The sequence below is a fragment of the Paraclostridium sp. AKS73 genome (assembly GCF_025671395.1).
Classification (GTDB): Bacteria; Bacillota; Clostridia; order Peptostreptococcales; family Peptostreptococcaceae; genus Paraclostridium; species Paraclostridium benzoelyticum.
This window is the reverse complement of sequence record NZ_JAIXHU010000001.1, coordinates 1-230,686: the sequence shown is the minus strand read 5'-3', so window position 1 is coordinate 230,686 and position 230,686 is coordinate 1. Positions and strand designations below refer to the sequence as shown.

Here is a 230,686-nt window from a genome sequence, read left to right as displayed (position 1 = left end):
TCATAATAAGCATATGATATACTTGCTATCATGGCTACAATACTAGCTATGTATATTCTTCTACTAAGAGCATATATAAGTAGACTTATAGAAAATCCTATACCTGCATATATACTAAAATGAGCCATTTTTCTAACTATATACCCCTTATCTCCATACTGCTTAAGTTTGTCAAAAACTTTTTCTTTTACACTTATTATATTATGATCTTTTAAATTTACTTCTGATCTAATTTTATCAATTACATTAACAGCTGTATCAGATTGTTGTTTTGATACATCTCCTTCTTGACTAGAAAAATAATACATACCTCCCATAGTCATTACTACTAGTAGTAAGCATACTATTTTTTTCATACCGACATCACCTGTCTTTCACAATATAGGCACAAGTTTAATATATACCTAAAAGTTTAATTTCGTGATAAATCACTTTTATATAAGTACTTATTATACTACAAATCTAAAAATAGTAAATGAATTTTATTTGAAAAATCAAAGAAGCTACCTGTTTAAGGTAGCTTCTTTTTTAGCCTACATAAAATATGTCATATGAAGCATCCATAGCTTCATTTATATCTAAGCAGTATATATCTTCATCATTTTCAAATCCATTTTCTTTTACCCATTCATCAAATTCATTCTTCGTCCAGAAGAAATTCATAATGTTTCAACAACTAGATGCCCAATTTTCATGCTTATCCAAATTTAAATGAAGCACTCTTAAATCAGGATTGTTTGAACTTGTTACTTTTCCATCTCTTATAGATATATTTATTTCATTTCCAGTTACATAACATTTAGAATTTATATCTATATCTTGATTAAAAGTACACCTCCATCCCATTGCATCAATTGCACACATTGCATTAAACTCTCTATTATCTGCAAGTTTAACTCTATGCATAGTTGGATGAGCTGATACTGGATATATAAAATTTATGTATCCATCATCATCTACAACCATTATGTTTTTATCTATAAACAATTCTAGAGTTTCTTTTATATATTCTTTTTTAAGTTTAGTTTATCTTCTAAAAAAACTACACTTTCCTCTAAGCTTACAGGTCTTTTCTTTTCTATTATCATATCCATAATCGATACTCTAATATTTTTGTATTTGGTTTAAATCCCTATATTTATTGTTTCCATTTTAATTTTATACTCCATAACATGCTGATAATTTTTTGTTAATCTATTTTTATATTCTAGATATTCTTCACTCTCTCGCTCTCTTGGTCTATCTAGATCTATTTTTAAATCTTCTAATATACACCCTTTATCTCTAGACATAACTACAACTCTGTCACTCATATATACCGCCTCATCTACATCATGAGTAACCATTATTGCAGTTATCTTTTTTTCATCCAAATATTTTCTAGTTCTTCTTGAAGATTTTGTCTCATTTGAAAATCAACCGCTCCTAAAGGCTCATCCATTAAAAGAACTTCTGGGTTACATGCCAGTGCTCTTATAACAGCGACCCTTTGCTTCATTCCCCCTGATAGCTGATGTGGATACATCTTTTCTTTTCCCTTTAAATCTGATATTGATAATAGTTCTTCTAATCTCTGTTCTCTTTCTTTTTTAGACATTTTTTGTTGCTTCATTGGAAATTCAACATTTCCTTTTACTGTTTTCCACGGAAATAATGCATAATTTTGAAATACAAATGCTCTATCTATACCTGGTTTATCTACTACTCTATTATCTAGTAAAACTTGACCGTTTTCACACGTTTGAAAACCTCCTATTATAGTTAATAATGTAGTTTTACCACAACCAGATGGACCTAGTAATGATACAAATTCCCCTTCTTTTATGTCTAGGTTTATATCCTCTAATACTTTATGTTCTACTTTATTATTTATAAAGGTTTTACTTATATTGTCTATTTTTAGTTTCATTAATTATCAAACCTCCATTTGCAAAGGCTCTTGTTTATAAATTTTAATATTCTATCTATTATAAATCCTATTAATGCTGCAAATATCATAAGTCCAATTAAAAGCTCAGTATTCATCATTGTTTGAGCTTGTACCATAGAGTAACCGAGACCGGCACTCGTTGCTATAAACTCGGCTCAGATTACAGACATCCAACCAGTACTTATTGCAAGTCTTGCTCCAGTTAAAATATCCGGAAGAGCTGCTGGTAGCATTACATTAGTAAATATTACAAATGGAGATGCCCCCATGCTTTTTGCTGCATTGTAATAATCTTTTGATATAGATCTAACTCCTTGAATTGTATTAAGGATTATAGGGAATACTCCTGCAAAAGCTATTAAGAATATCGTTGGCCCATCTCCTATACCAAACCATACTATAGTTAATGGAACCCAAGCCATTATAGGTACTTGTCTTGCTGAATCTACGACTGGAGAAAATACCTTCTCAAATGTTGATGAGAACCCCATAATAAGTCCTAGAGGAAGTCCAAATCCCATAGCATACATAAATCCCTTTAATACTCTTTGCATAGTAATTAATACGTTTTTTACAATTTCAGGGTCTGTTATACATGTTATAAATCCATGAAACACATCCATTGGCATAGGAAGTAAAAGTGAGCTCCCTATCCTTTGCGCACTTATTTGCCATATTCCTATTATCACTATAAATAATAATATTTTATAAAATGCATCTAAAAACTTTTTATTTAATCCTCTTTTTTATTTATTTCTGTATTTGCACGAAACTTTAACTTCCACTTTTTAAACTCACCCCAAACTTCTTTTGATATCTCTGTATCTGTATATTTTTCTAGTTCTTTTTTAAACAAGTTTTCATCATTTAATTCTTTTACACTTTGATTGTATAGTTTTATAAATTGATCATATAATTTATTTTGTTTAAATGATTTATTTACAACCATTACATATGTATCATAATCCTTATTTATTGCTGTAGAAAATTTTTTCCCGTTTAAACTAAGTGCTTTTATACTATCAATTACTATAGCATCTACTTTGTCGCTTTCTAATGCATAAGCTAGCCCCCCACTTATAAAAGGTACTTCCTTTGCACTTTCATAATACTCTTTTACTAAATCAATTTGATAATTCCTATTTTGTGTGACTCCTACTTTTTTATATTTTCATTTTTAACTAAAAATATATCAGAGTTTTGAACTACAGTATCTACAATTTCAAAATTTTCATCATACTCTACAAATTTTTTCGCTGCTTCTTTGCAAATTATAGCCATATCTATTTGCTCTGAACTCAGAGCCCACTGCATGGTACTTGCTCAACAATCATTTATAGAATATGTCTCTATTAAATTTTCAATTTCAATATCTGTAAAATAATCTTTGTTTATCATATAATCAATGATAAAACCAGAGGTATCATCTGATACCCCTATTCTTATATTTCCATCTATTTTTCAGTCTTAGGATTAAAAAATAATATTCCTAAGCTTCCTATTATAATAATTAAACCTAAAATTATATTTTTAGTTTTGTCCATCTATCTCCATTGCCTTTGCTTTCCAATCTTCATAGCTCATACCTTTAGGGAATACTGGATCTACTTTTTCTTTTATAAATTTATCAAAATCATCTGCTCCACAAGATTTTAAAAGCTTATCATTTACAACTTTATCATAATCAGGTATTTCATCTAATGCCTTATTATCTTTATACATATCTAAATTATTTTTATATTCATCTCCAGTTATTTTCCATGTAAGAGTTCTTCCTTCTCCTACAGTCTTTTTATATATAGTCATTAATGCTACTTCTTCATCTACACTATAGTTTTTAGCAAATATTTTTGCTGCTTTAACTGGGTTTGTATATATATACTCTATAGCTTTTGTATGTGCTAAAACCATTTTTTCAGCTAAGTCTGGATGTTCTTTTATAAAGTTTGTATTTAATGAGAATGAACAACAGTTATATTCTTTTCCTGTATTTTTCTCCTTATATTGAGTTGATGAAATTATCTTTCCAACACCTTCTTTTTCCGCTACAGATCCCCATGGATCACATGTACTGAATGCTTTTATTTGACCTGTTTTTAATGCTAAGTATGCATCTTTACTAGAGTCTATATTTACAACTTGATATTTAGATGAGTCTACTGGAAGACCTGTTTCTGGCCCATAATCTGTAGTCCATAGTAAATCACCATCTGGATCTGACGCTATTTTTTGTCCTATTAGTTCTTTAGGGTCCTTTATATCATTTGCAACTACTAAGTATTCAGATCCACCTCTATGGTTATTTGCAGCTACAACTATTGGTGATCCTTTTGGTATAGCTCCAACTAATCCTTTAGTACCAATATACCCTGCATCCATTTGTCCAGCTGCCATAGCTTCTGGTACTTTTCCGTTACCTACAGCTTGAACGTTAAGACCTAAATCCTTATAAATCCCAGCATCCACAGCAACTGGAGCAGCCGTCATGTGGTCACAATTATAATAACCTAATTTAATTGCATAATCTGAACTACCTTTTGTTGAAGTTTCTTGTTTACTTTCCTTACTACTACATCCTGTTAAAACAGTAGTACTTATTGCACCTATTAGTACTAATGACTTTACCTTGTTTGAAATTTTCATTTTTAATTCTCCCCTTTGTTGAATTTATATTAGCAACATGCATTCATGCCTTCACCGAATAAATCTATTAATTTTTTATTTTCTAACCTATATATTGCATATCCTACATTCCCATTTTTAGATCCAGATAATATAAGTTCCATTTCATCTTTATCATCTATATTTTTAAATTCTATTAAAATATCATCTATAGGTGCTCTTATAGGTTCTGTTATATAAACGTTTTCATCGCCACTTATAATTCCAACCATTTCATTGTGATTATTGCCTTTTTTGTAAACCACTAATAAATCATCTACTTTATCGTTATTTATATCGTGTTGTGCGTACGTAAGTATTTTTTCATATTTTACATTTTCTTTAAAATAACTTAAATACTCTTCATTTACATCTGGTAGGTTACTTTCTTGCTTATTTTTTTCTTTGCTGTATACTGAAATTCCAATTAAAACTACTATTATAGAAAGTATTATTAAAAGTTTTTTACGCTTCATTTTTGCAACCTTTCTTAAGCTAGGCATTATAGCTTTTATGAAAAATATAAATATTATAAATGAGCATATATATTTTGCCGAATCAGGTATATTTAACATTATAGTATTAGCTATACTTATAGATTCCTTAGTGTAACTCATATTTATATTTGTAGCCTTTCCAATTAAAAGCAAGTTTGTTATATACCCAATAACTAATGAGCACGTTGTGAGTGTTATAGAATATATAGCTACAGTTCTCTTTCCTATTACTTTATACATACTTATAAGTTCTGGTAAATTAGTAGCAGCTCCAGCTATTAAAAATGTTATAGCGATTCCTGGTGATGCACCACTTGCTACTAGTGCCGCAATAAATGGTATATGTCCAACTGCACAAACATACATAATACATGCAAGTACTGCTATACTACCCAAAGACAGTACACCTGGATTTCCTAAGTATTTTTGAATTATGCTACTTGGAAACACCGTTGTTATAAAACCTGCAACAAACATACCTATTACAACATATTTGCTAATTGTAAGTGCTAATTCAGAAAATGACCATTTTAATCCTTCTATCACTTTTTCTTTAAAGCTTAACTCTTCTTCTTCTAGCTCAATAGCTATTTCTTCATCCTCTTGTTGGTTTATACATAGTTCATTTTTACCTAAGTAGTTTCCTAAAAGTCCTACTATTATTGGCACGACAAATCCCGATATAACATAAATAATAGTTATATCTGGCCCTAATAATCCTAAACTTAATACTACTGCTATTGGATTGATAATTGGAGTTGATGTCATAAAAGCTAAAACTGGACCTAGGTAAGCGCCAGAGTAATACATGCTTATACCTATAGGTATAACCCCACAACTACATATAGGAAGTAACATTCCTGAAACTGTACTTTTGAATAGTGATGATATTTTTTTATTTCCAAGAGATTTTTGAAATTTTTCTGGACTTATTAGATTGTGTAGTAGACCTGCTATTATAAAGCTTATTATTAGCCATCCTGAGGCTCCATTTAATATACTTATAGACGCTAGTACTACATCTTTAAAAAAATCTAAAATATACATTTAATTCTCCTCTAATTGTTTATGGCTTCTATTATTGCTTTTTCTATTACATCCTTTGAAAGTCTATCATATTTTTTCTTTGATTTATAATCATAGTTCCTTTGTTATAATTCCGTATTTTTTTAAATAAGTAAAATCTTTTCCTGCTTGATATAATTTTATATCTAGCTTTTCTTTGTAAACTTCTCCTAACCTTTTTATTAGCATTCCATGCTCATCGCATGTAGGTCATGTATTTATAAACTCTACTAAAACTTTTGCCATTTCTCCTCCTTTATTTTTTCCTTTTTCCCCTTTAATTTACATTTTTTTACACTCAAGCTCTTTTTATTATACATAGAATTTTCAGACATTGTAAAATAGAATATATCTATATAACAACGTTATAGTATAGATATATCCTATTTGAATTTTTATCTATTTATTTTTCTTGCAAGCGTTGCTGTCCAAATACCAACCATTGTTACCCCTAAAAACATTTCTATTCCTGATAAAAATATGCTATATCCAAATGGAGTTATATCTCCATAACCAACCGTTGTAAATGTAACTATGCTAAAATGAAATGCTCTCACAAAATCATCTACCATAACATTTGCTGATTTCTCTGTAAAAAAAGTTCTTTATAAGATATAATTTCACTTCCTATTTTAAGCCCAAAGATTAGATATAGTATAGTAAATAAAAATATAAGTTCTAAAGACGTTATAAGTGCATAAGTTGGCCTTTCTCCATATCCACAAATTAACCAAAGTGCATCTGATTTAAACCTTTTTATTCCCTTTAAAGTTTTTCGTTCTGTAGTTTTATAAATATATAAGTATTCACCATATTTAGCTAACAAATTATTTTCTTGAAATTTATAAGCTATAGTTCTATAAAATTTATAGCAACTTTCATAACTTTCATTATTTAATTCGTCAAAGAATGTATCTTCATTAAACTTAGTCACTAAACTATCATCAAATTCTAAGTTATATATATAAGACTCAGTTAATTTAAATGATTTTAAATCACAATCCTTGATTGTCATAAAATCCATATGACAGTTAATAAAAATACTTTTTTTAAAGTTACTATGTTCAGCTATAAGATTATTTAATTGATTATATCTTAATATTGAATTTTTAAAGCTACAATTTATAAACTTAACTTTATTAAATTTGCAATTTATGAATATACTATTTTCAAAGCTACAATCTATAAATTCTATATTTTCAAATTGAATATCCTTTATCTTTCTACTTTCAAATTGTGTTTTTTTAACAATTTTCAAATCTAAAATCTCATCTATTTTTATATATTTATTGAATTCATAAGAGCTTATATCTTTTATATTTTTGTCATTAAGCCTATTATTAACTTCGTTGTTAGTAATTTTTCTTAATTTATTAAACTCAATAGTTTTCATATTTATTCTCCAAAAATAATTTTTTAATATTAACTATTTCGGTTTAATATTTAAGAATCCTTGAAATAAAGTTTTTGTCATATTATTTTTATCATAATGGCTTACTTTTTTTAATATACTTGTACAAATAACCATTTGGGGGAGGATTAATTTATGAATACAAAGATAAAAGTTTTAGAGGAAAAACTACCGAAAAAATGTTGTTCCTATTGTAATCATCTTTCTTTAGAGGGTCCTAATGATGATTTTACTTATGATATAAAATGTGTGCTTTCAAATAGTACTCCTTTAAATGGAGATTCATGCAATGATTTTAGCCCAGAATATACTAATTTAAATCATGTTGATTTAGATACTTTATATTTAAAATTTTTAGAGTCAGCTATCCAAGTTGATTATGCATCTTACTTAAACTCGCTACATTGGAAGTTATTTAAAGAAAAAGCTTTAGATTATTATGACTATGAATGTTCTAAGTGTGGATGTAGCGACAATTTAAATGTTTACCATATAAATGACAACTTCGGGCGTGAAACTTTTGATGATGTAAATGTACTTTGTGAAAACTGTTTAAGAAATTAAATTTATATACTACTAATATTTTTTTAAAATAAACAAATAATAAATTCATAGTCAAATGACTATGAATTTATTTTATTTTGGAGGTATTTATATGTCAAATCCTATAAACTGTTCAGCTACAAGTTGTGCATATAACAACAGTGGAGGCTGTTATGCATCTGGAATTCAAGTAAAAGGTTCGAGAGCAAAAACAACATCTCAAACAAACTGTGCAACTTACCAAGATAAAGCATCAAGCTCATTTACCAACTGTTCTGGAGAATGTACTTGTGCTAAAACTCATTCTATCTCTTGTGCTGCAGATCACTGTAAGCACAATGATAGCGGATGCTGTAAGGCCGAGTCTGTTCAAATAAACATGCAAGATGCATCTTGCGAAACTTTTGTAACTAAATAGTCCCCCCACTATATTATTTACAAAATAAAAAGAGCTAACTATAATATATAGCTGATGATAACTTTGTATGATTTAGCGACATTTTGAAAGCGAATTTTGCTTTCATGGAGCAAATCATACAAAGTTATCTTAAGCGTTCTATATATTAGTCAGCTCTTTTTATTTTAATTGAAACTTAAATCTTCGATTAGTTCTTCATATTCTCTATAATTCTCTTCGCCTTTTAAAATTCTTAACGCTCCATAAGAAAGAGCTTCTAACTCATTTTCTCCTGCTAGTACAGTTACTGGTGCAATAAATCTTACTTTATCACTTAGTTTTTTAGTTAAATTTTTAGAGTATGCAATTCCTCCAGTTAAAATAATTGCATCCACATCTCCATCTAAAACTGTAGATAACTCCCCAATTCCCTTTGCAACTTGGTAAATTAAAGCTTCATATATTAATTTAGCTTTTTCATCACCGTTTTCAATCATTTGTTCAACTTCTCTAATGTCTACAGTATTTAAATGCCCTACTATTCCACCTTTTCCTCTAATTTTTTTCATCATTTCTTTTTGAGTATATTTACCACTAAAGCACATATCTACAACCTTTTTAACAGGTATTCTTCCACTTCTTTCTGGAGAAAATGGACCCTCGTCATCAGAAACTACATCTACCATGTGCCCATTTTTATGTGCAGCTATAGTTATTCCTCCTCCAAGATGTGCTACTATTAAATTCATATCTTTATAATCTCTATTTTTTCCTTTGAAAATTTAATAGCCATAGCTCTTGAATTTAATGCATGACTCAAACAATTTCTCTTTATTTCTGGAAACCCTAATACTCTAGCTACATCATCTAATTCATCAACTGCTACACTATCGTATATATATGCATTTACTCCTATTTCTTTAGCTATTTCATAAGAAATAAGCGCTCCTAAGTTTGATGCATGTTCTATTATAGGTTTATTCTTCAACCTATCTACCATAGCATCATTTACTAAATAAGCTCCTGATTTTACAGGCGGAAGTATCCCACCTCTTCCAACTATAGAATCTAATCCTTCTTTTTTAAAATCGTTTTCCTCGAGGATATTTAAAATTTTTTCTTTTCTCATTTCAAACTGATCAGTTATACTATTATACTTTTCTAATTCACTTGCACTATGATTTATACTTTTTGAAAAAAGCATATTTTCATCTTCATATACTGCAATTTTAGTAGATGTTGAACCTGGATTAATCGCTAATATTTTGTATCCCATAAACTACTCCCCTTTGACTAAATTCATTCCTACTTTAAATGCTTCTATATTTATGTCAACAAACTCCTTTTTTACATTATCACTTATAATTTGATTCCAGTCAATATGTTCAAGGTTCATAGATTTCACTAAGCTTCCAAGTAAAATTATATTCATCGTTTTTGGATTTCCAAGTTCAATAGCACTCTTTGATGCATTTATTAATTTGGCTCCAACTCTTAATAATTCTTCACTTATTTCATTTCCTTTGTATTCAGCTTTTCCATTTAATATTGGCATTGAATTTATTTGATAGTCATTGACTATTATTTTCCCATTATCTTTTAAGTACTCTAACCATCTTAATGCTTCCATTTTTTCAAATGATACTAAAATATCAGCTCCGCCTTTTTCTATAACTGGAGAATAAACTTTATCACCATATCTAACTTGAGAAGATACAGATCCACCACGCTGACTCATCCCATGTATTTCACTCATCCTTACATCATATCCTGATTCCATAAGACCAATTGTTAGAAGCTTGCTCGCAAGTATAGTACCTTGACCCCCAACTCCAACTAAAAGTACGCTCTTTGTCATTTATTTATCCCCCTTATATATAGCTTGTTTTGGACATATTTGTGAACATACTTCACATCCTACACAGCTAGTTTTTTCAATACATGCTTTTTTAGTTTCTTTATCAAATGATATAGATGGACAGCCAGATTTTATACATAGCTTACAGCCTATACATAAATCTTTATCTACATTACATTTTTGCTTGAATGCGCCTTTAAACTCTTCTTTATCTTCTTTAGAAAACTTTTTAAGTACACATGGCCATCTTGTTATTATAACGCTAGGCTCATCTAGTTTAAGTGCCCAATCTAGTGCATCATTTACTTCTTTTAAGTTATTTGGATCTATTGTTCTTATATGATTTATACCGCAAGCTAAAACTAATTTTTCAATATCTAATTCTTTTACTTCTTTTCCTTGTAATGTATATCCTGTTCCAGGATTTTGTTGATGACCTGTCATACCTGTTATTCTGTTATCTAAAATTACAGATATTGCATTACTTTGGTTGTATGCTATATCTATAAGTGAGTTTATTCCAGTATGGAAGAATGTAGAGTCTCCTAAAACTCCAACTACTCTCATGTTATTATTTTCTTTCATATTAAACACTTGTTGTGCTCCATGGCCTACACTTAAACTTGCTCCCATACATACTATTGAATCTAATGCATTGTATGGACTTGCAAAACCTAGTGAATAACAGCCTATATCTCCTGAAACCATAACATTTTTTCTCTTTCCTATTTCATAGAAAAATCCTCTATGTGGACATCCTGAACATAATGTTGGAGGTCTTCCAACTACTAAATCTTCATTATATTCTATAGTTTTTTTCTCTTCACCTAACATAACCTTTCTTATTACATCTGGAGTCATTTCTCCTGTGTATGGGAATATATCTTTTCCTATTACATCGATTCCCATAGCTTTTACTTGATCTTCTATAAATCTATCATTTTCTTCTATTACATATATCTTCTTAACTTTGCTAGCAAATTTTTTTATTTTTACATCTGGCAATGGATTTGTAAACCCTAATTTTAAATATGATACATTATCTTTAAATACTTCTTTTGCATAGTTATAGCAAACACCACTAGCTATTATTCCTATATCTTCGCTATTTAGTTCTATGTAGTTTAAATCAGTTTTATTTGAGTATATTTTTAACTTATTTAATCTCTCTTCAACTTTAATTCTAAGACCTTTAGAGTACGCTGGAACAGTAACTCGTTTTTGTACATCTTTTACATAATTTTTTACTTCTACTTCTTCTCTTTCTGAACAATTTACTATACCTTTTGAGTGACATAATCTAGTTGTCACTCTATATAAAACCGGAGTATCAAATTCTTCACTTACACTATAAGCTTCTTTTAACATATCTTTAGCTTCTTGACTAGTTGATGGTTCAAACAAAGCTATTTTTGCAAACTTAGCATAATTTCTATTATCTTGTTCATTTTGAGACGAATGCATTCCTGGCTCGTCAGCTGAAACTAATACTAATCCTCCATTTACGCCGGTATATGCAAAAGTAAATAGTGGGTCTGCTGCTACATTAACCCCTACATGTTTCATACACGCTAGAGTCCTAGCTCCAGCTATAGAACCTCCTATACTTGCTTCAAGTGCTACTTTTTCATTTGGTGCCCATTCTGCTAATATGCTATCTTTGTATGTAGCTACATTTTCTAAAATCTCAGTACTTGGAGTTCCTGGGTACGCAGATGCATACTTAACTCCTGCTTCATAAACTCCACGAGCTATTGCTTCATTTCCAGTCATTAATAGTTTCATTTTTATCCCCCTATTTTTATAATCCTTAAGTTTTTCTACTTTAAATTTAATCAACTAGGTCAATTGCTTCTTTTAAGATTCTAGGTGCAATCTTACACTTTTCTTTATTTACAGCACATACAGCAAATCTTACTCCCATTTTTAATGGTATAGTATATAAATTACTTTCTATGGCTTTTTCACATACTTTTATAGGATTTTTACAAGGTATACTTACAAAGAATCCATCTCTATATGGAAGTATATCTAACCCTATATCTCTAGCTTCATCTACAAATGCTTTAGCTCTTTCTTTTAAAACTGATTTATATGAATTTTTTTCATCTTCATATCTTTTTAGCTTTTCTTCATCATTTATAATTCTTGTTAATAACTCCATAGCTCCTCTATTGCAATTTGACCAATTTGCTCTTGCAGAATGTGAACATGAGTAATAAAACTCATCAGCTATGTCTTTATTACTAGATACACATAAGCAAGCCCCACTTCTCATTCCATATGCCGTATATCCTTTCGACATACTAAATCCTATAATTATCAATATATTTTCAGGTAGGTTTTCAAACTTTTTGAAAAATCTTCTAGTGTCATTAGCTCCTTTACCTGAAAAATCTATGTATGCTACATCTACAAATAAAGTTATTTTTTTATTTGTGTCTTTTACAGTTTGCTTACATAAATTCAGTATTTTGTCCCATTCTTCATCAGAAACTGTATATCCAGTTGGATTATGAGCGGGTGTATTAAATATAGAAAAAATTCTATCTTGTTTTTTGATAAATCCATAAATTGCTTTTTAAATGATTCAAAATTAAAATTTCCTTCTTTATTAAATAACTCATAGTTTGTAATATTTCTATTTATCTCTTCGCAAATAATTTTATATGGTCCCCAATACCAATCTGGTACAAGTATAGTTTCTTGATTTTCTGTATAATTAAAAACTGCTAACTTTATAGATCCAGACCCTCCTGGAGATGCAACTACTCTTATACTGCTGTTTGGCATAAATTCTTTAAAACAAGCTTTTTTTACTGCTTCTATATAGTCGCTTTGCCCTGCAATTTGAGCGTATGCCGCTATTTGTTTGTTATCTAAGTTTTTATATTCATCATAAACTGATTTTAAAGTTATAAGGTTTCCCTCATCATCCATAAGTGCTCCTATAGTAGCATTTATAACATTTTCTTTTCCCTTTTCTTTTTCACATATTTGTGCCCTTTTAGACAAGTTAAATATCATATCTTCTTCTTGTGGCCAAATAGCATGTTTAGCCGCCATTGACGTAATCATTAAATCCCTCCTAAATACTTGTATATTAATACATATTACAATTAGTTAGATTTAATGATTATTTATGAAAAAAAATAAGACATCCTTCTGGATGTCTTATTTTTTATGATTAATTAGACTTTAACTTTTCTAATTCTTCTATTAATTTGTCGTTAAGAACTTTTATATGAGTTCCTTTCATTCCTAGCGATCTAGATTCTATAACCCCTGCACTTTCAAACTTTCTTAGTGCATTTACTATTACAGATCTTGTTATTCCGACTCTATCTGCAATTTTACTTGCAACAAGTAGTCCTTCTCTTCCGCTTAATTCTTCGAATATATGCTCTACAGCTTCTAATTCAGAATATGATAATGTTCCTATAGCCATTTGAACTACAGCTTTCTTTCTCATTTCTTCTTCTAGCTCTTCACCTATAGATCTTAATATTTCAAGCCCTATAACCGTTGCACTATATTCTGCTATTACTAAGTCGTCATCTGTAAACATTTGATCGTATCTCGCAAGTATTAATGTACCTAATCTTTGTCCACTACATAATATTGGAACTATTGTTAAATATTTTTCTTTTCTATCTTCTTCGTATGGAAGAAGTTCTATCATTTCTGTCCCAGTTAAGTTTTCTTTTGTTTCGTTTATTTTTAATATATTTTTGAATATGCTTCTGGGAACATCTTTTTATGTGTTTTTTCATCTTCTATAACTGAGCTGTCTTTTTCAACGTTAAGGTAAACACCTAATATTTTACCTTTAGTACTTACAACATAAGCATTCGAACTTAAAACTTCACCTAATGCTTCAGCTAATAAATTAAATGACACATTACTTCCACCACTAGTTTGTAATGTTTTGTTAATTTTTCGTGTTTTTTCTAGCATTTCGCTTGCCATCTATTATCATCTCCTCATGAAGTTTGGCCACTTTTATACCCTTAATACATTTATATTATTTTAACGTTCTTACTTTAGCACTGTCATATTATCATAATTTCAAATCTTTTTCAATACTATAAATTGGTTTTAGACACATTATTTTACATTATTCATTGCTTTTATCATTATTTTCTAAATTTTTCTCTTTTTTACACTCTTTATTAGAGCAAATTACCTTAGTTTCTGATTTTGTTACCTTCTCAATTAAATATGAATTACATTCACTACATAATTCTCCAGTAGGTTTATTCCATGATATAAAATCACATTCTGGATAATTCGAACATCCATAAAAGGCCTTACCTTTTTTTGATTTTCTAAGAATTATATCACCTTTTCCACATTTAGGACATTTTACGCCTACTTTATTTACTAGTGGCTTAGTTGTCTTACATTCTGGATAGTTTTTACAAGCTATAAACTTACCAAATCTTCCATATTTTATAACCATGTTAGATCCACAGTTTTCACAAATTTCATCAGTTTCTTCATCCATGTTTACTTTTTCAATATTTTCAATTGCTACTTCTATAGCCTCTTTTAATGGTGCATACACATCTGCTACAACTTCTTTCCAATATGTGTCTCCCTCTGCAACATCATCTAACATATTTTCCATCTGTGCTGTAAAATCTACATCAACAAATTTTTGGAAGTTTTCTTCTAGTATATTAGTAACTATTTTTCCTAGCTCAGTTGGACATAAGCTAGATGCATTTTTTTCAACATATTCTCTATTTAATATAGTAGCTATTGTTGGTGCATAAGTAGATGGTCTTCCTATACCTAATTCTTCTAAAGTTTTTACTAAGCTAGCTTCTGTGTATCTAGCTGGCGGTTGAGTAAAATGTTGAGAGTGTCTAACTTCTTGTGATGATAATAAGTCTTTTTCGTGAACAGTTGGAATAATCTTATCTTCTCTATCTGTAAAGTTATATACTTTAGTATATCCATCAAATTTTAATTTTGATCCTGTAGCCTTAAATACTAAATTATCTACTTTGCAAGTTAAGTTTAAAGTATCAAACACAGAGTCTTCCATTTGACTTGCAACAAATCTTCTCCATATTAAATCGTATAACTTATATTGATCTCTACTTAGAGAGGCTTTTATACTAATCGGTGTTCTATCTACAGATGTAGGTCTTATTGCCTCATGAGCATCTTGAACTTTTTTAGACTCAGCTTTAGCTTTTTTATTTTCTTCAAATTTATAGTATTTATCACTATATTCTTCTAATATAAATTCTTTAGCTTTTTCTTTAGCTTCTTCTGATATTCTCTTTGAATCAGTTCTTATATATGAAATTAAACCTAGAGTTCCTTCTCCTTCTATGTCTACACCTTCATATAATTCTTGTGCTACCATCATAGTTTTCTTAGTTGTAAAACCAAGCTTATTTGCAGCTTCTTGTTGTAACATACTTGTTGTAAATGGCTTAGGAGCTGATTTCCTTCTTGATTTTGACTCTATTTTATCTACTGTTAAATCTTTACCTTTTATTCTGTCTAGTATTTCATTTACTTGACCTTCGTTTTCAAGTTCTACCTTCTTATCGTTTTCTCCATAGAATTTTAAGGTAACATCCTTACCTTCTTTTGTTTTAGCATCTAATTCTATAGTCCAGTATTCTTTTGGATCAAAAGCTTCTATTTCTTTCTCTCTATCACATATCAATTTTGTCGTAACAGATTGAACTCTACCTGCACTAAGCCCTTTTCTAACTTTTTGCCAAAGTATAGGACTTATTTGGTATCCTAATAATCTATCTAGAACACGTCTTGCCTGCTGCGCATCTACTAAATCTAGTTTAATATTTCTAGGACTTTTTATAGCTTTTTTTATAGCATCTTTAGTTATTTCATTGAATTCAATTCTACAATTTTCAGTTTCATCCAATGATAATATATGTGATAGATGCCAAGATATAGCTTCTCCTTCTCTATCGGGGTCGGTTGCTAGAAAAACTTGTTTCGCTTTTTTAGCTTCTTTTTTTAATTCCTTTATTACATCCCCTTTACCTCTTATATTTATATACTGAGGTTCGAAATTATTCTCTATATCTACTCCTAATTTACTCTTAGGTAAATCTCTTATATGCCCTACAGATGCCTTTACTGTATAATGACTTTTTCCTAAAAATTTTTCTATGGTTTTAGCTTTTGCAGGCGACTCAACGATGACTAAGCTTTTTGCCATATATCCACACCCCCACAATTTTTATTTTACACTATATATCTTGTTTCGCATTTCTATTATCTTACCTTCTATTTCAAGCATATTTAAAATGCAATTTATATCTTGTATATTCATATTAGTATAATCACAAATTCTATCTATATGCAAGCTTCCTTTTGTTTCAATAATATCAAAAATGCTTTGCTGTACATATGTTAATCCATTGCTATTGCTATCATTAGCTATTTTATTAAATTTTTTTAAATTATATTCATTTATTATATCTTCTATATCATCAACAAGCTTTGCACCATCTTTTATTATCATATGACAACCTTTACTCATATCAGAGTTAATATTACCCGGAATTGCAAAAACGTTTTTACCTTGTTCAAGTGCAAAGTCAACGGTTATCAAAGCTCCACTTTTCTTTGTTGCCTCTACTACTATAACTCCATCACTTAGTCCACTTATTATTCTGTTTCTAGCTGGATAATTTGATGGAGCAACAGGATGTCCTACATTATATTCTGATACTAAAAGGCCTCCCTCTTCTAATATTTTATTAGATAGATTAAGATTTTTCTTAGGAAGTGGATTCTCTACGCTTGATCCTAACACAGCTATAGTCTTTGATGATCCTTTAATGCAACCTTTATGTGAGTGCTCATCTATTCCCATAGCCATACCGCTTACTATGTTTATATTATAGTTAGATAATTTTTCACTTAAACTTTGAGCGCACCAAATCCCATAAGATGTAGGTTTTCTAGATCCTACCATAGCTAAAGATAACTTGTCTAATTGATTTATATCTCCTTTGTAAAAAAGTACACTAGGAGCATTGTAAATATGTCTTAATTTAGAGGGGTATGTACTCTCATTCTTTCCTATATAGCTTACCCCATGTTTATATAAATCCTCTTTTAGCGAATCTATATAAGCACGACTTTTATATTTTACTATATTCTGTTTAATATTTAAATTTAAATTTTCAATTTTTAGTATATCTTTATCTGGTAGGTCCATAAGTTGCTCAATATTATCTACACTGTCTTCAATTTTTTCTATAGTTTTATTACCTATACCTCCTATAGATAATAACCATAAGTATATATCTTTTTTGTTCATAACTCACCTCTAAATTAAAACTTATTTATTCATCCATAAAATAATTGTAGTAAGCTTTTCTAAATGAAAATGCCTCTAGTACATGATTTTGTTCAATTAATTTTTTATTATCTAAATCAGCTATAGTCCTAGCAGTTTTTATTAACTTTGTATAACTCCTGTTTCCTAGCCTATACTTATTAAAAATTAACTTCAATACTTCATCAGCTTCATCACTTAACCTACAATATAAATTTAATTTAGAAGATTTAATTTCATTATTGAAATCTATAACATCATTTTTAAATCTATCTTTTTGAATTTTTCTTGCATTTTCTACTCTTAGTTTTATGTCTATTGAACTCTCTTCTTTTTTATTACTATTGAATTCTTCATAAGGTATAGAGTTTACTTCTATAAACATATCAAATCTATCTAATAGCGGCCCTGAAATTTTACCTAAATACCTATTTATATCACTTGTACTACATTTACATTCTGTATTTGACATATAGTATCCGCATGGGCATGGATTCATAGCTCCTATAAACATGCTATTACATGGATATTTTAAATTCATCTTTACTCTTGATATATTTATATACTTATCTTCTATAGGCTGCCTTAGTGTTTCTAATATTTTCCTATCAAATTCAGCTATCTCATCTAAGAAAAGTATACCTCTATGCGCTAGTACAACCTCTCCAGGTTTTGCATCAACACCACCTCCTATCAATGCCTGTTTAGTTGCAGTGTGATGCGGGGATCTAAATGGTCTATTTAAAAAAATTCCTTCATTTGCTTTTAAAAGCCCTGCTGCACTATATATCTTACTTACTTCCAATGTTTCTTCTTCATTAATACTTGGAAGTATTGTTATCATTCTTTTTGCAATCATAGTCTTTCCTGATCCAGGGGGGCCTATCATTAAAAAATTATGATTACCTGCTGCTGCTATTTCTGCTCCTCTTTTTACAAAATAGTTTCCTTTTATATCTGAAAAATCTTCATCATAATTTTCTTTAGTTTGAATAAATTTTAATTTTTCTTTCTTTATATCTATTTCTTTATTTATAAATCCTATGCACTCTTTCAATGTTTTAACAGGTATTATTTCTATTTCTTTTACAAATAAAGCTTCTCTTTCGTTTTCTTTGGGTAAAAATACTCTTTTTATACCCTTATTCTTAGCATTTATAACTATAGATAAAATACCTTTTACTTTTCTTAGTTTTCCATCTAATGATAGTTCTCCTATAAATAAACTTTCATTTAAGTATTCATCACTTTCATTTATAAAGTTTCTTAATATTCCTATAGATATAGGTAAATCAAAGTAAGCGCCTTCTTTTTTCATATCTGCTGGAGATAAGTTTACCACTAGTCTTGAGTTTGGAAATTTATATCCACTATTTAAGATCGCAGACTTTACCCGCTCTCTAGATTCTTTTATAGATGCTCCTGCTAGCCCAACAATATTGAAGCTTGGTATTCCATTAGTTATATCAACCTCTACATCTACTATTATTCCTTCAATGCCTACCAAGGTGCTTGAGTTTATAATACTTAACATTTTACTACCTCTTTTTTATTACTATTTAAAAAGCATTTTCAATATGGTTTATTTCATTATTTTTCAAATAAACTTCTATAACATCAAACCTTATTGGAACTTTTTCTAATTTATTTTTAACTATATAATATTTAGCAACACTTTTTATTTTCATTTGCTTTTTGTAATTTACAGCTTCTGACGGATATCCAAAGTTTATATTACTTCTTGCTTTAACTTCTACAAATACTAATTCTTCATTTAACTTTACTATTATATCAATTTCTCCAAATTTTAATTTGTAGTTGTTTTCTAATATGTAAGCTCCTTTAGATCTTAAATAATTTGTTGCTATTTTTTCGCCTAAATTACCTTTTTGTATATTATTCATAAAAATTACCTTTTATTTTGATTTTTTTAAAGTATAGTCAATACTTTTATTTAGTATACAATTTTTAAATGTAACCTTTTAAGCCTTGATAATTATTTTCATAAGATTATGATTTAATATATATTAATTTGGGGAATTTGGAGGATTTATGAAGCGAAACATCAAAAAAAAGAAAACTAAAAATAAGAAAAGTGAAATTATTATAATTTCTGCAATTTCATTATGCCTATTTTTTATAATGTCATCTTTAGCATTAAATATATTTAAAGGTAAGGTTTTTGAAATTAACTTAACAAAAACAGCAAATGATAATGATAGTGTAAAAAATGTAACTATAAGCGCAATAGGGGATATAATGGCTCATGATGATCAATTAAAAGCTCAGTTTGATAAAGATACTAATACATATTCATTCGATAATAACTTTAAATATGTAAAACCATATATATCTAAATCCGATTTAGCTATAGGAAATTTAGAGACAACTTTAGCTGGCCCTAAAGCAAAGTATAGTTCATTTCCAAAATTCAATTCACCTGATGAATTGGCTGATGCAATAAAAAATAGTGGAATCGATGTAGTATCTACAATAAATAATCATACATATGATAGGGGTTCTGATGGAGTATACAGAACATTAGATGTTTTAAATTCTAAAAATATAGAACATGTCGGTACTAAAAAAATGACACAAATGAAAACTTCTTAATAAAAGATATTGACGGAGTAAAGCTAGGTGTAACTGCTTTTTCCTATGGACAAGTATACGGAAGTACTACAGCATTAAATGGATTGCCAGTAAATTATAATGACCTTAACAATTTAAATATTTTTAACTCAAGCTATGTAGATATAGCATTTAATGAGATTAAAGATACTTTAGACGTTATGAACAATAAAGAAACTGATCTTCAAGCTGTTATACTACACTGGGGGGATGAATACACAAGACAACCTAATAAATTTCAAAAAGAGTTAGCTAAAAAACTATGTGATTATGGAGTTGATATAATAATAGGCTCTCACCCTCATATGGTTCAGCCTATTGAAATGATAAATTCTGATGAAAATGATAATGAAACTTTGGTTATATATTCATTAGGAAATTTCTTAAGCAATCAAAGAAATGAGATTTTAAATAAAAAATATACCGAGGATGGTGTTATTGTTAACATTGATATAGACAAAAACTTAAATACTGGAGAAACTACAATTTCAAATGTTGAATACATACCTACATGGGTTAATAAATATAACAATAAAAAAGGTAAACTTACATATGAAATAATACCTTTAATAAACGAAAAACAATTTTCTAAAATAGATAATTTACCACTTGATAAGGCAAAAATCATACATAACACTACATCTATAATAGGTTCTTCCGACATTATAAATGTAGCAAAATAAAAAAAGCTATTTCAAATTAAAACAATGTAGTAAAAGGTTAAAATGTAAGGTTTAGCGACTTTTAAAGCGTCTTTCCAGCTTTAGAAACAAACCTTATATTTTAACCTTTTTACTAATACGCTATTTTGAGATAGCTTTTTTTATTTATGCTTTTTTAAATATTACTTTCTCATCTATATCTTTTATAGTTTGACACCCCGTTAAAATCATAGTGGATTCAATTTCATTTATAACCTTCTTAACATACGTATCTACACCTTCACTAAGTCCTCCAAATGAAGCTGTTACGAATGGTCTTCCTATTAAAACTCCATCTGCTCCAAGTCCTAGCATTTTAACCACATCAACACCAGTTCTAACTCCTCCATCTGCAAGTATAGTAACCTGCCCTTTAACGACTGAAGCTATATCTTCTAATACATCACATACTCCTGGAGTATGATCTAATACTCTACCTCCATGATTAGATACAACTATAGCATCTACTCCAGCTTCTACGGCCATTAAGGCATCTTCCTTAGTCATTATACCTTTTAATATAATGGTAGGTTTGTAGATGCTTTTAAATCCTTTATAGCATCAATTGACTTTGGCTCTACAGTTTTCCCATGCATCGATAACGTAACTAATCCACATGCATCTATATCTACACCTACTGCAAATGCACCTGTCTCTTCAGCTAATTTAATCTTTCTTTTTATATCCGAATTCTCCCAAGGCTTTATAAATACTATTCCATTTCCATCAAATTCTTTTATTACTCTTAAATTTTCTATTAAAAATTCATCTACTGCAGTATCTCCTACCATAGGATAAATTTCATTTTTTAAACATCCATCTACAACACTAGTTATATATTCTCCTTCACTTAACTTACCACCCATATTAAGTGTTGTGCCTGTTATAGGCGCAGCAAATATAGGAGCTTTCATTTTCTTTCCAAACATCTCTATATTTGTGTCCGGATTTTTCACATTATGAATAACCCTCATATTTAATTTTACTTTATCTAAGCTTTCATAGTTTTCTATAAATGCACTTCCAGTCCCTTTTCCTCCCATTCCAGGAACTTCACTTGCACAAACTACTCCATTACAAACTTTGCAAACTCTACAACTTCCATTTAGATTTTCTCTTGCTTGTTTTAACATTTCTTTATAGTCCATAAAAATCTCTCCCTTAGCATAGTTTATAATTAAATTATATCACTATAATATATTTTTAAAAACTTCTTCTATGTATAGTTGTTATTCCATGCTCTCTAATAGCTTTGTAATGTTGGTCCGTTCCATATCCTTTATGAGAAGCAAACCCGTATTCAGGATACATTTTATCATATTCATACATTATGCTATCCCTTGTAACCTTTGCTAATATACTAGCTGCGGCTATAGATATAGATTTAGAATCTCCCTTAATAATTGATTTTTGATCTATACTCACATCTGGCACATGTGCCGCATCAACTAGTAAATAATCTGGAGTTTTCTTTAAGCAGTTTATAGCTTTTTTCATAGCCATATATGTTGCATTCAATATATTATATTTGTCTATTTCTTCTCTTTGAACTATACCTATTCCATAATCAAGAGCTTGATCTCTTATTATATCAAACAACTCATCTCTTTTAGCTTCGCTCAGTTTCTTAGAATCATTTATCCCTTCTATCTTAGTTCCTGGCTTAAAAACTACAACAGCTGCAACAACAGGGCCTGCTAATGGACCTCTACCTGCTTCGTCTATTCCTCCAATATATGTATATCCTTTTTCATATCCTTCATTTTCAAATGTGTTTATAAGTTCTAATCTTTCATTTTCCGCTCTTATTTTATCTAGTTTTTTAGCTAATTTTATAGCTATATTTTTAACTGATTTTCTCTCATCATCCTTTAAGATGTCTATATACTTTAAATACTCATCTGTACTTATCGAGTCAATAATTGCATTTATTTCCTTAACACTTTTATCTTTCATCTTTTATCTCCTTATTTTTTATCTTTACTTTATATTTTATCAAAAAATTAAAGTGCTTAATATAAATTTAAGCACTTTAATTTTAAATTTTATTAATTACACCCGCTGTATCCACACTTTAAGCAAATACTACATCCTCCTGTATTTGCCATTTGTTCATTTCCACACTCTGGGCATATGAATTTTTCATTTTTATCATCTTCAGTTACACATATTTCTTCTTTTAATTATTTTCTTCTTTTTCATTTTTAGGTTTTTCATTTATAAGTACTCCACTTCGTTTACATCCATCTCTAAATATAGTTACTCCTTTTAAGTTGTGTTTCCAAGCCTTAATATAAATCTCATACACATCTTCAACTGTCGTTTCGTAAGGAAGATTTATAGTGGATGAAATTGATGCATCAATATATTGCTGCCATGCTTGTTGCATTTTTATTCTATCTTCATAATCTAAATTCATAGCCGTTACAAATATATCAGGTAAATCTTTTTCATCAGTTATATTTTTTAAATCCATATACTCTTTTACTATAGGAGTATATACTTTGTAATATACATCTTCATCATGTAAACTTTCAGTTTTTCTTATATACGAAACATTAAATATAGGTTCAATTCCACCACTTATTCCCAACATAGTAGATATAGATCCAGTAGGTGGTATAGTTAGAAGTTGAGAGTTTCTAAGTCCATATAATTTAACTAATTCTTTTATCTCATCATCTATATTATCATTGAAAAATTTAGATTTTAAAATAGCTTCTTTTTTATATTCTTTAAACGGACCATATTCTTTTGCTAGTAATGACGACTGCTTAACTGCTTCATTTAGCATGGTTCTAGCTATGAATTTACATAGCTCTATTGATTTATCAGACCCATATCTCATATTCATTTTTATAAGCATATCTCCTATACCCATAACACCTAATCCTATTTGTCTATATTTATCAACACTTATCTTTTGTTCTTGTAATGGATGTAAGTCTAGTCCTTCATCTAAAACTTGATTTAGAGCTATTACAGATTCTCTAACGCAAGCTTTAAATTTATTAGTATCAAAAGTAGCACTTGTGCCAAATGGTTGTATCACAAACTCAGCTAAGTTTATTGACCCTAGCAAACAACTTCCTCCACTTGGTAACGGCTCTTCTGCACAAGGGTTTACTCCTGCATAATCAAATTCTTTATCCTCACTCATAAGGTGATGTTTCTTTATATTATCCCAAAATAATATTCCTGGCTCTGCATAGTCCCAATTATTTTTACATAATTTCATAAATAACTTTTTAGCGTCTATTTCCTTTATAACATGTTCATTATTTCCATCTACCATAAATTCACATCTGTAAGTTTCATTATTTTCAACAGCTTTCATAAACTCATCATTTATTCTAACTGATATATTAGCTTTTGTTACTTTAGTTAAATCTGTTTTTATATCTATAAAATCCTCTATATCTGGATGACTTACTTCAATAGAAATCATAAGAGCCCCACGTCTACCTCTTTGCCCTATTAATCCTGTAGTCATACTATATAACTCCATAAATGAAACTGCCCCAGTTGTATTTTTAGCAGAGTTATTAACCTTAGCGCCTCTAGGTCTTAATTTAGAGATATCGATTCCAACTCCACCTCCATAACTAAATGTTCTTGCAAGTTTTTTCGCTGTATCAAATATATCTTCTAAATTATCCTTTGGTGGTTCTAAAACGTAGCAATTTGAGTATGTAACTTTTAACCCATCTTTATATAATCCTCTATTAGCTAAAATTCTACCTGCAAATAGAAATTTTTTCTGTCTTATTAACTTACCGATTCTAGTATTTTTTGCAGATATTCTGTTTATCCATTCATCGAAGTTTTCTTTATTATATCTATACTTATTTTTCCATATAGATTTTTGTAATTCATCCATATCCCAAGGTTTTTTCTTATATTAGCTCTTTTTCTCTATATAAAATATAGTGTTTTGCCACATCTTTTCTATTAGACTCCATAAGCAATACTTCTACTAAATCTTGAATTTCTTCAACATTTAAACATTTATCACTGTTTTTAAAAATTTCCTCAACTTTATTTGCTATTTCATTTCCTAGGTTTTTATCTATTCCTTTTTCACTATTTATTGTAGATTTATAAACTGCATCTTCAATTTTTACTTTACTAAATTTTTCTATACTTCTATCCCTTTTTATGATTTTTTTCATACTATACCTCCAACGTATACATAAAAGTTTCCTTATATAAATACACTTTTTGTCTACTGTATTAAACATTATTTATATATTTTAATTTTAAATTAATATCTTATACTTAATTTTTAGTATAAAAAGTCGTTGATAATTTTATCAACGACTTTATGTTTTCTTATATTAAACTCTATTATTCATATTCTACACTCATGCAGTTATTTGTCTTAACAAAATTTCCTACTATTCCACCTACTATTGCAGGTACTATCCAGTTAAATCCTAATTTAGCAAATGGTAATAATTCTAAGAACGGTATGTGTACTGGCAATCCATAAGTACTAGATAATGAGTTAACTACACCTAATACACTTATTATTAAAGTTACATACGCTGCCCCTTTTATAGCATTATCATTTTTAATTTGATCTTTAAATAATGTTGTTATTACTAGTAGTATAGTTACTGGGTAAACCATATCAAGTATTGGTGCTGAGAATTTAATTATAGTATCAACTCCAAAGTTAGATACTATAGCACTGAATACACATACAACTATTACTACTACTTCATATTTTAATTTATTATTAGTAATTTTAGTAAAGTATTGTCCTGTAGCTGATGTTAATCCTATAGCTGTTGTTAAACAAGCTAGAGATACTATTATTCCTAGTATAGCTTTACCTGGATATCCAAGTAATTGTTCTGTTATTCCAACTATTAATGAAGCTTGAGATATTGAACTTATATCTTGTCCTGCAAAGTTTTGAGATATAGTTGCTCCTAAGAATGTAAGTCCTCCATAAACAAAACATAAAGCTATACCTGCTACTATACCTGCTTTTATTGTTAAACTCACTTTTTCTGAGTTACTTTCATAGCCTTTATTGTGTAAAGATGCAATTATTATAGTTGAAAGTGCAACTGCTCCTAACGCATCCATTGTTTGATATCCTTGTGATACTCCATTTGAAAATACGTTGTCTACTAAAGTGTCCGGGCTTATTTGTCCAAGTGGTGTTATTATACCTTTTATTATTAAAAGAGCTAACGCAACAAGTAATGCTGGTGTTAACACTTTTCCTATTATATCCACAACCTTAGATGGTCTTATTGTAAGTAATAACACTATTGCAAAGAATATTATAGAGAATATTACTGGAGATACAGAATTTCCTATTATAGGTTGAACACCCATTTCAAATGTTGTAGCTGCTGTTCTAGGTATTGCTAATAACGGTCCTAGACAAATCATTATAGCTATTCCTACAACTTTTGATAACGATTTTCCTGCTCTTCCTAAAATCTTATTAACATCTCCACCACATTTTGCTGCTGCTGCTATAGCTAGTAATGCAAGTCCTACGTCAGCTAATATAAATCCTGAGAATCCTGTCATCCAACTTTCACCAGATATAAGTCCTAAGAATGGTGGGAAAATAAGATTTCCTGCTCCAAAGAACATAGCAAAAAGTGCAAACCCCACTATAATTATATCTTTGTTCGTATTTTTCATATTAAAGCCCCCTAAAAATTTCTTTTTATTTAGATTAAATATTCTGAAAATATTATATAATACTTTTTTCTAACTGTCAATAATATTGTCAATATACACAATATTATGAATATTAAATCTAACTTTATATATTTTATGAAATTAGGTTGTTGCAAACATTCCAACTATTAAGTTAAATTTTATCATAAAAATTTTATTTTATAGCTTACCTATAAATGAAAAAAAATAGAGCTTAGACTTTATAAAAATAGGCCCTCTACAGTGAAATACTAGTTTTGAAGGATTCTATTTTTTATCTACTCTCTATTTATCAGCATAGACTTAGCAATCAATAATATCTTTAGGTACTTCTAAGGTTATTCTTCCAATTTTACCATCTCTAAATTCATTCAGAACTGTTGTTGCAATTCTTGTATAATCTAATTCATTTTTTCTCAAAATCAGACCTCTTTTAATTCCTATTTTATCCATAGTTTCTAAAGGAGTTTCTCCAAGCTCATCTAATTTATATCTTTCTTTTAATTTTTCTGGTTCTATTTCCATTAATTTATCTATTAATTTAAGACCTAAAGTATCTACGTCTAAAACTTCATCTTTTATCGCTCTACAAAATGCTAATTTTAAAGCTACTTCTTCATCTTCAAATTTAGGCCATAATATACCTGGAGTGTCTAATAGCTCTAAGTTACCTTTTAACTTAACCCATTGCTTACCTTTAGTTACTCCTGGCTTATCTCCTGTTTGAGTACTTTTTCTTCCTGTAAGTTTGTTTATAAGAGAAGATTTACCTACGTTTGGAATTCCAACTATCATTATTCTTATAGGTCTTTCTATTCTCCCCTTTTTAACTAAAGCTTCCATCTTTTCTCTAGTTTCATTTTTACATTCTTCTATTATTTTATTTACGCCTTTTCCCTTTAAAGTATCTACAGGTATAGCTTTTATTCCTCTTTTTTTGTAATAATCAACCCATTGATTTAATTTATTTTGATCTGATATATCACTTTTGTTTAAAACTACAACTCTTGGTTTATCTCCAACAAATCTATCTATATCAGGGTTTCTACTACTAAGTGGTATTCTTGCATCTAAAAGTTCTACAACAACATCGACTAATTTTAAGTTGTTTCTTACTAAGTCTTTAGTTTTTTCATATGCCCTGGATACCAGTTTATATGCAAACTATCATCTCTTAAATATTCATCTGTCATTCTTTGTATTTTCATATATTTTCTCCTTTTTCTAATATTAAAAACACAAATTATTTTATCTAAACTTATAATTTATATTATATTTATAAAAATTTATTTTAATCTAATTAATAGTAAAAAAGGAGACTGAAATCTCAGTCCCCTGTATAGTAAAGTTTATTATCTAGCTTCTTTTATCTTAGCAGCTTTACCTACTCTACCTCTTAAGTAGTTTAGTTTAGCTCTTCTTACTTTACCTTTTCTAGTTACTTCTATCTTCTCTAATTTTGGAGAATGAACAGGGAATGTTCTTTCTACTCCAACGTTGAAAGATATTTTTCTTACAGTGAAAGTTTCTCTAGCTCCTCCACCTTGTCTCTTTAATACAACACCTTCGAATACTTGTATTCTTTCTCTTTTTCCTTCAACTATTCTAACGTGTACTTTTACAGTGTCCCCAGGTCCAAAGTTAGGAACTTCATTTTTTAATTGCTCTTGCTCTAATGATCTTAATATTTCGTTCATTTTAATCCTCCTGGTATCATAGACGCTCTTAATTACTTGACCATTTGTAAGCAGAGGAACGCCCGTTTTATTTTTCAACAGATTTTATTATACTATATGTCCTATTTATTTACAAGCTTTTTTGTATAAATCAGGACGTCTTTCTTTAGTTATTTCAATAGATTTCTCATTTCTCCACTCATCTATTTTCTTATGATTTCCAGATAGTAAAACTTCTGGAACTTCCATTCCCATAAATTCTCTCGGTCTAGTATAATGAGGGTACTCTAATAAGTTATCTTTAAATGATTCTTCCTCAAAGGATTCATTTTGACTTAATACACCTGGTATAAGCCTTGAAATTGAATCTATAAGAATTAGTGCAGGAAGTTCCCCCCCTGTTAATACATAATCCCCTATAGATATTTCATCCGTAACTATAGAATCAATAATTCTTTGATCTATTCCTTCATAGTGACCACATAAAAGTATTACATCTTCAAATGTTGACATTTCACTAGCTATGTTTTGATTGTGAACTTCACCCTTCGGTGTTAAGTATATAACTCTAGGTTCTTTTATATCAAATTTATCTATAATATGTTTATATGTATCATATATTGGCTGTGGAGTCATTACCATACCTGCTCCACCTCCAAAAGGATAATCATCTACCTTTTTATGCTTATTAGTAGAAAAGTCTCTTATATTGTATATGTTTACTTCAATAATACCTTTTTCTACAGCTCTTTTCATTATACTCTCATTCATATAAGAGTTGAATATTTCTGGGAATAGTGTCATTATATGAAATCTCATAATATCACCTTAAAATTAATCTAACATTCCCTTTATAGGGTCTATTATCATTTTTCTTTCTTCTATATCTATCTCAGGTACAAACTTCATAACAGCTGGTATAAGATATTCTTTATTATCTTCACCTTTAATTACATAAACATCATTAGCTGCATATTGTAAAACATCATCTAATACACCTACATGTTTATTGTCTACTGTATAAACATCTATACCAATCATATCAGCAATAAAGAACTCGTCTTCATCTAATTCTTTTGACTCTTCTCTAGATACATAGATGTTTTTGTTAACTATCTTTTCAGCCATTTCTACTGTATCTATTCCTTTTATTTTCATTATAACTAAGTTACCTTTATATCTAACATTTTGTACTTTATATTCTGTATTAAGGTCTTTTCCTATATAAAAAGTATCCAAATCGTCATATCTATATATATCATCCGTTGTGGAGTAAATTCTTACTTCACCTTTTAAACCTTGTGTTTTTACTATTTGTCCTATTTTAAAATGAGTTAATTTATTTTCCATAATCTCACCTTCTTTAAAAATTATGCTTTATCTTTGCGCAATATATACACAGTATATACAAAAAGGACTAGGTTAATACCTAATCCTTTATATTATTTCAAGAGTAACCTTTTTGTGGTCTCTATTTGAAGCAGATTTTATAACAGTTCTTATAGCTTTAGCTATTCTACCCTGCTTACCGATAACCTTACCCATGTCATCAGGGGCTACTTTTAATTTTAAGATAGTTTCTCCATCATTAAAAGTTTCCTCTACTTCAACTGCCTCTGGATTATCGACAAGAGCCTTTGCTATATCTAGTACTAGCTCTTTCATATCAATTCACTCCTAAAAGAAAATTACTTAGCTTGCTTAGAAGCTTCGAACTTTTCCATTACTCCGTTGTTAACTAATAAAGTTTTAACTGTATCAGTTGGTTGTGCTCCACATCCTAACCATTTAACAGCTTTCTCATCGTTTATTTTAACTTGCTTTGGTTGAGATATTGGATTGTAGAATCCTATTTCTTCTATGAACTTTCCATCTCTTGGAGCTCTAGAATCTGCTACTACTATTCTGTAGAAAGGTTTTTTATTTGATCCCATTCTTTTTAATCTTATTTTAACTGCCATATCGACACCTCCGAAAATTTTTATCTTTTTGTTTTCTATTATTTAAAGAAAGGTAAACCGGCAAAGCCTCCCCTTTTCTTCATGCTTTTTGAGTTCCTGTAAACATCTTCATCATTTTTTCATCTCATCAAATTGCTTTATAAGTCTGTTTACATCTTGAACACTAGTACCACTACCTCTTGCTATTCTTTTCTTTCTTGAAGCATTTAAGATACTAGGATTTCTTCTTTCTTCTATTGTCATAGACTGTACGATTGCCTTAGTCCTAACAATTTCTTTATTATTCATATCGATGTCCCCAAGTTGGTCTTTGACTTGACCCATACCAGGAATCATTTCAATTACCTTGTTTAAAGGACCCATCTTTTGAATTTGTTCCATTTGTTCTAAGAAATCTTCAAAATCAAGATCTTGCTTTTTAATTTTGCTTTCTAATTCCTTAGCTTTTTCTAAATCTATATTTTCTTGAGCCTTTTCTATTAAGCTTAGGATGTCTCCCATACCTAATATTCTAGATGCCATTCTATCTGGATGGAAAGGCTCTAAGTCATCTAGCTTTTCTCCCATACCTATAAACTTTATAGGCTTTTGTGTTACAGCTCTTATTGAAAGTGCTGCTCCACCTCTAGTATCCCCATCAAGTTTAGTTAAAACTACTCCATCAACCCCAAGGGCATCATTGAAGCTTTGTGCAACATTAACTGCATCTTGTCCTGTCATAGAGTCTACAACCAATAGTATTTCGTGTGGCTTAACTTCAGACTTTATATTTTGTAACTCTTCCATTAAAGTCTCATCTATATGAAGTCTACCAGCTGTATCTATTATAACTAAATCGTGGTTATTTTTCACTGCATGATTATATCCAGCTTTTGCTATATTTACTGGACTTTCTTTATCTCCCATGCTAAACACTGGTATATCTAATTTTTCACCTACAACTTGTAATTGCTTTATAGCCGCAGGTCTATATATATCACAAGCCACTAGTAAGGGCTTCTTACCTTGCTTTTTAAAGTATCCTCCAAGCTTACCAGATGTAGTTGTTTTACCTGCACCTTGTAACCCTACCATCATTATAACTGTTGGTGGCTTTGGTGATATCATTATTTTACTTTGAACATCACCCATTAAACTTGTCAGTTCTTCATTAACTATTTTTATAACATGTTGTGCTGGTGTCAAGCTTTCCATAACATCTTGTCCAACAGCTCTTTCTTGAACTTTCTTAACAAAGTCTTTAACTACTTTAAAGTTAACATCAGCTTCTAATAAAGCTAGCTTAACTTCTCTCATAGCATCTTTAACATCTTTTCAGTAAGCTTACCTTTAGATTTTAATTTTCCTAAAGCGCCCTGTAGTTTATCTGCTAATCCTTCAAATATCATTTTAACATCTCCCTACATAAATCTTCTATATTTTCTACCTTAGGGATTAAATTAGCACAATCTCTATTTTGCAATAAATCTTGTTTAATGTCAACAACTTTATTATATATATCTTGTGTAATTTTTTCACGTTCTTTTGACTTTTTAACTAAGCCTAATTTTGCTTCATAATCTTTCAAAATTTTTTCAGAACGCTTTAATGTATCATATATTCCTTGTCTTGAAACACTTAGATTTTCACTGATTTCTCCAAGAGAATAATCTTCATTGTAATAAAGTGATACAATTTCTCTTTGCTTATCAGTTAGAAGCATTTTGTATTGTTCAAATAACAACCCAATTTCTACTAATTTTTCTAGATTCATTATTACACTTCCCACTTACTTTACTGTAAAGGTCAATTCCTTTACACATTGTATTTTATATCATACTAATAAAGTTGTCAACAGTTATTTTTAAAAGCTAATTAGTTCCCAAATAACGCATCTATAAATGCTTTTGAATCAAAATCTTGTAAGTCTTCTACTTTTTCTCCAACTCCTATAAGTTTTACAGGAACATCAACTTCAGATTTAACAGCTAAAACAACTCCACCTTTTGCCGTTCCATCTAATTTAGTTAATACTATTCCCGTTATATCAGCTACTTCTTTAAATGTTTTAGCTTGAGATACCGCATTTTGACCTGTTGTAGCATCTACAACTAATAAAACTTCTTTTTGCGCTTCTGGATATTCTCTATCAACTATCTTGAATACCTTCCCTAACTCATTCATTAAGTTAGTTTTGTTGTGAAGTCTTCCTGCTGTATCACAAATTAATACATCTGCTTTTCTAGCTTTAGCTGCTTTAACAGCATCAAATATTACAGCCCCTGGATCAGCTCCTTCTTGGTGCTTTATTATATCCACATTACTTCTATTAGCCCACACTTCCAATTGTTCTATAGCTGCAGCTCTAAACGTATCTCCTGCTGCAAGTATTACTTTTTTACCTTCTTTAGTGTATCTATTTGCTAGTTTACCTATTGTAGTAGTTTTACCTACTCCATTTACTCCTACCATTAATATTATACTTGGACCAGGCTCTATGTTTAATTTAGAATCTTCCTCTCCTAACATATCACATATTACAGATTTTAACTCACCTCTTACAGCTAAAGGATCTGTAATACCTTTAGTTTTATAGCATCTCTTAGTCCATCTATCATTTCCATAGTAGTGTTTACGCCAACATCTGCTGTTATTAGTATTTCTTCAAGTTCTTCAAGAAGGTCTTCATCTATTGTAGTGTATGAATTTAAAACAGCATCAATTTTATCTGTTATTCCTTGTTTAGCTTTAGTAAGTCCTTGTTTAAGTCTTGCAAATAAACCTTCTTTTGTAATTTCTTCTTCTACTTCTTCTACTTCTTCTACTTCTTCTACTTCTTCTACTTCTTCTACTTCTTCTACTTCTTCTACTTCTTCTACTTCTTCTACTTCTTCTACTTCTTCTAGCGAAGTTTCTTCAATTTTATCTTCATTGTCAATATCTATTATTTCTTCTTTGTTATCTGGATCTTCATCTAAATTGTGCTTTTCTTCCACTTTAAACTCTGCACCTTCAACTACAGTTTCTTCATCAGTAGCTGATTCTTCATTAGCTTCTTCAATTTGAGCTTCTTCTTCAACTACACTTTCTTCTTCTTTTTTCTTTCCAAATTTGAATAACTTCTTAAACATTTTGCCTCCTTATATTATATCTTCAGTTAATTTTTTAGCTTCTTTTAGATCTAGGCTTATTACCTTAGAGATTGCTTTTTCTTGCATTGTAACTCCATATATATAGTCTGCAACCTCCATAGTACCTCTTCTATGAGTTATAGATATAAATTGGGTATCTTTAGATAGTTCTTTTAAAAACTCTCCAAATCTATATATGTTTGCATCATCTAGTGGCGCTTCTATTTCATCTAGTATACAAAATGGAGTTGGCTTAGCTAATATTATTGAAAATAATATACTTATTGCAGTAAGTGCTTTTTCTCCTCCTGATAAAAGATTTAAATTTTTCATTTTCTTCCCAGGTGGTTGAGCTACTATTTCTATGTCACTTTCTAGAATATTATCTTTATCTACTATTCTAAGTTCTCCATTTCCTCCACCAAATAATTTTTTATAAACAACTTTAAAGTTTTCATTTATTAAAACAAAGTTTTCATTAAACTCTCTTTTCATATTTTCTTCTAGTTCTTTAATAAGTTTATATATAACTTCTATAGATTCTTCTAAATCTTTCTTTTGTTCACTATAAAAATCATACCTTTCTTTTATTTCTTCATATTCTTTTATAGAGTCTATATTTACATTCCCAAGACTTTTTATTTGTCTTTTTAGGTTTTCTAGCTCTTTTTTATCAATAACTACAGATTCATCTTTTAATGCCTTTGCTTCCTCTAGGCTTAATTCGTATTCTTCTATAAGTTTAGCTATATAATTTTCTTTAGATGATCTTAGTCTTTCTATTTTATTTTCTATCTTAAATAAACTTTCTTTGACTTCTATATACTGTCTATCTATATTTTTAGATTCAGTATTTATAGCGTCTCTATTTTTCTTAATAGAATCTTTTTGTTCTTTTGCAGACTTAATTTTTTATTTTCATCTATAATTTGATTCTCCAAGTTTTCTTTTTCTGAAGTTTCAATTTTAATCTGATCTTGAATTTTAACAGTATTAAATTTACTTTCTTCAAGTTGTTCTTTTGTAGTTCTAAGGACATCATTTTGTGATTTTATTTCTTTTTGAATTCTATCTATATCCTTTATTGTAGCTTGGTGAATTTGATTTAATTTAGCATATTCTATATTCAAATCGTCAAATCTGCTTTTATCTACTTCATAACCATCATTTATTTCTTTTAATTTTGAATTTAATGTATCTATTTCATTTTTGTTTAACAAATGCTTTTGTTCTATTTCATTTATATTTTCTTTTAATGACTTAGTTTTTGTTAGTGTATATTCTAAATTTTCACCTAAACTTAACTTCTCATTTTCAAATTTATTTAAGTTATTGCTTAAATTTAAAACTTCATCATTTGCACTTTTTATGTTTGCATTAATAACAACTACACTTTTATCATTTTCACGTAATTCATTATTTATTGTTTCAATTTTTATAAGCTTTGAATCTATAGAACCTTTTAAATTGATTTTTTCTTGTTCTAATAAATTCAATTTTTCTTGTTCTTTTTGTATGTTATCTTTAAACTCTTCTATCAATCTTTTTCTTGAAAGTATATTTCCATTAGTTCTTACTGTTCCTCCAGTTAAAGATCCTCCTGGATTTAGAATTTCTCCATCTAAAGTTACAACTTTATATCTATGGTTAGTTTCTCTAGCAAACTTTATAGCTTCATCCATACTTTCTATAACTATAGTTCTTCCTAAAACATTTTCGATTATATTTTTATACTTTTCATCAAACTTAACTAATTCACTTGCTATCCCTATGTATTTAGCACTGCTTTTTATTGCATTTTTATCTATTTTATTGGATTTAATTATATTTAAAGGTAAGAATGTAACTCTTCCTAAATTATTTTTCTTTAAGTAGTTTATAGCATTTTTAGCGCTATTTTCATCTTTAGTTATTATATTTTGCATATAACTTCCAAGTGATGCTTCTAGTGCTTTTTCATATTTTTGACTAGATGATATAACCTGACCTAGTGCTCCATATATACCCTCTAAATTTTTATTCTTTAACACTTCCTTTACACCTTTATTAAATCCTTCATAGTGCTTTTCCATATCAGTGTATATGTTTAATTTAGAGTTATATTCATTTATTTTAAGTTTAGAGCCTTGTATATCACTACTTATTTTGTCATATTCTATTTTCAGAGAATTTACCTTTTTATTAATATCTTCAAATTCTTGTTTTAAGTTTTCTATTAAACTTAATTTTTCTTGTTTTTGAGAATTAAATTTTGATATTTCATCTTTTTTATTGCATATATTTTTTTGTATATGTTCTATATCTACATCTATAGTTTTAGTTCTATTTTCTATATTCTCAATATTTGCATTTAAAGTAGATAGTTTGTTCGCACTATTTTGTTTAACATCCAATAAGTTTATTATTTCATCTTTTAAAGTTTCAATAGTTTGACTTACTTTGTTTATGTCTTTCTTTTTGTCTTTATTTTTTAATTCAACTTCATCTATTTTATTTTCTATATCTTTTAAATTTCTAAAAGCATTATTTTTACTTTCATTTAATTTTTCTAATTCTAGATTGTCATCATTTATCTTTTTATTTATATAACTAATTTCATTTGTGTACCTTTGTATATCACTGTTACAATTTTTTATCTTTTCATTAAGAACGCTGAGTTCTGAATATTTTTTGTTTATTACACCTTTTATAGTGTTTATATATTCAATAGTTTTGTTTATTTTAACATCAATTTCTTCAAGTTCTTCATCACAATCAGTTATAGATTTTTCTAAAGTTTCTTTTTTAGATTTAACTGAAACCATTTGATCTTTAAGTACTTTATCATGATTTAATGTTTCTTTTGCTTGAGCCTCTAATTCTTCAATTTCACTTATATAACTATTTACTTCAATCTTTTTTAATTCTTCTTTTATTTCTAAATATTTTATAGCTTTTTTCTGTTGAGTTTCTAAAGGTTTTAACTGATTCTCTATCTCAACATATATATCTTCTATTCTATTTAAGTTTTCTTTTGTATTCTTTAGGTTTCTTTCCGCTTCTTGTTTTTTATATCTATATTTTGATATTCCACAGGCTTCATCAAATACTTTTCTTCTATTTACAGGGTTATTACTTAAAATTTCGTCAACTTTACCTTGTTCTATTATAGAATATCCATCTTTACCTATTCCTGTATCTAATAGTAATTCTTTTATATCCTTTAATCTACACGACTTATTATTTAAGAAAAACTCACTTTCCCCACTTCTGTAAGCTCTTCTTTTTATAGTAATCTCACTATATTCTATGTCTAATTTTTTGTCACTATTGTCTATAGTTAATGCTACCTCACAATAGTTCATTGCTTTTTTCGTGTCTGTTCCGGCAAATACTACATCTTCTAGCTTATCGCCTCTTAAACTTTTTATACTTTGCTCCCCTAATACCCATCTTACTGCATCTGATATATTACTTTTTCCACTTCCATTTGGACCAACTATAGCTGTTATACCTTCGTTAAAAAGCACATCTGTCTTAGTTGGAAAGGATTTAAATCCTTTAAGTTCTAATCTTTTTAAATACAATACCTTTCTCTCCCTTCAAAATAAAACTAAAGGTTGTATATGTCTCTTAACTTCATATATATTTCTTTTGTATTAAACTTTATAGTTTTTTCATCATCTAATACAAATTCTAATTCATTTATATCTAAATTTGCTTCCTTAGTTTTTAATAAAACATCATATTTTTCTTTTATTTCTATTACATTAGATTTTTTATTTCCTAATATTCTAGATACATTTCTTTTATTAACTAAAACTACTAAATTTTTCTTAACCTCATATGTTTTAATTAAGTGTTCAATAAAATCTCCATACATCTTACTTTCAACTAACTCTCTATAAGCTGGATGGTATGGGCCTGCAAGAACTTCTTTTCCTATTGCTATATCTTCAGTTGCTTGTAATCCAACTCTAATTACATTTATATTGTTTATATAAAATAAAACCAAAACTTTTTTACTATATCTATACTTTTATCAAGTGTAAATGAATTATATTTTCCTTCCTTTAATAGCTTTTCAAGTCCTGTTTCTTTAACTACTAAAGTCGGATATACTCTTACACAATCTGGTTTTAATTCTATAAATTTTTTGGCTGTCTTTATACATTTTTCTTCTGTATCTGATGGTAAACCTACCATCATCTGTAATCCTAAATCTATGTCATAATCCTTTATAAGTTTTGAGCTTTTAAATACATCTTCATCACTATGACCTCTTACACTATCTATTAAAACCTTCTCATCTAAAGATTGAACTCCCAGTTCTATAATACTTGTCTTATATTCTTTTAGCATAGTTAGTATTTCATCGTTTATACAATCAGGTCTAGTAGACATTCTTATATCATCTACAATATTTTTGTCTACATATTCCTTAGCCACAGAAAGTAAACTTCTTTGAATATCTATATCTATAGCAGTAAAACTACCTCCAAAAAATGCAATCTCAATACTTGCATCTTTATCTATTGTAGTTAAATATTCTTCAATTATATTTCTTACATCTTTACTTGTAATATCTGTGCTTACTCCAGTAATTTTCTTTTGATTACAAAAAATACAATCATGAGGGCATCCCCTATGAGGCACAAATATAGGTATAATTCTCTTTTTCATATTAAATCATCCTTCTTAATGCTTGTTTTGCAGCTGATTGTTCTGCCTCTTTTTTACTCTTACCTTCTCCTTTTCCTAAAACTTCACAATCTAGGGTAACTTCCATTACAAATCGTTTATTATGATCTGGTCCAATTTCTTCTACTAAGTTATATGAAATTATACTTTCACCTTTGCTTTGTACAACCTCTTGTAAATGAGTCTTATAGTCTCTGAAGATTCTTCCTTTTATAGAGTCTTGAATTATAGCTTCCATGTGATCTAATATAAATTCTTTTGCATTTTCAATTCCACCATCTAGGTATATTGCAGCTATTACAGCCTCAAATGCATCCGCTAATATAGATATACGATCTCTACCTCCTGTAGCTTCTTCTCCTCTTCCTAAAAGAATGTGGTTTCCTAAATTTATTTCTTTAGCAACATCACTTAAAGACTCTTCACAAACTATATTGGCTCTTAATTTTGTTAACTCACCTTCTGGTAAATCTTGTTCTTTTTGAAATAAGTAATCACTTATTACTATTCCTAGAACTGAATCTCCTAAGAATTCTAATCTCTCATTGAATGAATAAGATTTATTCTCATTAGAGTATGAACTATGTGTTAATGCCTCTAATATAAATTTTTTATTTTTAAATTTATATTTAATAATATCTTCAAATTTTGATATATTAACTAATATATTTGATTTTATTTTCATTTATTTACCTCCATTTAAATATCTATAGACTATAGTGTACTATTTTTCTAAAATTATTGCAAAACATAAATATAAAACTAATTTACTTAGGCGTAAAAAAGCCTATGAATCTTATATAACTTCATAGGCTCTATAAATTCTTCACTTATACAGTTTTATTTTTCCTCATGACAATCACAATCACATATGCACTCATCTGAGCATTCACACTCATCTTCTGCCGATAATATAACTGCTTGACAATTAGGGCATACTATATCTATATCTTCATTATATAGTAAGTCCTCATCTATCTCTACAAAATCATTACAATTAGGGCATTCCATTTCTATGTAGTTATATTCTTCATCTTCATCGTCTTCATCTTCTTCGTATATATCATCTTCCACATCTGATAAATCTTCGTCTATAGATTCTACATAATCTATAAGTTCTATTTGCTCTTCTTCTAATTCTACTATTGCATCTGCAAAACTTTCTAAAACATCTACTATTTTATTTATTATTTTGCCTTCTTTTGTTTCTTCACTTATTTCTAATCCCTCTGCAAGACCTTTTAAGTATGCAACTTCTTCATATAAATATTTCATTAAAACCCCTCACTTTCCTTATTTTTTTGTATAAATTTAAAAGCCCATATATCTATTATTAGATATATAAGCTTTTATATTCATAAATTATTAAACTCTTGATAAATATTCTCCAGTTCTTGTATCTATCTTTATTCTATCTCCTGTATTTATGAATAAAGGTACTTGAACTACTGCACCAGTCTCAACTGTAGCTGACTTAGTAACGTTACTTGCAGTATCTCCTTTGATTCCTGGCTCTGTTTCAACTATTTCAAGTTCTGCAAAGTTTGGAGCTTCTACTTGGAATGGTTGCCCTTGGTAGAATCTTATTGTTGCAGTTTCATTTTCTTTTAAGAATTTGATTGCATCTTCAACTTTTTCATAGTCTAGTGGTATTTGCTCGAAAGTCTCGTTATCCATGAAGTAGTATAACTCACCATCATTGTATAGATATTGCATTTGTCTAGTGTCTATATGAGCTTTAGGGAACTTGTCACTTGGGTTAAAAGCTTCTTCTCTTATTGCTCCTGTTTTTAAGTTTCTGTACTTAGTTCTGACAAACGCAGCACCTTTTCCTGGCTTAACATGTTGGAAATCAACTATTAAACATGGTTGACCATCCTTCTCAAATGTTACACCTTTTCTAAAATCACCTGCTGTTACCATATGTGTCCCTCCATAATTATACTTAAAATTCTAATTCTATTAATTCTTTCGGTGATGAATTTAACACTTCACATCCATCTTCTGTTATTATAAGTAGATCTTCAATTCTTACACCACCAAAATCTTCTATGTATATACCTGGCTCATCACTTATAACCATATTAGGCTTTAATAACTTTTCTCCCAATGTATTAACATTTGGAAGTTCATGTACATCAAGGCCTATTCCGTGTCCTAAGCCATGACCAAATTTATCACCATATCCTTTTTCAATTATATATTGTCTTGCGATATTGTCAAGTTCTATTCCACTCATGTTAGCTTTTGCAGCTTCTATAACCTTTAATTGAGCTTCTAATACTATATTGTATATTTCTTTTTGCTTATCATTCGCTTTTCCTACAACTATAGTTCTTGTCATATCTGAGCAATATCCATTATATACACATCCAAAATCTATTGTTACGAAATCGCCTGTCTCTATAACTTTATCACTAGCTACTCCGTGAGGCATAGATGATCTTTTCCCTGATGCTACTATAAAATCAAATGATACTCCAGTTGCGCCTTGCTTTCTCATGAAAAACTCAAGTTCTAAAGCAACTTCACTTTCCTTCATTCCTGGCTTAATAAATCCTAATATATATTTAAATCCATTATCTGCAATCTTAGAAGCTTGTCTTATAACATCTAACTCTTTTTCATCTTTTATAGCTCTTAAATCTAGCATTAATCCTTTTAGTGGAACCATTTCTGTATTAACTAAAGCTTCTTTATAATTTGAATATGTTGAAAAACTCATTTTATCATCTTCAAATCCTAGTCTTTTCATATTCATTTCTTTCAAGAAGTTTGTGATCGGGTTTGTTCTAGATATTTCAACTATTTCAAAATCCTCTGTTTGATTTTTAGCTTGTTGTGTATATCTAAAGTCTGTAAATAATATGTTTTTTCCTTAGTTATTATTATAGACCCAGCAGTTCCTGTAAATCCAGATATGTATCTTTTATTTTTAGACTCTTCAATTAAAATTGCATCTAAGTTTAATCTTTCCATCTCTGCTCTTAATTTTAAAACTCTATTTTTCACCTATACCCACCTCACAATTTATTATTGCATTTACCCCCAAAATATATCCATAAAATCCAAATCCTGTAATTTGTCCTATACATGCACTAGCGGTTACGCTTTTTTGTCTAAATTCTTCTCTTTTATGCACATTAGATATATGTACTTCTACTACTTTAGTACTAATAGATTTTATGGCATCTGCTATAGCATAGCTATAATGTGTAAACGCTCCAGGATTTATAATAATTCCATCAAAATTACAATTAGCCTCATGTAATTTATCTATTATGCATCCTTCATGATTACTTTGAAAAAATTCAAAATCAATAGTATCTTTAAATGTTTGTTTTATGCTATATTCTAAATCTTCTAATGTGTTTTTCCCATATACATCAGGTTCTCTTTTTCCTAACATATTTAAATTAGGACCATTAATTATTAATATTTTTATAGCATCCACCAACCTTTTGATAAAAACTCGTTTATACTCTATATAATAACATATTTTGTTAAATATAAACAAGTATCTCCCTAACTACTTGAGCTATATTTTTATCATCAATACTTATTTTGATATTTGAACATTTTTCATACTTTTCATATCTGTGATTTAATAGATCCTGGACATAGGGTTTTATATCTTTTACATCTTTTAGTTTAGGTCTTTTATCTATTTCATTTTTTAAGTTATTAACTATAGTATTAACATTTCCATCTAACCATATTACGTTTTTGTATTTTTAAAAATCTCAGCATTACTTTCATTCTCTATAATTCCGCCCCCAGTAGATATTATAGTATTTTCTAAACAATATACTTCTTTAAGTAACGCTGATTCAATTCTTCTAAAATATACTTCTCCATGTTCTTTGAAAATTTGATTTATTGTTTTATTTTCTTTTTTCAATTTCAAAATCCATATCTAAAAATTTCATCTCTTTAAGTCTAGCTAATTCCTTTCCAACTGTAGTCTTTCCAGTTCCCATAAATCCAATTAAGATTATATTTTTCATGCAAGTTCTCCTATATTATCATTGTATATTGAAAATTCAATACAATGATTCTGTTTATTTTTAGATAGTTGTAATTTTATATTGATAATTCTACCATCTTTTTCTTTAGATATATATATAGAATCTATATAGTCGCCTATTTCATAGCCTGATTTATATCCCATTCGCTTTATAAAAAGCTTCTTAGCTTTATTGTTTAAAAATAGCTCATCACAGTCATTAACTTCCAAATTCGTTTTTGATTTATAATAAATAGATTTCACTTTTGTAAATTCAAACTCTTTATCATTTAATACTTGGCTGTTTTCTGTTTTCACATCAGTTATTTCTATATCTCCACTTAACTCTTTTTCCATATGTTTTTGAATCTCCATACCTTGTTGTTGTATTTCTATACTGCTATAAATTTTTTTATACAGATTTATTGAGGTAAATAATAAACCGTATAGTGTAATTAGTACAATACTCGTAATTATCATAGATATTGAAATTTCTAGTATAAGATATCCCTTTCTACGTTTCATATATATCTTCTTTCAATAAAACTCTTCCACTAAACGGTATGATAGTTATTTTTATTTTTCTATCTTTTGAATCAATTATTATAGTTTCTCCTTTTGAGCTAAGTGTACCATCTGATTTGAACTTTATTGTTGATGATGGATAAGATAAACTAGAATTTTTAGGAAGGTATACAGTTTTCACTATATCGGTATTTTCTTTTATTACATATCTAGGATTTTCCTGTGAACTAATATTTTCTAAAAAAACACTAAGGTTTCCATTTGAGTTCATACTTCTAACATACCTTATATCTCCTACTAGCTGCCTAGCAAAAGAATCAATTTCATATCTTTGTGATTTTTCTTTTGGAAAGCTTATCATTAAAATAGCCATAACTATCCCTATTCCTATTACAACTTCAACTAAAGTCACATTCCTTCTCTTTTCATTTTTCTAAATCTCCTTATAATTGTATTTGAATACTCTCTTTTCATTTTCCTCAATTGATTTAATATTTATTTTAACTGAGCATCTAGCAATTTTCTTAAAATTGCTATCTTCTTTTTTTGATTCTATATCTAACTTTATGTAGTCATCATCTAGGTAAATATCATTATTTACTACTCTTATTTTTAATTTATCATTCCCCATAGATTCTATAGATCTTATTATATTTATTTTATTATTTCCTAAAAAGTGATCTTTAAATTTACATTCTAAATTATTCTCTTCGATATTATTTCCAATTAAATTATTAACTTCTTCTGCAACTTTACTACAGCCTAAGTTTATACCACCTTTTACTTCATATTCTATTTTCATTGACTTTTCCTTTGTAGAAACTATATCATTATTTGTTTTAACTAATTCTATACACCCTAAGCATATACAGCTTAATATAAAGCAACACAATAATGTCACTATAATCACTGATCCATTTCTTTTTTTCATGTTCTCACCACATAACTATCTACTACCATTTTTCTTTCACAACAACTGACACAAATAGAAATTCGATAACAATTAAAATAATTTCTTTCTTTTATCACTTCTGATTTCACAGTATACCCTTCAATATTTTTACTAGTTCTTTCAAATAAATTTTCCTCTTTATTATTTTGAATCTCATACTCTATGCTACACATTTCTTTTTTTGCTAGATTTATCATTTGATTTGTGTTGTATGATTTTTCAAATTAAAAACACTAGTTGAAAATATACTTACAACTAGTGATGCCATTATTCCTATTAAACTTAAAGCTACAATATTTTCTAAAATTAAATACCCTTTCCTCTTATGCTTGTAGTTATACATTTTTCAGCATATCCTTTAAATTTCCATGCTCATTTGCATAAATACCTGTCCATATATTAAACCCTTGTATAGCTTGATTTATAAGCATGTCTATACCATATACAATGTCAAAATTATTTTTTTTAGCCCAAGAAATAAATTTAGTTTCATGTGGATTATAAACAATATCACAAACAAGTATATCTTTATTAGTTAAATTAATTTTTTCATCTATTGGACAACTGTCTTTATCTTTGTCCATTCCTATAGGAGTTGTATTGATTATTATGTCTATATCTTCTAAATCTTCTTTAGTTATTTGATCTGTTGAAAATTTTGAATTTATACCAAAACTATCAATTAAAATATCAGATATTTCTTTAGCATTTTTTATACTTCTATTTCTTAAATTTATCTCTTTAGCTCCATTTGATGCCATTTCTATAGCTATACTTCTAGCAGCTCCTCCGGCTCCTATTATTAAAACATTTTTATTGTAAATATCATAGCCCTTGTCTGTTATTGATTTTACAAACCCAACACCATCAGTATTGTATCCAATTAACTTTCCACCTTCATTTTTACAGTATTTACGGCTCCAATCAACAGTGCATTCTTATCTACTGAGTCTAAATACTTAATTATTTCCACTTTATGAGGAATAGTTACATTGCATCCTTTAATGCCTAAAGCTTTTATTCCTTTTATAGCATTTTCTAGCTCATCACTTTTAACATTAAAGCACACGTATTTCATATTCAGATTATTTTTTTTAATCAAATAGTTATGTATACTAGGTGAAAAACTATGTTCAACAGGATTTCCTATTAAACATAATAAATTAGTTTTTGCATTTATATCCATAATTACCTCCTGTTAGCTTTTATTTCCATTTGTTATATATATTATACAGCTTTAATTATTCTTTTTTAAACTCAAAAATAGGATATCTTAAATTTAAATTTGAGATATCCTATTTTTGTCGCTCAAGCAAAACGAATTTTTATAAAGCATTTATCATAGAGTATTCTGCGTATATAGATTCCTTATTTAAGGTACAAATTTTCTTTTCATCATATTCTAAACTTTCCTTAATATTAAGATTTATATTTATCTCTATATTACTTTTAGTTCAACTATATTTATTGATCCTCCATAAATATTAATTATAGATTTTGCAACTTCTAAATTCATATTTATATTATCTCTAGATTGATTATTTATATATATATCCTTGTCATATCGTCCTATATTTTTATATATATATTTAATCCATTTGTATTATCTAAGATTTCAACATATATAGTACTATTTTGTTTTGACTGTTTTATCAATTTACTAAAAAGTAGCAATATTATTCTTTCTATATCATAAGGATCTACTCTTACTAACTTTTCTTCTATATTTGTATCAAATATAAATTCTATTTTATCATCTATTGAATATTTATTAATTTCAATTATTATGTCTTCAACTAAGCTTACAACATCATAACAATCTACTTCTGGTTTATAAAAATCAGCTTCTAATTTAGTTAATGTCATTATATTTTCTATAAGCCTTAGGGATATATAACTTTGTTTTTTTACTGAATTAGTAACAGCTGCTATTAATCCACTTTCATTGCTTAAAATTTCATCTTTGAAAACAGCTTGAATCAATTGATTAGACGACATTATTAAATTTAATGGAGTTTTTAACTCATGCGACATATTTATAAAAATGATTTTTTTGTTTATATTCTACTTTTTTCTTAGCTATTTCTCTTTCTATATTTTCAGCCTTAACCTTTTCAGTTATGTCATTCATTATGCCTATACATGTCATTTTATTATTTATTTCCAGGGTAATTCCCCCTAGTTCTACATCTATATATTTTCCTTTTCTATTTTGTATCTTATGTCGCATAAATTTGACATCTTGCCCAAATTTATTTAAGACCCACGAAATATCTTTTATTATGTGGCTATCATTAAATTCATTTAAGCTTTCAAAACCTGACATATTCAAAAGTACTTCATTTACATAAGTAGTTTTTTTATCTTCAAAATCATATATATATATTCCCTGAGGAATAGCATTAACTAAAGATATATAATTTTTAGCGCTTTGTTCTATACTTTTTAAAAGTATATTATACTCTGTAGTATCCCTTATTATTGCTATATCTTTTTTATGTTATTTTCTTTAAAACTCGTTTTGTTTATATTTAGGTATTTTTTAGTGTCTTTATTTAAATATCCCTCAAAGCTTCCTTTTGATTTTGTGTTTAGAATAAAATCTTTTATTCTATCTTCATATATGTCTATGTCTAAATTATTATTATTGTTGTATGTAATTTTATTATCTCTTGTTACCACAATAGTATGAGGTATTGTTTCTATAGTTTTTTTATAACTTTATTTTGTTATAATTGATTATTTTCTGTGAATATTTTTTATATGTTATATCTGTCATTATACATATAACTCCCATTATTCGATTATTAACTTTTAATGGAGTGTACTCACAATCAAAATACCTATTATCATTACTAATTATTTCCCTATTGAGCTTAATGCCTATATCATACACCTTTTGAACATCTAATAACACATCCGTACTGTTCTCTATACTCTTATTTAAAAAATGAGAAAACTTTATTTTGTAATTACAACATGAGTATTCTTTCCAAACATTTGAAAAACTACTATCTTCATTTGATATATATCCGTATTTATCTATTAAAATTACACATTTATTATTTTGTTCTAATATTAATATTTTAAAAATTTCTTTTTTTGTTATTTAATATTTTCTAATAGTTTTTTTTGTTTCTTTTTTACTAGCTTTTAAATTATCATTTTTACTTTTAATTTTATTTTTAAGAATCTTTAAATCAATTACTAAATGGCTATTTTTATCTCTATATTTTTTTGAATATACACTTAAAACTATAAAAAACAATCCTATGCTTATGACTAAATTTGTTAATATATTAAACTGCAAAAAATTTTTATTTAAAAATATTATTAATAATGATATTAAACACAAAGAGCCTATTTTAAGCTCTCTGTATTTATACTTTTTGATATTAAAATTATAAATAGATTGTATAACCATAAAACTACTAATAGTAGCTGCCATATATAAATATGGTGATTGCTTGAAATTTATAAAATTTAAAACTATAGATATTGTCAACATTATACTCATAAAAACTTTATTTTTCCTAGCATATGAAGAAATATAAAATCCACTAGCTAGCAAAATTGATATATTAAATATATATATCAGCTTATATCCCATAATTTACGCCCCCTATGTATTTATGGCTTTAGAAATATATATCAGCAAACTCTATATGCATATTTTCAAATATAGAATCCTTCAATTCATTTGTGTCAACTAAAACTTTTTCATCTATATTTTTGAATTCTTTTAATGAAATTATAAACTCGCTGCCTCTACCTTCTTCGCTATTTACATTTATATATCCACCTTGTAATTTTAAAAATGCTTTTACTAAAGTTAATCCAACTCCACACCCTTCTGTATTTCTGGATAAGGTTTTATCAACTTGTCCAAATTTAGTAAATATAAATTTCAATCTATCTTTAGGTATTCCTACTCCGTTATCCTTAATAGCTATGTTTATAAAATCATTCTCCTTATATATATATACTTCTATCAAGCTCCCAATTTCACTAAATTTTATAGCATTAGAAATTAAATTTAATATTATTTTTTGAACTTTATCTAAATCTATTTTTAAAATACTATAATTTATATCACTATTAAATTTAATATATACACCTTTATCATTTAAATATCCATTTACACAGTCTACTATGTATTTTGTAAGATTTATAATGTCACAGTACACAAATTCAACACTACAAACTCCATTTTCTACATCTACAATTTCATTCATGTTGTTTATCACTCTTTGTAATCTATAACAATTTTGTTTAACTAACTTAGTATAATTTTCTATATGTTTGGAGTTAAATTCAGATTTATTTTGTTCTAATATCTTATTCATATTAGCTACATTATTTATAGGGTCTTTTAGTAATTTAGATGTGTTTATTAAAAATTCATTTTTCACATGATGTTGAGCATTTACTAAATCGAGTTCTTTTATAGCCTCTAAAACTCTTTCTTCATTTTCTAGCAATCTTACTATAGCTAATAGCTGTTGTTCTTCTTTTCTATCTATTATAGTTATACTTGCAAAACAACTCTTATTTTTATCTATTTCATACCTTTTGGTTTGTCCATAGTATTCATTTGAAATATAATCATTTATAAATTTATTTATGCTATCCATTTTAACTTTTTTTAAAATTTTTATCATAGATTTATTTTGATATATGTAGTCTTTACTTTCTTTATCTATAACTACAATACCATCTGGTAAATTTTGTGCTAATGCTCTATATGTTTTTTGATTTGCCTCTAATTGTTTAAGTGCTTCTTCCATTTCGCTTATATCAACAATTATACTCAATAAAATATTTGAATCGTCAGTTTCTATTTTTGTAGTTATCACTTCTATGCAAATATCATCTACCGTCTTAAATTTATTAATACACTTGCTTACTTTTCCACATTTTACTTCTTCTAAACTTTCACTTAGTTGATTTCTTTCATCAATGTGTATTTTTCTTTTTAAATTTTCCAAACTAATATTTGTTCTATTTTTTTCTATTTTAAATATTTTAAATGCAGAATCATTTATATACTTTATCTCATTCATATCATGAATTATAACTCCATCAGTTAAAACATCCATAAGTTTTCTATATTTTTCCTCACTATCATTTAATTGTTTTTGAATTATGGTACTTTGAGTTATATCATTAAATATACATATTTTTATTTCTTTATTGTCTCTCATTTCCTTTGTACATATAAACCTATATACTTTTTCTTCATTATCATATAAGTTTATAGATTTAAAGCTATTTACTCCTACCTCATTAATCATCTCTACACACTCTTGCCCATTTTTAAAATTCTTGTATAAATAATTTAAAATATTAACCTTATTCAGATTAATATTTCTCCAAGAGTTCTGATTGCAATAAATCATTTTATTTTTTTCGTCTAACATAACTATAGGCATATCAGACTCTTCAATAGATTTATTTATATTTTTCTATTTTTAGTGTATCTTCTTTATATTCAAATTGCATTAGTTCTTCATTTTTTATATTTGAGGTTAATACACTTATATTTTCATTTAATTTTTTTAGTTTTTGTATATTTTCATCTAATTTTTGTTTTCTAGTTTTCATATTATCTAGTATACAAAACTTGCATATAAGTAAGTTCATCAAAATATTAAAAGATATATATATATTAAAATTAATCCATATATAAATTAAACTTACAATATTTAATGTTAGTACAGATATAAACTTTATGCTTTTAATCTTTAATTTGTACTTTATAAAACAAAAATACATAGATTTTATGAAGGTATATGCAGCTAATACATACATATCTATTTTTGTAAATTTATAATTGTTAGAAATTATATATACATATATCAAAACTTCTACAAAAAATATAAAATTTATATATTTTATATTTTTAATTTTCAAAAAAACATATATATATACCATTTGCGAGTGCAGCTATCATAATGATTAAGTTTATATCCAAGATTCTCCCCAAATTACTTGTATAATTAATCATATATTCCCACCTTTTATCCCTTAATTTACTATTTACAATTATATTAGCAGATACTTTCCAAATATTTTGTCATTTCTTGAATAAGCAAAAAAATAATTTTCTTAATCACAAAAATTCACTTTGTTCATGCCACCAACAACTTCGTCCGTTGCTCAAAAACCTTTTTTCCCTCAAACAAATTATATTGCTATATCTAAATTTTATAGATTATTCACAATTTTTAGTAAGTAAAGTTCCTTAAGCGCAAAAAAAGCCTTAATTAAGGCTTTTTTCACACTTTAATTCTTTTCTTAGTTTTTTCAATGCTCGTTTTCTATCCTAGAAACATAAGATCTAGAAATATCTAACTTTTGAGCAATCTCTCTTTGTGTTTTATATCCAAGAGGAGTTAATCCATATCTCAATTTTACAATTTCTCTTTCTCTTGGACTTAATATATTTTCTAGCTTTTCATAAAGTTTACTGATTTGAACTTTTAACTCTACTTGGTCTAAAATATGGTCTATATCAGTACCAAGCACATCAATTAAACTTATTTCATTACCTTCCTTATCTGTACCTATTGGATCTTGTAATGAAACTTGCACTTTATTTTTCTTATTAGTTCTTATGTTCATTAATATTTCATTTTCTATACATTTGGACGCATACGTAGCTAATCTAGTTCCTTTTTCTACATTATAAGTTTCTATAGCTTTTATAAGACCTATTGTTCCTATAGAAATAAGGTCATCTTGATCTTCAGTTGAGTTATTATATTTTTTTGCTATATGCGCTACTAATCTCATGTTTCTTTCAATTAATACTTCCTTGGCTGATTCATCTTTTCTAATTTAAATTTAGTTAGATAATTACACTCTTCTTCAGGAGTTAAGGGTTTTTCAAAAGATTTTAATATAGTCAATCAGGCCACCCCTTTCTTCCTTCCATGTCATTTTAAATTATATGAAAGTGGCCTGATAAAATTGCTTGTATAAAAAAATTTATTTTATTATAGTTTCACAAATCTCTTTAAATAAAGGCGTTGCGGGCTTACTAGAATCCTTCGTACCTTCAATTATTACAGTTATTGCATATTTAGGATTTTCTTTAGGGTAAAATCCTGTTACCCATCCATGTGTTATTATTTTTTCCTATAGTTTTATCAGCATTTTCTACATTAATAGTCGCTTGAGTTGTTCCTGTTTTCACTCCACTTCCTTTTTCTAATGTAGACAGTTCTTTTGCAGTTCCTTCACTCGCTACGGACTTCATCATATTTTTTATCTTGCTTACAATATATGGAGATATATCTCCTTCGTCTTCCTTTGTAGACCTAAATGCCTTTACGATTTCCTTTTTATTGTTTATTATGCTATCATAAATTTGTAAAGGCTTGTACGTTCCATTATTAGCAATTACTTGCGTCATTTGATTAACTTGAAGTGGCGTAAACATCATTTGACCCTGACCAATACATAAGTTAACTATATCTATTTCATCATTTATAGTTCCACTTTTTTCTCCATATATATCAATTCCTACTTCTTGATCTAAATGAAGCTTTTTAGCAGTATCCATTATCTTTTCCTTACCTATTTTAAGTGCTATATCTAAAAATGCAGTATTACAAGAATTAGCAAATGCTTGTTCTAGAGTTAAGGTTCCATGCCCCTCCAATTTATTGCATTTTAAAACTCTATTATGTACTTCTGAAGATCCTGTACATGTATAAGTGTAGTTTTCATCTACTAAACCTTCTTCTAGTGCTGCGTATAAAACAACTATCTTAAATACAGATCCAGGTGCATACATATATTTTATAGCCCTATTTTCTAATTCTCCATTGCTCATCTTTAAGTATTCACTTATAGAATCTCGATCAAAATTAGGTCTAGATGTCATAGCTAATACTTCTCCAGTCTTTACATCAGATATAACTACTGAACTTGGGTTTTGTTCTTTATCTACTAATTTTTCTAATTTTTTTTGAATATCATAATCTATAGTTAACTTCAAATGTCTATCATCTTTATTCTTTTCATTTACTTTTACGCTACCATCTAGAACTCCAATTTTTTTGTTCTTACCTGCATTTCCTGAACTTCCAGCTTTAAATACTTCTACATAGTCTAAATTTTTATCTTTTAACACATCATTCTTACTTTTTTCAATACCGCTTACTCCATTACTATCCTTATCTATGTATCCTATAGTATGAGCTAGTATATCTTCATCTGAATATCTATATGTCTTTTTATCTATTATTATATTTTCATTTTCCAATCTAACTTTTAAATTATCATTCATTTTGCTTACTTTTAATTCAACTATTGGTGAAACTGGATTTTCTTGAATTTTTCATATATATGAGAATTATCAAGTCCTGTAACTTCTTGGATTAATTCCATATATCCTTCATCCACATTAATTTTGTCTTTTTGAATTATTATTATATCTTCACTTTTAGTATCCGTTATTTTTTTATTGTTTCTATCATATATAGTTCCTCTACCTGAGCTTAAGTTTATACTTGAGCTGCTCTGATCTTTAACACATTTTTTATAAAAATCCGAATGTGCAACTTGAATGTCTACTAATCTATATATTAAAAATCCATAAATTACTATAAACAATAAAAATATAGAATACATTCTGTTTTTGCTTGTATATTTTATTGAACTCTTTTTTCTAGACATAAAATCACCCCTTAGTAATTGTAATTCTTGACAATTTCTAAGGGGTTAATACTATTTATTATTAATGTAATTGTGTTTTTATTCTTGCTATTACCATATCTATTGCAACTTCGTTTTGTCCACCTTCAGGTATTATTATATCTGCATATTTTTTGTATGGCTCTATAAATTGATCATGTGCAGGCTTAACAGTTGTTAAATATTGTTCTATAACAGAATCTACTGTTCTACCTCTCTCTTTTATATCTCTTTGTATTCTTCTTAAAATTCTTAGGTCATCTTCTGTATCTACATATATCTTTATATCTAATTTATTTCTTAATTCTTCATCTTCAAGTATCATTATACCTTCAACAATTACTATATCCTTAGCCTCTGTAGTTACAGTATTCTCTAAGTCTCTAGTGTGAAGTTCATAGTCATATATAGGTTTTTCTATACTTTCTCCATTACATAACATATCTAAGTGCTTTATTAATAACTTGTTATCAAAAGCTAATGGATGGTCATAGTTAGTCTTTAATCTATCCTCAAATGATAAATGAGATTGATCTTTATAGTATGCATCTTGTTCTATTATAGCTATATTTTCCTCTGGTATATTTTCCTTTATAGATTTACAAACTGTACTTTTTCCTGATCCTGTCCCACCTGTAATACCTATTATCAGTGTCTTTTTGTCCTTTGTCATCTTTGAATCTCTCCTTAAAATTTTTTATTTATTCATGATCATCTGGCATAGCTTCGCCTGTGTAGAATCCATGTGTTAATGGTCTATGACTTTTTTCTTTTATTTGCTCTAACCAAATAGGATTGAATTCCCATTCATTAGGGTTTTTATAAAATTCATCTAGAGCTTTTCTATAGACTTTTATAACTGTTTCTAAGTATTCGTTACTTTGTAATCTACAATCTATCTTTAAACTAGTTACACCTGCTTTTACAAAGTCAGGTACAAAGTTTAACATGCATAGGTCTTTTGAATTAAATAAGAAAGTTCCTTTTTCATCTTCAAAAACTGGGTAGTATTCCCCTTGTCTTTTTTCTTCTAATAAGTTATACTTATTACTTCCTTCTTTGTACTCTACATTATCTTTGCTTCCTAAGTAGCTGCTTAAAAGCCTTCTTCCTGAATAAGATATGCATATAGGTCCATGAACAAAGGTTTCTATTTCCATATCTAATGGAGTTTTAGCTCTTATTGTACGTATTTCATCAAAAGATAATTCACTAGTAATAATTATCCTTCTAACTCCTTGATCATACCAAAAGTTAGCTGAATTAAAATTGGTTACATTTGCTTGCTGTCCCATGTGAACCTTAACACTAGGTATAGTGTTTTTAGCTATTGTTAAAACACCAGGATCTGTTACTATTATTCCATCTATTTTTAACTTTTCAAGTTCAACTAAGTAGTCTTTTAAACTCTCAAAATCTTCATTGTGCGGCATAACATTGACAGCTACATAAATTTTTTTATTGTTGTGATGTGCAAATTCAACACCTTGTTGCAATTCTTCTCTTGAGAAGCTTTTAGCTATAGCATCAATTCCAAATGAATCTCCACCTATATAAACAGCATCTGCACCACTTTTTAACGCTAATTTTAAGCTGTTTAAATCTTTAGCTGATGATAAAAGCTCAACTTTATGCATTCAAATCACCTCTTACTTTCTTTTTATAGCTAAGTGTAACTCCATCTCCAATAGGTATGATAGATGTATCTAGATAGTCACAATTGCATATATAATCTAGATAACTTCTCATTCTCTTAACTATAGTTTTTTTTCTTCTGATAACATAACTATCATGTGCTACCATTCCTTTGTACAGAATATTGTCAGATATTAAAAGCCCATCTACTTTTAATTTATCTATTATCATATCATAAAATAGCTTATATTGTCCTTTAGCTGCATCTAGGAAAATCATGTCAAATTCTCCTTCAACTTGTTTTAAAAGTTCTTCTGCATCTCCTTCTAATATAGTTATATTATTTTCTAATCCAGCTTTTTTGATATTTTCTTTTGCTTTTTCAATCATTTTTTCATTTCTCTCAACAGTTATTATTTCTACATCTTTACCTAAAACTGTTGCAAATAATATAGATGAGTACCCTATTGCACAACCAACTTCTAAAATTCTTTTTGGTTTTTGAACTTTCAACAACACCTTTAAAAAATCTGAAACCTCTTTGTGAACTATAGGAACATTATGCTCTTTGGCATACTCTTCTAATTCTTTTAATAATCCTTCTTTATCTCTTAAAGTATTTCTTATATAATCTTCAACTAAATCATCAACTATGTTACTCATATCTTCAACTCCTTGAGTTGCCCTAAAAAAAGACAAAGTTTCGCCTTAAAACTTATATTAAGTTTCGCGATAATCCTTTGCCTTTTTGGACAAATATTTTATTTATTTTTCTATTTTTTCTTCGTTAAGTTTGTCTCTTTCTTGCTTATAACTATCTACGTGTTTTAAGTGTTCTTTATATGTTTTACTGTAATTATTCTTTCCTCCTACAGTTGCTACAAAATATAGATAATCCGTATTAGATGGATATAGTGCAGCTTCTATAGACTTAACTCCTGGACTGCATATAGGAGTAGGTGGTAATCCTTTATTTAAATAAGAATTGTAAGGAGAATCAACTTTTAAATCCTTATACATTACTCTTTCTTTTCTTTTATCAAATGCGTATTGTAGAGTAGCATCTGACTGAAGAGGCATTCCTATTTTTAATCTGTTGTAAAAAACACTAGCAATTATAGGTCTATCTTCATCTACAACAGCTTCTTTTTCTATTATAGAAGCTAAATTTATAACTTGTTGAAGAGTTAATCCCATTTCCTTTTGCTTCTCTTTAAACTTATCATTATAAACTTGTTCAAATCTCTTTAACATTGCAGATAAAACTTCTTTTTCTGTACTTTCTTTTTCAAAATAATAAGTGTCAGGATATAAAAATCCCTCTAGATTCTTTATATCAGATTCTTTCAAAAATGCAAAGTCAGTATAAAATTCTTTAGGATTATTTATTAATTGTTCATATTTTTCAGCACTTCCTAATTTTTTATCTGTTAAAGATTTTATTACTTCTTTATAAGTTAATCCCTCCGGTATAGTTACCTTTGTCCCATCGTTGTGAACTTTTCCATCAGTAAGTATACTTAAAATTTTAGAGTTTGAATAACTTTGACGTAGTAAATACGTTCCAGCTTTAACACCATGTTTGTTAGGTTTTACCTTTTCTACAGCTTTAAACAAAACTTTATTTTTAATTAATTTATTTTCTTGTAAAATATCTGCTACATCTGTTAATGTTGCTCCATTAGGTATTTCCACTATTATTTCTTTTTTGCTGCTTTTATTGTATGGTCCTATTTGACTATATATATATCCAGCAATTAAAGCTAGTATAATTACTATTATAATAGCTACTATTTCAAGTTTACCTTTCTAAAATTCATAGGGTTATCTACTCCTTATGTATATTTATATCCTTTATATTATAAATCTAAGAATAAAAATTTTCAATAAAATTGTCGAAACTAAATAAAAAGCCTAACGTTATTTTTTACACGTTAGGCTTTTTTTAATCATATCTATTAGAATTTTAAAGTTTTATCTTTAGTTACAACCCCATAAACTAATTTTCCTGGCTCTACTTTTTCATCAGATATTGTATAAGCTTTTAAGAATCTCTCTTTTGCTCCTTCAATTTTATCTAATTTATTATAATACATATATGCGATTGTTTCTCCTTCATTTACAAAGTCTGAAACTTTTTTAGTTAAAACTATCCCAGCTGATAAATCTAGTTCATCGTCTTTAGTTTCTCTGCCTGCACCTAGCATCATAGCAGAAACTCCAACTTCTTCAGCTTCTATTTTTGCTATGTAACCAGTTTTTGGAGATTTTATTTCCATTACTTCGTTTGCTTGAGGTAATAAAGAGTAATCATCAACTATATTACTATTTCCACCTTGATTTTCTATAAATTCTTTTAATTTATCAAGTGCACTTCCAGTAGTTATAGCTTCTTGAATTTTAGTTTTACCATCTTCAAAATTATCAACTACTTTTGCTAATAGTAACATGTATGCCCCTAATGTTTCACATAACATTACGAAATCTTTAGGCCCTCTTCCTTTTAAAGTTTCTATAGCTTCTATAACTTCTAATGAGTTACCTACTGCAAATCCTAGTGGTTCATCCATATCAGTTATAAGTGCTATAGTTTCTCTATTCATATTATCTCCGATATCAACCATTTCTTTTGCCAGTGCAAATGAATCTTCTATAGTTTTCATAAATGCACCGTCTCCAGTTTTAACATCTAACACTATAGCATCAGCTCCAGATGCTAATTTTTTACACATTATACTACTTGCAATCAATGATATATTATCAACTGTTGCTGTTACATCTCTAAGTGCATACATTTTTTTATCAGCTACAGCTATAGATGCAGTTTGACCACATACAGCTATATTGTGCTTATTAACTGATTGTATAAATTTTTCAGGTTCCATTTCTATAGAAAATCCAGGAATAGCTTCTAATTTATCTAATGTTCCTCCAGTATGCCCTAGACCTCTTCCTGACATCTTAGCAACTGGTGCTTTACATGCAGCAACTAACGGTGCTAATGCTATTGTAGTTTTGTCTCCTACACCACCTGTACTATGCTTGTCCACTTTAATTCCATTTATAGCTGATAGGTCTATAACTTCACCTGAGTTCATCATAGCTTCTGTTAAAAACGCAGTTTCTTCTTTAGACATTTTGTTTAAATATATAGCCATTAAAAGAGCAGATGCCTGATAATCAGGAATCTCTTCTTTAGAGTATTTCTCTACGAAGAAGTTTATTTCTTCTTTAGTTAATACTTCTCCATCTCTTTTCTTTTTTATAATGTCATAAATTCTCATAACGAGTCTCCTTTGTATCATTATTTTATAGTTTAGAATACGTTAAATTTTTATAATTTATTAACTATTGATTTAACTAAGTTTAAAAATTCTGATTTAACTTTTTGTGTTGTCTCTATAACTTCTTCATGATTTAAAGGTTGATTTAATATTCCTGCTGCCATATTTGTTATACAAGATATACCTATAACATCTAAGTTTGAATGTCTAGCTACTATAACTTCTGGAACAGTTGACATTCCAACTGCATCTGATCCTAAAATTTGAGCTAATTTAACTTCTGAAGGTGTTTCATAAGTTGGCCCACTAAAGAAAGTGTATACGCCCTCTCTTACTTGTATTCCTAAATCTTTAGCACATTCCTTTGCTAATTCTACATACTTTGGAGTATATGCTGTTGACATATCAGGGAATCTTACTCCTAATCTATTATCATTAGATCCTATTAGTGGATGATGACCACTAAAGTTTATATGATCTCTTATTATCATTAAATCTCCTGGTTTGAAATCTTTATTTGCTCCACCAGCTGCATTAGTAACTATTACAGTTTTAACTCCTAGAGCTTTCATAACTCTTACAGGAAATGTCACACTCTCCATTGAGTATCCTTCGTAAAAATGGAATCTTCCTTGCATAGCTATAACTGTTTTTTCTTGTAAAGTTCCTATTACTAATTGTCCATTATGACCTTCTACTGTAGAAACTGGAAAGTTTGGTATTTCATCATATTTTATTTTTACAGGATTTTCTATCTCATCACCTAAAACACCTAATCCCGATCCTAATATAAGCCCTACTTCTGGAGCTTGTTCTATTTTAGATTTTATATAGTTTGTACTCTCTTGAATTTTATCATATAAATTTTTCATATTTTTCCTCCAACTAGATAATTATTTTATAATGTCATTTTTAAAACTATTACCATGTTTAGGCATTTTTACATTTAGTATATCAGCAACTGTAGCTCCTATATCTGCAAAACTACTTCTAGTTCCTAAATTTAATCCATCTTTAACCTTTTTACCATAAATCAACATAGGTATATACTCTCTTGTATGATCAGTTCCTTTATATGTAGGATCATTACCATGGTCTGAGTTTATAATTAATATATCATCATCTTTCATATTTTCTAATATTTCAGGTATTCTAGCATCAAATTCCTCTAATGCTTCTTTATATCCTTTAACATCTCTTCTATGACCATATTTAGAGTCAAAATCAACTAAATTTGTGAATATAAGACCATTGTTTTCTTTCTTCATGTAATTTATAGTTTGGTCTACTCCATCCATATTATCTTTAGTATGTATAGCCTCTGTTATACCTTGTTTATTAAATATATCTTCTATTTTTCCAACTCCTATAACATCTAGGTTTGAATTTTTAATATTATCTAAAACTGTATCTTCAAATGGACTTAAAGAGTAATCTCTTCTATTAGAAGTTCTTTCAAATGCTCCTGGTTGTCCAACAAATGGTCTTGCTATTATTCTTGCTACTGCATTATCACCCATCATTATTTCTCTTGCTATTTCACACATTTTGTATAACTCATCTAACGGAATTATTTCTTCATGTGCTGCAATTTGGAATACACTATCTGCAGAAGTATATACTATGACTTCTCCAGTTTTCATTTGTTGCTCTCCTAATTCATCTAGTATAGCTGTTCCAGATGCAGGCTTGTTTCCTATAACTTTTCTATTTGTCTTTCTTTCAAATTCATCTATTATTTCTTTTGGGAATCCATTTTCATATGTTCTAAAAGGTGTTTCAACTAAAACCCCTGTCATCTCCCAGTGTCCAGTTGTTGTATCCTTACCTTTAGATACTTCGCTAGCTCTACCGAATACGCCTATAGGGCTTTCAACACCTTCTAAGCTATCAATACCATCTATATTACCTAAACCTAATTTCAGCATATTAGGTAACTTTATATCTTTATAGTTTTTAACTATATTACCTAAAGTATTTACATTTACATCTCCAAATTTTTCTGAATCAGGAAGTGCTCCTATCCCAACACTATCAATTATCATCCATATAACTCTGCTCATAAAATTTTTCCTCCTAAATGTTAGTTTATTTTCTAGGATGTTTTTCCTTTAGTTCTTGTCTTATATTTTTATCTATACAATTTAAATAATATTGTAAACTTGATAAATTAGAATTTCCCAAAATTTTGCTGACTACAGCTATGTTTGCACCTTGATTTAATAAGTGTATAGCAAATGAATTTCTAAGAATAGTTGGATTTATACTTTTATTTATATTTGCTCTTTTTGCATGTTTCTTTATTAATTTCCAAAGACCTTGCCTTGTAAATCTAGTTCCATTAGAGTTTGTAAATAAAGCCTTTTCCTGGAAGTTAGTTTTTAAAATCTCGCTTCTTGACTTAGTTAAATAGTTATCTAAATATTTTTTTGTAGTTTTAGACATAGGTATTACTCTAGGATTTTTTCCTGATTTACAACAAATATAATCAAATTCTAAATTAACATCATCTAAATCTAACTCTATTAGCTCTGTTACTTTCATACCTGTCCCATATAAAATCTCAAATATAGCTTTGTCTCTTATATCTTTTACATTTTTAGGTTCAGGAAAATCTAGTAATGCCTCTATTTCTTCTAAACTTAAAATATCCATTTCTTTTTTTTCTATTTTAGGTTTTTATATTTTAGATATATTACTTTCTATGTATCTATTTAAAAATAAATATTCATAAAAAGACTTTATAGATGATATACTCCTAGAAATTGTAGCTGTAGATGCATTATTTTTTTCTAATTCTATTATATAACTTATTATATCATTTTCTGTTGTTTCAAATAAGTTAATACTTTTATTTTCTATATATGTTAAATACTTTTTTATATCTATAAAATAAGAGCTAACTGTATTTTCTGTTAACTTTCTTATAGATTTTATATATTCTATATATTCATTTAGTAGTTGCATATTGTAGTCCTTTAAAATATTTTTAGTGTTATTGTAGATATAGCATTTAAAATAGTTTGTGCAGATACACTAATCATTATTATAAGAAATGAGTTTATTATATACCTTTTCATTAAATATGTACAGTTTGTTTTATTTTGTTTTCTTACATTTTTTATAAATTCTTCAAAGTACTTAAATGATATTAGTGCTAGTATTATCATCCCTGGCAGTACTACTGAAAATTTAATAAGTGTCACACATAGCATTTTAAATGAACTAGCCTTCATAGCTATTATGAAAGTATTTATAGTATACCCTATCGATAAGCCTTTTACCGCAAAAATAATTAAAGCTACAGGTGCTAAAATTATGCTTAATGTACATATCGACATACCAGCTAATAAACTTAAGTCCATTTTTAAATTTGACATTAAAACTTCTCTTATTTTCATTCCTGAATCATAGTAACTATTTGTATAGGCTATGTTATGACTTATTACCTCTGTGTATTGAGGAAAAATTTTGTTTAACAATGATCCTAAAATAACAAATACTATAAACAAACTAGATATAATTATCATATCCTTACTTATTTTATCCAATGTGGTTCTTCTATGTACTCTTCTCAAAAACTACAACCCCCTCTTTTGTTCTTACATAATTTTTATGCAAGATAAGAGGAGGTTATTCCTAATTATAGAAGTTCTTTCGCAAGCAAAAGACCTATAGATGTTTTAGCATCTTCTATATCATTTTTATTAATCATTTCATATGCATCATTTAAATTAACTTCATGTAATTCTAAAAATTCATCTTCATCTAGACAACACTCACCCTTTTCTAAGTCTGTAGCTAGATAAACATATATTTTTTGATTAGAAAATCCTGATGATGTATAAAATTTATGTATTAATTTTATATTATTTGCACTATATCCAGTTTCTTCTTTTAGTTCTCTAATAGCACAGTCTTTTGGACTTTCTCCTTGCTCTAACTTTCCAGCAGGTATTTCCCATAAAGCTTTTTCTATTGCCTTTCTAAATTGTCTAACTAATAAAACCTTATTATCATCAGTTATAGCTACTATTCCAACTGCTCCAGGATGTTCTATTATTTCTCTTTTTTGATAGCCTTTTTTCGGAACTTCAACAGTATCTACTTTTAAACTTATAACTTTTCCAGTATATATCCTGTCACTACTTACTGTTTGCTCTTCTATTATCATAACAAACCTCCATTAAGTAATATGCTGCATTGCTTGCAGCATCAAAGAATTCACTATCTTGTTCATAATTTCTACCCATACTTTTAACTTTTAATCCAAAATAGTTTAAATCATCTAAAGTACTGCCTGGATTTATATATGCTATATTGTGCTTTTCATCTAATTTATTTTCTTTTATTTGGTTATTTACATAATTTAGTTTTTCTTTATCTTTAAGTCCTATAGGTATATTAACTCCTACATTTACTATTTCGTTTAATACAGTTATGCTATGATGACTTATACCTACATGTCTATCTCTTTTATCTGCAAAGCTCATTCTCGGAATTGCAATAGGATTTCCTCCTAGCTTTTTAACAGCATCTAGTATCGGACCTTGTTCTATACCTGTAAAACCATATTTAGTTCCTGTACCTGCTATTCCAGGCCCCATACTTACAAATACTGCATCAGCATTTAAAACTTCTTTTGCAGTTATTAATGCTGAATAAATATTTATACATTCATAGTCTCCTCCAAACGCATTACCTATAGTTATAGTGCCATCTATTAATTTTTTACTTTTTAGATTTTCTACATTCTTGCTTAAGTATATAGGCAGTGATGCCCCATCTGTCATTATATATACTAGTTTTTTATCTGGGTTATGTCTTTTGTATGATGCTACAAATGGAGTAAGCATACTATGCAATGTTCCAACTACAACAGGTAGTTTATCTAAGCTTTTAAACTCATTTATTTTATCATGTAGTTTACTATCTTGTTCTTCTACAGAATCTACTTTAACCTGTAAGGGTGTATATCTCAATTTCATAATATGACCACCCGGAGTCATATCAGATTCAATTTTATTTAAATTAGTTATTACAAAGTGATAACCACCGGTACCAAGACTTAATTCAACTGCAGTTGTATTTAATACAACTTCATCACCTATATCTACACTACCTGTCATCTTAGGATAATTATAAGCTTTTTCTATATTCCCATTAATATTTACAGTTATTTCTTCTAAGTTTTGTGACTTACTTTTTATAGATTCAACTACTCCAATTCTTTTACTTATCATAAGATTACCTTCCTAGCTTATCAATAAAATTTAAAACCTTATTATTTTCTATTATTTTTGTTAAAGAGTATTTTTCAGTAAGTACATGTATAAATACTAAAAATACTAACCATCCAATTCTTATAGGTCTAGCGTATCCTATAGCAATTAAGATACCTATAGATATACCTAATACATTAGATCCTGTATCTCCCATCATAGCTTTAGCTTTTAAATCATCAAAGAAGTATACAATTACACTCGGTAATAATATAAGAACTAAACCTTTAGGATAACCTACTAAAGTTAATAATAGCGTTATAATTATAACTAAATATACTTTTATTGCTCTTCCTGGTCTTAAATCTAGTAAATTCATTAAATTAGTAGATAAAGCGATTATTAAAGTGTTTATACATATATCAACTATATTTTTAGATATTGCAACTGATATAGCAAGACCTACAAATCCTCCAAATAACGCTTTAAATCCACCCGTTGTAAGATGTCCTTTAAATAAACTTTTAAAATGTCCCTTTAATCCACTTACATCTCTATTACCTACAATATCATCTAAAATACCTACTAAGCACATAGATAATAGTCCAAATATATACATAAATGTATATACTAAATCGCTATAGTTATTTGTAAAGTATACTAAAATAATACTATTTATAACTATCGTAGGTAGAAAAACTAATCCCATACTTACAGGTATCATATCTTTTTTATAATTTGGTCTTATTACATTACTCGACACCAACATATTTCTAAAAAATGGCATAACAACATAAGTTGTTACTATACCCACTAGTAGCATTATTATATACAGTATAATATCATTCAATAACACTACCTCCATTCTTTTCTCTTCTTATTAGCAATTTTCTTTATATGGTAGTATTGTTTGCCTCTGTGTATAAACCCTTTTAAATCTCTTCCTGTTTCATTGTGTGTCATATTAACTAAAATTTCTTTTATAGAATAACCATATTTTAATATGTCTATAGTCATTCCAACTTCAACTCCATACCCAAAAGGTATTTCATCAAATTTTTCTAAAACTTCTTTTTTAAATATTCTTTGACCTGATATAGTAGCATCTAACTCTACTCCTGTCATCTCAAATACTGAATCTTTAGCTAATCTTTTTACAAATCCCATCCCACCTTTTTTCTTAGCAGGTGGGAATTTTGCTATTGTTACATCAACTTCATTATTTATTACAGGTTTTATAAGCTTAATAGTTTCACTTGATGAACTACCTAAATCTCCATCTAAAAATCCTATTATGTCTGCATTTTCCATAGCTTTTTTTAATCCATAGTTTAATGCATAGCCTTTACCTCTATTTCTATCTAACTTAAAAACTTTTATTTTATCATTTACAATAGATTTAGCTGCTTTTTCAGTATTATCACTTGAACCATCATCTACAACTATTATTTCATTTATTTCTTCAATATCTACTACTCCTAGTAAAGTATCTTTTATTTTATTTTCTTCATTGTATGCAGGTATTATTATACTTACATAAGGATTCATATTTACATCTCCTTTATTTTTACTTAAATGGTATTATAGAGTCTACTTTATCTCCTATACCAAAGTTTCCTTTTTCTACAGAATCTCTAAGAGCGTAAACTAAAGATAGTTTACCTGTTCCTTGCTGTGAATTATTTATAGTTGGTATTTTATCTTTTTTATAGTTTTCTAAATCAGAGAATTTAACATCACTTTTTGAGTTCCTATTACATATTTACCATCTTCTTTTAATTTATCTATTATTGTTTTATCTATATTCGTAAACTTATCAGAAGATTCATTTGTATCTCCACTTGCCATAACAACTTGAGAACAGTCTAAATAGTTATCTGATAAATAATTTATTTTTATCATCTCTAATTTTTCTAATTGTTGTAGTTTATCCATAGCATTTTCTTCTTTTAAACAACTCATTATGTAATTAACTACATCTTTTTCAGTTTTTAATTGTAATTGTAATGCACTATTAAGTTCTTTTATTTTATCTTTATTAGTTAACCCTGATTTTAAAATAATATCATATGCTACACTTCCATTTGCATCTGTTATTGTCTTAGATATATCTTGAGTATAATCATAATTTTCTGTTGTTGATATTATTCCTACATTTTTACCTTGTAATTGGTCTTTTATTAATACTAAATAATTTTCATTTAAATAATTAACTATTTTTTTGTATTCGCTCTCTTTTTTGTCTAGTTTACCTTCTAATTCATCATTTGTTGTTTTTATGTCTTCAAACTTAGCATCTAAATCATCTATTATAGCAGCTTGTTGCTTACTAAGTTCTTGATCATAATTTAAGTTAAATCCTACTAGCATTCCTATTCCTAATGCAATAAATATAGCACCTATCGTTACTATATAATACTTCATATTTATATGCATGTTAATCCTCCTCAATTAATTACATCTGTAATAATAGTCTCATTTTTAATTCCATCAAGTGCATAAATTGTTGAACACTTGGAGAGAATGATGCAAGTATTAAAACTGGGAATAAAGCAGTTGCTATAAGTGCCCATATATACTTTAATTTTAATTTACTTCTATATAATAAGTTTACACCTTTTGCATCTATTAGCTTTGATCCTATTTTTAGTCTAACTAAAAATGTACTAGCCATACCAGGTCTTCCTTTTTCTAAGAAGTCTATCATATTAGAATGTGTTCCTACAGCTACTATAAGCTCAGCCTTATACTCATAGGCAGTAAGCATAGCTATATCCTCACTTGTTCCAGGCGCAGGAAATACCACAGCTTCCAATCCTAAGTCTTGTACTCTCTTAAGTCCAGGTGCTCTTCCGTCTGTGTATGCATGAACAACTATTTCTTTTGCTTTTTGTAAAGCCTCATCACTTACACTATCCATATCTCCTACAATTACGTCTGGAGTATATCCAAACTCTAGTAAAGCGTCAGCTCCACCATCTACACCTACTAATATAGGTTTCATTTCTTCTATGTACGATAATATTGTGCTTAAGTCTTGCTTATAGTCTTGACCTCTAACAACTATCAATACATGTCTATTCTTGTAGTCTGTACTTACTTTTGGTATTTCAACTTCTCCAAGAATAAGTCCTTTTTCTTTTTTAGCATAATCTATAGTATTATCTATAAATCTATCCAACTCTACAGCCAAATTTTCATATGCCAATCTTATCTTGTTATCAACTTCGTCTTTATCTAATACTTCTCCTTGGCCTAATAATTCTCCATCTCTATAGATTTTTCCATCTATAACTTCTATTATTTGCCCCTCCTGTAAGTTGTTGAATAGCTCTTCACCTACATTGTCTACAATAAGTATATTTTTATCTACAAGTATTCCAGGTCCTTTATTTGGGTATCTACCACTTATAGATTGAGATGCATTTATAACAAGTTTTATCTTTCCCTCTACTAATGAATTTGCAGCAACTTCATCTACATCTTTATGATTTATAACTGCTATTTCTCCGCCAGTAAGTCGCTTTGCAAGCCTTTTTGTTTTTCTGTCTACCTTAATAGGGGCTTCGACTCTCATACTTAAAACCTCCAATTTTCGTTTTTGAAATCACATTACATTATAGCATTATTTTACAACAATTTAAATAATTAAAATTGTGCTTGCTTCTTATAAGCTATTTATAATATTAATTAAATCTGTTTTATTGTTTATATTAGGATTTTCAATCACATTATATAGTAAAAAATTTAATTTTTCACCTATTTCCTTTCCTTTATAGCCTAAAGCATTTAAATCCCTTCCATTTAGTGCTAATTCTTTTAATGAATAACACTCTTTATTTAAATCAATTTCTTTAATTAAATTATTTATTTTATCATAATATTTCTTTTCAAATTCGATATCCAATACTTTTTTTACATATAATAAATAATTTAGACTTTCATGTCCTATTTCCTTTAAATAAATCTTTATAGCTATTTTATCATCGATTATTTTATTATCTAAATTATCTAAAATTGTAATGCATTGACTTTTTATTTTGTTAGAATATCTTAATAAATCCAATATTTTTTTGCTTTCGTTAATGTCCCCTAGAATATATATAAATATACTTAATCTTATTACTAAATCTTTTTTACTCGACTTAAGTTTAATTAAATCGTTTTTGTTCATTTTTACATTTTTTATTTTAAATATATCAAACAAATTTGCATCATAAAGTATATATATTTTTTCAGGATAATCACTAAGTAGAATTTTATTTAATTCCTCTTGTATTCTTTCTGAGCTTATATTTTTTATCAATTTTATATTTTTATAAATGCTTTCCAATGTTTTATTATCTATTTCGAAATTAAGCTTAGAACTAAATCTAACAGCTCTTATTATTCTAAGCCCATCTTCTTTAAATCTTTCATCTGCATCTCCTACTGTTCTTATTATTTTTTATTTATATCCTCTATCCCATTAAATGCATCAACTATTCCTACTTTATGATTATAGGCAATAGAATTTATGGTAAAATCACGTCTTTTTAAATCTTGTACTATATCACTTGTAAATTCTACAGATTCAGGTCTTCGGTTATCATTGTACGTTCCATCAATTCTATATGTTGTAATTTCATATTCATTTTTATTTTTTATTAAAGTTATTGTTCCATGCTTTATTCCAGTTTCAATTACTCTATAATTTTTAAAAATCCTGATTGTATCTTCAGGTTTTGCATTTGTAGTTATATCGTAATCGTTAGGTTTTATTCCTACAATTGAATCTCTTACACATCCGCCTACTATATAAGCTTCATATCCATTTATATATATATCATTTATTATATCTTTCACATCAATTGGCATATCTATTTTCATCATTTCACCTCAATTTAGTAAACTACTATATATTTTATACATTTACACAAAAAAATAAAGCCTTCAATTTATGAAGACTTTGTTTTTCATAATTTATTATTTAACCATGCTGTGTTCTAATCTTAATTTATCCGCAATCATCGCTATAAACTCAGAGTTTGTTGGTTTTCCTTTGTATTATGAACTGTATATCCAAATAATTGATTTATAGTATCAACCTTACCTCTGCTCCATGCAACTTCTATTGCATGTCTTATAGCTCTTTCAACCCTACTTGGAGTTGTGTTAAACTTTTTAGCTATACTTGGGTATAATTCCTTTGTTACTGCCCCTAATAATTCAACATTGTCTATAACCATCTTTATAGCTTCTCTTAAATATAAATATCCTTTTATATGTGCTGGAACTCCTATTTCGTGTATTATATTTGTTATTTCAGTTTCTATATTTCCTACATTTTTCACGAAATCAGTTTTAGTCATTTTTATATCCATATTATTATTTGATCTTGAATTAGAATCTACTACTGTATTTTTATTTGAAACTAATCCTCTTATTCTATTTATAAATATTACAAAGTCAAAAGGTTTAACTATGTAATAGTCTGCTCCTAAGTTTATGGCACTTTGTGTTATTTTATCTTGACCTACTGCAGATAATACTATTATCTTAGGCATTTTAGGTAAGTTCATAGAATTTAATTTTTCAATTACCCCTAACCCATCAAGATGTGGCATTATAACATCTAAAACTAATACATCTGGTTGTGTTCTTGAAACTAAATCTAAAGCTTCTATTCCATCCTTTGCAATTCCTAATATTTCAATATCATCCTCATTAGATAAATACTCTCTTAATACTTGACAAAAATCCCTGTTATCATCTGCTAAAACTATTTTTATTTTTTCGCTCATTAAATTTTCCCCCATAGAATTATAAATTTATTTAAATATTTTCTAATTTTTCACTAATAACCTATTCGACATTTAATATTCATATTCCTTCTGTTTATTTTTATTTTTATATATATACTTATATTATCATCTTATCTATAAAAATTCCATATCCTATTTTAGAGTTATCTATAAAAACATGCGTCACAGCTCCAATTATTTTATCATTTTGTATTATAGGTGCTCCACTCATTCCTTGAACTATACCTCCAGTATAATTTATCAATCTCTTATCTACTACTTCAATCACCATATCTTTATCATCTTTTTGTATTATTATTATTTATTTTTTATGTTTATTTGATATTTACCTATTTTCCATCTTTATTTTGAAATAAAATTATTGCTGGTCCAAGCTTTATATCTTTACTGTCACCAACTTCTAACATTTTTTCTTTTCCTTCATTATCATATGTCGTTAAATTGCCACTTATTCCAAAACTGTTATTTTTCTTAAAATTCCCTATAGATTTATCGCCATCAAATTCAGCTTTTATTTGCCCCACATGTTTAACTCCTCCCTTTTCAATCGAAATGTCTTCAGCATTATATATATTTCCACTCTTAACTTTTATCAGTTCATTTGTATCTACATCTTTTATTGGATGTCCTAATGCCGAAAATGTATTGTTTTTCGGGTTATAAAATGTCATAGTTCCTATTCCAGAAATTTTATCTCTAATCCAAATTCCAAGTTTATATTCGCTATTTTCTTTTTTAACTGGAACTTGCTTTGATATTCGCTCTCCATCCCTGTCAATTATTATCTCAACTAAAGCTTTATTATAGTTACTTAAAATCTTTTTTACATCTTTACTACTATATACATTAATTCCATTTATACTTATTATATTATCTCCAGCTTCCACTCCATCTATATAATCAACACTTGAATCTTCATTATCTAATACTAACATTCCATCTGTGTTAGCTCTTATGCCTACCACATTACCAAGTGGAACTAAATACCTTGTTTCTCTTTTATTTTCTGACTTCGATATTCCCAATATAAATATAGGTATTATTAAGACTAAAGATAAAACTATATATATTTTTCTCATTTTATATCGTCCCTTCATAAATTTATATACATATAGTTCCATTCTTTATTTATTTTTATCCAACTTAATCCAAATATAATTTTACGAAAAAGACACCTAATTAATTAGGTACTTTTTTTGCCAGTTCTATTATTTCACTAGCATGTTCCATTGTTTTTTCAGTTATATTACTTCCTGCTATAAGTCTTGCTATTTCATCTTTTCGTTCATTATCATCAAGTCTACTTATAACAGTAAATGTTCTTTCATTAGATGTCTTTTTCTCAATGCAATAGTGAGTATCTGCATTTGCTGCAATTTGTGGTAAATGTGTTATACAAATTATTTGCTTTTTCTTAGCTATCAATGATAATTTTTCTCCAACAATCTGAGCTGCTATACCACTTATACCTGTATCTATTTCATCAAATACAAGAGTGTCTATTTCATCTATGTCTGCTAAAATCGTCTTAAACGCTAGCATAAATCTAGACATTTCTCCACCTGATGCTACCTTATATATAGGCTTTATATCTTCTCCTAGGTTAAATGAAATCATAAATTCTATATCATCTTGTCCTTTTGTATTAAATGTAGATTTTCCAAACGATACTTCAAATACTACATTTTTCATGTTTAAGCTTTTAAGCTCATACAATAGTTTTTCTTGAAGGTTTCTTGCTACTTCTTTTCTTTTCTGAGTTAATTTTTCAGCTTTAATTTCTAAAACATCTTCAACTTTTTTAAGCTTTAATTTTAACTCTTCAACCTTTTCATCTCTATTTAAAATTTCATCTAATCTTTCATTTATTTTATCTTTATATACTAGAATTTTTTCTATTGTATCTCCGTATTTTCTTCTAAGAGTATTTATTTCATCCACTCTCTGCTCTATTTGTTCTAATTCATAAGGTGAAAAATCAATATTTTCTTTATAACTTCTAATGTCTCTAGATATATCTTGAAGCTCATACATTATTCGCTCTATTGTATCATTATAATCATTTAATTTTTCATCATATTGAGCTATGGCACCTAAATCACCTAGTGATTTAGATATAAGATCTACAGAATTTATACTTCCATCATATAAATTTAAATATGCATTATTTAAGTTAGTAAAAATCTTTTCACCGTTTCTATAGACGTCTCTTTGTTTTAATAAATCTTCATATTCATTTTCATTTAAATTTGCTGATTCTATTTCATTTATTTGAAATTTTATCAAGTCTATCTCTCTTTGAATTTGCATATCATCTTTATTTTCCGTTAGTACATTTAAAGCCTTTTTTACTTCATTGTATTCAATATATGTCTTTTCATAATCACTTTTAGATTCATATAAGAGTTCTTCTCCAAATAAGTCTAAAAAGTCAATATGAGTATCTTTATCAAATAAAACTTGATTTTGATGCTGTCCATGTATATCAATTAAATAGTTAGAAATTTCTTTTAAAAATGATACTTTTACATTTCTTCCATTTATTCTTGATATACTTTTTCCATCATTAAATATTTCTTTACTTATTATTATTTGATTATCCTCTTCTATATCTATTCCATTTTCTAGTAGCTTCTCTTTAAGTTTTTGATTATTAACATCAAATAAAGCTTCTACTAAGCCTTTTTCTGTGCCTTTTCTTAAAAAGGATCTATCATATTTTCCACCTAGACATAAACCTAAGGCTCCTATTATTATAGATTTACCTGATCCAGTTTCTCCAGTTAATATGTTTAGATTCTTGTCTATATCTAGCCTTAGTTCCTCTATTAATGCACAGTTTTTCATATATAATTCAAGGATCAATTTAAATCCCCCTCTTTATTACATTAAATTATGTGAATTATCTACAACTTTATCTATAGTTATTTTAAACTCTTCTTTATTATATTCATAACCTTCATTAGAGTTTTTTAAATGAATTAAATATTCAATGTTACCTTCAGGTCCTTTTATAGGAGAGTAATCTAATCCTAATATTGCAAACCCGCTTTCTGCTGCAAAATCTGCTATTTTTTCTATAACTTCTATATGTGTAGATCTTTCTCTTACTACACCTTTTTTACCAACCTTTTCTCTTCCGGCTTCAAATTGAGGTTTTATTAATGCTACTACTTGTCCACTTGGATCTAATAATTCTTTCGCTTTTGGTAAAACTAATTTAAGAGATATAAAAGAAACATCTATTGATGCAAATTGTCCAAATTCTTTAGTATCTTCTATAGTTACATGTCTTATATTTGTTCTCTCCATACATATAACTCTATCGTCTTGTCTAAGTTTCCAAGCGAGTTGTCCATATCCTACATCTATCGAAAATACTTTTTTCGCTCCATTTTGAAGCATACAGTCAGTAAATCCACCTGTTGATGCTCCTATATCTAAACAGACTTTATTTTCTAATGTTATGTCAAAGTTTTTCATTGCCTTTTCAAGCTTTAGCCCACCCCTACTAACATACGGTATAGGATTCCCTTTTACTTCTATTTTACTATCTTCTTTAACCTCTGAGCCAGCCTTATCACATCTTTGATTGTCTACGAATACTAACCCAGCCATTATAGCTTTTTTAGCTCTTTCTCTACTGTCAAAATATCCTTGTTCAACAAGTAATACATCTATTCTTTTTTTCATATAAATTACCTTTCTATCTTAATAAACTCTCAATTTGTTGAGCTATACCTGAAGATGAGATTCCACATTGTTCATATAATATGTTTACATCACCATGAGGAATAAATTCATCTTTAATACCAATATTTATAACCTCATTATCAAGTTTATTGTCTATAATAAATTTATTTATCCTACTTCCAAATCCTCCAGTAAGTACATTGTCCTCTACAGTAACAATATATTTATGATTTTTTACTAAATCAATTATTAGTTTTTCATCTATAGGTTTTAAAAATCTTGCATTAACTAAAGTCGGATTTATGCCTGATTTATTTAATATATTTACTGCTTCCATTGACTGTTTAACCATATTACCTATTGCTAATATAGCAATGTCTTTACCTTCAGTTAACAATTCATAAGTTCCAACTTTTATAGGTTTGTACTCACCCTTATCCACAAAGTAACTACTTCCTCTTGGATATCTAATAGCCATAGGTCCTTCTATTTCTAACGATAAGTCCATCATTAGTTCTAATTCCTTTGTATCTTTAGGAGCCATTACAGTCATGTTAGGTACATTATTTAAATAGCTTAAATCAAATATTCCATGATGTGTTTCTCCATCATTACCTACAAGCCCCGCTCTATCTATAAGTAATGTTACATTCTTACTAGTTATAGCAATATCATGTATTACCTGATCATATGCTCTTTGCAAGAAAGATGAGTATACTGCAAAATATGGTTTCATTCCAGCTTTTGCTAGTCCTGAACTAAATGTCACTGCATGCTGTTCTGCAATTCCAACATCATAATATCTATTTGGATATATTTCAGAAAACTTATTTAAACCTGTTCCTGATGGCATTGCAGCTGTTATAGCAACGACATTTTCATCTTTAGTTGCAAGATCTATCAACTTTTCTCCTACTACTGAAGATATACTCTTTGATGAAGATGGCTTTAATCCAGTTTTTATATCAAACTTAGAAACTCCGTGGTATTTATGAGGCTCATCTTCTGCAAACTTATAACCTTTACCTTTTTTTGTTATTACATGAAGTAATATAGGACCATTTTGTTGTTTTGCTTTTTCTAATGTTTTTACTATTTCATCTATATCATGTCCATCTATAGGTCCTACATAAGTTATTCCTAAAGAATCAAAAAAAGCACATTCTTGCAATGTAAAATTCCCCTTTATACTATCTTTTACTTTGCTTGCCGTTTTAGATAGTATATTTCCTCCAGGAGTAACACTTAATATTTTTTCAACTTCATCTTTAACCTTGTTTACAGTTGAATTTTTTATAATAGCTGATAAATGTTTAGACATTCCTCCAACATTTTCATCTATAGACATTTCATTGTCATTTAATATTACTATCATATTAGTATTTATGTATCCTAGATGGTTAAGAGCTTCTAAAGCCATTCCACCTGTTATAGATCCATCTCCAATTATAGATACTACAGAAAAATCTTCACCTTTTATATCTCTAGCACATGCAATTCCACTTCCTACAGATATAGATGTACTACTATGCCCTGTATCAAATATATCATGTTCGCTTTCACATTCTTTAGGAAATCCACTTAACCCATTAAATTGTCTCAATGTGTCAAATTGATCTTTTCTTCCTGTAAGTATCTTGTGAACATAAGCCTGGTGTCCTACATCCCATATAAATTTGTCCTTTGGACTATTAAATACTTTGTGTAGTGCTAAAGTAAGCTCTACAACACCTAAATTAGATGCTAAATGTCCACCTGTCTTAGAAACTGATCTCACTAAAAATTTTCTTATGTCTTTAGCTAATAAATCTAGCTCTTTAGTGCTCATTTTTTTTATATCTTTAGGAGAATTTACATTATTTAAATAATTATACATAACTTTCTCACCTTTTATCTAAGTAGTTTTTAGCATTAGTACTTTAACTAAATACCAATGCTGTAATAATTCCTAAAATAGCGCCGAAAAAACTTCTACTGGCGTATGTCCTACTAATTCCTTTAATTTTTTTTGTTCAATATGCTTTTTATGCTGTAAATCATCTACAATTTGATTTAATATTACTGCTTGCTTTCCAACTGCACGTCTTACTCCAGATGCATCATACATTATTATCATAGAAAACACTGCAACTACCGCGAATTCTGTTGAATTAAATCCATACTCCATTCCTACTAATGTAGATAAGGATGTAACAAAAGAACTATGAGAACTTGGCATACCCCCAGAAGTAAATATCCTAGATATTTGAATCTTTTTTTGATCTCCTGTAAAAATCTTAAAAAGTTGTGCCAAGAAACAAGCAAACATACTTATAAGCAACACTTTGTTGCTAAAAATTTCTGAAATAAAGCTCATCGTTCCTCCTTAATACTCTCTATCTACTATATAATCAGCTAAGTTGTTTAAAAACTCACTATCTTTATTTATATAATCAATACTCATTTTAGCTTCTGCTATTAATTTATTAGCAGTTTCTTTTGACTTTTCAAGTCCTATAAGTGATGGATAAGTAGATTTTTCATTATCTATATCACTTCCTACTTTTTTGCCAAGTTTAGCCTCATCTCCAACAATATCTAATATATCATCAACTATTTGGAATGATAACCCTATGTTTTTTGCATATTTAGTTACATTTTCTAACTCTTCTTCACTTGCTCCACCAATTATAGCTCCTGCTCTCATACATCCAATGATTATTGCCGCTGTCTTATTCATATGTATAAAGTCAAGTTTTTCCATATCTATTGATTTACCTTCACTTTCAATATCAACAACTTGTCCACCAATCATACCATATATCCCAGAAGCTTTAGCGATTTCATTTATAGCTTTTAAATATTTTTCTGGTTCACCTTTACTTAAAGACTCTCTAAGCATTATTTCATAAGCATAGTTTAAAAGTCCATCTCCTGCTAAAATAGCCATAGCTTCTCCATATACTTTATGATTAGTTTTTCTTCCTCTTCTAAGATCATCATTATCAAGAGCTGGAAGATCATCATGTATTAAAGAATATGTATGTATCATTTCTATAGCTACAGCGAATGGATATGCATCTTTTTCATTTCCCCCAACTAGTTTACAAGCTTCTAATGTAAGTATTGGTCTTAGTCTTTTTCCTCCAGCTTTTAAACTATAATTCATTGAGTCAAATATAGTTTTTTGATATCCTTCAACTTTAGGCATATAATCATTTAATAAATCTTCTATATTTGCAACTCTATTTTTTAATTCTTCTTTAAAATTCATAACTACTCCTCCTCTATACTAAAGGGTACCTCTTTCCCATCTTTGCTAAATTTATCTATTTTTAAATTTGCTTCATCCAATAATTTATTACAATGACTATAAAGTTTTATTCCCTCTTCATATAAATTAAGAGAGTCATCTAAGCTTGTAGTTCCAGACTCCAATTTATTTAAAATTTCTTCCAGTCTTTGATAAGCTTCTTCATAAGATAAATTCATTTTTATACCTCTTTAATCTTTAATTTTTTCAATTATACAGTCAGCTGTACCATCTTTAAATTTAATTGCTATACTATCCTTTTCTTTTAGGCTATTTATTGTATTTATAGTAGTTTTATCCTTTTGTACTATACTGTACCCTCTATCTAATGTAGCAAGTGGACTTAAGCTATGCAAAAGAGATCCACTACTATCTAAACTTCCTTTTTTAAGTTTTACTACATCATTAATCTCATTAGTTATTTTATCATATATTATATCGATTTGTATAATTTTATCTCTTATTATATAGGACTTAACAATAGTATTTAATCTATCATAAACATTATTTAATTTATTTTTATCTAGCTTAGATTGATTTATAAGAGCCTTATCTAATCTATCTTTAGAGTTTTTTAACTTGTATAATAAATCATCTAATTTTGGGGTTGCTATTTCTGCAGCTGCAGATGGCGTAGGTGCCCTCATATCAGCCACAAAGTCAGCTATTGTAAAGTCTGTCTCATGTCCTACAGCTGAAATTATAGGTATGTGCGAACTAAAAATTTCTCTTGCAACGCTCTCTTCATTAAAAGACCATAATTCCTCTATGGATCCCCCACCTCTTCCAAGTATTATTGTATCTACATTATTAGCATTATTAAAAAATTTAATTCCTTCACATATCTGTTCAGAAGAGTTTTTTCCTTGAACTGAAACAGAATAAAGCTTTATATTTACTTTTGGATACCTACGCTTTACAACATTAATTATATCTTTTATAACTGCTCCTGTCTCAGATGTTATTATACCTATGTTTTTAGGCATTTTAGGTATAGTCTTTTTATATCTATAGTCAAATAATCCTTCTTTTTCTAGCTTTTCTTTTAATTTTAGAAATTCTATATACAAATTTCCAACTCCATCTAATTCTACATTTTCTATATATAATTGATATGATCCATCTCTTTCGTACACAGATATATATCCTGTTGCTATAATCTTCATCCCATCTTCTAAGTTTAGTGAACTATCATAATTGTTTTTGAAAATTACGCAGTTTATTTTAGATGATTTATCTTTCAGGGTCAGATATACATTTTTGCTACTATGAACTTTAAAATTTGAAATTTCACCTTTTACTTTTAAGTTATATAAAACTGCATCATTAGTTAAGATTCTTTTTACGTATGAATTAACTTCACTTACATCTAAAGCTCTTAATTTCATAGCTATTCTCCTATAAATTTATTTAATCCTATAAGTGCACAACCTAATGCATTATCTGTGCTATATTCAGGTTTTGTAAAAAGCTTGTTACTTTATCTTTATATAGTTTTTGACTTAAGCTTTTTTTATATATTTGCTTGATGCAACCCCTCCAGCAAATACAACTTCGCTTATATCATACTCTTTACATAAAAATTTAAGCGCTTTATACAAACTTCTCACTATCGAGTCCATTAGTGACTTAGATATATATTTTTCATCAAAATCATTTTTCAGCTTAGTGATTTGATTTTCTATTCCAGATAGATTCATATACCCATCTTTTACAGATGTCTTTATTCCTACATCTATATTTTGATTACATTCTGAAGCATTTTTATCTATATATTTTCCACATGGAAATTCATACCCTAATTGAACACCTAATCTATCTATTAATTGCCCAAAACTTATATCTTTACTTCCACCTATTATTGTAATGTTTGAGTCATCATTATTTTTTCAACTAATAATATTTCTGTTGTTCCTCCGGACATATGAACAGAAATAAATTTATTACGTTTTAATTTTTTTTCATACAAGCTGGCTTCAATATGATTTTCTTGATGAGTTGTTGAATATAAATTAATATTATTCATACTGCTAAATAATTTGCAAATTATATCCTACTGTAAATGCAGGCATATATGAATCTTTTATGGGCCTTGGCTTTTCAGATGCACATATTGCACATATATTATATCCGTTCATTATATTTTTTAATTCTTCACTTATTTCCCCCAAATTATTTACATGTTGAAATACCATTTCGCTTTGTCTTAACCCTTTTGAATCTTTCTTTACTTTTAACATGATTTTTTATTAAACACTATACTTTTTTCTAAAGATATAGCTGCTATAGAAGTTGTATAGCAGCTAGTATCTATTCCTATTATTATATTTTTATTTTTCTCCAATTTCACTTACAACACTTCCTAATATTCCATTTATAAATTTAGGAGATTTGTCATCACAGTAAAGCTTAGATAATTCTATCGCTTCATTTATAGAAACTTTAGTAGGCATTTCTGCCATGTATAGTATTTCACAAATAGCAAGTCTAAGTATTGCTAAGTCTACTTTAGCCATTCTATTTATAGTCCAGTTTTTAGCATATTTATTTATTAAAGAATCTATGTTTTCTTTATTTCCGTTAAAGCTTTCAACTAGTTCTTTGCTATATTTTAAATCAATAAACTGACTTAAATCTGTTTCTCCTAATTCAACGTCCGCTTCATCTGAAAATTGTAATTTTAATTCCTCGTATCTATTCTTTATGTATTCAAAGTTATCATTTAAGAAGTTTTCTAATTTAGCATTTAAATCAGTTAAATCCTCTTTATTCATGTCTATTTGGTATATAAACTTCATCATATACTCTCTCGTCGTTATCATTTTAGCTTTTCTCATTTGCTTATTCCTCCTTTGAATTTAGTATATACATATTTACTCATAAAAAAACCCTCTGATTTTCAGAGGGAAATATTAATTTATCGTAGATGATTACTTTGCTTCTGCCTTATCAACTTTTTCTTTTTTAAAGTTGATTCCTTGAACATGTATATTAACTTGAGAAACTTTTAATCCAGTCATTGTTTCAACTGTATTTTTTACATTTTCCTGTACTTTAAAAGCTATATCAGGTATAGATATTCCATAATCAATTATTATCATAACATCTAGGATAACTTCGTCTTCCTCTATTTGTATCTTAACACCATTATTCTTTAGTAATTTATCTGTGAATGTCGATGTAGTTCCTACTCCTTCTACTTCAATAGCTGCTAATCCTGCTATAGTAGCGATGACATCATTTGATATCTTAACTTGTCCAAAGTTATTATTTTCCATCATATATCACATCCCTATATAAACTATTTTATTATATAATAATACCAAATAGAGCTTTAATTTGCAATAAAAAGTTCGATTTGCTTAATCTAGTATTTATGTCACTCATTTATTTCTCCACATAAAAAAGCCCCAGTATAACTGAGGCATTTATACTTATTTAGAATTACTGCTCATAAGTTTTATATTATCATAGTTAACTTTTGACTCATTTGCAACTAAATCGAATATTTTAGCTGCATCTTTTTGTTGCAATTCTTTGTTTACTACTACATTAACAGTTTCTTCACTTATGTACACTAATGAATCTTCAAATCCTTTTGCACCTAATAAATCTTCTATTTTAATTTCTAATTCTTGATCTTTTACAAGCTGTAATTTCATATTAGAGGCTTGCTTTCTAGTTTCTTCTGATGTAGATGGATTATTTATTATTTCATTTAAATCTTCTGTTAATTCATTTCTTTGTTTTTCTCTGTTCATTTTCATATCTACTGCATATGATGCTTTTTTCATGTTTTTATCAGAAGTCATTTTCTTTTCTATCTCTTTGCTAGTTTCTTTAGCTTTTTCATTAACTATAGTGTCTTTACTATCTACAACTTTAACATCTTTTTTCGAATCCTTTTTGTCATCATTTTTTGATAATTGAGCGTCTTCATACATTTCCATTTCTTTAGATGCTTCTAATACAGATTTTTTACTTAAATTATAATTTACTGTCCCAACCACCACTAACATAAGTGTTAATGACATTACGACAAACCCTCTACTTTTAAACATACTTTTGTTAAATTTCATTTATACTCCCCCTAATTAATAATTATATTCTTGTAATATTTATATGTACGAGCTTTTTTATTATGAATATTTTTTTAACTATTTAGAATAAATTTCAACTTGGTGTCCTGAAACCTGAAGTGATGTTTGAACTGCTGAGTATAGACTTTGTTTTACAGTTGGGTCACTAGCCCCACTAGAAACTACTATAACCCCTTTTATTTCTGGCTCTGATGTTTTTATAACTACAGGCTTACTTTCTCCTGAAGTTATCATTGTTTTATTTTCACTTGACGTAGTAACTGTTCTTTCTCCACCTTGAGCATCTTTTTCAGTTGTCTCTTCCTTTGTAGCATTTGAGTTAAATGCTGGTTCTATCTGTTCCCCAGATGAAAAAGTAATCATCACGTCAACTTCTCCCGCTCCCTCGATTTGAGATAATATATTTTTAAGTTGACTTTCTAAATCATTATCTTTTTTTACTTCTACTTGTGCAGACTTTTGATCTTTGTTTTCCTCAAAAGTTTCTTTGTCTTTTTTGTCAACTGGATTTTTTGTAAATATAGCTAGTCCCATAATACACACAAACGACAGCGCGGCTAGAGTGTATATCTTTTTCTTATCGTCTTCCTTTAAGTTTTTAAACATACCTATTCTCAACCCCTATTTATCAATTTCTATATTTTCAACGGATATATCAAGTATGTCTACTAAGCTCTTTTTAACTTCATCTTTTGATTTTGTATCTTTATCATTTGAGCTTTCTTTAAATACTTGTTTATCTTTTCACCCTCACTAGATTGTATCGTCCTTTTTTCTTCTTTATTACTATTTTCTTTAACCTTAACTTTACTTACATCTGATCCGTCTAATTCAATATCTTCAAGTTCATAACCATATTCATCTAGTTTTAATTCTAATATGCTTTTTAATCCATCTTCATACCCAGACTTTATGCTTTTTCCCCCTGTGTCTTTAGCTAGACTATTCATGCTATCAACATATTGTTGATTATATTTCGTATATGTTTTTAATAATTTGTCCTCTAAACTTGTTCCATCTGAAAAAATTAATGACTGGATTTATAGCAATGAATATAAATATAAAGTTTAAAACTAGATTAATATATGACTTTAACTTTGAAGAAGGAAGAATCATATTAACTATGTTAACTATAAAGGCTGCAATTAAAATACTTATTATCCAAGCTTTAATACTCTCTAACATATATTCCTCCTTTTACTGTGCAACAACACTAATAGAAACTACTATTGCTATAGTAACGAAAAACATTATTGTTATAGCTATGATACATGCTAACATTATTGCCATAAGATTTGAAATCTCATTTAAAAAGTTTGAAATGCTATCTTCTCCAACTGGTTCTACTATCATTGCTGAGGTTTTATAAACTAATATTATTGAAATGATTTTTATTATAGGAATTAAGCATATCCCTACTAATATTATTAGCCCCACTCCTCCAAATAAGTTTTTTATAAGTTGAGATGAAGATAATATTATATCAAATGAGTCTGATACAAATCCGCCTACAACAGGTATAAAATTTCCTATCGCAAACTTAGTACTTTTAACTGCAAATCCATCTAAACTCTTAACATACATACCCTGCATAGATACTAAAGCTAAATATATAGTAAATATGGCTCCAATTGTTATCAGATTTATTTGCTTTATAAAAGATGCCAATTTTTTAAGTTTTATACTATTAGATAAATTATTTATAACAAGTATTGCAAACCCTATGGTAATTGACACAAATAGAAAGTTTTTAAAAACTATATTTATAAATGTTACTCCTCCCATAAATATAGGGGTCATAACAGTAGATGTCATAGGAAATCCCATTACCACTAAAAATGTTATTAATATTGGCATTAGTATCTGCATCAAATTGATCATGCTATCAATTGTGGTGTTACATATATTTAAAACATCTTTAAATCCTACTAATGTTAAAGTTACCATTACTATAAATACAATATAGGTTGTTACTTGGCTTATTGCTCCAGATGAAAATGAATTATCTAAACTTTTTAAAATAGATGATAATAGCGCTAAGACAAATATTATTGATGCAACTTTTAAACTTGCTCTCAATTCATCGAATAAGAATAGTTTAAGGCCCTCTTTATCAAATAAATCTAGCATTGTTTTCTTACCAGATATTAAATCTTTCATAAATGTCTTAAGATCTACATCTTCTATAAATTTTTCATCTTTTATTTGATTTTGAATTTCTTGTAAATTAATTTTATTTAATTGTTCACTTATATATGTATCTACACTTTCTTTTACTTTTTTATCATTTTCTTCTTGTGCAAATGAAACATTTGCAAATGTTAGCCCCATTAGTATACATAAAATTATACTAGTTACAATTTTTCATAAGTAATCATTCTCCTATGGAATCAAATTTAAAATCATATCAACAATAGATATTAATATAGGGAATGACATAGTCATAACTATAATTTTTCCTCCGAATTCAAGCTTAGCTGCAATATTTCCTTCCCCACAGTCTTTACATATCTGAATAGCAAACTCCATTAAGTACGCTATTCCTATAAGTTTGATTATTAAAGATATATATATAGTAGGTATGTTAGCCTTATTTGCTAATTCATTTATACTTTCAATTATAAAATTGAATTTATAGGTTACAGAAAGTAAAATCATAATTCCTGTTAATATCCCTATAAACATAGCCATTTCTGGTCTATCTTTTTTTATAATTAAGCATAATATAGTAGATATAAGCGCAAGACCTACCAATTTCATTACATCCAAAAGATCTCCCCCTTAATATAACTGAAACATCGTTCTAACTGCATTAAATAGATCATTTATTTCAGTTATTACCATCGTAAGAACAATTATCACACCTGCAAGAGTTGTTAAGGTAGTCCAATCTTTTCTATCAGTCTTCTCAAGAACCATATTTAAAACAGATATCAATAACCCAATCCCTGCAACTTTAAAAATCAAAGTTATATCCATATTAACCCTCCTATATTAAAAGTATCCCTATAACTAACCCAATTATAGTAGATAGTTTTCTGTATACTATACCTTTTTTCTCTACATCTTCTTTACTTTCTGTTGTGAGTTTTTTTAAATTTTCAATAGATAAATCAATCATCCTCTCTTGAGAATAAACATCTCCTTTTCCAAGAGTAAGTATTAATTTTTTTAATTCATCTACCTCCTTATCTTGAAAGTAACTTTCTTTAATCATAAAATCAGCATTCTTTGATAATATAGTTTCTAATGTTTTGCTATTATCTTCTTTTAGATCTATACTCATATGTTTAAAGAAAGATCCAAGTGAAAATTCTTTATTTTCTCCTATCCTATAAAATATTTCTTCCAATGTGTACAATCCAAATGATAAGTCCATTCTCATTACCTCTAATATCCTTATGAGCTCATTTAACTGTTTATGCCTTTTTGTATAAGCTTTGTATAAATATTCTCCAATCAGATAGCTACATGCTACTAAAATACTTATTAGAGCTATTTTAATTTGCAAAATACCACCTCTTTTCTTCTAAGTCATATATTTTTTCAATTGTCCCTGGTCCATTTTTAGCCGAAAGTATTATTACTTTTTTGAATAATTCTTTATCAAGTAATTTGCTTAATTCCTTTCTTTCCCTTATATCTTCTATGGAATTCCCATGTACTGTCGTTATTAAGCTAACTCCCCCATTTAAAGCTGTGTACAGAGCTTTTATTTCCTTTTCACTACCTATTTCATCCGTTACTATTAAGTTAGGTGACATAGCCCTAAGTAACATCATTATCCCTATATCTTTTGGGCATGTTTCTATTATGTCTGTTCTTATTCCAACGTCCATCTGAGCTATTCCTAAATATGATCCTGAAATCTCATTCCTTTCATCTATAAGAGCTACTTTAATTCCATTAAACCCTTTTTCTTTGTTCCCATTACTTAAATTTCTAACTATATCTCTAAGTAATGTTGTTTTACCACATTGTGGTGGTGAAATTATTAAAGTATTATTTACTTCATTAGAACTCTTAATTATGTGGTTTAATACTTTTTCAGAGCAATTTAATACCTCTCTAGAAATCCTTATATTTAAAGATGATATGTGCTTTATATTTTTAACTTGTCCATCTTCAATTATTACCTTTCCAACTATTCCAACTCTATGCCCACCTTTTAATGTTATAAACCCTTTTTTAATGTCATCTATAAATGAATGAATTGAATATTTGCACATAAGTTGAAATGTCTGTTCTATATCTTCTTTTTTTACAACATACGAATTTGAATTTTTTATATCTAGCTTGTTCATAGAGTTATTATAAAAATAGTCTCTATTATTAGAATTTATTATTAATGGTTTCTCTACTCTAAGTCTTATTTCTTCTATATTTAGATCTTCATATTGTACATTTATTATTTTTTCTCTTAGCTTAGGCGGTAGAGAATTTAAAATTTCATCTGAAAGTTTATTCATAGCCCTTGTCCTCCTTTGTTTATATAATTATATTTTCAAGGTTAAATATTTATGACAAACAAAAGAAGATGTCTATTTTAGGCAACTCTTTTAATAATTATTTATTCATATTTTTTAAATGCTAAAGTTGCATTGTGTCCCCCAAATCCTAAAGAATTTGATAATGCATATCTAACATCTCTTTTCTTACCTTCATTTACAACGTAATCTAAATCTAACTCTTCATCTAAGTTTTCTACATTTATAGTAGGAGGAACATATCCATCACTTATAGCCATAGCACATACGATAGCTTCAACCGCTCCTGCAGCTCCTAATAAATGGCCTGTCATAGACTTTGTAGATGATACGCAAAGTTCATATGCTTGGTCTTTAAAAACACTTTTGATTGCCATTGTTTCAAACTTATCATTATAGTAAGTAGACGTTCCATGAGCGTTTATATAATCAACTTCATCAAGAGGAATATTTCCATCTTTCATTGCCATGCTTATAGATCTAGCTGCGCCTTCTCCATTTTCTGCTGGAGTTGTCATGTGATATGCATCTGCTGTTGCTCCATATCCAACTATTTCAGCATAAATTTTAGCACCTCTTTTTATAGCATGATCTAAGTCTTCTAGTATTAATATACCTGACCCTTCTCCCATTACAAATCCATCTCTATCTTTATCAAATGGTCTTGAAGCAGTTTTTGGGTCATCATTTCTAGTAGACATTGCCTTCATATTACAGAAACCTGCAAATGAAAGTGGTGTAACACCAGCTTCACTTCCTCCTGCTACCATTATATCTGCATCGCCTCTTTGTATAGCTTTAAATGCGTCTCCTATAGCATGAGACCCCGATGCACAAGCAGTAGATACATTAGTATTTGGTCCTTTTGCTCCTAATGCAATAGATACTTGGCCTGCTGCCATGTTAGAAATCATCATAGGCACGAAAAATGGACTAACTCTTCTATTTCCTTTTTCTAGTAAAATTTTGTGTTGCTCTTCTATTGTAGCAACTCCTCCTATACCAGAACCTATTATAACTCCCATTTTTCGCTATCTACTTTGTCTAAATCAAGATTTGCATCTTTTACTGCCATTTGCGAAGATGCTATGGCAAAATGAGTAAATCTATCCATTCTTTTTAATTCTTTTTTATTTATATAATCTTCTGGATTAAAATCTTTTACTTCTCCAGCTATTTGTGTTTGAAATGAGGATGCGTCAAAGCTAGTTATTTTATCTATACCACAAACTCCATCTTTTATGTTGGTCCAAAATGTTTCTTTTCCTGTTCCAACTGGAGTAACACAACCTAATCCAGTTATAACAACTCTTCTTTTCATAACATTTCCTCCACTATTTGTTTGCTTCTATATATTTAACTATATCTCCTATGCATACGAACTTTTCTGCTTCTGTGTCTGGTATTTCTATTGAAAATTCATCTTCAAGAGCCATCATTATTTCAACAGCGTCTAATGAATCTGCTTCTAAATCTTTCATTAATGAAGTCTCCATAGTTACTTCTTTATTGTCTATTCCTAATTGATCCTTTATTATTTCTACAACTTTTTCAAACATAATTTAATTCCTCCTAAATTTTATTTAAACTTATATTTTTACTTTTTTATTGCATTACCATTCCACCATCTACATTTATAACCTGGCCTGTTATATAACTTGCCATGTCACTTGCTAAAAACAATACTGCATTAGCTACATCATCAGGCTCTCCAAATCTATTTTGCGGAATGTTTTTTAACATATTAGATTTTAAATCTTCATTTAAAACACTAGTCATATCTGTATCTATAAATCCTGGAGCTATAGCATTTACACTTATGTTTCTTGATGCCAATTCTCTAGCACTTGATTTTGTAAGGCCTATTACACCTGCTTTAGATGCACAGTAGTTTGCTTGCCCTGGATTTCCTATTATTCCAACTACAGATGATATGTTTATTATTTTCCCATATCTTTTTTTCATCATATATTTAGTAGCTGCTTTTGTGCAGTTGAAAACACCTTTTAGGTTTATATCGATAACTTTGTCAAAGTCATCTTCTTTCATTCTCATTAAAAGTCCATCTTTTGTTATACCAGCATTATTTACTAATATATCTACTTTTCCAAACTCTTTAACTACAGACTCTATCATATTGTCAACTTCGCTACTTTTAGATACATCACATTTTACTATCATACTTTTAACACCATATGATTCTATTTCTTCTTTAGTTTTTAAAGCATGTTCTTCATTTGATGTATAGTTTATTACAACATTTGCTTTTTGTGATGCTAGTTTTTTAGCTATAGCTTTACCTATACCTCTAGATCCTCCAGTTACAATTGCTACTTTATCTTGTAAGTTAACCATTATATTTCACCTCTTTTATAAGCCTCAACAAAGTCATTCATAGATTCCATATTATCAATGTTATAAACTTTAGTATCAACTTTATTCTTTTTGGAAATTTTATTTATAAATCCTTTTAGCACTTTTCCTGGTCCGATTTCTATAAATGTATCAAATCCTTCATTTATCAGTTTTTCTATTGAATCTTCCCATAAAACAGATGAGCTCACTTGACTAACTAAAAGATCTTTATAGTTATCTGTATAATAATCTGCATTTACATTTGAAATTACAGATACCTTACATTTTCTTAGTTTAATTTCATCTAATTCTTTTTTTAGCTTTAATCCAGCGGGTTCTAACATAGATGAATGAAAAGGTGCACTTACATTTAACACAACGGCTTTTTTTGCTCCGTTTTCTTTAAATAAACTTATACTATCTTTTACCGTACCTGTCTCCCCTGATATTACAATTTGACCTGGAGAGTTATAGTTTGCAACCTCTATTATTCCATTATCAACTTGTTCTATAACCTCATTTACTTTTTCTCTATCTAACCCTAGTATAGCTGCCATAGTTCCCTTTCCTAAAGGTACACTTTCTTGCATATACTTTCCTCTTTTTTTAACTACTGCTACAGCATCATTAAAATCCATTGCATCTGCTGCTACTAAAGCACTATATTCTCCTAGTGATAGTCCTAAGCATGCATCATATTTCAAATCTATCTTATCTTTTAAACTTTCAAATAGTGCTATACTATGAGTAACTATAGCTGGTTGAGTATTTTCTGTTTTAGCTAGTTCTTCATCACTACCTTCAAACATTATCTTTTTTAAATTTATTCCAACTGATCTTTCTGCTTCATCAATAATCTTTTTAGCTATGTCATCATTATTATATATATCATTTGCCATACCTACATATTGAGCTCCTTGACCAGGAAATACTAATGCAACCTTACCCATACTATACCTCCAATTTTTTATTTATTTTAGATAATATAGATTTTGATTCTTCCATTATATCTTCTATTATTTGTTTGCAAAGCTTCACATCATTTATATAAGATGCTATTTGGCCTGCCATAAATGATCCATTGTCTACATCTCCATTTACAACTGCCATTCTTAATGACCCTACACCTTTTTGATCTATATCTAAAGGATTAGCTCCTTCTTTTTCCATATTTAAAATATCTTTAGCTAATTTATTTTTTAATGTTCTAACCGGATGCCCAGTACTTCTTCCTGTAACTATAGCATCTCTGTCTCTTGATTTTAAAATAAGATTTTTATAGTTTTCATGAGCTATACATTCATCACTACAAATAAATCTTGTTCCTATTTGCACACCACTAGCCCCTAAGCATAGTGCTGCTGCCAATCCTTTACCATCAGCAATTCCTCCTGCCGCAATTACAGGAATATTTACATTATCTACAACTTGAGGAGTTAGAACCATTGTTGTTAGCTCACCTATATGTCCTCCTGCTTCTGTTCCTTCAACTATTACTGCATCTGCACCATGCTTTTCCATTCTTTTTGCTAGTGCAATAGTTGGAACTACGGGTATAATCTTTGTATTTACTTCTTTTAATCGCTCTATATATTTCGCTGGATTTCCAGCTCCTGTAGTTATTACTTCTACTCTTTCTTCTACTATTAAATCCATTATCTCCTCTACAAACGGAGATAATAGCATAACATTAACTCCAAATGGTTTATCTGTTAATTCTCTACACTTTTTTATTTGCTCTTTTATTACTTCTTTTGGTGCATTTCCTGCTGCAATTATTCCTAATCCTCCAGCATTTGATACTCCTGCTGCTAATTCAGCAGTTGCTACCCAAGCCATTCCACCTTGGATTATAGGGTATTTTATATTTAATAATTCACATAAATCCTTCATAATTTCCTCCTTATATACTCCATCTAACTAAAGAAGCTCCCCATGTCAATCCGCCTCCGAATCCTACTAGAACTACATTATCGCCTTTTTTAATTTTTCCTTCTCTATAGGCTTCATCTAGAGCTACTGGAATTGATGCTGCTGACATGTTTCCATATCTATCTAAGTTCACATATACTTTATCCATACTTAAGTTTAATCTTTTTGCTGAAGCTTCTATTATTCTTATATTAGCTTGGTGTGGTATAAGGTAATCTACATCTTGTATACTCAAGTTAGCACTTTCTATACATTTAACAGATGCATCTTGCATTATTCTAACAGCAAATTTAAATACGTCACTTCCTGCCATTTGTATATAATGCAATCTATCTTTAACAGTTTTTTCACTAGCTGGCAACTTAGAACCTCCAGCTGGTACTTTAAGATAATCTTTACCATTTCCATCAGAGCCTAAATTTGTAGATAATACTCCGCCTTCTTCAACTGGTCCCATAACTACCGCTCCAGCTCCATCTCCAAATAATATTGCTGTAGATCTATCTTCATAATCTAATATTGTTGATAAAGCTTCTGCTCCTATTACTAATACATGTTTGTATGTTTTAGTTTCTATAAATTGTTTTGCTATTGTTATACCATATATAAATCCTGAGCATGCCGCTTCAAGGTCAAAACCTGCTGCTTTAGTTGCATTTATGTTTGCTTGAACTAAGCATGCTGTAGATGGAAATACCATGTCTGGTGTAATTGTAGCTACTATAATTAAATCTATATCTTCTGGAGTCAAGTTTGCATTTTCTATTGCTTTTATAGCTGCTTTAGTTGCAAGATCTGATGTTGCTTCATTTTCATCTACTAATCGTCTTTCATTTATTCCTGTTCTTGTTCTTATCCATTCATCTGATGTATCCATTATCTTTTCAAGATCGAAGTTAGTCATTACCTTTTTAGGAACATAACTTCCAACCCCTAATATACCAGCCTTTGTATTCATAAATTAACCTCCAAGTGGTACTTTTCTATTCTTCTTCGCTATTTTCTTCTATAGTCTTTATAAATTCTTTAATATCTTCGACTACATCTCCCTTTGCAAATTTTATTGCTTGGTTTATAGCATTTTTTATTGCTTTTGCATCAGAACTTCCATGAGCTTTTATAACTCCTCCATTAACACCTAAAAGAGGCGCTCCTCCATATTCTGAGTAATCCATCATAGTTTTTAATTTTCTTAAATCGTCTTTTAACAGCATTGCTCCTAATTTACCTTTTGTACTAGCTAGGAAAGTTTCCTTTAAAAGGCCTAATATTGACATCGCAATACCTTCTGCTGATTTTAATAAAATATTTCCTGTAAATCCATCACACACAACTATATCTGTATATGAGTTTATTAATTCTCTTGCTTCTATATTTCCAATGAAGTTTAAATTTAATTTTTTAAGTTCTTCATATGATTTCTTTGCTAAGTCATTTCCCTTGCCTTCTTCTATTCCTACATTCGCAAGAGCAACTCTAGGGTTTTCGATTCCTAATACTTTGCTTGCATAAATATTACTCATACCTGCAAATTCAACTAAGTTTATTGGCTTACAATCTGCATTAGCTCCTCCATCTGCAATAAGTGTCATTCCACCTTTTACATTTGGTATAGCTGGGCATAAACAAGGTCTATCTATTCCTTTTATTCTACCTACTACAAATAAACCACCTGCTAATAATGCTCCTGTATTTCCCGCTGATACTATTGCATCTGCTTTATTTTCTTTTACCATTCTTAAAGCTACAACCATTGACGAATCTTTTTTAGATCTTATTGCTTTAACTGGTTTATCTTCATTCTCTATAATTTCAGTAGTATGAACTATTTCTAATTTACTTTTGTCAAATTCATGCTTTGCAAATTCATTTTCTAATATTTCTTTATCTCCAGTGATTATTATATCTACACCATATTCTTTTATAGCGTTAACTACACCTTCTACATTAGACTTTGGTGCGTTATCTCCGCCCATTCCATCAATTACAATTTTCATATTATTCTCCTCCTAAACTAACTCTTCAAATATAAATTTTCCTCTAAAAATTTGCTCTTGCGCTTTATTATTAACAACAACTTTTACATAATGTTTTTTATCTATGTTTTTATAAATCTCAGCTTTTGCTATAAGCCTATCTTTTTGTTGTATATGTTTTAGCGTTTTTATATTAGCAAATCTCATTATTACCTTAGGCGCATCTAAAATCGCCATAGCTAATGAATTAGCCATTGAAAATATATATTCATCCTTAAGAGTTCCCGTTTTGGAGTAGATCATATCTTCGGTAATATCCAACATGGATATGCCTAATTGACCTACAGATAAGTCAATTATCTCTCCTGTTATCTCTTTTATACCTAAAGTTTTAACTTTAGATGTTTCAGTTTCAGCTATTTGTTTAACTCTTTCCCTAAGTTCAGGGATATTTAATGCAAGTCTATCAAGTCTTATGGTTTGTATACTTACATCAAAGATGCTTGCTAATTCTTCATCTGTATAAAAAGGATCGTCTTTTAGCATTCCAACAAGTTCTTCTTGTCTTTGTGCTTTGCTCTTCTTTTTCATATTACCTCCAAGTTTTTATAGTTGGAATTAGTACCAACTACTAATAGTAGTATATAATATTAATTATAAATAATCAACTACTTATTTATTTTTTATTTATAATTTTTGCGTACACTTAAATATTATCACAATTTTTTCATATTTAAGCAAAAAAAAACATGTAGAGTATTCTACATGTTTTTTAGAAGTATTACTTAGAAACAACTTCTTTACCTTTATAATATCCACAATCTGGACATACTCTATGTGGTAACTTTGGCTCATGACATTGTGGGCAACTTACGAATCCAGTTGCTACCATCTTTGAGTTAGCTGCTCTTCTCATTTTTGTATTTGATTTAGATGTTTTACGCTTTGGTACTGCCATTTACGCCACCTCCTTAGTCATTTTTAAACATTTCTTTTAATTTAGCAAAACGGGGATCTATTGTCTCCTCGTCGTTCGCAGTTTCATCACAAGAACAAACTTCTTTATTTAAGTTTGTCCCACAAGTAGGGCATAGGCCTTTACAATCTTCATCACAAAGAACTCTTTGAGGCAGATTAAAATCTAATGTTTGTTCTATTAAATCTATGAAATCAACTTCATCATTTTTATAAGTATAAACATCAAATTCTTCTACTTCATTTTCATCCACTTCTTGTTTAACTAAAAATCCTTGAATAGGATAACTTAATTTTACTTCTACTTCACTTAAACATCTAGCGCAATTGTCAACTATATTAAATTCAACATCGCAATCTAAGAATAAACCTTTATTAGTTTTACTTATTTTTCCGTTTAAATTAAGTGGAGAAGTTAATTTATAAGTATTATCACAATAATTAATACTATCAATTTTTTCGCAAAAATTCAAGTGTAAATTATCAGTTTCTCTTCTTATAATCTTATCTAAACTAATCTTCATTAAGTTCACCTCAATTTATTGCCAAATTTATTATACAAATATAAGCTTTGTTTGTCAAGTATTTTTACTTGATAGTTAATTTATTTCTTGGCAAAAATTAAGGTAGGTTTTAACCTACCTTAATTATATTATATCCAATTGCAATTATTTTACTAATGCAACAGTATCTCTTGCTATCATTAACTCTTCGTTAGTTGGAACTAATAATATCTTAACTTTTGAATCTGCAGTAGATATTACTGTTTCTTTTCCTCTAACTTTGTTAGCTTCTTTATCTAAGTTCATTCCTAAGAATTCCATGTTAGAAGCTATAGATTCTCTTATTTCTATACCATTTTCACCAACACCAGCAGTAAATACTACAGCATCTACACCGTTCATTTCTGCAGCGTAAGCTCCTATATATTTTTGAACTCTTTGAACGTAAGCATCTAATGCAACTTGAGCTTTTTCATCTCCCTTTGCAGCAGCTCCTTCTATATCTCTGAAGTCACTTGATATACCAGTCATTCCGTATACCCCAGATTGTTTGTTCATTAAGTCAGATAATCCTTTAGCGTCTAATCCTTCTTTTTCCATTAAGAATGGTAATATAGCAGCATCTATATCTCCACATCTAGTTCCCATTATTAATCCTTCTAATGGAGTGAATCCCATTGAAGTATCTACACATTTACCACCATCAACAGCAGCTACAGAAGCTCCGTTTCCTAAGTGACAAGTTATTATTTTTAAGTCTTCTACGTTCTTTCCTAACATTTCTGCAGCTCTTTGAGATACATACTTGTGAGAAGTTCCGTGGAATCCGTATCTTCTTACTCCATACTTAGTGTATAATTCATGAGGTAATCCATATAAGTATGACTTCTTAGGCATAGTTTGATGGAATGCAGTATCGAATACTCCAACCATTGGTACTCCTGGAAGTATAGCTTCACAAGCTTCTATTCCCATTATGTTAGCTGGGTTATGAAGTGGTGCTAATTCAACACACTCTTCTAATGCTTTCATAACTTCATCATTTATTTTAACTGAACTAGCAAATTTCTCTCCACCGTGTACAACTCTGTGTCCTACAGCTTCAACTTCGCTTATATCCTTAACTCCACCGAATTTAGGATCAACTACACCTTCTAATACTAATTTTATAGCATCTTGGTGATTTTTCATTGGTTGCTCTACTACAAGCTTACCTTCTACTCCATCTTTTTCTTGCTTTAATATAGAACCTTCGATTCCTATTCTCTCAACTAATCCTATACATAAAACTTCTTCATTTGACATATCTATTAATTGATATTTTAATGAAGAACTACCACAGTTTAATACTAATACTTTCATTAGTATACCTCCTTAAATCTTTAACAATAATATGTAATTATTTTTAATTAACAATTTTAAAAATCGATATCATTACTTGTATACATTAAACAAATTTATCACTATTTACTATACCATTTTTTTTCATAAAAGTACATAGTTTATGATATTTTTTAAGTTATTTATATTTAACTCAAGAATTATTGTTCTCAATTTTGTTTAATATTATAATAGGATATAACTTATTTTTATAAAAAGCAAACAATAAATAATTCTATATATAAACAATAAATCCTTTGTTTTTGTATATATTTAGTATAAAAGGAGGTTTTTATGAATATTTTAGGTCTTATAGTCGAGTACAATCCATTTCATAATGGTCACTTATATCATTTAAAAGAATCTTTAGAAAAACAAACGCCACCCATAGTATAGCGGTGATGAGCGGCAATTTTTTACAAAGAGGAGAGCCGGCTCTATTTGATAAATATAAAAGAGCTGAAATTGCAGTTTCAAACGGAGTAGATTTAGTTGTAGAGCTTCCTACTCTTTTCGCGTGCCAAAGTGCAGAAATTTTTGCTCATGGAGCGGTAACTCTCCTAAACTCGTTAAATTGTATAGATTCTATATGTTTTGGTAGCGAGGAAGGTGACATAGATTTACTAACTGAGATATCAAAAGTATTAGTTTCTGAACCTGATGATTTTAAATTGCGTTTAAAGAAAAACCTAGATGAAGGAATTTTATTTGCTACAGCGAGAAGCAAAGCTTTGTGTGATTATTTAATTACAAATAATGTTATAGATAATCTAGATAAACAAAATTTAAATACAATATTAAATTCTTCTAATAATATCCTAGGAATGGAATACATAAAAAGTTTATTGAGACATGAAAGCGACATAAAGCCTTTTACAATAACTAGAATACAGGCATCTTATAACTCTGAAGATATTAGTAGTGAAATTTGTTCTGCTACCGCAATTAGAAAATCACTTAAAGATTCAAGAAATATAAATGACATATACTCAGTTGTTCCAAAAAAAACTTTCAATCTAATATCTGATTCTATAAATACAGGATTTAATCCTATGTTTGATGAAGTTTATTTTGATACTATAAGAGAATTAGTTATACGAGATTTTGATATATTAAGCAGCTATTTCGATGTTAATGAAGGTATAGAAAATAAAATATACAAATCAATTTTCACATGTAATAACTTATACGAACTTCAACAAAGCGTTAAATCAAAAAGATACACATTAACTAAAATAAAAAGAATATTGAATAATATATTACTTGGAATATCAAAGAAAGATATGGCGTTAGTAAAAGATATAAATGAAATGCCTTATGTTAGGATTTTAGCCTTTAACGATAAAGGGAGAGAGATAATAAAACAAATAAAATTAAACTCTGATATAAAAATTGTAAATAAATTTTCAGATATAAATTTTGCTGAAAATGAAACTTTCAAAACACTAATCAAATACGATATAAAAGCTACGAACATGTATAATATTCCTTATTATAAAAACAAAAAATCTTCACTTAAAGGTCCTATGGATTATTATATATCACCTAAATACGTAAAGTAACTAATAAAAACCTACCTTTCTTAGGTAGTTTTATTAGTTTCAAAGTTATTTTTGCTATATGAAGTAATTCAAATGTTTAACTCCTCAAAACAAATGAATTTTATCATAGTTCATAATCACTTTTAATATACTTATTAAAGAGTATATTAAAGTAGGTGATGTTTTGAAAAAAGTAAAGATTATAAAATTTTTAACTCCATCTTTAATAGTTATGTTACTTATACTAGGTATTATTTTATTTCCTAAAGATTCTATTTTAGCAGCTAAAAATGGCTTTTCAATATGGGTAGACACATTGATACCATCCTTGTTGCCATTTATAATAGCTGCCAATTTGATAGTTAGACTTAAATTTGTAGATGTTTTAGGGTTAATAATCAATCCTGTTACAAAAAAACTTTTTAATGTGTCTGGTAAAAGTTCTTTGGTTTTGCCATATCTACAGTGTCAGGATATCCAGTTGGTGCAAAACTAGCCTCCGAACTTAGACAAAACAATGAAATTTCTAAATTTGAAGCTCAGAGGCTAGTTTCATTTTGCTCGACCTCTGGTCCACTTTTTATAGTCGGCGCAGTTTCCATCGGAATGTTTAACAACCCTTCATTAGGATATTTAATGTTACTTTGCCATTACTTAGGTTCTTTAACTGTTGGAATATTGTTTAAAAATTATGGCAAAGAAAGCATAAGTAACGATAACTTCAATTTTAAATTTGAAGTAAAAAAATTATGGAATTTAGAAAAAAGAAAATAAAGGATTTTTGTTTTATTTGGAGATGCTGTCTTCAGTGGGGTAAATACAATACTTATGGTTGGCGGATTCGTCATAGTATTTTCAGTTGTATTTAAAGTTTTATCTATATTTAAGTTTATAAATTTGATTTCTTACATAATTTACATTCCATTATCTATATTTGGATTTTCTCTTGATTTATGTTCTTCTTTTATAAGTGGTTTATTTGAAATAACAATTGGATGTAATCAAATATCTAGCGTATCTAATATACCTGAAATAATACGAGCTTCATTATGTAGCTTCATAATAGCATTTAGTGGTCTTTCTATATTAGCTCAATGTTGTAGTTTTTTAGCTCAAACAGATATAAATACAGGTACATATATAATTTCTAAATTTTTACACGGAGTATTCGCAGCCGTTTTCACTTTTGCATTTTATCCATTAATAAATTCTAGTAATTTATTTATAAAACTATCTACTACATCTAATGTATTTTATAATAGCTCAATTTGGAGCTTATACATAAATAACTATCATATAATTTTACCTTTAATAGTAATAATTTATTTTATTTCTTCTTTTATGATTTTTAAAAAAATAAAAAACAGCTGACTCAATCGCATTTTGAGTCAGCTATTTTTTATTCACTTAGTTCACTTCTATTTGTTGATATTTCATCCATTATACTTTGAAGATTGTATTGTAATCCCTCTAAAACATCATCTGCATATCTTATAGACCCTATTTTAATTTCTTTAGCCATATATTCTGCTTTCTCCACTATAGACTTAGCTTTTTCTTCGGCTTCAACTACTAAACCATCTGAGTCTATATATGATTTTATTATTTCTTCGGAATTTTTTTTCATATCTTCACTTTCTTTATTTGCTTTTTCAATTATTTGGATAGCTTCTTTTTTTGCTTGTTCTATTAAAATTTCTGCATCTTGGTTTGCATTGTTAAGTATTTTTTGTCTTTCTTTATTTATCCATACAGCTTGTTTAACTTCTTCTGGAAGTATAACTTTTATATCTGATATAATACTTAAAACTTCTTCTTTGTCTATTCCTGATTTATGCGAAAAAGGAATTGAACTTGCATTATTTATAGCACTTTCTAACTCCTCTAATAGTTCCATTATTTCTAAATCTATATTCATGTTATTTCCCCCTATTAGTTTTTCTTTTTAATTCTTCTAAAATCACCTTAGGCACTAAATTCTCTATATTTGCATCAAAATTTAATACTTCTTTTATAAGAGATGAACTTATGTATGAATACTTAGTAGTCGTAGGTAATATTACAGTCTCTATATTTGGATTTAATTCTTTATTCATATGAGCCATTTGAAGTTCATACTCTACATCCGCTCCATTTCTTATACCTCTTACTAGAGTCTGGATACCATTTTTTTCACAATAGTTGACTAAAAGCCCATCAAAACTAACTATTTTTATATTAGAAATATGGTTTGTGCATTCTTTTATTAACTTAACTCTTTCTTCAAATGTAAATAGTCCCTTTTTATTCGGATTATAAAGTACCCCTATTTGTAATTCATCGAATAATTTAGAAGCTCTTTCTATTATGTCTAAGTGCCCATTTGTTATGGGGTCAAAGCTTCCTGCAAATATAGCTTTTCTAACTGTATTTTCCATTATTAATCCTCCATACTATAAAATGTAAGCGTAGTGTTTCCATATTTTTTATTTCTGTTTTTAACTAGGTTCCCCACATTCTCTGGAAATTCTTGTTTTGTATCATGTTCAACAACTATAATACCATCTTCTTTTAGTATGTTTGACTTATCAATTCTCTCTAATGCATCTTGGAACATATCTTTGTAATATGGAGGGTCCATAAATATAACATCAAACTTGTACGAATTATTTTTAACTCTTTCAATTGCCGACTTAAAATCAACATTCATGACTTCACTGTTTTCTTCTACCCTAGCTTTTTTTATATTACTTTTTACTATATCAATACTACTTCTATTTAAATCTACAAATACACATTTGTTAGCACCTCTTGATAAACACTCTATACCTAGAGACCCTGTACCTGCAAATAAATCTAAAATATCTCCATCCATTATGTATGGGTTAATTATATTAAATAAAGATTCTTTAACTCTATCAGTAGTTGGTCTAACATCTTCACTTTTAGGTGTATTTAATTTTAGTCCTCTGGCTTTTCCTGAAATTACTCTCAATATAATTTCTCCTTCCATTTTATTTTATCACAAATTATTTCCTAATTTAATGATATTTCTTCCAATCTATTTTCAAATTTCTTCAATATTTCTTTTTTTATTTTTTCATTTTCATAATTATTAAGTTTTGGATCTTCACTTATTATATATCTAGCCTCTTGTTGAGCTATTTTCAATATTTTCATATGCTTAAATATATTAGCTACTTTTAGCTCTGGCAACCCATGTTGTCTTGTTCCAAAGAACTCACCTGGACCCCTAATCTCAAGGTCTTTTTCTGAGATTTTAAATCCATCTGTTGTTTCTTCCATGATGGACATTCTTTGAGAGCACACTTCTGATTTAGACGAATAGATCAATATACAATAAGACTTATGACTTCCTCTACCAACTCTACCTCTTAACTGATGTAGTTGAGCTAATCCAAATCGTTCTGCATTTTCAATTATCATAAGGGTTGCATTAGGTACATTTACTCCAACTTCAATAACAGTTGTCGATACTAGTATATCTAATTCTTTGTTCTTAAATTTTTTCATTGTTTCATCTTTTTCACTAGGTTTCATTTTACCATGCAAAAGACCTAATCTCAAGTCACTAAAAAATTCACTCTTTAGCTCCTCTACTAAATCTACAGCAGCCTTAGCCTCTATAGCTTCACTTTCTTCTACCAAAGGGCATACTATATAAACTTGTCTACCCTTTTGAACTTCAGACCTTACTAAACTATTATACGCTTTTTCCCTCTTATCCTTATACACAGCTAAAGTTTCAATAGGTTGTCTTCCTGGTGGAAGTTCATCAATTATAGATATATCTAAATCTCCATACAAGATTAAGGCTAAAGTTCTAGGAATTGGAGTAGCTGTCATAACCAAAATATCAGGATTATATCCTTTTTCAGAAAGTTTATTTCTTTGTCTAACTCCAAATCTATGTTGTTCGTCGGTTATTACTATTCCTAAGTTGTTAAACTCCACCTTATCTTCTATAAGCGCATGCGTTCCAATTAAAATATCAATTTCATTCTCTTTTACTCTTTGTAATACATTCTCTTTTTGTTTTTTCGTTAAACTACCTACCAGTAATCCTACATTAATTCCAAACGGTGATAGCGTTTCATTTAAAGATATAAAGTGTTGTTCTGCTAATATCTCAGTAGGTGCCATCAAAGCCCCTTGATAGCCATTTAAAACACAATTTGCCAATGCTAAAAGTGCTACTACTGTTTTACCACTTCCTACATCTCCTTGAACCAATCTATTCATTACTTTTTCACAGTTCATATCATCAATAATTTCATTTAATGCTCGATTTTGCGCATTTGTGAGTTTAAATGGTAAAGAGTTTAAGATTTTAACAAGATTTTGCTCTTTTTCGAACTTAACACCACATTTTTCAGTAACACCATTTTTGAATAGAAATAGCCCTAGCTGAAGCATTAAAAATTCTTCAAATACTAATCTGTATAGTGCTACTTTTAAACTTTCTTTATTAGTCGGCGAATGTATATTTTTAACTGCAAAATCAATACTGCAAAGTTTATACTTTTGTATAATTTTATTTGGAAGGTATTCCTTAATATAAATTTGCTCATTACTAAAAACAGTTTTTACTATGTTTATAAGCTCTTTATTTGTTAATCCATAGGTCAATGGGTATATAGGCATTATTCCACATGTATTTTTAGGATTGTTGCTCATTTGTTCAACTTCACAAGAACTCATCTCAATTCCATAAGAAGTTTTCTTAACCTTTCCAAATACAAATACAGTATCTCCTTTTTTCAAAGTAGAACTTATATACTCTTGGTTAAAAAATACTAATCTAGCGAAACCCGTTTCATCCCTTACTCCTACTTTAGTTATCACTAGACCCTTTCTAACATTAGACGTCTCTATACTACTTACAATAGCTCTTATAGTTACTTTTTCTTCATCTTTTAGTTCAAATATTTTTCTTAGATTATTTCTATCTTCATATTGTCTCGGAAAATAAAAAAGCAAGTCAGATACAGTAAATATACCTAATTTACTTAGTTTATTAGCACGTTTGGGACCAATTCCTTTTACATATTTAATTTCTTTATTTAAATTATTCATATTTATCACCCTAAAAAAATCCTGTATAATTTAACTTACCTAATAGTAAGATTATACAGGATTTCTGAAATATTATTCAACAGATATTAAATAATAGTATATTGGCTGGCCGCCATAATAAAGTTCTATATCTATATCTTCGTATTTTTCTTCTAATATCGATTTAAACTCGTTAGCTTCTTCTTCAGTTACTTCTTCTCCATAGAATAAAGTTATAATTGCGCTGTCTTCGTCTACTAATTTTTCTATTAATCCTAAAGTTATATCTTCTTTCTTTTCTCCTGCCGATAATAGCTTTCCTTCACCTATTCCTATGAAGTTTCCTTCTTTTACTTCTATATCATTCATAACAGTATCTCTAACTGCATAAGTAACTTGCCCTGATTTTACCATTGATAAAGCTTCTACCATTGTAGCTTCATTTTCTTCAACACTTGCATCAGCATTAAAACTTACAAGAGAAGTAAATCCTTGTGGTACGTTTTTACTTGGTATAACTATTATGTTTTTGTCACTTAATGCTTTAGCTTGGTTTGCAGCCATTATTATATTACTATTGTTTGGGAGTATTATAATATTTTCTGCATTTATAGACTCTATAGCTTTCATGAAATCCTCTGTACTAGGATTCATTGTTTGCCCACCTTCTATTATGTAGTCAACTCCAAAGTCTTTAAATATATCTGCCAATCCACTACCCATTGATGTAGCTATAAACCCGTATTCCTTAGCAGGTTCTTCTGATACTGCTGTCTGATTTTCAACTAAAATATTTTCATGCTGAACTTTCATGTTCTCTATTTTTATAGTAACTAATTGTCCATATTTTAAAGCCTCTTGAAGTACTGCTCCAGGTTCATTAGTATGAACATGAACTTTTATTAACCCTTCATCTCCAACTACCGCTAAACTGTCTCCATAATCTAGCATTATATCTCTGATTTTGTCATAAGTTACTTTATTGCTTTCTAATATAAATTCTGTGCAATAGGCAAACTTTATATCATCAGTGTTTATTTCACCTTGTGCAACTTCTACTGAAGAGGAATTTGAAGATCCAGATCCATTAGCTGTAATCATATTACCTTTTAATGCTTCATACATACCTTCATATATAAGTACTAATCCTTTACCACCTGAATCAACAACTCCAGCATCTTTTAAGTTTTTAAGTAAATCCGGAGTCCTATCTAAAGACTCGTTAGCTTCTTTTATAACTAACTCTAAAAATTTCAGGATATCTTGCTCTTTTTTAGCAGCTTTGATAGCGTACTCTCCATTTTCTCTAACTACTGTTAATATAGTCCCTTCTATTGGTCTTATAACAGCCTTATACGCTGTATCTGATCCATTTTTAAATGCTTGAGCTAAATCCATAGAACTTAGTTTTTCTTTTCCTTCTATAGATTTTGTAACCCCTCTTATTATTTGAGATAATATAACACCTGAGTTTCCTCTAGCTCCCATTAAAGACCCTTTTGCTAAAGACTTACCTATATTAGTTATATCATCATCACTAACTTTTGATAATTCTTTCATAGCATAAGATATCGTAAGAGACATATTTGTACCTGTGTCTCCATCTGGAACTGGGAACACGTTCAGTTTATCTACATAATCTTTACTGTTTTGAAGATTATTTGCACCAGAGACAAACATGTCTCTTAAATTTTTCCCATCAATATATTGAATCATATTTTTCCTCCTAAATTACTTAACTCGTATACCTTGAACATTAACATCTATTTTACTTACTTTTAACGCAGTTATTTTCTCAATTGTATATTTTACTTTATCTATTATGTTATTTGCAACAGTTGATATATTTGTTCCATATTGCATTATTACGTAAAGCTCTATAGCTATACTGCCGTCTTCTAGTTCTTGTACGCTAACACCTTTAGTAGCATTTTCTCCTTTTAATAGTTCAACTATGCCTTTTGTCTTATATGCTAGTCCTACTAATCCATAACTTTCCATAGCAGATTGATATACTATTTGTGCTATAACATGCTTGTCTATTTCTATTGTTCCAAATTCGTTGTTTATTTTAGCGCTCATGGTTTGACCCCCTAAAATTATTTTTAATTTTATTTTTAACTTTAATATTTACTTTATATAGAATTATATATATAATTTTATATGATAACAAGAATTTCTTCAATATGTGTAAGACAAATATATATTTCTATTGCATTTTTTAGAGATTTATGTTAATATAAACTGTGTTTTCAGTGTTATAGTTATCATTTAAGGAGGTGTACGTAAAATGGCAAAGGTATGTAACGTATGTGGTAAAGGTAAAGTTTCAGGAAACCAAGTGAGCCACTCAAATAAACATAGCAGAAGAACTTGGTCTGCTAACTTAAGAAACGTTAGAGCGATAATAGATGGTACTCCAAAGAGAATAAAAGTTTGTACTAGATGTTTACGTTCTGGAAAAGTTGAAAGAGCTTAGTTTTAGTAAAAAAGCCTACACGCAGTAGGCTTTTATTTTTTTGTCTCAAGACTATTTTTTCTCATAAAAAAAACTATTATCTTGGATAAAAATTTTGGACATTTAACAGTTATTACCTTCATTCCAATATCCCCCTTAAAAATAATATTTATTTTACATAAATAACATTACTCCACACCCTATAAGGACAATAGCTAGTAGTATCATCCACATCCAATTTGGAAGTATCAACGCTAAAATTACAGTTAATCCCGTTGCTAAGCATAAAATTCCAAGTAAATTTCTGTATTGATTCCTCAAACTATTCCCTCCTATAAATAACTTCCTACAATATCATATTCATGATTTCTTTTCTTTAATACAAATTACTAAAAATAGGCCAAGCTATACGATATTTTATTAAAAATATAGAGCCAGCATAGCTTAAACTATACTGGCTCTATATTTTTAACTATCAACAAAGTTCCTTTCTCGACAGTTATTCTACATTTATCACTTTCCATTACATTTGATACACCTATCGGATCTCCATATTCTATAGTTGCATCTTTAAGTGGGTATTCAAGACCTTCCAGAGTTATACCTGTCGTATCTCCATTAACAGGTATAACAGATATCGTATCTCCTTTTTTACCGAATATATCGATATACTCACTTTCTATCATATGTAAATCTTCTTTATTGTTTTTTATTACAGGATTTAACCCTAATTTTTTATATAATACATAAGGTTTATATTAGCAATAGTATGGTCTATACGCCCTCCTAATGCCCCTAGAAGGTCTATATCAACAACCCCTAATCCTTTAGCTAAATGTATACATAATTGAGTATCTGTTTCGTTTTTTCTTTCAGGGAATTTTTTAAAATCCACACCTTTTTCTTTGAAGTAGTTTTTAACTTTTAATTCTAAAGAATCTAAATCTCCTAATATATAATCCGGAACTACTTCTATTTTATATAAAAATTAGCTCCTCCATCTGCACAGATTATATAATCGTAATTTTCTTTATCAATTGTCTTTTTTAAAAAGTTTAAATCTTCTATTTTACCGTTTAATAAAATACACGCTTTCATAATATCCTCTTACTTAGATGCATTTAACCTGAACTCTTTAACAGTAGCTTCTATATCATCACTATTAAATATAGCTGAGCCTGCTACTATAACATTAGCTCCTGCTTTTACAACTTCGCTCACGTTTGAAGGTTTTATTCCTCCATCAACTTGTATATCTACATCTAATCCTTTTTCATCTATTAATGTTTTTAACTCTTTTATTTTATCTACCATAGTTCCTATAAATGATTGTCCCCCAAACCCTGGATTAACTGTCATTATAAGTACCATGTCTATATCATTTAGTATATATTTAATATTCTCTATAGGAGTTGCTGGGTTTAATGCAACACCAGCTTTAACATTAAATGATTTAATATTTTGTATAGTTCTATGTAAATGAGTACAAGCCTCTTCATGAACTACTATCATATCACATCCAGCATCTACAAAATCCTTTATGTAGTTATCTGGATTCTCTATCATTAAATGAGCATCAAATACCATATTTACATCTTTTCTTAATGATTTAACAATAGCTGGACCTAAAGTTATATTTGGAACAAAATGTCCATCCATAACATCTATATGTAAATATTCACAACCTGCTCTTTCCACTTTCTTAACATCCTCTAATAACCTTGCAAAATCTGCTGATAAAATTGACGGTGCCATCTTTATCATCTTTAATACCTCCTCTTTGATTGTCTCTTTTCTTTTAGCAATTGTAAGTAGCTTTCATATCTTTCTTTAGCTATTTTACTTTCATTTACCCCTTCTTTAACTCCACATATAGGCTCATTTTCATGCATACATCTTCCTCCGAATTTGCATCCATCTGAAAACTCATCAAATTCTATGAAGTATTCCTTTAATTCATCTTCTTCTATATCATCTAAAGTTAATGAACTAAATCCAGGAGTATCTGCTACCATACCTCCACATTCTAGCTTTAAAAGCTCTGCATGTCTTGTTGTATGTTTTCCTCTTTTTATTTTATCACTAACTTCACCTGTTTGCAGTTGAAATTTACTATCTATATTATTTAATAAAGTTGATTTTCCTACTCCAGAAGGACCCGCAAATACAACTATATTGCCTTTTAATTCCTCTTTTACCTTATCTATATTTATTTTAGCTTCATTACTAACGGGTATTACTTTATAACCACTCGTTTCATATATACTTTTTAATTTGTTTAGTTCTTCATCTGTAGCTAAATCAGCCTTTGTAAGTACTATAACAATATCTAAAGATTCTCTTTCTGCTAAAACTATAAATCTATCTAGTAATGATAAATTTGGATTTGGATTTTTATAGCAAATACAATTATCGCTTTATTTACATTAGCTATTGGAGGTCTTACTAATTCTGTATCTCTATCCTCTATTTCTTCAAGTACACCTTTTTTATTTTCCTCATCAATTATGTTTATTTTTACATTATCTCCTACTAAAGGAGTAATTTTTTCTTTTCTGAATATACCTCTAGCTCTACATTCGTATACCCCTTGATTTGTGTCTATATAATAAAATCCCCCAATACCTTTTGTAATAATTCCTTCTATCATTTAATTCCTCCTATAAAATTTAGTTAAACTTATAATTAATATTATCTATATTAATTTACATAAATATTACAAAAAAGTCCAATAATTATTAATCATTGGACTTTTTATAATTATTATTTATTACATGTTTAATTTAAACTACTAGTGTTTTGTTCCATTACTCGCATCTTGATGATTTGTAGCTTGGGGTGCAGGTGTTGATCCATCTCCGGATCCTTGATTTCCTGATCCGGAACTCCCGTCTCCTGTTCCTGATCCTCCTGTTCCCTGATCTCCTGATCCTTGATCTCCTGTTCCTGGATCAGTTGTTCCTCCTTCATTCCCAGATCCTCCTGTACCTGGGTCAGTTGGTTTTTCTGGTTCTGTTGGTTTTTCTGGTTCTGTTGGTTGCTCTGGTTCTGTTGGCTCTTCAGGTTTAGGTTCTGGCTTTTGTTGAGGTCCTTTACTAACTTCTACATTTACCTTATCTCCTGGCTTTATATTTCCAGAGTTTGGATTTTGAGCTACAACTATATCTTTAGCCTCATTACTATCTACATATTTTACATTTCCTAATTGCAATTTATTTTCTTTTAAAATATTTCCAGCTTCTCCTAACGTTTTACCTACAACACTCGGTATAGATGTTTGACTTTGACCCTTACTTATAGTTACAGTAATTGTATCTCCTGGATTAACTGGAGTTCCAGCATTTGGAGTTTGTGATATTACATGATTTTTCTCAACATTATCACTATATTCTTCTATACTAACCCTTACATTTAATCCCAAATCATCAGCTTTCTTTTGTGCTTCATCAAGTGCCATATTTATTAAATTCGGAGCAGTTCCTTCTGCTGTATCCTTATTTTTAAATCCTAAAGCAATTTTAGCTATAACTGCGATTTGTGTTATAAGCACCAAAGTTAAGACTATAGCTGCTATTTTCCATCTTTTTTACTTTTAGGATTATCCTCTTTTTATTCTTTTTCTTATTTTTTCTTGAAGAAGATTTAGTAGGAACTACATTGTCTAGTTCTTCTTCTACTTCATCATCTTCATATATATTTTGCGGTTTAGTTTCTGCTAATTTTAAAGCTTTATTTAACTCAGCTTCATCTATTTTTTGAGTAGCATAATTATCATATTCTTTTATAAAATCTAAATCTATATTTTTTTCTATATACTCGATATCTTCTATTAATTCATCTGCACCTTGATATCTATCATCACTAGACTTTGAAGTCAGTTTCTTTATTATATTCCTAACACTTTGAGGGATAGCAACTTTTTCTTCTTGAGTAAACTCTATCTCTTCATTTATATGTTGAAGTGCTATAGATATAGGACTTTCTCCCGTAAAAGGAACTCTTCCTATTATCATTTCGTATAGAACTATGCCTAAAGAATATAAGTCGGTTGTGTTTGAAACGAATTTACCTTTAGCTTGTTCTGGAGAAAAATAGTGCACAGAACCTATTACACTTCCAGTACTTGTTATAGTTGAACTCGATACAGCCTTAGCTATACCAAAGTCAGCAACTTTAACAATTCTACCTTCATTAGATATAAGTATGTTATGAGGTTTTATATCTCTATGTATAATCCCCTTTCTGTGTGCCGCACCTAATGCCTTTGCTATTTGCTTAGCTATATCTAATGCTGTATATTCATCTAAAGTACCTTCATTTTTTATTATATCTTTTAAGTTTTGTCCTTCTATTAGCTCCATTACTATGTAATGAACTTTTCCATCTTCTCCTACATCATATACATTTACAATATTAGGATGAGAAAGACTTGCAACGGCTTCGGCTTCTCTTTTAAATTTAGTTAAAAATTCTTCATCATCCACAAACTCCGGTCTTAAAACCTTTATGGCTACAGTTCTGTTTAAAAGCTTATCTCTAGCTTCATATACAAAAGCCATACCTCCATCGCCTATTTTTTTAATAATTTCATATCTATTACCTAAAACTGTTTCTCCCACTATATCACCATCCTAATTATAATTAACTAATATAACCGATACATTGTCTTTCCCTGATAGTTCATTAGCCTTATTTATTAAATTTTCAGCTATAACTTCTACTTCCTCATCTTTAGATATAATTTCATTTATTTCACTTTTATCTACAAATCCTGTTAATCCATCAGTAGCCAATAAAACTTTATCATCTTTATTGATATCTTTTTTATAAATATCAACGAGTATAATTTGTTCCGTTCCAAGAGCTCTTGTTATAATATTTCTATTTGGATGTGTTTTTGCTTCTTCTTCAGTTATAGCATGTTTTTCTATAAGTTCTTCGACTAAGGAATGATCTTTTGTAATTTTTTCAAACTCTCCATCATGTAGCATATAACATCTACTATCTCCTACATTCGCAATATACACTTTGCCTTTATGTATTATTACAGTTGTTAATGTAGTTCCCATACCAGTACATATTTCATCATCTTTAGACTTTTTGTATATTATAGAGTTTACGTTATTATAAGCTTGTTTAAGAATATCATCTATATAATTTATTTTTACAAATTCATTTTGAACCAAGTTATTTTTCAAAAATTTCACTATATTTTCTACAGCTAATTCACTTGCAACTTCACCCTTATTATGGCCACCCATACCGTCAGCTATTGCAAATATTCCTATATCTCCCGAATTTGTTGATATAATTTCACCTTTGCAATAGTCTTCGTTATTTTTTCTTATTCTTCCAATATGGGAAATACAACTATATTTCATAATTTTCCCCCTTCATCTATTTGTGTTTTCTTCTTAATTGACCACAAGCTCCATTTATATCCGCTCCCATTTCTCTTCTTATAGTAGCTGGTATATTTTTTCATTTAACATATCTCTAAATTTATATACATAAGTTTTATCTGGTTTTTCATAATCTCTTTCTTCCACTTTGTTTATAGGTATTAAATTAACATGACATAACATACCCTTTAAAATTTTAGATAATTGATTAGCATCATCTATAGAGTCATTCACACCTTTTATTAATGAATACTCAAACGTAACCCTTCTATTAGTACTTTCTATATAGTATTTACACGCATCTATAACTTCTTTTATTGAATATGCATTTGCTATTGGCATTATCTCTTTTCTTGATTTATCAAAAGGAGAATGCAGTGACAACGCTAAATTTATAGGAATTTTCAAATCTGCTAATTCATACATTTTAGGAACTACTCCACATGTTGATAATGTAATATGTCTATATCCTATATTAAGCCCATTCTTTTCATTTACTAGTTTTAAAAACTGCTTAGTATTATCAAAGTTATCAAGAGGCTCACCACTTCCCATCAATACAATATTTGACACTCTTTTACCTATATCCTCTTGAATTTGTATTATTTGATCTAATATTTCCCAAGGTTCTAAATTCCTTAGTAATCCATCTATAGTAGATGCGCAAAATCTACATCCCATTCTACATCCAACTTGATTTGATATACATACGGTTACGCCATGTTCATATTCCATCATTACACTTTCTATTATATTCCCATCATTAAGTAAAAATAAATACTTTCTAGTTCCATCAATTTTAGATTCTAATTTTAATTCAACATCTAAATTTCCTATATATGAAACCTCCTCTAATTTTTCCCTTAGAGCTTTTGGTATATTATTCATATCATCAAAAGATTTTGCTCCTTTATAAATCCAGCTAAATATTTGAGATCCTCTGAAAGCTTTCTCTCCTATACTTTTTAAAAACTCTTTTATTTCTTCTTCAGTTAAATTTTTTAAACATGTCTTATTATCCATATAATTGCCTACCTTACTCTCTTAAGTTTTGCTATAAAAAATCCATCCATCCCGTGTATATTTGGATAAATTTTTATATATCCTTTATCTTGATTATCTAAATCAATCTTAACTTCATCAATAGGTTCTAATTCAAATTTTTCATTATCTTGTAAGAATTTATTAATTATATCTATATTTTCTTCATCATGTATAGTACAAGTACTATATATTAAGTGACCACCAACTTTAACATACTTAGCTGCATTATTTAAAATAGTGCCTTGTATAACCGGTAAGTCTTTAATTTCTTCTTCTTTTTTAAACTTTATCTCTGGTTTTCTTTTTATTATTCCCATTCCAGAACAAGGAACATCCGATACTACATAATCGAATTTACCTATACTATTTCCATCTATTTCTAAGGCATCGAAATTTTCTACTTTTACATTTTTTAGTCCCAGTCTTCTAACAGTATTGTTTATAAGTTTTAGTTTATGTTCAAATACATCTCTTGCTATAACTTGTCCAGTGTTATTCATTAAAGTAGCTAAATGTGTTGTTTTACCTCCTGGTGCACTGCACATATCTAAAACTAAACTACCTTCTTTAGGATTAGTTACTTTACCTACAAGCATAGAACTTATATCTTGAACTGTGAAAAGACCATCCTTAAATAACTTATTTCCTTCTATATTTTTAAGATTTTGTACCATTATAGCTTCATCAATTCCATTAACTTTACTGCATACAATTCCTTGAGCCTTTAACTTTTCGATTAATTCTTCTTTGCTTATTTTAGTTGTATTTACTCTTATATATAAATTAGGTTTTTCAGAATTAGCTTCTAATAAATCCTCTGTAAATTCTTCTCCAAATACATTCATCCACTTTTGAATTATCCATGGGCTATATGAATACTTTATAGATAAAGTATCTACATTATTTTCTTTTTCTATATCCATTATAGTCTCTTTGTTTCTTAGTACATTTCTAAGTATAGCATTCACAAATCCAGATGACTTTTTATCATATTTTTTAATAAGAGAAACGCTCTCGTTTACTGCTGCATGCTCTTTTATGCTATCTAAAAATAGTATTTGATAAATTCCTAACCATAATGATATTTTAACATAGGTTGACATTTTTTTGGATTTTATCTTAGATAATTTATCTATTATATAATTTAAATAATATTTATTTTCTATAATTCCATAAATAAGTTCTGTTGCAAGACCTTTTTCCTGATCACTTATATTTACGTTTTTAAAATTTTTGTTAATAGATAAATTTGAATAATTTTTATTTCTTTCTATATCGTATAGTGTTTTAAATGCTAATTCTCTTGCGTTCATTAAATACCTCCATATATTTAAATAGAAAAAGTCCTAGAAACCCCTAGGACAATCTCTATTAATCATCACGTCTTTGTGATATTGCAATTAATCTTAATAATTGAAGCACTGATGCTAATGCTGCTGCAACATATGTCAAAGCAGCTGCTGTTAGTACTTCTCTCCCTTGTTTTATCTCTTTTCCTTCTAATATACCTTCATTCCCAATTTGAACCATAGCTCTACTAGATGCATTGAATTCTACTGGTAAGGTAATTATTTGGAATAATACAGATGCTGAAAATAATAATATCCCAATTTTTAAGAAAGGACCTGTCATAAATAATCCTATGAATATTAAAAACCAAGATATATTAGACGCAAAATTTACTACAGGAACTAAACTGCTTCTCATTTGAAGAGGCGCATATCCCTTAGCATGTTGAATTGCATGCCCACATTCATGTGCTGCAACCGAAACAGAAGTAATAGATGTCCCATAGTAAACATCTTGTGATAACCTAACTACATTACTTCTTGGATCATAGTGGTCACTAAGACTTCCTCTAACCATTTCAACATTAACATTATAAAGTCCATTTGCATCTAATATTTTTCTAGCCGTTTGTTCTCCTGTATAACCTAATCTACTTTGAACTCTAAAATATCTACTTGTTGTACTACTTACTTTGAACTGAGCATACATAGTAAATAATATACCTGGTATTAAAATAAACAATGTCGGATCAAACATATATCCATAGCCATAGTGCATCATATTTAACACTCTCCTATAAAGAATTTTATTGCATTTTCAACTTCATTTGCATCAATTTTTGTATCTACGCAAGGCCCATTAGGTCTTTTGTTAAATACTCCTAAAACGGGTACTTGTCTTATATCTTGTACTCCTGCAGTTAAATCTCTTTCGCAAGCTACAGCAACTACAGCCTTAGGTCTAGTTTCTTTTATTTTCTTTCTAGCTAATGTACCTCCAGTTGCTATAAATACATGTACATTGTACTTATCTTGTAAATCTATTAAATCTTTTACATTACAAAGTCCACAACTTTTGCAGTTTCTTACATTTGTAGTTATCTTTAACTTACATTCACTTTTTTGAATACAATGTGGTATTAAAATAAGTATGTCTTCAGCCTTTATCTTATACCTATTACTATATATATAATTATTATTTAATTTTATATATACTTTTCTTATTTCATCTTTAGGCACATTTAAAGTATTTCCTAAAACAATAAGTACAGGATATAAAAAGCTAACTATACTAAAGTTAAATTTCATTATATATTTATTTACTTTTTTATCATTTATAACCATATAGGTAACTAAAGTTGAAAATATAGTAATAATTAATAATAATATTATTACCCCATTTACTAATAAAGAAAATATATTTTCAAGACTATTCATAAAAATATTTAATCCCACCAATAAAAATAGTAATATTCCTATTAAAAACACCGTAGTTGTCATGTATTTTTTGAAATTCATAATTTTAACTTCCTAATATAATATCTGTGTTTATATTGTTTCCTTTTATATATTCAGGCACTTCCATTCTTTTCTTTCCAGATATTTGAATCTCTTTAATTTGAACTATTCCTTCACTTGTAGACACATTTATTCCTTCTTTGTCTACACTAATTATAGTCCCAGGTTGTTTATCACTGTTTTTATTAATAACTTTAGTTTTCCATACTTTCATAGTTTGCCCTTCATAAGTTGTATAAGCACTAGGCCATGGATTTATTCCTCTTACAAGGTTATGTATTTCTATAGCCGATTTATTCCAGTCTATATTTCCTAGTGACTTATTCATTATAGGCGAATAACAAGTGTCTTCATTACTTTGCTTTTCTCTAGGAGCCTCACCTTTTTTTATTAAATCTATAGTTTCTTTTAAAAGTTTAGCTCCATCTATCATCATTTTGTCATGAAGCTCCCCTGCAGTTATTTCATCGTCTAAAGCTATTTCACTTTTTAATATCATATCTCCAGTATCAAGACCTTCATCCATATACATTGTAGTTACACCTGTTTTTTCTTCTCCATTTATTATAACCCAATTTAAAGGAGCTGCTCCCCTGTATCTTGGTAGTAAAGAAGCATGTACATTAACACATCCATATTTAGGTATATCTAAAATACTCTTTGGAAGTATTTGTCCAAAAGCTACAACCACTATAAGTTCTGGGTTCATTTCTTTTAATGTGTCAACAAATGATTCTTCCCTAGCTTTTAAAGGTTGATATACTGGTATGTCATATTTTAGAGCTAATTCCTTTACTGGCGGCATAGCTAATTTTTTACCTCTACCCTTAGGTTTATCTGGTTGAGTAACTACTCCAATAACTTCGTGACCTTCATCTATTATTTTCTGTAAGCATGGAACTGCAAATTCTGGAGTTCCCATAAATACTATTTTCATATTTTTCAACTCCTACTACTTCTCAATTTTATCTACAAATAATATACCATCTAAATGATCTATTTCATGGCAAAATGCTCTTGCTAAAAGTTCTTCACCTTCGATTTCAAATATTTCACCTTTTCTATTCATAGCTCTAACTTTTGCATAATATGGTCTTGTTACAGGCCCACATTCATTTACAACACTTAAACATCCTTCATCATCAGTTTGAGTTCCAGAAGTTTCTATTATTTCTGGATTTATTAGTTCTATAATCCCATCACCTATATCTATTACAGCTATTCTTTTTAATATTCCAACTTGAGGAGCTGCAAGTCCTACTCCATCTGCCTCATACATAGTGTCTGCCATATCATCTAATAATTGAATTATCTTATCATCAATTTTTTCAACATGTTTACATTTCTTTCTTAATACAGGTTCTCCTATTTGAACTATTTGTCTTAACGCCATTTTATATTCCTCCTAAAATTTTATAATACACTATAAGGATTTATATCGATTGATATATTTATGTCCTTATCAAAAACTACATCGCGCTTAGTTATACATATATATTTTATTATACCCTTTAATAGATTAATTTCAATATCATCATCTTTAAATAGTATTTGCCATCTAAAATTTTGATTTATCTTGCTTATCGAGCAAGGATTTGGGCCTAATATGAACTCTAAATTGCTTATACCTCGTTCTCTTAGTAGATATACTAATGAACTATACATTTTTCTAGCATTTTTCTCTACCTTAGCATTATCTTTTCCACTAATTACAACACTAATCATATTATTAAAAGGAGAATATTCAAATGCTTTTCTTATTTTAATTTCATCTTCATAAAATCCTTTAAAATCATATTTTATAGCATGTCTAATTGCATAATGGTCAGTATCGTATGTTTGTAATATAACTTTACCTTCTTTTTCAGATCGCCCTGCTCTTCCTGCTACTTGAGTTATTAACTGGAATGTCGTTTCTGAACTTCTAAAGTCAGGGAATTTCAAAATCATATCTGCAGATAAAATTCCCACCAAAGTAACATTTTCAAAATCCAAACCTTTACTAAGCATTTGAGTTCCTATTAACACATCTGCTTTCTTATTTTTAAAATCATTCAGTATATTTTCGAATTCACCTTTCCTAGATGTTGTATCCTTATCTAACCTTAATATATTTATATTAGGAAAAATTAATTTTATTTCTTCTTCTATTTTTTGAGTTCCTATTCCAAATGGTTTTATATATTTACTTTTACACTCTGGACATTCTTTTGGAATTTCTTTTTCATATCCACAATAATGACATTTTCCAGTATTATTTTTTTTATGATATGTAAGAGATATATCACAATTTTCACAAGTAAATACATAGCCACATTTTCTACAAGAAACAAAGTTCGAAAATCCTCTTCTGTTTAAAAATAATATAACTTGATTTCCACAATTTAAAGCGCTTTGTATTTCAACTTTTAACTTATTACTAAATATACTTTTATTACCTACCATCAGCTCTTCTTTCATATCTACAACTTCGATTTTAGGCATAGGCTTTTTATTTGCTCTTTGATTTATTTCTAGTAATTTATATTCTCCATTTAATGCATTGAAATATTCTTCAACAGATGGAGTCGCTGACCCTAAAACTAAAGAAACATCTCTTTTGTTAGCTATATATTTAGCAACATCTATAGAGTTAAACTTTGGATTCTTCTCAGACTTATACGCACCTTCATGAAATTCATCTATAATTATAACTCCAAGGCTTGTAAATGGAGCAAATAAAGCCGATCTAGCCCCAATAAGTATCCTTATTTTCCCCTCTTTTATCTGTTTATACACATCATGTTTTTCACCTTCTGATAACTGACTATGAAAAACTCCAACTATGTCTCCAAATTTATTTTTAAATCTTGATATAGTCTGTGGTGTTAGTGAAATTTCTGGGACTAAAACAATACTATCTAACCCTTGGCTTAAGGAATACTCTATGATCTCCATATATACTTCTGTCTTTCCACTTCCAGTTACTCCGTGTATCATATATGGTTTTTTATTTTCTTCAAACATTTCGCTTTTTATAATATTTACCGTATTTAATTGTTCTTCATTTAAATTTATTTTTTTATCCTCTACAGAATATATCTCTTTAGGTTTTCTATATAAATCTATTTCTTCAATACATACAAGACCTTTTTCTTCTAATTTTAATATACTTTGTCTACATGAGGGGAATACATCATTTATTTTACTTAATTCAATAGGTTTCTTTTCTTGTACAAACTTAATAAGTTCTTTTTGTTTACTTCCTAGTCTTATCTTATTCTCTTTTATATACCTATCAATATCATTTATATTTTTAGAAATTGATATAATATAATCTTTTTCTCATTTTTATGGTTTTTGTATTCCCATTTTACATCTATAATATTTTTTCTGTAGTTTATATATTAAGTTATTTAAATTGGGTACTTTCTTTATTTTTCAAGTTTTATACATCCATGATTTTCTTTAATTATTTTTATTAAATTCATTTCACTATCACTTAAATTATCTAGATCATCATTTATAAGATTTAAAACTTTATAATTATTTAACTTATAGCCTTTTGGATACAATAAGTTTATGCAATCTATATAAGTACATAAGTATTTATTTCTCATCCATCCAATTAAACTTATATCATCTTTTGAAAAATCGGCTCTTCATCTAATATATCTACTACTTTTTTAGTCTTTATATCTTCATCTAATTCGCTCACAATATCAAATACAAATGCTTCTACTGGCTTATTATAAATTCCAAAAGGAACTAATACTCTATGCCCAATTTTTATATTTTCATTTAAAAATTCAGGGATTTCATATGTAAATAAATTGTCAGTGTATATAGAGTTATTTCTCACTATCACTTTTGCAAATCGCTTCATAATTTAACCTCTATTTCAAATTTATATCGTTATTATCATTTACAGTAAGTTCATTCTTTATAAGTCCATATATTGTGTCTATTTCATTTGCCTATAAATGAAAATTAAGCATCTATATAAATATAGATGCTTATTTGTTTAATAGAGTTTTTATTTTGTCTAAGATAACATCTGCTACCTCTTCTTTTTTCATTTTAGGATGTTCTTGTACAACACCCTCTCTATCTATAACCTTAACTATATTGGTATCAACACCAAATCCAGCACCATCTTGAGTTAAGTCATTTGCTACGATAAAATCTAAATTTTTCTTTTGAATTTTATTTTTAGCATTTTCTAATAAATCATTAGTTTCTGCTGCAAATCCAACTAAAATTTTATTATTTTTTATTTTTCCTAATTCTAAAGCAATATCTTTAGTTCTATCTAATCTTATACTTAAATCATCATCAGATTTTTTTATTTTATTATCTGAATATTCCTTAGGTCTATAATCTGCAACTGCAGCACTCTTTATAATAACTTGATTTTCATCCATATTTTCTAAAACAGCATTATACATATCTTCAGCTGATTCTATTTGAATAAATTTCTTTAAATTCTGAGGTGGAACTATATTTGTAGGCCCAGATACTAAAGTTACATCCGCTCCTCTTTCTATTGCCTTTTTAGCTATAGAGTATCCCATTTTTCCAGTTGATCTATTCGTTATGTATCTTACTGGATCAATACTTTCAACTGTAGGTCCAGCAGTTATTATCATGCTAGTTCCTTCTAAGTCTTTCTTAATTTCTAAAAGTTCAATTATACTATTGAAAATAGTATCAACAGATGCAAGTTTTCCTGATCCTATATCTCCACAAGCTAATCTTCCGCTTTCTGGTTCTACAAACTTATAATCTAAATCTTTTAAAGTTTGTATATTTCTTTGTACAACAGGATTTTCATACATGTTAGTATTCATAGCTGGAGCTATAAGAACTTTTGCTTTTGTAGCCATAATAGTCGTAGTCAACATATCGTCTGCAATGCCATTAGCTACTTTTCCTATAACATTTGCAGTAGCTGGAGCTAATACAAATACATCTGCTTTCTTAGCTAATGATATATGTTCTACATCCCAAGTTTTTGGAGATTCAAACATATCTTCAACTACATAATTTTGACTTAATGTCTGAAATGTAAGTGGAGCTACAAATTCTGTTGCTGATTTAGTCATTATTACATGTACATTTACACCTGTTTTTTTCAACTTGCTAACTAAGTCACAAGCCTTATAAACAGCTATTCCTCCACATACGCCTATAACAACAGTCTTATCTTTTAACATTATATTACTCCTCTATTATATTTTGAGTTTGAGCTAATAAGTGCTTAGCTTCTTCTATTTCTATTTCTTCCTCAGTTAATTTTCTAAATGATATTTTTCTATCTGCAACTTCTTGAGTAGCTAAAGTAACAGGCTTTATTTCTTGATGCTTAGTAGTAGGAACGTATGGAGTAGCTCCATCTATTAATTCTCTAGATCTTTTAGCTACAGTTACTACTAAGTAGTATCTATTATCTATTTGGTTTAATACCTCGTTTATTGATGGTTTTATCATTCTTATAATTCCTCCTTGAATTTCTTTATTATATTATCTTTGTATCTATAAACTTTATTTTTTTCAGCTGATATTATATGTTCTAATTCTTGAGCTGAATTTTTCACATCTTTATTTACTATAAAGTAATCATAATTTTCTATTTGACATATTTCATCCATTGCACAACTAAATCTTTTATTTATTTGCTCTTGAGTTTCTGTTCCTCTTCCAACTATTCTGTTTTTAAGTTCGTCAAGAGATGGAGGAAGTATAAATATGAATACCCCTTCTGGATAAACTTCTTTTATTTGTCTAGCTCCTTGCATTTCTATTTCTAAAACAACGTCATGTCCATTTTCTAGATTTTCTAAAATTGCAGCTTTAGGTGTACCATAAAAATTATCATATATTTGAGCATGCTCTAACAGTTCATTATTAACTATCATTGATTTAAACTTATCTTTAGTTACAAAGAAATAGTTAACTCCATCTACTTCGCCTTCTCTTGGATTTCTTGTAGTAGCTGAAACTGATAATTTTACATCCTCATTATTATTTAAAAATTCTTTACATATAGTTCCTTTTCCTGCTCCTGACGGTCCAGAAACAACTAGCAATAAACCTTTCCTCTTCATCTATATCTTCCTTTCTAATTCTCTATATTATCATCTTTGTCTGTGAATCTATGTGCTACAGTTTCTGGTTGTACCGATGATAATATTATATACTGACTATCAGTTATTATAACTGCTCTAGTCTTTCTACCATAAGTAGCATCAATTAATCTTCCATTTTCTTTACTCTCTTGTATTAATCTTCTTATAGGAGCTGATTCTGGACTTACTATAGCAACTACCTTGTTAGCCATAACTACATTCCCATATCCTATATTTATAAGGTTCGTACTCATAAACGCATCTCCTATTCTATGTTTTGTATCTGTTCTCTTATTTTCTCTAGTTCGCTTTTTACTTCAACAACTAAATTAGTTATATTTAAATCAGATGATTTTGATCCTATAGTATTAGTTTCTCTGTTCATCTCTTGTATTAAAAAGTCTATTTTTCTTCCTATAGACTCATCTTTATGTATAGCTTTTTTAAGTTGTATTATATGACTTTTAAATCTTACTATTTCTTCTGTTATACTGCATTTATCTGCATATATAGCAACTTCTTGAGCCAATCTATTTTCATCTACAAGACTTGGGTTTTCTAAAATTTCAGCTATTCTTCCGTTTAATTTTTCTTTATATTCATTAACAACATTATATGAGTAGCTTTCTATTTGTTCAATATAATCTTTTAACAAATCACATCTCATATCTATATCATTAGCAAGTTTTAAGCCTTCTTCAACCCTCATATCTTTTAACTTAACTAAACAGTCATTTAATGCATCCCTTAGCATTAACCATAATAAATCTTCATCTTCTTCTTTTTCTTCACTTTTTATTATATCAGGGAATTTTGCTATATTCATAACTGTTATATCATCTTGTAAGTTAAATGTGTCTTTTATATTATTTAATATATTTACATACTCAGATGCTAACTTCTCATCAAATTTTAAGTTTACATCTTCACTACCTACTAAGTCAAGTTTTATATATAAATCGACTCTACCTCTTTTTATATAATCTTTGACTACATTTCTTATTTTATCCTCTAGAAAAGATATTTTTCTAGGAAGACGTGTGTTTATATCTACGTACTTATGGTTTATAGTTCTACATTCTACTGTAAAATGATAGTTATCATTTTTGTATTCGCCTCTTCCAAAACCTGTCATACTAATAGCCATATGCTATACCTCCAAAGTTCCTTCACATATTTTAACTGCATTTCCTATCATATATACATCATCAAGAAGCTCTATCCTTACGCTTCCACCTTCTGATTTTACATTAACTATTTCATTAGTTTTACCTAAATAGTTAGCTAAAATTACAGAAGCTGTCATACCTGTCCCACATCCTAGAGTATATCCGCATCCTCTTTCCCATGTGTATACATGTATATTATCTTTATCATCAACTTTAACAAAATTAACATTAGTTTTATTTGGGAAAATTTCATTTTCTTCTATAAGTTTTCCATATTTATATATATCTTCTTTTATAAGTTCATCTACGAATACAATAGTATGTGGCACTCCCATTAGAATTGAACTTACTTCTACTTCTTTATTATCTATTAATAACTTTTCTTTTATAAAGACTTCTTTATTTGTATTTACTGGAATGTTTTTTGGATTGAAATTTGGTTTTCCCATATTTACTCTTATAGTATAATTTTTTTCACTTTCTATATTTAAAGATATTTTTTTTATTCCGTCAAGTGTGTATACACTAAATTCTGTATCTTTTACTATGTTATTGTCATACACAAACTTACAAAAACATCTTAATCCATTTCCACACATATTAGCTCTTGATCCATCAGAATTATAATATACCATTCTACATCAGATATATCAGAGGTTTTAACTACTAGTAGTCCATCAGCTCCAACGCCAAATCTTCTATGACAAACTTTTTTAGCTAAATCTGAGTAGTCGTTAGAATCTTTATTATCAAACCTACCGTCAATTGCTATAAAATCATTTCCGACTCCATGTAATTTCCAGAAGTTCATTTATATCCCCCCTATAAAATTGAATTCTTAGCTTATTATACAATATTTTGTTCATAAAAGGAAATTATATTGAGTGTAAACTCTATATTATTTTAGACTATATTCTCAATATTATATTCACATTATTATTTATATGTGTAATAATTTACTTACTTAATAAATTTTGAAAGGAATGATATTATGGCATTCGATGGTTTAGTTGTTCATTCAATTTGTGATGAACTGTCTTCTAAGTTAGTTGGAGGAAAAATAGATAAGATATATCAACCAGAAAACGATGAAATAGTTTTACATATACGAAACAATAAAGAGAATTTTAAGCTAGTACTTAGTGCAAGCTCATCAAATCCTAGAATTTACCTTTCTAGTTCATATAAAAAGGAAAATCCTATGAATGCTCCTATGTTTTGTATGTTACTTAGAAAGTATATCCAAAGCGGAAACATAGTTAACGTTTCTCAAATTGGATTTGAGAGAATTGTAAAAATCACTGTTGAATCTTTAGATGAATTAAAATCAAAAACTACTAAAGATTTAATAATAGAAATAATGGGGAGACATAGTAATATAATTTTGACTCATGAAGAAGATAAAATAGTCGATTCAATAAAAAGAATACCTCCTAGTATTAGTAGGGTTAGACAACTTCTTCCAGGTATAACATATACACTACCTCCTGCTCAAGATAAGTTAGATCCACTTGAATTAATTTCTATAAATCAGTTTAAAGAATTACTTAAAGATTTTAATGGTCCTATATTAAAATCTTTATATTCTAAATTTTTAGGTATAAGTCCGACTGTATCTAAAGAAATATGTTTTAGATCAAATTTAGATAGCTCTATGCTACCTTCTGATTTAAATGATGAAAGCTTTAATAGGCTACACGAAGAGTTTATAAATGTTATGCAGAGCGTCAAAGACGCAAATTATAATCCATGCTTAGCTTTAGATCCTTCTATTGATAAGCTTTTAGATTTTAGTTGTATAAATCTTTCTCTATTTAATGACTTAAAAGTTGTTCATAATGAAAGTATTTCATCAATAATAGAAAGCTTCTATTCAAATAAAGATGCTAAGGAAAGAATAAATCAACGTGCATCAGACTTTAAGAAAAGCATATCTATAAAACTAGATAGACTTTATAATAAATTAAAAAACAAGAATTAGAACTTAAAGAATCTGATAATGCTATAATCTACAAAGTTAAGGGCGAGCTTATAACTTCATATATTTATATGGTTGAAAAGGGAATGAAGTCTGTAGAGGTTCAAAATTTCTATGATGAAAACTGTTCTACAGTAAAAATCGATTTAAACCCAAACTTAACTCCATCTGAAAACGCTCAAAAATACTTTAAAAAGTATACTAAATTAAAACATGCAAAGAAAGAGATAAGTGCTCAAGTTGAACTTAGCTTAGAAGAAATTAATTATCTTGAAAATATAATGCTTAGTGTAGATAACTGTGATAACCTAGCTGAACTTAACGATATAAAAGAAGAACTTCAAAAACTTGGATATATGCGTGGCAAGGTTAAATCAAAAAAAGAGAAAAATACTTTAACTACTAAACCAAATGAATTTTTATCTTCTGATGGGTTTACAATCTTAGTAGGTAAAAACAATAAGCAAAATGATTTTCTTACTCTTAGAGTCGCTAATAATGATGATTTGTGGATGCATACTAAAAACATTCCAGGTTCTCACGTAATAATAAAATCAGATGGTAAGGAAATACCTGAATCAACTATTTTTGAAGGGGCAATGCTAGCTGCATTTTTCAGTAAATCTAAAATGTCAGCTCAAGTTCCAGTTGATTATACCTTAAAGAAAAATGTAAAAAACCAAATGGTTCTAAACCAGGAATGGTTATATATGAAACAAATAGTACTATTTATGTAACTCCATCTGAAGAGTTAGTAGTTAAATTAAAAAAACAGGGTTAAACCCTGTTTTTAATTTATATTTATAATTATATAAGCTGAGAGTTAAGAACTGCTGATTCTTTCTCAACATCCTTTTTAAAGTCTTCTTTATTTAATACTCTATTTAGTATAATACCTACTATTGCAGCTAAACTTAGCCCTGTAATTGTAACAGTTTTAGTTACAGGTATTCCTATAACAATTCCTTTATTACTTAAGTAAGTAGTTCCTAAGCCTATTACCATTATAGTAGCTATTATTATTATATTCTTTTTACTTTCTACACATTTGCTATCGTTTATTGTTTTTAACCCTACATATGAAATCATTGAGAATAACATTATACTTATTCCACCCATAACTTCTGTAGGTATACTTTGTAAAAACCCTCCAAACTTACTTACACATGCTAGTAATATTGCACATATAGCAGTTCTTCTTAATATTGATGGGTCATAATTTTTAGTTATAGCAAGTACTGCTGTATTTTCTCCATAAGTCGTATTTGCTGGTCCTCCTAAAAATCCTGCCATAATAGTAGCCAATGCATCTCCCATTAACGTTCTGTGAAGCCCTGGTTCTTCTATGAAATTCTTTCCTACTACAGTTCCATTAGTAGTCATGTCTCCTATATGTTCCATGAATACCGCTAAAACTACAGGTGCAATTAAAACTATAGCTTGTAAACTAAATTTAGGTAGTGTAAATTGTGGTATTTGTAAAAGAGCCGTATTTGTGCTCATAAATGAAATATCTACATTCCCTAGTATTAAAGATACAGTGTATCCTATAGCTACAGCTATTATTATATTTAATTGCTTTATAAATCCTTTACAAAATACATTTATTGCTATTGCTAATCCTAATGTCATAATTGCTATTAAAAAATTATTTGATGCCATATCAACTGCAGTTGGTAATAGGTTAAGTCCTATAACTGCTATCATTGCTCCAACCACTTGAGCTGGGAAATATTTTTTAATTTTATCTACACCTACTTTTTTTATAACCGCTGCCATTATTAAATATATAATTCCGGCTACTATTATTCCACCTTGAGCATATGCTAAATCTCCATTGTGAGCTTCTTTAGCAGCTATTATAACTGGTATAAATGCAAAACTTGAACCTAAGAAAACTGGAACTACTCCTTTTGTACATGCATGGAAAATTAATGTCCCTACTCCTGCACAGAAAATAGCAACCGCTGGATTAAATCCTGTTAATATTGGTACTAAAACTGTAGCTCCAAACATAGCTAATAAATGTTGTAATGATAACATTGTTTTTTTCATAAAAAACCTCCCTATTTTTAGTTTGGGAGAAATAATTCTCCCTTTTTCAGTATCTCTGTACTGAATTAAAAGGTGTTAACCTTATATAATTTTATGCTTTTACTCGTTTATAGTTACTGAATCTTGTTCATCAGTTTCATTTAACATAACTGAAATTACCTCATGTTTTGATGTTGGCACATTTTTACCTACATAATCTGCTCTTACAGGTAACTCTCTATGTCCTCTATCAACTAACACAGCTAATTGAATAGACTTAGGTCTTCCTATATCCATAATTGCATCTAAAGCTGCTCTTACTGTTCTTCCTGTGTATAAAACATCATCAACTAGTATTACAACCTTATCATTTATATCAAAGTTTATATTAGATCCATTTATAACCGGATCTGTATCTACTTTTTTAATCATCTCTATATAGAGTTATATCAATTTCACCAGTATTTACACATACATCTTCTATACTCTGTATTTTCTTTGCTATTCTATTTGCTATAGGAACTCCTCTTGTTTTTATTCCTACTAAAACAACATCTTCTACACCTTTATTTTTCTCTATAATTTCATGGCTTACTCTAGTTATAGCTCTTCCCATAGCTTTTTCATCCATTAATTGCGCCTTTTCTTTCATTAAAATCCTCCTTTGTCATAAGGTTAAGTTATAAAAATTTACTTAGCTCATATCGTCAACGTCCGCTCGACAAGCTTACGTCCCGTTAATCAAAAAAGCTTCTTACCCTTAGGCAAGAAGCTATACTTATCAAATATAAAGAATCTTATATTTTCTATAAGTTCTAATTCTCTCGCCTTTTGATCTCTCTGGACCAATTAAAGGTAACATTCATTTTTTATAATTATATACTAATAAAGTCCTTTTAACAACCACTTTTATTTCATTTTAGACATTAAGTCACTGAAATATTTTGGAAGCTCTGAATTGAACTCAACATATTCATTAGTTGTAGGATGCATAAAACCTAACTTTCTAGCATGTAAGGTTTGTCCTTTTATCCCAAACTTATTATTTTTCGGACCATATAGAGGGTCCCCTAATAAAGGATGATTTAAAGATAATGCATGAACTCTTATTTGATGTGTTCTTCCAGTCTCTAAAGTTGCCTTAACATGAGTAAAGTTTTCATATCTATTTATGACTTCAAAGTGAGTAATTGCATTTTTCCATCTTTAACTATACCCATCTTCAATCTATCTTTAGGATTTCTTCCAATAGGTTTATCAACAGTTATTTTATCTTCTTTCATAACTCCGTGGCATATAAATTCATATTCTCTAGTTATTGAATGCTCTTTTAACTGTTCTGCTAACGAATTATGTGCTTTATTATTTTTTGCAATCATTAAAAGACCAGACGTATCTTTATCTATTCTGTGTACTATCCCAGGTCTTATCACTCCGTTTATAGAAGATAAATTCTCTTTACAATGATATAAAATTGCATTTACTAACGTATTATCATAGTTTCCAGGCGCTGGGTGAACAACCATATCTTGAGGTTTATTAACTATCAATAAGTCCCCATCTTCATACACAATTTCAATTGGTATATCTTGTGGAGTCACTTCAAGAAGTTTTGGTGCTGGTATTTCAATAATTATATGATCATCTTCTTTTACCAAGTATTTTGCTTTTTCAATTTTATTATTAACCTTAACTTTTTTATCCTTTATAATCTTTTGTATATAACTTCTAGACATTTCACCTAACTGTCCAGATAAATACACATCTAGCCTATCGCCTTCTTCTTCATCTATAACTAAAAACTGTCTTATTTCTTCCATAATTTCACCTACTTGTCATTTTCAAAAAATATTATGTATATGCATAATAATATAGTTCCTATAACTACAAATACATCTGCTACATTAAATACATAGTTCCAAACTATTCTAAAATCAAAATAATCTACTACAAACCCTAATCTTACTCTATCTATAAGATTCCCTATAGCTCCTGCTATTATAAGAATTATAGCACTTTTACCAAGTAAGTTTAGTTGCTTTTTGTATAAATAATATAATCCAAATATGCATGCAGCCAAAGCAACCACTACAAAAATCATTTGGTTATTTTGAAACATTCCAAATGCTGCTCCTCTATTTTCTACATATGTTAAATGAAATATATCTTTAATTATAGGTACACTCCCTATATTAACTAAATACTTTACAGCTAAAAATTTAGATATTTGATCTAATCCTATTAAGCCTAATATAATAAGTATATATATCAAAAAATATCCTCCTCAATTGTTTTAATCTATATATATTATATATATTAACATATATATGGGCAATACATGTTAATATCAAAGAAAGATAGCAATTGCTATCTTTCTTTGATTTATTCTTTAACAAGATCTGATATAGTTACAAATTCATATCCTTGTTTTTGTAACTCTGGAATTATACATTCTAAAGCTTTTATAGTTTGTGATTTATCATTCCTTATACTGTTATAGTCATGAAGTAAAATTATACTGCCATTTTTCGCATTTTTTTCTATTGTACTTATAATATTTCCAACTCCTGGATTACTCCAGTCTCTAGCATCAAAATCAGACCACAGCACAACTTTCATATCTTTTGATTTCATTAAGCTAAATAAATTTTCATTTATTGCTCTATATGGAGGTCTAAACCAAGTAGGTTCTTTTCCTGTAACTTTTTTTATAATTTCTTGAGTTTTTATAATTTCACTATTTAGTTTTTCAGGTGAATTGTTGCATACATTTATATGTGTAAACGTGTGATTCCCTATTTCATGACCCTCATCAAAGGCTCTTTTTACAATTTCAGGATTCCATCCAACTTTTTGACCTACTACAAAAAATGTAGCTTTTGCATTATTTTTTTTAAGGATGTCTAGTATTTGTGGTGTAAAATCTTCATCTGGACCATCATCAAATGTTAGAGCTATAATTTTTTTCTGATCATTTCCTTTTTTAATTATTATATCTTCATATTTTTTGATATATTATTTTTATTATTAAAAACTTCACTTTCATTTGACTTTGGCATATTAAATATACCTAATGCTAAAATCAAAAAATATAGGTATAATTAACTTCTTCATATTACCGCCTCTTTTCTAGTAATCATCTCTCATATCTCTATTAATATCAACTAAGTCTTTAACTTCTCGTGTAAATAAATTAGGTCCACTAAAATTATCTTTTATACTAACGCTTTCTATATTATTTACTGGTCTTTCTTCTTTTTTAGCGCAATCTACACATAGCCTAGTTTCTGGAATAAAATCTAATCGATCTTCCTCTATACTTTTTTTGCAACTTTCACAAATTCCATAAGATCCATTTTTTATTTTGTATAAAGCATTATCGATTTCTTTTAATTTAAATTTTTCATGATTAGTTAGACTATTTTGCATCTCTTGCATATATACTTCACTTCCTATATCCGCAAGATGATTATCATAGCTTGAAAGTTCACCTGATGTATACTTCTCACTTGTATGTTCAGTCGTATTTCCAAATACAGTGTTATCTTCCATTTCTGATACTAACGTTATTATATTATTTTTTCTTCTAGTAACAGCTTTTCATATTTTTTGTTATTCATAATAATCCTCTACCTTCCTCTAAAATTATCTACCATATCTAAAAATCCAGCTATATATTCTCCTATAATAGGTAAGTTAACCCATTTAGATACAACATATAAAACTAAACCTGTAAGAAAACTAAATCCAATAGCTTGCCCAAAACCTTTCCCAATTCCTGCTATAAAGTTAATTGCAAACATTCGTCTTCTACTATCTGTTAAAATCATATAATCCATAATTCTGCTTCTTTCAAACATATATAGCAGACTGTCGATTCTATTATTTGCAATTTCAAGTGCTTTTAATAATGCGTTAGATTCATCATTCCCATGGATTCTTTTATCAATATCTTTCATACTCAATGCTTTAACTTCTTCTATATATAGTTCTTTTTCATTTTTTCTATTTCCTAATCTATATCGCTTCAAAACTTAACACGTCCTCTTCACATAGAAAAACTTTTTACAATTTTATTATTCCAACTTTTATATTTTAAATACAAGAATTTGCTTTACTAATATTACTTAATTAATGTTTTATTGCACAAAAAAAAGCCCTATTAAATAAGGCTTTCAATTTTAATTTTATAAAAATTTCTTTTCTATCAATCCAACTTTTTTATAAACTTTTCTTAGGGTTTTTCTAGCTTGATATTCTGCTTTTTGAGCCCCTTTAGCATATATATCTTCTAGGTAATCCTTGTTTGACAGTAAATATTCATATTGGTCTTTTATAGGTTTTAAAGTTTCTACTATTACTTCAGCAACGTCATTTTTAAAATCTCCATATCCTTTACCTTCATACATAGCAACTACATCTTCTATAGATTTATTGTCTAGTTTTGAGTATATATCTAAAAGATTTTTTATACCTGGTTGCTCATCACTATATCTAACTACTCCAACAGAATCTGTTACACTTCTTTTATTTTTCTTCTTATTGCATCAGCATCATCAACTAATAATATATATCCATTTTCATTTTCATCTGATTTACTCATTTTTTTAGTTGGTTCTTGTAAGCTCATTACTCTAGCTCCAGCTTTCGGTATATATGGTTCTGGAACTTTAAATGTAGGGCTATATCTATTATTGAATCTATTTGCTAAATCTCTAGCTAACTCTAAGTGTTGTTTTTGGTCTTCTCCAACCGGTACTAAATCTGTTTGATACAGTAATATATCTGCAGCCATTAAAACTGGATAAGTAAATAATCCTGCATTTAAATTGGCTTCGCTTTTTTGAGATTTATCTTTAAACTGAGTCATCCTGCTTAACTCACCCATATATGTCATTGTATTTAAAATCCACATTAACTCAGTATGACAACTAACATGTGATTGTATGAATATAGTATTTTTTTCTGGATCTAAACCACTTGCCATGTATTGAGCTAATAACTGCATTGTATTTGCTCTTAAATTTTTAGCTTCTTGTGGAACTGTTATTGCATGTAAATCTACTACACTATAATAGCAGTTATAATCTTCTTGTAATTCTTTCCAATTTTTTATAGCTCCAAGATAATTTCCTAATGTCAATTTACCTGATGGTTGAGCCCCACTAAATATTATTTTCTTTTCACTCATATTTAATGCCTCCTATAAATTTTTTAACATTCTAAGTACTATATCTTTTGAATTGTGAGCTGCTTGACCTACAAACTCTTCATATGTTACATCTGCACTTCCATCTGCTTTATCTGACATAGCTCTTATAACCACAAATGGAGTATGATTAACATAGCATACATGTGCTATAGCAGCTCCTTCCATTTCTCCACAGTATCCGTTAAATTCTTTTACTAATTCGTCTTTTAATTCCTTGTTACTTATAAATATATCTCCACTTAAAACTCTACCTTTTAAAACTTTATGCGTTTTAACTTGTGCTTTTGATGATTCATAAGCCGCATTTATTAATTTTTCATCTGCGTTAAATATTGAGTTATCCATTCTAGGTATCATACCTTTTTTATCACCAAATACAGTAGTGTCAAAGTCATGTTGTATCGCATCTGTAGATATAACTATATCATATACATCTAGTTCTTCATTTAATGCTCCTGCTACACCTGTATTAACAACTGCATCTACATTAAATTCACTTATTAATATTTGTGCACATAATGCAGCATTTACCTTACCTATTCCACATCTAACTAAAACAATATCTTTATTTTCTAATTTTCCTACATAAAATTTTAAACTAGCTTTTTCTATAGTTTCTTCTATGTCCATTATATCTCTTAATATATCTACTTCCTCATCCATTGCGCCTATTATTCCTATTTTGTTCATTTCTAAATTCCTCCTATATGTTATTAATTTTTATTTTTTGTATAATAAAAATCCGTCCTAAATAAATAGGACGGATATATTTTCCGCGGTACCACCTAAATTATATACATGTTTATATGCATATCACTTAATAATTTCTGCTATAACGTGCAGTCACGATATCAGCTACTCTTTAAATTTCACTTAATTCCTCAAAGGTCCATTCATTAAATTTATTTATATTGAGTTCTCAGCTACCTCAATTCTCTGTATTAAATAAGAAATTTAATTACTAATCCTCTTCACTGGATTTTTATATTATATTTTTATATTTATTTTATATGATATGTTTTAATCTCAAAAAAGTCAACCATTTAAATCATATATTTTTTCTCCCACCTAATTCCCACAAAAAAATAAGCTATCTAATAAATAGATAGAAAGGATAAATAGTGTAGTTTTAGCGACATTTAAAATCATCTTTTAAGCTTTTTGGAGCAAAACTATACTATTTATCCGAAGCTTTATACTATTTATAGAAAGCTTATTTTCATTTTAAAATGGTAAATATATAAGTTTTAACGACCTTTAAATCTTCTTTTCAGCTTTGGGATCAAAACTTTTCTTTTTTATTCTTAATTGGGTATATTATAAGTTTTAGCGACTTTTAAAGCTTTTTTTTAGCTTTAGAAGCAAAACTTATAATTTGCCCTAATCCTTATTTTCTTGTAACTTTTATACCTGTCATGTGGTCATTTAAGTTATGTTTTTCTATAGTTTCATCATCAACTCTATTTATGTTTAAAGCTAAAGTTTCTGATTTTATATATTCAGAGTATTCATTTATAGCACTTGCTATTTCATCATCTGAACAATAATCAATATCTATATTATCTAAAACATCAAAGTCATTAGATTTTCTTAATTGTTGAACTTTAGATATAAATTCTCTAGCATATCCTTCGTTTATTAAAGTCTCATTTAAAGTTGTATCTAATATTACAAATAGGTTATTTTCCATAGTAACATTAAATCCTTCTTTAGCTGATATATTTATTAACACATGATCTTTATTAAACTTAAATTCTTCTCCATCTATATCTACACTTATAGACTCACCAGATTCTAACTTAGGTACAACTTCACTTGCATCAAGTTTATTTAATGCTCCAGCAAAGAATTTCATCTTAGCTCCAAGCACAGGTCCTAAAACTTTGAAGTTTGGTTTTAATGTAAAGTTCATATATTCGCCTAAATCTTTGGCAAATATAACTTCTTTAACATTAAGTTCTTCTTTTATTAAGTCAACAACATCACTTATAGTACCTTCATATTTTCCATCTACTAATACTTTTTGTATAGGTTGACGAACTTTTATTCTAGTAGCTTCTCTTGATGCTCTTCCTAATGTAACTAAGTTTTTAACTAAGTCCATTTTTTCTTCTAGATTATTATCTATTAAATCTAAATTAGCTTTTGGATAAGTAGCTAAGTGAACTGAAGTTTCATTAGTTAAGTTTCTATATATTTCTTCTGCTATAAATGGTGTAAATGGAGCTATTAACTTACAAAGTTCTGTTAATATCTCATAAGTTGTATTATAAACTGATTTTTTATCTTCTGTTAATTCAGTTGCCCAGAATCTTCTTCTTGAACGTCTTATATACCAGTTAGATAAATCTTCATTTATAAATTCTTGAACCATTCTAACAGTTTTATTTAATTCAAATATATCTAAGTTTTCTTCTACTTCTTTCTTTAAGTTGTTAAATTTAGATAATATCCATCTGTCTAATTCTGGTCTATCTTTATATTCAACGAAGAACTCTGATGGATTTATATTATCTGTATTTGCATATAATGTGAAGAAGTTATATACATTTTTCATAGTTCCTAAGAATTTACTTTGAACCTCTTTTAATCCATCTACATCAAATCTTGTTGGAGTCCATGGTGGAGATACATATAATAAATACCATCTTAATGCATCTGCTCCATATTGATCAAATAATTCAAAAGGATTTACTGTGTTTCCTCTTGATTTACTCATTTTCTTACCTTCTTTATCAAGTACTAAGTCATTAACTAAAACTCTCTTATATGGAGCTTTACCTGTAACAAAAGTAGATATAGCAAGTAATGAATAGAACCATCCTCTAGTTTGATCTATACCTTCACATATAAAATCTGCTGGGAATAATTCATCAAAGTTTTCTTTATTTTCAAATGGGTAGTGATGTTGTGCAAATGGCATAGAACCACTGTCAAACCAACAGTCTATAACTTCTGTTACTCTAGTCATAGTACCTCCACACTTATCACACTTAAAGTGTATATCATCTACATATGGTCTGTGTAATTCTATAGTTTTTGGATCTATATCTTCTATAGCTTTATTAGCAAGCTCTTCTCTTGACCCTACAGACTCTTTATGACCACACTCACACTTCCATACGTTTAATGGAGTTCCCCAATATCTACTTCTAGATATTGCCCAGTCATTTAAGTTTTCTAACCAGTTCCCAAATCTTCCCTCTCCTACGAAACCTGGATACCATTCAACAGTTTTGTTATTTGCTATTAATTGGTCTTTTAACTTAGTCATTTCTATATACCAGCTTGGTTTTGCATAGTATAAAAGTGGAGTTTGGCATCTCCAGCAGTGAGGATAGTTATGAGCTACCTTTTCTTTGCTGAATAATTTATTTTCTCCGTGTAACCATTTTATAATTTCAACGTCTACACCATCTTCCATTACAAATTTGCCTTCCCATGGAGTAGTTGTAAACTTACCTGCTTCTGAAACTGGTTGTAACACTGGTAAATCGTATTTTCTTCCTAAGTTGTAGTCATCTTCACCAAATGCTGGTGCTGTATGAACTATTCCTGTACCATCTTCTGTTGTTACATAGTCACCTAAAGTAACAAAGAATGCTTTTTTATCTGCTTCAACAAATGGCATTAATTGTTCATATTCAACGTACTCTAAATCTTTACCTTTTAATTCTTCTATAACTTCATAATCTTCTCCTAAAACTTTACTAGCTAAAGCTTTAGCAACATAGTATATTTCGTCATTTTGCTTAACTTTTATATAGTCTATTTCAGCCCCTACTGTTAAAGCAACGTTTGATGGTAATGTCCAAGGAGTTGTTGTCCATGCTAAGAAATATTCATCAGCATCTTTTCTCTTGAACTTAGCTATTACTGTATTATTTTTTATTTCTTTATACCCTTGTGCAACCTCATGTGATGCAAGACCTGTTCCACATCTTGGACAGTATGGAAGTATTTTATGACCTTCATATACATATCCTTCTTTGTTGAACTTATCTAATATCCACCATACAGACTCGATATAATTATTATCTAAAGTTATATATGGATTATCTAAGTCTATTTCATAAGCCATTCTTTCAGTCATGTCTCTCCATTGTTTTTCAAATGTGAAAACAGACTCTCTACACTTTTTATTGAATTTGTCTAATCCATAAGCTTCTATTTGTTGCTTATCAGATAAACCTAATTCTTTTTCTACTTGTATTTCTACTGGTAATCCGTGTGTATCCCATCCAGCTTTTCTTTTTACTTGATATCCATTCATAGTTTTATATCTACAAACAGAGTCTTTTAAAGTTCTAGCTATAACATGGTGTATTCCTGGGTTTCCATTTGCAGTTGGAGGCCCTTCATAGAATACAAAACTAGGATCATCTTTTCCTTTTTCTAAAGTTTTTTCTAACATATTTATGTCATTCCAATAATCAGATACTTTAGCTTCAGCTTCTTTTACAGAAGAATCTACTAACGACTTAAATTTAGCCATTAAAATCCACCTTCCTTTAATTTTATTTTTACACAAAAAAACCCGTCCCTGGAAAGGGACGAGTTATTACTCGCGTTACCACCCTAATTTTACAAATGTATATACTACCCTACATTTGTAACACTCTTTCAATATAACGGTATTTAACCGGCTCAGCTTAATAGATTAATCGTTCAGCCTGCAGCTTAGGAGTGATTTTCATTTTTATAAATTTATTGGTTCTCAGCTTCTCCAACTCTCTGTGAAATTATCTAAAAACTACTCTCTCCATCATAGCATTTATTATAATATTAGTTTATATGTATGAAATTTTATAATAAATTGTTCAAATAGTCAATATATTTTTACTCTAAAGCATCCGATAATTCTTTTTGAAGCTCAGCTATTCTTTGAACGCCATTTTCATCTATGTCCGAGAAAATATCATCAACACTTCTAATTTCGTCTTCTAATAACGATTTAAATTTATTTCTAAATATCTTGAACTCTTTAACTATAGAATCATATTCTTTTCTAATTTCAATAACTCTATTGTTAGCTTGTCCTATTATTTGTCTTGATCTAAGCTCAGCCTCTTCAACTATTATCTTAGCTTTTTTATTTGCAGCACTACATGTATCCTCAGCTGCAGTTTGAGCTGTTATAAGTGTTGCCTTTAATGTTTCTTCTATGTTCTCAAACTTACTTACTTGTTCTTGGTACATTCTTATTTTATCTTTTAATTCCAGATTTTCTCTATATACGTTTTCGAAGTCTTCTTTTACTAGATCTAAAAATTCATCTACTTCATCTTCTCTGTATCCACGTATACCTTTTTTAAATTCTTTATTTTCAATATCCACTGGAGTTAGCATGTATTCCCCTCCCTATATTATTAATTTTGCTTTTAATTTTATTTTACCTTTTTTACTTATATCTCCTATATCGGCTATTACAGCTCTACCTTTACCTCTTACTGATATAAGAGCATCCCGTTCTATAGGTTTTGATGTAGACATTATTTTTCATAATCAACAAAAACTTTTTCTGCATTTATAAGCTTCAAACTTTCTTGTCTAGAAATATTGTATATCCCACTTATCAAGCAATCCAATCTTTGTGATGATACAGTTAATGATATTTCTTTGTATTTAGGTTTGGAATATGCTATATCATCTTCGGGAATTTCCTTTACCTTAACACTATTTCTAGCAACTTTTTCTAAATTCATAATAATAAAATCTGAGATATCTTTACTTACAATAACCTGACAAAAGTTATCATGTATATTTATATCCCCTATTTTTTCTCTTTTTATACCTAATCCCAGTAAAGAACCTAAATAATCTTTATGCTTTATCTCTTTAAATTTAAAATTGCCCTCTATTTGTAATACTTTTATAGGTGATTGTACTTCTTCATATTCCATATAATACGGAAATATAGAAATAACTTTTCTTTCAGCTTCTTCAAAGCCTCCATCAACCCTATATTTTATATCGTCGAAACTATTTAATATTGATATAGAATTTTTTACTTCATAAGGATTTAGAAAATCAGTATATTTAATATCATAGCTTTTTATACAAGAATATGCTTTATCTATAACCTTAAACATCTTATTTTTCAAATCTATATCTTTAATATGATTTGTTAATGATACCTTGTCCATAATTTAACCTACTTCTAAAATTTTAAAATATATTTATTATTAACATTCTTAAAAATTGAAGAACAAATAGCGCAATTATTGGTGAAAAATCTATTGGACCTTCTATGTATCTAAACATAAAATTTCTTATAGGTCCTTCTATAGGCTCTGTTAACATACCTATAATATCATAGATTTTTGATTGTGTGGCTCCTGGAATCCATGACATTAATGCTCTTATTACTATCGCAAATTGAACAATGTCTGTTAATACTAATAAAGAGTATTCTATCATTTCAAATCTTACTCCTTTTTATTTATTTATTTATTTTGCCATGGGAAAAAAGCTTTACTTTCTAACTCTTTCTTCATGTTAGCATCTATATCTACATTATTAGGTGCTAATATAAATATTGCCTTAGATACTTTTTGTATACTTCCATCTAAAACATATACAGCCCCATTCATAAAGTCAAATATAGATTTACGAGTAACTGCATCATCTAAGTTTTCTAGATTAACTATTACAGCTCTTCTTTGTTTTAATTGATCAGCTATAGATGTAACCTCTTCATATTTCTTTGGTTCTACTATTACAACTTTCATTTGTCCTGCTGTATGTATATTTACTATTTTATTGCTTTTAGATTGAGCTATAGATCCTACCCCATTACTTAAATCTTCTGATATCTCTACTTCTTCCTCAATCTCTTCTATTTCTTCATCCATGAACTCGTCTTCTACTTCATCTGTCATCCAATCTTTTATCTTACCTATGAAACCATTTCCCATTATTAACATCCTCCATTATATATATTCATTATTTTTTGTTATAATTTCTTTGTCCAAATATAGAAGTTCCAACTCTAACAAATGTTGCTCCTTCTTCAATAGCTATCTCAAAGTCGTTACTCATCCCCATAGACAGAGCTTCCATAGACACACTATTTATATTTTCATTGTCTATTTTGTTAGCTAAGTCTTTTAATCCCTTAAATACAGATTTTATTAAATTTTTATCATCTGTATTTGGAGCCATTGTCATAAGCCCCTTAACTTTTATATTCGGATAATTATTTGATATATTTTTTATAAAATCAATAGCATCTTCTTCAAGTATGCCATGCTTACTTTCTTCCTTAGATATATTGACTTGTATTAAACAGTTTATTTGTTTATCTATGCTTTGAGCTCGTTTTTGAATCTCATCACATAATGATAATCTATCTATAGAATGTATCATATATACTTTATCAATTATATATTTCACTTTATTAGTTTGCAAACTTCCAATAAGGTGCCATTTTACTCTATCACCTATTACTTCATATTTTCTTGCTAATTCTTGTGGCTTATTTTCGCCTACGTCAGTTACTCCACATTCTATAGCTTCATTAACAGCATCTATATCTACAGTCTTTGTTACAGCTATTAATTTAACTTCATCATTACTTCTATCGGAAGTTTTACAAGAATCATTAATTCTTTTTTCTATATTAATTAAATTAGATTTTATAGAGTTCATTTTATCACCTGCTTTTACTAATTTTTTTACCTCTTGGGTTTAATATTACTTCATCATAAATACTAATACTTTTTATTCCATTTATATGGTTTTTGTAATAGTCAATAACTATATATTCTTCACTCTCATAAAAAGTTCCTTGTAATTCTACAAATTTCTCTTCTCCTGTTTCAGAAATTACATAGACACCTTTTTTCCCATCTACTTCTATAAATGTATCTTTAGGAACCTTTAAGCCTTCTGTTGACTTATATATTATATCAAATTCTTTTACTCTTGTATCGTAAATTTCCACATTTTGTTCGCTTATAGCCAATATAACAATGTAGTCATTTCCATCCTTATATATATCATATACATTTGTATTTATTTTTTCAACGTCACTAGATAGAATTATTTTTTGTCCTACATTTAATTTTTTACTTCTTTTTCATTACAGCTTATAGCTACATATTGCTTTAGATTATTTACTACTCTTGCAACAGGTTCACCTTTTTTTACTTCTCCATCTTTCTTTATATCTACATATTCTTCTTTTGCACTTTCTATATCTTCTTTTTTTACTTCTCCAATATTTTCTAAATTGAATTTTTTCTCATTGTTATCAAATTTATATGAGATAATACCTGAGTTTTTAGCTTTAAATAATTGTGAGTTATCTTCAATTAAATTTGAAACTTTTTCTGCTTCATTTTCTTTATCTTGCAATGTCTTACTATTTAAATCACTTCCTATTATTTCATTTTTATCTTTTAGAAGTTTAGACATTTTATTTAAATCACTATCTATATTTATATCTCCACCTAATAAATTTTTTTGTAAATTTAAACTTAGTTTTTTTATACCCTCATTTATGTTTTTTATATCCGATTTTACTATCTTTGTATTTCCTGATTCTATATCTGATATATCTTGTTTTAAATCTTTTAGCGTACTGACCGTTTTTTCGTCTACATTACCATTGTAGATGTATGCTACTTCATCACCTTTTTTATTTTATTACCTTCTTTAATGCAATATTTTACTTTTCCATCCATACTACTTTCCAATAAGTATTCATCTCTAATTACTAGTCCCGTTTTCTTAAAACTTTCTCGAACAACTTGATTTTCTAAGACCAAAGTATCTACATTTTTTTTAATTATACCACTAAGTAAATTTGATAATACATATATACATATAAATATCAAAATTAACTTAGTATAATTAAATTTTAATTTTTCAATATATATCCCCTAAAATAAATATAATACTATATTTATTTCTTCAATATAAATACAACTCCTTTTACTATTTCAAAAAATTAAAAGGTACATACATTGTATGCACCTTTTAATTTTATAAATAATAGTTATTATATTTGAACAACCATCATTTATTATTTTTTGTAAAGTTCTTTGTATCTTAATTCTTACATCATCTGGCATCATATACAACTTACTTTGCAATTGATCTTTTACTAAGTCATGCAATGATTTTCCAAACATATTATATTCCCATATTTCATTTGGATTTTCTTCGAAACCTTTTAGTAAGCTTTCTAACATTTCTTTACCTTGTTGCTCTGTTCCTACTCCTGGAGAAATTTCTGTAGATATATCAGCTTTGATCATATGAATAGATCCAGCTTTCGCTCTTAATCTAACCCCATACTGTTTACCTTGCTTAACTATTTCAGGTACATCCAAAGTAAGTTCATCTATAGTAGGTGCTACTAAACCATATCCTTTCTCTCTTACATCAGTTAGCGCTTGTTCTACCTTTTCATATTCTGTGTTAACTTTCGATAATCTAGTTACTAGATTTAATAATTCATATTCTCCATCTATTTTAAATCCACTTTTTTCTTCTAAAACATTATAGAATAAATCCTTTTTAGTTCCTAAATTTATACTTACTATACCTTCTCCTAATTCTACATTATCAACTTGAGTTTCATCTAAGAAATCCAAATTTTCAAATCCATCTATTATAGAATTTACATCTCTTATAACTCCAACTTCGTCTATACTATCTTTTATAGCACATATTATATTATTTTTTATCCAGTGATTCTTTTCTAATCCTTCTATCCATTTAGGGAAATTTATATTTATTTCATTTATAGGGAAATCATATAGTACATTTTCCATAACTTCTTCCACATCCTCTTCATCCATAGCCAAGACATTTAATGGTATTACAGGCTTATCATATTTTTCTTCTAATTCTCTTTTTAATTCTAAAGTTGACTCAGCATATGGATCTAGCGTGTTCAATACTATTACAAATGGTTTCTTAAGTTCTTTTAATTCATTTATTACTCTTTCTTCAGGTATAGAGTATGATTTTCTATCTATTTCCGTTATACTTCCATCTGTAGTCATAACTATTCCTATTGTAGAATGATCTCTTATAACTTTTTTTGTACCTATTTCAGCTGCCTTTTCAAAGGTCATAGCTTCATTAGACCATGGTGTAGATACTAATCTTTGTTTACCATCCTCTTCATGACCTAAAACTCCATCAACTATGTACCCAACGCAATCAACCATTCTAACTTTCATTGAAACATTTTCTCTAATCTTTATTTCTACACCATCAGCGGGAACAAATTTTGGCTCAACAGTCATAATTGTTTTTCCTGAACCACTTTGAGGTATTTCATCTTGTGTTCTTTCTCTTTTAAATTCATTTTCTATATTAGGTAAAACTAATAATTCCATGAATTTTCTTATAAATGTAGATTTACCTGTTCTAACAGGTCCAACTACACCTACATATATATCCCCTTGAGTTCTTCTTGCTATGTCCTCATATATATTATTCATCTATAACCCTCCTGCATACAAATTCTTAATAAAGTATATTTTAATCTGCAGATTAATATTACAAAAATAAAAAAAAACTAGATTTAAAAATCTAGTTTTCTTTTACTACCTCTTCAACTTCATGTGTTTTATTTCTCATCATTAACTCATCTACAACTTCATCTGGGTTAGCTCCCTTGTGAAGAACTGAGTAAATAGCATTTGTTATAGGCATTTCTATATTTAATTTTTTTGATACATCATAGGCAACTTCCGTAGCCGTTATTCCTTCTACTACCATTTTAACTTCTTTTAAAGTTTCTTCTAAACTTTTTCCTTGTCCTATAAGTATTCCAGCTCTTCTATTTCTACTATGCATACTCGTGCATGTAACAATTAAATCACCTATTCCTGACAATCCAGAAAAAGTAGGCGATTCAGCTCCCATAGCAATCCCTAGTCTACCTATTTCACGTATTCCTCTTGTCATTAGAGCAGCTTTAGCATTATCTCCATATCCTAATCCATCACATATACCTGCTCCAAATGCGATTATATTTTTCAATGCTCCACCTAATTCAACTCCAACAACATCAGGATTTGTATATACTCTAAATTTAGGGCTCATAAATGTATCCTGGACTTTTTCAGCAGTACTTAAATTTTCAGATGCTACAACTACAGTTGTAGGTATATCTCTTGAAACTTCTTCTGCATGTGATGGTCCAGAAAGAACAACATATTCACATTCTGGTATTTCTTGTTCACATACCTCAGAAAGTCTTAACCCAGTTCCTTTCTCTAAACCTTTTGCAACATCGATTAATATTTGATTGCTTTTTACAAATGGCTTAATTTGCTTACAAATACTTCTTATAGCTTGAGAAGGTACCGCTAAAACTATCATTGAGCTATCTGTTACTGATTCTTCTATATTTGTTGTAACTTTAATATTTGCTGGTATGTTTACACCTGGAAGATAATCTCTATTTTCTCTAGTTTCATTAATTAAACTGCATTGATCTTCGTTTAAAGTCCACATAGAGACATCATAGCCTTTTTTAGCTACTACTAATGCTAATGCTGTCCCCCAACTTCCAGCTCCTAATACACAAATTTTTCCATACAAACACCACCTAAGTATACTTAAAGTATTATTTTTTCTCCTATTTTTCTTTCTGTTCCATTTAATAATCGTTTGATATTCTCTCTATGTTTAAATATTACTGATGCTGATAGAAACAAGGCAACTGCTAATCCTTTGTAATTTCCTATAAAAAACATTATTATAGGAGATGTACATATACTAAGTACTGACCCTAAGGAAACATATTTTGTCACGTATACAATTAATATGAAAAATGCAAAACAACTCAAAGCTATAACAGGGTTTACAGCTATCATAGCTCCTAAAGAAGTAGCTACTCCTTTTCCACCCCTAAATCCTAGATATATAGGCCAGTTATGACCTATTACAACAAATACAACTGCTATGTAAGATGCTGTAGCTACATCTGTGTGGGCTATAGTGGATATTACCTTTGCTATTAATACAGCTATTACACCTTTTAACAAATCTCCTACAAATGTCATTATTCCAGCTTTTTTTCCTAATGTTCTAAGTACATTTGTAGATCCTGCATTTCCTGAACCTTGGGTTCTTATATCCACACCCATCATTCTTTTTGCTATTATATATGATGTCGATATACTTCCTATAAAGTACGATACTAAAATAATAATTAGGTAATTAATCATTTCTTCCCCCCTAATACCTATTTTCTTTTTCTCTATAGTCAAACCATACAGGTGTACCTTCAAACCCAAAGTTTTCTCTTATCTTATTTTCAAGATATCTTTGGTATGAGAAATGAGTAAGTTGCTTATCGTTTATAAATAATGTAAATTTAGGTGGTTGTGTTCCAGTTTGAGATCCATAGTATATCTTAAGTCTCTTACCTTTATCTGAAGGTGGTTGATTAAGAAGTACAGCTTCCCCTATTACATCATTTAATGTAGATGTTGGAACTCTCTTAGCATGTTCTTCAGCTATATAAGTTACTGTTTCTAATATTTTGTTCATTCTTTGGTTTGTTTTCGCAGATACGAATACTATAGGTGCATACGACATGAACGGGAATTTCTCTCTTATAGTTTTTGTGTATATACTCATAGTTTTATCATTTTTTCTATTAAGTCCCATTTATTTATTACAAATAAACAAGCCTTACCTTCATCATGTGCAATACCTGCTACTTTTGTATCTTGCTCTGTTACACCTTGCTCTGCATCTATTACAATAAGAACTACATCCGCTCTATCTACTGCACTCATGGCTCTTATTACACTGTATTTTTCTACATTTTCATATATCTTACTTTTTCTTCTAAGTCCTGCTGTATCGATTAAAAGGAATTTATTATCTCCTTTTTCTAAATACGTATCTATAGCATCTCTAGTTGTTCCAGCTATAGGACTTACTATAACTCTATCTTCTCCTAGCATATTATTTAATATAGAAGATTTTCCTGCATTAGGTTTACCTGTTATAGCAACTCTTATTATATCTTCGTCATATTCTGTATCTAATCCTTCTGGGAAGTTGGCTACGACTTCGTCAAGTAAGTCTCCAAGCCCCATACTATTTGCACTAGATATTGCAAATGGAACCCCTAATCCTAACTCATAAAAATCATATACATTATCAAATTGACTCTGACTATCTATTTTATTTACTACTAATATTACAGGTGTGTTAGTTTTTCTAAGCATTTGTGCTACTTCTTTATCTGCCGCTGTAAGACCTGCTTTACCATCAACAACAAACATTATAACGTGAGCCATATCCATAGCAAGCATAGCTTGATTTCTCATTTGAGATAATATTATATCATCACTATTTGGTTCTATACCTCCAGTATCTACAAGTGTAAAATATTTGTTTAACCATTCTACCTCTGTAAATATTCTATCTCTTGTTACTCCTGGAGTATCTTCAACTATTGATATTCTTTTTCCTGCTAACTTATTAAATAAAGTTGATTTCCCAACATTAGGTCTTCCAACTACTGCAACTACCGGTCTATTATCGTTCATAATAACCTCCCTCTCTATTTCAAAATCTTATCAACAAAGTCTTTACCTTCATTTAAGCAAGGTACAACTTCAATATTCATAGTATTTTGTAATTCTTCTAGTGTAATGTTATCTAAAAATATTTCTTCATCTGCTTTTAACATACTTCTTGGTATATATAAAGTTTGTCCTAAGTCCTTGTCCTTTAACTGATTTATTATATCTGTCGCTGTTATAAGCCCCGATACAGTTATAGTTTCTCCGAAGAAGTTATTTACTATCTTGTAAACCTCTATCTCTACTCCTGGGCATTTATTCATTATACAACTCGCCATATTTTTTATAAATTCATATGCAGAGTGTCCCGTAGCTATAGAAATTTTCTTTTTAGAATTTATTTTTTCATCCGAAATAGTTTGTAGATAGTCATGAATTTCTCTTTCTAACTTACTTATCATACCTACTCCATTTTCGAATTGTATAAAGCCTTCATACTCATCATAATCTAATAATTTTTTATTTGCCATTATATAAAACTCGTCTGATAGGAATATAAATCTTGTTCCTAATTCATTTAGATATTTTTCTTGTAATTCATGAACTAACTCTATAGTTTCTCCAGCAGTTTGTTCATTAAATATCTCTAAGTTTGGTAGATGTTCTCTGTGTTTAGTTATTCCTACCGGAACTGCCGCTGCACTATTTACATATGGATATAGTTTTGTTAAATCAGATACAGTTCTTTCCAATTCTGCTTTGTCATTGTATCCTGGACATAAAACAATCTGACAATTCATTTGTATCTGAGCATCAGCTAATCTTTGCATTATTTCATAAAGCCTTCCAGCAAACTTATTTTTAATCATTTTTTGTCTAAGTTCTGGATTTGTAGCGTGCACAGATATATTAATAGGGCTTATTCTATATCTAATTATATTATCTATATCTTCCTCACTCATATTTGTTAAAGTGACAAAGTTTCCTTGTAAAAATGACAATCTTGAATCATCATCTTTAAAATAAAGTGTTTCTCTCATACCTTTTGGTAATTGATCTATAAAGCAAAATACACATTTATTTCTACAACTTTTAGCTTTATCTATTATAGGATTTGTAAATTCAATTCCTAAATCTTCATCATAATCTTTTTCTATTTCATACACATATATTTCATTGTTTTTCTTTTTTATTTCTACTTCTAAGTACTCATCACTTAGCAAGAATCTATATTCTATTATATCATGTATGGGTTGATCATTTATAGAAATTAACAAGTCTCCAACTTCTATTCCTAGTTCCCAAGCGATGCTATCTTTGTATACTTTACTGATTATATTATTTGTATTTTTTACATTGACTTCCATAAATTTCACCACTTTTCCTTTATAAGTACATCACATTATATTACCATGTTTTCTTTAAAATAGTCAATAAAAAGGTACCTTTAAAGGTACCTTTAATGCTTAACTACTATTAGAGTTCCATGATATACATCATGAACCATACCTCCCATAGTTTTAGATATTATTAAGCCTCTTTCTTGAAGTTCTTTTTCATCTTCTGCATAAAAAACAGGGATATTCGCCGATTTCATTTCTTTATTTGTAGTGATAATAGCTAATGTTACGTCAGTTATACCTACATTCATATTTTACACTCCTTTTTGTTGTTTTATATTAAATCTCTTCAATGCCCAATTATGCCCTCTAGAAGTTTCAATTATAGGGGTACCTTTTACAGCCGAGATAAATTTATTTATATCTTTCTCAATAGGTATATATGGCATTACTAAACTTTCATTTTTAGGATTTCTTCTCAAAATCGGCACAAAATCAGGCTCATCAGGAGTTCTCATTATCCCTAATCTTGAATACGCTATATTGGCTATTGTTTGTCTTTGCCCTGGACTTAATATTATACCACTATTTATATAATTACCATCTTTAGGTATAATTTCTACCGCTAATCCATGCTCCAAATACCTTTGTTTTGAAGAGTCTAACCCTATATTTGAAATTACAACATCATTTACTTTTAACAGTGGTCCATCAAATGATATTTTAGCTGGAATAACCTCAGCTATGGATCCTATACTTTCTCTTACAAATAATTTTTTAAATATTAAAGCTAATCCGATACCTGATACAGCACCTAAGAATATGCTTCCTCCTTCACCTATAAAAAGTTCTGTTTTAGATAAATGGTACACAGCTGACGTAGTTAAAGCTGTAAGTATACACGTATAACTTCTTACTTCATATGTCAGAGCTATTTCTTCTATAAATCCAGCACCTCGTTTTACTAAAAGTGAATCTTCCATATCTGTTAAGATTTTTCTTTTGCTGTGTCTTACTTGCCTAAATTGGCTAGCTGCCAATGATAAAAAGGTAATTGATGTATAAGATTTTTGTATTAAAGCAGGAACTAACATTGCTCCTAAAGCAGATCCTATAATAGCTAAAACAAGTTGTGATACTAACATATTAGGTTCTGTTGGGTATTGTTTCCTATCTGTTTTTAAAGTTATAACTCTCGAAACAATCCCAATAACTATACCAATTATAAATATACTTTTCATTTACTCACCCCTTAATTTTACTTGTTCTTATTTTTCTTTCTATATGCATTATTATTTCCTTTTGAACTATCTAATATAGGGGCACTTTTTACAGCCTCTACTGTTAAATCAACATCTCTAACTAATGGAATGTATCCAAAATTAACTGAATTATCCTGTGGATTTGTTCTTGCTATAGGTATAAATTCTGGCTCGTCAACATCTCTATCTATCCCCATATGTAAATATACGTTATGTAGCATAGCTTGTTGTTGAGCTGGGTCTCCTATTATACCCGCAGATACCATATCCTTTGGCATAACTTTAATGCCTACACCCTTTTCTATATATCTTTGTCTTGATGTTTCTAATCCTATATTTGTTAAAACTACCCCTCCTACTTTTAATAATGCACCATCAAATTCTATTGGTACAACCTCTACATCTACAATGTCTTCTAAACTTTTACTTGATAATATTTTCTTAAATATATATCCCACAATTAAAGTTGATACAATAGATGCTAAAGTACATATAATAAAATTAACTTTGAATGTATTGTATGTGATTATAAAAGCTATAGAGCCTCCTAATGATGAAAATATACTAAGGTAGTTTCTAACTTCATAATTTTTAGCCACATCATGAATATAAGTCATTCCTTTGCTAATTAATTCATTATCATCTATATTTGACAATGTTATTTCTTCTTCACTTGCTACTTCTTGAAATTGTTGTATACCTACTGCTAAAAAAGTTAATGCCGCAAACTCCTTATCTAATAAAGCTGGGAATGCTACAGCTCCCAACGCAGATGCAATAAATGATAAAATAAGTTGTTCTATATAATCTTGAGGTTGAGTTGGTTGTTGTTTATTTACTAGCCTTAATACTATAAGTCTTGATAAAACACCTAAAACTAAAGCTACCCCAAATGCACGCCTAAATAATGTAGCATCATCCATATGTTATCCTCCTTTTATTTTTACTATATTTAGTTTGTGCAAAATAAAAATTCTTATAAGAATTTTTTTTGGTATTGTAACTGTAAATTCAGTTCCTCTATTTAATTCACTTTTCACACTTATAGTTCCATTTAAAGATTTAACTATATGTTTTACTATAGCAAGTCCTAGACCAGTGCCACCTACGTCTCTACTTCTCGCTTTATCAACCCTATAAAATCTCTCAAACACCCTGTCTTTATCCTCTTTAGATATTCCAATCCCATTATCTGAAACCTTTATAAATATATCTTCATCACTTTCATATACATAGGTTTCTACAAAGCCTCCATCTGGAGTGTACTTTATAGCATTATCTATTAAATTTAAAAATATTTGTTTAATATAATCTCTATTCGAATTTATAAAAATTTTATCATCATCAAATTTGTATTTTAATTCAATATTTTTTATATTAGCAGAATTAATAGTTAATTCATAAACTTCTTTAAATACATTTAATACCTCTACATTTTCAGATGTTATAGTATCTTTATTTTCTATAAACGAAAGTAGTAATATATCGTCTATAAGCCTTTTTAGTCTATCTGATTCTGTTTCAATTATACCTAAAAATCTATCTCTCATCTTTTTATCTATATTTTCGTTGATTCTTAATGTTTCTACAAACCCACTTATAGATGTAAGAGGTGTCTTTAGTTCATGAGTTACATTGGCAACAAAATCACTCCTCATATTTTCTAGTTTAACTCTTTCAGTTATATTTTCTATGTTTATTATGGAGCCAATAATAACATTATTGCTACTTTGAAGGTATATAGGATCTAGTTTTATATTATATACTATCTCTTCATCATTGGTAATTTCTTTCATTTCAGTTTTCTTTGATCCTATAAACTTAGCAATTTCATTTAATATTTTATAATCTTTTATAACATGATGGATGTTTTTGCCTTCCACAGCTTCACTTCCATCACTTTTTATTATCTTTTTTGCTTCTTCATTTATCAATAAAACATTTCCATTTATATCAATAGCCAAAATACCATGTGATATACTTTTTACAATAGATTTTAATTGTAAGTTTTTGTATTGAACTTCTTGAATCGTAATATCTATTGTATCTATCATGTCATTAAAATTATCAACTAGTTGACCTAATTCACCTTTTGCTGATATGTTTATTTTTGCATGGAATTCTTTGTTGCTTATTTTCTTTGATACAGCTATAAATTCCTGTAAATAGTTTCTTAAGTTTATAGCATATCTTATTGAAATTATAGAAACTATAATTGATATTAAAACAATTAAAAAGTATATGCTTATATTATCCATGTTAAAACGCCCCTTAATCTATTTTATATCCTATTCCTCTAATAGTTTCTATATATTTTTCTTCTTCGCTAGTTCCTTCTATTTTTTTTCTTAAATATCTTATATGAACATCTACTGTTCTAGTTTCACCATAGTATTCATATCCCCATATTTTATCTAATAAGTAGTTTCTTGATAAAACCTTTCCTTTGTTTTCTAGTAAAAGTCTTAAAAGTTCAAATTCTTTAAGTGTTAAATCTATCTTTTCAGTGCCTTTAATTACCTCATGCTTTTGTAAGTCTACTTTTAAATTCCCTATACTTAACACTGTTTTATCACTATTGTCATTATTAACATTGTATCTTCTTAAAACAGAATTACTTCTAGCTAATAACTCTTTTACACTAAATGGCTTTGTTATATAATCATCAGCACCTGAATCTAACCCTTCTACCTTGTCGTTTTCAACATTTTTAGCAGTTAGCATTATTACAGGTATATTCTTTAAATCTTTATCACTTCTAATTTTCTTTAAAAGGTCTATTCCACTTATATTCGGTAGCATCCAATCCAATAATATTAAGTCTGGCATTATCTCTTTTGCTTTTATAAATCCATCAAATCCATCGTATGAGTAATGAACCTCATAATCCATAGTTTCTAGGTTAAATTTTAAAAGCTCTACAATATGCTTCTCATCATCTATAACTAACACTTTCGTTTTCATCTTAAGTTAGCCCCTCTCTACTTTACTTCAAGTATCATACCTAGCCTTTTTGTTGTTTGATTATGTTTTCTATAGGAATGAAATTTATCACTGTTACAACTAGTGCATATGTTTAAATTAACTATATTTTCTTTTTTCACACCACAACTTGTCAATATCAATTCATTTACTTTCCATAAATCTAGATAGTACTTGTTTTCTTTAATTATATAAAATTTTTCATCTCTATTTGTAATAATTGTGTTAAATTTTTCAATTAAATCTTTAGATACCTCGTAACAACAAGGTCCAATTGAAGGTCCTAAGACACAAACTAAATCTTCAGGGTTTGTTTCATACAGCTTTTCCATATTTTCAATAGATTTTTGAGTTATTTTTGAATATGTACCTCTCCATCCTGCATGACAAAGTGCTACAGCTTCCTTCTTAGGATCCACAATAGCCACAGGAACACAATCTGCAACAAAAACTAATAATGGAGTTTTTTCAAATTTGTAACTAAAGCATCCCCTTCTTTTATTTTTCCTATATCTTCTTTTTTATTATGTTTACTATATCTGAGTGAGTTTGTTTATTATTTGTTAAGTTTTCAAAATTCATATTTAATTCTTTGCAAAGATTTTCTCTATCGGATTTTGATGCCATATCAATATTTATGTTCGAAAATGCTAAGTTCACAAAATCACATTTTTTATCAAATCCTTTAAATCTTATATAGTTGTCCATGCTCAATCACCTTTTTTCTGTTAGTATATTTTTCAGCTCTTTAACAAATGTATTTATATCTTTAAATTGTCTATACACTGATGCGAATCTTACATATGCTACTTCATCTACATCTTTTAATTTATCCATTACCATCTCACCTATTTTTTTACTTTCTATCTCTGATAGGTAAGTCTTATTTATTTCATTTTCTATGTAGTGTATTATTTCTTCAACTTGTTCTATTGAAACTGGCCTTTTTTCAGAAGACTTCAATATCCCATTTTTTATTTTATTTCTATCAAAATATTCTCTACTATTATCTTTTTTTATAACCATAATAGGCGTTAACTCTATTTTTCATATGTAGTAAATCTCTTTTTACAAGATTCACACTCTCTTCGTCTTCTTATAGATTGACTATCCGTATGTCTTGAGTCTATTACCTTTGATTCTTTATAATTGCAGTAAGGACATAACAAAGCCTATCCCTCCTTTTTTCTTATGTCTTTTATATATTAAATTCATCTAAACTATGATCTTGACCTTGGTTTACTATAATTGTATCACATCCTATTTTTATTATATCATTCCAAAAAACAACTTGCCCATCATAATTTCTTGAAAAAAGTTCATACCTCCATCACCTTCAATTGTGAATGATAAAATTTTTCCTTCATTGGTATCCATCTCTATATCTGTAATAAACCCCATTCTTTTACCATTTTTAACATTTATTACTTCTTTATCCATTATATCAGAAATTCTAATCATATTATAATCTACCTCCTCTTAAAAATAAATATGTACAAGAATAAAAAAAAAAATGACCATACTGGCCTAATTTTAAATTATTTTTTAATTCTATCATACTTATAAATTTTTCAACTAGTTCTGGGTCAAACTGACTTCCTGCACATTTTCTAAGTTCTTTTATCGCTTCTTCATGCCCTTTCCTACTATTGTAAGGTCTATGGGATGTCATTGCGTCAAAACTATCTGCTATAGATATTATTCTAGCTAGATACGGGATTTGCTCTCCCTTTAAATTATCTGGATACCCTCTCCCATCATATCTTTCATGATGATGTTTTATAGCTGGCAACAATTCTTCAAATGCTTTTACATGCTTTATCAAATCCACTCCCAACTCTGGATGTTTTTTTAACATATCATACTCTAAATCAGTTAACTTTCCTTTTTTATTTAATACTTCTTCTGGAATTTCAATCTTTCCTATATCATGAAGGTAAGCTGCTAGTTTTAAACGTAGTTTATCCTTTTCATTGAGTTTTAGATAATTTGAAAACCAACCTAAATATATAACTACTCTTTCTGTATGTCCATACGTATATCTATCTTTTTTATTTATCATATTTATAAGCCTTTTTAATGAATTAGCTGTTTCTTCATCTATATATATATGATCTGAAATTTCTTCTAAAACACTATAGTATACCTCTACCCTATTTTTATTAAGTGATTTGGCTCTATAAAGAGCATCATCTGCAGTGTTTATAAACTGATGCTTGTTACTCGCTCTTAGCGGATACGATGAAACGCCTATAGATATCGTCATATTTTTATTTGGTTGATTTTCTTGCCCATAAAAATATGTATTTTCTATATTAATTCTAATCCTTTCCCCAACTCTTATCGCATCTTCTTCTATAGTATTTGGAAGAATTACAGCAAATTCCTCGCCCCCATACCTTGCTACAATATCATTTTCTCTTACACTTTCTTTTAAAATCTGACCTACATCTTTTAAAACAACATCCCCTGCCTGATGACCATTTATGTCATTATAATTTTTAAAATAATCAATATCCATAAATAACATCGAGATTGATGTATTTTCACTGTCAGCACACTCCATTAGAGTTTCTAATGATTCTTGAAAATATCTATGATTATATAAACCCGTAAGTTCATCTACATTAGCTAGATTTTGAAGTTCTTTGCTATGCTCTTTTTCTATATTAACGTACATTCCGAGTATCCATGACGTCACAAAAAAGGCACTTACTATAACTATATCAATTTGAAAATAGTTTGTTATTAATTCTTTAGCTGGCTCTTGAAGATGAACCCCAAATTGTATTGATAGCACATCCACTCCGCAGACTAATATAGAACAAATTATAGAAACAATCATTGCATAGTTCCTTCCAAATTGTATTGCAGATATTATAATTATAAAAATATATAGAAATTTATAAGGACTTTCTTCTTTTCCTGTTGACATTATTATAACTGTACATATTAGCATTAATAAAATTGTCTCTATATTATCCCTGGATTTTGCTGGATTATCTATAAATTTATATTGTCTCTTTGATAACCATATAAAGTAAACTATTAAAAGTATTATTATTGCAACTATGTATATATAAAATAGCATATAATTATAACTTTCTATTGTTGTATAGGAACTTATCATAGCTACCATTCCTAAAAGCATATATATAACTTTTATTATCGCTAATATTTCAAATACTTTTTTATTCCTTATATTTTCAAACTCATTCATTCTTTTCTCCTAAATTCCTTTTTAATTAATAAACCATAAGGATATATCCTTATGGTTTATTTAAAATTACTCTTCTCTTAAAGATTTTGGCATTTCTGGTTCAAAGAATACCATAGCACACATTGTAGATGCCCCATTTCCTAAGTTCATTGCAAAATCTGAGAATAAATTTGCTAAAAAGTTCATAGCTAATCCCCCTTAAATATTTTTTTATTTAAGAAAACAATCTAATTTTAATATGATTGTTTCTCCTAGCTTAGTTATTGCTATTGTTTGTAGTATAATCCCTAATTCTATACAATATACAAACATAGCTGTATCATAATTTAGAATTTCAGTTGATCTAACTATTAAAAGTAATAATATTATTAAAATAAAAACATTAATTCTATTAAATAGTTTCTTTCTAAGCCTATTTCTAGTTTCTTCCTTCTTTAAAGGCTTATTTTTTGTTCCCACTGGAGCCTTTTTATAAAAAATATAATAACATGATACAATACTCACTATACTAAAAATATATATAAAATTATATCCACAGTATTTATTTAGAAAAACATAAATATACGTAAAAATTAATGTTGTTATAATGCCTATTATTAAACATCTATTGGGAGATGTTGCATGAACTCCACCTGAAAACTTTTTCAAACTAGATGCAACAATAGAAATTAATAATACTTCTATTGTTTTCCCTATTATTATCCCTACTAAAATTGTAGCTATATAAGCCAATATAGTGTGTATCCAAATAAACAACCCATAATGCATAACCTGTATTTCATCTTTACTTTTTTTTGCCTTTTCACCTATTTTATTCGAAACATTATATGAAATCTTTTCTATAATATCCATAAGTTTACCCCTATATGTTTGTACTTATCTTTTTAGTTATTACATTTAATCCAATAATTAACAAAATAAATATTAGCAATGATGGAAGTGATAATATTGCACTGTTTATACTTGTATTATCAACTAACATTTTTGTAGATACACCTAATATCTTTTCAGCAACAAGCATATATATAACCTCACTTGTAGCTAGACATATATATATTTTAGAAACATTAATTATAGTTTGTATAATTTGTTGATTTTCAAATTTATAGAAAATCACACCTATTATAAACATACTAAATACAGTGTGTATTCCAAAACTTATAGGCATCATCCTTATACTAGTTAATAAGATTAAAAAAATTAAAGAATTCTTTATAAGTCTTCTAAATTCTATTTTTAAGTTAAATAAAATGTATCCAGCTAAAATTAAAAAAATGCTTTCTGGAAAACTTCTAATTATTACATATGATAATGATGAATTTAACATTCAATTCTCCCTCTTCACTAATATTATCCATTATGAATTATACCATATTTTACATTTTTTTACAATTAATATACAGTTATGAGCATATCAAAAATATGCAAAAGTAATATTACTTTTGCATATTTTTTATATATATTTTCTCATATTTTTCAAAGCATTTTTCTCTATTCTAGAAACTTGAGCTTGAGAAATACCAATTTCATCAGCTACTTCAATCTGAGTTCTACCCTTATAAAACCTTAAATCTAAAACCAATCTTTCTCTTCCATTTAATTTTTTTATAGCTTCTTTAAGTGCTATTTCTTGTAACCAATTTTCATCTGTGTCTTTTTTATCTTGAACTTGGTCCATTACAAATATAGCATCTCCATTGTCCTGATATACCGGATCAAATAATGATATAGGATCTTGAATAGCATCTAAAGCCATTACTACATCTTCAACATCTAGTTCAAGCTCTTTAGCTATTTCCGAAACAGTTGGTTCCTTAGAATTAGACCTTACCAGTCTCTCTCTCACTTGAAGAGCTTTGTATGCAATGTCTTTTAAGGACCTACTCACCCTTATAGGATTATTATCTCTTAGATACCTCCTTATCTCTCCTATAATCATAGGGACTGCATAAGTTGAAAATCTTACATTTTGACTTAAGTCAAAATTATCAATTGCCTTTATAAGTCCTATACAACCTATTTGAAATAAATCGTCAATATTTTCTCCTCTGTTGTTAAACTTTTGAATTACACTCAGGACCAATCTTAGATTTCCTCTTACAAATTCTTGTCTAGCTACTTCGTCTCCATTTTTAATTTTTACAAGGAGTTCCGTCATTTGATTATTTTTAAGAACTGGTAACTCAGAGGTATTTACTCCACAGATTTCAACTTTATTTATTTGCATTACAACTCAGTCCTCTCTTAAAAAGTATTTCTTATACAATTATTTACATCTAGTATATTTTTATACTGTTTAAGAGTAATTATTTATTATCTAAACAAATTTCTTCATCTCTTTTTTAGCCTAGATATTATCTTTTTTCCAATCTAGATATGTATGATTGAGATATACCTAACATAGTGGCAACTTCTTTCTGAGTTCTTTCATTTCCTTTGCTAGCTAGACCAAATCTTAATTCCATAATTTGTTTTTCTCTATCTGAAAGCCTATCAAGAGCCATAACTAAAAGATCTTTATCTATCTCCTCTTCTATTAACTTATATATTTCATCATTTTCTGTTCCTAATATATCGGATAATAAAAGTTCATTCCCATCTAAATCAACATTAAGAGGCTCATCAAATGATACCTCGGTTTTCTTTTTATTATTTTTTCTTAAATACATAAGTATTTCATTTTCTATACATCTAGATGCGTAAGTAGCTAGCTTTATATTTTTATTTAGCTTAAATGTATTTACAGCTTTTATTAAGCCTATTGTTCCTATTGATATAAGATCTTCTACATCAATTCCTGTATTTTCAAATTTTCTAGATATATATACTACTAATCTTAAATTTCTTTCAATTAAGATAGACTTTATACTTTCATCATGTTCTAAGTTTTTTAAAAGTTCTTGTTCTTCCTCAGTAGAAAGTGGTGGAGGCAATATATTTACGCCTCCCAAATAATATAGCCCCTTTGGATTTAACAGACCTAATCTTTTTAATATTTTATAAAAATAACCTATAAACTTTGACTTTAATTTTATAAAATTTTTCATAAAACTATCCCCCTTAAATTTTATATACTCATTAATAGTTGTGGATTTAATATAGCGTTATAACCATCTTCATTAAAATTGGAAAGACCTAATATTACATTAGGTATTTTTTGCCCATCAACTTTTATGTAATCTGATTTTATGCCTATTACCAAATTACTGTCATTTATCTGCTTTACAGGTATCATCCTAATCCTATAAGATATATTTTTATCAACTTTATCGATAACATTATCAATTGTACTTATATTTATATTTTTAAGATCTAGATTTTGGAATTCTTCAGGCAAAATTTCATATAATTTATTAGCACTTATAATAACAACTTCACTTTTACTTATAGGATCTTTTAATAAGTTTCCTGTATCTATTAAAGCCTTGAGATCTACCTCTTTTTCATTTACGCATACGGTCATATCTTTTTTCATACTTGCTATATGCTTCAATTCTTTTATGTCATTGTAAATATATTTTAAAACTACCCCACTTATATATGAGATTAAAATTATAAAAGATATGGTTAAATGCGTAAGGCCTGTACAATATATAATAAAAAATGAACTTCCTGCAATAAAAATATTAACAAAGTAAAATATAATCAAAGTTCTTAAATACCCTTTTAACGATTCATTGTTAAATGCTATTTTAGTTACAATTAAGATTAATAGTACTTTCATAGGAATCGAAAAAAATAAATTAAAATTATCAAATAAATATAAAATTGAATATATCATTCCAATTGTGGCACCTGTCCATTTTTTCTTCATAGAACTATTATTTTTCGAAATTATAGCAGTGCAACTTATTATTATATAATTTACTAATAAGTTTTCAATTGCATAATATTCTACGTACACCTCCATCCCCTCCTTGAAACATTTACCTATATTATAGTTTAGCTTTAATGATTTTTATGTCATAATTGATAGTCGAACCAAATTAAATTTTTTTCTTAAATAAAACAAAAAAACGCAAAAAAAAAGAAGATAGTACTATCTTCTTCTTCTTAGGAATGTTGGAATCTCCATATCATCACTTTCTATGTATGTTGAACTTGTATTTTGTTTAACAACAGTTTCTTCTTCTTGTTTTGGCTCTGGCATTACTGGTCTTTGAGACTCTCTTACCGGATTATGATTTAAACTATTTTGTTGAAAGCTTTGAGGTTGTCCTTGATTCATTGAGTTATTTCTATTTATTAAATCTAAATCCATATCTTGTCCATCTTCAAACCCTGTAGCTATAACAGTTATAACAAGATCATCTTTTAAGTCTTCTTTAATTGTAGCTCCAAATATTATATTAGCTTCTGAATCACAAGATTCTTGAACTAATGTGGAAGCTTCATTTATTTCAAATAATCCTAAGTTTGCTCCACCTGTTATGTTAAGTAAAACACCCTTAGCTCCTTTTATAGACGTTTCAAGTAATGGTGATTGTATAGCTTGTCTTGCTGCTTCTATAGCTCTATTTTCGCCTTGAGCTCTTCCCATACCCATATGTGCTAAGCCTTTTTCCTTCATTATAGATTGAACGTCAGCAAAGTCTAGGTTTATTAATCCTGGTGCTGCAATTAAATCTGATATAGATTCTATACCTTGTTTTAGTACATCATCTGCTATAGAAAATGCTTCTAACATAGATGTATTCTTTTGAACTATCTGTAGCAATCTATCATTAGGTATAGTTATTAAAGTATCAACTTTTGTCTTTAACTCTTTTATACCTTGTTCTGCATTTTTCATTCTTACTTTACCTTCAAAAGCAAAAGGTTTTGTTACTACTCCTACTGTAAGTATACCCATTTCTTTTGCTAATTGAGCAACTACAGGTGCAGCTCCTGTTCCTGTTCCTCCGCCCATTCCTGCAGTTACAAATACCATATCCGCACCTTCAAGAACTTTAAGTATTTCATCCTTACTTTCTTCTGCAGACTTTTTCCCCACTTCTGGGTTTGCTCCTGCTCCTAGACCTCTCGTAAGTTTCTCTCCAACTTGAATTTTATGCTCAGCTTTAGATGTATATAAAGCTTGTTTATCAGTATTTACAGCTATAAATTCAACACCTTTAAGTTGTGCTTCAACCATTCTGTTGACAGCGTTGTTACCACCGCCACCTACGCCTATTACTTTGATTTTTGCAAAGTTATCCATTTCTACGTCAAAGTTTAGCATCTACAAACCTCCTTATTTAATATTCAAAGTAAATCTATGTATTAATTATATCATTTTATATTAGCATTTTGTTAATATTTAACTAACTTATTCCACAAAAAGTTCATTTTCCTCTTTTTTATTGCATAAATTAGATACAATCTGTCTTCTTATAATTGATAAATTACTAAATAATCTTGTCCCAAATACCAATATATCTACATAATACATAAGAACTCCTATTATATCTCCTATGTAAGTAAATTTTTAAATCCTAATTTTATTTAATTTTTAATTTACTTATATACAGAGTACTCTATTGTATAATGTCATTTTAAATATAATACCCAGTTATTATAATAAGCGAACTACCATTAATTACATATATCTTAAATATTCACCTTATATATTTTACTTTGAAATACCTACATTATTCAAGTTTTTTATTCATGTTTTTTACAAGAATTTATAAATACACATAATTTTCCTTGTTCATTTACAAAATTTAATAAACAAAAACTAAGCTTCAAAATAATTTGTTCTTTATATTTTTATAAATCTACAAATTTTAAGTTATAATAAAATTTAATATCAATTTTACATCATGGAGAATATATAGCTCGTTCTTTTGATGTTAAATCTATATTACCTCCTTTTTTATTACTAGATTTTAAATCAACTAGTATAGCCTTTAATCGGTTTATATTGTATTTGATATCTTCATCTATTTTTAAGGTAATATTTATATTATCATCTGTTTTCATATACATTTTATCTTTATTTATTTTTATACTTTTAATTTTCCTTGACATATTATTTTTTCAATGTATCTATAGCTAAAATTATATCATTTGATTTATCTCCATTTAATTTAGCCTTTGCATTTTAATTTTTATTTTTTATTTCTATACCGCTTATCAATGGAATATTCTTGTTTGTTATCTCTTTTTTTCTGATAAAATTAATCCATTTTCACCTATATAAATATAACTTGCACCTTCTTTTATTATTGCATATTCACTATTTTCTTTAATTGTTATAACTAATTTATCGGGAAACTTCCTGCTAACTTTAACATATTTTATATATGAGTTTTCCAATAATCTTTTTTCTACATCATTTAAATTGTATTTAAAAATGTTTTTACCAGTTTCAATATTTCCTATTTTAGTTATTTCACTTTTAGTTATTTTAATATTTCCATCTACATTGATTTGTTTAAGTTCAAAAATGCTACTACTTATACATATATAAATAAATAATATAACTAGCAAAATAAAAGCATATATAGCAAATTTACCTCTCTTATTTAACCTGTATTTATTTTTTTTACATAATAACCCACTTTAGTATTTATATATTATAAAATACTACATAACAACAGCTTCTCCTTTGTTATTTGATTATTTAATCTTTCTAAATCACAAAAAAGAAATCGTAATAGTACATGAAACTACTTCGATTTCTTTATTTCATACTAAATTCTATTTATATTTGCACCTAGGCTTCTCAATGTTTTTTCAATATGCTCATAACCTCGTTCTACATGGCTAATGTTAGTAACAGCTGTTGTTCCTTCCGCCGCTAGCCCTGCCAATATCAAGGATGCTCCTCCTCTTAAATCCGAAGCCTCAACATTAGCCCCCACAAGTTTATTTACACCTTTTACCATACAAATATTTTCAGTTATTTTTATTATGTTTGCTCCCATTTTAGAAAGTTCTCCACAATGCATAAATCGATTTTCAAATATTGATTCATGGAAAATACTAGTACCTTCACTTAAGCACAACAAAGCCATAATCTGCGATTGCATGTCAGTAGGAAATCCAGGGTGAGGTGATGTTTTTATTATATCTATAGGTAAAATTTTATTAGGAGCTTTAAGCTCTAAGCCATATCCTTTATACTCAATATTACATCCTGCTTCTTCTAATCTACTAACTATAGGATTGATGTGACTCTTTATAACTCTATCAACTTGTAAATACCCTCCAGTTATAGCACTTGCAATCATATAAGTTCCTATTGCAATTCTATCAGGAATTATTGTATGTTCGACAGAATGTAATTTATCTACACCCTCAATTTGAATACAACTAGTTCCTGCTCCACTTACTTTTGCTCCCATTAAATTCAAGAAATTTTGCAAGTCTTCTATCTCAGGTTCTCTTGCAGCGTTATTTATTATTGTTATTCCCTTTGCTTTTACGGCTGCCAACATCGCATTTTCCGTAGCACCTACACTTGGAAATGTTAGGTTTATAGTATTTCCTACCAAATACTCTCTATTACAATATATATATCCTCTGTCTTCAGTTATTTTTACACCTAGTTTATCCAAAGCATATAAATGAAGATCTATCGGTCTAGACCCTATAGAACATCCTCCTGGATAGCTTATACTTATATTGTTAAATCTACCTATCATTGCCCCCATTACTATAATGGATGATCTTAATTTTTTCATATACTCTTCTTTAACACTGTTTACATTAACATTTTTACTATCTATATATAAAGTATACTCATTGTACTCAACTTTACATCCTATGCTTTTCAATATATCAATCATTACATGGACATCTGATATATCTGGAATATTTTTTATTATATTTTCAGATTCATTTAGTATAGAGGCAGCCATTATAGGCAATACAGAGTTTTTTGCTCCTCTTATATCCAGCCTACCTTCTACTTTGTTGCCTCCACTAATTATATACTTTGACAAAAGTATCCCCCCTAGTAGCAAGTATTTTTAGCCTAAAATATAACTTCTTATATTTTTAATACTATGTACTAGAGGGGAAATATGTTACTTTTTATTTTTTATACCGATTGTCTTAACTTCTTTTACTTCATTTTCACTTATTTTCTCATCTTTACTTTCAACTTTAGCCTCTTTTTTCGGCTTTTTATTGTTTCTATTATAAACTTCCATAACTTCTTTATATATTATGTCTATAGCTTCAGGTTTACCTATTTCTTTACTTGCATTTGACATATCTATTAAAAGATCTCTGTCTCCTAATAATTTAAATACTGTATCATTTAAAGTTTCAGCTGTAAGATTTTTTCTAAAATAGCTATTCCAGCACCTTTGCTTTCTATACTTTTCGCATTGTATTCTTGGTGATTTTCTGCTGTATAGGCTTTAGGTATTATTATAGATGGTTTACCAAGAGCTGTTATCTCAGCTAAAGATATAGCACCTGCACTTCCTATAACTATATCACAAGCTGCTAATGCACTTGCCATATCTTCTAAATATGGTACTACCTTTTGATATGGTTTTAACTGTAAGTCACTTATATCACTCATAAAACCATCATAGAAGTTTTTACCTGTAGCATATATAAATGCTATATCTTCATTAACAAGATTTCTTATTACTACCTTCATAGAATCATTTATTTTTCTTGATCCTCCACTACCTCCGTAGCATAAAACCATTTTTTTATCTTCTTGTATTCCTAACTTTCTTCTTGAATTACTTTTTTTAGATATAAGAATTTCTTTTCTAACTGGATTTCCTGTAAGCACTAATTTATTTCTAGTTTCTTCAGGGAACCTTACATGAGAGTCCTCAAAACTAGTTAAAACTTTAGTTACCATTTTAGCTAAGATTTTATTAGTAACTCCAGGGAAAGAATTTTGCTCATGAATTATAGCAGGAACTTTACCCATAGATGCATTAAATAATACTGGCCCACTCACATATCCTCCAGTTCCTATAACAACATCTGGCTTAAATTTCTTAACAATTCTTCTTGACTGTTCTAATCCTTTAAATAATTTAAATACTCTTTTGACATTATCAAAATCTATTTTTCTTTTAAACCCTTGTACTGTAACAGTTCTTAGTTCATAACCATATTTAGGAACAATTTCAGATTCTATACCTTTTTCAGTTCCTACAAATACTATTTCAGCATCTGGATTTTCTTCTTTTATCTTATTTGCTATGGCGATGGCAGGATATACATGTCCTCCTGTTCCTCCACCAGATAATAAAACTTTCATTAACTTTCATCTCCTGTCTAATTCATTTTTACATGTTTAGAGACGTTAAGTACAATCCCTACTGCTGCCATAAATATTGTAAGGGAGGTTCCACCATAACTTATAAATGGTAAGGCGACTCCTGTAACAGGCATTGATGATGTTGCAACAGCTATATTTAAAGCTGCCTGAATCCCTATTTGACCTCCAATACCTACAACAAGCATACATGAAAATACATCAGGACATTTTATTGCAATTCTTATACATCTATAAACTAAAAATACAAATAACATTATTACTATTGCACATCCTACAAGCCCAAGTTCTTCTCCTATTATTGCGAATATAAAATCATTTTGTGGTTCTGGTATGTAAAAGTATTTTTGTCTGCTTTTTCCTAGACCAAGACCAAATAGTCCTCCTGATCCAAGTGCATACAGTCCTTGTATAACTTGATATCCTGCTCCTAGAGGATCTTTAAACGGGTCTATGAATGAAGTAACACGCGCAAGTCTATACGGAGCTGCTAACACCATTACTGCAAATAATCCAACTCCTGCACCAAACATAGCATAAACAATTTTCATATCCATACCTGCTACAAATATCATTACAAAAGTAACTAATATTACTGTTCCAGCAGTTGATAAATTGGGTTGTAATATTATTAATACAAAGAAAATACTAGGTATTATAAGAAGTGGTATAACTCCTTTTGTTAAAGATTTTATTTTATCGTACTTTAATTCTATTAATTTAGCAGTTATTATTATAGTTGCAAATTTAGCTAGCTCTGCTGGTTGTACTGTTAAACCTCCAATACCCAACCATCTTTGAGCTCCATTTAACGAAGTTCCAAGAGGTGAAAGTACTAATAGAAGTAATATAACAACTACTATTCCTAATATTTTTGCATTTTTATACCAAAATCTATAGTCTATCCTAGATGTAAAAATCATAGCAATAAATCCTATGGTTGCATAAATTATATTCTTTTACTTTAAAGAAATAGGAATCATCTAGTTTAAATGTAGATTGTATAAAACTAGCACTAAAAACCATTATGATTCCTATAAATACCAATAACATTGTTGTATAAAATACCACATTGTCAAAATCAGTTTTTATCCCCCTACTAACACGTTTCTTTACTATCTCTTTAGGCATTAATTAGACCTACCTCCATTCCCGGTTATATATCTATAATTTATATATATTCTCTTTGAAGTCTAATCCTCTTGCCTCGAAGTTTGGATACATATCCCAACTTGCACAAGCTGGTGATAATAAAACTACATCCCCTGATTCAGCTATTTCATAAGCTTTTTTTACTGCAGCTTCCATATCTTCAACTTTTGATATATTATCAATTCCATGTTCTTTTGCAGTTGTTTCTATTTTTTCTGCAGTCTGTCCTAATAGGACTAGAGCCTTTACATTTTTAGTTGCATATTTAATCATTTCAGTAAAGTCACTTTGCTTTTCATATCCTCCAGCTATTAAAACTATAGGTTTTTCATATGAAGTTATAGCTTTTATAGTCGAATCTGGGTTTGTTCCTTTAGAGTCATTTACAAACATAATACCATCTTTATTTGTAACAAACTCTAATCTATGCTCTACACCTTTAAATGTTCTTAATGTATCTATTATAACGTCAGTATGAATATTTAATACATATGCCATTAAAATAGCCGACATAGCATTTTCTAAATTGTGGTTTCCTGGTAAGCTCAATTCAGATTTATTCATAAGAACTAATTCTTTACCATCTACCTTTATAACTATATTGTTATTTTTATCTAGATATGCACCTTGCTTTACTTCTTCTTTTATTGAGAAGTATAAAACATTTCCATTGCTGTTTTTCCCTAAGTCTCTAACAATAGAATCATCATAGTTTAGTATAGTAAAATCAGTCTTGTCTTGATTCTTAAACACTCTAGCTTTAGCATTTATATAGTTTTCCATAGTATGGTGTCTATTTAAATGATCTTCTGTAATATTTATTATAGTACTTACTTTAGGTTTAAAGTCTTCTATACTTTCTAATTGAAAACTACTTAACTCTGTTACAAGATATGAGTTTTCATTAGTTAAATCAACAGTGTCTATAACTGGATTACCTATATTTCCAACTATATATGTATCTTTATTTGCTTTTTTAAACATCTCTCCTACTAAGCTAGTAGTAGTAGTTTTTCCATTTGTTCCTGTTATTCCTATGAATGTAGGGTTTTTAGATAATTTATATGCTAATTCAACTTCTCCTATTATTTTAATGCCTTCAGATTTTATTTTTTCTATAAAAGGCAAGTCTAAAGGAACTCCAGGAGATACTATAGTTAAATCTATGTTTTCTATATTTTCAAGGTGTTTACCTAAAACATATTCTATATTATCTAAATTATCTATTTCTTCTATTATTCCTTCTAATTTTTCCTTAGGTTTTATATCATTTACTATGATATTTGCACCTAATTTATTTAATTTTTTTATAGTTGATACGCCAGTTTTTGCTAGTCCTACAAGTAAGACATTTTTATTTTTTAAATCCATTGTTCTAACCCCCGTAAATTAGAATACTGCTATTATACCTATCCAAGCTAATACTATAGATGTTATCCAGAATACAAATATAACTTTTGTTTCAGGCCATCCACATTGCTCAAAGTGATGATGTATAGGTGCCATTTTGAATATTCTTTTCTTTCTTAGTTTATAAGAACCTACTTGAAGTATAACAGATATAGCTTCTGCGAAATAAATACCTCCAACTATAGGTATTATAAGGACATTATTTGTAAGTACTGCAAATGAAATAACAGCCCCTCCTAATGCCATAGATCCTGTATCACCCATAAACACTCTTGCAGGATATGAGTTAAATCCTAAGAATCCTATACATGCACCTACTGTAGCTGCTGCTAGTATAGCTACATCTGTATATCCATAATTAGCTGCAAGTAACATAAAGAATCCTGATACTATAACAGTGATTCCTGATGCTAATCCATCTAACCCATCTGTTAAGTTTACTGCATTTACAGTTCCAAGTATTACAAATACCATAACAGGTACATATAAAGGCCCTAAATTAATTGTAAAACTTGTAAATGGTATTAATAATTGAGCAGCACTTGGTGAATTAGTATATTGATAATATGCTAAAAGTGTTGCTAAAGCAATTTGTAATAAAATCTTTTGATATGCTTTTAATCCTAATGATCTTTTAAATTTAATTTTTAAAAAATCATCTACAAATCCTACAAACCCAAATCCTGTTATACATAAAAGCCCCATTGTCATATCTGAGCTTACTTTTGTTCTTGTAAGAACTGTAACTAGTATTGCTACTATCATCATTATACCACCCATTGTAGGTGTTCCATTTTTTTGTAAATGTGTCTGTGGTCCATCATCTCTTACAGTTTGACCGAACTTAAACTTAGTTAACATAGGTATAAAAATCGGTCCTAGTATAATCACTATTAGAAATGAAATCATCGCTGTATACGTAAGTTGTGTTATTCCTAACATAATATAACTCCTCTCCCTTGCTGGCTATTTCTTAATTATTGTCTACCTGCTTAAATATTGTACTATATTTTCTAATTGCATACCTCTAGACGCCTTAACTAAAACTACGTCATCCTTATTTATTATATCACTTAATTTCTCGATTGCTATTTCTTTATTGTCAAAATGGTACACATTAGAACTATTTAAAGCTAGTTTAATTGCTTCATCACTTATAAACTTTGAGCTTTCTCCTATTGTTATTAAAACATCTACATTTTCTTTTGCATATCCTCCTACAAGTCTATGACCATATTCTGAATGTTCTCCCATCTCAAACATATCTCCAAGTATTGCTACTCTTCTTTTTCATATCTTCCTAATATATCTAATGCAGCTTTCATAGAATCTGGGCTTGCATTATATGCATCATTTATTATTGTTAAATCATCTTTTTTAATAATATCCAATCTCATCTTACTTGCTTTGAAGTTTTTAAGACCTTCTTTTATATCTTTTAAATCCATTTCTAAGCTTAACCCTACAAGTATAGCTGCCATTGCATTGTATATATTATGTTTTCCAACTGTAGGTATATATATCTCTTCTTTCTTGTTATTTATAATACATGTAAAGCTTAGTTCTTCTTCTCCTATAGAGTACTCTGTACAATATATATCATTATTGTAGTCAAATCCAAAAGTTTTTAAATCATAATTTAATTCATCTTTGCATATTTTTTTTAGATATTCATCGTCTCCATTTACTATTAGAGTGTTAGATTCGTCAAAGTTTGAAGTGATTTCTAGCTTAGCATTTAATATGCCTTCTTGAGATCCTAAATTTTCTATATGAGATAACCCTATATTTGATATTACTCCTATCTTAGGATTAACCATATTAGCTAAATACTCTATTTCGTTAAAATGAGACATTCCCATTTCTATTATTGCGCAATCATGGATAGAGTTTAAATTGAACAGTGTAAGAGGAACTCCTATATGATTGTTAAAATTTCCTTCATTCTTTAGAGTATTGAATTTTGTTGATATAGCTGCATATATCATGTCTTTTGTTGTAGTTTTTCCGACACTACCTGTAACTCCAATATATGGTATTTCAAACTTACATTTATAAAAATTCGCTATATCTCCAAGAGCTTTCGTTGTATCTTCTACTTCTATTAAATTTATATCCGAACTTTCAAATTTTATGCTATTACTTCTGTTTTTTATAAAAGTTTTACATCCATTTTCATATGCTGACTGCATAAATTTATGTCCGTCTAGGCTTTCACCTATTATAGCTATAAATGCATCCGTAGATTTTGCTTTTCTACTATCTATAACTATATTTTGTATTTCATCTAATTCATTACCTTTTACCAATGTACCTTTAGTTGCTATAATTAGTTCTTTTATAGATAAAGATTCCATACTAACCCTCCTTAATTAAAGTAAATCTCTTTAAATATTATAAATCTTTTTATATTCATCATCTATACTTATAATATTTTAATATATAATTTTATAGAATACTAATTATTTTACACTTTTGTAAACCTTTAGAAATCCTAATAAAGAGCAATGTATATAAATTATATACATTGCTCTTTAAATTATTAACTCATTAATTATATACTATATATTAATATTTTTGAAGATGTTTATTCCTATATTATCTTTTAATTATCTGTGTAAATTACTATTCCAGAATCTTGTGGTACTTCTGATCCTGCAGGAGGGAAAATTTCTTTAACCTTTGCACTTCCATCAACCTCTGTGTCTGTGTCTTGTATCGGTTTTAATTTATTTTCTTCTAATACCTTTAAAGCATCCTCTATACTTAAATCAATAATATTTGGTACTTTTACCTTAGGTTTTTCATATTCTTGCTTTTCTTCATCAGTATATTTAGGTTCAACCCCTAAATATTTTAGGGAATCATTCATTATTTCTTTTACTATAGGTCCTGCTGTTGTACTACCAAATGCGCTAACACCAGTTGGTTCATCTACTATAGCTAATACTACTATTTGTGGATCATCACAAGGAGCTATCCCTACAAAGGAGCATATATATTTGCCTTGTGCATACTTACCATCTATAACCTTTTGTGCTGTTCCTGTTTTACCACCTATTTTAAATCCAGGTATATATGCAGCTTTACCAGATCCTTCACTTACAACAGATTCAGCTATTTCTAGCATTTTTTTAGATGTATCTTCTGATATTACTTGTCTAACTACCTTTGGCTTTATATTTTCTGTTACGTTTCCTTGATTATCAACTTTTGATTTAACTACTCTAGGCTCCATAAGTTTTCCATCATTTGCTATAGCACCTATTGCGCTAATTAACTGCATAGGAGTAACTGATATAGATTGACCAAATGATATAGTCGCTAACTCTACAGGTCCTACATTTTTTCATTATATAAAATACCTTTAGCTTCTCCAGGTAAATCTATATTAGTTTTATCCATGAATCCAAATCCTTCTATATAATCATACATCTTAGACACACCTAATCTTTGCCCTAACTCAACAAAAACTGGGTTACAAGAATTTTGAACTGCCTGTTTAAATTCTTGAGCTCCATGTGGTCTATAGTGTCTCCAACATTTCAATTTTCTTCCACCTACGGTAACACTACCTGTACATACAAACTTTTCCCCATCTTTTATAACTCCTTCTTCTACAGATGCAGATGATGTTATAAGTTTGAAAGTAGATCCTGGCTCATACGTATCACTAACTGCAGGATTTCTCCACATTGAGAAATATCCTTTTATTTTATCTTTATCACTATATTTTTCAAGTTCTTCTTCGTAGTATGGATATATAGGTGTTCTTGAGTCATTTGGGTCATAGTCAGGCTTCGAAGCCATAGATAAAATGTCACCAGTTTTCGGATCTAAAGCTATTGCCGTAACTCTTTTAGCATTATTTAGTTCATAAGCTTTTTGAACCGCTTTTTCAGTATAGTGTTGAATTACTTCATCTATGCTAAGAACTAACCCATTTCCTTGCACCGGCTCATAATATTTTTCCATTCCATGAGGAATTTCTCTTCCTGATGCATCAGTACTAACAATTAATCTTCCTGGTTTTCCCTTTAGATGTTTGTCATATTCCATCTCTATACCCGCAATTCCAGTTGCATCATCCGACGTATGTCCTATTACATATGGGGCAAAATTTCCATACGGATAATATCTTTGATTATCCTCAGCTACCCATATACCAGGTAATTTAGAATCCCTTATTTTTTCTGCTGTTTTATCATCTATCCATCTTTTTACTTTTACTAAAGCCATGTTTTTCTTTTTAAGCAATTTTAAAACGTCATCATAGTCTTCACCTATCATTTCAGATATTAACTTAGCTGATTTTTCTTTGTCTTTAACTTCAACCGGTTTAGCCCAAACAGTATACTTAGTAACACTTACAGCTAGTTCTTTCATATTTCTATCATATATAGTACCTCTTTTAGGTTCTATTGGTATGTCTCTTGTTTGCTGATCTAAAGCTTTTTCTGTAAGCCAATCCCCTTTAATTATTTGTAAGTATCCAGTCCTAAATATAAGCATCGTAAAAACAAAGCATGCTAGTATTAAAACAATTACTAACCTTTTTTTACTCAATCTCTTTATTTTACTCAAGCAAATCCCCCCTAATTAGGTACTTCTATGTACTTCATCTGACTTTCTTTAGGATAGTCCATCCCTAATTTCTCATTAGCTTTATTTTCTATATCTCTACTTCTAGTTAATAAATCTACATCTACTTGTAAATTTTCTTTTTCTATAGTTTTATTATGTAATTCAGACTCTAAATCCCCGATTTTATATTTTAATTTTGCAACTTCACTATAACCATACATACACGCAAAATTATACAACAAGCACTTGCTACAGCTCCTAACTTTATAACCCACTTTGTAATTTTTTTTATCATTCTTCTTTTATAGATATTCTTTTTATTTGCTCTATATTCATTTATATCTTTTATTTTATTTTTCTTTTCATACATATCCCCTTACTTTTTTATAAATAAATAGATATATATTATATTTAACTTTCTATATACTCCTTCCTTTTTAGTCTTAATACAAAATTAAAACAATAAAAAACAAAAAAGTCTAAGCTTTCGCTTAGACTTCTATATTCTTTCAGCAACTCTTAATTTTGCACTTCTAGATCTTGGGTTTTCTTCGATTTCTTTGTCTGTTGGTAATATTGGTTTTCTAGTTATAACTTTGACTAAAGCTTCTTTATCGCACTGGCATATAGGAATATGTGGTGGACATATGCAATCTGTTGCTAAATCTCTAAATGCATTTTTTACAATCCTATCTTCTAAAGAGTGGAAAGTTATTATACATATTCTTCCGCCCTCATTCATAATAGAAGCTGCATCATCTATCATCTCAGTTATAACACCTAATTCATTATTCACTTCTATTCTTATAGCCTGGAAAGTTCTTTTGGCTGGATGCGGACCATCTATTCTAGCTTTCTTAGGTATAGCTTTTTTTATAATTTCAACTAATTCACCTGTAGTTTCTATGTTCTTTTCTTTACGTCCTTCTACTATGAACTTAGCTATACGTTTAGCCCAATTATCTTCGCCATAATCTTTTATTATTTTTGATAATTCCGCTTCACTATATGTGTTTACAACATCATAAGCTGAAAAACTGCATCTTATATCCATTCTCATATCTAAAGGTGCATCTTGCATATATGAAAACCCTCTATCAGCCTCATCTAATTGGTGTGATGAAACACCTAAATCCGCTAGAACCCCATCCACTTTATATACACCTATTTTTTCTAATTCATTTTTTAAATTTTGAAAATTACTGTGCACAAACTTTACTCTATCGCTATATTCACTCAATCTTTCTTTTGCTGTATTTATAGCGTTTATATCTTGGTCAAATCCTATAAAAAGTCCATCCTTAGAAAGTCTTTTTACTATTTCTTTGGAGTGGCCTGCACCACCCATTGTACAATCAACATATACTCCATCTGGTTTTATGTTTAAATTATCAATACACTCATCTAAAAGTACCGATACGTGATGAAATTCCATATTTTATCGCTCCTTAATATCATCTATTTCTTTTTTATTTTTCCTTGATAAATATAGGTGGACTATTATTCCTCCTATTACGCCTGCTAAACTTATAACTTGAGCCATTCTAAGAGGCCCTATCATAAGGCTATCCGTTCTAAGCCCTTCTATAAAAAATCTTCCTAAAGAATATAGTATAGCATATAAAACTATAATTTGACCCTCATAAGATTTCTTTTTTCTAAATATACATAGGAATATAAATATACCAAAATCCCATATAGATTCATATAGAAAAGTTGGATGTACTTTTACTCCATCCACCATTATTCCCCATGGTAAATTAGTTGGTCCTCCATGAGCTTCTTTATTTATAAAATTGCCCCATCTTCCTATAGCTTGAGCTAAAGGCATTCCAAGTATAACAGTATCTGCTAATTTTAGAAAATTAATCTTCTTATATCTAGAGAATATATATCCTGCTAATATTCCACCTATTAAAGCTCCATGTATTGCCATTCCACCACCTCTAAAATTGAATATTTGAGATGGGTTATTAGAATAATATTCCCAATTAAATATTACGTAATACAATCTGGCACTTATTAGTCCTACCGGAATTGCAATAATTGCTAAATCTAATATATCATCTTCTTTGATTCCAACTCTTTTAGCCTCTTTCAATGCTATTAATGTACCTAAAATCATACCTGTGGCCATAAGTATTCCATACCACATTACATCTATTCCAAATATAGTAAATGCAATTCTATCCATAAACTGATCCCTACCTTTTAAATAGTCTTTTAAATAAATTTTTCTTTTCTATGTACTTTGTTGGTTCTAAAATGCATATATCTTTATTTTCTAAAATACATTTTTGATTTTCTTCAAATATATTTTTTGCATTTTCTTCTCCATATTGCTTACTTATGTAATCATATACTTCTTTAATTAGTGGTCTTCTCTTTGTACTACTATGTGCATCTGTCGCTATAAAGTGAGCCATATTATTTTCTAGTAAAATTTTACTAGTTTTCTCTGCCTCTTTCCCATTTTTACCTATTACACTAGCTCCATTCAATTGAATTAAAGCTCCCTCATTTATACAATCATATATAATATTTGGATTCTCTTGTACTTTAGAATACCTTTCTACATGTGCTAGTATAGGAATGTGTTTTTTTAACTTTAATTCATACACTATATCTGCTAAATTATTAGGAAAATTATTAGGTGAAAACTCAACTAATATATATTTACTATTATTTAGGCTATGAAACTCTAATTTTTCAAAATCACCTAATAAATCGTCTGTAAAGTAAAGCTCATTTCCTAAAAAAACTTCGATATCTATATTTTCATCTTTTAATTTTTGGTTAAAGCTTTTTAATATTGTTTTTAACTCTTCTCCACTTTTATATTTAAAATCTGGATGATAGTGGGATGTATTAATTATCTTTTTAATTCCTTCGTCTTGTGCTATTTTTGCCATTTCTATAGATTCTTCTAAGCTTTTTGACCCATCATCTACTTGCGGCAATATATGACAATGTATATCTATCATTTAGCTCTCCCTCCTTTTATAAACTAAATGATACCATATTACCTATAAACCATCAATTTTCTTTAACTATTTCACTTTAAAACAAAGCTTTTTTGAGCTTAAAAAATATAAAACTTATATACCTAATTCTTATATATTGTACATAATTATTCCATAGGTGTGCTAAAAATTCGCTTCGCTCATATCGCCAACACCTTCTTCTGTTGCGTAAAAAAAGTGCTATAATTAGCACTTTTTAAATTTACTTAGGTTCTACTATTGAAATTACACAATACTCTTCTTTTAAATGATTTTTTAATCTTTCTTCCACTTCTTTAAACTCTACTTCCTTAATAACATCCAAATAATCTAATAAGTTTATATCTTTAAACTTATATGCTATAAAATTATTAGCTATAAAGTTTACTGAATCAAAGTATTTTATAAATTGACCCATTTTTTTCTTTTTATTCTATTGAAATCTTCCTCACATAATCCTTCTTTTTGATACTTAGTTATATGCTTTAATATAACATCTTTTACTTTCATAGGACTTTCGGATTCTCCTCCTATTAAAGTAAAGGCATAGTCAATTTGAGATGTAAATCCACATCCAAAATTGTCATTTACCAGTCCACTCATATATAACTCATCAAATATTTCACTACCTCTTTTAAAGATCATATCTAAAAGAATTTCTGTAACAACTTCTTTACGAAGAAGTTCTCTCCCTTTAATTCCTACGTTATCATCTTTAAATCCTATATTAAACATAGGCATTGATATAGGGAAATTTGCAACTACCTCTTTTTTATTTATTTCTTTAGATTCTTGAGGATAAAATCTTTTTATACTATGATCTAGTTTTTCTATATCAATATGATTGCTTTTTTTGATACTTTCCATAACTTTATCAACTTCGACATCACCTACTACAAATAAAGCCATATTTCCCGGGTTATAAAATGTATTATAACATTTATAAAGTTCATCTTTTGTAATTTTATATATACTTTCCACAGTTCCTGCTATATCAACATTTACAGGATAATCCTTGTACATCGCTCTTAAGCAATTGAAATATACATTCCAGTCAGGATCATCATTATACATTTTTATTTCCTGCTCAATTATTCCTTTTTCTTTCTCTACATTCTCATCTGTAAAGTATGGAGTTTGTACATAATCTATAAGATGTTCTAAACTTTCATAAAAATTATCTGTGCAAGAAAATAAATATGCAGTCATAGTAAAATTAGTATATGCATTTGCACTAGCTCCTAACTTAGAAAATTTATCAAATGCATTTCCACCATCTGGTTGTTCAAACATTTTATGTTCTAAAAAATGTGCTATACCTTCATTTACTCTGAATTTTTCATTTTCATTTATAGGAATAAATTCTAATTCGTTAGATCCATAATTAGTAGCTAAAACTGCAAATTTTTTCATAAACCCTTTTTTAGGCATAAAATATACATCAAGTCCATTTTCTAATTTTTCATAATAAAGTTCTTCTTTTAATATATCGTTAACTATCTTTTCCATATACTCCTCCTAATTTCTTAAGAAATAAATAGTATCTAATTGTAATTTTTTAAACACACTAATAATTTCTTCTTTATTCACTTTTTCTACATAACTTATAATATCTTCTATGCTTAAATTTGTTTTACTTATATCCTGAGAAAATTTAAAATCAGATAATCCACCTATACTATCTTTTAAAGATCTCATCGAACTTATAAGTGATATTTTACTATTTTCAAGTTCTTCGTCACTTATCTCTCCATTTATTATACTTTCTATCTGTTTTCTAACTAAATCTGTTGTTTTTTCATAATTTTGAGTTTCTATTCCTGAAGATATAAATAGTATTCCTTTATATTTTCTATAGATGAATATATATAGTAACATAAGCTTTCTTTTTCTCTTATATTTATAAACATTTTAGAGTGTGGTCCTCCACCTAAAATATTGCATCCTACAACTAGAGGATAATAATTTTTTGCATCCGCAAAATCTGTATTCGTTCTATATCCCATAACCAATTTACCTTGAGTTATATCCATTTTATCAACTATATTTTTTATAGATTTAACATTTTTTCATATTTCTCTCTAGGTATTTCTATAACTTTTTCTCTTTCAAATTTAAATTTATTTTTTATAATATCTATAACTTTTTCTTCATCAAATTCCCCTTCTATAACAATATCGATAGGAGATGTTTTTAAAATACCTTTATAGTGATTGTATAGATCTTTACCATTTATTTTGTCAATTTCATCTAAATACCCATATTCACTTATACTAAACTTTTCATCTTTGCACATTTCTTCAAAACATCTTTCTAGTGCATATCTTCCTTTGTCATTTATCTTCGCTTTTATTCTCTCAGCTAAGTTTTGTTTTTCTAATTTAAGATATTCCTCTTTAAAAGCACCATTTTCTATTAGTGGGTTATTTATTATTTCATTTAAAAATTCTATTGCATCTGTAAATATAGGTTCTTCTAGGTATTGTTCATTGGTTGTTACTAATTTTATATTTAAAACCTGTCTTTCACCTCTCTTACTTACATCAGCTAATATAGAAGCTCCATACAAATCTTCTAATTTATTAGATATCTCTTTTAACGTTTTATATTTATCACTTGCATTAGTTATCATATTTGGAATTAACGCATTTTTTGTAGTCTCATTCTTGTCTAAAATCCTTTGTATGTATACGCTAACTAAATTTGTTTTAAATTTTTTAGACTTTATTAAAGTTAAATTTATATTTTCATCTAAATTTATTTTTTTTATATTCTCCATATAATCCTCCTATTTTTCTATTAACAATATTTGAGTATACATTTCATCAATAAGTATCTTTACTTTATCTTTTGGCTCTATATAATGAAATCTAACCTCACAAGTATCTAATTCTTTTAAAATACTTTCAACTAAGTTTTTATTGTACATGTTATCAATTGTACATGTAGGAATAACTATATGCAATACATCGATTCCATATTCTAGAAGTTGTTCTCCTGATTTTATTATATCGTCTTTATTATTTTCTAAAAGTGGTAATTTTTATTTGAATTTTTGTATTTTTCTCTTTTTCTATGTAATATTTTATTTTTTCTCTAAAAATAATATCTTGTTCTAAGTTGTTTTCATCTTCTAATCCTATTAAAAGAACACCTGAATCTACATCTTCATTTTTTATATTCCCCAAAATTTCATTGGTGTATGACTTGGCTAAATTATTGGATTTATAAAAAACATCAGTAAGTTTAATATTCACTCCATATTTATTAAGGCTCATAGTATCTAATCTTTTGTTAAATATATCAAAATCTTTACCCTCTGTTATAAACATTGGGCATATTATTATATTTTTATACCCTAGTTCTACAACCTCTTGTACCATATTTTCAAAATATGGTTTAGTGTACATATATGCGTCAACGACTTTGTATTTAGAACCTAATTTAGATCTTAACCCCGATGAAATTTTATGTGCAGTATCTTTAAATTCACTAGTCCCTAGATTTGCATAGTACCCTTTATACTTATGCAAATTATATATACTCGATATGTATGCCTCATATCCCTTATCAAAGTAAATTTCATTTGCACGTTCTCTAATATTATATTTTTTAGATTCTCCATCATATACAAGTATTACTAAAGTTTCATCTTGAACATCTCCATGTTCTATAGATTGAACATTTATATCATCCTTTATAAAAAACATAATTGATAAATTGATTATTAAAAACGAAACTATAAAACCTACAAATAATTTTTTATAATCTTTTCATAATATATAAAATATGTATATACAGACACTGTCGCAGCTATAATAAATATATTCTCCATATACCCATCAAATATAATGCTCAATCCAAATAAAATACCTAAACAAATTGGCATAACCATTGAATCAACTCCATTAAAAGTATAGTTTGCATGACTAATATATATGATGTATAATTAGAATGTATGTCTAAATTAAAATAAATATAAGACTTAAGAAGAGAGGAAGATACAATATGAAATTAGGTATAGTTGGTTTACCAAACGTAGGTAAAAGTACACTATTTAATGCGATAACTCAAGCAGGTGCTGAATCTGCTAACTACCCTTTCTGTACAATAGAGCCAAACGTAGGTGTTGTGGCTGTGCCGGACGAAAGATTAGAAAAATTAAAAGAACTATATGATTCTAAAAAAGTTGTACCTACAGCTATAGAATTTTGTGATATAGCTGGTTTAGTTAGAGGTGCCTCTAAAGGTGAAGGTCTTGGAAATAAATTCTTATCTCACATAAGAGAAGTTGATGCAATAGTACATGTTGTTAGATGTTTCGAAGATCCTAACGTTGTTCACGTTGATGGTTCAGTAGATCCTTTAAGAGATATAGAAACTATAAACTTAGAATTAATATTCTCTGATATAGAAATATTAGAAAGAAGAATTCAAAAGACTCAAAAAGCTGCTAAAGCAGATAAATCTTTAGCTTCAGAGCTTGAGTTCTTAAAAGAAATAATGGCTACTTTAGAAGATAGTAAATGTGTTAGAACTATGGAGTTTACTGAAGATCAACAAGCATTTGTTAACTCATTAAACTTACTTACTTCTAAACCAGTTATATATGCTACTAACGTAAGTGAAGATGATTTAGCTGATGAAGCTCAAAACAATGAATATGTAAATAGAGTTAGAGAATTCGCATCAACTGAAGATGCTGAAGTTGTTGTTGTATGTGCTCAAATAGAAGCTGAAATAGCAGAACTTGACACTGAGGAAGAAAAGAAAGAGTTCTTAGAAACATTAGGTCTTGATCAATCTGGACTTGATAAACTTATAAAATCTTCATATGCTTTACTTGGACTTGTTTCTTATTTAACTGCTGGACCTCAAGAGGTTAGAGCTTGGACTATAAAGGTCGGAACTAAAGCTCCTCAAGCTGGTGGTAAGATACACTCTGATATAGAGAGAGGGTTCATAAGAGCGGAAACTATAGCATTTGATGATTTAGTTAATGTAGGAACAATGACAGCTGCTAAAGATAAAGGTTTAGTTAGACTTGAAGGTAAAGAATATATAGTTAAAGACGGAGATGTTATATTATTCAGATTTAACGTTTAATAAAATGTAAAAAGAGTGAATATATTTTGCTACACAAGCTGAAAAAATGCTTGAAATGTAGCTAAAATATACTCACTCTTTTTATTTTGTTCAAATTTAACTAATTTTCTATTTGTGCATTATATCTTTGTATAATTTTACGTAGATATTAATACAAAAAATATAAAAAGAACAATTTTTAATCTAATTGCTCTTTTTAGTAATTACAGATCCCTTAAATTTAAAAATAAGTTTTTAAACCAGATTAGCGAAGATTGAATATATAAGATTTAACGACTTTTAAAGCATCTTTCCAGCTTTAGGAGCAAAACTTATATATTCACCTGAGCGCCCCACTATTTTAAACCTTATTTATTTTGTAAAAACTCGTTAGCTATTTCTTTATCATCAAAGTGATGTTTAACTTTACCGATTATTTGGTAATTTTCATGCCCTTTACCTGCAATTAGTATTACATCACCTTTTTGCGCTATTTCTATAGCTTCTTTTATAGCTTCTTTTCTATCTATAACAACTTTATAATTTTCTTTAGATTTATCTAATCCTTCTAATATATCATTTATTATAAGTTCTGGATCTTCTGTTCTTGGATTATCTGATGTTACTATACATATATCTGAAAGTTTTTGAGCAATATTTCCCATTAAAGGTCTTTTAGTTGTATCTCTATCTCCTCCACATCCAAATACTGTTATTATCCTATTTTTAACAAACTCTCTAGCTGTTTTGATTACATTTTCTAATGCATCTGGAGTATGAGCATAATCTACTATAACACTTATTCCAGTTTCATTAGATATAGCTTCAAATCTTCCTGCTACTCCACCTGTATTTTTTAATCCATTTAGAACTATTTCTTTAGGAATTTCAAGTGCATAACATGCAGCTATAACCGCTAGAGTATTATAAACCGTGAATTTACCAGGAACCGGAACAAATATATCTTCTTCATAAGTTGGAGTTACAAGTTTATACGATACTCCTCTAGATTCTATTTTTATGTCTTTAGCCATAAAATCAGCCTCGTGATCTATAGCATAAGTGTAGCATTTTGTATCTAAGTTTTTTATATTTTTATATATAACTTTTCCGCCTTCATCATCTATATTTATAACATTAGCATTAGTTGTCATATAGAATAATTTCTCTTTAGCATTTCTATAATCTTCTAAATCCTTGTGAAAGTCTAAGTGGTCTGGAGTTAAGTTAGTGAATACCCCAACCTTATACTTAGTTTGAGCCACTCTGTTTAATGCTAATGCATGAGATGAAACTTCCATAGCACAATACTTACATCCATTATTTATCATTTGATCGAAGTAATCTTGTAAATCTCTGCTTTCTGGAGTTGTTGAATTTGATTCAATTTCTTTATCTCCATCAGATATTTTTATAGTTCCTATTAATCCTACTTTATTATCAGCTGATGTTAGTATTTCATTTAAAAATGTAGTTATACTAGTTTTTCCATTAGTTCCCGTAACTCCTATAACATCAAATCTTTGACTTGGATGATTGTAGAAATTATCTGCAACTTTAGCCATATCTTCTCTAGTGTTTTTAACTTTTATGAAAGTTACTCCATCTCTTTGGATATCTTCTTGAACTAAAAATGCCTTGGCACCTTTTTCTATAGCCATATCTATAAATTTGTGTCCATCAACTGTAAATCCTTTAACGCATATAAATAGGTCATTCTTTCCTACTTTTCTAGAATCATATTGTATGTTATCTATTTCAATATCTAAACTTCCTTTAGTATCTAAAATATCTAAGCCTTTTATTACTTCTTTTAGTAACATAAATTTAACCTTCCTTCAATAAAAAATTCGCTATGCTTGAATACTTAACTTATTAATCAAGTTTAGCAGTTAGAATTTATAACTATATTATTATATAACAATATCATAAAAATAGAAATTGTCTAGTATGCTATTTTTATTGCAAAAAATGCAAAATAAAATAGAGAGGATAAAATCCTCTCTATTTATATACTAGATTAGTTTTGTTCAGCTAATCTCTTGTAACCTTCGTATCTATCTTTTGCATTTTCTTCTGCCATTTCAAATAATTCATCAGCTACATCTGGGAATTGTTTAGCTATAGCAGAATATCTTACTTGTTTCATTAAGAAGTCTCTGAAGCTTTCAGTTGGCTCTTTAGAGTCTAATGTGAATGGGTTCTTACCTTCAGCTTTTAAAGTTGGGTTGAATCTGTATAAATGCCAGTATCCACACTTAACAGCTTGCTCTATGTTAGCTTGAGCTCTTCCCATACCTTCTTTTAATCCATGAGATATACATGGTGAGTAAGCTATTATTAATGATGGTCCATCATATTTTTCAGCTTCTACTACAGCTTTTATTAATTGGTTCTTATCTGCACCCATACCAACTTGTGCTACATATACGTTTCCATAAGACATAGCCATCATACCTAAATCTTTCTTTTTAGATCTCTTACCTGCTGCTGCGAATTTAGCCATTGCTGCAACTGGAGTTGACTTAGAAGCTTGACCTCCAGTATTAGAGTATATCTCTGTATCAAATACTAATACATTTACATTTTCACCAGAAGCAAGAACGTGATCTAATCCACCGTAACCGATGTCATAAGCCCATCCATCTCCTCCTAGTATCCATTGAGATCTCTTAGCTAAGTAATCTTTTCTAGATTCTATTTCAGCTACTAAAGCTTTTATTTCAGCATTTTCTATATTATGAGCATTTGCTAATACTGCAAGTACTTCTTCAGCTGCTTTAGCTGATGCTTCACTATCTTCTCTATTTTCTAACCAGTTAGTGAATGCTGTTCTTGCTTCATCACATATATCCATAGATATTAATTGTTCCATAGTCTCAACTAACTTAGCTCTCATTTGTTTAACACCTAAGAACATACCAAATCCGTACTCTGCATTATCCTCGAATAATGAGTTTGCCCAAGATGGACCTTTACCTTCATGGTTTACAGTGTATGGAGTTGATGGAGCTGATCCTCCCCATATAGAAGAACATCCAGTAGCATTAGCTATCATCATTCTATCTCCAAATAATTGAGTTACTAACTTAAGATATGGAGTTTCTCCACATCCAGCACAAGCTCCTGAGAACTCCATAAGTGGTTGTCTAAATTGACTTCCTTTAACTGTTGTTGGAGCCATTATATCTCCTTTTGGAGCTACTTTCTTAGTATCAACTGCAAATGCCCAGTTTTCAACTTCAACGTCTTGAGTATCAAGAGGTTTCATAACTAAAGCTTTCTCTTTAGCTGGACATACATCAGCACAGTTTCCACATCCAGTACAGTCCATTGGACTTACTTGCATTCTGTATTGTAATCCTTCAAATCCTTTACCTATAGCTTTCTTAGTATCGAATTTTTCTGGAGCATTTTTCATTTCTTCTTCATTAACTAATACTGGTCTTATACATGCATGAGGACAGATATAAGCACATTGGTTACATTGGATACAGTTATCAACTATCCACTCAGGAACGTTTACTGCTACCCCTCTCTTCTCATATGCAGCAAGTCCAGCTGGGAATGTACCATCTTCTATTCCATTGAATGTACTTACAGGTAAATTATCTCCTTCTTGTGCATTCATAGGTCTTACTATATCTTTTACGAAAGCTGGTTCGTTAACTTCTTCTTTAACATCATCTTTAGCATCTGCCCAGTTAGCTGGTATAGTAACTTTAACTAAAGCATTCATACCTGCATCAACAGCTTTGTAGTTCATGTTAACTATTTTTTCACCTTTTTTACCGTAAGCTTTCTTTATAGAATCTTTTAAGTACTCTATAGCATCAGCTTCTGGTATTATTTGAGCTAACTTGAAGAATGCAGATTGCATTATCATGTTTATTCTGTTTCCAAGTCCTATTTCTTGTCCTAATTTAGTACCGTTTACTGTATAGAATTGGATATCATTTTAGCCATGTAATTTTTCATAGCTGCAGGTAAATGTTCGTTTAACTCATCTTCATTCCAGATAGTGTTAAGAACGAATATTCCACCTTTCTTTAATCCTTTTAATAAATCATATTGATATACATATGATTGATTATGACAAGCAATGTAATCAGCTTCATCTATTAAGTAAGTTGATCTTATAGGAGCATCTCCAAATCTTAAGTGAGACATTGTTATACCACCAGATTTTTTAGAGTCATATGCAAAGTAAGCTTGAGCATACTTTTCAGTGTTATCTCCTATTATTTTTATAGCTTGTTTGTTAGCTCCAACTGTACCATCAGATCCTAATCCCCAGAACTTACATCTTACAGTTCCTTTTTGAGCTATTTTTAATTCATCAGATAATTCTAAAGAAGTGTTAGTAACATCATCAACTATACCTAATGTAAATTGATCTTTAGGATTTTCTAATTTTAAGTTATCATAAACTGTTTTTATATGAGTAGGAACAGTATCTTTTGATCCTAATCCATATCTTCCGCCTATTATCATAGGAGCATTTTCTTTTCCATAATATACTGATTTAACATCTAAGTATAATGGCTCTCCAGTTGCTCCTGGCTCTTTAGTTCTATCTAATACACATATTCTTTCAACTGTTGATGGCATAGCATCTACAAAGTGTTGCATTGAGAATGGTCTGTATAAATGAACTTTAACTAAACCGTACTTTTCTCCTTGTGCATTTAATACATCTATTGTTTCTTCTATAGCTTCTGTTACAGATCCCATAGCTACTATTACATATTTAGCATCTTCTGCTCCATAGTAATCAAATAATCCATGTTTTCTTCCAGTTAACTCAGACATTTGGTTCATGTATTTGTCAACTATTCCAACTATATCATTGTAATATTTATTTGAAGCTTCTCTTGTTTGGAAGTATATATCAGGGTTTTGTGCTGTACCACGAGTTACAGGATGATTTGGTGATAAAGCTCTGTTTCTGAACTCTTGAACAGCTTCCATATTTAATAATTTAGCATAATCTTCATTTTCTAATAATTCAACTTTTTGTATTTCGTGAGATGTTCTGAATCCATCAAAGAAATGTATAATGGTAATCTACCTTCTATTGCAGCTAAATGTGCAACTGGTGCTATATCAGCAACCTCTTGAACTGATCCAGAAGCTAATAATACACATCCTGTTTGTCTAGCAGCCATAACGTCTTGGTGGTCACCGAATATTGATAAAGCTTGTGATGCTAAAGCACGAGCACTTACGTGGAATACTCCAGGTAATAACTCTCCAGCTACTTTATACATATTTGGTATCATAAGTAATAAACCTTGTGATGCAGTGAATGTTGATGTTAATGCTCCAGCTTGTAAAGAACCGTGGAATGCTCCTGCAGCTCCTGCTTCTGATTGCATTTCTACAACACTAACCTTTTGTCCAAATACGTTTTTTCTTCCTTGTGCAGCCCATTCGTCTACAACTTCTGCCATCGTAGATGATGGAGTTATTGGATATATTGCAGCTACATCTGTAAATGCATATGCAACGTGAGCAGCAGCAGTGTTACCATCTACTGTTTTCATAAATTTTGCCATAGTATGTATCCTCCTTGTATATTCCTCCCAAAATAGTCCTTTGTATTCTATATTGAGTAAATATTTTGAATAGTTTAAGATATTCTTAAGTAATAAATTCTACATTAACTTACAAATTCCTTCTATTCAATATATGTTTTTGTTTTTTGTATACTTTAAAAGTTCAATATTACATATATACCCTATTTGTATACTTAAAAACATTTTTTCTGCTATTTATTTTTTTAATATCCTTGCGTTTCAGAATCTTCACCTTTAGCAATTGCAATTGATGCACTTGCTCCTATTCTAGAGCATCCAGCCTCAATTACAGCTTTTGCATCTTTTTGATTTCTTACTCCACCTGAAGCTTTTACTCCTATATTAGGTCCAACAACATCTCTCATAAGTTTTATATCTTCAGGAGTTGATCCTCCTGTTCCAAAACCAGTTGATGTTTTTACATAATCAGCTCCAGCTTTAACTGATAATTCACAAGCTATTTTCTTTTCTTCATCATTTAAATAGCATGTTTCTATTATTACTTTCACTAATGCTCTTTTATTAGAAGCATCTACAACAGCTTTTATATCCTCTAGTACATAATCGTACTTTTTATCTTTTAATGCTGCTATGTTTATAACCATATCAACTTCATCTGCACCTTTTTTAATAGCATCGTCTGTTTCAAAAGCTTTTACTTCTGATGTATTTGCCCCTAGAGGGAATCCTATAACAGTACATACCTTTACATTAGATCCTTCTAATTCTTTTTTTGCAAGTTCTATATTTGCTGGGTTTATACATACTGAAAAGAAATTATATTCTTTAGCTTCCTTACATAATTGTTTTACATCATTTTCTGTGGCAAAAGCCTTTAAAATAGTATGATCAATCATTTTAGCTATATTTTTATCCATAAATATGTCTCCTTTTTATTTTTATAATGTTCTTTTATTATAGCAAATATATACATTTTTTTGTATATATCACTTACTTATTATAATTTACAGAGTATCATATTTTTATTAAAAATTTTAAGGTACCAACGAATAGATAGCTTGCGAAATTCATGATATAATAGTACCAATTAAGTTTTTTTATAACAAGTAGGTACTTTTTTGTTTTATAGTACCCAAAAGTATACTATTATAATTCAAGGTGGTTATTATGAAAATTCAACTCGAGGTACAAGATCATTCTAAATGTCATATGAATGAAAGATGTAATAAGTATGAAATGTGTCCTATAAACTTAGTTCATAAAATTATTTCGGGAAAATGGAAAATATTAATTCTTTGGTATTTAATGCCTAATCCTCTTAGATTTAGTGATTTAAGACGTAAACTTCCTGATGTAACTCAAAAAATGTTAACACAACAGTTGAGAAGTTTAGAGTCTCATAACCTAGTCTATAGAAAAGTATATCCTGTAGTTCCTCCGAAGGTAGAATATGGACTTACAGAATGTGGGGAGAAACTTATTCCGGTTTTAGAAAGCATGTATAGCTATGGAGTAGATTATCTTCAGGAAAATAGTTTGGATAGCTTAAAATTAGATAAGTAGTTTTTGTGTGAATAGAACCTTTATTGTATGTATAGGATTTGATTTAGTTTCTTATTTACATATATCTATAATTCAATCTTAAATAATTTCATATAAACAAAAAAGTATGTGAAAATCACATACTTTTTTTATATATATTACTCAGCTATTAACTCTACCATATCTCCGTTTCTAACAGCTGCTGCATTTCCTTCTTCAACGTCAACATGCATTTCTAAAGCAAAGTTAGCATTAGCTCTTACTAATACATTTTCGAAAACTATAGATCTAGGTCCGAAAGTTCTAACTTTTACTATTTGCTTGTCTTTTACTCCAAATTTAGCTGCGTCATCTAAGCTCATATGTATATGTCTTGATGCAACTATAACACCTTCTGTTAATTCTACTTCACCTGCTGGCCCAACTAATTTAACTCCTGGAGTTCCTTCTATATCTCCAGATTCCTTTATTGGAGCTTTAACTCCTAAAGTAAATCCGTCTGCTAAAGATATTTCAACTTGTGTGTTAGGTCTAGCTGGTCCTAAAACTCTAACTCCTTTTATAGTTCCTTTAGGTCCTACTAAATCAACTTTCTCTTCACAAGCATATTGCCCTGGTTGGCTTAATGGCTTGAATTCTACTAATTGATGACCTGCTCCAAATAATGTCTCTATATCTGCTTGACTTAAATGAACGTGTTTATTTGATAATGCTATTGGTAATTTCATTTATAAAGTCCTCCTAAGTTTTTTAAAATATTGCAATACAATTATACATAATATTCCTAATAAAATCAAATTTTATTCTAATTTTACTTTAATAAATTATTTATTAAATCGAAATATCCCGGAAAAGATATATCTATGCAAGCTGTGTTATCTAAATTCAATTTACCTTCTGAAATCAATGAAGCTACTGAAAATGCCATAGCTATCCTATGGTCATTAAAAGTTTTTATATTTGCTCCTTTTAATTTTGTTTTACCTTTTATTACCATGCCATCTTCTAGTTCTTCTATTTCTGCTCCCATGTTTTTTAAATTATCAACAACAGCTTTTATTCTATTACTTTCTTTTACTTTAAGTTCTTTCGCATCTTTTATTACTGTTGTTCCATTAGCTTGAGTTGCTAAAATTGCAATTATAGGTATTTCATCTATTAATCTAGGTATTAAATTTGAATCTATAGTTGTACCTATTAATTTGTCGCTATATCTTACGATTAAATCTCCTACAACTTCTCCGCTTTCAACTCTTTTATCTATAATTTCAAAATTTCCATTCATAGCTTCTAATACATCTATTATTCCTGTTCTAGTTTCATTTAATCCAACATTTTTTATAAGAACTTCTGAACCTTCAACTATACTAGCAGCTGCAATTATAAACGCCGCTGATGAAATATCTCCTGCTACATTTATATTTTCTACTGAAAAAAGCTCCCTTACAGGTTGTACACCTATTTTTAAGTCAGTAGATTTTATATCAGCTCCAAATGACTTTAACATTATCTCTGTATGATTTCTACTTTTTGATTTTTCAATTATAGTACTACTACTATCTGCATATAAAGATGCTAATATTATAGATGATTTTACTTGAGCAGATGCAACTGGCATTTTATACTCAATTCCATTTAAATTTCCACCATATATAGTTATAGGAGTAAAATTTGCATCATCATTTCCTTTTATATTACATCCCATTAATCTTAGCGGGTCAGTTACTCTTTTCATAGGCCTTTTACCTATAGATTCATCCCCTATTACAGTGGACTCAAATTCATTTCCAGCAAGTATCCCCATCATAAGCCTTATCGTCGTCCCTGAGTTTCCAACATTTAAAATTTCATTAGGCTTTTTTAGCCCTCTCAATCCAACTCCCTTTACGATAACTTCCTTATCATTTATATCTATATTTACACCCATTTTTCTAAAACAATCAATGGTACTTAAACAATCTTGTCCCATTAAAAAATTTTTTATTCTTGTAGTACCTTTCGCTATAGATGAAAACATTATAGCTCTATGAGATATGGATTTGTCTCCAATTAACTCTACAGTTCCTTTAAGCATTAGTGCACCTCTTTATTACTTCTAATATTTCACTTTCTTGTATATTATCAAAAACTTCCACTTTTCCTCTTCCAACTGGTATAACTAGATTTATACTTCCAAAGCTGTTCTTCTTATCACTTTTCATCAAGTCTAGTATTTTTTCTGGATTATGGTATTTAATAGAAATAGGTATATTTAATAATTTAGATACGTATAAAAATTGTTGGTAGTATTCAGCGTCTATAAATCCTTTATCTAAAGCTAAATTAAATGCCATGTTTGTACCTATGTTAACAGCAAACCCATGGCTTAATCCACAAAGTCTTTCAATTCCATGCCCAAATGTATGGCCTAAATTTAAAATTTTTCTTAATCCATTTTCTTTTTCATCTTTATTTACTACTTCATGTTTTATAGATGTACATTTATTTATAATATAAGACAATACATCTTGATTTTTCAATAATATACCTTCACTATTCTCAATTATGTAATTTAAAAATTCATAATCATATATAAATGAGTATTTTAAAGCTTCTGCCATCCCACTTAAAAATTCACTTTCATTTAAAGTTTTTAGTGCATTTACATTTATATATGTAAATTTAGGCTGATAAAATGCTCCTATTATATTTTTTATATTTCCTATATTTATACCTGTTTTTCCTCCAACAGATGAATCAACTTGAGCTAATAATGTTGTAGGGACTTGAATTAAATCAATTCCTCTCATATACGTAGCTGCAATAAATCCAGCTAAATCTCCTACAACTCCTCCACCTAATGCAATTATAGCTGATTTTCTAGTTATCCCAACAGTTATGCAAAATTCCATTATATTTTCATAAACAGCCAAAGTTTTAGATAGCTCTCCACTTTTAACTATAAACACTTCTATAAACTCATGATTCAATACCTTTACAAATTCATCAAACTGATATCTATTTACATTTTCATCAGTTATTATAAGTAACTTATCGTATCTACAGTTTAATTCAAATTCATTATAATCATATTCAATTTTTATAGATTTTTCCATCCTCTATCACCTAGCCTATTCATATACGAATTATAGTTATTCATTACATCTTCTATATTATCTTTTCCAAATTTATCTAGCATAAATTGTAAAATTACAAACGCAACTACATTTTCACATACAACACTGCATGCTGGAACTGCGCAAGTATCTGATCTTTCAACAGTAGCTTGGAAACTTTCTAATGTTTTCATATTTATAGAGTTTAGAGGTTTGTATAGTGTAGGTATTGGTTTCATTGCACACCTTACTACAATTTCATCACCTGTAGTCATTCCACCTTCTATTCCACCTAATCTATTGCTTTCTCTGTATATACCTTTTTCATCGTTATAAAAAATTTCATCCATAACATTTGATCCTCTATTGTTTGCAACATCAAATCCTATTCCTATTTCTACCCCTTTTATAGCTTGAATACTCATTACATTCATAGCTATGTGAGCATCTATTTTTTTATCATAATGGACATACGATCCTAATCCAGGAGGTACGTTTTTTACCCTTATCTCAATTATTCCGCCTAATGTATCCTTTTCAGATTTAGCCATATCAATTTCTGATATCATCAATTCTTCTATATCTTTGTCAATACATCTAACTTCACTTATATCCACATTATCTTTTATAAAATCAAAGTTATATATTTTATCAACCTTTGCGTTTCCAATTTGGACTACATGTGATGCAAATTCTATGTCAAATGTTTTTAGAACCTGTTTGCAAATTGCCCCTACTGCAACTCTACTAGCAGTTTCTCTAGCACTAGATCTCTCCAAAACATTTCTAGCATCATCAAAATTATACTTTAAAGATCCGATTAAATCTGCATGGCCTGGTCTTACTTGTTCAACTTTTCTAGTTTCTCTATCAATATCTTCAACTGGATTCATATATTTAATCCAATTTTCATAATCTTTATTTTTTATTTGTATAGCTATCGGTCCTCCAATAGTAGTTTTCCCCCTAACCCCGCTAAGTATATCAACAGTATCACTTTCAATTTTCATACGCCCGCCTCTTCCATATCCAGATTGGCGTTTTTTCATCTCTAGGTTTATTTCATCTATATTTAAACTAACATTGGCCGGAATTCCATCTATTATTGATGTCAAACATTTACCATGTGACTCTCCACTTGTTATATATCTAAGCATAAATTTCTCCTCTCGTTTGGTTTATACGTAAAAAATTCGCTTCGCTCATGTCGCCAACGACTTCGTTCGTTGCTCAAAAAGCTTTTTTACGCTCATAACATACAATGTTGGTATAACTAAATTTTATAGATTATCCACATATTTTTAGTAATCATAATTCACTTAAGCGTAAAAAAGCTTGTATTTAACCAAGCTCTTTTATATCTTTCACATAATTTTCTATTTTTTTCTAAATGTACCTTTTCAATTTCATTCTCTATAAAAGCTAATCTATCGCTGCTATTTATATAATGATTATAAGATAGCTTAGTATTTATACTTTTAAAGAAAAAATCCATGACTATCTGTCCACCCTTAAATTGAGATGGATATGGATCACTACCTCCAACGGCAATATACATACCAACTCGTTTTTTATTTCTATCAATAGATGGTTTTTTAGTATATATTTACTTGCATATATTGCTTGTGTTCTGTCAACCAAAGTTTTAACCTTTGCAGATATGCAGTCAAAGTGAACAGGACTAACTACTATAGCACCTTTAGCTTTGTCAAACATATCATACATAGGCGTCATATCATCCTTAAATTTACAAAACCCTGTTTTTTCACAAAATCCACAAGCTGTGCAATATTCTATATCCATATCATATATATCAAAAACTTTGTAGGTTATTTTATTTTCATCCAAACTTTCAATTATCGATTTTACTATATGTGAACAGTTTTTATTTTTTCTTGGACTTCCATTTATTATTAAAACCTCACTCATATTAATCTCCTTATCGCTCTTTAAGAGTAACAATTAATATATCATCTTCAAAATTACTTTTTCTTGAAAATTCCCATAACTTAGATTTCAATCTAGTTTCCATATCATCTTGATCTGAAAAACTAGTTTCTTCTAAAAATGTTTTTAGTCTGTCTACACCAAACTCTTCTTTGTTATGATTTTTTATTTCTAATACCCCGTCTGTGTATAAAGAAACAGTTTTATATTTAGATATATCAATTTCTTTATCTGAATATTCTACTTCTTCTAATATACCTATTGGTATACCCTTACTACATTTTAGAAGTGAAGCCTTATGATTTTTATCTACTCCAATTGGATAGTAATGTCCTGCATTTGATACAATCATTTTATTTTCATTACTTTTTATTACCCCTATTATACAAGTTGTAAAAACTCCCATTTTATCAAATTCATCAAATAGGAATTGATTTATGTTTTCCATTATTTCGCTAGGTGTATCATATTGTTTTGCTAATACTTTAAATGCACCCTTTATCATAGCAACCATATAGTTTGACACAATACCATGCCCCATTACATCAGCTAGTATAGTTACAACAGTTCCATCATCTTTCTTTATAACATGATAGAAATCTCCACCTACTACTTTTGCTGGCTTATGAAAATATCTCAATTCTCTATTGTTATCTAATACTTTATTTCCTTTGTTCATTATAAGTTTTTGTTGTTGATTTAAAACTTTAAGTTCATTTTCTAAAACTTGATGCTTTACCTCACTCTTACTATACTCGTAAAGCTGCATAGCAACAGCTACTTGCTTAGCAAGTATACTAAGTATATTTAAATCATCTTTAGTATAATTTTTTGCATTAGTACAAGCTATATATCCTACTATATCATTTTTATTTATTAATTTATGATATATATAGGTCTGAATTCCTTGTAAGTCCACATCACCATGTATTTCATTGGAGTACGAACCTACAGTTTTGCTGTCAATCAGTTTGTCTAAAGTATAATAAACATCTGGTTTAATTTTATCTAAAGTATAAAAGCTTGATAGCTCTTTTTTCTTTCCACTTATATTAGCTCCATGTATTACTATAACAGCTTCTCTACTTTTTGTTATATTACAAGCTTGCTTACTTAAATGGTCTAAGAAACTTTTTATGTCTTTGTTCAAATATAATTTTTTTGTTGCATCATTTATAGAAGATATCGCTCCTCTTAATTTGTGTATAAGATTTTGTATATCATTATTTTTACTTGTTATCTCTATAGATAAACTTATTAAAGATGCTACTGACGAAATAAAGTCCATATCATCATCTGTAATTTTATCATCTTCAGTTAAAAAACATGTCATAAATCCAGTCACTTTATCATGAACTATAAGTGGAAATACAATTCTCCCTATATATCCTTCATTTGTAGCTAAATCCCTCTCATCAAGTGCTCTTTCATCTAAAAATACATTTTTGACATAAACTACTTTTTGCTCTCGTACAGCCTCGTGAATATACTTAGGATACTGATTAAAATCTATTTTAACTCCTATTGGCTTCTCTATAGGAAACACCTTAGATATATAGTTTAGAGTTTGTGAACACACTAAATAAGCATGTTCATAATTATTTTTATAAAATAAATTTACACATGCTTTTGCTGGATGAACTACATCTAACATTTTTTCAACTATTTTATCTTTTATTTCAAAGAAATTATCTGACTCCGTTACTAAGGTTGATATTTCTACTACACGCTTAAGTCTGTCATTTTCATTGTAGTAATTCATATAGGTGTTTTCTCTCCCCTCTTTATAAAAGTCTATTTATTAATATTACTATATATATCTTTTATAGTAAACATAAAAACTATTATAAAACACCCTATGATTATGTAGTTAAAGTTCGAAAATATACCTATAAACAATAAACATACTAATGCATTTATCTTTTGCTTAATTTTATCTGTAACTACACTTTGACTACTACATTCTAAATTTATTTTTATATTTTCCATTCCATCTTTAACTTGATCTGTTATTTGATTTGCAATATGAAGTTTACTAATTCCATATAAAATTAGTATCAATATACTGCCTACTCCAAATAATATATTAATACTTAATGATATTACTATTATAGTTAACCCTATTATTAATTTGAATGCTACTAAAAAAAGCTGTCTACCTTCATAGCTATATTACTTATATCTTTAAATTCATCTCTAATATTATATTCTTTACTTGGCATACTTTTCATTTTTGATTTAACTATTTCAGAATAAAAAAGCTTAATAATACCATTTATCATAAATTCATCCTCCTTTATATATATTTGTAATATTTACAATTATATTATTTCCTATACTTGTTAATACTGTTAATATAACGTAATTAAGGAGTGATTTAATGCTTATTGAAGATTTAGACTTGGAAACCAGAAGTAAAATATATAGTTTTACTAAAAAATTTTAAGAAAATATCAAAAAGGTATAACTACAGGAAAATTAACTGCTGCTAAATTTGCTGAAAATATACTATCTAACGAAGAAATAACAGATGTTATAAATTCTAATTTACTTGATGACGAGGATTTTAAAATTTCCTATACAAGTTATATTCAAACACTTATTAAGGATCAAAATGAAACTATTAGTAATTCAAAAAAGAAAAAAATTAAAAAACAGTGTTAAAACCATCAATTACTCAACAACTTCAATTAAAAAAACTTTTACACGAAACTGGTTTTGAACTTAATATACCTCAACAATATTTAAATGAAAATGACGTTAGTAATATTTCAAAATACATTTCCACTGGGCAAATAGATTTAGGTAATGAAAAAATTTATAATTATGTTAATAAAATACAAAAGCACTAAGGTTTGTAATTCCCTTAGTGCTTTTATATTTATCCTAAAGCTTTTTCTAACTTAGCAAGATGTTGAATTGGATAATACTTAAGTAATTCTCTGAATTGTTCAACCGAAAGACCTTCAGTTGTAGTATATATTTTTATTTTTTCATCTAAATCTCCATTTATAAATTTAGTTTTTACTTCTTCAAAGTTTATTGCCATAACAACTACTCCTCCTTTTATGTATTTCATTTATATTTTGTCCATCTCTTCTATTTTTACTCTTAAATTGAAATAAATAAATCTCATAGATTATAATCTTTTTAATAAATATAATTTTTAAAACATAAAAAAAGGAAGGTTTTATCCTTCCTTTCTTTAACTATCTTTGTTGTCCACTCATTTGTTGTTCTGCCATTTCAACTAATTTTTTAGTCATGTATCCACCAACATATCCATTTTGTCTTGCTGTCATATTTCCTTTGTCAGCAGTGTCATAATTAGATATACCTAATTCATTTGCTATTTCTAATTTCATTTGTTTTAAAGCTGCTTTAGCTTCTGGTACTGCTTTAGTGTTATTATTGTTTGTTGTCATGTTGATTACCTCTCTTTATATTAGTTTATTTGTAGTATTTATGGAGTTTTATTTAAGTGGCAAATTTACCATGAACAACTCTTTACTCCATTTACTTTGTTCGTTGTTCATGTTCTTATTATGCCAATCTTAGTTTTTTATATACATTAAAAATTTATATTTTTTTATTTTTTACTACAAATATTAAAAGAGATATTAACAACTTATACCTGCTAAATATCCTGTTGAAAATGCAATTTGTAAATTAAAACCACCTGTATATCCATCTACATCTATTACTTCTCCTGCAAAAAATAAACCACTAACTATCTTTGACTCCATAGTTGATGAATTTATTTCATTTGTCTTAACTCCACCAGATGTTACTATAGCTTCATCTATAGGTCTATACCTTTTTATATTAAATTCCATGTTTTTTAATAAATTGACTAAATATTTTCTTTGCTCTTTTGAAATTTGATGAACTACTAAGTCTCTATTTATATTACTTTGTTTAATAACATAAGGTATTAGTTTTTTAGGTAGTAAATCATCTAAACTATTTTCAAATTTTTTATTAGTATATTTTTTAAAATCCTTTTGAATTCTCTTATCCAAAGTTTCTTCACTTAAAGCTGGTTTTAAATCTAAATAAATCTTATATGTTTCATTTTCAAAAGATTTCATTCTGCAACTTGCTGATTTTATTATAGGCCCATCTATTCCAAATTCATTAAATTCCATTTCTCCAAAATCTTCAAAGATATTTTTCCCTTTCTTATCCATTACTTTTATAGAAACATTTCTAAGAGATAGCTTATTTAACTCATAAACATCTTCCATAGTTTCAAGTCCAATTAAAGATGGTATAGGTTTCACTATAGTATGTCCTAAATTTTTTGCAAATTTATATCCATCACCTGTTGAACCTGTTCTTGGATAACTCATTCCTCCAGTTGAAACTATTACACAATCACAGTTTATAATCTTTTTATCTTTTAGAACAACACCTTTGACGTTTCCATCTTTTACTTCTATCTTATCAACTGATGCATTCATAACAATTTTTACATTATTTTGTTTTAATTGTTTTTCTAGTGCAACAACAACATCCTTAGCTTTATCACTCTCTGGAAAAACTCTTTTTCCTCTTTCAGTCTTAGTTTTTACTCCAAGAGAATTAAACATATCTATGACTTGATCATTTGTAAATGTATAAAATGAACTATATAAAAATTTTCCATTAGTAGGTATATTTTCAATAAGCTCTTCAATATCACAATCATTAGTTATATTGCATCTTCCTTTTCCTGTTATAAGCAATTTTTTGCCTAGTCTATCATTTTTCTCTAGTAAAGTAACATCATTACCCATACTAGCTGCAGTTGAAGCTGCTATCATCCCTGCTGCTCCTCCACCTATTACAACTACTTTTTCAAATTTATCATTCCTTCCAAATTTTATCGAATAAATATGGCGCTCCTGCCATTGCATATACCATCAATATAAAATACCTTAAATAACTACCTATATAGTTTTGAGGCATGATTAATTTTAAAATAGCATATACTGCCCCTAAACTTAACAATCCAAATATATATCTAAATATTTTAGACTTTAAGCTAACATCTACTTTAAAATTTATACATTGTCTTTCTATTATATAACCAACAATAAATCCACTTAATAGTCCTGACATTTTTATGTACTCTATACTATTTACAATAAATATACCTAATATCATAGGGATTACTATTATCATAAAATAACTATACTTTTGACTTTCTTCAATTTTTATTATTATACAATTGCATATAATAGTGAAAAATATTCCGAAAAACCATCCAAATAATACGTCAACAGGCCAATGGACACCTAAATATAATCTTGATAACCCTATACATATAAACATTATTGTACCAAATAAATACATATACTTATTTTTAATATATTCATTATACTAACCCAAAAAGTAGTTCCTATTTGAGTATGACCACTTGGAAATGAATACCCTGTTGCAGTTGATGTTCTCATAGATTCAATTCCTTCAACACCTATTGGTCTTGGAGATTTAAAATACTCTTTTACTCCAGTATTTAATGCTATATTTCCTGTTAATGCAAAAAGTAATCTTGCTCCATACTTTTTATTTATACACCAGTATAGAATTGAAGCTAATACTAAAATAATAGGTATCTCTGTGCTCATAGTTATTATTAAAAATATCGTATCTAATATTGGATTATTAAAAGATTGTACATACTTTAATATTTCAACTTCCATATTCATTTTTAATATCACCCTCCTTTTAAAATAAATATAATTATTATTATATAGAAAAGAGTAGCCTAAGCTACTCTTTATTATATCCCGTCTTCACAAAACTCAATTATTTTCTTTTTTGGTTTTATACTATTTATTCCTGTCTCTTTTATTAAATCAATGTCTATTTCGCAACCTAATGACTCCATCATAGTAGATTCAACTACCATAGGCAAATTAGTTCCGCAAAACACTTCTATGTTTTTATTTTCTAATTTTAACTCACTACTAACCTTGAATGGAGTTCCCCCTGCTAAATCTGTAAATATATATATTTTGCTTTCTATATTTTCATTGACTAAAGACTGTATTTCTTCTTTTAAATCCCTTGGAGTCTTTTCTTCAGTAAAATCAACTACTTTCAGAAATTTATATTCTCCTACTATTAAATTTAAACTACTTTTTATTCCTGATGCAAACTTTCCATGCCCTGTTATTATAATCAATTCAACTTCCCCCTAAAATAAACCTATATATGCACCTAATATACCTATTGCCACCATTATTAATATATTTACAAGTGGGCTTACATTTTTCTTAACCAATCCGTACATTCCAAAAGTCAGTCCAAGCGGTAATATTTTAGGCATTATTCCATCTAGTATTTCTTGTACCTTTAAAGTAGTTTCTCCTATCGGGATTTCTGTTACTATATTTATATTTACATAAGAAGCTATAAGTGCACCTACAACGATCATACCTAATATTGTTGCAGCTCTTGTAAACTCTTTTGCATTTTTAGTTAGTCTTGCTATACCATCAACTCCAGCTTTATACGACCAATGCATTAGCCAAAATCTTAACCCTAAATGAACAATATTAAACATTAATAAGAAAACTATAGGTCCAGCTATACTTCCTTGAAGTGCTAAGTTTGCTCCAACTCCTGCCGCAATTGGAAGTAATGTAAACCAGAATATCGCATCTCCTATTCCACCTAAAGGCCCCATAGCTGCAACTCTTAAAGATCGTATAGTTTGCACATCTGATTTTTTTTGTTCTAAAGATAATATAATTCCCATAACAAAAGTTATTAAAAATGGATGACAATTAAAAAATTCTAAATTGTGTTTCATAGAAGTTGCTAAGTCATCTTTGTTTTTGTGTATCTTTTTAAGCCCTGGTAGTATAGAGTATAACCATCCTCCAGCTTGCATCCTTTCATAGTTAAATGATGCCTGTAAAAACATAGATCTAAAAGCCATTTTATTTAAAGTCTTCTTATCTAATGTTTCACCTTCACTTCTGTCTATATACTCAGTATGAATTATTGATTTTTTTCTATACTAGATGCCATCACTCATACCTCCTCCGACATTTTTAGTTTTTATACTAATATTAAAGTCGTATATAGCAACTACTAACCCTACTATAGCTAATGCTAAAAGCGGTAAATTTAAATATGCAACTAATACAAACCCTAACATCATAAATATAGCGTAATCTTTGCTTAACATAACTTTAAGTAGCATTGCAAATCCTAGTGCAGGCATCATTTTTCCTGCTGCAGTTAATCCAGTCCAAACTTGTTCTGGTAAAACTCTAGTCAGTGTGTCTCCTATTGCTTGCCCTGCTAATAATCCAGCTAAAACAATTAATGCAAATGATATCCCTAATATTGCCATAGCCATATAGTTTACTTTATCTATTCCCTTTGGATTAGCTTCATTAGCTGCTTTATCGCATAATCCCATTAACGGAGACATTACTGTAAATAGAGCTGTTACTGCATATTGACCTAATAATGCAAATGGTATTGCAAGTGGTAATGCTGCACTAGTGTCTAGTCCTGATGTGATTGCAAATACAGTAGCCATAATTCCACCTATAACTGCATTTGGAGGTTGTGCTCCTCCAACTGGCATAGCTCCTATCATCATAAGTTCATATGATCCACCAACTATAAGTCCTGTGTTTAAATCTCCCATTATAGCCCCAACTATCGGACCCATAACTATAGGTCTATATAAAGACTCTAAAAAGTTAAATTGGTCAATGGCAGCTATAAAAGTTACAATTAGTATAAGAACAATCTGCATAAAACCTAATTCCATGACTTTACCCCTTTCTTATTTGAATAATTCATCTATACTTTCAGCAGATTCACTAGGAACTCTTCTGATTTCTAGCTCTACACCTAATGCTTTAAGTTTTTTAAATACGTCTACATCATTATCATCTATACAAACTGCTTTAGAAACTTGTCTTTTACCTTGAGCCATATGCATATTCCCTATATTTACTTTTTTTATAGGAACACCTCCCTCAACAAGTTTTAAAACATCTTGTGGAGTTTCACAAATTATAGCGATATGCTGAGATTCACTAGCTCTATTTATTATATTTATTGTTTTTCTATAGAAAAATATCTTGTTTGAGCAAAGCTTGGAGCTGCCATATCCATTAATCCCTGTCTAAATTCATTTTTTGATACTTCATCATTTGCCACTAATAATAAATTAGCTCCAACACTAGAAGACCACATAGTAGCTACTTGCCCGTGAATAAGCCTATTATCAATTCTTGTTAAAACTATATTTGGCATAATATCATCCCCCTTAGATTTTTTTATGTAATTGTTTAAATACTTGTGTTTATACTTAATTTTACGTAGGTAACTTGTACTTTATTATAATTTTTTGTGCAATTTAAATATATTTGAGCAAAAAAAAGAGAAGTACTAAACTTCTCAAAATCATTAATATATTTATTATAAAATTTTAGCTTAAAAATGCTGCCCCAACTATACCTGCATCTGCACCTAACGTTGCTATTACAATATCTGCGAAGTCTTCATTTTTATAAATTATATACTTTCTAACTAATTCATCTAATCCATCTAATATTATATCTCCAGCTCTTGATACTCCTCCACCTAAAGATATAACTTCTGGATCTAATGTATTTATCATACCTGCAATAGCTTTCGCTAAATACTCTTTGAATCTGTTTATAGTTTCAATAGCAACTTTATCGTTTAATCTATATGCATCAAATACATTTTTAGCATTTATGTTCTCTATATTGTTATTAGCTAATTCTAGTATTTTACTATCATTGCCTTCTTCTATTAATTTTTTAGCATACTTTATAATAGCTGTAGCTGAACAAAAAGTTTCTAAGCATCCATTGTTTCCACAGTTACAATCAAAATAATTAGTGTCTACTATAACATGACCAATTTCAGACCCCATATTATGTGCTCCATTGAAAACTTTCCCATTTATTATTATTCCTCCACCTACTCCAGTTCCCAGAGTATACATAACTCCTACATCGCAACCTTTCATACTTCCAGCTTTAGCTTCTGCCAAAGCTGCAACTGTAGCATCATTTTCAGCATATACATTTGTTTCTGGAAACTTAGATTTTAAAGTGTTTATGAAGTCTTCTTCCTTCCAACCTAAGTTAACACATGTCACTTGCCCCTTTTTATTTATAAAACTAGGAACTCCAAATCCAATTGACTTAATCTCTGAAATTTGAACACCGTTTTCCTCTAACATGTTTCTTACGAGTTTATTAATATCTTCCATTATTTTTTCAAATCCACTTAAAACATCCGTTGGACATTCTTTTCTAAAAAGAATTTGCCCGTTTTCATCTACTACACCAGCTTGTACTCCTGTACCACCTATGTCTACACCTATATAGTACATATTCATATCCCCCTTATTTTATAATTAAGTTCTATTTATAATTTTATTATACAATCAATCTTAATTATTTAAAATATATTTTAAAATAATAGTAGAAGATTACTCTCCTACTATTCCTATATATGGTAAGTTTCTATATTTTTCTGCATAGTCAATTCCATATCCAACTATGAACTTGTCTTCTATAACAAATCCCACATAGTCAACATGCATATCAACTTTTCTTCTTTGTGGCTTGTCTAATAACGTACATAATTTTAAAGATTTTGGATTTCTAGTTTTTAATGCTGCCACTAAATTGCTTAATGTTAATCCGCTATCTATTATATCTTCAACTATTAAAACATTTTTACCCTCTATATCTACATCTAAGTCTTTTAATATTTTAACTGTTCCTGAAGATTCTGTTGAGCTTCCATAGCTTGATACACTCATAAAATCTATATTAACATCTAAGTTTATATTTCTTATTAAATCAGCAACAAATACACTCGCACCTTTAAGTATACCTACTACTAATAATTCTTGTCCTTTAAAATCTTCCTCTATTCTTTTTCCTAGCTCTTTAACTTTTGTTAATATATCTTCTTCACTTATCATTACACCTGTAACCTTGTACATAATTGTACCTCCAATTTACCGTATATTAATATATATCATTATAACATATACTTTAAATAATTTGTGAAATATTTTTTTATTTTATTTAATAATAATTCGTGTTTATTTCTTATCCTTATTATTCCCTTCATATATTTTTATTTTTTACGTATTAGTTATATATTATATGCAAATTATTATATATAATTATTATTGTAATCAATATTTTAGGAGGACTATTAAAATGAGTACAAATCATGGTGCTAACTTATACGACCTATCAAATAAATTAGGTTTAAATAAAAATGAATTAAAAGATTTTAGTTCAAATATAAATCCATTAGGCTCTTCTAGTTTAGGTAAAAAAGCTATTATAGATAATATAGATATGGTATCTATATATCCTGACCCAAACTACTATAACCTAAAGAATTCAATATCAGAATATTGTAATTGTAATATAAAAAATATAGTATTAGGAAGTGGTGCAACTGAACTTATTTCGTCATTTATAGAAATAGTTAATCCAAAAAAATCAGTTTTATTATCTCCATCTTATTCTGAATATGAGAAAGAGTTGAAAAAGGTAAAGTGTGATATATATAAATTCTTTTCAAAAAAAGAAAAGAAGTTCAAAGTAGATGTAGATGAGTTTATAGATTACATAAACATAAATAAGTGTGATTTAGTTGTTATTTGCAACCCAAACAATCCAACTGGATTTGCATTTAGTAAAAATGAAATAAAAAAAATATTAGAAAATACAAGTGCCTTTTTAATGGTTGATGAAACATACATTGAGTTTACAGATACACAAACTTATTCTTCTACACATTTGGTAGATAATTTTAGCAAGTTATTTGTAATAAGAGGTACCTCTAAATTTTCGGTACTCCTGGCATAAGACTTGGATACGGGCTTACATGTAATCCTCAAATACAAGATTCAATTATAAATCATATAGACCTTTGGAACATAAATACATTAGCATCTATAATGGGTGAAGTTATGTTTACTGATTCAGACTTTATAGATACTTCTAGTTCTGTGTTGAAATGCGAACGAGAATTTTTATTGAGAGAACTTTCTTCGATTGAAGACTTGGAAGTGTATCATAGTGATGGTAACTTTATACTTAGCCAAATTAAAACAAAAAAAATAACAGCATCAAAGTTAAGAGAAATTCTAATTGAAAAGAAATTCATAATAAGAGATTGTAATTCTTTTGAAGGTTTAGATGAATACTTCTTTAGAATTTGTACTTTAAATCATGATGATAATGTTTTATTGATAGAGTCTTTAAAAGATATACTTAAAAATGAAGAGTAGGAATCTACTCTTCATCTTTTATTGAAAAATCTACTCCCTCAATTATATTTGGGTCATAGCTTTCTTTTTTTAATTTTTTATATTTTTCTATTTCTTCACTAATTATACCTAAACTCCATAACAGTACAAATAAATCATCTACAAAACCAAATACTCCAGTTATCATCTCTGGAATAAAGTCTATTCCCGATACAAGATATGTTATAGCTATAAAAATTGCAGATGTAACTTTGGTTTTACTTATTATATTAACCTCTTTATCTGTAAAAAAGTCAGGTAATTTAAATAGGTTAATTATAAACATAATTCCAAACTTAGCGTCTTTAAATCTTACTAAAACTTTTTTTAATATATCTAAAAGTATATCTATAATTCTCATTAATACTTTCATAATTATCACCCCTAAAGTTATAACTTAAAACTATTATAACTCATAGAGCATTTTTCTTAAACATACAATTTTTACAATAAGTTGATACCAGATTTCTCACATTTTTTTATCATATCTTTCGGCCATATACCTACTTGAACTTCACCTATATGGGCTTTATTTAGAAAGTACATACAGATTCTAGATTGACCAATTCCTCCACCTATAGTGTATGGTAATTCTCCTTTTAAAAGAGATTTATGATAATCTAATTCTTTTCTATCTTCACATTTAGCTAACTTTAATTGTTTTTCTAAACTTTTTTCGTCTACTCTTATCCCCATAGATGAAAGTTCTATAGCGTTATCTAAAACTGGGTTGTAAAATAATATATCTCCATTTAATTCCCAATCGTCATAATCTGGACTTCTTCCATCATGTTTGTCTCCTGTAGATAATACTTTACCTATTTGCATTAAAAACACAGCGCCTTTTTCTTTTACAATTTTATCTTCTCTTTCTTTTGGTGTTAAACTCGGATACATATCTAACAGTTCTTGAGATGTTATAAAAGTAATTTCTTCAGGTAAAGTTTTTTGTATTTCTGGATATATACTACTTACATGTTCTTCAGTTTCTTTAAAAACTGAGTAAATATTTTTCACAATACCTTTTAAAGTATCTATGGTTCTTTCTTTTTTATCTATTATTAATTCCCAATCCCATTGGTCAACATATATTGAATGAATGTTATCTAGTTCTTCATCTTTTCTAATAGCATTCATATCTGTATATAATCCTCTTCCTATTGAAAATCCATATTTTTTTAAAGCCATTCTCTTCCATTTAGCTAAAGAGTGAACTATTTCTGCATTTTTCTTTATGTCCGGAACTTCAAAGCTTACAGCCTTTTCAGTTCCATTTAAGTTGTCATTTGTTCCTGTCTCGGGTAGAACAAATAATGGTGAGGATACTCTTGTAAGTTTTAATGTTTCTCCTAGTCTACTTTCAAAAAAATCTTTTAAGTCTTTTATAGCTTGTTGTGTCTGAATTACTTCTAATTTTGATGTATATCCTTTTGGTATTATTAAACTCATATTAATACTCTCCTTTTATTTTTTATTTTGAGAGTATGACGTCATACATTTTAACTTATAGTGTGGCCATCACTATTTATTGCATAAAAAAAACTCTCATCTCTATATAAAATATAGGGACGAAAGTTTATATCTCCGCGGTACCACCCTGATTAACCTGAATATATTATCAAGTTCTCTCAAATAACGCAGCAAGATAAATCTTAGTGCGTTCCAACTTGATAACGGTTTGGTTCCGTCTAAGCCTACTCTTTAAAATTTCGGTTAGCAACTCCAGGATGTTCTTCAATATAGGCTTCGTATTGGACTCACACCATAACCAACTCGCTCTTGACTACTTCCTATATATACTCTTCCTTTCAACGTCTTTTTAAAAGATTTGAAATTGTTTAAAGTAATTTTATTTCAATATATGATTTATGTCAACTAAAATTTCTTATCAAATCATTTTTGTAATTTAATTAAATATATAATTCTTTATTTCTTATTTTTCTATTGTTTTTATTTTAATTGACTTTATTTTTATTCCGTTTTATGCTTTTTAATTTATTTTCAAAAAACTTTATTTTTCAGAATTTTTCATCAAAATAAAAAGAGCTACTATTAATAGTAGCTCTTTTTATTTAATATATTACATATTGAAAGTTTTATCTACGTAAGCTTTTATATCTTCTGCTGTTCCCATAGTTAATACTTCATTAGCAAATTTCTTCATATCTTCATATTTAACAGAAGTTATGAACTTTCTAGCTGGAAGTATAGATATTGGAGACATAGAGAACTCATCAAGACCCATTCCCAAAAGAATAGGTATCATTCTTTGATCTCCTGCAGCTTCTCCACACATTCCTACCCATTTGCCTTCTTTGTGAGCATTGTCTATTACCATTTGATAAGTCTTAATACAGCCGGATTAAATTGATTATATAAATAACTTATTTTTTGGTTCATTCTATCTACTGCACAAGTGTATTGTATTAAGTCATTAGTTCCTATAGAGAAGAAATCTACATGTTTAGCTAATATATCTGATATTACTGCTGCAGATGGTATTTCTATCATCATTCCAACTTCTACATCTTTAGAATATTCCATTCCTTCAGCATCCATTTCAGCTAAAACTTCTTTTATTATCTCTTTAGATTTTAATAGTTCTTCTAAAGAAGATATCATAGGGAACATTATTCTTAATTTTCCATGTACACTAGCTCTATATAAAGCTCTTAATTGAGTTTTAAATATATCTGTTCTATCTAGACATAGTCTTATAGCTCTATATCCTAAGAACGGATTCATTTCTTCGTCCATTTTGAAATATTTTAACTCTTTATCCCCACCTATATCTAATGTTCTTATTACTATAGGTTTTCCATTCATACCTTCAAGAACTGCTTTATATGCTTCATATTGTTCTTCTTCACTTGGGAAATCATCTTCCTTATCCATGTATAAGAACTCAGTTCTGTATAGTCCTACACCTTCTGCATCATTTTTTAGTAATCCTTCTAAATCATTAGGGCTTCCTATATTCCCTGCAAGCTCTACATGTCTATCATCAAGAGTTATAGAAGCTTTTCCTATTAATTGCTTTAATGCTTCTTTTTCTTCATCAAATTTAGATTTTAAATCTCTATACTCATTTATAACTTTTTCATCTGGGTTAACTATAACTTGTCCTGTTTCCCCATTGAATACTATAAAATCTCCATCCTTAACATTTTCAGTTACATCACTTAATCCAACTACTGCAGCTATTTCTAATGTTCTAGCCATTATAGCAGTATGAGAAGTTCTACCACCTATGTTAGTTAAGAATCCTAAAACCATTTTTTTATTCATTGTTGCAGTGTCTGATGGAGTTAAGTCATGAGCTATTAATATAACTTCTTCAGATAAAGCTGATAAATCTACAACTTTTATACCTAATATATGTCTTAAAACTCTATTTGTAACGTCCTTGATATCTGCTGCTCTTTCTCTCATATATTCATTGTCCATTGACTCAAATATACTTACAAACATCTCTTTAACTTCGTTTAATGCAAAATCAGCATTTACTTTTTCATCTCTTATTTTAGCTATAGTCTGATCTATTAGTTCTGGATCTTGTAAAACTAATAGGTGAGCTTCAAATATTTCAGCTTCATGTTCCCCTAATTCAACTTTAGCTCTTTCTTTTACTTGCTCTAACTCTTTCTTTGACTCTTCTACTGCAACTTGTAACTTTTCAACTTCGGCCTCAACATTTTCTATGTTCTTCTTCTCTATATTAAGTTCGCTATGTTCTATAACCAAAGCTTTTCCTAAAGCTACTCCTGGTGATGCTCCTGTTCCTTTATACATATATGCGTCCTCCCATTGTCTTGTGTATACATTATATATATTCAACAAACCTCGGTTTTCACCGAGGCTTTTTATTTTTTATTATTCTCCAAATCCGCTTTCTATTAACTCAACTAATGCGTTAACTGCTGATTCTTGATCTTCTCCATTAGCAACTACAACAACTTCATCTCCTTGAGCTAATCCTAAACTCATTATTCCCATTATTGATTTAGCATTTACAACTTTATCTTTTGCCTTTATCTCTACTGTTGATTTGAACTCAGATGCTTTCTTTACAAACATTCCTGCTGGTCTAGCATGTAATCCACTTGCATTTTTGATAGTTACTATTTTTTCCATTGTAATACCTCCATAGATTTCATTTGTTATATTTTGATATAAATATTTGCAATATTAATTTATGCCTTTATATCATTTATTATTATATTTGTTAAAAGTTTAGTAAACCTATTCCTATGAATTGTAATTATAGGTCTAGTTTCAAAACTAGATTCCCAATTCACATTAGAATTCATATTAGTATTTACTACTTCTACTACCTTATTAAAATCATATAAGTTTGTTCTATTTATATTATTTTCCTCAAGCTTTTTCTCATATATACAGTAAAATAAATCTTTATACGAGAAGTCTTTTGGTAAATTTAAACATTCTCCTAATTTTGGAATTATATTTTCTAAAAGTGTCCTTTTGCTTATATCTCTTTTTATGTTCAATGCCTTTGTTAATGATTCTATAGTTTCTTTACTAAGATTGCTTAGCTTATAGAAACAGTAGTCATCATCATATTTATACTCTTTGTTGAAATAATATCTTAACCCATCATATCTGTCAAAGGTTTTCATAGCGTCAAAATACCCTAGCTTAATGTTTTTACTTACATTGTCTGGATCTAGGTTTAGACACCCTCCTAGAGACTCTGATGGCACGATTATCTTCATGTTCACATCTTGATGGTGATTTAAGTTTATTTTTCCAAATAAATCATCAACTAATCTTATAACAACAATATCTTCATATCCTTTTTCTCTTAATAAACTTACAGGTATATTATTATGAAATAAACCATCTAAAAATAATTTATCATCTAATTTATCTAGTTTAAATATAGGCAAACTAGCACTTGCAATTAGATAGTCTAACAATTTTCCTTTTTCAATATTTTCTAAGAACATAGGACTTGGAATTATTTTACCATCCCATACAACTGTGACTAATCCAAAATCTTTATTAGAATTTCTTATAATGTTTTCATCTATAGTCTTTTCCAATAAACTTCTAAATGGACTTATATCTATTCCTTTATTTTTTCTGGCTTTATTTATAAGAGATATAACCCTATTTATGTTTTTAGGAGTAAAGTCAACATTCTTTATGTTGTGGTATGTTTCCTCATCTACATCCATAAAATGAGTATAGTCATATTTAGTCCATATCTCTTCTAAAACCTCTAGGTTATTTTGTACTATATATGCTCCATTCAAGGCTCCTATAGAGGTTCCTGCAACACCTTTAAATTCTATACCTAACTCTCTTAACGCCTTATATGCGCCTAACTGGTATGCACCCTTTGTGCCTCCACCTTCAAGTACTAATCCTTTCATAAATATCACCTTATATAAGTTATAAAGATATATCTTCCTAAAAACAAATATATTACAAGTTTCTCCCTATTTCAAGTAAAAATTATATTTTTTTATAATATTTATTCAATTTTAATTTTATGTTAGATTCTAAAAACAACATAGAAGCTTGTATTTTTAGCATTTTACTAAATTAAATATGAAAAATTTACTATTTTTACTATTTTATATCTAAATCACTGTTTACTATTTTTACTGCTTTTAAGAACATCTTTTTCTCTATAGGATTTAGCTTTATATTTGACATTATATAGTTATTAGGGTCTATTAAATATATCTTTTTATAACCAGTTTTGTAAAACATCATACAAACATTTTTAATATCAGAAAAATTGTCTGCATCAAATGGATCTACATCTATTATTAAATTATACTTAGATGTTTTTATTCCCTTTATTTTATCTCTATAATCATTTACAAACGTTTTTATCTCATTGTTGTTTAAATATCCTTTAACTTTTATATAAACTTTACTATTTCCACCTAAAACCTGAGTATATATCATGATTTCCCCCCTGTAAAATACATTTACTATGAATATATGTATATATACTTAATTTAGTGAATTTAGATTCAATGATTTTTTTATTAGCTCTTCTATTTCTTGTTGTAAATAATTTATATCTTCATTTACTTTATTATCAAATTTAATATTTTTTATAATTTGTTTTGATAAATTTTCTATTTCTATGTAATTTTCATCTTTAAAAATACTTATTTCCATAACTTTGTTCGGATAATAATCATATAAATTTTTACCCATCTTTTTTGCAAATACCTTAAAATAATTATCATATACCTTTGAATTTAATAATCCTAATAAATATTCGTATGAAAATTCTTCTTCATATTCTTTCTTTATACAAAATGAATATACATCGGCACTGCAAAACTATTATTTTCATCAATAGCAAATTTATTTTCACTTGATTTATACGGATACATTATCTTTTTTCTTTCGAACATTGATTTATCTCTACCCCATTGTAATTGATACCATTTGCGAGTATTTTTCTTACACTCTCTTCTATTTTGCAATTTATTTTTATAAGTTTGTATGTATTTTATAGATTCTATGTAATTATTTATATCATTTATATCATCACTATATATAAGTTTTAAGTCACTTTTTTCTATACAATATTTCTTAATATTTTTATTTTTAATCCAATTTTCACTATATCTTTTTCTATATTATTACATTGTATTTCATTATTTTTTATAACAAAAGCTTTATCACATCCAGTTATAATTCCCTGAAAACTTATACATATATCTTTTAGCTTATATTTACAGCTTTTTCTATAACGTTATATAAATTTACATTTTCCTTTTTATCTATAATCCACTTTTCACTCATATCACTTTGATTCATATGTATTTTAGTAAATAGTCACTAAACTTTAGAGTTGATTTGATATCATCTATAAATTTTAATTTAATATTATAGTTGGTAATCCTATAAAAATCAAAACTCGAATCTATGTACGTTGCCTTTTCCATAGTAAATATACAACTTGCTACATTTGCATTTTTAAATACATTAAATCCATTGAAATCTATAATTTCTTTAATTTTAACATTATTAATTATATAGTTTCTTAAATTTTCTCCACTCGGACTTTCCAAAAAATATCTCGGAGTTATTATACTTGCAACTCCATTTTTTAGTAAGTCAATTATACGTTTATAAAAACAAAAATAAATGTCTGACTTATCCTTATATACGTCACCATAATTTTTTATTAATTGCTTTTTATATTTCATAGTCAAATTTTTATGTCCTATATAAGGAGGATTTCCTATTATATAATCAAACTTCTCACCCCAGAATGTTTCTTTCAAAGTATCATCTATTCCTTCATACATTAAACTATCAAAACAGTATATATTAAATTCATCAGTAGGTGAATCTAATTCTTTATTTCTCAAAGAATATTTCAAAACATTTACCGCATTTTGATCTATATCTATACCATATATACAATTTTTGATTATATGTTCATGTATATTCTCAATATTAAGATCCTTTTTTATAATTTCAAACTTTTTATACAAAACATCATATACCTCTAGTAAAAAATTTCCACACCCACAAGACATGTCCAATATTTTAGGAGATGGATTCTTATTAAAATCATGTTCTGTCAAAATTTTATTAACAATATAATCTATTACATATTTAGGAGTATAATAAATCCCCAAAGCTTTTTTTTCATTTTCACTTAAACTATTTTCATATAAATCAGATAAATAGTAATTACTACAATTTAGAATCTCCATATAACTTCCCCCTAGAAAATACACTTTCTAGCTACCATTATATCAAAGTTTGAATTAATTAATATACAATTAAACATAAATAAAAAGAAGTATATAATATATACTTCTTTTTATTTATGTTTAGAGTCTATGTATCTTAGTATTCCTTGAGCTATACCTTCTGCCATTTGATTTTGATAACTCGAGTCACTAAGCTTTTTTTCTTCTTCCTTATTACTTATAAATCCAGCTTCAACTAAAACTGATGGCATTTCTGTCTCTCTTAAAATTTCTAAGTTAGAAGGATAAATACCTCTATTTTTAGTATCTAAATATAAACATATTGTATCTTGTATAGATTTAGCTAACTGTTCTGATCCATCAATATTATTTGACTGGTAATATGTCTCTGTCCCAAACGCGGACCTTCCTCCACTTTCTGAGTTAAGATGTATAGAAACAACCATATTTACCCCTTGTTCATTAGCCATTTTGCTTCTTTCTTCTAAAGATACATATGTATCTTCTGTTCTAGTTAGAATAACTTCTAAGTCTTCGTATTGAGACAAATCTCCAGCTACTTTCTTTGCAATTTCTAAAGATATATTTTTTTCTAAACTACCATCTACTCCCTTAGCTCCTGCATCATTTCCTCCATGTCCAGGATCTATCAATATCTTAATTTTGCCCTTTGATTTGTCTTCATCTAAGCTAAGATGTTCAATTTCAGTCTTATCTTGAGTTTTAGTTTCATTGCTTTTAGTGTCAGTTTTTGTTTTGTCCTCACTTATTGACCCCGTTAACATCTTTAACCCAAAAATTATTGAAAATATAATTGCTAATAATAAAAATACTAAAATTAATAGTCTTGATTTTTTTATTCTTTTTCTCTTAACAGTTTTTTTCTTCTTTGCCATACATCCACCCTTCTACTCTATAATTCAGGTTAATTTTAGCATTTTTCGATTATATTTTCAATATGACTAGCTTTATCCTCCTAAAGTAATATCTTGTTTACTATACCAATTTATAGCTTCATGTATATGATTATGTTTAAAATCTGGCCAATACTCATCTAAAACATAAAAATCTGCATATATAGATTGTACAGGTAAAAAACCACTTAGCCTTCTTCTTCCGCCCCATCTTATTATTAAATCCAATCTAGATATATCAAAAGACTGTATGTATTCATGTATATTATTTTTATTATTTCCTTTAGCTGTGGATAGTGTATTTAAATCCCAATGCCACCCATAATTAACTAGTAAATTAGCTTTTATTTGCCCATCCTTAGCCTCTGTACGACTAGTATACGGAAGTAGTTCCTGTGGAAACATTGGTGAACTAGTATTTCCTATAACTAATAAAGATGCCCCTTCATCCACCAACATCTTCGCTGCATTTACGCATGCATCAGTAAAAGCCTTAGTTTGAGGAGCAGGTCTCTTTGTATTATCTGTCGTAAATCCATAAAATGTGACTTCATCTACACCTATATCTCTGCACACCCTGTATGCTTCAAGCCCTGGATCCAGTCCATTGTCATATCCTTTGTCTTTAGTAAGCCCATTAGATTCAGCCCACCTTCTATTTCCATCTGGTATTATTCCTACATGTTTTGGAATTCTCATTTTAATCACCTCTTGATGTGAATTATTGCCACATATAGAATTTTTACACAATTTTAAATTTTTTATTAAAATTTTTTAAATTTTCAATAAAATCACTCCATTGTTTATTGTATTTATAGTAAACTATAAATATATTTTTATTCGGAGGTATTATATGAAAAAACTTTGTTTTTAGTTTTTTTACTTTTTACTTTTTTACTTGCAGGTTGCTCTTCTAACTCAAATATTAAAGATGTACCCGTGAGTGAAGTTAAAGATGCTATATTAAAAAATAATCTTTTAGATGTAGAACCTTTAAATGATATTCCCGCTTCAGAATTCTATGCTCTTAGTTCTGTAAAAAATGATATGGATGAAGGCTTTATGTTAAGCGCCATGATCAATGTAAAATTAAGAGATGTCATAGTTATAAAAACTGATAATACTGAAGTTGTACTTAAAACTTTAGAAAAGTATAAAAGCAATTCACTAAAATTATTCGCTGACGGATACGGTGGAGAAGATAATATGGAAAGTGTATCAAATTCAATATTGAAAACAATCGGCAACTATGTATATTTTATAGCTACTCCAAATGCTGATGAGATTGAAAAAGTAATTTTAAATACTATTCAACAATAATGTTTAATTTATCTGACTTATCCTATTAGTTAGTTTTTAGTAATTTAGATAAATCTAAGTCTTATTGTCTTTTAAATTAAATATGTTATATAATTACTTTAGATATATTATTTTAATTTTAGGAGGGTATTCATGCAACCGTTATTTTTAAAACCACTATTTATGTACAGAATATGGGGAGGAACTGCATTAAGAGATAATTTTAACTATGAAATTCCATCTGAAAATACAGGTGAATGTTGGGCTATAAGTTCTCATGAAAATGGAGATTGCGAAATTACAAATGGAAAGTTTAAGGGAATGACTTTATCTAACTTATGGTCTAATCACAAAGAACTTTTTGGAAATATGGCTGGAGATAAATTTCCATTACTTACAAAAATATTAGATGCTAATGATAATTTATCCGTTCAAGTACATCCTGATAATGAGTATGCTAAGAAAAATGAACATGGAGAATTAGGTAAAACTGAATGTTGGTATATAATAGATTGCGATGACGATGCTGAAATGATTTTTGGACACAATGCTAAATCTAAAGAAGAGTTAGAATACATGGTTTCAAATAATAAATGGAGCGACTTACTTAGAAGAGTTAAAGTTAACAAAGGAGACTTTTTCTATGTTCCAAGTGGAACAATCCATGCTTTATGCAAAGGAACTCTAGTGTTAGAAACTCAACAAAACTCTGATACTACTTACAGAGTTTATGATTACGATAGAGTAGACTCTAATGGTAATAAAAGAGAGCTTCATGTTGATAAATCTATAGCTGTTACTACAGTTCCTCATGTTGAAAATAAACCTAACTATAGTATTATTGAAAATGATAACTTTAAACTTACAACATTTTTAAGTAATGAGTTTTTTAGTGTTCATAAATTAGATGTTTTCACTGAGTATAGTTCAACGCAAAATAAGCCATTCGAATTATATAGTGTCATAGATGGTAACGGAAAACTAGTATCAAATTCAAATGAATATAGTTTAAATAAAGGCGATAACTTTATATTGCCTAATAACTTTGGAGAATTTAAACTAATAGGTAATTTACAATTAATAATTTCTCATATGTAGTTAAAAAGGGATGCATATTTATTCTAATACATCCCTTTTACTTATTTATAATACCCAAGTATTTTTATATATCTTCTCTCTCCTTCTTTTTCGCTTAAAGGAAAATCTATCAAATCATCGGTATGCTGGCATATTAAGTAATCTAATAAGTAATTTCTATCATCTAGTATTACTTCACTTATTATCATTGTGTGATATGCACTACCTTGATATATCAATTGAACTAAATCTCCTTTTTCTAATTCATCATAATCTGCTAGAACTGCATATATACCGTAATTTTCAGTTTTATATTTATTGTTATTTAAAACATACCTACCAAATGCATCTGCAGATGTCCAAGTTGGAGTTCTACTAAAATCACTATACCAATACCATTGGTGCATTATATCCTTTCCCTCATGATCAAAAGGTATATCCCCTGCATGTATACACTGAGATATATAGTTCGTACAATCTCCTCCCCATGGGTCATAGTCTTTATATTTAGGATTTCTGTATAAAGCCCACGTTCTAGCATAATCAACTGCTGATTCTCTATCATATTCATTTAGAAATCTCATATTATCACTCCATTACATAACTTTTAATGTAATTTGATATGTCACTTTCATTATCTTTAAAATAAATTTTCATTTCATCTATATCGCATGTATCTTTATTTTCATATGAAGAGAATACTATAGATACGTAGTCATTTGTTATATAAAATTTTTCATCTATATTGTGTTCTATAAGTCCTGTATTTTTGAAAATATCTTCAATTAACAATTCTCTCTTTCTCTTAAGGTCAAAATTGTAAGTATTTATATAATTTATTATTTTATTAGAATTATAAATTTCAGAAAATATTATAGATATGCTAATTATATTATTTTTATTAACATGCTCTTTAAACTCTGTAAAGATAATAGTATTAATATTAGAATGTATATATTCATCCTGAGATATTTCTTTAAAAATCAATATATCATCATGTATTTTTTTATTTATATACTCTATAAATAAATCATTATTTAGATTTTCTATTACAGGATATTCTATTATACAGTTAATTTTTATCTATTATGTCTATATATCTTTTTTATATCTACCATTTAAATAGCCTCCTGTGTTTAAACTATATTATTATGTATGATAGCATTGTAAATTTTGATATAAGTTTTTTATTTATTGATGTTAAATATGTATTTTTAGTTTAATATAAATATATACAAAGCAAAATTTTATACAAAGGGGATACTATGTCTATTTTTAAAAAAGTCTTTATTTTCATTATAATTATTTTAGTATTATTGCCTGTAAGCATATTTGGTTATATTCACTCTAAAATAAATAAAGTATACGATCCATCTTCATCTATAAAATCACTTAAAGAAACAAATTATTCATCTGAAAAAGGAATAACAAATATTTTATTAGTTGGAACAGATGCTAGAAATGCAGAGGAAAAATCTAGATCTGATGCCATGATGATTTTAACTGTAGATAATAAGCATAAAAACCTAAAGCTTACATCTTTAGCTAGAGATACATATGTAGAAATACCTGGCCACGGAAAGCAAAAGCTAACACATGCATATGCTTATGGAGGCCTTAATTTATTATTAGAAACACTTGAGTCTAATTTTAAAATAGATATTCAAAATTATGTTGTTGTGAATTTTTTCTCATTCATTAATATAATTGATACTTTAAATGGAATTGTTGTCGATGTAAAACCTAATGAAATGCAAGAATTAAATCGATATATACCAGAATGTTATTCTTTTGACCAAAATAAAAATAAAAATCCTATGAAAAATATAGAGTATTCAGGTAAACAAAAACTAAATGGTTATCAATCCTTAGCTTATAGCCGAATTAGGTATAACGATAGTGCTCTAGAGCGAGACAATAGACAAAGACTTGTACTTGAAAGTGCATTTGAAAAAGCTAAACATTTGCCAATTAATAAATACCCTGATTTAATAAATAGCATACTGCCATACGTTAAAACTAATATGAACACATCCGATATTTTATCTATCGGCAATTCCATTTTATCTATGGATAATTTTAATATTAAAACTTTAGAATTTCCTATAGAAGAGTATAGTACTGGTGGCATTTACAAAAATGCTGGATGGGTTTGGCGTTATGATGAAGATAAGTGTTTGCCAATACTTCAGGATTTTATTTTTAATGATAAAGTATATAAAAAATAAAATAAACCGATTAAATAGACTCTTTATAATATCTATTTAATCGGTTTTTAGCAAATATTATTTTAAAATTAAAACTTCATATATTACTCTATTTCAATTATTTCTCCATTCTCACAAACTAAAACTGTAAATAATACACCTGTACCACCTTGTTTCATAAGTTCTTTTGATTTAATTTGAACTATATATCCCGTCTTTCCATTTACATTTTCCATTTCTTCATTTCCAACATATACTGTATCTGCATCATTTCCATATTTTGCTTTACAAAATTCAATAGCTTTCTCTAAAGTAAAATCAGTATTTGACTTTTTATTCTTTTCTTTATATTCTTTGCTTTTCAAGTCATATTCATCTTTATTGTCTTGTTTACTAATATTCGCACTATCTACATCTGCACCCTTTTTACCTAAACTATGAACTGCAAAATATAATCCAGACACAACTAGAATCATTATTAATATGTATTTAATTATTTTTTTACTCATCTACGTTTTCCTCTATTTATTTTCTAAACTATATCTATAACATTGTATAGCATCTTCTTGTTCTCTAATAAATCTTTTCGCAACGCTATCTTGAACAGCCTGAGAGTTATTTGCAAAATAAACTAACTGACCATTTTCATCTTTACGTCCTCTTTCTGCATATACAGCTTTTATAAAATCTTCTACATTATTACACTTACTTTGTAGTGGTGATATTATTCTGTATGATCCTGTAACTCCATGCTGAACTGCTGTTGACCATAGTACATTACGACCTGCAAATGTAGATACTACATTTGAAAAATCACCTGATTTTAATAATTTATTTACTAGTTTATCGTAAAAATTCTCTTTTACATATTTGTGTTGTAAATTATAGAATGTATTATTATGATTTTGTGCAATTTCTTTCCAAGCTTTATCGAAATTAGGTCCACAATTTGTATTATCGTCTAATGCTCTTGCATCAGTTAATTTTTTATAAAATTCATTATTTTCATTTCTCAACCAGCTAACAAATTCATCCAAAGATCCCATTGTAGAAGAGAACTGCCATGCACCATATGACTTCCCACCATAATCTCCATTTCCACTTGATACAAGTCCTGGATCTCCATTTGATTCATATCTTTCTGATAACACACCTAAGAACTCATTATTTAAATTATCTTCAAAAATTTCAGTTGTGTTAACTCCACTTACAAACATGCTAGCATATCCATTGTAAATTTTCCCGTTTTTAACATACTCTATTTGATAATATGTTAAATCAGTTTTTACTCTTCCTAAAATAACTACTCTATCACCTGATTGCATTGTAGTTAATATGTCTGCCTCTAAACTAGGCTCTTTTCTTAAATTTAAAGCACTAACTTTAATTCTAGCTTTCCCAATTGTACTTTGTACCTCATTAGAAGATAGTTCAATATCTCCTATGTTTTTATTCCAATACTTTTAACTTTATCTTGGAACTCTGGAGAGTTAAATATACATTTTAAAACATACTTTTTACTTCCACCATTTACAATTTGATTTAACCAAAAATTTAATCCACCAATATCAGCTTCTCTGCCTAAAATACCTTTATATACAGCTTTTACATACTCTTCACTTGAATATCCTTTATTTTTAAACTCATCACTATTTATAAAAGAATCTACTACTTGCGCCACACTTCTATTTCCACTTATAATTTGATCCGCCCAGAAATTTGCTCCACTTGGATCTGCTTTTCTTCCATGGAATCCTAAATAAAAGTTCTCTACTATTCCCTTTACTTCACCTTTTCTATCATCTAAACTTGTATCTATAGTTCCTTTATTTTTAATTCCTATATTATCTAAATTTTCTTGGAATTCTTTTGAATTCATGTTTATAGCTAACACAGAAACTCTTGAATTTCCAGACTCTAAAAGCCCTACCCAATAGTTTAATTCTTCATTATTAGGAGTTCTATTAAATAAAGCTGTGTATATAGACTTCACATATTCTTCATTAGTGTAGTTTTTACTCTTACATTCATCACTATTTGTAAATACAAGTAAAATGTCTGCTATACTTTGTTTACCGTATAGCACTTGACTTGACCAAAACTCTAATCCTCCATTATCCGCTTCTCTTCCATAAATGCCCTTATAAAATTGGTTTATTAAATTTTTAACACTTCCTTTATTGTCATTTAAATCTAAGTCTATTTGACCTTTGTTTTTTATTCCCATTAGATCTAACTTAGTTTGAAACTCATTAGAGTTAAATATATTGTATAATACAACTTTTCTGCTTTGTCCTAATCCAAGTTGACTTGTCCAATATTCTAGTCCAGCTGCATCCGGTTCTCTACCTTGTAATCCTATGTACAACGCTTTTACATATTCTTCATTATTATAATTTTTACTCTTACATTCATCACTATTTATAAAACACTCAAAAACATTAGCTACCGTTCTTCTTTGACTAACTATCTCATTTGACCAATATTCTAGTCCATCATTATCTGCTTCTCTTCCATAGAACCCCTTATAAAATTGTTTTATAAGTATTTTACAGTTCTCTTTTACATCTGATGAATATGACCCATTCTGAATTTGATTTTCTTTTATTTCAACAGACTGTTTATTTTGTTCTTGAATCTCTGGTTGGTTTTGTTCTTTATTTTGATCTTCATTTACATTTTTTTCTGTTGTTATAACTTGTTCTTTATCTTTTTCCTGTATTTGATTTTGCATAGGTTCTTCTATGATTTGCATGTCTTTTGTTTCTGCATTTACATCAATAAAATTAATTGAACATAAATTAAGAGCGATTAAAAAACTAATCGTACTTTTCTTCATAATTGATATCTCCCTCACATGATTTAAATTTTCAATATTAACCCCGACTTAAAACATTAAACTTCAAATTTTATGTAATATGTTAAACTTGATTTAAATTATATAATGAGCTTTTAATAAACTCAAAAAGATACACTTACTTTTTATATAGAGTAGTGCAAAATTTTAATTTTAAACTTTTTGATATATATTAGTTCACATTTAATCTACTAATTTAACTTTTATTAAATGTGAACTATTTTTAGTTTTTGATTTTTGATTTAAATACGTCTTGCATTTTGCTAATAGATATTTCCCAGTCTAATTTCATTGCAGTTTCTACTGATGCCTCAGATAATTTTTCAAGTAAATTTTTATCATTTATTAATATTTCTAAATTTTTAGCAAGACCTTCAATATCTTCAGGATCACAGATTAAGCTATTTTCATTATGTTTTCCTATTTCATCTAAAGCTCCAGTTCTAGTCCCAACTACTACGCATCCACATGCCATAGCCTCTACTACTGTAAGTCCCCATCCCTCAGACTTGCTTGGGAAGATAAATACATCCGAACTTAAGTATATATCTTTTAACTCTTCCCTAGTTGGGCTCATCTTAAATTCTGCATATTCAGGTATATCTTCTCCATCTTTTATTCCAAACAATTTTAAATTTATATTTGGATTTTTTTTCTTTACAATTTCAAAAGCTTTTAACCCGTCTTTAAATCCTTTCCAATCCAAATCATGGTACATCATGCAAACATTTATATCATCAGTATTAATTCTCCCTGTATTATTGAATTCATCAGTATTAATACCGTTGTATATTAGTTCACTTTTATTATCAAATTTTTCACTCATTAAATCTTGTAGCCATTTAGCTATTACTATTTGGTTTAATGGCAACTTATAGCTATTATCAACTTTTTCTTTACTTCCACTCCATATTTCATAGTGTTGAATTAAATAAAACTTAGCTCCTTTACTTTCAGTTAAATCATTAACATCATATGCCGTTGGCCATGCTGTAGCTACAGTTATATCTGCATCTCTTATAAACTTATTTTTTATAGTAGGAACTAATTTAATAGGAACCTTTAAATCAAACCAGTCAACTACATTTCTTCGTTTGATTGTATTTCCAATAGATGCTTTAGCTACTCTTAAACAAGATTTTATTCCTTCATCTGAAAACGAGTATGCCTTCATTGGCACATATATTAATACATCATGTCCATGTTCTTTCAATCTATTTGCATATTCAAAAACTATTTTAATTCCACCTGTAAAATTAGTGAAAGGGATTATAAAGTTTATTTTCATTAAAATACCTCCCTTTTACTTTAACTTGTAATTTTTATACTCGCCAGATAATATATTTTCCCACCAAGTTTTATTATCTAAATACCACTCAATAGTTTGTTGTATTCCTGTATCAAAATTATACTTAGGTTTCCATCCTAATTCATTTTCTAATTTAGTTGGATCTATCGCATATCTTAAATCATGTCCTGGTCTATCAGTTACATAAGTTATTAGGCTTTCCGGTTTATCTAATGCTTTAAGGATAGTTTTAACAACTTGTAAATTTGTTCTTTCATTGTGTCCACCAACATTATATACTTCTCCAACTTTTCCTTTATGAATTATTAAATCTATAGCTGAACAATGATCTTCAACATGTAGCCAATCTCTTACATTTTCTCCATTTCCATATACCGGAAGAGATTCATCATTTAAGGCTCTAGATATCATTAATGGTATTAATTTTTCTGGGAAGTGATATGGACCATAGTTATTAGAGCATCTTGATATTGTTGCTGGTAATCCAAAAGTTCTTTGATATGCATGAACTAAAAAATCAGCTGAAGCTTTAGATGCTGAATATGGTGAACTCGGATTTAAAGGTGTATTCTCTGTAAAGAATAAGTCTAACTTATCTAGAGGTAAATCTCCATAAACCTCATCCGTAGAAACTTGGTGATATCTTTCTACTCCAAACTCTTTTGATGCATCTAATAATACTTGTGTTCCTATAACATTTGTTTCTACAAATATTCCTGGATCTTCTACAGATCTATCTACATGAGATTCAGCTGCAAAATTTACAACTATATCAAATTTTTCTTCTTTGAATAAGTTAAATACAAAATCTCTATCTGCAATATCACCCTTTACAAATTTGTAATTAAGCTTATCTTCAACAGGTTTTAATGTTTCTAAGTTTCCTGCATAAGTAAGCGCATCTAAATTAACTATCATATAATCTGGATATTTATTTACCATATAATGAACAAAGTTCCCACCAATAAAACCTGCTCCTCCAGTTACTAATATCTTTTTCATAAAATTATTCTCCTTTATATTCAAACGGTATGTCTAATTCTTTTAATGTTTTTTGTACCTTATCTTTTTCTGATAATAATATTTCTTTAATTCCATCTAAAGGCCATTCTATTCCCACTTCAGGGTCATTCCATAATAATCCGCTGTCAAATTCTGGTGCATAGTAATCTGTACACTTATAATTAAATACAGCTTCATCAGATACAACTAAAAAACCATGGGCAAAACCTTCTGGAACATAAAATTGCTTTTTATTTTCAGAAGTAAGAAGTATTCCTTCCCACTGCCCAAATGTTGGCGATCCCTTTCTTAAGTCTACAGCAACATCATAAACAGCCCCTTCAGTAACTCTAACAAGTTTTCCTTGAGTATGTTTAGTTTGGAAATGCATTCCTCTTAAAACACCTTTTTTAGACTTAGATTCATTGTCTTGAACGAATGTCATATCAAGTCCAGCTTCTACAAAGTCTTTTCTGTTATAACTCTCCATAAAGTATCCTCTATTATCTCCAAATACTTTAGGCTCTATTATATATAAATCTTTTATTTTAGTTTCTATAAATTTGAAGTTACCCATTATCTCACCTCATCTGCTATTTTTACTAAGTATTTACCATAATCAGTTTTCATAAGTGGTTTAGCTAAAGTTAAAAGTTGTTCTTTATCTATATACCCTTTTCTATATGCTATTTCTTCTAAGCATGCTATATATAATCCCTGTCTCGTTTGAACAGCCTCAACGTAATTAGATGCATCTAGTAATCCTTTGTGAGTTCCTGTATCTAACCAAGCCATTCCTCTTCCAAATAACTCTACCTTTAACTTTCCTCTTTTTAAATACTCATTATTAACTGATGTAATTTCTAATTCTCCTCTTTCAGATGGTTTAACATTTTTAGCAATTTCTATTACATCATTATCATAAAAATATAATCCAGGTACTGCATAATTTGATTTTGGAACTTCAGGTTTTTCCTCTATAGATAAAACATTAAACTCTTTATCAAATTCTACTACTCCAAATGCTTTTGGATCTGCAACCTGATATCCAAAAATAGTTGCTTCATCTCTTTCTACCGCTCTTTTAAGTCTTTCACTAAATCCATATCCGTAGAATATGTTATCTCCAAGAACTAATGCTACTTTATCATTTTCTATAAAGTCTTCACCTATTATAAATGCTTCTGCAAGCCCATTTGGATGTTCTTGAACGGCATATTCTATCTTAATACCTAATTCATTTCCACTTCCAAATAATTCTTTAAATACACTTATATCTCTAGGTGTTGATATTATTAAAATGTCTTTTATTCCTGCTAACATAAGCACTGACATTGGATAATAAATCATAGGCTTATCATAAATAGGTAATGCCTGCTTTGATACACATTTTGTAATAGGGTATAATCTTGTTCCTGATCCACCTGCTAATATAATTCCTTTCATAATACCACTACTCTCCTTTTAAGTATTCTGCTAAAGATTCTTCCCAATCTCTAAATGAGTTTAATCCAACTAATTTAAACATAAAGTTATCAAGAACTGAATATGCAGGTCTTGGTGCTGGTCTTTTAAATTCTTCACTTGTAACTGGATTTACTTTTATATCTATATTTTTTAATTCAAAAATTTTCTTGGCAAAATCATACCAGCTACATTGACCTTCACATGTCCCATGATATGTTCCATAATATTCAGTATTCATTAATTCAATTATAGCTTTTGCTAAGTCTACTGTACTAGTAGGACTTCCAACTTGATCATCTACAACATTAAGCTCATTATTTGTTTCAGATAATTTAAGCATAGTTTTTACAAAGTTGTTTCCGTCTCCATATAACCATGCTGTTCTCACTATAAAATACTTAGAACAAAACTCCTTTGTAAACTTTTCCCCCATCAACTTACTTGTTCCGTATATAGAGTTAGGACAAGTCATATCATCTTCTCTATATGGTCTTTTACCACTACCGTCAAATACATAATCAGTAGAAACTTGCACAAATTTAGACCCTATTTTTTCACAAGCTATTGCTAGATTTCTAGGGCCTAATGCGTTTATTTTATAAGCATTCTCTATATCATTTTCACATAAATCAACCGCAGTATGAGCCGCACAATTTATAACAATATCTGGATTTTCTCTAGTTATAGCATCATTCACGCTTTTAAAATCTAATATGTTTAGATTTTCTCTATCTGTTTTTATGACATCATAACTACTAATAACATGTAATTGTTTAGAAAGCTCTAATCCTAATTGACCATTACTACCTGTAATTAATACTTTCATAATATTACCTCTTTCTTATTTGAATTCAAAGACTTTGCACCCGTACTTCCCTATCTTATGGTCTTTAAGACCTTCTTCTATATATTTATACTTATCTTTTCTTCTAAATCTATCTAATATCATCTTTAGCTTCCAGTAAATATTAAATTTAGTGTTATTTTTTAAAGTATCTTTGAATTTCTGATTAAATAACATGACATTTCTAGTCATATAATATAATACCATCGGAGATTGTTCTCCACCTGTAGATGCACTTACTTTATGGTATATCTTACTTTCTGGTATATACATTATTTTATATCCTTTTAACTTTGCTCTATAGCAAAAATCCACATCTTCCATATATAAAAAGTATGAATCATCATATAACCCTATATCTTTTATTACTTCTTTTTTAATTAACTGTAAGCATCCAGTTAAAAAGGTTACTTCTTTCTTAATATTATATTCTTGACTGTCTTTGCAATTTATTCCATAATGATAACCTAAACATTTAGATTCATCTATATATCCTCCAGCTGACCATATAATATCTGGCTTACTATAGTACATTATTTTCCCTGCAGATATCCCTATATCCTTATTATTTTCCATTTCATCAATTAATATATTTAAAAAATCAGGTTCTACAGTTGTATCATTGTTTAATAAGCATATATAATCTGCGCCATTTTTTAAAGACCAATCTATTCCTACATTATTTCCACCTGAAAAACCTAAATTTTTTCCAGTTTGTATAAAATGTACAAATTTATTTTCTTTTATAAATTCTTTTATATGTTTTTCGGATTCATTAGTTGATTTATTATCTACTACAACTATTTTATAATTTGGATACTCAATAGACTGCAAGCTTTTTATGCAGTCTATTGTATCTTTATATCCATTATAGTTAAGTAATATTATATGAACACTTGGATTATTTTTCATAATTACTCCTTTTAAGATAACTATTTATATAGCCTCAGTTTTTCTAACAATATCATCCATTAAATTTGATATCTTTTCATCAACTATATTTTTATCTTTACCATTGCATCCAAAATAGAACTTTATCTTAGGCTCTGTTCCCGATGGTCTTATAGCTATCCATGAATTATCTTCTAATATAAATTTTAGTACATCTGATTTTGGAAGACCCTCTATACCATTTGAATAGTCCTTTAATTCTTTTATGCTTAAACTACCTATAGATTCTATATTTGAATTTCTAAAGTAATTCATTATAGATTTTATTTTTTCCATTCCATCTATACCTTTTAAAGTTATAGATTTTAATTCTTCTCTAAAATATCCGTATTTTTTGTAAATCTCCATTAAACCTTCGTATAAACTCATACCTTTATCATAATAGAATGCTGCCATTTCAGATATTAATAAAGCTGCAACAACACCATCTTTATCTCTAGCATGAGTTCCAACTAAGTATCCATAACTTTCTTCATAACCCATTATAAATGTTTTTTCATTATTGTTTTCAAATTCATGAATTTTTTCACCTATAAATTTAAATCCAGTTAAAGTATCTATAGATTCTACTCCAAAAGATTTTGCTATTACTGATCCTAATTCTGATGTAACTATAGTTTTTACAATTGTAGGATTAACTGGAAGTTTGTTTTCATTAGTTAAATTTTCTAATATATAATTAACTAGTAGTGAGCCTACTTGGTTTCCATTTAATACTATGTATTCTCCTTCAGTATTTTTAACTACAACTCCAACTCTATCGCAGTCTGGATCTGTTCCTATTATTATATCAGCGCCTTCTTTTTTAGCTTTTCTATAGCTATATTGAAAACTTCCTTTTCTTCAGGATTTGGATATTTTACTGTAGAGAAATTAGGATCTGGTAATTCTTGTTCTTTTATTACCTCTACATTTTTAAATCCAACTTCCTTAAGAGCAGTTCTTATAGGTAAATTTCCTGTACCATGTATAGGAGTGAAAAATATTTTTATATCATTTCCTACCTTGTCTATAATATCTTGTCTAAGAACTTGAGTTTTAACTGCTTTTACAAATGCACTGTCTACCTCATCACCTATAACTTTTAATAACCCTTTTCTATAGCTTCACTTTTACTTATCGTTGGTATAGTACTATACTCTTTTACTTCATTAACTTCTTTAATAATTTCTGAAGCAATAACTGGGCATACTTGTCCTCCATCAGTCCAGTATACTTTATATCCATTGTATTCTGGTGGGTTATGACTAGCAGTTATTACAACTCCAGCTGTACATCTTAAATATCTAACAGCAAAAGATAATTCTGGAGTTGGTCTTAAGCTATCAAATATATATGCCTTTATTCCACAAGCAGCTAAAGTTTTAGCTGCTTCTAGACAAAACTCTGCTGACTTATGTCTACTATCATATGCTATTACAACACCTTTTGATTTTCCTTCATCTCCACAATTTTGTAATATGTAATTTGCAAGTCCAAAAGTTGCTCTTCTTACCGTATAATCATTTATTCTATTTGTTCCAGCTCCAATTACCCCTCTAAGTCCACCTGTCCCAAATTCTAAATTCTTATAAAATCTATCTTCTATTTCTTTTTGATCATTTTTTATACTTAATAATTCTTTTTTAGTTTCGTCATCAAAATAAGGATTATTTATCCATTCATTGTAACTTTTCATATATTCCATAATTATCCACCTCTTGTTTTAAAGATTTTTAGTATACTATAAATACTTAGTTTTACCTTCTTCTTTTAATTTTTCTACAATTAGCTTAACATCTTGAGCTTTATCTTTTTTACATACCATTACTGCATCTTCTGTTGAAACAACTATTAAATCTTTTATTCCAACTGTAGCTATCAATTTATCTTCTGAGTAAACTACAGAATTTTCAGTGTCAATAGTTATAGTTTCACCTCTTTTTATATTCCCTTGTTCATCTGTATCATATATAGCGCCTAGTACATCCCATGATCCGACATCATTCCAACCGAATTCCCCAGGCACTACAACTACATCATCACTTCTCTCCATAATCCCATAATCTATGGATATAGATGGAATTGTAGGATAAATTTGTTTTATCATTTCAAATTCTTGGTCTGTTCCTATATATTTTGAAAGTTGTTCCAACTTATCATATACTTTTGGCAAATATCTTTTGAAATCTTCTAATATTTTAGAAACCTTCCATACAAACATTCCACTATTCCATACATATTTTTGAGATTTAACATATTCTTTAGCCTTCTCATAATTAGGCTTTTCTACAAATTCTAATACTTTATATGCTCCATTATTATAACTTTCGTCTTTATCAAAGTTTATATATCCGTACCCTGTAGATGGAAATGTAGGATTTATACCTATCGTTACTAATTTGTCATTTTCACTAGCAACTTTTATTGCATCATTAATTGTATTTATATATCCTTCTTCATCTTTTATATAGTGATCAGCTGGATATACACACATTATACCATCACCATGTTTTTTCATTATGCTAAATGCAGCAAAACCTATTGCTGCTGCAGTATTTCTAGCTGATGGTTCTTGAAGTACATTTTCATGTATACATTTATCTTGCACAGTTTCCTTTAATAAATCACTTTGAGTTTCATTAGTTACTATATATAAATTGTTTTTATCAGAAATAGAACTAATTCTATCTATAGTTTCATTAATTAGTGTATCTACTCCACTTAAATTTAATAGTTGCTTTGGGCTAGCTTGTCTACTCATAGGCCAGAATCTAGTTCCTCCGCCTCCAGCCATTATTACATTAAATATATTCATATCTATCACTCCGATTTTTTTATAATACTCTACCTATACTGTTCATTTTGTTCTTATGTTCTAAATGTTTTTCATCCACATAATTTTTAATCTTTGACTTGAATATTTCTTCATCAAAAGTTAATGCATGTTTTCTTATATCTTCTTTGTCCCAATTCATTTTTTCAAACTGCTTTACAGCTTTCACTAATTCATCTGTTTTTTGGTCTTCAAAGAACAGTCCCGTTCTTTCAGATACTACAGTTTCTAGTGCTCCACCTTTTCCAAATGCTATTACTGGTCTTCCACTTGCTTGAGCTTCTAATGGCGTTATTCCAAAATCTTCTTCCCCAGGGAATATAAATGCTCTACAGTTAGCGTAATGCTCTTTTATTACTTCATCTGGTTGTCTTCCCATTATCTTAACATTATCTTTTGCTATAGACTTTAAGTACTCTAGCTGAGATCCTCCGCCTATAACTACTAGTGGTAACCCTAGTTCATTAAATGCTTCTACAGCTAAATCTATCCTTTTATACGGTACTAATCTAGAAACTATAAGGAAGTATCCTTCATCCTTATCCGATATATTAAAATATGAACCTTTAACTGGAGGATGAATTACATCAGCTTCTCTTCTGTAGTGTTTATAAATTCTTTTTGCTACATTTTTAGAATTTGCTACATAATAGTCAACTCTATCTGCAGATGCTTTATCCCACATACGTATGTAGTTCATTATATATTTTATAAGTTTTTTCTTAGCTTTTCCTAGTTTTTCTCTTTCCATATATTCATAATAGAACTCCCATGCATATCTCATAGGTGAATGGCAGTAACATATATGTGCTGTATCTGGTGCAGTAATAATTCCTTTTGCACAAGAAGATGAACTTGATAATACTACATCATAATCAGTAAAATCTAATTGTTCCCAAGCTGTTGGCATAAAAGGTAAAAACATTTGGTGATTTGTTTTACCTTTAGGTAATTTGTCAATAAATGTAGTTCTTACATCAATATTTCTTAATTCTGGATCTAAATTTTGTTCATTATAAGATACTGTGTATATTGGTGAATCTTCATATATTTGTTTAAAGTTTATAACAACCTTTTCAGCTCCACCCATATTGGTTAACCAGTCATGTGCTAAAGCAACTTTCATAATTATTCTCCTCTTAATACTTTTTGATATATTTCATAGGTTTGTCTTGCAGTTTTTTCCCAAGAAAAATAACTGCTCCTCTTTATACCTTTTTCAATCAAATCGTTTTTTAAATTTTCATTAGTTATTACATCTTCTATTTTAGAAGCTATATCCTTAATATCATATGCATTGCAGATTAATGCTGCATTTCCAACAACCTCACCTAATGCACCTTCACTTGAAGAAACAACAGGTATTTTTCTCGCCATAGCTTCTATAGGAGGGAATCCAAATCCTTCATAAAGAGACGGAAATGTAAAAACATCTGCACATCTATATAAAATTTCTAACTCTTCATCTGTTACATAATCAGTAAAGATTACATAATTTTCTATACCTAATTCTTTTGATTTATTAAGGATTTCATTATACATCCACCCTTTTTTTCCTGCTATAACAAGTTTATGCTTGTATCCTTTTTTCTCAATATTGAGAATGCCTCTATTAATCTTGCTATATTTTTATGCGGAGATATAGTTCCCACATACAATAAGTACTTTTCATCTATGTTAAACTTATTTAATACATTTTCTTTATCTGAGTTAGTTATATCTACATGAGTATATTCAAATCCGTTATAAACAACTTCAATTTTTTTCTCATCTACATATGGATAATATTTTTTTAATTCTTTTGCTGTAAAATTAGAAATACATATCAACTTATCAGCTTTCTTTATTGTATTCTCCATGAAAATTTTTTTTATAAAAACTTGACTCTTTGTATATTTATCTTCCATAGTGTGCATAGCCATGTCATGTATCGTAGCTACTTTTTTTCCTCTATACAGTATAGGAGTCGCATAATCAGGAAAATGTACCAACTCATATTTTTTAAATATTTTTAAACTTTTCAACTGTTCTTCTAATATTCTATCTTTACTTCCATTTATATCTCTATCTAAAACTTTAATATTGTCCTGCCTAAACCTAGTTTCCACACTTTTCTGAATAAGTATATCAACATTTCTATCCATATATTGAGCTAGCTTGTGTGTATATCTAGATATTCCGGCTCCATTTTTAGCATATTGTAAGCCATTTATTATAACTGAATTCATATTTGTCACCTTATTTCAATTTTTTGTTTACATATATTTGTTCATCAATATTTAATATTACATAGTCTGCTATTGCAAAGTATATCCATAGATATAGGTAGTATGGTTCTGGAACTGAAATAAATAATATACCCCAACTAATTGTTATTAATATAGCTAAAGATATAGTTTCAGATTTGTTTATCTTAAATAACTGATATAATTGTTTAATCAAGAATATAGCAAATAAAGTATTTCCTACTATACCCATAGCTGCTAGCCATGTAGACATTAAATCTTTTGACCTTAGGCTTCCAAACCCAACACCAAATAAAAAATTATCTTTAAACACCTGTAAATGCTGCATTAATGCTATAGTTCTTTCACTCCCGGATACCCCTCCACCTTTAATTTTAAATAAAAAGTCTCTGAATATATCCGTATTAATAATGTATATAACAATAGAAATAGATATAACAAAAAATATAGTTATCCCTAATAAAATTAAGCCTCTTCTTTCTGAGTTCAAAAAACTTGCCTTTACATTTTTATAATTTTTAATAAATTTGTTTATAGCCAATATTATTAAAATACCTATAAACAAAAACATACCGATTAAAAAACTACTGCTCTTAGATACTACTAAAGGTATTACCATCGTAAATATATAAATTATATATATATATATATTAACTTTTTTAATATAATTTTTAAAGTTATAAATAACATAGCATAAAATTGGTACTAATGCTAATGCATAAAAAGAAGGCTCACCTGTTGGCCCCGATGGTCTGTTCACAACTAAGTTTAAAAAATCAACTTGCTGAATATTGTAGTTGTAGTGTCTAAATAATAAATCAAATATTTTATAATTTAAGAACATCTGGATAATACCTAAAACTCCTAAAGATATTCCACTATATAAAATTGCATCATTAAACTTATTCATAAAGTATTCATATCTACTATATTCGCGATCAATAGAAGTATATGATGTGAAGTAAACTATAAATCCTAATAATAAGTATATTAACTGAGTTATATTACTTAAAGAAAATCTTACAGGAGAAAAGTCCATATGAGAGCTAACACCTATTACATAACTATCTGTTTTATCAAAAAATAAAGGTATAAATATCGACATACTCGCATATAAAATGAACAATGTTAAAAATACATTTATATTTTTATATTTTATATTTTTAATTATAATTAATTCGCAAATAAATTTACATATAAGAAGTCCTGCCATAAACTGTTGTAATCCTATATATAAATCTAAATATTCAACATATGCAACTGCTGTTGATGTGAAAAAAGAGGTAAATAAAGTTAATAATACAAAATTAGATATATCCAATTTTATACTTAAAAAAATCATAAGAGGTATAATTACCCATCCTATATACATAATGCTCATATTTTAAGCTATCTCCTTTTTAAACAAAATTGACAAAAGCTTAATATTTTTTATTTTAAGCTTTTGTCTAAAATACATTTTATTATGATGCATTTTTATCTCCTAATAATGCTGGTATAGTCATCATTATAAGTTTAATATCTATAAATATATTTCTTTCTTTTATATATTTCAAATCTAGTTCTATCCATTCTTCAAAATCTATATTATTTCTTCCACTTACTTGCCAATAACAAGTTAATCCCGGCTTAACCGATAACCTTTGCAATTGGTATTCATCGTACTCTGCAACTTCTCTTGGAATAGGAGGTCTAGGACCAACAAAACTCATATCTCCTTTTAATATATTTATTAATTGTGGTAGTTCATCTATACTAGTTTTTCTTATAAATTTACCTACCTTAGTTATTCTAGGATCATTTTTCATTTTAAACGCTGGTCCATTCATTTCATTTTGTGCTTTCAATTGTTCTAGTAACTCTTCTGCATTGTGAACCATAGATCTAAATTTATACATTTTAAAGGTTTTAGGATATTTCCCATTTCTTTCTTGGCCAAAGAAAATACTTCCTTTAGGGTCTTCTACCTTAATTGCTATACTTACAACTATAAATATAGGTGATAATATTATAAGTCCTATCAAAGACCCTGTTATATCAATTAATCTTTTTAAAAAAGATAAATTGGAGATGCATATGCATCTGCATCATATACGAATTTCCCATCACTTATATCTATTGAATTATTGCTTAAATATTTATTTTGCATATTTTCTCCCCTTTCATTTTTATATTATTATCTGTCGTTAATTACTATATTATTATATTTTTAAATAAGCAATTACTTCTTAAAATTGCTTATTATTCTATCTTATTATAAATTTTACTTCCTTATTTTTAATTACATATAATTTTAATATAAAGTGTCATCTTTTTTATACAAACTTATATATTAGATTTATAATTTAATTTTTTTAATCTGTGTAAACTTTATGATATTTTACATTTGTAGTTGTCCTTCCTAATTTAATAAATATATTTTTAGTTTGATGGTATTATGTTAATAAATTTGTAAACCCTAATAAAATCAAAACAATATTTTCAATTTTATTATTTAATTATAAATTCATTAAGTCATTATAAATAAGTACATATTTATAATATTTAAATTTCATACATTTTATACTTAATAGATATTTTAAAATATAGTAATGATTTAGAAATTATAAATTAAACAATATTTATATTATAATTTCTATTCTAAATATATGATAAGATTTATTTATACGTGTATTTTTACATCTTATACTAATACATTTATTTTGTTTTACTTGTTTATAAATTGGCTTCTAAGTTTAGTTCTTTTGAGCTTTTATATTCTTCCAATTCTTTTTTACATATTTCAATAGTCTATATTATAATTTATATACTATAATATTTCAATATTGTATATTTTTCTTAGTTTTTTTGTAACTTTTATTAGATTGAATAATTCATATTAATTTAATATAATTAGTTTTGAATTGATTTCAAAAAATACTCAATGTTAATTAAACAGAAAGAAGGGATTTAATTGTCTAAACTGAAAAAATTAGTAATAGTTTTACTTTTACTAGTTCTGGTAATTCCTGCCGTGGCATTTGGATATGTTTATTTTAAACTACACTCGATGTATCAGGGTAACTCAGAAACTAATAAAATAGTTAATGAAACAAATTATAATAAAGTTGATGGAATTCAAAACATACTTCTAGTTGGAATAGATGCTAGAACTTTGAATGAACCATCTAGATCCGATTCTATGATGATTCTTACTATCGATAGTAAACATAAAGATATTAAGCTTACATCGTTAGCTAGAGACTCATACGTAGATATTCCAGGACATGGAAAACAAAAACTTACTCATGCTTATGCATATGGAGGTATAAATTTATTACTAGAAACTATAGAAAAAAACTTTGAATTAGATTTAGACCATTATGGAATAGTTAACTTCTTTGGTTTCGTAGATATAATAGATGCATTAGGCGGTGTAGAGGTTGATGTTAAACCTAGCGAACTTAAAGAATTAAATATTTATATTACAAATGGTCAAGCAATAGATAAAGTTGCCGCCGACAAAAAAGTAGAAACTATAAATGAACCTGGAGTTCATAATCTAAATGGATATCAAGCTTTAGCTTACGCGAGAATAAGACATAATGATACTGCTTATGGAAGAGATAATAGACAAAGACAAATAATAGAAGCAACAATGAAAAAAATGAGTGAAGTTTCTCCACTTAAATATCCATCAATCCTTAATTCAGTTTTACCATCTATAAAAACTGATATGAAACCAACTACTATACTTGGTTTAGGAACAGATATTTTAGGAATAGGAAACTTCGATATCAAAACATTAGAGTTCCCTATTCCAGATGATAATCAATATGGATATAGTCAAGGAGGTATAATCAGCCAGGAAAAAGGTTGGGTATTACAATTTGATCCTGAGAAAAACTTACCAGTTTTACATGATTTCATTTATAATGATAAAATGTTTGATGGTCCACAACAATAAAAAATAAAACCTATGTATATGCATAGGTTTTATTTTTTTATTTACTTTAATTTTTTTATTCCATAAACATAATTTTTTGAATATATAAATGTAAGTTCATATTTTTAATTCACCCATATAGTGTAAATCTAACCCCTGTGTTGTTATTTTAAAAAACAAAAAACACTAGAAAATTCTAGTGTCTAAATTCTTTTGAATCGAGCAAATCTATAAGCGGAGTTCTGTATTAGATAATCATCTTTCTAGGCTTATTGTCACCAATAAGCTCAAGCGGCCTACCAACCGGAGAGTACGAGCAATACTCTTTTTATCCTAACTTGGCCTTGCTCCGAGTGGGGTTTACACAGCCGACTAGTCACCTAGCCGCTGGTGAGCTCTTACCTCACCTTTTCATCCTTACCATCACTGGCGGTTATTTTCTGTTGCACTTTCCTTAAGATCACTCTCACTAGGCGTTACCTAGCACCCTGCTCTATGGAGCTCCGACTTTCCTCGTGCAGCTAGCGCTACCCGCGATTATCTGATCTACTCAATATTCATTTTAACAGTGTAAATATATTATCATAATAAATTTTATATGTCAATCATTTGTTATATCAATTTAATAATTAAAGTTAATTTAAATTTTAGTTTATTATTTAATTTCTTCAACTACATTTTTCATATAGTTCAGTAATCCATCTTTTAGATTATCTCTTTTTAAAGCAAAATCTATTGTTGCTTCTAAAAATCCTAGTTTATCCCCTACATCATATCTTCTTCCCTCAAAATTATATGCATATATTGCTTCATGTTGAGCTAAGGTTTTTAAAGCATCCGTTAACTGTATTTCTCCACCTTTACCTGGGGCTTGATTTTCTAAAATTTCAAATATAGCAGGAGTTATTATGTATCTTCCTAATATAGCTATATTTGAAGGTGATTCTTCTACACTTGGTTTTTCAACCATATCCTTTACTTTATATACTCTATCTTCTATATATTTACAATCTAATATACCATATTTATCAGTATCTTCTTTAGCAACTTCTTGAACACCTAATATGCTTGTCTTATATTCATCGTAAGCATCTATTAATTGCTTAAGACATGGAGTATCTGAGTCTACTATATCATCTCCTAAAAGTACAGCAAATGGTTCGTCACCTATAAAGCTTTTAGCACAATGTATAGCATGTCCTAATCCTTTAGGCTCTTTTTGTCTTATATAGTGTATATTTACCATGTTAGATATCTCTTGAACCATTTCTAACATTTCAGTTTTTCCTTTTTGTTGAAGTTCTAATTCTAATTCTACGGATTTATCAAAATGATCTTCTATAGATTTCTTATTTCTTCCTGTTATTATAAGTATTTCTTCTATCCCAGAGTTTATAGCCTCTTCTATTATATATTGTAGTGTTGGCTTATCTACTATAGGAAGCATCTCCTTTGGCTGAGACTTTGTAGCTGGTAAAAATCTTGTTCCTAATCCAGCAGCCGGTATTATTGCTTTTTTTACAGTTTTTTTCATTTCGCTACCTCTTTCTGATTCATTTATATATAATAATTCTTTTCATTCACATATTTTACGTAACTATAATATTTTACACCATTTTCAATTATTTGTCTGTCGTATTTTGTCGTACATGCACATATACCCTTATATAAAATATTTTTTAATATATACATAATGAATAGTCTACGAAAATAATTTAAATTTCCACCTGATTCGTTTTTCCATTATTTATTATAAAATTTCATATTTTTCAATGGTACTATCTATCTTAATTCTATATAAAAAAATGCTTATTGTTAAGTTACAATATTGAATCTATTTTAAATCATTTTGCTTTACACAACAAAAAGTGGTTGATATTTAGTTTGCAGCGAAGTGGTCATTTAAAGCATCTTCTCAGCTTTATGACCCAAGCGCAAACTAAATATCAACCACCACTTAAATCCACGTAAAATAAAAAAGATTACGCGGCTACGTCCTACTCTCCCAGGCAGCTTCCCACCAAGTAC

The 230,686-nt window shown here is 28.5% G+C and carries 238 protein-coding genes, 1 other RNA gene, 39 pseudogenes and 3 other annotated features (1 of these 281 cut by a window edge); of the genes and pseudogenes, 16 read left to right on the top strand and 262 right to left on the bottom strand.

Annotated features, from left to right (window positions below):
• From LEQ07_RS01395 to LEQ07_RS01345, 11 genes and pseudogenes are all read right to left on the bottom strand, one after another.
• Positions 1-356 carry the 5' portion of a VanZ family protein gene (locus LEQ07_RS01395; protein WP_263329238.1) on the bottom strand. It extends 172 nt beyond the left edge of the window, so 356 of the gene's 528 nt are visible here — the first part of the coding sequence; its start codon is at positions 354-356; the stop codon falls past the left edge of the window.
• A gap of 172 nt (positions 357-528) precedes the next feature.
• Positions 529-1,119 (bottom strand): annotated as a pseudogene (gene saoL, locus LEQ07_RS01390) (MerB-like organometallic lyase SaoL).
• A 5-nt stretch (positions 1,120-1,124) separates the two neighbouring features.
• Positions 1,125-1,373 (bottom strand): hypothetical protein, encoded by a 249-nt coding sequence (locus tag LEQ07_RS20465; RefSeq protein ID WP_332842814.1) that lies wholly within the window; start codon positions 1,371-1,373, stop codon positions 1,125-1,127.
• Positions 1,355-1,909, bottom strand: coding sequence for an ABC transporter ATP-binding protein (locus tag LEQ07_RS01385; protein ID WP_332842813.1), 555 nt, complete (start codon positions 1,907-1,909; stop codon positions 1,355-1,357). Before LEQ07_RS01385 ends, LEQ07_RS20465 begins: the two co-directional genes overlap by 19 nt.
• A pseudogene (gene saoP / locus LEQ07_RS01380) lies at positions 1,909-2,684 on the bottom strand (ABC transporter permease subunit SaoP). Before saoP ends, LEQ07_RS01385 begins: the two are co-directional and overlap by 1 nt.
• A gap of 15 nt (positions 2,685-2,699) precedes the next feature.
• Positions 2,700-3,474: pseudogene (saoB, locus tag LEQ07_RS01375) on the bottom strand (ABC transporter substrate-binding (seleno)protein SaoB); the annotation flags it as partial.
• Positions 3,461-4,573: an ABC transporter substrate-binding subunit SaoX gene (gene saoX / locus LEQ07_RS01370; RefSeq protein WP_046822597.1), complete on the bottom strand. Its 1,113-nt coding sequence runs from the start codon at positions 4,571-4,573 to the stop codon at positions 3,461-3,463. The gene saoX and the pseudogene saoB, both read right to left, overlap by 14 nt.
• A gap of 29 nt (positions 4,574-4,602) precedes the next feature.
• Positions 4,603-6,135: an efflux transporter SaoE gene (saoE, locus tag LEQ07_RS01360; RefSeq protein ID WP_332842812.1), complete on the bottom strand. Its 1,533-nt coding sequence runs from the start codon at positions 6,133-6,135 to the stop codon at positions 4,603-4,605.
• 11 nt (positions 6,136-6,146) lie between these two features.
• Positions 6,147-6,399, bottom strand: a pseudogene (gene saoT, locus LEQ07_RS01355) (thioredoxin-like (seleno)protein SaoT).
• A gap of 149 nt (positions 6,400-6,548) precedes the next feature.
• A complete protein-coding gene (locus LEQ07_RS01350) occupies positions 6,549-6,725 on the bottom strand; it encodes an ion channel (RefSeq protein ID WP_263329237.1) in 177 nt (58 codons plus the stop codon).
• The gene (locus LEQ07_RS01345) at positions 6,719-7,546 is read right to left on the bottom strand and encodes a pentapeptide repeat-containing protein (RefSeq protein WP_263329236.1); all 828 of its coding nucleotides are present in this window, start codon (positions 7,544-7,546) and stop codon (positions 6,719-6,721) included. The genes LEQ07_RS01350 and LEQ07_RS01345 overlap by 7 nt, the downstream gene beginning before the upstream one ends.
• A gap of 153 nt (positions 7,547-7,699) precedes the next feature.
• Between LEQ07_RS01345 and LEQ07_RS01340 the strand changes: the two genes are divergently transcribed.
• Together LEQ07_RS01340 and LEQ07_RS01335 are read left to right on the top strand one after the other, a co-directional pair.
• A complete protein-coding gene (locus tag LEQ07_RS01340; RefSeq protein ID WP_046822592.1) occupies positions 7,700-8,128 on the top strand; it encodes a hypothetical protein in 429 nt (142 codons plus the stop codon).
• 91 nt (positions 8,129-8,219) lie between these two features.
• Positions 8,220-8,525, top strand: a complete 306-nt coding sequence (locus tag LEQ07_RS01335) for a DUF1540 domain-containing protein (protein ID WP_046822591.1) — start codon at positions 8,220-8,222, stop codon at positions 8,523-8,525.
• Positions 8,526-8,689: 164 nt separating this feature from the next.
• On the opposite strand, the gene LEQ07_RS20460 is transcribed toward LEQ07_RS01335, so the two are convergent.
• The 11 genes and pseudogenes from LEQ07_RS20460 to LEQ07_RS01285 all read right to left on the bottom strand — a co-directional run bounded on the left by LEQ07_RS20460 (position 8,690) and on the right by LEQ07_RS01285 (position 19,605).
• Positions 8,690-9,253 (bottom strand): butyrate kinase, encoded by a 564-nt coding sequence (locus LEQ07_RS20460; RefSeq protein WP_332842811.1) that lies wholly within the window; start codon positions 9,251-9,253, stop codon positions 8,690-8,692.
• Entirely contained in the window at positions 9,250-9,780 is a 531-nt protein-coding gene (locus tag LEQ07_RS20455; RefSeq protein ID WP_332842810.1) for a butyrate kinase, read from the bottom strand. Before LEQ07_RS20455 ends, LEQ07_RS20460 begins: the two co-directional genes overlap by 4 nt.
• Before the next feature lie 3 nt (positions 9,781-9,783).
• Positions 9,784-10,362, bottom strand: a complete 579-nt coding sequence (locus LEQ07_RS01325) for an indolepyruvate oxidoreductase subunit beta (protein WP_046822589.1) — start codon at positions 10,360-10,362, stop codon at positions 9,784-9,786.
• Positions 10,363-12,147, bottom strand: a complete 1,785-nt coding sequence (gene iorA, locus LEQ07_RS01320; protein WP_046822588.1) for an indolepyruvate ferredoxin oxidoreductase subunit alpha — start codon at positions 12,145-12,147, stop codon at positions 10,363-10,365.
• Positions 12,148-12,193: 46 nt separating this feature from the next.
• Complete coding sequence (locus LEQ07_RS01315; protein ID WP_263329254.1) at positions 12,194-12,898, bottom strand: aminotransferase class I/II-fold pyridoxal phosphate-dependent enzyme; 705 nt, start codon at positions 12,896-12,898, stop codon at positions 12,194-12,196.
• Complete coding sequence (locus LEQ07_RS01310) at positions 12,829-13,440, bottom strand: aminotransferase class I/II-fold pyridoxal phosphate-dependent enzyme (protein WP_263329235.1); 612 nt, start codon at positions 13,438-13,440, stop codon at positions 12,829-12,831. The genes LEQ07_RS01315 and LEQ07_RS01310 overlap by 70 nt, the downstream gene beginning before the upstream one ends.
• A gap of 109 nt (positions 13,441-13,549) precedes the next feature.
• A pseudogene (gene codY / locus LEQ07_RS01305) lies at positions 13,550-14,319 on the bottom strand (GTP-sensing pleiotropic transcriptional regulator CodY).
• Between the two features lie 160 nt (positions 14,320-14,479).
• Positions 14,480-16,573, bottom strand: a complete 2,094-nt coding sequence (gene topA / locus LEQ07_RS01300; RefSeq protein WP_046822586.1) for a type I DNA topoisomerase — start codon at positions 16,571-16,573, stop codon at positions 14,480-14,482.
• 21 nt (positions 16,574-16,594) lie between these two features.
• A complete protein-coding gene (gene dprA, locus LEQ07_RS01295; RefSeq protein ID WP_046822585.1) occupies positions 16,595-17,683 on the bottom strand; it encodes a DNA-processing protein DprA in 1,089 nt (362 codons plus the stop codon).
• A 25-nt stretch (positions 17,684-17,708) separates the two neighbouring features.
• Positions 17,709-19,235, bottom strand: a complete 1,527-nt coding sequence (locus LEQ07_RS01290) for a YifB family Mg chelatase-like AAA ATPase (RefSeq protein ID WP_046822584.1) — start codon at positions 19,233-19,235, stop codon at positions 17,709-17,711.
• Between the two features lie 25 nt (positions 19,236-19,260).
• Positions 19,261-19,605 (bottom strand): YraN family protein, encoded by a 345-nt coding sequence (locus LEQ07_RS01285; RefSeq protein ID WP_046822583.1) that lies wholly within the window; start codon positions 19,603-19,605, stop codon positions 19,261-19,263.
• Between the two features lie 148 nt (positions 19,606-19,753).
• Here LEQ07_RS01285 and LEQ07_RS01280 point away from each other — a divergent pair.
• Positions 19,754-21,015 (top strand): annotated as a pseudogene (locus LEQ07_RS01280) (CapA family protein).
• 144 nt (positions 21,016-21,159) lie between these two features.
• Here the strand turns inward: LEQ07_RS01280 and LEQ07_RS22325 are convergent.
• The 92 genes and pseudogenes from LEQ07_RS22325 to LEQ07_RS00810 all read right to left on the bottom strand — a co-directional run bounded on the left by LEQ07_RS22325 (position 21,160) and on the right by LEQ07_RS00810 (position 92,954).
• A pseudogene (locus LEQ07_RS22325) lies at positions 21,160-22,181 on the bottom strand (alpha-hydroxy-acid oxidizing protein).
• Between the two features lie 55 nt (positions 22,182-22,236).
• Positions 22,237-22,989: a ribonuclease HII gene (locus LEQ07_RS01270; RefSeq protein WP_263329234.1), complete on the bottom strand. Its 753-nt coding sequence runs from the start codon at positions 22,987-22,989 to the stop codon at positions 22,237-22,239.
• Positions 22,990-23,081: 92 nt separating this feature from the next.
• Positions 23,082-25,205 (bottom strand): annotated as a pseudogene (locus LEQ07_RS01265) (adenosylcobalamin-dependent ribonucleoside-diphosphate reductase).
• A 175-nt stretch (positions 25,206-25,380) separates the two neighbouring features.
• A complete protein-coding gene (brnQ, locus tag LEQ07_RS01260) occupies positions 25,381-26,703 on the bottom strand; it encodes a branched-chain amino acid transport system II carrier protein (protein WP_046822578.1) in 1,323 nt (440 codons plus the stop codon).
• Positions 26,704-27,024: 321 nt separating this feature from the next.
• Positions 27,025-27,914: pseudogene (ylqF, locus tag LEQ07_RS01255) on the bottom strand (ribosome biogenesis GTPase YlqF).
• 159 nt (positions 27,915-28,073) lie between these two features.
• Positions 28,074-28,418 (bottom strand): 50S ribosomal protein L19, encoded by a 345-nt coding sequence (rplS, locus tag LEQ07_RS01250; protein ID WP_021429647.1) that lies wholly within the window; start codon positions 28,416-28,418, stop codon positions 28,074-28,076.
• A 105-nt stretch (positions 28,419-28,523) separates the two neighbouring features.
• Positions 28,524-29,216, bottom strand: a complete 693-nt coding sequence (gene trmD, locus LEQ07_RS01245) for a tRNA (guanosine(37)-N1)-methyltransferase TrmD (protein ID WP_247011971.1) — start codon at positions 29,214-29,216, stop codon at positions 28,524-28,526.
• Positions 29,217-29,231: 15 nt separating this feature from the next.
• Entirely contained in the window at positions 29,232-29,747 is a 516-nt protein-coding gene (rimM, locus tag LEQ07_RS01240; RefSeq protein ID WP_035115311.1) for a ribosome maturation factor RimM, read from the bottom strand.
• Between the two features lie 87 nt (positions 29,748-29,834).
• Positions 29,835-30,062: a KH domain-containing protein gene (locus tag LEQ07_RS01235; protein WP_021429642.1), complete on the bottom strand. Its 228-nt coding sequence runs from the start codon at positions 30,060-30,062 to the stop codon at positions 29,835-29,837.
• A gap of 23 nt (positions 30,063-30,085) precedes the next feature.
• Complete coding sequence (rpsP, locus tag LEQ07_RS01230) at positions 30,086-30,358, bottom strand: 30S ribosomal protein S16 (RefSeq protein WP_021429667.1); 273 nt, start codon at positions 30,356-30,358, stop codon at positions 30,086-30,088.
• Positions 30,359-30,396: 38 nt separating this feature from the next.
• Positions 30,397-31,746: pseudogene (gene ffh, locus LEQ07_RS01225) on the bottom strand (signal recognition particle protein).
• A complete protein-coding gene (gene ylxM, locus LEQ07_RS01220) occupies positions 31,743-32,111 on the bottom strand; it encodes a YlxM family DNA-binding protein (protein ID WP_021429599.1) in 369 nt (122 codons plus the stop codon). Before ylxM ends, ffh begins: the two are co-directional and overlap by 4 nt.
• Positions 32,112-32,212: 101 nt before the next feature.
• Positions 32,213-33,468, bottom strand: a pseudogene (gene ftsY / locus LEQ07_RS22320) (signal recognition particle-docking protein FtsY).
• 9 nt (positions 33,469-33,477) lie between these two features.
• Positions 33,478-37,034, bottom strand: a pseudogene (gene smc / locus LEQ07_RS01205) (chromosome segregation protein SMC).
• A gap of 26 nt (positions 37,035-37,060) precedes the next feature.
• A pseudogene (locus LEQ07_RS22770) lies at positions 37,061-38,130 on the bottom strand (elongator complex protein 3).
• A 1-nt stretch (position 38,131) separates the two neighbouring features.
• Complete coding sequence (rnc, locus tag LEQ07_RS01190; RefSeq protein WP_046821486.1) at positions 38,132-38,833, bottom strand: ribonuclease III; 702 nt, start codon at positions 38,831-38,833, stop codon at positions 38,132-38,134.
• 155 nt (positions 38,834-38,988) lie between these two features.
• Entirely contained in the window at positions 38,989-39,423 is a 435-nt protein-coding gene (locus LEQ07_RS01185; protein ID WP_046821485.1) for a CD1247 N-terminal domain-containing protein, read from the bottom strand.
• 90 nt (positions 39,424-39,513) lie between these two features.
• A complete protein-coding gene (gene efp / locus LEQ07_RS01180) occupies positions 39,514-40,071 on the bottom strand; it encodes an elongation factor P (protein WP_021429540.1) in 558 nt (185 codons plus the stop codon).
• 22 nt (positions 40,072-40,093) lie between these two features.
• Positions 40,094-40,801, bottom strand: a complete 708-nt coding sequence (locus LEQ07_RS01175; RefSeq protein WP_317851978.1) for a M24 family metallopeptidase — start codon at positions 40,799-40,801, stop codon at positions 40,094-40,096.
• Positions 40,802-40,840: 39 nt separating this feature from the next.
• A pseudogene (locus tag LEQ07_RS19970) lies at positions 40,841-41,127 on the bottom strand (aminopeptidase P family N-terminal domain-containing protein); the annotation flags it as partial.
• A 22-nt stretch (positions 41,128-41,149) separates the two neighbouring features.
• On the bottom strand, positions 41,150-41,602 hold the full coding sequence (gene aroQ / locus LEQ07_RS01170) for a type II 3-dehydroquinate dehydratase (RefSeq protein WP_332840796.1): 453 nt from the start codon (positions 41,600-41,602) through the stop codon (positions 41,150-41,152).
• Between the two features lie 49 nt (positions 41,603-41,651).
• Positions 41,652-42,077: pseudogene (locus tag LEQ07_RS22765) on the bottom strand (shikimate kinase).
• A 74-nt stretch (positions 42,078-42,151) separates the two neighbouring features.
• A complete protein-coding gene (locus LEQ07_RS01155) occupies positions 42,152-42,679 on the bottom strand; it encodes a hypothetical protein (RefSeq protein ID WP_152650739.1) in 528 nt (175 codons plus the stop codon).
• Positions 42,669-43,091: a hypothetical protein gene (locus LEQ07_RS01150; protein ID WP_046821482.1), complete on the bottom strand. Its 423-nt coding sequence runs from the start codon at positions 43,089-43,091 to the stop codon at positions 42,669-42,671. Before LEQ07_RS01150 ends, LEQ07_RS01155 begins: the two co-directional genes overlap by 11 nt.
• A 21-nt stretch (positions 43,092-43,112) precedes the next feature.
• On the bottom strand, positions 43,113-43,610 hold the full coding sequence (locus LEQ07_RS01145; RefSeq protein ID WP_046821481.1) for a hypothetical protein: 498 nt from the start codon (positions 43,608-43,610) through the stop codon (positions 43,113-43,115).
• Positions 43,607-43,828 carry a hypothetical protein gene (locus tag LEQ07_RS01140; protein WP_263329228.1) on the bottom strand — a complete coding sequence of 74 codons (222 nt, stop codon included), beginning with the start codon at positions 43,826-43,828 and terminating at the stop codon, positions 43,607-43,609. The genes LEQ07_RS01145 and LEQ07_RS01140 overlap by 4 nt, the downstream gene beginning before the upstream one ends.
• Positions 43,825-43,974, bottom strand: a complete 150-nt coding sequence (locus tag LEQ07_RS01135) for a pilus assembly FimT family protein (protein ID WP_263329227.1) — start codon at positions 43,972-43,974, stop codon at positions 43,825-43,827. Before LEQ07_RS01135 ends, LEQ07_RS01140 begins: the two co-directional genes overlap by 4 nt.
• The gene (locus LEQ07_RS01130; protein ID WP_263329252.1) at positions 43,967-44,398 is read right to left on the bottom strand and encodes a hypothetical protein; all 432 of its coding nucleotides are present in this window, start codon (positions 44,396-44,398) and stop codon (positions 43,967-43,969) included. The genes LEQ07_RS01135 and LEQ07_RS01130 overlap by 8 nt, the downstream gene beginning before the upstream one ends.
• Positions 44,399-44,514: 116 nt before the next feature.
• Positions 44,515-44,817 carry a shikimate dehydrogenase family protein gene (locus LEQ07_RS01125; RefSeq protein WP_263329226.1) on the bottom strand — a complete coding sequence of 101 codons (303 nt, stop codon included), beginning with the start codon at positions 44,815-44,817 and terminating at the stop codon, positions 44,515-44,517.
• 383 nt (positions 44,818-45,200) lie between these two features.
• On the bottom strand, positions 45,201-45,665 hold the full coding sequence (locus LEQ07_RS01120) for a sensor histidine kinase (RefSeq protein WP_263329225.1): 465 nt from the start codon (positions 45,663-45,665) through the stop codon (positions 45,201-45,203).
• The gene (locus LEQ07_RS01115) at positions 45,655-45,957 is read right to left on the bottom strand and encodes a hypothetical protein (protein ID WP_263329224.1); all 303 of its coding nucleotides are present in this window, start codon (positions 45,955-45,957) and stop codon (positions 45,655-45,657) included. Before LEQ07_RS01115 ends, LEQ07_RS01120 begins: the two co-directional genes overlap by 11 nt.
• A gap of 158 nt (positions 45,958-46,115) precedes the next feature.
• Positions 46,116-46,313 (bottom strand): hypothetical protein, encoded by a 198-nt coding sequence (locus tag LEQ07_RS01110; RefSeq protein ID WP_263329223.1) that lies wholly within the window; start codon positions 46,311-46,313, stop codon positions 46,116-46,118.
• Positions 46,314-46,740: 427 nt separating this feature from the next.
• Positions 46,741-47,241, bottom strand: coding sequence for a hypothetical protein (locus tag LEQ07_RS01105; RefSeq protein ID WP_263329222.1), 501 nt, complete (start codon positions 47,239-47,241; stop codon positions 46,741-46,743).
• Positions 47,242-47,269: 28 nt separating this feature from the next.
• On the bottom strand, positions 47,270-49,063 hold the full coding sequence (locus LEQ07_RS01100; protein WP_263329221.1) for a PAS domain-containing sensor histidine kinase: 1,794 nt from the start codon (positions 49,061-49,063) through the stop codon (positions 47,270-47,272).
• 19 nt (positions 49,064-49,082) lie between these two features.
• Complete coding sequence (locus LEQ07_RS01095) at positions 49,083-49,493, bottom strand: hypothetical protein (protein WP_263329220.1); 411 nt, start codon at positions 49,491-49,493, stop codon at positions 49,083-49,085.
• Between the two features lie 444 nt (positions 49,494-49,937).
• Positions 49,938-50,426, bottom strand: a complete 489-nt coding sequence (sigK, locus tag LEQ07_RS01090; protein WP_332842802.1) for an RNA polymerase sporulation sigma factor SigK — start codon at positions 50,424-50,426, stop codon at positions 49,938-49,940.
• Between the two features lie 195 nt (positions 50,427-50,621).
• A complete protein-coding gene (locus tag LEQ07_RS22315; RefSeq protein ID WP_263329249.1) occupies positions 50,622-50,708 on the bottom strand; it encodes a hypothetical protein in 87 nt (28 codons plus the stop codon).
• A gap of 19 nt (positions 50,709-50,727) precedes the next feature.
• The gene (locus LEQ07_RS01080; RefSeq protein ID WP_263329219.1) at positions 50,728-51,927 is read right to left on the bottom strand and encodes a peptidoglycan D,D-transpeptidase FtsI family protein; all 1,200 of its coding nucleotides are present in this window, start codon (positions 51,925-51,927) and stop codon (positions 50,728-50,730) included.
• Positions 51,928-51,947: 20 nt separating this feature from the next.
• Complete coding sequence (locus tag LEQ07_RS01075) at positions 51,948-52,316, bottom strand: hypothetical protein (protein ID WP_263329218.1); 369 nt, start codon at positions 52,314-52,316, stop codon at positions 51,948-51,950.
• A 61-nt stretch (positions 52,317-52,377) separates the two neighbouring features.
• A complete protein-coding gene (gene udk / locus LEQ07_RS01070) occupies positions 52,378-53,007 on the bottom strand; it encodes a uridine kinase (protein ID WP_046823186.1) in 630 nt (209 codons plus the stop codon).
• A gap of 28 nt (positions 53,008-53,035) precedes the next feature.
• Entirely contained in the window at positions 53,036-53,971 is a 936-nt protein-coding gene (locus LEQ07_RS01065; RefSeq protein WP_046823187.1) for a peptidase U32 family protein, read from the bottom strand.
• Positions 53,964-54,632, bottom strand: coding sequence for an O-methyltransferase (locus tag LEQ07_RS01060; RefSeq protein ID WP_046823188.1), 669 nt, complete (start codon positions 54,630-54,632; stop codon positions 53,964-53,966). The genes LEQ07_RS01065 and LEQ07_RS01060 overlap by 8 nt, the downstream gene beginning before the upstream one ends.
• A gap of 102 nt (positions 54,633-54,734) precedes the next feature.
• On the bottom strand, positions 54,735-55,739 hold the full coding sequence (mltG, locus tag LEQ07_RS01055; RefSeq protein WP_442952390.1) for an endolytic transglycosylase MltG: 1,005 nt from the start codon (positions 55,737-55,739) through the stop codon (positions 54,735-54,737).
• Positions 55,740-55,927: 188 nt separating this feature from the next.
• Entirely contained in the window at positions 55,928-57,253 is a 1,326-nt protein-coding gene (locus LEQ07_RS01050; protein ID WP_046823190.1) for a pyrimidine-nucleoside phosphorylase, read from the bottom strand.
• Positions 57,254-57,303: 50 nt separating this feature from the next.
• Positions 57,304-58,125 carry a purine-nucleoside phosphorylase gene (locus LEQ07_RS01045; protein WP_046823191.1) on the bottom strand — a complete coding sequence of 274 codons (822 nt, stop codon included), beginning with the start codon at positions 58,123-58,125 and terminating at the stop codon, positions 57,304-57,306.
• Between the two features lie 21 nt (positions 58,126-58,146).
• Positions 58,147-59,316, bottom strand: coding sequence for a phosphopentomutase (locus LEQ07_RS01040; protein ID WP_046823192.1), 1,170 nt, complete (start codon positions 59,314-59,316; stop codon positions 58,147-58,149).
• A gap of 25 nt (positions 59,317-59,341) precedes the next feature.
• On the bottom strand, positions 59,342-59,908 hold the full coding sequence (locus tag LEQ07_RS01035; RefSeq protein WP_263329217.1) for a tyrosine-type recombinase/integrase: 567 nt from the start codon (positions 59,906-59,908) through the stop codon (positions 59,342-59,344).
• A gap of 24 nt (positions 59,909-59,932) precedes the next feature.
• Positions 59,933-60,220 (bottom strand): site-specific integrase, encoded by a 288-nt coding sequence (locus tag LEQ07_RS01030; protein ID WP_263329216.1) that lies wholly within the window; start codon positions 60,218-60,220, stop codon positions 59,933-59,935.
• 11 nt (positions 60,221-60,231) lie between these two features.
• The gene (locus LEQ07_RS01025; RefSeq protein WP_046823194.1) at positions 60,232-60,831 is read right to left on the bottom strand and encodes a hypothetical protein; all 600 of its coding nucleotides are present in this window, start codon (positions 60,829-60,831) and stop codon (positions 60,232-60,234) included.
• A gap of 65 nt (positions 60,832-60,896) precedes the next feature.
• Positions 60,897-61,427: an NUDIX hydrolase gene (locus tag LEQ07_RS01020; protein WP_046823195.1), complete on the bottom strand. Its 531-nt coding sequence runs from the start codon at positions 61,425-61,427 to the stop codon at positions 60,897-60,899.
• On the bottom strand, positions 61,399-62,496 hold the full coding sequence (locus LEQ07_RS01015; RefSeq protein ID WP_046823196.1) for a DUF3866 family protein: 1,098 nt from the start codon (positions 62,494-62,496) through the stop codon (positions 61,399-61,401). The genes LEQ07_RS01020 and LEQ07_RS01015 overlap by 29 nt, the downstream gene beginning before the upstream one ends.
• Positions 62,497-62,500: 4 nt before the next feature.
• The gene (locus LEQ07_RS01010) at positions 62,501-63,325 is read right to left on the bottom strand and encodes a glycosyl transferase (RefSeq protein ID WP_046823197.1); all 825 of its coding nucleotides are present in this window, start codon (positions 63,323-63,325) and stop codon (positions 62,501-62,503) included.
• 5 nt (positions 63,326-63,330) lie between these two features.
• Positions 63,331-64,023, bottom strand: coding sequence for a glycosyltransferase family 2 protein (locus LEQ07_RS01005; protein ID WP_021429728.1), 693 nt, complete (start codon positions 64,021-64,023; stop codon positions 63,331-63,333).
• A 168-nt stretch (positions 64,024-64,191) separates the two neighbouring features.
• Positions 64,192-64,911, bottom strand: a complete 720-nt coding sequence (locus tag LEQ07_RS01000) for a copper transporter (protein ID WP_263329215.1) — start codon at positions 64,909-64,911, stop codon at positions 64,192-64,194.
• Between the two features lie 19 nt (positions 64,912-64,930).
• Positions 64,931-66,052, bottom strand: a complete 1,122-nt coding sequence (steA, locus tag LEQ07_RS00995; RefSeq protein ID WP_021429752.1) for a putative cytokinetic ring protein SteA — start codon at positions 66,050-66,052, stop codon at positions 64,931-64,933.
• 90 nt (positions 66,053-66,142) lie between these two features.
• Positions 66,143-66,823, bottom strand: a complete 681-nt coding sequence (locus LEQ07_RS00990; protein ID WP_332842827.1) for a hypothetical protein — start codon at positions 66,821-66,823, stop codon at positions 66,143-66,145.
• A 92-nt stretch (positions 66,824-66,915) separates the two neighbouring features.
• The gene (locus tag LEQ07_RS00985) at positions 66,916-67,347 is read right to left on the bottom strand and encodes a hypothetical protein (protein WP_263329213.1); all 432 of its coding nucleotides are present in this window, start codon (positions 67,345-67,347) and stop codon (positions 66,916-66,918) included.
• Between the two features lie 93 nt (positions 67,348-67,440).
• A pseudogene (gene spo0A / locus LEQ07_RS00980) lies at positions 67,441-68,258 on the bottom strand (sporulation transcription factor Spo0A).
• Between the two features lie 118 nt (positions 68,259-68,376).
• Positions 68,377-68,571, bottom strand: a complete 195-nt coding sequence (locus LEQ07_RS00975; protein WP_263329247.1) for a SpoIVB peptidase S55 domain-containing protein — start codon at positions 68,569-68,571, stop codon at positions 68,377-68,379.
• Between the two features lie 37 nt (positions 68,572-68,608).
• Complete coding sequence (locus LEQ07_RS00970) at positions 68,609-69,358, bottom strand: SpoIVB peptidase S55 domain-containing protein (RefSeq protein WP_263329212.1); 750 nt, start codon at positions 69,356-69,358, stop codon at positions 68,609-68,611.
• Positions 69,359-69,458: 100 nt separating this feature from the next.
• Positions 69,459-71,144 carry a DNA repair protein RecN gene (gene recN, locus LEQ07_RS00965; RefSeq protein WP_263329211.1) on the bottom strand — a complete coding sequence of 562 codons (1,686 nt, stop codon included), beginning with the start codon at positions 71,142-71,144 and terminating at the stop codon, positions 69,459-69,461.
• An 18-nt stretch (positions 71,145-71,162) separates the two neighbouring features.
• The gene (locus LEQ07_RS00960) at positions 71,163-71,972 is read right to left on the bottom strand and encodes a TlyA family RNA methyltransferase (protein WP_263329209.1); all 810 of its coding nucleotides are present in this window, start codon (positions 71,970-71,972) and stop codon (positions 71,163-71,165) included.
• 13 nt (positions 71,973-71,985) lie between these two features.
• On the bottom strand, positions 71,986-73,848 hold the full coding sequence (dxs, locus tag LEQ07_RS00955; RefSeq protein WP_263329207.1) for a 1-deoxy-D-xylulose-5-phosphate synthase: 1,863 nt from the start codon (positions 73,846-73,848) through the stop codon (positions 71,986-71,988).
• Between the two features lie 43 nt (positions 73,849-73,891).
• Positions 73,892-74,328 (bottom strand): annotated as a pseudogene (locus tag LEQ07_RS00950) (divergent PAP2 family protein).
• A gap of 9 nt (positions 74,329-74,337) precedes the next feature.
• Complete coding sequence (locus LEQ07_RS00945; RefSeq protein WP_263329206.1) at positions 74,338-75,225, bottom strand: polyprenyl synthetase family protein; 888 nt, start codon at positions 75,223-75,225, stop codon at positions 74,338-74,340.
• A 2-nt stretch (positions 75,226-75,227) separates the two neighbouring features.
• A complete protein-coding gene (gene xseB, locus LEQ07_RS00940; protein ID WP_046821559.1) occupies positions 75,228-75,443 on the bottom strand; it encodes an exodeoxyribonuclease VII small subunit in 216 nt (71 codons plus the stop codon).
• Positions 75,444-75,455: 12 nt separating this feature from the next.
• Positions 75,456-76,652 carry an exodeoxyribonuclease VII large subunit gene (gene xseA, locus LEQ07_RS00935; RefSeq protein ID WP_263329205.1) on the bottom strand — a complete coding sequence of 399 codons (1,197 nt, stop codon included), beginning with the start codon at positions 76,650-76,652 and terminating at the stop codon, positions 75,456-75,458.
• Between the two features lie 114 nt (positions 76,653-76,766).
• Positions 76,767-77,087, bottom strand: a complete 321-nt coding sequence (locus LEQ07_RS00930) for a hypothetical protein (protein WP_263329246.1) — start codon at positions 77,085-77,087, stop codon at positions 76,767-76,769.
• 35 nt (positions 77,088-77,122) lie between these two features.
• Entirely contained in the window at positions 77,123-77,290 is a 168-nt protein-coding gene (locus tag LEQ07_RS00925; RefSeq protein WP_263329203.1) for a hypothetical protein, read from the bottom strand.
• Positions 77,291-77,294: 4 nt separating this feature from the next.
• Positions 77,295-77,504, bottom strand: a complete 210-nt coding sequence (locus LEQ07_RS00920; RefSeq protein ID WP_263329201.1) for a hypothetical protein — start codon at positions 77,502-77,504, stop codon at positions 77,295-77,297.
• A 90-nt stretch (positions 77,505-77,594) separates the two neighbouring features.
• Complete coding sequence (gene nusB, locus LEQ07_RS00915; protein ID WP_263329199.1) at positions 77,595-78,101, bottom strand: transcription antitermination factor NusB; 507 nt, start codon at positions 78,099-78,101, stop codon at positions 77,595-77,597.
• A 93-nt stretch (positions 78,102-78,194) separates the two neighbouring features.
• Positions 78,195-78,542, bottom strand: a complete 348-nt coding sequence (locus LEQ07_RS00910; RefSeq protein ID WP_046821566.1) for an Asp23/Gls24 family envelope stress response protein — start codon at positions 78,540-78,542, stop codon at positions 78,195-78,197.
• Between the two features lie 156 nt (positions 78,543-78,698).
• Positions 78,699-79,343, bottom strand: a complete 645-nt coding sequence (locus LEQ07_RS00905) for a SpoIIIAH-like family protein (protein ID WP_046821556.1) — start codon at positions 79,341-79,343, stop codon at positions 78,699-78,701.
• Positions 79,344-79,421: 78 nt separating this feature from the next.
• Positions 79,422-79,970, bottom strand: a complete 549-nt coding sequence (locus tag LEQ07_RS00900) for a stage III sporulation protein AG (protein ID WP_021430047.1) — start codon at positions 79,968-79,970, stop codon at positions 79,422-79,424.
• Between the two features lie 62 nt (positions 79,971-80,032).
• The gene (locus LEQ07_RS00895; RefSeq protein WP_263329198.1) at positions 80,033-80,314 is read right to left on the bottom strand and encodes a hypothetical protein; all 282 of its coding nucleotides are present in this window, start codon (positions 80,312-80,314) and stop codon (positions 80,033-80,035) included.
• A gap of 19 nt (positions 80,315-80,333) precedes the next feature.
• The gene (locus LEQ07_RS00890; RefSeq protein ID WP_263329197.1) at positions 80,334-80,549 is read right to left on the bottom strand and encodes a stage III sporulation protein AF; all 216 of its coding nucleotides are present in this window, start codon (positions 80,547-80,549) and stop codon (positions 80,334-80,336) included.
• Between the two features lie 12 nt (positions 80,550-80,561).
• On the bottom strand, positions 80,562-81,710 hold the full coding sequence (gene spoIIIAE / locus LEQ07_RS00885) for a stage III sporulation protein AE (RefSeq protein WP_263329245.1): 1,149 nt from the start codon (positions 81,708-81,710) through the stop codon (positions 80,562-80,564).
• A gap of 36 nt (positions 81,711-81,746) precedes the next feature.
• The gene (gene spoIIIAD / locus LEQ07_RS00880; protein ID WP_226896653.1) at positions 81,747-82,124 is read right to left on the bottom strand and encodes a stage III sporulation protein AD; all 378 of its coding nucleotides are present in this window, start codon (positions 82,122-82,124) and stop codon (positions 81,747-81,749) included.
• 21 nt (positions 82,125-82,145) lie between these two features.
• Positions 82,146-82,343, bottom strand: coding sequence for a stage III sporulation protein AC (gene spoIIIAC, locus LEQ07_RS00875; protein ID WP_021122904.1), 198 nt, complete (start codon positions 82,341-82,343; stop codon positions 82,146-82,148).
• 10 nt (positions 82,344-82,353) lie between these two features.
• On the bottom strand, positions 82,354-82,875 hold the full coding sequence (locus LEQ07_RS00870; protein ID WP_046821553.1) for a stage III sporulation protein AB: 522 nt from the start codon (positions 82,873-82,875) through the stop codon (positions 82,354-82,356).
• Complete coding sequence (gene spoIIIAA / locus LEQ07_RS00865) at positions 82,865-83,833, bottom strand: stage III sporulation protein AA (RefSeq protein WP_046821552.1); 969 nt, start codon at positions 83,831-83,833, stop codon at positions 82,865-82,867. The genes LEQ07_RS00870 and spoIIIAA overlap by 11 nt, the downstream gene beginning before the upstream one ends.
• A gap of 101 nt (positions 83,834-83,934) precedes the next feature.
• A pseudogene (gene fabF, locus LEQ07_RS00860) lies at positions 83,935-85,172 on the bottom strand (beta-ketoacyl-ACP synthase II).
• Between the two features lie 13 nt (positions 85,173-85,185).
• Positions 85,186-85,410 carry an acyl carrier protein gene (gene acpP, locus LEQ07_RS00855; protein ID WP_021429992.1) on the bottom strand — a complete coding sequence of 75 codons (225 nt, stop codon included), beginning with the start codon at positions 85,408-85,410 and terminating at the stop codon, positions 85,186-85,188.
• Between the two features lie 46 nt (positions 85,411-85,456).
• Positions 85,457-86,206, bottom strand: coding sequence for a 3-oxoacyl-[acyl-carrier-protein] reductase (gene fabG / locus LEQ07_RS00850; RefSeq protein ID WP_021430005.1), 750 nt, complete (start codon positions 86,204-86,206; stop codon positions 85,457-85,459).
• Positions 86,206-87,156 carry an ACP S-malonyltransferase gene (fabD, locus tag LEQ07_RS00845; RefSeq protein ID WP_046821551.1) on the bottom strand — a complete coding sequence of 317 codons (951 nt, stop codon included), beginning with the start codon at positions 87,154-87,156 and terminating at the stop codon, positions 86,206-86,208. The genes fabG and fabD overlap by 1 nt, the downstream gene beginning before the upstream one ends.
• A 1-nt stretch (position 87,157) precedes the next feature.
• A complete protein-coding gene (gene fabK, locus LEQ07_RS00840) occupies positions 87,158-88,099 on the bottom strand; it encodes an enoyl-[acyl-carrier-protein] reductase FabK (protein WP_263329193.1) in 942 nt (313 codons plus the stop codon).
• 10 nt (positions 88,100-88,109) lie between these two features.
• The gene (locus LEQ07_RS00835) at positions 88,110-89,096 is read right to left on the bottom strand and encodes a beta-ketoacyl-ACP synthase III (RefSeq protein WP_263329192.1); all 987 of its coding nucleotides are present in this window, start codon (positions 89,094-89,096) and stop codon (positions 88,110-88,112) included.
• Positions 89,097-89,121: 25 nt separating this feature from the next.
• Positions 89,122-90,135 carry a phosphate acyltransferase PlsX gene (gene plsX, locus LEQ07_RS00830; protein WP_046821548.1) on the bottom strand — a complete coding sequence of 338 codons (1,014 nt, stop codon included), beginning with the start codon at positions 90,133-90,135 and terminating at the stop codon, positions 89,122-89,124.
• Positions 90,136-90,147: 12 nt separating this feature from the next.
• Complete coding sequence (gene fapR / locus LEQ07_RS00825) at positions 90,148-90,705, bottom strand: transcription factor FapR (protein ID WP_021430034.1); 558 nt, start codon at positions 90,703-90,705, stop codon at positions 90,148-90,150.
• A gap of 190 nt (positions 90,706-90,895) precedes the next feature.
• Positions 90,896-91,072, bottom strand: a complete 177-nt coding sequence (rpmF, locus tag LEQ07_RS00820; RefSeq protein ID WP_021430121.1) for a 50S ribosomal protein L32 — start codon at positions 91,070-91,072, stop codon at positions 90,896-90,898.
• A 13-nt stretch (positions 91,073-91,085) separates the two neighbouring features.
• Complete coding sequence (locus LEQ07_RS00815) at positions 91,086-91,613, bottom strand: YceD family protein (RefSeq protein ID WP_052951929.1); 528 nt, start codon at positions 91,611-91,613, stop codon at positions 91,086-91,088.
• A 144-nt stretch (positions 91,614-91,757) separates the two neighbouring features.
• Positions 91,758-92,954, bottom strand: coding sequence for an acetate/propionate family kinase (locus LEQ07_RS00810; RefSeq protein ID WP_046821547.1), 1,197 nt, complete (start codon positions 92,952-92,954; stop codon positions 91,758-91,760).
• Positions 92,955-93,266: 312 nt separating this feature from the next.
• Here LEQ07_RS00810 and LEQ07_RS00800 point away from each other — a divergent pair.
• Positions 93,267-94,534: pseudogene (locus tag LEQ07_RS00800) on the top strand (nucleotidyltransferase).
• An 84-nt stretch (positions 94,535-94,618) separates the two neighbouring features.
• On the opposite strand, the gene LEQ07_RS00795 reads toward LEQ07_RS00800, so the two are convergent.
• The gene (locus tag LEQ07_RS00795; protein WP_263329188.1) at positions 94,619-94,828 is read right to left on the bottom strand and encodes a hypothetical protein; all 210 of its coding nucleotides are present in this window, start codon (positions 94,826-94,828) and stop codon (positions 94,619-94,621) included.
• Positions 94,829-94,978: 150 nt separating this feature from the next.
• On the opposite strand from LEQ07_RS00795, the gene LEQ07_RS00790 reads away from it, so the two are divergent.
• Entirely contained in the window at positions 94,979-95,287 is a 309-nt protein-coding gene (locus LEQ07_RS00790) for a hypothetical protein (protein ID WP_263329187.1), read from the top strand.
• A gap of 54 nt (positions 95,288-95,341) precedes the next feature.
• Complete coding sequence (locus LEQ07_RS00785; protein WP_263329186.1) at positions 95,342-95,884, top strand: hypothetical protein; 543 nt, start codon at positions 95,342-95,344, stop codon at positions 95,882-95,884.
• A 28-nt stretch (positions 95,885-95,912) separates the two neighbouring features.
• On the opposite strand, the gene LEQ07_RS00780 is transcribed toward LEQ07_RS00785, so the two are convergent.
• The 6 genes from LEQ07_RS00780 to LEQ07_RS00755 form a co-directional block, all read right to left on the bottom strand.
• Positions 95,913-96,431: a hypothetical protein gene (locus tag LEQ07_RS00780; RefSeq protein WP_021430105.1), complete on the bottom strand. Its 519-nt coding sequence runs from the start codon at positions 96,429-96,431 to the stop codon at positions 95,913-95,915.
• A gap of 1 nt (position 96,432) precedes the next feature.
• Positions 96,433-96,930 (bottom strand): pantetheine-phosphate adenylyltransferase, encoded by a 498-nt coding sequence (coaD, locus tag LEQ07_RS00775; RefSeq protein ID WP_021433837.1) that lies wholly within the window; start codon positions 96,928-96,930, stop codon positions 96,433-96,435.
• Between the two features lie 2 nt (positions 96,931-96,932).
• Complete coding sequence (gene rsmD, locus LEQ07_RS00770; RefSeq protein ID WP_021430067.1) at positions 96,933-97,487, bottom strand: 16S rRNA (guanine(966)-N(2))-methyltransferase RsmD; 555 nt, start codon at positions 97,485-97,487, stop codon at positions 96,933-96,935.
• Positions 97,488-97,528: 41 nt separating this feature from the next.
• On the bottom strand, positions 97,529-99,589 hold the full coding sequence (recG, locus tag LEQ07_RS00765; RefSeq protein ID WP_046821544.1) for an ATP-dependent DNA helicase RecG: 2,061 nt from the start codon (positions 99,587-99,589) through the stop codon (positions 97,529-97,531).
• Between the two features lie 72 nt (positions 99,590-99,661).
• Positions 99,662-101,284 (bottom strand): DAK2 domain-containing protein, encoded by a 1,623-nt coding sequence (locus tag LEQ07_RS00760; RefSeq protein WP_263329184.1) that lies wholly within the window; start codon positions 101,282-101,284, stop codon positions 99,662-99,664.
• Between the two features lie 15 nt (positions 101,285-101,299).
• Complete coding sequence (locus LEQ07_RS00755) at positions 101,300-101,650, bottom strand: Asp23/Gls24 family envelope stress response protein (protein WP_046821542.1); 351 nt, start codon at positions 101,648-101,650, stop codon at positions 101,300-101,302.
• Positions 101,651-101,858: 208 nt separating this feature from the next.
• On the opposite strand from LEQ07_RS00755, the gene rpmB reads away from it, so the two are divergent.
• Positions 101,859-102,047 (top strand): 50S ribosomal protein L28, encoded by a 189-nt coding sequence (gene rpmB, locus LEQ07_RS00750; protein WP_021122933.1) that lies wholly within the window; start codon positions 101,859-101,861, stop codon positions 102,045-102,047.
• Between the two features lie 153 nt (positions 102,048-102,200).
• On the opposite strand, the gene LEQ07_RS00745 is transcribed toward rpmB, so the two are convergent.
• From LEQ07_RS00745 to dapF, 22 genes and pseudogenes are all read right to left on the bottom strand, one after another.
• Positions 102,201-102,347: a hypothetical protein gene (locus LEQ07_RS00745; protein ID WP_021430102.1), complete on the bottom strand. Its 147-nt coding sequence runs from the start codon at positions 102,345-102,347 to the stop codon at positions 102,201-102,203.
• Positions 102,348-102,475: 128 nt separating this feature from the next.
• Positions 102,476-102,712 carry a hypothetical protein gene (locus tag LEQ07_RS00740; RefSeq protein WP_263329182.1) on the bottom strand — a complete coding sequence of 79 codons (237 nt, stop codon included), beginning with the start codon at positions 102,710-102,712 and terminating at the stop codon, positions 102,476-102,478.
• Positions 102,713-102,753: 41 nt separating this feature from the next.
• Entirely contained in the window at positions 102,754-102,981 is a 228-nt protein-coding gene (locus LEQ07_RS00735; RefSeq protein WP_263329244.1) for a thiamine diphosphokinase, read from the bottom strand.
• Positions 102,982-102,998: 17 nt separating this feature from the next.
• Positions 102,999-103,124, bottom strand: coding sequence for a hypothetical protein (locus LEQ07_RS00730; protein ID WP_263329181.1), 126 nt, complete (start codon positions 103,122-103,124; stop codon positions 102,999-103,001).
• Between the two features lie 9 nt (positions 103,125-103,133).
• Positions 103,134-103,790 carry a ribulose-phosphate 3-epimerase gene (gene rpe, locus LEQ07_RS00725; protein ID WP_046821540.1) on the bottom strand — a complete coding sequence of 219 codons (657 nt, stop codon included), beginning with the start codon at positions 103,788-103,790 and terminating at the stop codon, positions 103,134-103,136.
• Positions 103,791-103,792: 2 nt separating this feature from the next.
• A pseudogene (gene rsgA, locus LEQ07_RS00720) lies at positions 103,793-104,676 on the bottom strand (ribosome small subunit-dependent GTPase A).
• A gap of 141 nt (positions 104,677-104,817) precedes the next feature.
• Positions 104,818-105,576 (bottom strand): PASTA domain-containing protein, encoded by a 759-nt coding sequence (locus LEQ07_RS19965; protein ID WP_317851977.1) that lies wholly within the window; start codon positions 105,574-105,576, stop codon positions 104,818-104,820.
• On the bottom strand, positions 105,545-106,645 hold the full coding sequence (locus LEQ07_RS19960) for a protein kinase domain-containing protein (protein ID WP_317851976.1): 1,101 nt from the start codon (positions 106,643-106,645) through the stop codon (positions 105,545-105,547). Before LEQ07_RS19960 ends, LEQ07_RS19965 begins: the two co-directional genes overlap by 32 nt.
• Positions 106,646-106,657: 12 nt before the next feature.
• A complete protein-coding gene (locus tag LEQ07_RS00710; RefSeq protein ID WP_046821537.1) occupies positions 106,658-107,407 on the bottom strand; it encodes a Stp1/IreP family PP2C-type Ser/Thr phosphatase in 750 nt (249 codons plus the stop codon).
• Positions 107,408-107,423: 16 nt separating this feature from the next.
• Positions 107,424-108,451 (bottom strand): annotated as a pseudogene (gene rlmN / locus LEQ07_RS00705) (23S rRNA (adenine(2503)-C(2))-methyltransferase RlmN).
• Between the two features lie 8 nt (positions 108,452-108,459).
• The gene (gene rsmB / locus LEQ07_RS00700) at positions 108,460-109,785 is read right to left on the bottom strand and encodes a 16S rRNA (cytosine(967)-C(5))-methyltransferase RsmB (protein WP_263329180.1); all 1,326 of its coding nucleotides are present in this window, start codon (positions 109,783-109,785) and stop codon (positions 108,460-108,462) included.
• A 58-nt stretch (positions 109,786-109,843) separates the two neighbouring features.
• Positions 109,844-110,542: a zinc metallopeptidase gene (locus LEQ07_RS00695; RefSeq protein WP_408633616.1), complete on the bottom strand. Its 699-nt coding sequence runs from the start codon at positions 110,540-110,542 to the stop codon at positions 109,844-109,846.
• Positions 110,543-110,544: 2 nt separating this feature from the next.
• Complete coding sequence (locus tag LEQ07_RS00690; protein ID WP_317851975.1) at positions 110,545-111,279, bottom strand: DUF116 domain-containing protein; 735 nt, start codon at positions 111,277-111,279, stop codon at positions 110,545-110,547.
• Between the two features lie 4 nt (positions 111,280-111,283).
• Positions 111,284-112,216: a methionyl-tRNA formyltransferase gene (gene fmt, locus LEQ07_RS00685; protein WP_046822051.1), complete on the bottom strand. Its 933-nt coding sequence runs from the start codon at positions 112,214-112,216 to the stop codon at positions 111,284-111,286.
• A gap of 15 nt (positions 112,217-112,231) precedes the next feature.
• A complete protein-coding gene (def, locus tag LEQ07_RS00680; protein ID WP_046822050.1) occupies positions 112,232-112,672 on the bottom strand; it encodes a peptide deformylase in 441 nt (146 codons plus the stop codon).
• Between the two features lie 20 nt (positions 112,673-112,692).
• Positions 112,693-115,144: pseudogene (gene priA, locus LEQ07_RS22760) on the bottom strand (primosomal protein N').
• Positions 115,145-115,274: 130 nt separating this feature from the next.
• Positions 115,275-116,474, bottom strand: coding sequence for a bifunctional phosphopantothenoylcysteine decarboxylase/phosphopantothenate--cysteine ligase CoaBC (gene coaBC, locus LEQ07_RS00660; RefSeq protein WP_263329176.1), 1,200 nt, complete (start codon positions 116,472-116,474; stop codon positions 115,275-115,277).
• 4 nt (positions 116,475-116,478) lie between these two features.
• Positions 116,479-116,748 carry a DNA-directed RNA polymerase subunit omega gene (rpoZ, locus tag LEQ07_RS00655; protein WP_021430086.1) on the bottom strand — a complete coding sequence of 90 codons (270 nt, stop codon included), beginning with the start codon at positions 116,746-116,748 and terminating at the stop codon, positions 116,479-116,481.
• A 2-nt stretch (positions 116,749-116,750) separates the two neighbouring features.
• Complete coding sequence (gene gmk / locus LEQ07_RS00650; protein WP_046822048.1) at positions 116,751-117,365, bottom strand: guanylate kinase; 615 nt, start codon at positions 117,363-117,365, stop codon at positions 116,751-116,753.
• Positions 117,366-117,379: 14 nt separating this feature from the next.
• The gene (gene remA / locus LEQ07_RS00645) at positions 117,380-117,640 is read right to left on the bottom strand and encodes an extracellular matrix/biofilm regulator RemA (RefSeq protein WP_021430041.1); all 261 of its coding nucleotides are present in this window, start codon (positions 117,638-117,640) and stop codon (positions 117,380-117,382) included.
• An 11-nt stretch (positions 117,641-117,651) separates the two neighbouring features.
• Positions 117,652-118,533 (bottom strand): YicC/YloC family endoribonuclease, encoded by an 882-nt coding sequence (locus LEQ07_RS00640; protein WP_263329175.1) that lies wholly within the window; start codon positions 118,531-118,533, stop codon positions 117,652-117,654.
• Positions 118,534-118,536: 3 nt separating this feature from the next.
• Positions 118,537-119,366, bottom strand: a pseudogene (gene dapF, locus LEQ07_RS00635) (diaminopimelate epimerase).
• Positions 119,367-119,546: 180 nt separating this feature from the next.
• On the opposite strand from dapF, the pseudogene LEQ07_RS22305 reads away from it, so the two are divergent.
• Positions 119,547-121,314, top strand: a pseudogene (locus LEQ07_RS22305) (Rqc2 family fibronectin-binding protein).
• A gap of 26 nt (positions 121,315-121,340) precedes the next feature.
• On the opposite strand, the gene LEQ07_RS00625 reads toward LEQ07_RS22305, so the two are convergent.
• The 62 genes and pseudogenes from LEQ07_RS00625 to LEQ07_RS00315 all read right to left on the bottom strand — a co-directional run bounded on the left by LEQ07_RS00625 (position 121,341) and on the right by LEQ07_RS00315 (position 173,193).
• Positions 121,341-122,588 carry a uracil-xanthine permease family protein gene (locus LEQ07_RS00625; RefSeq protein WP_025162250.1) on the bottom strand — a complete coding sequence of 416 codons (1,248 nt, stop codon included), beginning with the start codon at positions 122,586-122,588 and terminating at the stop codon, positions 121,341-121,343.
• 99 nt (positions 122,589-122,687) lie between these two features.
• Positions 122,688-123,219: pseudogene (pyrR, locus tag LEQ07_RS22300) on the bottom strand (bifunctional pyr operon transcriptional regulator/uracil phosphoribosyltransferase PyrR).
• A gap of 257 nt (positions 123,220-123,476) precedes the next feature.
• Positions 123,477-124,387 (bottom strand): annotated as a pseudogene (locus LEQ07_RS00615) (RluA family pseudouridine synthase).
• Between the two features lie 8 nt (positions 124,388-124,395).
• A complete protein-coding gene (gene lspA, locus LEQ07_RS00610) occupies positions 124,396-124,839 on the bottom strand; it encodes a signal peptidase II (RefSeq protein WP_263329174.1) in 444 nt (147 codons plus the stop codon).
• A 110-nt stretch (positions 124,840-124,949) separates the two neighbouring features.
• Positions 124,950-125,555: a polysaccharide deacetylase family protein gene (locus tag LEQ07_RS22755; protein WP_332842821.1), complete on the bottom strand. Its 606-nt coding sequence runs from the start codon at positions 125,553-125,555 to the stop codon at positions 124,950-124,952.
• 141 nt (positions 125,556-125,696) lie between these two features.
• Positions 125,697-126,119 carry a TraR/DksA family transcriptional regulator gene (locus tag LEQ07_RS00595; protein WP_263329171.1) on the bottom strand — a complete coding sequence of 141 codons (423 nt, stop codon included), beginning with the start codon at positions 126,117-126,119 and terminating at the stop codon, positions 125,697-125,699.
• A 77-nt stretch (positions 126,120-126,196) separates the two neighbouring features.
• Positions 126,197-126,598: a DUF5665 domain-containing protein gene (locus LEQ07_RS00590; RefSeq protein WP_046822041.1), complete on the bottom strand. Its 402-nt coding sequence runs from the start codon at positions 126,596-126,598 to the stop codon at positions 126,197-126,199.
• 156 nt (positions 126,599-126,754) lie between these two features.
• Positions 126,755-127,758 (bottom strand): annotated as a pseudogene (gene trpS, locus LEQ07_RS00585) (tryptophan--tRNA ligase).
• 12 nt (positions 127,759-127,770) lie between these two features.
• Complete coding sequence (locus LEQ07_RS00580) at positions 127,771-128,469, bottom strand: 5'-methylthioadenosine/adenosylhomocysteine nucleosidase (protein ID WP_263329170.1); 699 nt, start codon at positions 128,467-128,469, stop codon at positions 127,771-127,773.
• A gap of 63 nt (positions 128,470-128,532) precedes the next feature.
• Positions 128,533-128,763 (bottom strand) — a binding site (T-box leader).
• 403 nt (positions 128,764-129,166) lie between these two features.
• Positions 129,167-132,274 carry an isoleucine--tRNA ligase gene (gene ileS, locus LEQ07_RS00575; RefSeq protein WP_046822038.1) on the bottom strand — a complete coding sequence of 1,036 codons (3,108 nt, stop codon included), beginning with the start codon at positions 132,272-132,274 and terminating at the stop codon, positions 129,167-129,169.
• 51 nt (positions 132,275-132,325) lie between these two features.
• Positions 132,326-132,557, bottom strand: a binding site (T-box leader).
• A 61-nt stretch (positions 132,558-132,618) separates the two neighbouring features.
• A complete protein-coding gene (locus tag LEQ07_RS00570) occupies positions 132,619-133,128 on the bottom strand; it encodes a DivIVA domain-containing protein (RefSeq protein ID WP_021430014.1) in 510 nt (169 codons plus the stop codon).
• Positions 133,129-133,140: 12 nt separating this feature from the next.
• Positions 133,141-133,272, bottom strand: a complete 132-nt coding sequence (locus LEQ07_RS00565; RefSeq protein ID WP_263329169.1) for a hypothetical protein — start codon at positions 133,270-133,272, stop codon at positions 133,141-133,143.
• The gene (locus tag LEQ07_RS00560) at positions 133,272-133,925 is read right to left on the bottom strand and encodes a YlmH family RNA-binding protein (protein ID WP_263329168.1); all 654 of its coding nucleotides are present in this window, start codon (positions 133,923-133,925) and stop codon (positions 133,272-133,274) included. The genes LEQ07_RS00565 and LEQ07_RS00560 overlap by 1 nt, the downstream gene beginning before the upstream one ends.
• Before the next feature lie 22 nt (positions 133,926-133,947).
• Positions 133,948-134,199, bottom strand: a complete 252-nt coding sequence (locus LEQ07_RS00555; RefSeq protein WP_021429989.1) for a YggT family protein — start codon at positions 134,197-134,199, stop codon at positions 133,948-133,950.
• Positions 134,200-134,225: 26 nt separating this feature from the next.
• A complete protein-coding gene (locus LEQ07_RS00550) occupies positions 134,226-134,696 on the bottom strand; it encodes a cell division protein SepF (protein ID WP_046822036.1) in 471 nt (156 codons plus the stop codon).
• 28 nt (positions 134,697-134,724) lie between these two features.
• Positions 134,725-135,429, bottom strand: coding sequence for a YggS family pyridoxal phosphate-dependent enzyme (locus LEQ07_RS00545; RefSeq protein WP_046822035.1), 705 nt, complete (start codon positions 135,427-135,429; stop codon positions 134,725-134,727).
• Positions 135,430-135,433: 4 nt separating this feature from the next.
• Positions 135,434-136,619: pseudogene (locus LEQ07_RS00540) on the bottom strand (HlyD family efflux transporter periplasmic adaptor subunit).
• Between the two features lie 105 nt (positions 136,620-136,724).
• On the bottom strand, positions 136,725-138,239 hold the full coding sequence (gene spoIVA, locus LEQ07_RS00535) for a stage IV sporulation protein A (protein WP_263329167.1): 1,515 nt from the start codon (positions 138,237-138,239) through the stop codon (positions 136,725-136,727).
• Positions 138,240-138,330: 91 nt separating this feature from the next.
• A complete protein-coding gene (locus LEQ07_RS00530) occupies positions 138,331-139,347 on the bottom strand; it encodes an NAD(P)H-dependent glycerol-3-phosphate dehydrogenase (RefSeq protein WP_263329166.1) in 1,017 nt (338 codons plus the stop codon).
• A 17-nt stretch (positions 139,348-139,364) separates the two neighbouring features.
• Positions 139,365-139,976 carry a glycerol-3-phosphate 1-O-acyltransferase PlsY gene (gene plsY, locus LEQ07_RS00525; RefSeq protein WP_263329165.1) on the bottom strand — a complete coding sequence of 204 codons (612 nt, stop codon included), beginning with the start codon at positions 139,974-139,976 and terminating at the stop codon, positions 139,365-139,367.
• A 10-nt stretch (positions 139,977-139,986) separates the two neighbouring features.
• Positions 139,987-141,314, bottom strand: a pseudogene (gene der, locus LEQ07_RS00520) (ribosome biogenesis GTPase Der).
• 14 nt (positions 141,315-141,328) lie between these two features.
• A complete protein-coding gene (locus LEQ07_RS00515) occupies positions 141,329-142,657 on the bottom strand; it encodes a DUF512 domain-containing protein (RefSeq protein WP_263329164.1) in 1,329 nt (442 codons plus the stop codon).
• 92 nt (positions 142,658-142,749) lie between these two features.
• Positions 142,750-142,941, bottom strand: coding sequence for a capping complex subunit for YIEGIA (locus LEQ07_RS00510; RefSeq protein ID WP_021429980.1), 192 nt, complete (start codon positions 142,939-142,941; stop codon positions 142,750-142,752).
• A gap of 3 nt (positions 142,942-142,944) precedes the next feature.
• Complete coding sequence (locus LEQ07_RS00505; RefSeq protein ID WP_263329163.1) at positions 142,945-143,871, bottom strand: YIEGIA family protein; 927 nt, start codon at positions 143,869-143,871, stop codon at positions 142,945-142,947.
• 17 nt (positions 143,872-143,888) lie between these two features.
• On the bottom strand, positions 143,889-144,815 hold the full coding sequence (locus tag LEQ07_RS00500) for a YIEGIA domain-containing protein (protein WP_046824097.1): 927 nt from the start codon (positions 144,813-144,815) through the stop codon (positions 143,889-143,891).
• A gap of 3 nt (positions 144,816-144,818) precedes the next feature.
• The gene (locus LEQ07_RS00495) at positions 144,819-146,150 is read right to left on the bottom strand and encodes a HAMP domain-containing sensor histidine kinase (RefSeq protein WP_263329162.1); all 1,332 of its coding nucleotides are present in this window, start codon (positions 146,148-146,150) and stop codon (positions 144,819-144,821) included.
• A gap of 13 nt (positions 146,151-146,163) precedes the next feature.
• Positions 146,164-146,856: a winged helix-turn-helix domain-containing protein gene (locus tag LEQ07_RS00490; RefSeq protein ID WP_046824099.1), complete on the bottom strand. Its 693-nt coding sequence runs from the start codon at positions 146,854-146,856 to the stop codon at positions 146,164-146,166.
• Between the two features lie 17 nt (positions 146,857-146,873).
• Entirely contained in the window at positions 146,874-147,302 is a 429-nt protein-coding gene (locus LEQ07_RS00485) for a polyphenol oxidase family protein (RefSeq protein WP_263329161.1), read from the bottom strand.
• A 79-nt stretch (positions 147,303-147,381) separates the two neighbouring features.
• Positions 147,382-147,582, bottom strand: a complete 201-nt coding sequence (locus LEQ07_RS00480) for a hypothetical protein (RefSeq protein ID WP_263329160.1) — start codon at positions 147,580-147,582, stop codon at positions 147,382-147,384.
• A gap of 6 nt (positions 147,583-147,588) precedes the next feature.
• A pseudogene (gene nrdR, locus LEQ07_RS00475) lies at positions 147,589-148,043 on the bottom strand (transcriptional regulator NrdR).
• A gap of 100 nt (positions 148,044-148,143) precedes the next feature.
• Positions 148,144-148,335 (bottom strand): YlmC/YmxH family sporulation protein, encoded by a 192-nt coding sequence (locus LEQ07_RS00470; RefSeq protein WP_263329159.1) that lies wholly within the window; start codon positions 148,333-148,335, stop codon positions 148,144-148,146.
• Position 148,336: 1 nt separating this feature from the next.
• Entirely contained in the window at positions 148,337-150,094 is a 1,758-nt protein-coding gene (locus tag LEQ07_RS00465; RefSeq protein WP_263329158.1) for a bifunctional diguanylate cyclase/phosphohydrolase, read from the bottom strand.
• A 66-nt stretch (positions 150,095-150,160) separates the two neighbouring features.
• Positions 150,161-150,280 carry a cyclic lactone autoinducer peptide gene (locus tag LEQ07_RS00460; protein ID WP_084822231.1) on the bottom strand — a complete coding sequence of 40 codons (120 nt, stop codon included), beginning with the start codon at positions 150,278-150,280 and terminating at the stop codon, positions 150,161-150,163.
• Positions 150,281-150,304: 24 nt separating this feature from the next.
• Positions 150,305-150,946, bottom strand: a complete 642-nt coding sequence (locus tag LEQ07_RS00455) for an accessory gene regulator ArgB-like protein (RefSeq protein WP_046824103.1) — start codon at positions 150,944-150,946, stop codon at positions 150,305-150,307.
• Between the two features lie 10 nt (positions 150,947-150,956).
• Positions 150,957-151,421 carry a hypothetical protein gene (locus tag LEQ07_RS00450; protein ID WP_046824104.1) on the bottom strand — a complete coding sequence of 155 codons (465 nt, stop codon included), beginning with the start codon at positions 151,419-151,421 and terminating at the stop codon, positions 150,957-150,959.
• Positions 151,422-151,547: 126 nt separating this feature from the next.
• Entirely contained in the window at positions 151,548-152,321 is a 774-nt protein-coding gene (sigG, locus tag LEQ07_RS00445) for an RNA polymerase sporulation sigma factor SigG (RefSeq protein WP_046824105.1), read from the bottom strand.
• Between the two features lie 127 nt (positions 152,322-152,448).
• A complete protein-coding gene (gene sigE, locus LEQ07_RS00440) occupies positions 152,449-153,141 on the bottom strand; it encodes an RNA polymerase sporulation sigma factor SigE (protein ID WP_263329157.1) in 693 nt (230 codons plus the stop codon).
• A gap of 20 nt (positions 153,142-153,161) precedes the next feature.
• Positions 153,162-153,998 (bottom strand): sigma-E processing peptidase SpoIIGA, encoded by an 837-nt coding sequence (locus LEQ07_RS00435; RefSeq protein WP_263329156.1) that lies wholly within the window; start codon positions 153,996-153,998, stop codon positions 153,162-153,164.
• A 135-nt stretch (positions 153,999-154,133) separates the two neighbouring features.
• Positions 154,134-155,315, bottom strand: coding sequence for a cell division protein FtsZ (gene ftsZ, locus LEQ07_RS00430; protein WP_046824108.1), 1,182 nt, complete (start codon positions 155,313-155,315; stop codon positions 154,134-154,136).
• 87 nt (positions 155,316-155,402) lie between these two features.
• Entirely contained in the window at positions 155,403-155,549 is a 147-nt protein-coding gene (locus tag LEQ07_RS00425; RefSeq protein WP_263329242.1) for a small basic family protein, read from the bottom strand.
• A gap of 347 nt (positions 155,550-155,896) precedes the next feature.
• Positions 155,897-156,106, bottom strand: coding sequence for a hypothetical protein (locus tag LEQ07_RS00420; RefSeq protein ID WP_263329155.1), 210 nt, complete (start codon positions 156,104-156,106; stop codon positions 155,897-155,899).
• Positions 156,107-156,232: 126 nt separating this feature from the next.
• Positions 156,233-156,568, bottom strand: coding sequence for a cell division protein FtsQ/DivIB (locus tag LEQ07_RS00415; protein ID WP_263329154.1), 336 nt, complete (start codon positions 156,566-156,568; stop codon positions 156,233-156,235).
• 203 nt (positions 156,569-156,771) lie between these two features.
• Positions 156,772-158,025 carry a UDP-N-acetylglucosamine 1-carboxyvinyltransferase gene (gene murA / locus LEQ07_RS00410; protein WP_046824110.1) on the bottom strand — a complete coding sequence of 418 codons (1,254 nt, stop codon included), beginning with the start codon at positions 158,023-158,025 and terminating at the stop codon, positions 156,772-156,774.
• 84 nt (positions 158,026-158,109) lie between these two features.
• A pseudogene (gene murG / locus LEQ07_RS00405) lies at positions 158,110-159,317 on the bottom strand (undecaprenyldiphospho-muramoylpentapeptide beta-N-acetylglucosaminyltransferase).
• 17 nt (positions 159,318-159,334) lie between these two features.
• On the bottom strand, positions 159,335-160,258 hold the full coding sequence (gene ftsW / locus LEQ07_RS00400) for a putative lipid II flippase FtsW (RefSeq protein WP_263329153.1): 924 nt from the start codon (positions 160,256-160,258) through the stop codon (positions 159,335-159,337).
• Positions 160,242-160,466 (bottom strand): hypothetical protein, encoded by a 225-nt coding sequence (locus LEQ07_RS00395; RefSeq protein WP_263329152.1) that lies wholly within the window; start codon positions 160,464-160,466, stop codon positions 160,242-160,244. Before LEQ07_RS00395 ends, ftsW begins: the two co-directional genes overlap by 17 nt.
• 33 nt (positions 160,467-160,499) lie before the next feature.
• On the bottom strand, positions 160,500-161,858 hold the full coding sequence (murD, locus tag LEQ07_RS00390) for a UDP-N-acetylmuramoyl-L-alanine--D-glutamate ligase (RefSeq protein WP_263329151.1): 1,359 nt from the start codon (positions 161,856-161,858) through the stop codon (positions 160,500-160,502).
• A gap of 18 nt (positions 161,859-161,876) precedes the next feature.
• Positions 161,877-162,842 carry a phospho-N-acetylmuramoyl-pentapeptide-transferase gene (mraY, locus tag LEQ07_RS00385; RefSeq protein WP_025162704.1) on the bottom strand — a complete coding sequence of 322 codons (966 nt, stop codon included), beginning with the start codon at positions 162,840-162,842 and terminating at the stop codon, positions 161,877-161,879.
• A 39-nt stretch (positions 162,843-162,881) separates the two neighbouring features.
• Positions 162,882-163,160, bottom strand: a complete 279-nt coding sequence (locus tag LEQ07_RS00380; protein WP_263329150.1) for a glutamate ligase domain-containing protein — start codon at positions 163,158-163,160, stop codon at positions 162,882-162,884.
• A 14-nt stretch (positions 163,161-163,174) separates the two neighbouring features.
• The gene (locus LEQ07_RS00375; RefSeq protein WP_263329149.1) at positions 163,175-164,254 is read right to left on the bottom strand and encodes a UDP-N-acetylmuramoyl-tripeptide--D-alanyl-D-alanine ligase; all 1,080 of its coding nucleotides are present in this window, start codon (positions 164,252-164,254) and stop codon (positions 163,175-163,177) included.
• A 248-nt stretch (positions 164,255-164,502) separates the two neighbouring features.
• Positions 164,503-165,183, bottom strand: a complete 681-nt coding sequence (locus LEQ07_RS22285; RefSeq protein WP_263329148.1) for a penicillin-binding transpeptidase domain-containing protein — start codon at positions 165,181-165,183, stop codon at positions 164,503-164,505.
• A 53-nt stretch (positions 165,184-165,236) separates the two neighbouring features.
• Positions 165,237-166,481, bottom strand: a complete 1,245-nt coding sequence (locus LEQ07_RS00365; protein ID WP_263329147.1) for a peptidoglycan D,D-transpeptidase FtsI family protein — start codon at positions 166,479-166,481, stop codon at positions 165,237-165,239.
• 11 nt (positions 166,482-166,492) lie between these two features.
• A complete protein-coding gene (locus tag LEQ07_RS00360; RefSeq protein WP_263329146.1) occupies positions 166,493-166,702 on the bottom strand; it encodes a hypothetical protein in 210 nt (69 codons plus the stop codon).
• Positions 166,672-166,851: a hypothetical protein gene (locus LEQ07_RS00355; protein WP_263329145.1), complete on the bottom strand. Its 180-nt coding sequence runs from the start codon at positions 166,849-166,851 to the stop codon at positions 166,672-166,674. Before LEQ07_RS00355 ends, LEQ07_RS00360 begins: the two co-directional genes overlap by 31 nt.
• Positions 166,852-166,980: 129 nt before the next feature.
• Entirely contained in the window at positions 166,981-167,916 is a 936-nt protein-coding gene (rsmH, locus tag LEQ07_RS00350; RefSeq protein ID WP_021430063.1) for a 16S rRNA (cytosine(1402)-N(4))-methyltransferase RsmH, read from the bottom strand.
• A gap of 3 nt (positions 167,917-167,919) precedes the next feature.
• A complete protein-coding gene (lgt, locus tag LEQ07_RS00345) occupies positions 167,920-168,675 on the bottom strand; it encodes a prolipoprotein diacylglyceryl transferase (RefSeq protein ID WP_046823318.1) in 756 nt (251 codons plus the stop codon).
• Between the two features lie 10 nt (positions 168,676-168,685).
• Positions 168,686-169,465 (bottom strand): tyrosine-protein phosphatase, encoded by a 780-nt coding sequence (locus tag LEQ07_RS00340; RefSeq protein WP_263329144.1) that lies wholly within the window; start codon positions 169,463-169,465, stop codon positions 168,686-168,688.
• A gap of 241 nt (positions 169,466-169,706) precedes the next feature.
• A pseudogene (gene yfmH / locus LEQ07_RS00335) lies at positions 169,707-170,992 on the bottom strand (EF-P 5-aminopentanol modification-associated protein YfmH).
• 9 nt (positions 170,993-171,001) lie between these two features.
• Positions 171,002-171,489, bottom strand: a pseudogene (locus LEQ07_RS00330) (M16 family metallopeptidase).
• A gap of 44 nt (positions 171,490-171,533) precedes the next feature.
• Positions 171,534-172,262: a hypothetical protein gene (locus LEQ07_RS00325; protein WP_263329143.1), complete on the bottom strand. Its 729-nt coding sequence runs from the start codon at positions 172,260-172,262 to the stop codon at positions 171,534-171,536.
• A 9-nt stretch (positions 172,263-172,271) separates the two neighbouring features.
• Positions 172,272-172,448, bottom strand: coding sequence for a hypothetical protein (locus LEQ07_RS00320; RefSeq protein WP_263329142.1), 177 nt, complete (start codon positions 172,446-172,448; stop codon positions 172,272-172,274).
• Between the two features lie 55 nt (positions 172,449-172,503).
• Complete coding sequence (locus LEQ07_RS00315; RefSeq protein WP_263329141.1) at positions 172,504-173,193, bottom strand: CbiX/SirB N-terminal domain-containing protein; 690 nt, start codon at positions 173,191-173,193, stop codon at positions 172,504-172,506.
• Positions 173,194-173,491: 298 nt separating this feature from the next.
• On the opposite strand from LEQ07_RS00315, the gene ychF reads away from it, so the two are divergent.
• A complete protein-coding gene (ychF, locus tag LEQ07_RS00310) occupies positions 173,492-174,589 on the top strand; it encodes a redox-regulated ATPase YchF (protein WP_046823323.1) in 1,098 nt (365 codons plus the stop codon).
• Between the two features lie 347 nt (positions 174,590-174,936).
• On the opposite strand, the gene LEQ07_RS00305 is transcribed toward ychF, so the two are convergent.
• The 5 genes and pseudogenes from LEQ07_RS00305 to deoC form a co-directional block, all read right to left on the bottom strand.
• Positions 174,937-176,391 carry a UDP-N-acetylmuramoyl-L-alanyl-D-glutamate--2,6-diaminopimelate ligase gene (locus tag LEQ07_RS00305; RefSeq protein WP_263329140.1) on the bottom strand — a complete coding sequence of 485 codons (1,455 nt, stop codon included), beginning with the start codon at positions 176,389-176,391 and terminating at the stop codon, positions 174,937-174,939.
• A 197-nt stretch (positions 176,392-176,588) separates the two neighbouring features.
• Positions 176,589-178,478, bottom strand: coding sequence for a pyruvate:ferredoxin (flavodoxin) oxidoreductase (gene nifJ / locus LEQ07_RS22750; RefSeq protein ID WP_332842819.1), 1,890 nt, complete (start codon positions 178,476-178,478; stop codon positions 176,589-176,591).
• 23 nt (positions 178,479-178,501) lie between these two features.
• Entirely contained in the window at positions 178,502-179,062 is a 561-nt protein-coding gene (locus LEQ07_RS22745) for a 2-oxoacid:acceptor oxidoreductase family protein (RefSeq protein ID WP_442952389.1), read from the bottom strand.
• A 12-nt stretch (positions 179,063-179,074) separates the two neighbouring features.
• Positions 179,075-180,021: pseudogene (locus LEQ07_RS22740) on the bottom strand (pyruvate:ferredoxin (flavodoxin) oxidoreductase); the annotation flags it as partial.
• 329 nt (positions 180,022-180,350) lie between these two features.
• A complete protein-coding gene (deoC, locus tag LEQ07_RS00295; RefSeq protein ID WP_263329139.1) occupies positions 180,351-181,025 on the bottom strand; it encodes a deoxyribose-phosphate aldolase in 675 nt (224 codons plus the stop codon).
• A 250-nt stretch (positions 181,026-181,275) separates the two neighbouring features.
• Here deoC and LEQ07_RS00290 point away from each other — a divergent pair, with 250 nt between their 5' ends.
• Positions 181,276-181,671 carry a winged helix-turn-helix transcriptional regulator gene (locus tag LEQ07_RS00290; RefSeq protein WP_084822091.1) on the top strand — a complete coding sequence of 132 codons (396 nt, stop codon included), beginning with the start codon at positions 181,276-181,278 and terminating at the stop codon, positions 181,669-181,671.
• 137 nt (positions 181,672-181,808) lie between these two features.
• On the opposite strand, the gene pduL is transcribed toward LEQ07_RS00290, so the two are convergent.
• The 9 genes from pduL to LEQ07_RS00245 form a co-directional block, all read right to left on the bottom strand.
• The gene (pduL, locus tag LEQ07_RS00285; protein WP_021430061.1) at positions 181,809-182,378 is read right to left on the bottom strand and encodes a phosphate propanoyltransferase; all 570 of its coding nucleotides are present in this window, start codon (positions 182,376-182,378) and stop codon (positions 181,809-181,811) included.
• An 83-nt stretch (positions 182,379-182,461) separates the two neighbouring features.
• On the bottom strand, positions 182,462-183,724 hold the full coding sequence (gene aroA, locus LEQ07_RS00280; RefSeq protein ID WP_046823327.1) for a 3-phosphoshikimate 1-carboxyvinyltransferase: 1,263 nt from the start codon (positions 183,722-183,724) through the stop codon (positions 182,462-182,464).
• Positions 183,717-184,745: a 3-dehydroquinate synthase gene (aroB, locus tag LEQ07_RS00275; protein ID WP_263329137.1), complete on the bottom strand. Its 1,029-nt coding sequence runs from the start codon at positions 184,743-184,745 to the stop codon at positions 183,717-183,719. The genes aroA and aroB overlap by 8 nt, the downstream gene beginning before the upstream one ends.
• Complete coding sequence (aroC, locus tag LEQ07_RS00270) at positions 184,730-185,902, bottom strand: chorismate synthase (RefSeq protein WP_263329136.1); 1,173 nt, start codon at positions 185,900-185,902, stop codon at positions 184,730-184,732. Before aroC ends, aroB begins: the two co-directional genes overlap by 16 nt.
• A gap of 158 nt (positions 185,903-186,060) precedes the next feature.
• Positions 186,061-186,240 carry a hypothetical protein gene (locus LEQ07_RS00265; RefSeq protein ID WP_263329135.1) on the bottom strand — a complete coding sequence of 60 codons (180 nt, stop codon included), beginning with the start codon at positions 186,238-186,240 and terminating at the stop codon, positions 186,061-186,063.
• A gap of 2 nt (positions 186,241-186,242) precedes the next feature.
• The gene (locus LEQ07_RS00260) at positions 186,243-186,674 is read right to left on the bottom strand and encodes a flavodoxin family protein (protein WP_263329132.1); all 432 of its coding nucleotides are present in this window, start codon (positions 186,672-186,674) and stop codon (positions 186,243-186,245) included.
• Between the two features lie 10 nt (positions 186,675-186,684).
• A complete protein-coding gene (locus tag LEQ07_RS00255) occupies positions 186,685-188,454 on the bottom strand; it encodes a SpoIIE family protein phosphatase (RefSeq protein WP_046823331.1) in 1,770 nt (589 codons plus the stop codon).
• A gap of 32 nt (positions 188,455-188,486) precedes the next feature.
• Positions 188,487-188,753, bottom strand: a complete 267-nt coding sequence (locus LEQ07_RS00250) for a hypothetical protein (protein ID WP_263329131.1) — start codon at positions 188,751-188,753, stop codon at positions 188,487-188,489.
• Positions 188,754-188,833: 80 nt separating this feature from the next.
• On the bottom strand, positions 188,834-188,974 hold the full coding sequence (locus LEQ07_RS00245) for a hypothetical protein (protein ID WP_263329130.1): 141 nt from the start codon (positions 188,972-188,974) through the stop codon (positions 188,834-188,836).
• A gap of 375 nt (positions 188,975-189,349) precedes the next feature.
• On the opposite strand from LEQ07_RS00245, the gene LEQ07_RS00240 reads away from it, so the two are divergent.
• Positions 189,350-189,544, top strand: a complete 195-nt coding sequence (locus tag LEQ07_RS00240; RefSeq protein ID WP_263329128.1) for a hypothetical protein — start codon at positions 189,350-189,352, stop codon at positions 189,542-189,544.
• A 29-nt stretch (positions 189,545-189,573) separates the two neighbouring features.
• On the opposite strand, the gene LEQ07_RS00235 is transcribed toward LEQ07_RS00240, so the two are convergent.
• The 11 genes and pseudogenes from LEQ07_RS00235 to hpt form a co-directional block, all read right to left on the bottom strand.
• Complete coding sequence (locus tag LEQ07_RS00235) at positions 189,574-189,771, bottom strand: hypothetical protein (protein WP_152650805.1); 198 nt, start codon at positions 189,769-189,771, stop codon at positions 189,574-189,576.
• 130 nt (positions 189,772-189,901) lie between these two features.
• Positions 189,902-190,117 carry an alpha/beta-type small acid-soluble spore protein gene (locus LEQ07_RS00230; protein ID WP_046823334.1) on the bottom strand — a complete coding sequence of 72 codons (216 nt, stop codon included), beginning with the start codon at positions 190,115-190,117 and terminating at the stop codon, positions 189,902-189,904.
• Between the two features lie 195 nt (positions 190,118-190,312).
• The gene (locus tag LEQ07_RS00225) at positions 190,313-191,590 is read right to left on the bottom strand and encodes an NAD(P)/FAD-dependent oxidoreductase (RefSeq protein WP_263329124.1); all 1,278 of its coding nucleotides are present in this window, start codon (positions 191,588-191,590) and stop codon (positions 190,313-190,315) included.
• On the bottom strand, positions 191,541-192,029 hold the full coding sequence (locus tag LEQ07_RS00220) for a phosphatase PAP2 family protein (RefSeq protein ID WP_263329122.1): 489 nt from the start codon (positions 192,027-192,029) through the stop codon (positions 191,541-191,543). The genes LEQ07_RS00225 and LEQ07_RS00220 overlap by 50 nt, the downstream gene beginning before the upstream one ends.
• On the bottom strand, positions 192,008-192,385 hold the full coding sequence (locus LEQ07_RS00215) for a phosphatase PAP2 family protein (protein ID WP_263329120.1): 378 nt from the start codon (positions 192,383-192,385) through the stop codon (positions 192,008-192,010). The genes LEQ07_RS00220 and LEQ07_RS00215 overlap by 22 nt, the downstream gene beginning before the upstream one ends.
• Positions 192,386-192,459: 74 nt before the next feature.
• Positions 192,460-192,864: a PTS sugar transporter subunit IIA gene (locus LEQ07_RS00210; protein ID WP_263329119.1), complete on the bottom strand. Its 405-nt coding sequence runs from the start codon at positions 192,862-192,864 to the stop codon at positions 192,460-192,462.
• Between the two features lie 12 nt (positions 192,865-192,876).
• Positions 192,877-193,671, bottom strand: a complete 795-nt coding sequence (locus LEQ07_RS00205) for a PTS system mannose/fructose/sorbose family transporter subunit IID (protein WP_332842817.1) — start codon at positions 193,669-193,671, stop codon at positions 192,877-192,879.
• A 33-nt stretch (positions 193,672-193,704) separates the two neighbouring features.
• Complete coding sequence (locus LEQ07_RS00200) at positions 193,705-194,472, bottom strand: PTS mannose/fructose/sorbose/N-acetylgalactosamine transporter subunit IIC (protein ID WP_021429985.1); 768 nt, start codon at positions 194,470-194,472, stop codon at positions 193,705-193,707.
• A gap of 15 nt (positions 194,473-194,487) precedes the next feature.
• Positions 194,488-194,903: pseudogene (locus LEQ07_RS00195) on the bottom strand (PTS system mannose/fructose/N-acetylgalactosamine-transporter subunit IIB).
• Between the two features lie 235 nt (positions 194,904-195,138).
• Positions 195,139-196,077, bottom strand: coding sequence for an ROK family protein (locus tag LEQ07_RS00190; RefSeq protein WP_046823339.1), 939 nt, complete (start codon positions 196,075-196,077; stop codon positions 195,139-195,141).
• 99 nt (positions 196,078-196,176) lie between these two features.
• On the bottom strand, positions 196,177-196,698 hold the full coding sequence (gene hpt, locus LEQ07_RS00185) for a hypoxanthine phosphoribosyltransferase (protein WP_263329117.1): 522 nt from the start codon (positions 196,696-196,698) through the stop codon (positions 196,177-196,179).
• A 223-nt stretch (positions 196,699-196,921) separates the two neighbouring features.
• Between hpt and LEQ07_RS00180 the strand changes: the two are divergent.
• Positions 196,922-198,006, top strand: a pseudogene (locus tag LEQ07_RS00180) (pyridoxal phosphate-dependent aminotransferase).
• A 4-nt stretch (positions 198,007-198,010) separates the two neighbouring features.
• Here LEQ07_RS00180 and LEQ07_RS00175 read toward each other — a convergent pair.
• The 12 genes and pseudogenes from LEQ07_RS00175 to uppS all read right to left on the bottom strand — a co-directional run bounded on the left by LEQ07_RS00175 (position 198,011) and on the right by uppS (position 207,358).
• Complete coding sequence (locus LEQ07_RS00175; protein WP_263329115.1) at positions 198,011-198,397, bottom strand: YkvA family protein; 387 nt, start codon at positions 198,395-198,397, stop codon at positions 198,011-198,013.
• A gap of 71 nt (positions 198,398-198,468) precedes the next feature.
• Entirely contained in the window at positions 198,469-199,473 is a 1,005-nt protein-coding gene (asnA, locus tag LEQ07_RS00170) for an aspartate--ammonia ligase (RefSeq protein WP_046823342.1), read from the bottom strand.
• Positions 199,474-199,585: 112 nt separating this feature from the next.
• Positions 199,586-199,845: a binding site (T-box leader), on the bottom strand.
• Positions 199,846-200,104: 259 nt separating this feature from the next.
• A pseudogene (gene ptsP, locus LEQ07_RS00165) lies at positions 200,105-201,816 on the bottom strand (phosphoenolpyruvate--protein phosphotransferase).
• Between the two features lie 81 nt (positions 201,817-201,897).
• The gene (locus LEQ07_RS00160; protein ID WP_021429993.1) at positions 201,898-202,158 is read right to left on the bottom strand and encodes an HPr family phosphocarrier protein; all 261 of its coding nucleotides are present in this window, start codon (positions 202,156-202,158) and stop codon (positions 201,898-201,900) included.
• 59 nt (positions 202,159-202,217) lie between these two features.
• Positions 202,218-203,423: a patatin-like phospholipase family protein gene (locus tag LEQ07_RS00155; protein ID WP_035115535.1), complete on the bottom strand. Its 1,206-nt coding sequence runs from the start codon at positions 203,421-203,423 to the stop codon at positions 202,218-202,220.
• A gap of 199 nt (positions 203,424-203,622) precedes the next feature.
• Entirely contained in the window at positions 203,623-203,967 is a 345-nt protein-coding gene (locus LEQ07_RS00150) for a hypothetical protein (protein WP_046823977.1), read from the bottom strand.
• A gap of 48 nt (positions 203,968-204,015) precedes the next feature.
• The gene (locus LEQ07_RS00145) at positions 204,016-204,225 is read right to left on the bottom strand and encodes a hypothetical protein (RefSeq protein WP_263329112.1); all 210 of its coding nucleotides are present in this window, start codon (positions 204,223-204,225) and stop codon (positions 204,016-204,018) included.
• A 12-nt stretch (positions 204,226-204,237) separates the two neighbouring features.
• A pseudogene (locus tag LEQ07_RS22735) lies at positions 204,238-204,324 on the bottom strand (hypothetical protein); the annotation flags it as partial.
• Positions 204,321-204,500: a hypothetical protein gene (locus LEQ07_RS00140; RefSeq protein ID WP_263329111.1), complete on the bottom strand. Its 180-nt coding sequence runs from the start codon at positions 204,498-204,500 to the stop codon at positions 204,321-204,323. The pseudogene LEQ07_RS22735 and the gene LEQ07_RS00140, both read right to left, overlap by 4 nt.
• A 333-nt stretch (positions 204,501-204,833) precedes the next feature.
• Positions 204,834-205,745, bottom strand: a complete 912-nt coding sequence (locus LEQ07_RS00135; protein ID WP_263329110.1) for an HsdM family class I SAM-dependent methyltransferase — start codon at positions 205,743-205,745, stop codon at positions 204,834-204,836.
• Positions 205,746-205,855: 110 nt separating this feature from the next.
• Positions 205,856-206,641 carry an N-acetylmuramoyl-L-alanine amidase family protein gene (locus tag LEQ07_RS00130; RefSeq protein ID WP_263329109.1) on the bottom strand — a complete coding sequence of 262 codons (786 nt, stop codon included), beginning with the start codon at positions 206,639-206,641 and terminating at the stop codon, positions 205,856-205,858.
• Positions 206,642-206,713: 72 nt separating this feature from the next.
• Positions 206,714-207,358, bottom strand: coding sequence for a polyprenyl diphosphate synthase (gene uppS / locus LEQ07_RS00125; protein WP_046822703.1), 645 nt, complete (start codon positions 207,356-207,358; stop codon positions 206,714-206,716).
• A 240-nt stretch (positions 207,359-207,598) separates the two neighbouring features.
• On the opposite strand from uppS, the gene LEQ07_RS00120 reads away from it, so the two are divergent.
• Both LEQ07_RS00120 and manA read left to right on the top strand, forming a co-directional pair.
• Complete coding sequence (locus LEQ07_RS00120; RefSeq protein ID WP_263329108.1) at positions 207,599-207,979, top strand: DUF4358 domain-containing protein; 381 nt, start codon at positions 207,599-207,601, stop codon at positions 207,977-207,979.
• A 132-nt stretch (positions 207,980-208,111) separates the two neighbouring features.
• The gene (manA, locus tag LEQ07_RS00115) at positions 208,112-209,056 is read left to right on the top strand and encodes a mannose-6-phosphate isomerase, class I (RefSeq protein ID WP_263329107.1); all 945 of its coding nucleotides are present in this window, start codon (positions 208,112-208,114) and stop codon (positions 209,054-209,056) included.
• 41 nt (positions 209,057-209,097) lie between these two features.
• On the opposite strand, the gene LEQ07_RS00110 is transcribed toward manA, so the two are convergent.
• Entirely contained in the window at positions 209,098-209,619 is a 522-nt protein-coding gene (locus tag LEQ07_RS00110; protein ID WP_046822700.1) for an amidase domain-containing protein, read from the bottom strand.
• Between the two features lie 4 nt (positions 209,620-209,623).
• Positions 209,624-210,022 carry a hypothetical protein gene (locus LEQ07_RS00105; protein ID WP_263329106.1) on the bottom strand — a complete coding sequence of 133 codons (399 nt, stop codon included), beginning with the start codon at positions 210,020-210,022 and terminating at the stop codon, positions 209,624-209,626.
• Between the two features lie 278 nt (positions 210,023-210,300).
• Between LEQ07_RS00105 and LEQ07_RS00100 the strand changes: the two genes are divergently transcribed.
• Positions 210,301-211,263 carry an LCP family protein gene (locus LEQ07_RS00100; RefSeq protein WP_263329105.1) on the top strand — a complete coding sequence of 321 codons (963 nt, stop codon included), beginning with the start codon at positions 210,301-210,303 and terminating at the stop codon, positions 211,261-211,263.
• Between the two features lie 83 nt (positions 211,264-211,346).
• Here LEQ07_RS00100 and LEQ07_RS00095 read toward each other — a convergent pair whose 3' ends face one another.
• The 16 genes and pseudogenes from LEQ07_RS00095 to LEQ07_RS00020 form a co-directional block, all read right to left on the bottom strand.
• Positions 211,347-211,751: a hypothetical protein gene (locus LEQ07_RS00095; RefSeq protein WP_263329104.1), complete on the bottom strand. Its 405-nt coding sequence runs from the start codon at positions 211,749-211,751 to the stop codon at positions 211,347-211,349.
• Between the two features lie 12 nt (positions 211,752-211,763).
• The gene (locus tag LEQ07_RS00090; protein ID WP_263329240.1) at positions 211,764-212,630 is read right to left on the bottom strand and encodes an SH3 domain-containing protein; all 867 of its coding nucleotides are present in this window, start codon (positions 212,628-212,630) and stop codon (positions 211,764-211,766) included.
• A 53-nt stretch (positions 212,631-212,683) separates the two neighbouring features.
• Positions 212,684-214,081: a DUF4214 domain-containing protein gene (locus LEQ07_RS00085; RefSeq protein WP_263329103.1), complete on the bottom strand. Its 1,398-nt coding sequence runs from the start codon at positions 214,079-214,081 to the stop codon at positions 212,684-212,686.
• A gap of 241 nt (positions 214,082-214,322) precedes the next feature.
• A complete protein-coding gene (locus tag LEQ07_RS00080) occupies positions 214,323-215,387 on the bottom strand; it encodes a glycosyltransferase family 4 protein (protein ID WP_263329102.1) in 1,065 nt (354 codons plus the stop codon).
• Between the two features lie 15 nt (positions 215,388-215,402).
• Entirely contained in the window at positions 215,403-216,410 is a 1,008-nt protein-coding gene (gene rfbB, locus LEQ07_RS00075) for a dTDP-glucose 4,6-dehydratase (RefSeq protein ID WP_263329101.1), read from the bottom strand.
• A gap of 4 nt (positions 216,411-216,414) precedes the next feature.
• The gene (gene rfbC / locus LEQ07_RS00070) at positions 216,415-216,987 is read right to left on the bottom strand and encodes a dTDP-4-dehydrorhamnose 3,5-epimerase (RefSeq protein WP_224170828.1); all 573 of its coding nucleotides are present in this window, start codon (positions 216,985-216,987) and stop codon (positions 216,415-216,417) included.
• A complete protein-coding gene (rfbA, locus tag LEQ07_RS00065; protein WP_263329100.1) occupies positions 216,987-217,856 on the bottom strand; it encodes a glucose-1-phosphate thymidylyltransferase RfbA in 870 nt (289 codons plus the stop codon). The genes rfbC and rfbA overlap by 1 nt, the downstream gene beginning before the upstream one ends.
• A 7-nt stretch (positions 217,857-217,863) precedes the next feature.
• Positions 217,864-218,703, bottom strand: coding sequence for a dTDP-4-dehydrorhamnose reductase (gene rfbD, locus LEQ07_RS00060; RefSeq protein WP_263329099.1), 840 nt, complete (start codon positions 218,701-218,703; stop codon positions 217,864-217,866).
• Positions 218,704-218,718: 15 nt separating this feature from the next.
• Positions 218,719-219,633, bottom strand: a complete 915-nt coding sequence (locus LEQ07_RS00055; RefSeq protein ID WP_263329098.1) for a glycosyltransferase family 2 protein — start codon at positions 219,631-219,633, stop codon at positions 218,719-218,721.
• Between the two features lie 24 nt (positions 219,634-219,657).
• Positions 219,658-221,359 (bottom strand): annotated as a pseudogene (locus LEQ07_RS22275) (phospho-sugar mutase).
• Between the two features lie 36 nt (positions 221,360-221,395).
• Positions 221,396-222,469 carry a mannose-1-phosphate guanylyltransferase/mannose-6-phosphate isomerase gene (locus LEQ07_RS00045; protein WP_263329097.1) on the bottom strand — a complete coding sequence of 358 codons (1,074 nt, stop codon included), beginning with the start codon at positions 222,467-222,469 and terminating at the stop codon, positions 221,396-221,398.
• A 19-nt stretch (positions 222,470-222,488) separates the two neighbouring features.
• The gene (locus LEQ07_RS00040) at positions 222,489-223,613 is read right to left on the bottom strand and encodes a glycosyltransferase (protein ID WP_053832678.1); all 1,125 of its coding nucleotides are present in this window, start codon (positions 223,611-223,613) and stop codon (positions 222,489-222,491) included.
• A 2-nt stretch (positions 223,614-223,615) separates the two neighbouring features.
• The gene (locus LEQ07_RS00035) at positions 223,616-224,029 is read right to left on the bottom strand and encodes a glycosyltransferase (protein ID WP_263329096.1); all 414 of its coding nucleotides are present in this window, start codon (positions 224,027-224,029) and stop codon (positions 223,616-223,618) included.
• Between the two features lie 17 nt (positions 224,030-224,046).
• Positions 224,047-224,715 (bottom strand): glycosyltransferase, encoded by a 669-nt coding sequence (locus tag LEQ07_RS00030; RefSeq protein WP_263329095.1) that lies wholly within the window; start codon positions 224,713-224,715, stop codon positions 224,047-224,049.
• Between the two features lie 10 nt (positions 224,716-224,725).
• Positions 224,726-226,114, bottom strand: coding sequence for a hypothetical protein (locus LEQ07_RS00025; RefSeq protein WP_263329094.1), 1,389 nt, complete (start codon positions 226,112-226,114; stop codon positions 224,726-224,728).
• Between the two features lie 82 nt (positions 226,115-226,196).
• Positions 226,197-226,775 (bottom strand): sugar transferase, encoded by a 579-nt coding sequence (locus LEQ07_RS00020; RefSeq protein ID WP_332842815.1) that lies wholly within the window; start codon positions 226,773-226,775, stop codon positions 226,197-226,199.
• A 911-nt stretch (positions 226,776-227,686) separates the two neighbouring features.
• Between LEQ07_RS00020 and LEQ07_RS00015 the strand changes: the two genes are divergently transcribed.
• Complete coding sequence (locus tag LEQ07_RS00015) at positions 227,687-228,679, top strand: LCP family protein (protein WP_195948395.1); 993 nt, start codon at positions 227,687-227,689, stop codon at positions 228,677-228,679.
• A 194-nt stretch (positions 228,680-228,873) separates the two neighbouring features.
• On the opposite strand, the gene rnpB is transcribed toward LEQ07_RS00015, so the two are convergent.
• Positions 228,874-229,211, bottom strand: an RNA gene (gene rnpB / locus LEQ07_RS00010) — RNase P RNA component class A.
• 102 nt (positions 229,212-229,313) lie between these two features.
• Positions 229,314-230,192, bottom strand: a complete 879-nt coding sequence (gene galU / locus LEQ07_RS00005; RefSeq protein ID WP_046824048.1) for a UTP--glucose-1-phosphate uridylyltransferase GalU — start codon at positions 230,190-230,192, stop codon at positions 229,314-229,316.
• Positions 230,193-230,686: the final 494 nt, after the last annotated feature.

Coding starts and splice junctions, on each gene's coding strand:
- LEQ07_RS01385 (WP_332842813.1), bottom strand. CDS start 1,909: ATGAAACTAAAAATAGACAATATAAGTAAAACCTTTATAAATAATAAA.
- saoX (WP_046822597.1), bottom strand. CDS start 4,573: ATGAAAATTTCAAACAAGGTAAAGTCATTAGTACTAATAGGTGCAATA.
- saoE (WP_332842812.1), bottom strand. CDS start 6,135: ATGTATATTTTAGATTTTTTTAAAGATGTAGTACTAGCGTCTATAAGT.
- LEQ07_RS01350 (WP_263329237.1), bottom strand. CDS start 6,725: ATGGTAGATGATTTTGTGAGAGCATTTCATTTTAGCATAGTTACATTT.
- LEQ07_RS01345 (WP_263329236.1), bottom strand. CDS start 7,546: ATGAAAACTATTGAGTTTAATAAATTAAGAAAAATTACTAACAACGAA.
- LEQ07_RS01340 (WP_046822592.1), top strand. CDS start 7,700: ATGAATACAAAGATAAAAGTTTTAGAGGAAAAACTACCGAAAAAATGT.
- LEQ07_RS01335 (WP_046822591.1), top strand. CDS start 8,220: ATGTCAAATCCTATAAACTGTTCAGCTACAAGTTGTGCATATAACAAC.
- LEQ07_RS20460 (WP_332842811.1), bottom strand. CDS start 9,253: ATGAATTTAATAGTAGCACATCTTGGAGGAGGAATAACTATAGCTGCA.
- LEQ07_RS20455 (WP_332842810.1), bottom strand. CDS start 9,780: ATGGGATACAAAATATTAGCGATTAATCCAGGTTCAACATCTACTAAA.
- LEQ07_RS01325 (WP_046822589.1), bottom strand. CDS start 10,362: ATGACAAAGAGCGTACTTTTAGTTGGAGTTGGGGGTCAAGGTACTATA.
- iorA (WP_046822588.1), bottom strand. CDS start 12,147: ATGAAACTATTAATGACTGGAAATGAAGCAATAGCTCGTGGAGTTTAT.
- LEQ07_RS01310 (WP_263329235.1), bottom strand. CDS start 13,440: ATGATTACGTCAATGGCGGCTAAACATGCTATTTGGCCACAAGAAGAA.
- topA (WP_046822586.1), bottom strand. CDS start 16,573: ATGGCAAAAAGCTTAGTCATCGTTGAGTCGCCTGCAAAAGCTAAAACC.
- dprA (WP_046822585.1), bottom strand. CDS start 17,683: ATGAACAAAAAAGATATATACTTATGGTTATTATCTATAGGAGGTATA.
- LEQ07_RS01290 (WP_046822584.1), bottom strand. CDS start 19,235: ATGTTAAGTATTATAAACTCAAGCACCTTGGTAGGCATTGAAGGAATA.
- LEQ07_RS01285 (WP_046822583.1), bottom strand. CDS start 19,605: ATGAATAATATACAAAAAGGTAATTTAGGCGAAAAAATAGCAACAAAT.
- LEQ07_RS01270 (WP_263329234.1), bottom strand. CDS start 22,989: ATGAAAGATAAAAGTGTTAAGGAAATAAATGCAATTATTGACTCGATA.
- brnQ (WP_046822578.1), bottom strand. CDS start 26,703: ATGAAAAATACGAACAAAGATATAATTATAGTGGGGTTTGCACTTTTT.
- rplS (WP_021429647.1), bottom strand. CDS start 28,418: ATGAACGAAATATTAAGATCATTAGAGCAAGAGCAATTAAAAAATGAA.
- trmD (WP_247011971.1), bottom strand. CDS start 29,216: ATGAGATTTCATATAATGACACTATTCCCAGAAATATTCAACTCTTAT.
- rimM (WP_035115311.1), bottom strand. CDS start 29,747: ATGGAAAATAAATTAACTCATTTTAAAATAGGACAAATAGTAAAAACA.
- LEQ07_RS01235 (WP_021429642.1), bottom strand. CDS start 30,062: ATGAAAGAGCTAGTACTAGATATAGCAAAGGCTCTTGTCGATAATCCA.
- rpsP (WP_021429667.1), bottom strand. CDS start 30,358: ATGGCAGTTAAAATAAGATTAAAAAGAATGGGATCAAATAAAAAACCT.
- ylxM (WP_021429599.1), bottom strand. CDS start 32,111: ATGAATCTAGAAAAATTAGTAGAAATTGGGTTGTTATTTGAACAATAC.
- rnc (WP_046821486.1), bottom strand. CDS start 38,833: ATGAAAATAAAATCAAATATATTAGTTAATATATCAAAATTTGAAGAT.
- LEQ07_RS01185 (WP_046821485.1), bottom strand. CDS start 39,423: ATGAAATATTTATATGAAGAAGTTGCATACTTAAAAGGTCTTGCAGAG.
- efp (WP_021429540.1), bottom strand. CDS start 40,071: ATGGTAACAGCAGGTGATTTTAGAAAAGGTGTAACATTTGAGAAGGAT.
- LEQ07_RS01175 (WP_317851978.1), bottom strand. CDS start 40,801: ATGCTAGATTTAAGAGCTATAAAAGATGAAAAAGAGTTAGATGTTATA.
- LEQ07_RS01155 (WP_152650739.1), bottom strand. CDS start 42,679: ATGAAACGTAGAAAGGGATATCTTATACTAGAAATTTCAATATCTATG.
- LEQ07_RS01145 (WP_046821481.1), bottom strand. CDS start 43,610: ATGAAAAAAAGAAATGGATCAGTGATTATAGTGACATTATTGTGTTGC.
- LEQ07_RS01140 (WP_263329228.1), bottom strand. CDS start 43,828: ATGATAAATCTAGCAAAAAAAGAAATGTGTAGCATAGAGTATGAGATT.
- LEQ07_RS01135 (WP_263329227.1), bottom strand. CDS start 43,974: ATGTATAACTACAAGCATAAGAGGAAAGGGTATTTAATTTTAGAAAAT.
- LEQ07_RS01125 (WP_263329226.1), bottom strand. CDS start 44,817: ATGGATATAAATGCAAAAACTAATTTATTATGTTTAATAGGAAATCCT.
- LEQ07_RS01120 (WP_263329225.1), bottom strand. CDS start 45,665: ATGTCGCATGAGTTAAAAACTCCATTAAATTTAATAATGTCGTCTAAT.
- LEQ07_RS01115 (WP_263329224.1), bottom strand. CDS start 45,957: ATGTCAGGTTTTGAAAGCTTAAATGAATTTAATGATAGCCACATAATA.
- LEQ07_RS01105 (WP_263329222.1), bottom strand. CDS start 47,241: ATGGGATATAAGCTGATATATATATTTAATATATCAATTTTGCTAGCT.
- LEQ07_RS01100 (WP_263329221.1), bottom strand. CDS start 49,063: ATGCCTATAGTTATGTTAGACGAAAAAAATAAAATGATTTATTGCAAT.
- sigK (WP_332842802.1), bottom strand. CDS start 50,426: ATGAGATTAGTAGCGCATATAGCAAAAAAATATAATAACTCAACTGAA.
- LEQ07_RS01080 (WP_263329219.1), bottom strand. CDS start 51,927: ATGAATGATAATTTAAAAGTTAGATTGGAAAATGAAAATATAATAATA.
- LEQ07_RS01075 (WP_263329218.1), bottom strand. CDS start 52,316: ATGTCTAGAAAAAAGAGTTCAATAAAATATACAAGCAAAAACAGAATG.
- udk (WP_046823186.1), bottom strand. CDS start 53,007: ATGACAAAGGACAAAAAGACACTGATAATAGGTATTACAGGTGGGACA.
- LEQ07_RS01065 (WP_046823187.1), bottom strand. CDS start 53,971: ATGCATAAAGTTGAGCTTTTATCATCAGCTAAAGATTTAAACAGCTTA.
- LEQ07_RS01060 (WP_046823188.1), bottom strand. CDS start 54,632: ATGAGTAACATAGTTGATGATTTAGTTGAAGATTATATAAGAAATACT.
- LEQ07_RS01050 (WP_046823190.1), bottom strand. CDS start 57,253: ATGAGAATTTATGACATTATAAAAAAGAAAAGAGATGGAGAAGTATTA.
- LEQ07_RS01045 (WP_046823191.1), bottom strand. CDS start 58,125: ATGAAAAATTTATATGATAAAATTCAAGAGAGTACAAACTATATAAAA.
- LEQ07_RS01040 (WP_046823192.1), bottom strand. CDS start 59,316: ATGAGCAGAGTTATATGGATGATAATTGATAGTGTTGGGATAGGAGCA.
- LEQ07_RS01035 (WP_263329217.1), bottom strand. CDS start 59,908: ATGGATATTTTAAGTTTAGAAGAAATAGAGGCATTACTAGATTTTCCT.
- LEQ07_RS01030 (WP_263329216.1), bottom strand. CDS start 60,220: ATGCAACTACTAAATGAATATATAGAATATATAAAATCTATAAGAAAG.
- LEQ07_RS01020 (WP_046823195.1), bottom strand. CDS start 61,427: ATGATAATAGAAGAGCAAACAGTAAGTAGTGACAGGATATATACTGGA.
- LEQ07_RS01015 (WP_046823196.1), bottom strand. CDS start 62,496: ATGATAAGTAAAAGAATTGGAGTAGTTGAATCTATAAAAAGTAAGTCA.
- LEQ07_RS01005 (WP_021429728.1), bottom strand. CDS start 64,023: ATGAATCCTTATGTAAGTATAATAATACCTGCATACAATGAAGAAAAT.
- LEQ07_RS01000 (WP_263329215.1), bottom strand. CDS start 64,911: ATGCATATAAATATGAAGTATTATATAGTAACGATAGGTGCTATATTT.
- steA (WP_021429752.1), bottom strand. CDS start 66,052: ATGAGAGTCGAAGCCCCTATTAAGGTAGACAGAAAAACAAAAAGGCTT.
- LEQ07_RS00985 (WP_263329213.1), bottom strand. CDS start 67,347: ATGATGAAAATAGATATGCCAATTGATGTGAAAGATATAATAAATGAT.
- LEQ07_RS00970 (WP_263329212.1), bottom strand. CDS start 69,358: ATGAGAAAAATATATATAGTTTTATCTTTAGTCTTAATAATACCTATA.
- LEQ07_RS00960 (WP_263329209.1), bottom strand. CDS start 71,972: ATGAAAAAAAGAATAGATGTATTACTTGTTGAACAAGGATATTTTGAC.
- dxs (WP_263329207.1), bottom strand. CDS start 73,848: ATGTATAATTATTTAAATAATGTAAATTCTCCTAAAGATATAAAAAAA.
- LEQ07_RS00945 (WP_263329206.1), bottom strand. CDS start 75,225: ATGAATTTTAAAGAAGAATTAAAAAATAGAGTTGCAAATATAGAAGAT.
- xseB (WP_046821559.1), bottom strand. CDS start 75,443: ATGAATTTATCTTATGAAGAAGCTTATCAAAGACTGGAAGAAATTTTA.
- xseA (WP_263329205.1), bottom strand. CDS start 76,652: ATGAAATTAAGAGCTTTAGATGTAAGTGAAGTTAATTCATACGTAAAA.
- LEQ07_RS00925 (WP_263329203.1), bottom strand. CDS start 77,290: ATGAATAATATTAATTTATATTCAACAACTCATCAAGAAAATCATATT.
- LEQ07_RS00920 (WP_263329201.1), bottom strand. CDS start 77,504: ATGTTAAAAGTAAAGAAAGATTCAAAAGGGTTAAGACAAAGCGAAATG.
- nusB (WP_263329199.1), bottom strand. CDS start 78,101: ATGAGAAAAGCTAAAATGATAACGACGAGAGAGTATATGATGAAGTTT.
- LEQ07_RS00910 (WP_046821566.1), bottom strand. CDS start 78,542: ATGGAAAATAATAACTTTGGACAAGTTAAGATATCAAATGATGTCATC.
- LEQ07_RS00905 (WP_046821556.1), bottom strand. CDS start 79,343: ATGAAATTTAACAAAAGTATGTTTAAAAGTAGAGGGTTTGTCGTAATG.
- LEQ07_RS00900 (WP_021430047.1), bottom strand. CDS start 79,970: ATGTTTAAAAACTTAAAGGAAGACGATAAGAAAAAGATATACACTCTA.
- LEQ07_RS00895 (WP_263329198.1), bottom strand. CDS start 80,314: ATGAATAGTCTAGCTAAAGACACAGGGGGAAAAAGCATAAAGTCTGGG.
- LEQ07_RS00890 (WP_263329197.1), bottom strand. CDS start 80,549: ATGTTAGAGAGTATTAAAGCTTGGATAATAAGTATTTTAATTGCAGCC.
- spoIIIAD (WP_226896653.1), bottom strand. CDS start 82,124: ATGAAATTGGTAGGTCTTGCGCTTATATCTACTATATTATGCTTAATT.
- spoIIIAC (WP_021122904.1), bottom strand. CDS start 82,343: ATGGATATAACTTTGATTTTTAAAGTTGCAGGGATTGGGTTATTGATA.
- spoIIIAA (WP_046821552.1), bottom strand. CDS start 83,833: ATGAATAAACTTTCAGATGAAATTTTAAATTCTCTACCGCCTAAGCTA.
- acpP (WP_021429992.1), bottom strand. CDS start 85,410: ATGTTTGAAAAAGTTGTAGAAATAATAAAGGATCAATTAGGAATAGAC.
- fabG (WP_021430005.1), bottom strand. CDS start 86,206: ATGGTTAACTTACAAGATAAAGTAGCAATTGTAACTGGAGGATCTAGA.
- fabD (WP_046821551.1), bottom strand. CDS start 87,156: ATGGGTAAGGTTGCATTAGTATTTCCTGGTCAAGGAGCTCAATATGTA.
- fabK (WP_263329193.1), bottom strand. CDS start 88,099: ATGAAGGATTTATGTGAATTATTAAATATAAAATACCCTATAATCCAA.
- LEQ07_RS00835 (WP_263329192.1), bottom strand. CDS start 89,096: ATGAATACAAAGGCTGGTATATTAGGGGTTGGAAGTTATGTTCCTAAA.
- plsX (WP_046821548.1), bottom strand. CDS start 90,135: ATGAAAATTGTAATTGATGGAATGGGCGGAGATAACGCACCAAAGTCT.
- fapR (WP_021430034.1), bottom strand. CDS start 90,705: ATGAAAAAGAAGAGCAAAGCACAAAGACAAGAAGAACTTGTTGGAATG.
- rpmF (WP_021430121.1), bottom strand. CDS start 91,072: ATGGCAGTACCAAAGCGTAAAACATCTAAATCAAATACAAAAATGAGA.
- LEQ07_RS00815 (WP_052951929.1), bottom strand. CDS start 91,613: ATGAAGATTAGTTTAGATAAGATTATAAGAAGAGAAACTGATAATTTA.
- LEQ07_RS00810 (WP_046821547.1), bottom strand. CDS start 92,954: ATGAAAGTATTAGTATTAAACTGTGGTAGTTCTTCATTAAAATATCAA.
- LEQ07_RS00785 (WP_263329186.1), top strand. CDS start 95,342: ATGGTTGGCGGATTCGTCATAGTATTTTCAGTTGTATTTAAAGTTTTA.
- LEQ07_RS00780 (WP_021430105.1), bottom strand. CDS start 96,431: ATGAATATAGATTTAGAAATAATGGAACTATTAGAGGAGTTAGAAAGT.
- coaD (WP_021433837.1), bottom strand. CDS start 96,930: ATGGAAAATACAGTTAGAAAAGCTATATTTGCAGGAAGCTTTGACCCC.
- recG (WP_046821544.1), bottom strand. CDS start 99,589: ATGAATAATTTAAATAAAGAAATTAAATATGTAAAAGGAATTGGTCCC.
- LEQ07_RS00760 (WP_263329184.1), bottom strand. CDS start 101,284: ATGATTCAATATATTGATGGGAAAAATTTAAGAGACATGTTTGTCTCT.
- LEQ07_RS00755 (WP_046821542.1), bottom strand. CDS start 101,650: ATGAGCGCTAAAATAAACAACGAATTTGGAACAATAGAAATAGACAAG.
- rpmB (WP_021122933.1), top strand. CDS start 101,859: ATGGCAAAGGTATGTAACGTATGTGGTAAAGGTAAAGTTTCAGGAAAC.
- LEQ07_RS00740 (WP_263329182.1), bottom strand. CDS start 102,712: ATGATAGAAAGTGAGTATATCGATATATTCGGTAAAAAAGGAGATACG.
- LEQ07_RS00730 (WP_263329181.1), bottom strand. CDS start 103,124: ATGAAAGCGTGTATTTTATTAAACGGTAAAATAGAAGATTTAAACTTT.
- rpe (WP_046821540.1), bottom strand. CDS start 103,790: ATGATAAAGATGGCACCGTCAATTTTATCAGCAGATTTTGCAAGGTTA.
- LEQ07_RS00710 (WP_046821537.1), bottom strand. CDS start 107,407: ATGAAATATAGTTGTATTTCCCATATTGGAAGAATAAGAAAAAATAAC.
- rsmB (WP_263329180.1), bottom strand. CDS start 109,785: ATGAACGCAAGAGAATTAGCATTTAAAACACTATACGATATAGAAAGA.
- LEQ07_RS00695 (WP_408633616.1), bottom strand. CDS start 110,542: ATGATGCACTATGGCTATGGATATATGTTTGATCCGACATTGTTTATT.
- LEQ07_RS00690 (WP_317851975.1), bottom strand. CDS start 111,279: ATGAATTTCAAAAAATACATGACAACTACGGTGTTTTTAATAGGAATA.
- fmt (WP_046822051.1), bottom strand. CDS start 112,216: ATGAAAATAGTATTTATGGGAACTCCAGAATTTGCAGTTCCATGCTTA.
- def (WP_046822050.1), bottom strand. CDS start 112,672: ATGGCGTTAAGACAAATAGTTCAAATAGGAGAACCTGTATTAAGAAAG.
- coaBC (WP_263329176.1), bottom strand. CDS start 116,474: ATGTTAAAAGATAAGACTGTTGTTATAGGCGTATGTGGAGGAATAGCT.
- rpoZ (WP_021430086.1), bottom strand. CDS start 116,748: ATGATAAAACCATCAATAAACGAGGTATTAAACCAAATAGATAATAGA.
- gmk (WP_046822048.1), bottom strand. CDS start 117,365: ATGAAGAGGAAAGGTTTATTGCTAGTTGTTTCTGGACCGTCAGGAGCA.
- remA (WP_021430041.1), bottom strand. CDS start 117,640: ATGAGTACGAACCTTATAAATATAGGATATGGGAATGTAGTTATGGCT.
- LEQ07_RS00640 (WP_263329175.1), bottom strand. CDS start 118,533: ATGGCTATTAGTATGACAGGTTTTGGAAGAGGCGAATACAAAAATGAT.
- LEQ07_RS00625 (WP_025162250.1), bottom strand. CDS start 122,588: ATGAAAAAAACAATGTTATCATTACAACATTTATTAGCTATGTTTGGA.
- LEQ07_RS00595 (WP_263329171.1), bottom strand. CDS start 126,119: ATGGAAGATAACACTGTATTTGGAAATACGACTGAACATACAAGTGAG.
- LEQ07_RS00580 (WP_263329170.1), bottom strand. CDS start 128,469: ATGAACAAAATAGGAATAATAGGCGCAATGGATGAGGAAGTAGATATA.
- ileS (WP_046822038.1), bottom strand. CDS start 132,274: ATGGCTAAATTTAAGTCGTTAGTAGATTCTTCTGTAAAAGAAGCTGAA.
- LEQ07_RS00570 (WP_021430014.1), bottom strand. CDS start 133,128: ATGCTAACTCCAGTGGATATTGAAAATAAAGAATTTAAAAAAGGTATA.
- LEQ07_RS00565 (WP_263329169.1), bottom strand. CDS start 133,272: ATGTCTACATCAAAACCTATAGAACGGGATGCTCTTATATCAGTAAGA.
- LEQ07_RS00560 (WP_263329168.1), bottom strand. CDS start 133,925: ATGGACAAGGTATCATTAACAAATCATATTAAAGATATAGATTTGAAA.
- LEQ07_RS00555 (WP_021429989.1), bottom strand. CDS start 134,199: ATGATAGAATACTCTTTATTAGTATTAACAGACATTGTTCAATTTGCG.
- LEQ07_RS00550 (WP_046822036.1), bottom strand. CDS start 134,696: ATGGGAAATGGTTTCATAGGTAAGATAAAAGATTGGATGACAGATGAA.
- LEQ07_RS00545 (WP_046822035.1), bottom strand. CDS start 135,429: ATGAACTCTATAAAATCTAATTTAATTAATATAGAAAAAAGAATTAAT.
- spoIVA (WP_263329167.1), bottom strand. CDS start 138,239: ATGAATAATATATATGAGGACATAGCAAGAAGAACTCAAGGGGATATA.
- plsY (WP_263329165.1), bottom strand. CDS start 139,976: ATGATTAATTACCTAATTATTATTTTAGTATCGTACTTTATAGGAAGT.
- LEQ07_RS00515 (WP_263329164.1), bottom strand. CDS start 142,657: ATGGAAGTCAATGTAAAAAATACAAATAATATAATCAGTAAAGTATAC.
- LEQ07_RS00510 (WP_021429980.1), bottom strand. CDS start 142,941: ATGAATGTAGGTATAACTGACGTAACATTAGCTATTATCACTACAAAT.
- LEQ07_RS00505 (WP_263329163.1), bottom strand. CDS start 143,871: ATGAAAAGTATATTTATAATTGGTATAGTTATTGGGATTGTTTCGAGA.
- LEQ07_RS00500 (WP_046824097.1), bottom strand. CDS start 144,815: ATGGATGATGCTACATTATTTAGGCGTGCATTTGGGGTAGCTTTAGTT.
- LEQ07_RS00495 (WP_263329162.1), bottom strand. CDS start 146,150: ATGGATAATATAAGCATATACTTTTTAATTGTTTTAATATCAATTATA.
- LEQ07_RS00490 (WP_046824099.1), bottom strand. CDS start 146,856: ATGAAAACGAAAGTGTTAGTTATAGATGATGAGAAGCATATTGTAGAG.
- LEQ07_RS00480 (WP_263329160.1), bottom strand. CDS start 147,582: ATGGACAACTATATAAGATTTAAAGGATTTGATAAAAAATGTGATTTT.
- LEQ07_RS00470 (WP_263329159.1), bottom strand. CDS start 148,335: ATGATTAGAATTTCTGATATAATGGATAAAGAAGTAATAAATGTTAAA.
- LEQ07_RS00465 (WP_263329158.1), bottom strand. CDS start 150,094: ATGAATGAGTTTGAAAATATAAGGAATAAAAAAGTATTTGAAATATTA.
- LEQ07_RS00460 (WP_084822231.1), bottom strand. CDS start 150,280: ATGAACTTTTTAGCAAATTTATTCTCAGATTTTGCAATGAACTTAGGA.
- LEQ07_RS00455 (WP_046824103.1), bottom strand. CDS start 150,946: ATGGATATTATAGAAAAGATTTCATATAATGTTTCGAATAAAATAGGT.
- LEQ07_RS00450 (WP_046824104.1), bottom strand. CDS start 151,421: ATGTTAAATTCATCATTATCATATGTAATAATTAGAAGTTTTCCAGAA.
- sigG (WP_046824105.1), bottom strand. CDS start 152,321: ATGCAAATAAATAAAGTTGAAATCTGTGGAGTAAATACCTCTGAGTTA.
- sigE (WP_263329157.1), bottom strand. CDS start 153,141: ATGAAAAATTTTATAAAATTAAAGTCAAAGTTTATAGGTTATTTTTAT.
- ftsZ (WP_046824108.1), bottom strand. CDS start 155,315: ATGCTAAACTTTGACGTAGAAATGGATAACTTTGCAAAAATCAAAGTA.
- LEQ07_RS00420 (WP_263329155.1), bottom strand. CDS start 156,106: ATGTCAAGGAAAATTAAAAGTATAAAAATAAATAAAGATAAAATGTAT.
- ftsW (WP_263329153.1), bottom strand. CDS start 160,258: ATGATTTTTACATCTAGGATAGACTATAGATTTTGGTATAAAAATGCA.
- LEQ07_RS00395 (WP_263329152.1), bottom strand. CDS start 160,466: ATGCCTAAAGAGATAGTAAAGAAACGTGTTAGTAGGGGGATAAAAACT.
- murD (WP_263329151.1), bottom strand. CDS start 161,858: ATGGATTTAAAAAATAAAAATGTCTTACTTGTAGGACTAGCAAAAACT.
- LEQ07_RS00380 (WP_263329150.1), bottom strand. CDS start 163,160: ATGTTTGAGATGGGAGAACATTCAGAATATGGTCATAGACTTGTAGGA.
- LEQ07_RS00375 (WP_263329149.1), bottom strand. CDS start 164,254: ATGGAATCTTTATCTATAAAAGAACTAATTATAGCAACTAAAGGTACA.
- LEQ07_RS22285 (WP_263329148.1), bottom strand. CDS start 165,183: ATGCAGTTAATTAGCGCAATAGGTGCTATAGCAAATGATGGAAAACTT.
- LEQ07_RS00360 (WP_263329146.1), bottom strand. CDS start 166,702: ATGTATGGTTATAGTGAAGTTGCAAAATTAAAATATAAAATCGGGGAT.
- LEQ07_RS00355 (WP_263329145.1), bottom strand. CDS start 166,851: ATGTATGAAAAGAAAAATAAAATAAAAGATATAAATGAATATAGAGCA.
- rsmH (WP_021430063.1), bottom strand. CDS start 167,916: ATGGAATTTCATCACGTATCGGTACTTTTAGATGAGTGTATTGATAAT.
- lgt (WP_046823318.1), bottom strand. CDS start 168,675: ATGGATAGAATTGCATTTACTATATTTGGAATAGATGTAATGTGGTAT.
- LEQ07_RS00340 (WP_263329144.1), bottom strand. CDS start 169,465: ATGATAGATATACATTGTCATATATTGCCGCAAGTAGATGATGGGTCA.
- LEQ07_RS00325 (WP_263329143.1), bottom strand. CDS start 172,262: ATGGAGAATATAAAAAAAATAAATTTAGATGAAAATATAAATTTAACT.
- LEQ07_RS00315 (WP_263329141.1), bottom strand. CDS start 173,193: ATGTTTTTTATAAAGGATGATATAAATGTTCAATCTATAGAACATGGA.
- ychF (WP_046823323.1), top strand. CDS start 173,492: ATGAAATTAGGTATAGTTGGTTTACCAAACGTAGGTAAAAGTACACTA.
- LEQ07_RS00305 (WP_263329140.1), bottom strand. CDS start 176,391: ATGTTACTAAAAGAAGTAATAAAAGGCTTAGATATTTTAGATACTAAA.
- LEQ07_RS22745 (WP_442952389.1), bottom strand. CDS start 179,062: ATGATAATAGGCGGAAGATATGGATTAGGATCAAAAGATACTGTTCCT.
- deoC (WP_263329139.1), bottom strand. CDS start 181,025: ATGGATAAAAATATAGCTAAAATGATTGATCATACTATTTTAAAGGCT.
- LEQ07_RS00290 (WP_084822091.1), top strand. CDS start 181,276: ATGAAAATTCAACTCGAGGTACAAGATCATTCTAAATGTCATATGAAT.
- pduL (WP_021430061.1), bottom strand. CDS start 182,378: ATGAAATTACCAATAGCATTATCAAATAAACACGTTCATTTAAGTCAA.
- aroA (WP_046823327.1), bottom strand. CDS start 183,724: ATGCTTAAAGGAACTGTAGAGTTAATTGGAGACAAATCCATATCTCAT.
- aroB (WP_263329137.1), bottom strand. CDS start 184,745: ATGGAAAAATCTATAAAAATTGAATATGATTATAATGAATTTGAATTA.
- aroC (WP_263329136.1), bottom strand. CDS start 185,902: ATGCTTAGATATATAACAAGTGGAGAGTCACATGGTAAATGTTTGACA.
- LEQ07_RS00265 (WP_263329135.1), bottom strand. CDS start 186,240: ATGGATTTTTTCTTTAAAAGTATAAATACTAAGCTATCTTATAATCAT.
- LEQ07_RS00260 (WP_263329132.1), bottom strand. CDS start 186,674: ATGAGTGAGGTTTTAATAATAAATGGAAGTCCAAGAAAAAATAAAAAC.
- LEQ07_RS00255 (WP_046823331.1), bottom strand. CDS start 188,454: ATGAATTACTACAATGAAAATGACAGACTTAAGCGTGTAGTAGAAATA.
- LEQ07_RS00245 (WP_263329130.1), bottom strand. CDS start 188,974: ATGATAAATGGTATTATTAAGCTTTTTTATTCTGAAATAGTTAAATCA.
- LEQ07_RS00235 (WP_152650805.1), bottom strand. CDS start 189,771: ATGAAATACATAAAAGGAGGAGTAGTTGTTATGGCAATAAACTTTGAA.
- LEQ07_RS00230 (WP_046823334.1), bottom strand. CDS start 190,117: ATGACAACAAACAATAATAACACTAAAGCAGTACCAGAAGCTAAAGCA.
- LEQ07_RS00225 (WP_263329124.1), bottom strand. CDS start 191,590: ATGCAATGGCAGGAGCGCCATATTTATTCGATAAAATTTGGAAGGAAT.
- LEQ07_RS00220 (WP_263329122.1), bottom strand. CDS start 192,029: ATGTATTTATTTGGTACAATAATGTTTATATGTATAGGGTTATCAAGA.
- LEQ07_RS00215 (WP_263329120.1), bottom strand. CDS start 192,385: ATGAATATGGAAGTTGAAATATTAAAGTATGTACAATCTTTTAATAAT.
- LEQ07_RS00200 (WP_021429985.1), bottom strand. CDS start 194,472: ATGGAATTAGGTTTTATGCAGATTGTTCTTATACTAATTGTAACTTTT.
- LEQ07_RS00190 (WP_046823339.1), bottom strand. CDS start 196,077: ATGTACTATATAGGTGTAGACATAGGTGGTACAGGAGTACAAGCTGGT.
- hpt (WP_263329117.1), bottom strand. CDS start 196,698: ATGTACAAGGTTACAGGTGTAATGATAAGTGAAGAAGATATATTAACA.
- LEQ07_RS00175 (WP_263329115.1), bottom strand. CDS start 198,397: ATGAAAGTATTAATGAGAATTATAGATATACTTTTAGATATATTAAAA.
- asnA (WP_046823342.1), bottom strand. CDS start 199,473: ATGAGTTTAATAATACCAAAAGGATATACATCAAAATTAGAAGTAATT.
- LEQ07_RS00160 (WP_021429993.1), bottom strand. CDS start 202,158: ATGGAAAAAATAGTAACTATCAAAAATGCAAGTGGATTACATGCTAGA.
- LEQ07_RS00155 (WP_035115535.1), bottom strand. CDS start 203,423: ATGAAAGGATTAGTACTTGAAGGTGGAGGCACAAAGGGTGCATACCAG.
- LEQ07_RS00150 (WP_046823977.1), bottom strand. CDS start 203,967: ATGATATATACTCAGGTTTTAGGTGGAAATAGTAAAGTTTATATAAAA.
- LEQ07_RS00145 (WP_263329112.1), bottom strand. CDS start 204,225: ATGGGTAAAAATTTATATGATTATTATCCGAACAAAGTTATGGAAATA.
- LEQ07_RS00135 (WP_263329110.1), bottom strand. CDS start 205,745: ATGGAGATTCTAAATTGTAGTAATTACTATTTATCTGATTTATATGAA.
- LEQ07_RS00130 (WP_263329109.1), bottom strand. CDS start 206,641: ATGGCAAAGAAGAAAAAAACTGTTAAGAGAAAAAGAATAAAAAAATCA.
- uppS (WP_046822703.1), bottom strand. CDS start 207,358: ATGAGAATTCCAAAACATGTAGGAATAATACCAGATGGAAATAGAAGG.
- manA (WP_263329107.1), top strand. CDS start 208,112: ATGCAACCGTTATTTTTAAAACCACTATTTATGTACAGAATATGGGGA.
- LEQ07_RS00110 (WP_046822700.1), bottom strand. CDS start 209,619: ATGAGATTTCTAAATGAATATGATAGAGAATCAGCAGTTGATTATGCT.
- LEQ07_RS00100 (WP_263329105.1), top strand. CDS start 210,301: ATGTCTATTTTTAAAAAAGTCTTTATTTTCATTATAATTATTTTAGTA.
- LEQ07_RS00095 (WP_263329104.1), bottom strand. CDS start 211,751: ATGAGTAAAAAAATAATTAAATACATATTAATAATGATTCTAGTTGTG.
- LEQ07_RS00085 (WP_263329103.1), bottom strand. CDS start 214,081: ATGAAGAAAAGTACGATTAGTTTTTTAATCGCTCTTAATTTATGTTCA.
- LEQ07_RS00080 (WP_263329102.1), bottom strand. CDS start 215,387: ATGAAAATAAACTTTATAATCCCTTTCACTAATTTTACAGGTGGAATT.
- rfbB (WP_263329101.1), bottom strand. CDS start 216,410: ATGAAAAAGATATTAGTAACTGGAGGAGCAGGTTTTATTGGTGGGAAC.
- rfbC (WP_224170828.1), bottom strand. CDS start 216,987: ATGGGTAACTTCAAATTTATAGAAACTAAAATAAAAGATTTATATATA.
- rfbA (WP_263329100.1), bottom strand. CDS start 217,856: ATGAAAGGAATTATATTAGCAGGTGGATCAGGAACAAGATTATACCCT.
- rfbD (WP_263329099.1), bottom strand. CDS start 218,703: ATGAAAGTATTAATTACAGGTAGTAATGGTCAATTAGGATTAGAGCTT.
- LEQ07_RS00055 (WP_263329098.1), bottom strand. CDS start 219,633: ATGAAAAATAATCCAAGTGTTCATATAATATTACTTAACTATAATGGA.
- LEQ07_RS00045 (WP_263329097.1), bottom strand. CDS start 222,469: ATGAATATATTTAATGTAATAATGGCTGGAGGCGGAGGAACTAGATTC.
- LEQ07_RS00040 (WP_053832678.1), bottom strand. CDS start 223,613: ATGAAAGTTGCTTTAGCACATGACTGGTTAACCAATATGGGTGGAGCT.
- LEQ07_RS00035 (WP_263329096.1), bottom strand. CDS start 224,029: ATGTATAATGAAATCCTTAATAAATCAAAAGAATTAGGTATAGAAAAT.
- LEQ07_RS00030 (WP_263329095.1), bottom strand. CDS start 224,715: ATGAATTCAGTTATAATAAATGGCTTACAATATGCTAAAAATGGAGCC.
- LEQ07_RS00025 (WP_263329094.1), bottom strand. CDS start 226,114: ATGAGCATTATGTATATAGGATGGGTAATTATACCTCTTATGATTTTT.
- galU (WP_046824048.1), bottom strand. CDS start 230,192: ATGAAAAAAACTGTAAAAAAAGCAATAATACCGGCTGCTGGATTAGGA.